The 230,686-nt window shown below is 32.3% G+C and carries 227 protein-coding genes, 2 tRNA genes and 2 pseudogenes (1 of these 231 cut by a window edge); 134 read left to right on the top strand and 97 right to left on the bottom strand.

The window, feature by feature from the left end; translation table 11 throughout:
* The 3 genes in view from cls to M890_RS0101145 are tightly spaced (at most 52 nt apart) and all read right to left on the bottom strand, a layout consistent with a single transcriptional unit that may run on beyond the window.
* Positions 1 to 983 carry the 5' portion of a cardiolipin synthase gene (gene cls / locus M890_RS0101155; RefSeq protein WP_028281751.1) on the bottom strand. Its footprint begins 475 nt before the window's first position, so only the first 983 of its 1,458 coding nucleotides appear in the window; it begins with the start codon at positions 981 to 983; the stop codon falls past the left edge of the window.
* Entirely contained in the window at positions 984 to 1,913 is a 930-nt protein-coding gene (locus tag M890_RS0101150) for a lytic transglycosylase domain-containing protein (RefSeq protein WP_028281750.1), read from the bottom strand.
* A gap of 52 nt (positions 1,914 to 1,965) precedes the next feature.
* Positions 1,966 to 2,625 carry a hypothetical protein gene (locus tag M890_RS0101145; RefSeq protein ID WP_028281749.1) on the bottom strand — a complete coding sequence of 220 codons (660 nt, stop codon included), beginning with the start codon at positions 2,623 to 2,625 and terminating at the stop codon, positions 1,966 to 1,968.
* Between the two features lie 124 nt (positions 2,626 to 2,749).
* Here M890_RS0101145 and M890_RS0101140 point away from each other — a divergent pair, with 124 nt between their 5' ends.
* Positions 2,750 to 3,046 (top strand): GNAT family N-acetyltransferase, encoded by a 297-nt coding sequence (locus M890_RS0101140; protein WP_028281748.1) that lies wholly within the window; start codon positions 2,750 to 2,752, stop codon positions 3,044 to 3,046.
* A 208-nt stretch (positions 3,047 to 3,254) separates the two neighbouring features.
* The gene (locus M890_RS0101135) at positions 3,255 to 4,871 is read left to right on the top strand and encodes an ABC transporter substrate-binding protein (protein ID WP_028281747.1); all 1,617 of its coding nucleotides are present in this window, start codon (positions 3,255 to 3,257) and stop codon (positions 4,869 to 4,871) included.
* Positions 4,872 to 4,886: 15 nt separating this feature from the next.
* On the opposite strand, the gene M890_RS0101130 is transcribed toward M890_RS0101135, so the two are convergent.
* The 4 genes from M890_RS0101130 to M890_RS0101115 all read right to left on the bottom strand — a co-directional run bounded on the left by M890_RS0101130 (position 4,887) and on the right by M890_RS0101115 (position 7,988).
* On the bottom strand, positions 4,887 to 5,582 hold the full coding sequence (locus M890_RS0101130; RefSeq protein WP_036597010.1) for a lysoplasmalogenase family protein: 696 nt from the start codon (positions 5,580 to 5,582) through the stop codon (positions 4,887 to 4,889).
* A gap of 2 nt (positions 5,583 to 5,584) precedes the next feature.
* Entirely contained in the window at positions 5,585 to 6,307 is a 723-nt protein-coding gene (locus tag M890_RS0101125; RefSeq protein WP_028281745.1) for a lysoplasmalogenase family protein, read from the bottom strand.
* Positions 6,308 to 6,417: 110 nt separating this feature from the next.
* On the bottom strand, positions 6,418 to 7,593 hold the full coding sequence (locus M890_RS0101120; RefSeq protein WP_028281744.1) for a GlmU family protein: 1,176 nt from the start codon (positions 7,591 to 7,593) through the stop codon (positions 6,418 to 6,420).
* Positions 7,594 to 7,736: 143 nt separating this feature from the next.
* Entirely contained in the window at positions 7,737 to 7,988 is a 252-nt protein-coding gene (locus tag M890_RS0101115) for a type B 50S ribosomal protein L31 (protein ID WP_028281743.1), read from the bottom strand.
* A 160-nt stretch (positions 7,989 to 8,148) separates the two neighbouring features.
* On the opposite strand from M890_RS0101115, the gene M890_RS0101110 reads away from it, so the two are divergent.
* The 7 genes from M890_RS0101110 to M890_RS0101080 all read left to right on the top strand — a co-directional run bounded on the left by M890_RS0101110 (position 8,149) and on the right by M890_RS0101080 (position 15,089).
* Positions 8,149 to 8,679, top strand: a complete 531-nt coding sequence (locus tag M890_RS0101110) for a DUF4199 domain-containing protein (RefSeq protein WP_028281742.1) — start codon at positions 8,149 to 8,151, stop codon at positions 8,677 to 8,679.
* A 35-nt stretch (positions 8,680 to 8,714) separates the two neighbouring features.
* Positions 8,715 to 9,668 carry a glycosyltransferase family 2 protein gene (locus M890_RS0101105; protein ID WP_028281741.1) on the top strand — a complete coding sequence of 318 codons (954 nt, stop codon included), beginning with the start codon at positions 8,715 to 8,717 and terminating at the stop codon, positions 9,666 to 9,668.
* Between the two features lie 72 nt (positions 9,669 to 9,740).
* A complete protein-coding gene (locus M890_RS0101100; RefSeq protein WP_028281740.1) occupies positions 9,741 to 11,471 on the top strand; it encodes a phospho-sugar mutase in 1,731 nt (576 codons plus the stop codon).
* Positions 11,472 to 13,301 carry an ABC transporter ATP-binding protein gene (locus M890_RS0101095; RefSeq protein ID WP_028281739.1) on the top strand — a complete coding sequence of 610 codons (1,830 nt, stop codon included), beginning with the start codon at positions 11,472 to 11,474 and terminating at the stop codon, positions 13,299 to 13,301.
* A 274-nt stretch (positions 13,302 to 13,575) separates the two neighbouring features.
* On the top strand, positions 13,576 to 14,121 hold the full coding sequence (locus M890_RS0101090) for an RNA polymerase sigma factor (RefSeq protein ID WP_028281738.1): 546 nt from the start codon (positions 13,576 to 13,578) through the stop codon (positions 14,119 to 14,121).
* Positions 14,122 to 14,154: 33 nt separating this feature from the next.
* Positions 14,155 to 14,637 (top strand): hypothetical protein, encoded by a 483-nt coding sequence (locus tag M890_RS0101085; RefSeq protein WP_028281737.1) that lies wholly within the window; start codon positions 14,155 to 14,157, stop codon positions 14,635 to 14,637.
* Between the two features lie 11 nt (positions 14,638 to 14,648).
* Complete coding sequence (locus tag M890_RS0101080) at positions 14,649 to 15,089, top strand: hypothetical protein (RefSeq protein WP_028281736.1); 441 nt, start codon at positions 14,649 to 14,651, stop codon at positions 15,087 to 15,089.
* Positions 15,090 to 15,218: 129 nt separating this feature from the next.
* On the opposite strand, the gene M890_RS0101075 is transcribed toward M890_RS0101080, so the two are convergent.
* The 11 genes from M890_RS0101075 to M890_RS0101025 all read right to left on the bottom strand — a co-directional run bounded on the left by M890_RS0101075 (position 15,219) and on the right by M890_RS0101025 (position 23,676).
* Positions 15,219 to 16,316 (bottom strand): WD40/YVTN/BNR-like repeat-containing protein, encoded by a 1,098-nt coding sequence (locus M890_RS0101075; RefSeq protein WP_028281735.1) that lies wholly within the window; start codon positions 16,314 to 16,316, stop codon positions 15,219 to 15,221.
* A 75-nt stretch (positions 16,317 to 16,391) separates the two neighbouring features.
* Complete coding sequence (locus tag M890_RS0101070; RefSeq protein WP_028281734.1) at positions 16,392 to 17,048, bottom strand: SCO family protein; 657 nt, start codon at positions 17,046 to 17,048, stop codon at positions 16,392 to 16,394.
* The gene (locus M890_RS0101065; protein WP_084553548.1) at positions 17,035 to 17,490 is read right to left on the bottom strand and encodes a toxin-antitoxin system YwqK family antitoxin; all 456 of its coding nucleotides are present in this window, start codon (positions 17,488 to 17,490) and stop codon (positions 17,035 to 17,037) included. Before M890_RS0101065 ends, M890_RS0101070 begins: the two co-directional genes overlap by 14 nt.
* A 142-nt stretch (positions 17,491 to 17,632) precedes the next feature.
* Positions 17,633 to 18,466 carry a YHYH protein gene (locus M890_RS0101060; protein ID WP_028281732.1) on the bottom strand — a complete coding sequence of 278 codons (834 nt, stop codon included), beginning with the start codon at positions 18,464 to 18,466 and terminating at the stop codon, positions 17,633 to 17,635.
* Positions 18,467 to 18,539: 73 nt separating this feature from the next.
* Entirely contained in the window at positions 18,540 to 19,682 is a 1,143-nt protein-coding gene (locus M890_RS16325) for a YHYH protein (protein WP_051437419.1), read from the bottom strand.
* Positions 19,683 to 19,703: 21 nt separating this feature from the next.
* Complete coding sequence (locus tag M890_RS0101050; RefSeq protein WP_028281731.1) at positions 19,704 to 20,231, bottom strand: EF-hand domain-containing protein; 528 nt, start codon at positions 20,229 to 20,231, stop codon at positions 19,704 to 19,706.
* 167 nt (positions 20,232 to 20,398) lie between these two features.
* Positions 20,399 to 21,835, bottom strand: a complete 1,437-nt coding sequence (locus tag M890_RS0101045; protein WP_028281730.1) for a CotH kinase family protein — start codon at positions 21,833 to 21,835, stop codon at positions 20,399 to 20,401.
* A 31-nt stretch (positions 21,836 to 21,866) separates the two neighbouring features.
* Positions 21,867 to 22,151: an EF-hand domain-containing protein gene (locus M890_RS0101040; RefSeq protein WP_028281729.1), complete on the bottom strand. Its 285-nt coding sequence runs from the start codon at positions 22,149 to 22,151 to the stop codon at positions 21,867 to 21,869.
* 132 nt (positions 22,152 to 22,283) lie between these two features.
* Positions 22,284 to 22,745 (bottom strand): Spy/CpxP family protein refolding chaperone, encoded by a 462-nt coding sequence (locus M890_RS0101035; protein ID WP_028281728.1) that lies wholly within the window; start codon positions 22,743 to 22,745, stop codon positions 22,284 to 22,286.
* A 2-nt stretch (positions 22,746 to 22,747) separates the two neighbouring features.
* Positions 22,748 to 23,062: a hypothetical protein gene (locus M890_RS0101030; protein WP_028281727.1), complete on the bottom strand. Its 315-nt coding sequence runs from the start codon at positions 23,060 to 23,062 to the stop codon at positions 22,748 to 22,750.
* 35 nt (positions 23,063 to 23,097) lie between these two features.
* The gene (locus tag M890_RS0101025; RefSeq protein ID WP_028281726.1) at positions 23,098 to 23,676 is read right to left on the bottom strand and encodes an RNA polymerase sigma factor; all 579 of its coding nucleotides are present in this window, start codon (positions 23,674 to 23,676) and stop codon (positions 23,098 to 23,100) included.
* A gap of 169 nt (positions 23,677 to 23,845) precedes the next feature.
* Between M890_RS0101025 and M890_RS0101020 the strand changes: the two genes are divergently transcribed.
* From M890_RS0101020 to M890_RS0100965, 12 genes are all read left to right on the top strand, one after another.
* Positions 23,846 to 25,057, top strand: a complete 1,212-nt coding sequence (locus tag M890_RS0101020) for an RsmB/NOP family class I SAM-dependent RNA methyltransferase (RefSeq protein ID WP_028281725.1) — start codon at positions 23,846 to 23,848, stop codon at positions 25,055 to 25,057.
* Positions 25,058 to 25,181: 124 nt separating this feature from the next.
* Positions 25,182 to 27,005, top strand: coding sequence for an endonuclease (locus M890_RS0101015; protein WP_028281724.1), 1,824 nt, complete (start codon positions 25,182 to 25,184; stop codon positions 27,003 to 27,005).
* A gap of 164 nt (positions 27,006 to 27,169) precedes the next feature.
* Entirely contained in the window at positions 27,170 to 30,868 is a 3,699-nt protein-coding gene (gene purL / locus M890_RS0101010) for a phosphoribosylformylglycinamidine synthase (protein ID WP_028281723.1), read from the top strand.
* Between the two features lie 70 nt (positions 30,869 to 30,938).
* The gene (locus M890_RS0101005) at positions 30,939 to 31,739 is read left to right on the top strand and encodes a helix-turn-helix domain-containing protein (RefSeq protein WP_028281722.1); all 801 of its coding nucleotides are present in this window, start codon (positions 30,939 to 30,941) and stop codon (positions 31,737 to 31,739) included.
* A gap of 263 nt (positions 31,740 to 32,002) precedes the next feature.
* Complete coding sequence (locus M890_RS0101000) at positions 32,003 to 33,772, top strand: AMP-dependent synthetase/ligase (RefSeq protein ID WP_028281721.1); 1,770 nt, start codon at positions 32,003 to 32,005, stop codon at positions 33,770 to 33,772.
* Between the two features lie 138 nt (positions 33,773 to 33,910).
* Positions 33,911 to 34,366: a MarR family winged helix-turn-helix transcriptional regulator gene (locus tag M890_RS0100995; protein WP_028281720.1), complete on the top strand. Its 456-nt coding sequence runs from the start codon at positions 33,911 to 33,913 to the stop codon at positions 34,364 to 34,366.
* Position 34,367: 1 nt separating this feature from the next.
* Entirely contained in the window at positions 34,368 to 36,776 is a 2,409-nt protein-coding gene (locus M890_RS0100990; RefSeq protein ID WP_028281719.1) for a 3-hydroxyacyl-CoA dehydrogenase/enoyl-CoA hydratase family protein, read from the top strand.
* Between the two features lie 5 nt (positions 36,777 to 36,781).
* Positions 36,782 to 37,972, top strand: a complete 1,191-nt coding sequence (locus M890_RS0100985; protein WP_028281718.1) for an acetyl-CoA C-acyltransferase — start codon at positions 36,782 to 36,784, stop codon at positions 37,970 to 37,972.
* Between the two features lie 27 nt (positions 37,973 to 37,999).
* On the top strand, positions 38,000 to 39,808 hold the full coding sequence (locus tag M890_RS0100980; RefSeq protein ID WP_028281717.1) for an acyl-CoA dehydrogenase FadE: 1,809 nt from the start codon (positions 38,000 to 38,002) through the stop codon (positions 39,806 to 39,808).
* 144 nt (positions 39,809 to 39,952) lie between these two features.
* Complete coding sequence (locus tag M890_RS0100975; RefSeq protein ID WP_028281716.1) at positions 39,953 to 41,602, top strand: M1 family metallopeptidase; 1,650 nt, start codon at positions 39,953 to 39,955, stop codon at positions 41,600 to 41,602.
* Position 41,603: 1 nt separating this feature from the next.
* On the top strand, positions 41,604 to 42,176 hold the full coding sequence (locus M890_RS0100970) for a YdeI/OmpD-associated family protein (RefSeq protein WP_028281715.1): 573 nt from the start codon (positions 41,604 to 41,606) through the stop codon (positions 42,174 to 42,176).
* 56 nt (positions 42,177 to 42,232) lie between these two features.
* Positions 42,233 to 43,444, top strand: a complete 1,212-nt coding sequence (locus tag M890_RS0100965) for a bifunctional alpha/beta hydrolase/OsmC family protein (protein WP_028281714.1) — start codon at positions 42,233 to 42,235, stop codon at positions 43,442 to 43,444.
* A gap of 55 nt (positions 43,445 to 43,499) precedes the next feature.
* On the opposite strand, the gene M890_RS0100960 is transcribed toward M890_RS0100965, so the two are convergent.
* The gene (locus M890_RS0100960; RefSeq protein ID WP_028281713.1) at positions 43,500 to 44,966 is read right to left on the bottom strand and encodes a MoxR family ATPase; all 1,467 of its coding nucleotides are present in this window, start codon (positions 44,964 to 44,966) and stop codon (positions 43,500 to 43,502) included.
* A 63-nt stretch (positions 44,967 to 45,029) separates the two neighbouring features.
* Entirely contained in the window at positions 45,030 to 46,157 is a 1,128-nt protein-coding gene (locus M890_RS0100955; protein ID WP_028281712.1) for a vWA domain-containing protein, read from the bottom strand.
* Between the two features lie 97 nt (positions 46,158 to 46,254).
* On the opposite strand from M890_RS0100955, the gene M890_RS0100950 reads away from it, so the two are divergent.
* The 4 genes from M890_RS0100950 (at position 46,255) to M890_RS0100935 (ending at position 51,505) form a co-directional block, all read left to right on the top strand.
* A complete protein-coding gene (locus tag M890_RS0100950) occupies positions 46,255 to 49,467 on the top strand; it encodes a VPS10 domain-containing protein (protein WP_028281711.1) in 3,213 nt (1,070 codons plus the stop codon).
* 69 nt (positions 49,468 to 49,536) lie between these two features.
* On the top strand, positions 49,537 to 50,094 hold the full coding sequence (locus M890_RS0100945; protein ID WP_028281710.1) for a superoxide dismutase family protein: 558 nt from the start codon (positions 49,537 to 49,539) through the stop codon (positions 50,092 to 50,094).
* An 84-nt stretch (positions 50,095 to 50,178) separates the two neighbouring features.
* Positions 50,179 to 50,706: an RNA polymerase sigma factor gene (locus M890_RS0100940; RefSeq protein ID WP_028281709.1), complete on the top strand. Its 528-nt coding sequence runs from the start codon at positions 50,179 to 50,181 to the stop codon at positions 50,704 to 50,706.
* 1 nt (position 50,707) lies between these two features.
* Positions 50,708 to 51,505: an anti-sigma factor gene (locus M890_RS0100935; protein WP_028281708.1), complete on the top strand. Its 798-nt coding sequence runs from the start codon at positions 50,708 to 50,710 to the stop codon at positions 51,503 to 51,505.
* Positions 51,506 to 52,073: 568 nt separating this feature from the next.
* Here M890_RS0100935 and M890_RS0100930 read toward each other — a convergent pair.
* The 4 genes from M890_RS0100930 to M890_RS0100915 form a co-directional block, all read right to left on the bottom strand.
* Positions 52,074 to 54,302 carry a TonB-dependent receptor gene (locus M890_RS0100930; protein WP_028281707.1) on the bottom strand — a complete coding sequence of 743 codons (2,229 nt, stop codon included), beginning with the start codon at positions 54,300 to 54,302 and terminating at the stop codon, positions 52,074 to 52,076.
* Between the two features lie 8 nt (positions 54,303 to 54,310).
* Positions 54,311 to 55,594: a tetratricopeptide repeat protein gene (locus M890_RS0100925; RefSeq protein ID WP_028281706.1), complete on the bottom strand. Its 1,284-nt coding sequence runs from the start codon at positions 55,592 to 55,594 to the stop codon at positions 54,311 to 54,313.
* A gap of 111 nt (positions 55,595 to 55,705) precedes the next feature.
* Entirely contained in the window at positions 55,706 to 56,272 is a 567-nt protein-coding gene (locus M890_RS0100920; RefSeq protein ID WP_028281705.1) for a DUF4331 family protein, read from the bottom strand.
* 26 nt (positions 56,273 to 56,298) lie between these two features.
* Positions 56,299 to 56,946: a DUF4331 family protein gene (locus tag M890_RS0100915; protein WP_028281704.1), complete on the bottom strand. Its 648-nt coding sequence runs from the start codon at positions 56,944 to 56,946 to the stop codon at positions 56,299 to 56,301.
* Positions 56,947 to 57,102: 156 nt separating this feature from the next.
* Here M890_RS0100915 and M890_RS0100910 point away from each other — a divergent pair, with 156 nt between their 5' ends.
* Positions 57,103 to 58,284 carry an LETM1-related biofilm-associated protein gene (locus tag M890_RS0100910; protein ID WP_028281703.1) on the top strand — a complete coding sequence of 394 codons (1,182 nt, stop codon included), beginning with the start codon at positions 57,103 to 57,105 and terminating at the stop codon, positions 58,282 to 58,284.
* 3 nt (positions 58,285 to 58,287) lie between these two features.
* Here the strand turns inward: M890_RS0100910 and M890_RS0100905 are convergent, their stop codons facing one another.
* From M890_RS0100905 to M890_RS0100890, 4 genes are read right to left on the bottom strand one after another with little or no spacing between them, the layout of a single operon-like run.
* Positions 58,288 to 59,043 carry a LytR/AlgR family response regulator transcription factor gene (locus tag M890_RS0100905; protein WP_028281702.1) on the bottom strand — a complete coding sequence of 252 codons (756 nt, stop codon included), beginning with the start codon at positions 59,041 to 59,043 and terminating at the stop codon, positions 58,288 to 58,290.
* 59 nt (positions 59,044 to 59,102) lie between these two features.
* Positions 59,103 to 59,450, bottom strand: a complete 348-nt coding sequence (locus M890_RS0100900) for a 2TM domain-containing protein (RefSeq protein ID WP_028281701.1) — start codon at positions 59,448 to 59,450, stop codon at positions 59,103 to 59,105.
* 11 nt (positions 59,451 to 59,461) lie between these two features.
* Positions 59,462 to 60,808: a 2TM domain-containing protein gene (locus M890_RS0100895; RefSeq protein ID WP_028281700.1), complete on the bottom strand. Its 1,347-nt coding sequence runs from the start codon at positions 60,806 to 60,808 to the stop codon at positions 59,462 to 59,464.
* Between the two features lie 2 nt (positions 60,809 to 60,810).
* Positions 60,811 to 61,437, bottom strand: coding sequence for a hypothetical protein (locus M890_RS0100890; protein WP_028281699.1), 627 nt, complete (start codon positions 61,435 to 61,437; stop codon positions 60,811 to 60,813).
* 266 nt (positions 61,438 to 61,703) lie between these two features.
* Between M890_RS0100890 and M890_RS0100880 the strand changes: the two genes are divergently transcribed.
* The gene (locus tag M890_RS0100880; protein ID WP_028281698.1) at positions 61,704 to 63,548 is read left to right on the top strand and encodes a hypothetical protein; all 1,845 of its coding nucleotides are present in this window, start codon (positions 61,704 to 61,706) and stop codon (positions 63,546 to 63,548) included.
* A gap of 44 nt (positions 63,549 to 63,592) precedes the next feature.
* Positions 63,593 to 64,099 carry a 3'-5' exonuclease gene (locus M890_RS0100875; RefSeq protein ID WP_028281697.1) on the top strand — a complete coding sequence of 169 codons (507 nt, stop codon included), beginning with the start codon at positions 63,593 to 63,595 and terminating at the stop codon, positions 64,097 to 64,099.
* 14 nt (positions 64,100 to 64,113) lie between these two features.
* Here the strand turns inward: M890_RS0100875 and M890_RS0100870 are convergent, their stop codons facing one another.
* The 3 genes from M890_RS0100870 to M890_RS0100860 form a co-directional block, all read right to left on the bottom strand.
* Positions 64,114 to 64,401: a hypothetical protein gene (locus M890_RS0100870; protein WP_028281696.1), complete on the bottom strand. Its 288-nt coding sequence runs from the start codon at positions 64,399 to 64,401 to the stop codon at positions 64,114 to 64,116.
* 105 nt (positions 64,402 to 64,506) lie between these two features.
* Positions 64,507 to 65,013, bottom strand: a complete 507-nt coding sequence (locus M890_RS0100865; protein WP_028281695.1) for a hypothetical protein — start codon at positions 65,011 to 65,013, stop codon at positions 64,507 to 64,509.
* 79 nt (positions 65,014 to 65,092) lie between these two features.
* A complete protein-coding gene (locus M890_RS0100860) occupies positions 65,093 to 67,246 on the bottom strand; it encodes a TonB-dependent receptor (RefSeq protein ID WP_028281694.1) in 2,154 nt (717 codons plus the stop codon).
* 266 nt (positions 67,247 to 67,512) lie between these two features.
* On the opposite strand from M890_RS0100860, the gene M890_RS0100855 reads away from it, so the two are divergent.
* The 3 genes from M890_RS0100855 to M890_RS15650 are packed head-to-tail and all read left to right on the top strand — an operon-like array spanning position 67,513 to position 69,104.
* A complete protein-coding gene (locus tag M890_RS0100855) occupies positions 67,513 to 68,007 on the top strand; it encodes an RNA polymerase sigma factor (RefSeq protein ID WP_028281693.1) in 495 nt (164 codons plus the stop codon).
* Positions 68,008 to 68,010: 3 nt separating this feature from the next.
* A complete protein-coding gene (locus tag M890_RS0100850; protein WP_028281692.1) occupies positions 68,011 to 68,643 on the top strand; it encodes a DUF8845 family protein in 633 nt (210 codons plus the stop codon).
* Positions 68,643 to 69,104, top strand: a complete 462-nt coding sequence (locus M890_RS15650) for a hypothetical protein (RefSeq protein ID WP_036597006.1) — start codon at positions 68,643 to 68,645, stop codon at positions 69,102 to 69,104. Before M890_RS0100850 ends, M890_RS15650 begins: the two co-directional genes overlap by 1 nt.
* 8 nt (positions 69,105 to 69,112) lie before the next feature.
* Here the strand turns inward: M890_RS15650 and M890_RS0100840 are convergent, their stop codons facing one another.
* Complete coding sequence (locus tag M890_RS0100840; RefSeq protein ID WP_028281691.1) at positions 69,113 to 69,919, bottom strand: lysophospholipid acyltransferase family protein; 807 nt, start codon at positions 69,917 to 69,919, stop codon at positions 69,113 to 69,115.
* Between the two features lie 47 nt (positions 69,920 to 69,966).
* Positions 69,967 to 70,608, bottom strand: coding sequence for an NUDIX hydrolase (locus tag M890_RS0100835; protein ID WP_028281690.1), 642 nt, complete (start codon positions 70,606 to 70,608; stop codon positions 69,967 to 69,969).
* A gap of 7 nt (positions 70,609 to 70,615) precedes the next feature.
* Here M890_RS0100835 and M890_RS0100830 point away from each other — a divergent pair, with 7 nt between their 5' ends.
* The 4 genes and pseudogenes from M890_RS0100830 to M890_RS0100815 all read left to right on the top strand — a co-directional run bounded on the left by M890_RS0100830 (position 70,616) and on the right by M890_RS0100815 (position 74,440).
* The gene (locus tag M890_RS0100830; RefSeq protein WP_028281689.1) at positions 70,616 to 71,302 is read left to right on the top strand and encodes a peptidylprolyl isomerase; all 687 of its coding nucleotides are present in this window, start codon (positions 70,616 to 70,618) and stop codon (positions 71,300 to 71,302) included.
* Positions 71,303 to 71,344: 42 nt separating this feature from the next.
* Positions 71,345 to 73,501 carry a M3 family metallopeptidase gene (locus M890_RS0100825; protein ID WP_028281688.1) on the top strand — a complete coding sequence of 719 codons (2,157 nt, stop codon included), beginning with the start codon at positions 71,345 to 71,347 and terminating at the stop codon, positions 73,499 to 73,501.
* Between the two features lie 126 nt (positions 73,502 to 73,627).
* Positions 73,628 to 73,993, top strand: a pseudogene (locus tag M890_RS15645) (DUF2200 domain-containing protein).
* 120 nt (positions 73,994 to 74,113) lie between these two features.
* Positions 74,114 to 74,440 carry a DMT family transporter gene (locus M890_RS0100815; protein ID WP_028281687.1) on the top strand — a complete coding sequence of 109 codons (327 nt, stop codon included), beginning with the start codon at positions 74,114 to 74,116 and terminating at the stop codon, positions 74,438 to 74,440.
* Here M890_RS0100815 and M890_RS0100810 read toward each other — a convergent pair.
* Complete coding sequence (locus M890_RS0100810; RefSeq protein WP_028281686.1) at positions 74,437 to 75,039, bottom strand: trimeric intracellular cation channel family protein; 603 nt, start codon at positions 75,037 to 75,039, stop codon at positions 74,437 to 74,439. The genes M890_RS0100815 and M890_RS0100810 overlap by 4 nt on opposite strands.
* A 196-nt stretch (positions 75,040 to 75,235) precedes the next feature.
* On the opposite strand from M890_RS0100810, the gene M890_RS0100805 reads away from it, so the two are divergent.
* From M890_RS0100805 to M890_RS15640, 3 genes are all read left to right on the top strand, one after another.
* A complete protein-coding gene (locus tag M890_RS0100805; RefSeq protein WP_028281685.1) occupies positions 75,236 to 76,483 on the top strand; it encodes an OmpA family protein in 1,248 nt (415 codons plus the stop codon).
* A gap of 103 nt (positions 76,484 to 76,586) precedes the next feature.
* Positions 76,587 to 77,054, top strand: a complete 468-nt coding sequence (locus M890_RS0100800) for a DUF2141 domain-containing protein (protein WP_084553529.1) — start codon at positions 76,587 to 76,589, stop codon at positions 77,052 to 77,054.
* Positions 77,055 to 77,186: 132 nt separating this feature from the next.
* Positions 77,187 to 77,606 (top strand): BLUF domain-containing protein, encoded by a 420-nt coding sequence (locus M890_RS15640; RefSeq protein ID WP_028281683.1) that lies wholly within the window; start codon positions 77,187 to 77,189, stop codon positions 77,604 to 77,606.
* A gap of 26 nt (positions 77,607 to 77,632) precedes the next feature.
* On the opposite strand, the gene M890_RS0100790 is transcribed toward M890_RS15640, so the two are convergent.
* Together M890_RS0100790 and M890_RS0100785 are read right to left on the bottom strand one after the other, a co-directional pair.
* Positions 77,633 to 78,289 (bottom strand): class I SAM-dependent methyltransferase, encoded by a 657-nt coding sequence (locus tag M890_RS0100790; protein ID WP_036597003.1) that lies wholly within the window; start codon positions 78,287 to 78,289, stop codon positions 77,633 to 77,635.
* Between the two features lie 113 nt (positions 78,290 to 78,402).
* Positions 78,403 to 78,882 (bottom strand): Dps family protein, encoded by a 480-nt coding sequence (locus tag M890_RS0100785; RefSeq protein ID WP_028281681.1) that lies wholly within the window; start codon positions 78,880 to 78,882, stop codon positions 78,403 to 78,405.
* Positions 78,883 to 78,986: 104 nt separating this feature from the next.
* Here M890_RS0100785 and M890_RS0100780 point away from each other — a divergent pair, with 104 nt between their 5' ends.
* Positions 78,987 to 79,925 (top strand): LysR substrate-binding domain-containing protein, encoded by a 939-nt coding sequence (locus M890_RS0100780; RefSeq protein ID WP_028281680.1) that lies wholly within the window; start codon positions 78,987 to 78,989, stop codon positions 79,923 to 79,925.
* A gap of 40 nt (positions 79,926 to 79,965) precedes the next feature.
* Here M890_RS0100780 and M890_RS0100775 read toward each other — a convergent pair whose 3' ends face one another.
* The 7 genes from M890_RS0100775 to M890_RS0100745 form a co-directional block, all read right to left on the bottom strand.
* Positions 79,966 to 80,952, bottom strand: coding sequence for a transporter family protein (locus tag M890_RS0100775; RefSeq protein WP_028281679.1), 987 nt, complete (start codon positions 80,950 to 80,952; stop codon positions 79,966 to 79,968).
* Positions 80,930 to 81,976, bottom strand: a complete 1,047-nt coding sequence (locus M890_RS0100770; protein WP_028281678.1) for a cytochrome-c peroxidase — start codon at positions 81,974 to 81,976, stop codon at positions 80,930 to 80,932. The genes M890_RS0100775 and M890_RS0100770 overlap by 23 nt, the downstream gene beginning before the upstream one ends.
* 61 nt (positions 81,977 to 82,037) lie before the next feature.
* Positions 82,038 to 82,841, bottom strand: coding sequence for an MbnP family protein (locus tag M890_RS0100765; protein WP_028281677.1), 804 nt, complete (start codon positions 82,839 to 82,841; stop codon positions 82,038 to 82,040).
* Between the two features lie 70 nt (positions 82,842 to 82,911).
* Positions 82,912 to 83,238 carry a hypothetical protein gene (locus M890_RS15635; RefSeq protein ID WP_036597001.1) on the bottom strand — a complete coding sequence of 109 codons (327 nt, stop codon included), beginning with the start codon at positions 83,236 to 83,238 and terminating at the stop codon, positions 82,912 to 82,914.
* Between the two features lie 160 nt (positions 83,239 to 83,398).
* Complete coding sequence (locus M890_RS0100755; RefSeq protein WP_028281676.1) at positions 83,399 to 83,596, bottom strand: hypothetical protein; 198 nt, start codon at positions 83,594 to 83,596, stop codon at positions 83,399 to 83,401.
* Between the two features lie 147 nt (positions 83,597 to 83,743).
* Positions 83,744 to 84,574: a TIGR00266 family protein gene (locus M890_RS0100750; protein WP_028281675.1), complete on the bottom strand. Its 831-nt coding sequence runs from the start codon at positions 84,572 to 84,574 to the stop codon at positions 83,744 to 83,746.
* Between the two features lie 60 nt (positions 84,575 to 84,634).
* Positions 84,635 to 85,090, bottom strand: a complete 456-nt coding sequence (locus M890_RS0100745; protein WP_028281674.1) for a DUF4442 domain-containing protein — start codon at positions 85,088 to 85,090, stop codon at positions 84,635 to 84,637.
* A gap of 144 nt (positions 85,091 to 85,234) precedes the next feature.
* On the opposite strand from M890_RS0100745, the gene M890_RS0100740 reads away from it, so the two are divergent.
* The 4 genes from M890_RS0100740 (at position 85,235) to M890_RS0100725 (ending at position 88,968) form a co-directional block, all read left to right on the top strand.
* Entirely contained in the window at positions 85,235 to 85,681 is a 447-nt protein-coding gene (locus M890_RS0100740; protein WP_028281673.1) for a DUF4870 domain-containing protein, read from the top strand.
* Positions 85,682 to 85,748: 67 nt separating this feature from the next.
* On the top strand, positions 85,749 to 86,093 hold the full coding sequence (locus M890_RS0100735; protein WP_028281672.1) for a PadR family transcriptional regulator: 345 nt from the start codon (positions 85,749 to 85,751) through the stop codon (positions 86,091 to 86,093).
* The gene (locus tag M890_RS0100730) at positions 86,086 to 87,939 is read left to right on the top strand and encodes a PspC domain-containing protein (RefSeq protein ID WP_028281671.1); all 1,854 of its coding nucleotides are present in this window, start codon (positions 86,086 to 86,088) and stop codon (positions 87,937 to 87,939) included. The genes M890_RS0100735 and M890_RS0100730 overlap by 8 nt, the downstream gene beginning before the upstream one ends.
* 204 nt (positions 87,940 to 88,143) lie before the next feature.
* Positions 88,144 to 88,968 (top strand): GIN domain-containing protein, encoded by an 825-nt coding sequence (locus tag M890_RS0100725; protein ID WP_028281670.1) that lies wholly within the window; start codon positions 88,144 to 88,146, stop codon positions 88,966 to 88,968.
* 102 nt (positions 88,969 to 89,070) lie between these two features.
* Here the strand turns inward: M890_RS0100725 and trxB are convergent, their stop codons facing one another.
* Positions 89,071 to 90,054: a thioredoxin-disulfide reductase gene (gene trxB / locus M890_RS0100720; RefSeq protein ID WP_028281669.1), complete on the bottom strand. Its 984-nt coding sequence runs from the start codon at positions 90,052 to 90,054 to the stop codon at positions 89,071 to 89,073.
* 178 nt (positions 90,055 to 90,232) lie between these two features.
* Between trxB and M890_RS0100715 the strand changes: the two genes are divergently transcribed.
* Positions 90,233 to 90,616 (top strand): arsenate reductase family protein, encoded by a 384-nt coding sequence (locus M890_RS0100715; protein WP_028281668.1) that lies wholly within the window; start codon positions 90,233 to 90,235, stop codon positions 90,614 to 90,616.
* 10 nt (positions 90,617 to 90,626) lie between these two features.
* On the opposite strand, the gene M890_RS16585 is transcribed toward M890_RS0100715, so the two are convergent.
* The 6 genes from M890_RS16585 to M890_RS0100685 form a co-directional block, all read right to left on the bottom strand.
* Positions 90,627 to 90,785 carry a DUF1328 domain-containing protein gene (locus M890_RS16585; RefSeq protein WP_036596999.1) on the bottom strand — a complete coding sequence of 53 codons (159 nt, stop codon included), beginning with the start codon at positions 90,783 to 90,785 and terminating at the stop codon, positions 90,627 to 90,629.
* Between the two features lie 137 nt (positions 90,786 to 90,922).
* Complete coding sequence (locus M890_RS0100705; protein WP_036596998.1) at positions 90,923 to 91,999, bottom strand: DNA topoisomerase IB; 1,077 nt, start codon at positions 91,997 to 91,999, stop codon at positions 90,923 to 90,925.
* A 9-nt stretch (positions 92,000 to 92,008) separates the two neighbouring features.
* Complete coding sequence (locus M890_RS0100700) at positions 92,009 to 92,443, bottom strand: hemerythrin domain-containing protein (RefSeq protein ID WP_028281665.1); 435 nt, start codon at positions 92,441 to 92,443, stop codon at positions 92,009 to 92,011.
* Positions 92,444 to 92,465: 22 nt separating this feature from the next.
* Positions 92,466 to 92,669 carry a hypothetical protein gene (locus tag M890_RS0100695; protein ID WP_028281664.1) on the bottom strand — a complete coding sequence of 68 codons (204 nt, stop codon included), beginning with the start codon at positions 92,667 to 92,669 and terminating at the stop codon, positions 92,466 to 92,468.
* Complete coding sequence (locus M890_RS0100690; protein WP_028281663.1) at positions 92,669 to 93,016, bottom strand: hypothetical protein; 348 nt, start codon at positions 93,014 to 93,016, stop codon at positions 92,669 to 92,671. The genes M890_RS0100695 and M890_RS0100690 overlap by 1 nt, the downstream gene beginning before the upstream one ends.
* Complete coding sequence (locus M890_RS0100685; RefSeq protein ID WP_036596995.1) at positions 93,017 to 93,343, bottom strand: YtxH domain-containing protein; 327 nt, start codon at positions 93,341 to 93,343, stop codon at positions 93,017 to 93,019.
* Positions 93,344 to 93,523: 180 nt separating this feature from the next.
* Here M890_RS0100685 and M890_RS0100680 point away from each other — a divergent pair, with 180 nt between their 5' ends.
* The 28 genes from M890_RS0100680 (at position 93,524) to M890_RS0100550 (ending at position 122,564) form a co-directional block, all read left to right on the top strand.
* Positions 93,524 to 94,888: an NAD-dependent succinate-semialdehyde dehydrogenase gene (locus tag M890_RS0100680; RefSeq protein WP_028281661.1), complete on the top strand. Its 1,365-nt coding sequence runs from the start codon at positions 93,524 to 93,526 to the stop codon at positions 94,886 to 94,888.
* Positions 94,889 to 94,899: 11 nt separating this feature from the next.
* Positions 94,900 to 95,052, top strand: a complete 153-nt coding sequence (locus M890_RS16800) for a hypothetical protein (protein WP_193600123.1) — start codon at positions 94,900 to 94,902, stop codon at positions 95,050 to 95,052.
* Positions 95,053 to 95,139: 87 nt separating this feature from the next.
* Positions 95,140 to 95,619 (top strand): hypothetical protein, encoded by a 480-nt coding sequence (locus M890_RS15630; protein ID WP_051437417.1) that lies wholly within the window; start codon positions 95,140 to 95,142, stop codon positions 95,617 to 95,619.
* Positions 95,620 to 96,176: 557 nt separating this feature from the next.
* Positions 96,177 to 96,584 carry a hypothetical protein gene (locus tag M890_RS0100665; protein WP_025743398.1) on the top strand — a complete coding sequence of 136 codons (408 nt, stop codon included), beginning with the start codon at positions 96,177 to 96,179 and terminating at the stop codon, positions 96,582 to 96,584.
* 96 nt (positions 96,585 to 96,680) lie between these two features.
* A complete protein-coding gene (locus M890_RS0100660; RefSeq protein ID WP_028281660.1) occupies positions 96,681 to 97,517 on the top strand; it encodes a DUF932 domain-containing protein in 837 nt (278 codons plus the stop codon).
* Between the two features lie 960 nt (positions 97,518 to 98,477).
* A complete protein-coding gene (locus tag M890_RS0100655; protein WP_028281659.1) occupies positions 98,478 to 98,813 on the top strand; it encodes a single-stranded DNA-binding protein in 336 nt (111 codons plus the stop codon).
* A gap of 82 nt (positions 98,814 to 98,895) precedes the next feature.
* Positions 98,896 to 99,276 carry a DUF6876 family protein gene (locus tag M890_RS0100650; protein WP_028281658.1) on the top strand — a complete coding sequence of 127 codons (381 nt, stop codon included), beginning with the start codon at positions 98,896 to 98,898 and terminating at the stop codon, positions 99,274 to 99,276.
* Positions 99,277 to 99,287: 11 nt separating this feature from the next.
* Complete coding sequence (locus M890_RS16580) at positions 99,288 to 99,485, top strand: hypothetical protein (RefSeq protein ID WP_084553527.1); 198 nt, start codon at positions 99,288 to 99,290, stop codon at positions 99,483 to 99,485.
* Between the two features lie 531 nt (positions 99,486 to 100,016).
* Positions 100,017 to 100,565, top strand: a complete 549-nt coding sequence (locus tag M890_RS15625; RefSeq protein WP_036596993.1) for a BfmA/BtgA family mobilization protein — start codon at positions 100,017 to 100,019, stop codon at positions 100,563 to 100,565.
* A 1-nt stretch (position 100,566) separates the two neighbouring features.
* On the top strand, positions 100,567 to 101,595 hold the full coding sequence (gene mobB, locus M890_RS0100640) for a MobB family relaxase (RefSeq protein WP_028281657.1): 1,029 nt from the start codon (positions 100,567 to 100,569) through the stop codon (positions 101,593 to 101,595).
* The gene (locus M890_RS0100635; protein ID WP_028281656.1) at positions 101,592 to 103,037 is read left to right on the top strand and encodes a type IV secretory system conjugative DNA transfer family protein; all 1,446 of its coding nucleotides are present in this window, start codon (positions 101,592 to 101,594) and stop codon (positions 103,035 to 103,037) included. Before mobB ends, M890_RS0100635 begins: the two co-directional genes overlap by 4 nt.
* 74 nt (positions 103,038 to 103,111) lie before the next feature.
* Positions 103,112 to 103,507 carry a hypothetical protein gene (locus M890_RS0100630; protein ID WP_232219114.1) on the top strand — a complete coding sequence of 132 codons (396 nt, stop codon included), beginning with the start codon at positions 103,112 to 103,114 and terminating at the stop codon, positions 103,505 to 103,507.
* 119 nt (positions 103,508 to 103,626) lie between these two features.
* A complete protein-coding gene (locus M890_RS0100625) occupies positions 103,627 to 108,042 on the top strand; it encodes a CusA/CzcA family heavy metal efflux RND transporter (protein ID WP_028281654.1) in 4,416 nt (1,471 codons plus the stop codon).
* 16 nt (positions 108,043 to 108,058) lie between these two features.
* A complete protein-coding gene (locus M890_RS0100620) occupies positions 108,059 to 109,315 on the top strand; it encodes an efflux RND transporter periplasmic adaptor subunit (protein WP_026775393.1) in 1,257 nt (418 codons plus the stop codon).
* Between the two features lie 196 nt (positions 109,316 to 109,511).
* Entirely contained in the window at positions 109,512 to 109,850 is a 339-nt protein-coding gene (locus M890_RS0100615) for a P-II family nitrogen regulator (protein ID WP_026775392.1), read from the top strand.
* A 16-nt stretch (positions 109,851 to 109,866) separates the two neighbouring features.
* Positions 109,867 to 110,283, top strand: a complete 417-nt coding sequence (locus tag M890_RS0100610) for a Fur family transcriptional regulator (protein ID WP_026775391.1) — start codon at positions 109,867 to 109,869, stop codon at positions 110,281 to 110,283.
* A 50-nt stretch (positions 110,284 to 110,333) separates the two neighbouring features.
* Entirely contained in the window at positions 110,334 to 110,681 is a 348-nt protein-coding gene (locus M890_RS0100605) for a SpoIIAA family protein (RefSeq protein ID WP_028281653.1), read from the top strand.
* Positions 110,682 to 110,690: 9 nt separating this feature from the next.
* Positions 110,691 to 113,201 (top strand): heavy metal translocating P-type ATPase, encoded by a 2,511-nt coding sequence (locus M890_RS0100600; RefSeq protein WP_028281652.1) that lies wholly within the window; start codon positions 110,691 to 110,693, stop codon positions 113,199 to 113,201.
* Positions 113,202 to 113,246: 45 nt separating this feature from the next.
* Positions 113,247 to 113,681: a Fur family transcriptional regulator gene (locus M890_RS0100595; RefSeq protein WP_028281651.1), complete on the top strand. Its 435-nt coding sequence runs from the start codon at positions 113,247 to 113,249 to the stop codon at positions 113,679 to 113,681.
* A 91-nt stretch (positions 113,682 to 113,772) separates the two neighbouring features.
* Positions 113,773 to 115,176, top strand: coding sequence for a dihydrolipoyl dehydrogenase (gene lpdA, locus M890_RS0100590; RefSeq protein WP_028281650.1), 1,404 nt, complete (start codon positions 113,773 to 113,775; stop codon positions 115,174 to 115,176).
* Positions 115,177 to 115,429: 253 nt separating this feature from the next.
* Complete coding sequence (acpP, locus tag M890_RS0100585) at positions 115,430 to 115,678, top strand: acyl carrier protein (RefSeq protein ID WP_051437416.1); 249 nt, start codon at positions 115,430 to 115,432, stop codon at positions 115,676 to 115,678.
* A gap of 77 nt (positions 115,679 to 115,755) precedes the next feature.
* Positions 115,756 to 116,547: a cation efflux transmembrane domain-containing protein gene (locus M890_RS0100580; RefSeq protein ID WP_028281648.1), complete on the top strand. Its 792-nt coding sequence runs from the start codon at positions 115,756 to 115,758 to the stop codon at positions 116,545 to 116,547.
* Positions 116,548 to 116,593: 46 nt separating this feature from the next.
* Positions 116,594 to 117,277, top strand: a complete 684-nt coding sequence (locus M890_RS0100575) for a lipoprotein signal peptidase (protein ID WP_028281647.1) — start codon at positions 116,594 to 116,596, stop codon at positions 117,275 to 117,277.
* A 63-nt stretch (positions 117,278 to 117,340) separates the two neighbouring features.
* Positions 117,341 to 119,299: a heavy metal translocating P-type ATPase gene (locus M890_RS0100570; RefSeq protein ID WP_028281646.1), complete on the top strand. Its 1,959-nt coding sequence runs from the start codon at positions 117,341 to 117,343 to the stop codon at positions 119,297 to 119,299.
* 506 nt (positions 119,300 to 119,805) lie between these two features.
* Positions 119,806 to 120,657, top strand: a complete 852-nt coding sequence (locus tag M890_RS0100565) for an RteC domain-containing protein (protein WP_027126739.1) — start codon at positions 119,806 to 119,808, stop codon at positions 120,655 to 120,657.
* 276 nt (positions 120,658 to 120,933) lie between these two features.
* Positions 120,934 to 121,212, top strand: coding sequence for a helix-turn-helix domain-containing protein (locus M890_RS0100560; protein ID WP_025743375.1), 279 nt, complete (start codon positions 120,934 to 120,936; stop codon positions 121,210 to 121,212).
* 99 nt (positions 121,213 to 121,311) lie between these two features.
* A complete protein-coding gene (locus M890_RS0100555) occupies positions 121,312 to 121,905 on the top strand; it encodes a hypothetical protein (protein ID WP_231567362.1) in 594 nt (197 codons plus the stop codon).
* Positions 121,902 to 122,564 (top strand): P-loop NTPase family protein, encoded by a 663-nt coding sequence (locus tag M890_RS0100550; RefSeq protein WP_110355858.1) that lies wholly within the window; start codon positions 121,902 to 121,904, stop codon positions 122,562 to 122,564. The genes M890_RS0100555 and M890_RS0100550 overlap by 4 nt, the downstream gene beginning before the upstream one ends.
* A 2-nt stretch (positions 122,565 to 122,566) precedes the next feature.
* Here M890_RS0100550 and M890_RS0100545 read toward each other — a convergent pair whose 3' ends face one another.
* Positions 122,567 to 122,992 carry an exodeoxyribonuclease X C-terminal domain-containing protein gene (locus M890_RS0100545; RefSeq protein ID WP_027126737.1) on the bottom strand — a complete coding sequence of 142 codons (426 nt, stop codon included), beginning with the start codon at positions 122,990 to 122,992 and terminating at the stop codon, positions 122,567 to 122,569.
* A gap of 235 nt (positions 122,993 to 123,227) precedes the next feature.
* Here M890_RS0100545 and M890_RS0100540 point away from each other — a divergent pair, with 235 nt between their 5' ends.
* The 3 genes from M890_RS0100540 to M890_RS0100530 are packed head-to-tail and all read left to right on the top strand — an operon-like array spanning position 123,228 to position 128,884.
* A complete protein-coding gene (locus M890_RS0100540; protein WP_027126736.1) occupies positions 123,228 to 125,342 on the top strand; it encodes an ATP-dependent nuclease in 2,115 nt (704 codons plus the stop codon).
* The gene (locus M890_RS0100535) at positions 125,339 to 127,114 is read left to right on the top strand and encodes an ATP-dependent helicase (protein ID WP_027126735.1); all 1,776 of its coding nucleotides are present in this window, start codon (positions 125,339 to 125,341) and stop codon (positions 127,112 to 127,114) included. Before M890_RS0100540 ends, M890_RS0100535 begins: the two co-directional genes overlap by 4 nt.
* 60 nt (positions 127,115 to 127,174) lie before the next feature.
* Complete coding sequence (locus M890_RS0100530; protein ID WP_027126734.1) at positions 127,175 to 128,884, top strand: hypothetical protein; 1,710 nt, start codon at positions 127,175 to 127,177, stop codon at positions 128,882 to 128,884.
* Between the two features lie 72 nt (positions 128,885 to 128,956).
* On the opposite strand, the gene M890_RS0100525 is transcribed toward M890_RS0100530, so the two are convergent.
* Positions 128,957 to 129,622: an N-acetylmuramoyl-L-alanine amidase family protein gene (locus M890_RS0100525; protein ID WP_035479736.1), complete on the bottom strand. Its 666-nt coding sequence runs from the start codon at positions 129,620 to 129,622 to the stop codon at positions 128,957 to 128,959.
* A gap of 166 nt (positions 129,623 to 129,788) precedes the next feature.
* On the opposite strand from M890_RS0100525, the gene M890_RS16570 reads away from it, so the two are divergent.
* The 8 genes from M890_RS16570 (at position 129,789) to M890_RS0100485 (ending at position 137,549) form a co-directional block, all read left to right on the top strand.
* Positions 129,789 to 130,076 carry a hypothetical protein gene (locus tag M890_RS16570; protein WP_025743366.1) on the top strand — a complete coding sequence of 96 codons (288 nt, stop codon included), beginning with the start codon at positions 129,789 to 129,791 and terminating at the stop codon, positions 130,074 to 130,076.
* Between the two features lie 270 nt (positions 130,077 to 130,346).
* Positions 130,347 to 132,749 carry a TraG family conjugative transposon ATPase gene (locus M890_RS0100515; RefSeq protein ID WP_028281643.1) on the top strand — a complete coding sequence of 801 codons (2,403 nt, stop codon included), beginning with the start codon at positions 130,347 to 130,349 and terminating at the stop codon, positions 132,747 to 132,749.
* Between the two features lie 35 nt (positions 132,750 to 132,784).
* Positions 132,785 to 133,342 carry a conjugal transfer protein gene (locus tag M890_RS0100510; RefSeq protein WP_394331857.1) on the top strand — a complete coding sequence of 186 codons (558 nt, stop codon included), beginning with the start codon at positions 132,785 to 132,787 and terminating at the stop codon, positions 133,340 to 133,342.
* Positions 133,342 to 134,181, top strand: coding sequence for a hypothetical protein (locus M890_RS0100505; protein ID WP_036596982.1), 840 nt, complete (start codon positions 133,342 to 133,344; stop codon positions 134,179 to 134,181). Before M890_RS0100510 ends, M890_RS0100505 begins: the two co-directional genes overlap by 1 nt.
* Positions 134,182 to 134,202: 21 nt before the next feature.
* A complete protein-coding gene (locus tag M890_RS0100500) occupies positions 134,203 to 134,829 on the top strand; it encodes a conjugal transfer protein TraK (protein WP_025743362.1) in 627 nt (208 codons plus the stop codon).
* Positions 134,810 to 135,784, top strand: coding sequence for a conjugative transposon protein TraM (traM, locus tag M890_RS0100495; protein ID WP_025743361.1), 975 nt, complete (start codon positions 134,810 to 134,812; stop codon positions 135,782 to 135,784). Before M890_RS0100500 ends, traM begins: the two co-directional genes overlap by 20 nt.
* 13 nt (positions 135,785 to 135,797) lie before the next feature.
* Complete coding sequence (locus M890_RS0100490) at positions 135,798 to 136,598, top strand: DUF4138 domain-containing protein (protein WP_027126729.1); 801 nt, start codon at positions 135,798 to 135,800, stop codon at positions 136,596 to 136,598.
* An 84-nt stretch (positions 136,599 to 136,682) separates the two neighbouring features.
* Positions 136,683 to 137,549 (top strand): cation diffusion facilitator family transporter, encoded by an 867-nt coding sequence (locus tag M890_RS0100485; protein WP_025743359.1) that lies wholly within the window; start codon positions 136,683 to 136,685, stop codon positions 137,547 to 137,549.
* Positions 137,550 to 137,602: 53 nt separating this feature from the next.
* Here the strand turns inward: M890_RS0100485 and M890_RS0100480 are convergent, their stop codons facing one another.
* The 3 genes from M890_RS0100480 to M890_RS0100470 form a co-directional block, all read right to left on the bottom strand.
* Positions 137,603 to 138,124 (bottom strand): ORF6N domain-containing protein, encoded by a 522-nt coding sequence (locus M890_RS0100480; RefSeq protein ID WP_025743358.1) that lies wholly within the window; start codon positions 138,122 to 138,124, stop codon positions 137,603 to 137,605.
* A gap of 21 nt (positions 138,125 to 138,145) precedes the next feature.
* Entirely contained in the window at positions 138,146 to 139,411 is a 1,266-nt protein-coding gene (locus M890_RS0100475; RefSeq protein ID WP_025743357.1) for a site-specific integrase, read from the bottom strand.
* A gap of 254 nt (positions 139,412 to 139,665) precedes the next feature.
* Positions 139,666 to 139,740, bottom strand: a tRNA-Pro gene (locus M890_RS0100470).
* 322 nt (positions 139,741 to 140,062) lie between these two features.
* On the opposite strand from M890_RS0100470, the gene udk reads away from it, so the two are divergent.
* The 13 genes from udk (at position 140,063) to M890_RS0100400 (ending at position 151,848) form a co-directional block, all read left to right on the top strand.
* A complete protein-coding gene (gene udk / locus M890_RS0100465) occupies positions 140,063 to 140,671 on the top strand; it encodes a uridine kinase (protein ID WP_028281640.1) in 609 nt (202 codons plus the stop codon).
* 8 nt (positions 140,672 to 140,679) lie between these two features.
* The gene (locus M890_RS0100460) at positions 140,680 to 140,979 is read left to right on the top strand and encodes an FtsB family cell division protein (RefSeq protein ID WP_036596978.1); all 300 of its coding nucleotides are present in this window, start codon (positions 140,680 to 140,682) and stop codon (positions 140,977 to 140,979) included.
* On the top strand, positions 140,972 to 142,294 hold the full coding sequence (locus tag M890_RS0100455) for a methylmalonyl-CoA mutase subunit beta (RefSeq protein ID WP_028281638.1): 1,323 nt from the start codon (positions 140,972 to 140,974) through the stop codon (positions 142,292 to 142,294). Before M890_RS0100460 ends, M890_RS0100455 begins: the two co-directional genes overlap by 8 nt.
* A 14-nt stretch (positions 142,295 to 142,308) precedes the next feature.
* Positions 142,309 to 142,992, top strand: a complete 684-nt coding sequence (locus M890_RS0100450) for a hypothetical protein (protein ID WP_028281637.1) — start codon at positions 142,309 to 142,311, stop codon at positions 142,990 to 142,992.
* A gap of 55 nt (positions 142,993 to 143,047) precedes the next feature.
* Positions 143,048 to 145,171, top strand: a complete 2,124-nt coding sequence (gene scpA / locus M890_RS0100445) for a methylmalonyl-CoA mutase (protein WP_028281636.1) — start codon at positions 143,048 to 143,050, stop codon at positions 145,169 to 145,171.
* A gap of 347 nt (positions 145,172 to 145,518) precedes the next feature.
* A complete protein-coding gene (locus M890_RS0100435) occupies positions 145,519 to 145,767 on the top strand; it encodes a hypothetical protein (RefSeq protein WP_028281635.1) in 249 nt (82 codons plus the stop codon).
* A 306-nt stretch (positions 145,768 to 146,073) separates the two neighbouring features.
* Entirely contained in the window at positions 146,074 to 146,838 is a 765-nt protein-coding gene (locus tag M890_RS0100430; protein WP_028281634.1) for a ParA family protein, read from the top strand.
* Between the two features lie 3 nt (positions 146,839 to 146,841).
* Positions 146,842 to 147,750, top strand: a complete 909-nt coding sequence (locus M890_RS0100425) for a ParB/RepB/Spo0J family partition protein (protein ID WP_028281633.1) — start codon at positions 146,842 to 146,844, stop codon at positions 147,748 to 147,750.
* The gene (locus M890_RS0100420; protein WP_028281632.1) at positions 147,740 to 148,381 is read left to right on the top strand and encodes a DUF5683 domain-containing protein; all 642 of its coding nucleotides are present in this window, start codon (positions 147,740 to 147,742) and stop codon (positions 148,379 to 148,381) included. Before M890_RS0100425 ends, M890_RS0100420 begins: the two co-directional genes overlap by 11 nt.
* A 13-nt stretch (positions 148,382 to 148,394) precedes the next feature.
* Positions 148,395 to 149,105, top strand: a complete 711-nt coding sequence (dapB, locus tag M890_RS0100415) for a 4-hydroxy-tetrahydrodipicolinate reductase (RefSeq protein WP_028281631.1) — start codon at positions 148,395 to 148,397, stop codon at positions 149,103 to 149,105.
* Between the two features lie 69 nt (positions 149,106 to 149,174).
* Complete coding sequence (gene lepB / locus M890_RS0100410; protein WP_028281630.1) at positions 149,175 to 150,866, top strand: signal peptidase I; 1,692 nt, start codon at positions 149,175 to 149,177, stop codon at positions 150,864 to 150,866.
* Between the two features lie 49 nt (positions 150,867 to 150,915).
* Complete coding sequence (locus M890_RS0100405) at positions 150,916 to 151,533, top strand: WbqC family protein (protein WP_028281629.1); 618 nt, start codon at positions 150,916 to 150,918, stop codon at positions 151,531 to 151,533.
* Complete coding sequence (locus M890_RS0100400) at positions 151,534 to 151,848, top strand: DUF6122 family protein (protein WP_028281628.1); 315 nt, start codon at positions 151,534 to 151,536, stop codon at positions 151,846 to 151,848.
* A 33-nt stretch (positions 151,849 to 151,881) separates the two neighbouring features.
* Here M890_RS0100400 and M890_RS0100395 read toward each other — a convergent pair whose 3' ends face one another.
* From M890_RS0100395 to M890_RS0100360, 8 genes are all read right to left on the bottom strand, one after another.
* Positions 151,882 to 152,898, bottom strand: a complete 1,017-nt coding sequence (locus M890_RS0100395) for an endonuclease/exonuclease/phosphatase family protein (RefSeq protein WP_028281627.1) — start codon at positions 152,896 to 152,898, stop codon at positions 151,882 to 151,884.
* A gap of 16 nt (positions 152,899 to 152,914) precedes the next feature.
* Positions 152,915 to 153,772: a rhomboid family intramembrane serine protease gene (locus M890_RS0100390; RefSeq protein WP_028281626.1), complete on the bottom strand. Its 858-nt coding sequence runs from the start codon at positions 153,770 to 153,772 to the stop codon at positions 152,915 to 152,917.
* Position 153,773: 1 nt separating this feature from the next.
* A complete protein-coding gene (locus M890_RS0100385) occupies positions 153,774 to 154,601 on the bottom strand; it encodes a rhomboid family intramembrane serine protease (protein WP_028281625.1) in 828 nt (275 codons plus the stop codon).
* Positions 154,602 to 154,604: 3 nt separating this feature from the next.
* Positions 154,605 to 156,455 (bottom strand): DNA mismatch repair endonuclease MutL, encoded by a 1,851-nt coding sequence (mutL, locus tag M890_RS0100380; RefSeq protein WP_028281624.1) that lies wholly within the window; start codon positions 156,453 to 156,455, stop codon positions 154,605 to 154,607.
* Between the two features lie 4 nt (positions 156,456 to 156,459).
* Complete coding sequence (locus M890_RS0100375) at positions 156,460 to 156,741, bottom strand: hypothetical protein (protein WP_028281623.1); 282 nt, start codon at positions 156,739 to 156,741, stop codon at positions 156,460 to 156,462.
* Between the two features lie 10 nt (positions 156,742 to 156,751).
* Positions 156,752 to 156,970 (bottom strand): hypothetical protein, encoded by a 219-nt coding sequence (locus M890_RS0100370; RefSeq protein WP_028281622.1) that lies wholly within the window; start codon positions 156,968 to 156,970, stop codon positions 156,752 to 156,754.
* A gap of 90 nt (positions 156,971 to 157,060) precedes the next feature.
* Positions 157,061 to 157,540 carry a 6,7-dimethyl-8-ribityllumazine synthase gene (gene ribH / locus M890_RS0100365; protein ID WP_028281621.1) on the bottom strand — a complete coding sequence of 160 codons (480 nt, stop codon included), beginning with the start codon at positions 157,538 to 157,540 and terminating at the stop codon, positions 157,061 to 157,063.
* An 8-nt stretch (positions 157,541 to 157,548) separates the two neighbouring features.
* Positions 157,549 to 158,319, bottom strand: coding sequence for a tetratricopeptide repeat protein (locus tag M890_RS0100360; RefSeq protein WP_028281620.1), 771 nt, complete (start codon positions 158,317 to 158,319; stop codon positions 157,549 to 157,551).
* A 133-nt stretch (positions 158,320 to 158,452) separates the two neighbouring features.
* Here M890_RS0100360 and recF point away from each other — a divergent pair, with 133 nt between their 5' ends.
* The 5 genes from recF (at position 158,453) to M890_RS0100335 (ending at position 160,904) form a co-directional block, all read left to right on the top strand.
* The gene (recF, locus tag M890_RS0100355; RefSeq protein WP_028281619.1) at positions 158,453 to 159,532 is read left to right on the top strand and encodes a DNA replication/repair protein RecF; all 1,080 of its coding nucleotides are present in this window, start codon (positions 158,453 to 158,455) and stop codon (positions 159,530 to 159,532) included.
* Entirely contained in the window at positions 159,513 to 159,947 is a 435-nt protein-coding gene (locus M890_RS0100350) for a lipocalin family protein (protein ID WP_224740599.1), read from the top strand. The genes recF and M890_RS0100350 overlap by 20 nt, the downstream gene beginning before the upstream one ends.
* Complete coding sequence (locus M890_RS0100345; RefSeq protein WP_028281617.1) at positions 159,947 to 160,243, top strand: DciA family protein; 297 nt, start codon at positions 159,947 to 159,949, stop codon at positions 160,241 to 160,243. The genes M890_RS0100350 and M890_RS0100345 overlap by 1 nt, the downstream gene beginning before the upstream one ends.
* A gap of 109 nt (positions 160,244 to 160,352) precedes the next feature.
* Positions 160,353 to 160,544: a cold-shock protein gene (locus tag M890_RS0100340; protein ID WP_028281616.1), complete on the top strand. Its 192-nt coding sequence runs from the start codon at positions 160,353 to 160,355 to the stop codon at positions 160,542 to 160,544.
* Positions 160,545 to 160,712: 168 nt separating this feature from the next.
* The gene (locus tag M890_RS0100335) at positions 160,713 to 160,904 is read left to right on the top strand and encodes a cold-shock protein (protein ID WP_028281615.1); all 192 of its coding nucleotides are present in this window, start codon (positions 160,713 to 160,715) and stop codon (positions 160,902 to 160,904) included.
* A 153-nt stretch (positions 160,905 to 161,057) separates the two neighbouring features.
* On the opposite strand, the gene M890_RS0100330 is transcribed toward M890_RS0100335, so the two are convergent.
* A complete protein-coding gene (locus M890_RS0100330; protein WP_028281614.1) occupies positions 161,058 to 161,477 on the bottom strand; it encodes a nucleoside-diphosphate kinase in 420 nt (139 codons plus the stop codon).
* A gap of 142 nt (positions 161,478 to 161,619) precedes the next feature.
* On the opposite strand from M890_RS0100330, the gene M890_RS0100325 reads away from it, so the two are divergent.
* From M890_RS0100325 to M890_RS0100315, 3 genes are read left to right on the top strand one after another with little or no spacing between them, the layout of a single operon-like run.
* Complete coding sequence (locus M890_RS0100325; protein WP_028281613.1) at positions 161,620 to 162,639, top strand: DHH family phosphoesterase; 1,020 nt, start codon at positions 161,620 to 161,622, stop codon at positions 162,637 to 162,639.
* Entirely contained in the window at positions 162,629 to 163,174 is a 546-nt protein-coding gene (gene gldI / locus M890_RS0100320) for a gliding motility-associated peptidyl-prolyl isomerase GldI (RefSeq protein ID WP_028281612.1), read from the top strand. The genes M890_RS0100325 and gldI overlap by 11 nt, the downstream gene beginning before the upstream one ends.
* Positions 163,175 to 163,193: 19 nt before the next feature.
* The gene (locus M890_RS0100315; RefSeq protein ID WP_232219113.1) at positions 163,194 to 164,402 is read left to right on the top strand and encodes a peptidylprolyl isomerase; all 1,209 of its coding nucleotides are present in this window, start codon (positions 163,194 to 163,196) and stop codon (positions 164,400 to 164,402) included.
* A gap of 644 nt (positions 164,403 to 165,046) precedes the next feature.
* Here the strand turns inward: M890_RS0100315 and mazG are convergent.
* From mazG to ruvX, 4 genes are all read right to left on the bottom strand, one after another.
* Positions 165,047 to 165,820, bottom strand: a complete 774-nt coding sequence (mazG, locus tag M890_RS0100310; RefSeq protein ID WP_028281610.1) for a nucleoside triphosphate pyrophosphohydrolase — start codon at positions 165,818 to 165,820, stop codon at positions 165,047 to 165,049.
* Positions 165,821 to 165,927: 107 nt separating this feature from the next.
* A complete protein-coding gene (locus M890_RS0100305; RefSeq protein ID WP_028281609.1) occupies positions 165,928 to 166,350 on the bottom strand; it encodes a DUF5606 family protein in 423 nt (140 codons plus the stop codon).
* A 105-nt stretch (positions 166,351 to 166,455) separates the two neighbouring features.
* Positions 166,456 to 167,049: a peptide deformylase gene (gene def / locus M890_RS0100300; protein ID WP_028281608.1), complete on the bottom strand. Its 594-nt coding sequence runs from the start codon at positions 167,047 to 167,049 to the stop codon at positions 166,456 to 166,458.
* Positions 167,050 to 167,058: 9 nt separating this feature from the next.
* Positions 167,059 to 167,469, bottom strand: a complete 411-nt coding sequence (ruvX, locus tag M890_RS0100295) for a Holliday junction resolvase RuvX (protein WP_028281607.1) — start codon at positions 167,467 to 167,469, stop codon at positions 167,059 to 167,061.
* A 102-nt stretch (positions 167,470 to 167,571) separates the two neighbouring features.
* Here ruvX and M890_RS0100290 point away from each other — a divergent pair, with 102 nt between their 5' ends.
* Complete coding sequence (locus M890_RS0100290; RefSeq protein ID WP_028281606.1) at positions 167,572 to 168,387, top strand: 2,3,4,5-tetrahydropyridine-2,6-dicarboxylate N-succinyltransferase; 816 nt, start codon at positions 167,572 to 167,574, stop codon at positions 168,385 to 168,387.
* 75 nt (positions 168,388 to 168,462) lie between these two features.
* Here the strand turns inward: M890_RS0100290 and M890_RS0100285 are convergent, their stop codons facing one another.
* Complete coding sequence (locus tag M890_RS0100285) at positions 168,463 to 169,038, bottom strand: lipopolysaccharide kinase InaA family protein (protein ID WP_084553521.1); 576 nt, start codon at positions 169,036 to 169,038, stop codon at positions 168,463 to 168,465.
* A 37-nt stretch (positions 169,039 to 169,075) separates the two neighbouring features.
* On the opposite strand from M890_RS0100285, the gene M890_RS16970 reads away from it, so the two are divergent.
* Together M890_RS16970 and M890_RS0100280 are read left to right on the top strand one after the other, a co-directional pair.
* A complete protein-coding gene (locus M890_RS16970) occupies positions 169,076 to 169,210 on the top strand; it encodes a hypothetical protein (protein ID WP_262496317.1) in 135 nt (44 codons plus the stop codon).
* A 115-nt stretch (positions 169,211 to 169,325) separates the two neighbouring features.
* Entirely contained in the window at positions 169,326 to 170,405 is a 1,080-nt protein-coding gene (locus M890_RS0100280) for a glycosyltransferase family 9 protein (protein ID WP_028281604.1), read from the top strand.
* Here M890_RS0100280 and M890_RS0100275 read toward each other — a convergent pair.
* Complete coding sequence (locus M890_RS0100275) at positions 170,402 to 171,223, bottom strand: glycosyltransferase family 2 protein (RefSeq protein WP_036596974.1); 822 nt, start codon at positions 171,221 to 171,223, stop codon at positions 170,402 to 170,404. The genes M890_RS0100280 and M890_RS0100275 overlap by 4 nt on opposite strands.
* A 44-nt stretch (positions 171,224 to 171,267) precedes the next feature.
* Between M890_RS0100275 and M890_RS0100270 the strand changes: the two genes are divergently transcribed.
* The gene (locus M890_RS0100270; protein WP_028281602.1) at positions 171,268 to 172,005 is read left to right on the top strand and encodes a glycosyltransferase family 2 protein; all 738 of its coding nucleotides are present in this window, start codon (positions 171,268 to 171,270) and stop codon (positions 172,003 to 172,005) included.
* 21 nt (positions 172,006 to 172,026) lie between these two features.
* Here M890_RS0100270 and M890_RS0100265 read toward each other — a convergent pair whose 3' ends face one another.
* Entirely contained in the window at positions 172,027 to 172,746 is a 720-nt protein-coding gene (locus M890_RS0100265) for a polysaccharide deacetylase family protein (RefSeq protein ID WP_028281601.1), read from the bottom strand.
* Between the two features lie 80 nt (positions 172,747 to 172,826).
* On the opposite strand from M890_RS0100265, the gene M890_RS0100260 reads away from it, so the two are divergent.
* Positions 172,827 to 173,573, top strand: coding sequence for a glycosyltransferase family 2 protein (locus M890_RS0100260; protein WP_028281600.1), 747 nt, complete (start codon positions 172,827 to 172,829; stop codon positions 173,571 to 173,573).
* Here the strand turns inward: M890_RS0100260 and M890_RS0100255 are convergent.
* Both M890_RS0100255 and M890_RS15620 read right to left on the bottom strand, forming a co-directional pair.
* Complete coding sequence (locus M890_RS0100255; RefSeq protein WP_028281599.1) at positions 173,570 to 174,367, bottom strand: glycosyltransferase family 2 protein; 798 nt, start codon at positions 174,365 to 174,367, stop codon at positions 173,570 to 173,572. The genes M890_RS0100260 and M890_RS0100255 overlap by 4 nt on opposite strands.
* A gap of 1 nt (position 174,368) precedes the next feature.
* The gene (locus M890_RS15620; protein ID WP_036596972.1) at positions 174,369 to 175,268 is read right to left on the bottom strand and encodes a hypothetical protein; all 900 of its coding nucleotides are present in this window, start codon (positions 175,266 to 175,268) and stop codon (positions 174,369 to 174,371) included.
* A 92-nt stretch (positions 175,269 to 175,360) separates the two neighbouring features.
* Between M890_RS15620 and M890_RS15615 the strand changes: the two genes are divergently transcribed.
* Entirely contained in the window at positions 175,361 to 176,251 is an 891-nt protein-coding gene (locus tag M890_RS15615) for a glycosyltransferase family 2 protein (protein WP_051437415.1), read from the top strand.
* Here M890_RS15615 and M890_RS0100240 read toward each other — a convergent pair.
* Together M890_RS0100240 and M890_RS15610 are read right to left on the bottom strand one after the other, a co-directional pair.
* Positions 176,248 to 177,465: a glycosyltransferase gene (locus M890_RS0100240; RefSeq protein WP_028281598.1), complete on the bottom strand. Its 1,218-nt coding sequence runs from the start codon at positions 177,463 to 177,465 to the stop codon at positions 176,248 to 176,250. The genes M890_RS15615 and M890_RS0100240 overlap by 4 nt on opposite strands.
* Entirely contained in the window at positions 177,462 to 178,610 is a 1,149-nt protein-coding gene (locus M890_RS15610; RefSeq protein WP_051437414.1) for a glycosyltransferase, read from the bottom strand. The genes M890_RS0100240 and M890_RS15610 overlap by 4 nt, the downstream gene beginning before the upstream one ends.
* Before the next feature lie 60 nt (positions 178,611 to 178,670).
* Between M890_RS15610 and M890_RS0100230 the strand changes: the two genes are divergently transcribed.
* The 6 genes from M890_RS0100230 to M890_RS0100205 are packed head-to-tail and all read left to right on the top strand — an operon-like array spanning position 178,671 to position 183,552.
* Positions 178,671 to 179,513 carry a DUF6492 family protein gene (locus M890_RS0100230; RefSeq protein WP_157243239.1) on the top strand — a complete coding sequence of 281 codons (843 nt, stop codon included), beginning with the start codon at positions 178,671 to 178,673 and terminating at the stop codon, positions 179,511 to 179,513.
* Between the two features lie 12 nt (positions 179,514 to 179,525).
* Entirely contained in the window at positions 179,526 to 180,083 is a 558-nt protein-coding gene (locus M890_RS0100225; RefSeq protein WP_028281596.1) for an L-threonylcarbamoyladenylate synthase, read from the top strand.
* Positions 180,084 to 180,090: 7 nt separating this feature from the next.
* Complete coding sequence (locus tag M890_RS0100220) at positions 180,091 to 181,506, top strand: CCA tRNA nucleotidyltransferase (protein ID WP_028281595.1); 1,416 nt, start codon at positions 180,091 to 180,093, stop codon at positions 181,504 to 181,506.
* Positions 181,507 to 181,511: 5 nt separating this feature from the next.
* On the top strand, positions 181,512 to 181,964 hold the full coding sequence (locus M890_RS0100215; protein ID WP_316929332.1) for a GNAT family N-acetyltransferase: 453 nt from the start codon (positions 181,512 to 181,514) through the stop codon (positions 181,962 to 181,964).
* 16 nt (positions 181,965 to 181,980) lie between these two features.
* Positions 181,981 to 182,997, top strand: coding sequence for a COX15/CtaA family protein (locus M890_RS0100210; RefSeq protein ID WP_028281593.1), 1,017 nt, complete (start codon positions 181,981 to 181,983; stop codon positions 182,995 to 182,997).
* Between the two features lie 39 nt (positions 182,998 to 183,036).
* Entirely contained in the window at positions 183,037 to 183,552 is a 516-nt protein-coding gene (locus M890_RS0100205; protein WP_028281592.1) for an IS1096 element passenger TnpR family protein, read from the top strand.
* Here M890_RS0100205 and M890_RS0100200 read toward each other — a convergent pair.
* Entirely contained in the window at positions 183,549 to 184,607 is a 1,059-nt protein-coding gene (locus tag M890_RS0100200; protein WP_157243238.1) for a hypothetical protein, read from the bottom strand. The genes M890_RS0100205 and M890_RS0100200 overlap by 4 nt on opposite strands.
* Before the next feature lie 98 nt (positions 184,608 to 184,705).
* Between M890_RS0100200 and M890_RS0100195 the strand changes: the two genes are divergently transcribed.
* The 8 genes from M890_RS0100195 to uvrB all read left to right on the top strand — a co-directional run bounded on the left by M890_RS0100195 (position 184,706) and on the right by uvrB (position 201,760).
* Positions 184,706 to 185,614, top strand: coding sequence for an ABC transporter ATP-binding protein (locus M890_RS0100195; RefSeq protein WP_028281590.1), 909 nt, complete (start codon positions 184,706 to 184,708; stop codon positions 185,612 to 185,614).
* Between the two features lie 19 nt (positions 185,615 to 185,633).
* Positions 185,634 to 186,458, top strand: coding sequence for an ABC transporter permease (locus M890_RS0100190; RefSeq protein ID WP_028281589.1), 825 nt, complete (start codon positions 185,634 to 185,636; stop codon positions 186,456 to 186,458).
* An 82-nt stretch (positions 186,459 to 186,540) separates the two neighbouring features.
* Entirely contained in the window at positions 186,541 to 189,882 is a 3,342-nt protein-coding gene (locus tag M890_RS0100185) for a T9SS type B sorting domain-containing protein (RefSeq protein ID WP_028281588.1), read from the top strand.
* Between the two features lie 33 nt (positions 189,883 to 189,915).
* Positions 189,916 to 191,754 (top strand): T9SS type B sorting domain-containing protein, encoded by a 1,839-nt coding sequence (locus tag M890_RS0100180; RefSeq protein ID WP_036596967.1) that lies wholly within the window; start codon positions 189,916 to 189,918, stop codon positions 191,752 to 191,754.
* Positions 191,755 to 191,878: 124 nt separating this feature from the next.
* Positions 191,879 to 196,696, top strand: coding sequence for a T9SS type B sorting domain-containing protein (locus M890_RS0100175; RefSeq protein ID WP_036596965.1), 4,818 nt, complete (start codon positions 191,879 to 191,881; stop codon positions 196,694 to 196,696).
* Between the two features lie 58 nt (positions 196,697 to 196,754).
* Positions 196,755 to 199,085 (top strand): T9SS type B sorting domain-containing protein, encoded by a 2,331-nt coding sequence (locus tag M890_RS0100170; protein WP_028281585.1) that lies wholly within the window; start codon positions 196,755 to 196,757, stop codon positions 199,083 to 199,085.
* Positions 199,086 to 199,111: 26 nt separating this feature from the next.
* Complete coding sequence (locus M890_RS0100165; RefSeq protein ID WP_028281584.1) at positions 199,112 to 199,654, top strand: hypothetical protein; 543 nt, start codon at positions 199,112 to 199,114, stop codon at positions 199,652 to 199,654.
* Positions 199,655 to 199,756: 102 nt separating this feature from the next.
* Positions 199,757 to 201,760: an excinuclease ABC subunit UvrB gene (uvrB, locus tag M890_RS0100160; protein ID WP_028281583.1), complete on the top strand. Its 2,004-nt coding sequence runs from the start codon at positions 199,757 to 199,759 to the stop codon at positions 201,758 to 201,760.
* A gap of 59 nt (positions 201,761 to 201,819) precedes the next feature.
* On the opposite strand, the gene M890_RS0100155 is transcribed toward uvrB, so the two are convergent.
* Positions 201,820 to 202,221 carry a hypothetical protein gene (locus M890_RS0100155; protein WP_028281582.1) on the bottom strand — a complete coding sequence of 134 codons (402 nt, stop codon included), beginning with the start codon at positions 202,219 to 202,221 and terminating at the stop codon, positions 201,820 to 201,822.
* A 436-nt stretch (positions 202,222 to 202,657) separates the two neighbouring features.
* On the opposite strand from M890_RS0100155, the gene M890_RS0100150 reads away from it, so the two are divergent.
* On the top strand, positions 202,658 to 202,990 hold the full coding sequence (locus M890_RS0100150; RefSeq protein ID WP_028281581.1) for a DUF1456 family protein: 333 nt from the start codon (positions 202,658 to 202,660) through the stop codon (positions 202,988 to 202,990).
* Positions 202,991 to 203,083: 93 nt separating this feature from the next.
* Here the strand turns inward: M890_RS0100150 and sucC are convergent, their stop codons facing one another.
* A complete protein-coding gene (sucC, locus tag M890_RS0100145) occupies positions 203,084 to 204,274 on the bottom strand; it encodes an ADP-forming succinate--CoA ligase subunit beta (protein WP_028281580.1) in 1,191 nt (396 codons plus the stop codon).
* A gap of 186 nt (positions 204,275 to 204,460) precedes the next feature.
* Between sucC and lysA the strand changes: the two are divergent.
* Both lysA and M890_RS0100135 read left to right on the top strand, forming a co-directional pair.
* Positions 204,461 to 205,681: pseudogene (lysA, locus tag M890_RS0100140) on the top strand (diaminopimelate decarboxylase); the annotation flags it as partial.
* A 231-nt stretch (positions 205,682 to 205,912) separates the two neighbouring features.
* A complete protein-coding gene (locus M890_RS0100135) occupies positions 205,913 to 207,415 on the top strand; it encodes a sensor histidine kinase (protein ID WP_051437413.1) in 1,503 nt (500 codons plus the stop codon).
* A 23-nt stretch (positions 207,416 to 207,438) separates the two neighbouring features.
* Here the strand turns inward: M890_RS0100135 and M890_RS0100130 are convergent, their stop codons facing one another.
* From M890_RS0100130 to M890_RS0100080, 11 genes are all read right to left on the bottom strand, one after another.
* Complete coding sequence (locus M890_RS0100130) at positions 207,439 to 207,813, bottom strand: glyoxalase/bleomycin resistance/extradiol dioxygenase family protein (RefSeq protein WP_028281577.1); 375 nt, start codon at positions 207,811 to 207,813, stop codon at positions 207,439 to 207,441.
* 11 nt (positions 207,814 to 207,824) lie between these two features.
* Positions 207,825 to 208,391, bottom strand: coding sequence for a DinB family protein (locus M890_RS0100125; RefSeq protein ID WP_028281576.1), 567 nt, complete (start codon positions 208,389 to 208,391; stop codon positions 207,825 to 207,827).
* A gap of 32 nt (positions 208,392 to 208,423) precedes the next feature.
* Positions 208,424 to 209,821 carry a M20/M25/M40 family metallo-hydrolase gene (locus M890_RS0100120; RefSeq protein WP_028281575.1) on the bottom strand — a complete coding sequence of 466 codons (1,398 nt, stop codon included), beginning with the start codon at positions 209,819 to 209,821 and terminating at the stop codon, positions 208,424 to 208,426.
* Between the two features lie 222 nt (positions 209,822 to 210,043).
* Positions 210,044 to 210,922 carry a PPK2 family polyphosphate kinase gene (locus M890_RS0100115; RefSeq protein ID WP_028281574.1) on the bottom strand — a complete coding sequence of 293 codons (879 nt, stop codon included), beginning with the start codon at positions 210,920 to 210,922 and terminating at the stop codon, positions 210,044 to 210,046.
* 6 nt (positions 210,923 to 210,928) lie between these two features.
* Positions 210,929 to 212,092 carry a sigma-54-dependent transcriptional regulator gene (locus M890_RS0100110; RefSeq protein ID WP_028281573.1) on the bottom strand — a complete coding sequence of 388 codons (1,164 nt, stop codon included), beginning with the start codon at positions 212,090 to 212,092 and terminating at the stop codon, positions 210,929 to 210,931.
* Positions 212,092 to 212,976: a DUF6268 family outer membrane beta-barrel protein gene (locus M890_RS0100105; protein ID WP_028281572.1), complete on the bottom strand. Its 885-nt coding sequence runs from the start codon at positions 212,974 to 212,976 to the stop codon at positions 212,092 to 212,094. Before M890_RS0100105 ends, M890_RS0100110 begins: the two co-directional genes overlap by 1 nt.
* Positions 212,977 to 213,006: 30 nt before the next feature.
* Positions 213,007 to 213,936 carry a mechanosensitive ion channel family protein gene (locus M890_RS0100100; RefSeq protein WP_157243237.1) on the bottom strand — a complete coding sequence of 310 codons (930 nt, stop codon included), beginning with the start codon at positions 213,934 to 213,936 and terminating at the stop codon, positions 213,007 to 213,009.
* Positions 213,937 to 213,944: 8 nt separating this feature from the next.
* Positions 213,945 to 215,258, bottom strand: coding sequence for an ABC transporter permease (locus tag M890_RS0100095; protein ID WP_028281570.1), 1,314 nt, complete (start codon positions 215,256 to 215,258; stop codon positions 213,945 to 213,947).
* 2 nt (positions 215,259 to 215,260) lie between these two features.
* Complete coding sequence (locus M890_RS0100090) at positions 215,261 to 216,184, bottom strand: ABC transporter ATP-binding protein (protein ID WP_028281569.1); 924 nt, start codon at positions 216,182 to 216,184, stop codon at positions 215,261 to 215,263.
* Between the two features lie 323 nt (positions 216,185 to 216,507).
* Entirely contained in the window at positions 216,508 to 217,629 is a 1,122-nt protein-coding gene (dnaJ, locus tag M890_RS0100085; protein WP_028281568.1) for a molecular chaperone DnaJ, read from the bottom strand.
* 7 nt (positions 217,630 to 217,636) lie between these two features.
* Positions 217,637 to 218,194: a nucleotide exchange factor GrpE gene (locus tag M890_RS0100080; RefSeq protein WP_028281567.1), complete on the bottom strand. Its 558-nt coding sequence runs from the start codon at positions 218,192 to 218,194 to the stop codon at positions 217,637 to 217,639.
* 166 nt (positions 218,195 to 218,360) lie between these two features.
* Between M890_RS0100080 and M890_RS0100075 the strand changes: the two genes are divergently transcribed.
* Positions 218,361 to 219,011 carry a YceI family protein gene (locus tag M890_RS0100075; protein ID WP_028281566.1) on the top strand — a complete coding sequence of 217 codons (651 nt, stop codon included), beginning with the start codon at positions 218,361 to 218,363 and terminating at the stop codon, positions 219,009 to 219,011.
* A 127-nt stretch (positions 219,012 to 219,138) separates the two neighbouring features.
* Complete coding sequence (locus M890_RS0100070) at positions 219,139 to 219,510, top strand: VOC family protein (RefSeq protein ID WP_028281565.1); 372 nt, start codon at positions 219,139 to 219,141, stop codon at positions 219,508 to 219,510.
* Between the two features lie 2 nt (positions 219,511 to 219,512).
* On the opposite strand, the gene M890_RS0100065 is transcribed toward M890_RS0100070, so the two are convergent.
* Positions 219,513 to 220,178: a M15 family metallopeptidase gene (locus M890_RS0100065; protein ID WP_028281564.1), complete on the bottom strand. Its 666-nt coding sequence runs from the start codon at positions 220,176 to 220,178 to the stop codon at positions 219,513 to 219,515.
* 44 nt (positions 220,179 to 220,222) lie between these two features.
* Between M890_RS0100065 and M890_RS0100060 the strand changes: the two genes are divergently transcribed.
* From M890_RS0100060 to M890_RS0100040, 5 genes are all read left to right on the top strand, one after another.
* Positions 220,223 to 220,582: a DoxX family protein gene (locus M890_RS0100060; protein ID WP_028281563.1), complete on the top strand. Its 360-nt coding sequence runs from the start codon at positions 220,223 to 220,225 to the stop codon at positions 220,580 to 220,582.
* Between the two features lie 3 nt (positions 220,583 to 220,585).
* Positions 220,586 to 221,179, top strand: coding sequence for an alpha-ketoglutarate-dependent dioxygenase AlkB family protein (locus tag M890_RS0100055; RefSeq protein WP_028281562.1), 594 nt, complete (start codon positions 220,586 to 220,588; stop codon positions 221,177 to 221,179).
* Positions 221,180 to 221,560: 381 nt separating this feature from the next.
* On the top strand, positions 221,561 to 222,490 hold the full coding sequence (locus M890_RS0100050) for an alpha/beta hydrolase (RefSeq protein ID WP_028281561.1): 930 nt from the start codon (positions 221,561 to 221,563) through the stop codon (positions 222,488 to 222,490).
* Positions 222,491 to 222,915: 425 nt separating this feature from the next.
* Positions 222,916 to 224,223 carry a DUF819 family protein gene (locus M890_RS0100045; RefSeq protein ID WP_028281560.1) on the top strand — a complete coding sequence of 436 codons (1,308 nt, stop codon included), beginning with the start codon at positions 222,916 to 222,918 and terminating at the stop codon, positions 224,221 to 224,223.
* 51 nt (positions 224,224 to 224,274) lie between these two features.
* Entirely contained in the window at positions 224,275 to 224,973 is a 699-nt protein-coding gene (locus M890_RS0100040; protein ID WP_028281559.1) for a DUF4369 domain-containing protein, read from the top strand.
* Between the two features lie 116 nt (positions 224,974 to 225,089).
* Here M890_RS0100040 and M890_RS0100035 read toward each other — a convergent pair.
* The 7 genes from M890_RS0100035 to M890_RS15605 all read right to left on the bottom strand — a co-directional run.
* Positions 225,090 to 225,163 (bottom strand) — tRNA-Thr (locus tag M890_RS0100035).
* Between the two features lie 59 nt (positions 225,164 to 225,222).
* Entirely contained in the window at positions 225,223 to 225,492 is a 270-nt protein-coding gene (locus tag M890_RS0100030) for a hypothetical protein (RefSeq protein ID WP_028281558.1), read from the bottom strand.
* Between the two features lie 94 nt (positions 225,493 to 225,586).
* Positions 225,587 to 225,997 carry a 6-pyruvoyl trahydropterin synthase family protein gene (locus tag M890_RS0100025; RefSeq protein WP_028281557.1) on the bottom strand — a complete coding sequence of 137 codons (411 nt, stop codon included), beginning with the start codon at positions 225,995 to 225,997 and terminating at the stop codon, positions 225,587 to 225,589.
* Complete coding sequence (gene idi / locus M890_RS0100020; protein ID WP_028281556.1) at positions 225,981 to 226,517, bottom strand: isopentenyl-diphosphate Delta-isomerase; 537 nt, start codon at positions 226,515 to 226,517, stop codon at positions 225,981 to 225,983. Before idi ends, M890_RS0100025 begins: the two co-directional genes overlap by 17 nt.
* A 119-nt stretch (positions 226,518 to 226,636) precedes the next feature.
* Positions 226,637 to 228,550, bottom strand: a complete 1,914-nt coding sequence (locus tag M890_RS0100015; RefSeq protein ID WP_028281555.1) for an OmpA family protein — start codon at positions 228,548 to 228,550, stop codon at positions 226,637 to 226,639.
* A 19-nt stretch (positions 228,551 to 228,569) separates the two neighbouring features.
* Entirely contained in the window at positions 228,570 to 229,502 is a 933-nt protein-coding gene (locus M890_RS0100010) for a PorP/SprF family type IX secretion system membrane protein (protein WP_028281554.1), read from the bottom strand.
* A gap of 62 nt (positions 229,503 to 229,564) precedes the next feature.
* Positions 229,565 to 230,686 (bottom strand): T9SS type B sorting domain-containing protein (locus tag M890_RS15605; protein ID WP_028281553.1); only part of this gene is annotated, 1,122 nt, incomplete at its 5' end.

Below are 230,686 nucleotides of genomic sequence, written 5' to 3'. Positions count from 1 at the left end.
GCAAAAAAAATGGCCTCCATAATATTAGCCCAATCTGTATCAGGACCACTTGCTGCTATTTGTACTGGAGTAACTGTTTTAACCTTATTTTGTGGAAAAAACGAACGGTTTAAAGTCAAGCTAGTATCTGCTACAAAGTTCCAATTGGTTAAAAATTGTGTTTGTAAAGTAAAAACGGATTCGCCAATTATTTTTAAATGCGTATCTCTCCAATACGCTTTGTTTTCGGGATAATTTACATAAGTGTCTGAGACATTAATTCCTCCAACATAACCTATTTCTCCATCAATAATCACAATTTTCCTGTGATTTCTGTAATTCATTTTACCTGTAAATTTTGGAAACAGGACAGGCATAAAAGCAAAGTACTGTACTCCTGCGTTGGTTAGTTTTTTCTTCATTTTAGAAGAAATTTTACTACCAACATCATCAAAACTTAATCTAACAGTGACACCTTCTGATGCTTTTTTGCATAATAAATCTAAAAATCTAGTGCCAATATTATCATCTTTTAAGATATAATATTCAATATGGATATGTTCTTTAGCATTATCAATATCTGTAAATAGCTTTTCAAATTTATTTTCTCCGTTGATTATAATTTCAACATCATTAAATTTAGTTAATGGTGATTTGTCATTTTTTTGAAGTAAATGGATTAACCTTATTTGATCTTCGTCTATTTTAGGTTCGTATAGATTTAATGATTCTGGTTGAATTTTTAAATCTTTATGGATAGATTGTATTAAATGATTATTTAAAACATCCTTTCGATTAAAAATTTTGTTTTTTCGGTACTCTTGCCCAAAAAAGTAATAGACAATCAGACCAAAAAAAGGAAACACTAACAATACAATAATGTACGTTAGTGTTTTTGTAGGGTTTATGGACTTAAATAAAATAGTTGCTACTGCTATTATTACCAATATATAATTAATAGCAATTGCAATGGTCCACCAATATTGAGTTAAAAAATCAAGCATTTACGGGTTGGTTTGGTAATAACCTTCTCTTGGAATATCTATAAAATATTGTTTTCTAGAGCTATTATTTAAATGTGGCTCTCTTAACCATGGGTTATGTAATTTTAATATTTTATAATTTATACCAAATTGTTTGGCAAAACCTGCAAAGTCAGTTACTGCAGTATCAACAGCTACTTGATAAGTTGGTACAGATTTATATAAATCTTTTTCTCTAAAATTAAATCCATAAGTATCAGGATTAGATAAAATTTCTTTTAATGCAATTATCCTAAAAACGTATCTACCTGTTTCTTCGCCAAGAAGTAAATCGTAATAACTACTAACATCTTGTTCTTTTAAGCGTTTAGAGATGCCATAAGTCCCAGCATTGTATGCAGCAGCAGCAGAGGTCCATGATCCTAAACTTTCTTTAGCCTTTTTTAAATAATCACAGGCTACTTCAGTAGCTTTTTCTAGATTATATCGCTCGTCCACATTATCGTTTACTTCTAGTCCATGTTCGCGACCAGTTGCTTTCATAATTTGCCAAAATCCACTTGCTCCTGCTGGAGATCGTGCATCTGTTAAGCCACTTTCAATAACTGCTAAATACTTAAAATCGTCAGGAATTCCGTTTTTTGCTAAAATCGGTTCGATTATCGGAAAATATTTTTTGGCACGTTTAAACATTAATAAACCATTGGATTGCCAATAGGTATTAACTAAAAGTTCTTTATCCATACGCTCGTAAATATCAGGATTAGAAAGCGGAACTGCTTCTCCTGCAAACTCTAAATAGCTTGGCATTTGTATGGCATAAACATTATAATCGTTTATTATTTTTTTCTCAAAATTCTCATCTGTAGGAGCATCTTGATAGGCATTTATAAATAACAATCCTAGAACGCCTAATCCAACGACAGCTAAACTTTTTTGTACAATCTTCATCTTCTTATCTTTTTGTTTAAATTTAAAATATTTTATTCAAATCGCTTAATATTTAAGCGATTAGTTTAGGTAGGTTTTCATTAAACCACTTATATTTATTAATAATCATTATATGCGTTCCTCCTTTTATACTAACGCATGCTCCTAAGTTTGCAAATGGAAACACTTTATCGTTATCTCCATGTATGTGTACTACATTATCTAATGCTTGGTCTTGATCCCAACAAACCACTTGCTGTATTGCCCAATCTAAATACATTTTATCGCTTACAGATAAATATTTTTTATATAACTCAATACGTTTAGTAATAGTATTACCAAAAGCATATTTAGCTAATAAGTCAATATTACTAAGCAATTGCGTTGGTAGTATTTTATAAGCTTTTGTAGCTCGTAACAGACGCATTCTTTTAGGCAACTCGTGTTTAGTTTTAACGCTTGAAACTATTATAATTTTATTGCAACTAATATACTTACTCATCTCTTGCACTAAAATACCACCAAAAGACACTCCTAAAAGCACAGGATTATCATGTTTTATATCTTTACACATGCGTTTGGCATAGCTAGATAATGATTCATTAGGTTTTGGTAATTTCCATTCTAGCCAGTACAATTTAAATTGATGTTCTGGCAATTTAATGTGCTCAAATATCGTAGGATTAGCAGCCATACCAGGCATTAAATAAACAGGTATTACTTGTTGATTCATAAGCTTTTAACAGTAAACAAACACAGTACTATTAGATTTTTGAGTATCTTTGTTGTGTAAAGCTATAAAATAGTTTGGTACTATTTTTGAAACTCCCCTAATAATTAATAAAACTTTATACATTATGATTGATGCAGCTGAGTTAGTTGACAATGATTTTTTACGTCAATTTGAACTGAAAATTGATAATCATTTCGCTAAAATAGAATACTCTTTACAAGAAAGAAAAATCTTTTTGACCAAATTAATAGTTCCTGAAGAACAGGATAATGAAGATTTTGTAAATGCGTTTTTAAAAATTGTTTTTGACAATATTGAAGAACGAAATTTAAGCGTAATGCCTACTAGTCCTGAAATAGCAAAATTTATGAGGCGTAATAGGCAATATAAAAAGCTTTTACCTGTAGGTGTCAGAATCTAACTTTAACAATAAAAACATAAAAAAAACCGAAGCTAATACCTTCGGTTTTTTTTATTAAGTTAAAATTACACAAATTTTATAATTAACAAATTTTATAATAAAAAAGAGAATGGTAAGAATGATTATCTTTACGCTATATTTTTTTCTATCCAAAGAAAAAGATCTACACATAAAAATCCTTATTTAAATTAATAATGACAAGATTTTAATGACTATTACAACAACTAAAGCGTTACCTATATATAGCCTTATTTTTATATTTTCCTTATTGGTCTCTTGTAATAATTCAAAAAACTCAAATAAGGAGCATTTAGTATTTAGATACAACGAACATAAAAATATTGGATCTTTGGATCCTGCATTTGCAAAAGACAACGCAGATATTTGGGCAATTAATCAATTATTTAATGGGCTTGTCCAAATGGATGATAGCTTACTTGTTAAGCCTAGTATAGCTAAAAAATGGTCAATCTCTGAAGATGGTCTTAGTTATAATTTTACACTTAAAAAAGGCATTTATTTTCATAAGCATAAACTATTTGGAAAAGACTCTACAAGACAAGTTATCGCGTCAGATTTTGAGTATAGTTTTAATAGATTATTAGATAAAAATGTTGCCTCCTCTGGTCAGTGGATTTTTAACAAAGTAAATTCATTTAAAGCTTTAAATGATAGCGTTTTTAACATCACACTAAAACAACCTTTTCCTGCATTTTTAGGCTTACTTACAATGAAGTACTGTAGTGTGGTACCTAAAGAAATAACAGCCCATTATGGTAGTGAGTTTAGATCAAACCCTATTGGTACTGGTCCGTTTAAATTTAAACGCTGGGAAGAAAACATCAAGTTAGTATTTAGAAAAAATGAAAATTATTTTGAAACTAATAAAGATGATCAAAAACTGCCACATTTAGAAGCTGTAGCTATTACTTTTTTACCTGACAAACAAGGCGAATTCATGCAGTTTATTCAGGGTAATTTGGATTTTTTAAACAGCCTAGACGCTTCTTATCAAGACGAAATACTGACAACAAAAGGAGAATTAAGAGACAAATACATATCGACTATAAACATAAATAGAGGTCCCTATTTAAATACAGAGTATTTAGCTTTTTATATGGATTCTGATTTAAATGAAATCCAATCCAAACAAATACGAGAAGCTATAAATTATGGTTTTGACAGAAAAAAAATGATGACCTATTTACGAAACGGAATAGGAATAGCTGCTAATGGTGGATTTATACCTAAAGGTTTACCTGGTTATAATGCCAACATTGGTTATACATACCAACCCGTAAAAGCAAAAAAACTTATTGCTGAATACAAAGCACAGAACAATAATAAAACACCAGAAGTAACAATTACTACAACTAGTAATTATCTTAACTTTTGCGAATACATACAACGCGAGCTTACCAAAATTGGCTTAAACATTAATGTTGATGTTATTCCAGCGTCCACCTTAAAAGAAGGGAAAGCCAACGGAAAATTAGATTTATTTAGAGCCAGTTGGGTTGCAGATTATCCAGATGCTCAAAATTATCTATCATTATTTTATACAGAAAATTTTGCACCAAACGGTCCAAACTATACCCACTTTACTAACCCTGATTTTGATAAATGGTACAACCAAGCTTTTAGCACTACCAAAGCATCAGAAAGGATTAAATTATACGCTAAAATGGATAGTTTAGTTATTAAAAATGCTCCAATAGTGCCATTATATTATGATGAAGTGATTAGATTTACTCAAAAAAACATTATTGGTTTAGGAAATAATCCTATTAATTTATTAGAATTAAAGCATGTTAAAAAACAATAGGTAATAGTAATAATTTTATATTTTAGAGACAAGATCACTGTTGTTAGATTTGTCTATCATTAAACCTAAAATTATAAGATACTGCCCAAAACCGTAACCAAACATTACTATAAAATCCTGGAATAGGACGTCGCCATAAAATGTTTTAACTACCATTGTAGCTTCAGAGATTACAAACAATAATACGCCTGATAAAACTGTATAGTAGCTTTTGTTACTTGCTACATCTTTTCTAAGATAAGCAAAAAGAGTCATGACTAACGATATAAAAAAATATAACGTTACTGGCATAAAATACTCTTTTAGGTTTGTGAAAATTAGATTATACAAAAAGGCAACAGACAAAAAACAAACCACTAAAAATGGTAGTAAACGCTTATTACTAAAATCTTCCTTATGTGTAAATTTAAAAATGTAGATCAATTTACCAACCACAAAAAGTAATATGCTAATAATAAACTTTGTTTTACTTAAATGATCAATAATTAAAATATCACCTATAAAAAAAATAATTAATCCAAAAAAAACATACTTATTGCTTAACTTATTTTTCTTGTAAACACAATAACCAGTAAAAATTATAAGAGTGACTAGCACCAATACTTTAGAGTAATACCTATAAGGTATTATAGGTAAATTAATTTTTACATAAATATCTAAAAATAACAAAGCCAAGAATACAGGTGTAAAATAACGTATTAACTTACCCATAACTATCTATTTACTTTAAGCTTTTTATTATTATTTATAGGTCTATTTTCCTGTAGTACTCCCAATATAATCATGTACTGAGACAAACAATAAAAAAACATAACAGTAATTTTATTATAAGCAATTAACGGGTCATAAAATATTTTAAGTATATTAATACTATCTGCTATCATCGAGAAAAATACACCAAATATGACTAACCAAAAACTTAATTCATTTACCTCTCCTTTTCTTAAATAAGCAAATTGCATTAATAATAGTACTACAAATAAGTACATTAAAAATGGAAAAAAATAATAACCTAAATTATTGTATACCAAATTTGTTATAATAGTCATGTAAGCAAAACCGAATAGTAAAAAAGGAACTAATTTAGAAATCTTGAAATCTTTACTATTTAAAAATCGTATCGAATAACAAATTTTAGCTCCAATAAATAAAAAAGCTGCAAATACAAAGTGAGTCATTTTACCAGAATTTCCGGTAATAAAAAAAACATCGCCTATTATAAATAAGGATAACGCATAAATTATCAATCGTTTTTTAAAAATATTCTTTTGCTTAGTTTTAAATAAATAAAAAATCAACAAAGTACTGCCTAAAGCAATTTTAGTATAGTATCTATAGGAATATAACGCTTCATTATTCTTAAAAAAAGAATCTAAAACGTATAGCAGAAGATATAAGATAGAAAATCTAAGCGTATTTATAAAAATAAAACCCATATTGATTATTAAGCTTAATCAATATAAAAATTTAATTCAAAATTAACCCATAAAACCTTACAATTTCGACGAATAACCTTTTAATTACAATAGTTTGTATTAATTAATCCTTACTCTTTTCTGTACTTTTTAGAGTCCTCAAAAACTTGAGTTAAAATAGCTTCATCTTGACTAGTAAATGCAACACCTCTTCTTGCCATTACAACTTTAGCAACCTCAAAAGCTTTAGACGTTAAATAGGTTGTAAAACCAGAGGCGCCTCCCCAACTATAACTTGGCACAAAATTTCTTGGAAAACCACTACCAAAGATATTTGCATTAACACCAATTACGGTTCCTGTATTAAACATGGTATTAATTCCACATTTACTATGGTCTCCCATCATTAAACCACAAAACTGTAATCCTGTTTTAGCAAAACGTTCAGTTTCATAATCCCATAGTTTAACTTCGACATAATTGTTTTTTAAATTAGAATTATTAGTATCTGCACCTAAATTACACCATTCTCCTATTACCGAATTCCCTAAAAAACCATCATGACCTTTATTAGAATATCCAAATAAAACCGAGTTATTTACCTCACCTCCTACTTTGCTGTGTGGTCCAATAGTCGTTGGTCCATAAATTTTAGCTCCTAATTTTAAAGTCGCATGATCACATAAAGCTAAAGGACCTCTAACTAAACTACCCTCCATTATTTCGGCATCTTTACCAATATAAATAGGTCCTGCACTAGCATTTAATGTTGCAAACTGTACAACTGCTCCTTCTTCAATAAAAATATTTTCTGGTGCAATAATATTATTACTAGTAGGTATTGGTTCTGACTTTCTGTCTTTAGTTAATAATTCAAAATCTTGTAATATAGCTTCTCCGTTTTTAGAAAAAATCTCCCAAGTGTGTTCAATTTTAGTAATATCATTATCAAACTCAATAGCTTCATAGGTATCAAAATCAATAGCTTCTTGCGTGTCTGTGGTGTAAAAAGCTATAATATCTTCATCTTTAAAAATCGCTTGATTTTTTTCTAAACCAACAATCAATTCAACCAACTCATTATTTGGTAAATAAGATGCATTTAACATAACATTTTCTTCTAACTCTACCATAGGATATTTGTCTGCTAGATAATCTTCAGTCACTGTCGTAGTGGTCGTTTGTAAGTACAATTCCCACTTCTCTCTTATAGTCAGTATACCAACTCTGATATCTGCAACAGGTCTAGTATATGTAAATGGAAGTAGTTGGTTGCGTACTGGTCCATCAAAAAGGATATAATTCATTATATTTTTTTTTAAGTTAGAAGTCAAAATACATTTAAGCTTTTTGCTTTGCATATTAAGAACTCAAAAATAGTTGAAAATAAGATAACAAAAAAAGCCTTTCATAAAAATGAAAGGCTTTTAAAATATAGTTAACGCTAAAATTATTTTTTAAATTTTGCGTATTTGTTTTTGAATTTATCGATACGTCCTGCTGTATCAATTAGTTTAGACTTACCTGTATAAAATGGGTGAGACGTTCTAGAAATCTCCATTTTAATAACTGGATATTCAACACCATCAACTTCAATAGTTTCGTTAGTGTTTGCAGTAGACTTAGTTAAAAATACGTCATCGTTTGACATGTCTTTAAATGCTACCATTCTATAATTTTCTGGATGTATACCTTTTTTCATCGCTAAATGCTTTTTTATCTTAACTAAATTCGAGGTGCAAATTTAAGTATTTTTTACAACTGAGCAACTAATTTATGAAAAAAAATTAATTATGTAATATTGTAACATATTATTGCACTTTAAGACTAATAGATTATTAACTAATTAACTCAACAAAATTATGGAAAAAACTATAAAATCAATCGCAATTAATTTTGGTCTGTACCTTGGTGCAACCTTAGGCGGAATCACTGTATTAGCCTATGCTTTATACTTAGACCTATTAACTAAATGGTGGTTAGGTATTTTATTATTCGTTATAATTATTGTCTACGGAATTATTTCTGTATCAAAATCTAAAGCATCATTAGGTGGTTATATTTCATTTAAAGAAAGTTTTAGCTCCTATTTTATTACGGTTGCAATAGGTGTAATAATTAGCACTTTGGTAAGTGTACTTGTTTTTAATTTTATCGACCCTGAAGCTGCTGTTGCTTTAAAAGAAAAAACAATTGAAGCAACATTACAAATCATGAAAAATTTCAACGCTCCTGAAGAGGAAATCGCTAAAACTTTAGATCTTATGGAAGCGCAAAAAAACCAATTCGCGTTAATGCCACAAATACAATCTACAGCCATGTTTTTAGTAATACAAGCTGTTATTGGACTTATTGTTTCATTAATAATGAAAAAAACTAACGAAGACCTATAATAGTTTTATATTTGAATTATATTTCAAATTAAATTATGAACATATCAGTAGTCATACCACTACTTAACGAAGAAGAATCATTAACAGAATTACACCATTGGATTGCAAATGTCATGCAAACCAATGGTTTTTCTTATGAGCTATTGTTTATAGATGATGGTAGTACAGATAATTCTTGGAAAATCATTCAAAAAATTCAAGAAACGGACAACAACGTTAAAGGTATCAGATTTTTAAAAAACTTTGGAAAATCCCAAGCATTACACGCTGGTTTTGCTACAGCAACAGGAGATGTAATAATCACTATGGATGCTGACTTACAAGATAACCCAGAGGAAATACCTGATCTTTACAACATGATTACTAAACAAGACTTTGATTTAGTATCTGGTTGGAAAAAGAAACGTTATGACAATAAAATAACTAAAAACTTACCCTCTAAACTTTTTAATTGGGCAGCTAGAAAAACATCTGGTGTAAAATTAAATGACTTTAACTGTGGTCTGAAAGCCTATCATAACAATGTTGTAAAAAACATAGATGTAAATGGTGAAATGCACAGATACATACCTGTATTAGCTAAAAACGCAGGTTTTTCTAAAATTGGAGAAAAAATTGTACAACATCAAGCCAGAAAATATGGCGAAACTAAATTTGGGATGGACCGATTTGTCAATGGGTTTTTAGACCTAATAACTATTTGGTTTTTATCAAGATTTGGTAAACGTCCTATGCATTTATTTGGTGCACTTGGCGTTATTATGTTTGGGCTTGGATTTATTTTTGCACTGTATATTGGTATCGACAAATTGTTTTTTAACAAAGTGGGACGTTTAATAACAGATCGACCAGAGTTTTACCTAGCATTAGTAACCATGATTTTAGGATCACAATTTTTTGTTGCTGGATTTTTAGGCGAAATAATTTTGCGTCAAAAAACAGATAAAAAAAGGTATTTAATTAAAGAATCGCTAAATTTAAAACGCTAAACTTTAATTTAGCAACAGTATAAATACCAACCCTTTAGTAATTACTTATTTTTGCTTTTAATACAATAACCTATGAGACATATAGAACCAGAACTTTTAAACCGAGTAAACACTTGGTTGACACCAACTTTTGACCAAGACACACAAGACCATATAAAAAACCTAATCGCAACACAACCTAATGAGCTAAATGAAAGTTTTTATAAAGACTTAGAGTTTGGTACAGGAGGCATGCGTGGTGTAATGGGTATTGGTACAAACCGTATTAATAAATACACACTTGGTAAAAACACACAAGGTATTAGCAATTATATGCAAACCGTTTTTCCCGGAGAAGACCACAAAGTAGCTATAGCTTTTGATTGCAGACACAATAGTAAAAGTCTAGCAAAGGTCGTTGCAGATGTTTTTTCTGCAAATAATATAAAAGTCTATTTATTTGAAGACCTTCGTCCTACTCCAGAGTTATCTTTTGCCTTAAAACACCTTGGATGTCATTGTGGTATTGTATTAACAGCATCACATAATCCTCCAGAATATAATGGATACAAAGTATACTGGCAAGATGGTGGACAATTAGTACCACCACAAGATGCTCAAATAATTAATATTATTAACGCTTTAGATTATGCCGAAATTAAATTTGAAGCTAAGCCTGAATTAATAGAATATATTGGAAAAGAAGTTGATGATGTGTTTATAGATGCAGCTGTTAAAAACGGAAGCTTTAACACATCACAAGATGCCAAGGATAACCTAAATATAGTATTTACATCCTTACACGGAACTTCCATAACTAGCATACCAGAAACGTTTAAACGTGCAGGTTATAATAATGTACATATTGTTGAAGAACAACGTGAACCTAATGGCGATTTCCCTACAGTTAAATCACCAAACCCAGAAGAGCCAGAAGCATTAAAGATGGCTTTAGAATTAGCAGAAAAAGTGGATGGAGATATTGTAATAGGTACAGATCCTGATAGTGACAGAGTTGGTATTGCTGTAAGAGGTTTAGACAATAAAATGTTATTACTTAACGGAAATCAAACTATGGTCATGATGACCACCTTTTTGTTAGACCAATGGAAAAACAACAATAAAATTACCAACAATCAGTTTATAGGAAGCACAATCGTATCTACTCCAATGATGTCTGTACTAGCAAAAGCTTATAACGTTGAGTGCAAAATAGGACTAACTGGATTTAAATGGATCGCTAAAATGATTAAAGACTTTCCTAATCAAGAGTTTATTGGTGGTGGAGAAGAAAGTTTTGGATTTATGGTTGGAGATTTTGTACGCGATAAAGATGCAGTCACTTCTGCATTATTAGCTTGCGAAATTGCTGCTCAAGCTAAAGCTAAAGGCAGCTCTTTTTACAAAGAATTAATAAAACTATACACTCAACATGGTCTTTACAAAGAGCGCTTAATATCTATGACTAAAAAAGGTATTGAAGGCGCACAAGAAATCAAGCAAATGATGATTGACGCTAGAGAAAACCCTTTAACAATAGTCAATGGATCTAAAGTTGTAAGCATTGAAGATTACCTATTATCTGAATCAAAAAACACAATAGATAACACAACAAGTCCTATTGATGTTCCTAAATCAAACGTTTTAATTTATTATACTGAAGATGGTAGTAAAATAGCCTTAAGACCAAGTGGAACAGAGCCAAAAATTAAATTTTACATTAGCGTAAATACAACTTTAGACAATGTGTCAGAGTTTGAAACTACGGAACAACAATTGGAAGCAAAGATTGACGCTATCATTAAAGATATGCAACTAGATTAAATGAAAAAAATAATACATCAACTTTTACCATTTATAAAAAAATTTAAAAAACACGTCGTTTTTAACGTGTTTTTTAACTTATTATATGCCTTGTTTAGTGGGTTAGCATTTGTATCACTTATACCTATGCTAAACGTTTTATTTGGATCCACAACCATAGTAAAAAAAGCGCCAGTTTGGACTGGAATATCAGACATTAAAACCTATGGAGAACAACTTTTAAATTATAAAGTTAGTAGTTATCTAGAAAATGGCAACGCACAAATGGCTTTAGTCATCGTAATTGCATTAGTAATTTCAACATTTTTACTTAAAAATCTATTTGGGTATTTTGCCAACCAACATATTATGTATCTTAAAAATGGCGTATTAAACGACTTAAGAAAGGATATGTATAACAAAATAATAAACCTATCATTAAGTTTTTATTCTAAAAGACAAAAAGGAGATGTAATGGCAAGGATATTAGGAGATATAAACGAAATGCAAAACTCCTTTTTTATAGTTTTAGAGCTTATAGTTAGAGAGCCAGCAACAATATTAATTTCATTATATCTTATGTTTTCATTTACATGGAAACTAACGCTTTTTGTACTACTTTTTATTCCAATATCAGGATTTGCAATCTCTAGAATAGGGAAAAGCCTAAAAAGTAACTCATTAAAAGCACAACAGGAATCTGGAAAACTAATTTCTATTGTAGAAGAATCTTTAACAGGTTTAAAAATCGTTAAAGGCTATAATGCTGAAAATATTTTCTCTAATAATTTTACAAATTCATCTAATAGAATACTTAAACTATCTAATAAAATAGGACTTAAAAATAATCTTGCAGGACCTGTAAGTGAGGTGTTAGGTATCGCAACAATTGCTGTTCTATTATGGTATGGTGGACAACTTGTACTTGTAGAAAAAATAATTAAAGGTCCTGATTTTTTAGCTTTTATGCTGTTGGCTTACAACATTTTAACACCTGCTAAAGCGATAAGCAAAGCCTCTTACAAAGTAAAAAACGGAATGGCTGCTGCTGATCGTGTTTTTGAAATTTTACATGAAGATGACACCCTTGCGGACGTACCAAATGCAACCGTCTTAGAAGGCTTTAATAACCAATTAACTGTTGAGAATATCTCATTTAAATATGATGATGACTATGTACTTAAAAACTTTAGTCTTCAGGTTCCTAAAGGAAAAACAGTCGCATTAGTTGGACAATCTGGAAGCGGAAAAAGTACCATTGCTAATTTAGTTACTAGATTTTATGATATTAATAGCGGAAGCATTACTGTTGATGGTCACGATATTAAAAATGTTACCAAAAAATCGTTAAGAAGCTTAATGGGATTAGTAACCCAAGATTCTATTTTATTTAACGATACCATAAAAAACAACATCTTAATAGGTAAACCAGATGCAACAGATGACCAAATAATGGAAGCTTTAAAAATTGCTAATGCTTGGGAGTTTGTTAAAGAGTTACCACAAGGAATAGAAACTAACGTAGGTGATGCTGGAAACAATTTCTCTGGAGGTCAAAAACAAAGATTAAGTATTGCTAGAGCTGTACTTAAAAATCCTCCTATTATGATTTTGGATGAAGCAACCTCAGCTTTAGATACAGAAAGCGAGCGTTTAGTACAAGTTGCTTTAGAAAATATGATGAAAAATCGTACTTCAATTGTAATTGCACATAGATTATCTACAATTCAAAATGCAGATCATATTGTAGTGATGCAAAAAGGAGAAATTATTGAACAAGGTAATCATACAGAACTTTTAAATAAAAATGGAATGTATAAACGATTAGTCGAAATGCAAAGTTTTGAATAAACCCAACATATTTTAAATCAAAAAAGGATAAACAATGTTTATCCTTTTTTTTTGTGCATTGTTAGATTTGGGGCCAACAACAAAAGTAAATTTAACAACATAAAGCTAAAACAAAATATAAAATAAAACAAGCAAAACATGTATTTAAACAGAAAAATAAGTATTTCAACCGATTTAAAAATTTAATTACATGATATTCAACTATTTAAAAACATCGAAAAAATTTTAATAAAATAATTAAACTATTACTTTAAATTAGAGTCTAAATAATAATATGTCAGAAACCGAAACACTTTTAGTGCAGCAACTACAATCTGAGTCACAAAAAAATGCTGCTTTTAAAACACTAATCACGCTATATAAAGAGCGCTTGTATTGGCACATAAGACATATTGTAAAGTCTCATGATGATGCTGATGACGTATTACAAAATACATTTATTAAAGTTTTTAAAAACATCAATAAATTTAAAGGCGATAGTCAGTTATATTCTTGGTTATATAGAATTGCAACAAATGAAGCTTTAACGCATTTAAAAAGAAATGCCAAATTAAAAAATATTACTAATGAAGATGCTCAGGATTTAGCCATTAACAATTTACAATCTGATGTTTACTTTGAAGGAGAAGATATTCAAATTAAACTTCAAAAAGCAATAGCTACACTTCCTGAAAAACAACAATTAGTGTTTAACATGAAATATTTTCAAGATTTAAAATACAGCGAATTATCAGAAATACTTGACACCAGCGAAGGTGCATTAAAGGCATCTTACCATTTAGCTTCAAAAAAAATAGAAGCCTATTTAAAAGCACATTAAACCAATTACGTTTTTTTTAGTCTTATTAATACAATGAAAAAAGAAACCCTAAATACAATCAAGACCTCAGGCTTTAAATTGCCAAAGGATTACTTTGAAGGATTAGAAGATACCATTCTAGCACAAGCTGCTTTGGAATCACATTCTAAAACCTCTGGTTTTAATGTTCCTGATGGTTATTTTGAAACTTTAGAAAACAAAATCTTAACTAAATTAGATAAACCAGAACCTAAAGTATTTAACCTATTTAACAAAAAAACTATTGTATCGTTATCTAGTGTCGCTGCTGCTATAGTATTATTATTTAATATAAACCTTTTTAAATCAGCTCCTACATTAAACAGCTTAGATACAGAAACTGTAGAAAACTATATTATAAATGAAATTGAAATTAATGATCTTAATTTATTAATTAATGACTCGGAATTATCTCAAACAGATTTTATAGATTATAATTTAATAGACGTTGATGACTATATTGACGATATAGATTTAAACGACTTATACCAAGAATAAAACACATGACTATGAAAAAACATATTATAACATTATTAGTTTTAGTGTTTTCTTTTAGTGCAATTGCACAAAAAGAAAAAATAAAACAACACGAAAAACTTAAAGCTTTAAAAGTAGCACATATTACAGAGCAATTAGATTTTACTTCTAAAGAAGCTGAAGCTTTTTGGCCTATTTATAATGACTTTGAAGCACAAAAAAGTAAATTAAGAGACGCATCTGACATCAAACGTAAGGATATTGATGTTACAAAATTAACTAACAAAGAAGCTGAAACTTTAATTAAGGACATGCAAGATTTGGAAGACGCTAGAGTAAAAAGCTATAAAATTTACGTGGATAAACTTTCAAAAATAATTAGCTACAAAAAAATTGTACTACTCTTTAATGCAGAACGCTCCTTTAAAAGAAAAATGATTGAAGAATTTAGAGGAAGACATAAAAAAGATTAAAAAAAGAAGCCAATTGGCTTCTTTTTTTTACATTAAACTTAACTTATTTTGATTTTAAATTCTTTGATTGAATAATTATGAGATTCTGAAATAAATTCAGAATGACGCTATTTCTACTATTAAAAAAATCTATTTAAAGGTTAGTTTACTAATTTTCTTATTTCCTGCAGCATACGCAGTACTGTCGTTTAAAAAACGTAAAGTATAATATCCATCATCACTTAAATGCGTCCAAGTAGTACCAGCATCACTACTATAATCTATCCCTTTAAAACCTATAGCAACTAATTGTCTTGCATTACTATTTGGGACATACTGCACACAACTTCTGTAACCTGGACCAACTCCGTCAGCAACTACTTGCCAGGTTTTTCCACCATCTAAAGTTCTTATTTTATTAGCAACATTATTGTCCGCTTTAGTATAATCTCCTCCTACAGCAAATCCATTGTTTTCATCATAAAAATCAATACTATATATACCTGTAGTTTCTAAGCCTTGTATTATTGGTGTATCAAATACTTGCCACGTGTAACCTTTGTCTGGTGAATATAATATACGACTTGCCTTACCTCCTGTTGCAACCCATGTTTTATCACCTACCATTGCAATATTAGTATCACTTGCAGCAAAAGCAGCTTCACCGTCTTTAGCTTTTGGTAATACATCACAAGATAGTTTAGTCCATGTTTTTCCTTTATCTCTTGTAATAATAACACTTAAACAATCATCTGTTGGGTCTCCTATAGCGATACCTTCATTTTCGTTCCAAAACGCCATAGAATCATAAAATGCTTTTTCATGATTTTCTTGGTAAACCACAGTATTTTTATGCAAATCAACATCTAAATTAAAAACCAAAGCAGGCGAACCGATACTTAAACCAAACCCTTTATTATCCGCAATAGCCAATGCCCTAAAGTTTGGAGTAATTGTATCATGCTTTATTTGAATAGGTAATGCTTTTTTAATGGTATCAAATTCTGGCGCATCATTATTAAAATACATGCCAAATTTACCATCTGAAGTTAAGTAAGCTAGACCAACTGAATCAACAACCTCAATAGCTCTAACATTTAGGGTTTCATCTTCAATAAGCGTATCAATTGTAACTGAAGAAAATGTTTTTGCTTCAGGTTTAGATGCTACTTTATATTTTCCAACACCACAACTTCCTAATCCAATTATAAGCGAAATACCAAATATTAAATATATTATTTTTTTCATGATTGTTATTTTTTATAAAAATAGAAAAGCTCCACCATTACAGCGAAGCTTTTCAAAAAAAATAATCAACCAAAATTATTTGTCTTCAATCTCTAAGGTTTTTATATCTGCTATTAATTGTTGTACAGCAGTTTTATTTAATCCATTATAAATGCCTCGTATATGTTTGTTTTTATCAATTAATACAAAATTTTCGGTATGTAAAAAGTCATCATCTGTCTTTTTGTTTCCTAAATCTTCTTCAACAAAATAAGCTTGTCTTCCTAAATCATAAATTTGTTTTCTGTCTCCTGTAACTAAATGCCATTTATTAGTTATTACGCCTTTACCTTCTGCGTAATGTTTTAAAATTGATACAGAATCTTTAACTGGTGTTACGGAGTGTGATAATAATAAGACTTGATCATCATCTTTAAACGCGTCTTGCAATACAGACATGTTTTCTGTCATTTTTGGACAAATCCCAGGACATGATGTAAAAAAGAAATCTGTTACGTAAATTTTATTTTCAAACGTTTTTTGTGTGATTTGTTGTCCATCTTGATTTGTTAATGTAAACTCTGGTATTTTATGAAACGATTTTAAATCGGTTGTTTTACCTTCTAACCAATGAGGCGTAAAACTAGCATCGCTATAATAAGGTAAGGCATTTACCCTACTACTTTTAACTTCGGTTTTACCTTTACAGTTACATAATAATACTACTAAAAATAATAAGCTATAGTTTTTCATCTTGTACAATTTCTTCTTCTAATTGAAAACACAGGTTAGCACGTTTTAATCCAAAAATGCGACCATTTTTAGCTTGATAGTTATTATAAATTTTTCCGTTACGTCTCCAAGCTTGCTGCATACCTTCTTCTTTACCATTGACTAACGTCATTAGTTTAAATTTTTGTCCAGAGACATACCATTGTTTTTGAATACCATTAGCTTTTCCGTTTATATAATGTGACTCTGATCTTAAATTACCATTTGACCACCATGATTTTGACACACCATGTAATTGTCCATTGGCATAAAAAGCTTCAAAACTTAATGTGCCATCTTCAAACCATTTTTTAAAAACACCATTTTTAATTCCGTTTTTGTAATCAATAGCTTCAGCAATAGTGTTGTTATTATATTTTAAAATTGACGTCCCACTAAAAGGCTTATCTTGTAAGTAGACCAAACCAAAGTTTGGTTTTAAGACTAATTGTGACTTAGGGATATTAATAGTTATTATTTCCGCTTGAGCGTTATTAACTAGCGCTGTATTATTAGTCTGATTTTGACAGTTAAAAAAAAGTATTAAACTGAATAAAAAACAGTTTTTAAAGGATATTGCTTGGAGTACCTTGATAATCACCTGGAAATAAAATATAATATGCGTTTAAATATAATTCGTTTTGGATATGGTAATGGTACTCTGCTGTTGTTGTATGTTGCGTTGTACTTGTATGTCCTCCTGATGCATCCAAATCTGTAGGATATGTTCCTGTTGCATTACATTTACGACCATAAAGAAAAAAACCATCTGCAATAATACCAATTAACGCTTCGTCATCATTAGACCAAGCTTTAGGCTCTAAATGGTAGTGATAACTTTGTGGTCCTGTATGTGCTGCTGTATAATCTAGAGATCCTACTGCATTATCCAAAGGTACGTTTGGTCCTTCCTCATCATTATAAATTACAGATCCTGAAATTGAGATACCAATAGCACCTAATCCTGTTGCTGTACTGCTACTTGCTAATTGTGGATTTGCAGATACTGTTAAGGAGTATGATCCATTAAAATCGTCAATATTTCCTGGTGCCATTTGATCATAACTTGTTACTGTTGGCTCAACCCATAATGGATGGTCAGCGTTAGAAACTGTTGTAAAAGTTACACCTTGCGGACCTACTAAAGATCTTGAAACTGTATTGGACCAATAAGGTGACGTATGGTCAGGCAACCCATTAGTTTGAATTGTAACATTGGTACCATTTAATGTAATGGTGGTATTAGTTGCATTAAATTCTGAAAATGCATTATGCAATGTTGCTGCTGTTACATCTCCTTCTGTTGTTGTACCAGTATTTGCTGCGTCGTCATCACTACAGGATACAAATATTACACATATAGTTAATATTAAAATAGATGATTTAAATACGTTTTTCATTTTTGCGTTGTTGTTAGCGGATTATGTTCTTTTAGATGCGTGATATTTTAAAAACTTGCGGTCTTAGCAAAATTTATTTTTTTTCAACTTGAGTTTTTTTTCCGAGTGGTCTTTGACCTCTGTTATTTGAGACTTTTTGCAATTCTTCTTTAGTTAAAAACCCATCGTCATTAGCATCTATTTTAGTAAAATCTTCTTTTAAAGGTCCTTTAACTTCATTTTTTGACAATTTGCCATCCTTATTATCATCCATATGTTTAATAATCTGTGATGGTTCTGGACGTCCTTCTTGACCATTTTGTTGACCATTTGGAGGTCCTTGTTCTTGACTTTCTACTTCTCCCATAACACAACGACCAACGTAAGGAAATTCATTAGTTACTAAATACATATACTTACCATCTACAGTAATACCATTACACTCGTCCAAATCGCCATAACCAGCTACATACTCGTAATCTGAACCATACGTTCCGTCATGATGTCCTCCAACAGCAATATCCATATGTTGATGTGGATTATCATAAGTACAATCCTCACCTTCTCTGGTTCCGTCTAACAATTTAAAGCTAGGTTTATATTGTCCACTTTTAGAATAGTACATAGGAAATCCATCATGAGCAAAACCTATATGAACCAAATCTTGTCCTATATCAAATTTTGAAATTAGAGATGTTGGTGTACCATGATAGTGATAAGCTCCTGTAGGTTGTACGTGAGCATGATTAAAATCCAAACCTAAATCAATAACATCCTGAATAGCCTCTACACGATAATTTTCTCCTGTATCACAAACAACAACCTCTGCTGTTTGAGGTTCAAATTTTATACCGTTTAAAGCTATTCCTGGCTCTCTCATCCACTGTGCTTTTCCTGTATATTTAGGTGTCACCGGAAATTTATAGGTAATATTTTGAGCTGCTATAGTATTAGGATTTCCTTGATTAGGAAATGTACCTGTTTCGTGGTTTGGCAACGAATTAGTTACCATAACACGTATATCACCATTAACCGTAACCTTAGTTTTTGTACCATACGTAGTGTCTTCAAGCTCATAATTACCATAGTAATTATTTGTTGTTTTAAATGTGTGATCTGTATCATGCGAATGATTTTGTAATCCATCATGGCTATGTGTTGTTGTCTTTTTTTGACTATTACAACCAAACAACAGACCAAGCATTACAAGTACTAAAACTTTATATAGGCTTTTCATATTCTTTTTTTTGAAATTAAATCAATCTCTTTTTTTACGTTTGGGTTTATCATGTGTTTCATAAAACGCCTTTAACTCAGCTAAGTCTAATTCGCCATCACTATTAGTATCAATCTTACTAAAATTGTCCGATAATTCTATTTTATTTTTTGCAGCAACTTCTAATTCGTTTAAAGTTCCGTCTGCATTATCATCTACTTCTTTAATTATTTTATTTGCTGAAATCTTTTTAGGTTTTTTATCATCTAAAGACGCTTTCAATTCATCTAAATCTATGACTCCATCTTCGTTAGTATCAATAACATCAAAATCTTTAACAATTTTTCCTCTTTTATCATTAGCAGCTTCCTCTTTATCAATCACTTGATCTTTATTAGTGTCTAATTTTGAAAGAATTTCAGACGCATCTGGTGTGCCACCACGTTGCTGACCTCTTCCGCCTCCTCTTCCGCCTTGTCCACCTCCACCTGGAGGTCCTTGAGCAAAAACGCTAAAACATAATAGCATTGAAAAAATTGTAAGTCCTGTTTTTAATTGGTTATTTTTCATTTTAAATCCTGTTTATAAGCTTTAGATGATTTTTTTTATATAAAACTTGTTATTAAATATTTTTATGTTGAATGTGTTTCGTGTTAATTGTATATCGAGATAATAAAGGCCTCATAAGTTTTACATAATGAAGCCTTTAACTACTATCAACAAATTAATTATAATTTTTAATCTAAATAATCACTTACTGCAGCAGCACGTGAAGATACATGCGTATTTAATTGATTAACTGCATTTTGAAAATCTGATCCGTTTTCTAAAAAGCTATAACCAGCAACTTCTGATGTTGCATAAGGTTGTATTAACGCTGCATAATTTGTATAAAGAGATTGAATTGTGCTAACATTAAAAGCATTATCAACAACGTCTTGCACATAAGTATCATACTGTGATTTGTAAACCGAATCTTGATACAAATAACCTATTAATGGCCATTCTGCGCTATTTAATCCAGAAAAGTCCAATGGTAATGATCCTCCCATTTTTCCTGTTTGCAATGCTTCATTATTATCCCAAGGAATCCATGTTAGCTTGCTTGTATCAGGATTATTATATAAAAAATAATTATGAGTCATCCTTCCATAAGTATCCCAATTTTGGACTACTGTGTTTACTGCTAAGTATTTTAAAAACACATCAGTATCTAAAATAGCATCTAAGTTTGATCTCCAAGTTTCAGGGTCTGTTATTCTAGACTCATCGTTTACCACAGCTAAAAGGCTAGCAACATCATTAAAATCGCCTTCATCTTCGTTTGTTTTTTTAACATATTCACTTTCATTATAAGTTCCAAGAGCAAAACTAGCTGCATCACCATCTGGCTTATACAAGTTACCATCGTCATCAGAAAATTGTGTATCTAAAACCGTATCATCTACTTCCTCCACCATAGTATACACGCCAAAATATTGTGGTCCCTCACCATGATCTACATAAACTGTATAAAAAGCAGTGTGCGAAGCTACTAATCCTGCGTTTCTAAAAACATCTGTAGCTACTTTTTCGCGCAACATAGACTTGTCATCATAATTATTTTTAAGGCTTAATTTTTTAAAGCCATAAAAACGTTGGTTATCTATTTGCGGATAGTCATCTTCAAACTCGTCAAAATCTAATTTAAAAGACAATTTTAAAATCCCATTTTGCCAACTAGTTTGTAAGCTAGAATTACCTTTAAATCTAACACCTACACGATACCATTGTATACCATTATAATATACTTCGGCAGGTACAAAAATTGGATCTTCATCAGTTTCGGTTAAACCTCCTCCAGGTCCTCCTGCTCCAGAACCAAATGTACCGTATAGATTTGTCATATCATCTAACATGGCTTGCCAGCGTGCTTCTGTAATGACAATGTCTAGTCTTTTTACTGCGTTATCTTCAAAGACTTCGTCAAAATTTGGATCTGCATCCTTACTATGGGTTGCTGTTGTCCAATCTGTAGTTTCAAAATCTGTATCATCAATTACTACTGCAACCTCGTCTTCCTCAGTCGTTGTTATTACATCTTCATCATTGTTACAAGAACTAAAAGTTGTTAACGTTACACTAAATGCAATTACTATTAGTAACAGATTTAATTTACTATTTATGTACTTCATATCATTATGGTTTATTGGTTATTTTAGCTAACTATTTACGTTCTCTTTTTTTTGGTTTTGGAGCTTTTTTAAATTCTGCTTCAGTAATAAAACCATCTTCATCTGCGTCAATTTTATCAAAGTTGTCTTTTAAAGGTCCTTTAATTTCTGTTTTAGATAATTTACCATCTTCATCCTTATCCATTTCTTTTAATAATTGACTAAAAGTAGGTGGCTCCTTTTTATCTCTATCGTTAGATTGTGCATTGGTACTATTAACACTTAAAATTGTTAATCCAAAAACTAAAACTGCTTTACTTAATAAGTTACTTTTCATATCTAAAAATTTATTTGTTATGCCTATTTAGATGACTATTTATTAAATAACTTGTGTGTAAGTATGTTAAACAAAACACAAAAAAAAGACCCTCAATTTACTGAAGGTCTTTTTTAATTTTAGAAAAGCGTTTTACTCTGGTCTTCTAGGATGTTTTGGTCCTTGATTATCAAATCTTCGTGCTTTCTTTATAATTGATTTAAATTGTTCTTTTTGTTTATCATCACATAACTTGTAGATGCCTCGTAGCCTTTTAAACAATTCATTTTCTTTAATTATTGTTTTGTCTGCAATGTTTGCTATTAAATTGTCAATATCTTTTTGATTGACAGCTTTTGCTGTAATGTTAGTAAATAATTGATCTTTTAAAGACTTAATATCATCACCAACTGCACGCATAACATCATGGTGTTTAGTCTCTAAACTTTTAAATTGTGCTAATTGTTGGTCATTAAAATTTAATTCTGAAGCTATAAAATCTCCTGAAGCTTTAGGTCCATTCTGACCTGGACGTCCAATATAATTGAATAGAAAAAATCCATTCATTATAATTAAAACAATTAGTAACAGATATAAAACTGTATTTTTTTTCATAACTATAAATTAAATAATGAAGATTCTGATTCAGAGCTCAGTCCATAATCTGAGGCAAAACTAGAGATAGCTTCATTATATTTTGTGCTTTTTATTTGACGGATAGCATAAACGTTTACAATAACTACACAGACTAACGTTGCTAATTGTAATTGTGGTGTAAACCAACTCCAAGACTTAGAAATAGTTTGTTTTTCTGCAAACATTTTTTGCATAGTTTTATCTTTAAAAAAAGGAGACACTTGGACACTATTTAACGTATCTAAAGCATTTAATGTGCTATCTATTTTATCTTGAATATTTTTATTTGCGTTCATATTAATTTAGATGTAAAAGTTTTTAAAAACTTGCGTTACTCTTGATTTTTATAAAAATTTTCTAATGTTTTTTGTAAATTCTTTTTGGCTCTAAACAATAAAGATTCAATGGACCCAATGCTTCTATTAGTAATTTCGCTAATTTCTTTATAGCTTTTATCATCAATTTTATTTAATGTAAAAACTATACGTTGTGCTTCTGGCAATTTGTTAATAGCTAAAAATAAGACCTCACTGGTTTCCTTTTGTTCCAATACTAATCCTGGATGATTAATCTCTGTAAAGTAACTTGCTTTATCAAGATTATAATCATTTCCGGATAAGGATTGTAAAAATGCAAAACGTTTTTTAGCATTTTTTTTTCTAATAAACTCTAAACATTTATTAGTTGTAATCCTATATATCCATGTGGATAGTTTAGACTCTTGCTTAAATTTATCAATAGAATTAAAAACCTCTACAAAAACCTCCTGCGCAATATCCTCTGCATCTTCCCTATTTGGCACAAAAGATAAACAAGTCCCATACACTTTGTGCTGAAAATCCTCCAAAAGCTTACTATAAGACGCTCTGTTTTGTGCCTTAAGTTGGTGTATAAAATCTGTTTCTGTCAAAAATGCTATTTATTCCAGTTGTTAATACTTTAGATGCCATAGATTAAAAAAACTTGCGCATTTATTTAAAATTATTTTCTAAATAACAAATCTATAATATCTTAATGTTAAAAAGTAACACAAATTCGTGTTATTTACCGTAACTTTGCACGTTATTAAATACAAAAAAATGCGCTTACACAAAAATTTATGCTTTGCAACCGTTGATGGTTTATTATTAATCTTTAATGAAGGGCATTATGCAGATAAAGTTGTACAACAATTACTTAAACGTGATAAACGTTGGGGAAGTCGTGATAGAGGTTTTGTTGCCGAAACGACTTATGATATTGTACGATGGAAACGTCTTTATGCCGAAATAGCTGAAGTTAAAGAACCTTTTAACAGAGACGAAATTTGGCGTATGTTTGCTGTTTGGGCTACTTTAAAAGGAATTTCTCTTCCTGACTGGAAATATTTTGAAAACACACCTACAAGAAAAATTAAGGGACGTTTTGACGAATTTTCTAAAATTAGAAAAATTAAAGAATCTTTTCCTGATTGGATGGATGAGTTAGCTGCTAAAGCTTTAGGAGAAGATGTTTGGACTAAAGAAGCTGCTGCATTAAATGAGCAAGCAGATGTTATCCTAAGAGTAAACACACTTAAAACAACTAGAGAAAAACTTAAATCAGATTTATTTGATTTAGATATTGAAACTGAAGAGTTAGCTAAATACCCAAATGCTTTAAAATTAGCCGAACGTGGTAATGTTTTTACTACCGAAGCTTTTCAAAATGGTCATTTTGAAGTACAAGATGCCTCTTCACAATTAGTTGCAGAATATTTACAAGTAGAACCTGGAATGCGTGTTGTAGATACTTGCGCTGGTGCTGGTGGTAAAACATTACATCTTGCAAGTTTAATGGAAAATAAAGGCCAAATTATTGCTTTAGATATTTACGACAATAAATTAAAAGAATTAAAACGTCGTGCTAAACGAGCTGGAGCGCATAATATTGAGCCTAGACATATAGACTCTACTAAAGTTATTAAAAAACTTTATGATAAAGCAGATCGTGTATTAATAGATGCGCCATGTTCTGGATTAGGTGTTTTAAGAAGAAATCCAGATGCTAAATGGAAAATGCAACCTGAATTTATTGAAAAAATAAAAAAAACACAAACCGAAATCTTGAGTTCATATTCTAGAATGGTCAAATCTGGAGGAAAATTAGTATATGCTACATGTTCTATTTTACCATCAGAAAACCAAGATCAAGTATCCAAATTTTTAGCTTCAGAAAGCGGTAAAGAGTTTTCATTAGTTAAGGATAATAAAATTTTATCTCACCAAACTGGCTATGATGGATTTTACATGGCACTTTTAGAAAGAAAATAAACAATTATATTTCAACTTAAAAAAACGCATTTTAAAGATAACATTCTTTAAATCAATGATATTTAATTAAAAATAGCAGACATACATTTACTTTACTTATTGTATTACACTTTAAAATTTACCAATGAAACAATTTTACTTATTACTATCATTTTTAATAACTGCTTTTAGTTATGCGCAGTTAACACCTCCTACAGAGCTTCAAGCTTACTATAATGGTGTAGACTTTACTAAGACACAATTAGATTTATTTAATGACTTAGCTGTTGTTACTGCTGTTAACCATACCAATAGCTTAAGTTACACGCCAGGTATTTGGGAAGCTAGTAAAATGACTGATGAAGATACTGACAACAGTAATAACGTTAGATTATTTTACGGTTATAGCGACACAGATAACAATCACGTTACTGACAGAACAAGAAATAAAAACTTAAACGGTGGGAATAGTGGTACTGATTGGAATAGAGAACATGTGTTCCCTAACTCATTAGCAAATCCTAGTTTAGATAGTTCTGGTTCCTCAGGTCCACCTTATGCTGATGGTCATAACTTAAGACCATCGGACGTTCAAATGAATTCTAATCGTGGAAATAAAAAATTTGCAGCAGGATCCGGAAACGCAGGAAACACAAGTAGTGGTTCAAGCCTATGGTATCCAGGTGACGAATATAAAGGTGATGCAGCAAGAATTATAATGTACATGTACACAAGATACGGAAGCCAATGTCTTCCTACTTATGCTGTAAACGGAACCACTAATAGTATTGATCCAAATATGATTAACATATTATTAGACTGGAACGCTGAGGACCCTGTATCGTTAATTGAAGATAACAGAAATACATATCACGCTAATACTTCAAACACCTATGCACAAGGAAATCGTAATCCATTTATTGACAACCCTTATTTAGCAACAGTAATTTGGGGAGGAACACCTGCTGAAAACAGATGGGGAAGTCAACCACCAACAGACACACAAGCACCTTCTACTCCATTAAATTTAGTAGCTAACAATCCTACTGAAACCACTATAGACCTAACTTGGACTGCATCAACAGATGACACTGCAGTTACAACATATGATGTATACGTTGATGGAACTTATTACACAAATACTGGTTCTGATGCTACAACTTTTACTGTGACTGGTTTATCACCAGAGACTAGTTATACATTTACAATATTAGCTAAAGATGCTGCAGGAAATCAATCTAATTTAAGTGCAACAGCAACTGAAACTACATTAGCAGGAACACCAACCGACAACAATTGTCCTTCTGAAGATTTTGAAAATATACCAGCAAATCAAGGTTCATATGCAACAAGAGTTTGGACAGGAAATGATGGTATTACTGACGGTTGGACTGCAACAGACGCTAGAACTGACCAACAAATAAACTCTAGAGCAATTTGTATTAGAAACGGATCATTAACATCTCCTGCGCTTCCTGGAGGTATTGGTAGTTTAACAGTTACTACACAACTTACTTTTGGTGGATCTGCAGGAAATTTAGATGTTTTGGTAAATGGTACGTCTGTTGGAACTGTGCCATACACTGGAGACAATACAGTAGCAACTACAACCACAATAAACAATATTAATATTGTGGATAACATTACTGTCCAACTAGTAAATCTATCGTCAGGAAATAGAGTTAGAATTGATGATTTATCATGGACATGCTTTACGCTAAGCACTAAAGACTTTAACAAACAAGAAATCAAAATATATCCAAACCCTATTAAATCTAGCTTATTAACTATTGAGGTTAATGAAAACTCTAGCTTTGAAATCTATGATATTTTAGGTAAAAAGATTTTAAAAGGTAACGTGACTTCTAAAAACAATAAAGTTAGTCTATCCAGCTTAAGTAAAGGTGTCTACATTTTAAGACTACAAAACAACAACGGTAGTATTACTAAAAAACTGATTAAAGAATAAGTAGATCTTAATCCAAAATTTAAAAAGCGACTTAATTAAGTCGCTTTTTTTTGTTCAAAACCTCGTGAATAACTCTTAAATTAAGCAGTAATTATTATCAATAATTAGCCTTAAAAAACCTAAATTTGTGTCTTTATAAAAAACAACACTCAAACTAAAATATAATGATTCATTTCTTCGGAAACCAAAACAGTAACCTTTTTGCTGTTCAAGCAACAAAAGAATTATCAACGCAAACCATCTCTAAATTGATTTGGTTATTTGGCAACCAGCCAAAAATAGAACAAGCATCTTTAGATGCTTTTTTTGTTGGTCCTAGAGCTGCAATGATTACACCTTGGAGTACAAATGCAGTAGAAATTACTCAAAATATGGGTATTGAAGGCATTGTCAGAATTGAAGAATTTGAAGCTTGCCAAAAAGATTTTACAGGTTTTGACCCAATGATTTCAGAAAAATATAACGGATTAAACCAAGAGTCTTTCACTATAAATATCCAACCAGAACCAATATTAAATATTGAGGATATAGCCTCTTACAACCAAAAAGAAGGTTTAGCCTTAAATGACGAAGAAATTGAATATCTAGAAGGCGTTTCAAAAAAAATTGGTCGTCCATTAACAGATTCAGAAGTCTTTGGATTCTCTCAAGTCAACTCAGAACATTGTCGTCATAAAATATTTAATGGGACTTTTGTCATTGATGGTCAAGAAAAACCAACATCGCTTTTTAAGTTAATTAAAGAAACCTCAAAGCAACATCCAAACAGTATCGTTTCGGCTTATAAAGATAATGTTGCTTTTATAAAAGGTCCTAAAGTAGAGCAGTTTGCACCTAAACGTGCAGATGTTCCTGATTTCTATGTAAAAAAAGATTACGACTCTGTTATTTCGCTTAAAGCGGAAACACATAACTTTCCAACAACCGTAGAGCCATTTAATGGTGCTGCAACAGGATCTGGAGGAGAAATTAGAGACAGATTAGCTGGTGGAAAAGGATCATTACCATTAGCAGGAACTGCTGTTTATATGACGTCTTATTCTAGATTAGAAGAAAACAGACCATGGGAACAAGCTATGGATGCACGTCCTTGGTTATACCAAACACCAATGGATATTTTAATAAAAGCTAGTAATGGTGCATCAGACTTTGGTAACAAATTTGGACAACCCTTAATATGTGGTTCTGTCTTAACGTTTGAACACGACGAAGCAAAAAACACCATTATTAACGGTGAAAAAAGAACAAACAGAAAAATTGGTTACGACAAAGTAATCATGCAAGCTGGAGGTATTGGTTATGGAAAAGCAGATCAAGCATTAAAAGAAACACCTAAAAAAGGTGATAAAATAGTAATTTTAGGTGGTGAAAACTATCGTATAGGAATGGGTGGAGCTGCAGTATCCTCTGCAGATACAGGAGAGTTTGCTTCTGGTATAGAGCTTAATGCTGTGCAACGTTCCAACCCAGAAATGCAAAAACGTGCTGCCAATGCTGTACGTGGAATGGTAGAAAGCGACGAAAACTTTATAGTATCTATCCATGATCATGGTGCTGGTGGACATTTAAATTGTCTATCAGAATTAGTTGAAGATACAGGTGGAACTATTGATTTAGACGCCTTACCTGTTGGTGATCCAACACTTTCTGCTAAAGAAATTATTGGTAACGAATCTCAAGAACGAATGGGATTAGTTATTGCAGAAAAACATTTGGAACATTTAAACAGAATTGCAGAACGAGAACGTTCTCCTATTTATACTGTTGGTGACGTTACAGAAAACAATAGATTTACATTTAAATCTAAAACCAAAGGTGACACACCAATGGATTTAGCTTTAGAGGATATGTTTGGTAGTTCACCAAAAACAATAATGACAGATACCACAATGGACAGAAATTATGGTGGTATCTCTTATGACCCAAACTTATTTTACGATTACTTAGACCAAGTATTACAACTTGAAGCTGTAGCATGTAAAGATTGGTTAACAAATAAAGTGGACCGTTGTGTTGGTGGTAAAGTCGCTAAACAACAATGTGTTGGACCATTACAAATCCCGTTAAATAATGTGGGTGTAATGGCTTTAGATTATAATGGAAAAGAAGGAATCGCAACATCAATTGGACACGCTCCTATTTCTGGATTAATTGATCCTGTTGCTGGAAGCAGAAACAGTATTACAGAAGCATTAACCAATATAATTTGGGCACCTCTAAAAGATGGTCTACAATCTGTGTCGCTATCTGCAAACTGGATGTGGCCTTGTAAAAATGAAGGTGAAGATGCACGTTTATATGATGCTGTACAAGCTATTTCAGAATATGCAATTGACTTAGGAATCAATGTTCCTACAGGTAAAGATTCGCTATCAATGAAACAGAAGTATCCAAATGAAGAAGTAATTTCTCCTGGAACAGTTATAATTTCTGCAGCAGCAAACTGTAACAACATTAAAAATGTAATCGAGCCTGTTTTTAAAAAACAAGGAGGTGACATATATTATATAAACTTATCACAAGATGACTTTAAATTAGGAGGAAGTAGTTTTGCTCAAATTTTAAATAAAGTTGGTAATAATACTCCTAATACTAAAGACGCTAAGTACGTTAAAACAGTATTTAATACTATCCAAAAATTAATAAAGGATAATCAAATTATAGCTGGACATGATGTTGCTTCTGGCGGATTGATTACTACGTTATTAGAATTATGTTTTGCAGATGTTAATTTAGGTGCAGAGCTAGATATTACTGCTTTAAACCAAAAGGATTCTTGTAAAGTATTATTCTCTGAAAATTCTGGGATTGTTTTTCAATCTAAAGATGCTTCCATAGAAAAAACGCTTACAGATGCTAACATAGCTTTTCATAACATTGGTAAAGTAACTAATAGTGATACCCTAAGTGTTATAAACGGTATTGAAGTCTTTACCATGACTGTCTCTAGGTTACGAGACATGTGGTATAAAACGTCATTTTTATTAGACCAAAAACAAACTGCAAATGGACTTGCTAAAACACGTTTTGGCAACTATAAAAATCAAGCCTTACAATATAGCTTCCCTAAACATTTTACGGGAAAACTTCCAATTATTGACCAAAATAAACCAAGACCTAAAGCAGCAATTTTACGTGAAAAGGGAAGTAATTCTGAACGTGAAATGGCAAATGCAATGTATTTAGCTGGTTTTGATGTTAAGGATGTACACATGACAGATTTAATTTCTGGTCGCGAAACTTTAGAAGACATTCAGTTTTTAGGAGCTGTTGGAGGTTTCTCAAACAGTGATGTTTTAGGATCTGCCAAAGGTTGGGCTGGAGCAATAAAATATAATGAAAACGCTAATAAAGCCATAAATAACTTCTTTAAAAGAGAAGATACTTTATCCATTGGTATTTGCAATGGTTGTCAATTATTTATGGAATTAGAGTTGATTAATCCAGAACATGATGTGCATGGAAAAATGCTTCATAATGACTCTAAAAAACATGAAAGCGCATTTACTTCGGTAACAGTTCAAGACAATAACTCGGTAATGCTTTCAACATTAAAAGACACGACTTTAGGCGTTTGGATAAGTCATGGCGAAGGTAAATTTAATCTTCCTAAGTCAGAGCAAGAATATAACATCGTTGCAAAATATGGTTACGACAGTTATCCTGCAAATCCAAATGGATCAGATTTTAATACTGCAATGTTATGCGATAAAACTGGACGTCATTTAGTAATGATGCCTCATATAGAGCGTTCAACGTTTCAATGGAATTGGGCAAATTACCCAGAAAACAGACAAGATGAAGTATCACCTTGGTTAGAGGCTTTTACAAATGCTAAGCATTGGATTGAAAATAAAAAGTAAGATAATTCATATTTTTTTTTAATAAATTTCTTAGGTTTATGCTGTAATAATTCAGAACATAAAGCTATTAATGAATTTTAGATATATAAAATGTACCAACACTAACCAGTTGGTACAAAACTTTTTTGAACTAACTGTTGATCAGTCTAGTATACCTTTAAAATCAAAAGTTATACCTACTGCACAATCACATATTATATACACCAATACACCTATTCAAACGGAGTGTAATAAAGTAACTTATAACAGCAACGGATTAGTAGTTTTAGGACAATCCTATAAGTCTTATGTAGTAAAGGCTACTAATCCGTATTTTAATTTTGGAATAAATTTTCATCCTACAGCACTTTATAAGATATTAAAAACTGATATTTCAAAACTTACCGATAAACACGTTAGTCTTTCTGAGATAGACAATAAGTTATATACACTATTAAGTCCAATTTTTAAAGAAAATTTAAAGGGTACAGCATTAGCAAAACGCATAGAAAATCAACTACAAAAGCTAGAAGTGTACGAGAGTAAAAACACTAAATTAGTAGATGAAGCTGTAAAAGTGATTTATAAAAAAGAAGGTAAAATTAATGTAGAAGAACTACTTAAAATTTTTCCAATTTCGCAAAAACATTTAGAAGTACAGTTTAAAAAAACCATAGGCTTAACACCCTTAAAATTTATAAAGCTATATAAGTTTTTAAGCTTAATGAAACAGTATGAAGCCAAAAAAGCTTCAATATCAGAATTAATAGACTATTATGCCTATTATGATCTGTCGCATTTTACTAAAGACTTTAAATTATTTATGAACCAAAAGCCCTCAGATTACTTCAAATCAGAGAATATTTTCTTAAATAATTATTTAAAACTCTAATTTTTACGATTTTTTACATCATTTAAACAAAAGATTTTACATAATTTAGCTTCGAATTTATGTGATTTATTTAATTTAAATGAAAGTTAAGGGATTCATTTAAAAATAGTTAGTTATTAAATAAAAATCAAAAAAGCATATATTCACGCTATCAATCAGTTAGCATAGGAGCTGTTTAATTACAGCTCCTTTTTTTTACTGCTATTTGAAATGGAAATAAAATTTCATACTTTGCAACTCTTAACAACTTCGCAAATAAACCAATGATAGAAATAACTAGACTCTTCGATTTCCCATACTATCAACTTGAAAAATATAATCTTGAAAAATCATTATCAACAAAATATGACGGTAAATGGGTATCAATTTCTACAAAAAAATATTTAGAACAGGCCAACACAATTAGTAGAGGATTACTAAGATTAGGCATCACAAAAAATGATAAAATAGCAGTAATATCCTCAACTAATCGTACAGAATGGAATATCATGGATATTGGTATTTTGCAACTTGGCGCACAAAATGTACCAGTCTATCCTACAATATCTGAAGAGGATTACGCATACGTTTTAAATCACGCAGAAGCAAAATATTGTTTTATATCATGTCAAGAAGTTTATGATAAAGTCATAAAAATAAAAGCAGAAGTACCATCATTAATAGAAGTTTACTGCTTTGATCAATTAGAAAATTGTAAAAACTGGAACGAAGTATTAGAGCTAGGAAAAGATCAATCTAACCAAGCCGAAGTTGAAAATTTAAAAGACAATGTTAAAGCTAGTGACCTAGCAACACTAATCTATACTTCCGGAACAACTGGAAAACCTAAAGGAGTAATGCTATCTCACGATAATTTAGTTAGCAATGCTTTAGAAAGTTTTAAAAGAATACCAATCGAATTAGGATCAGCAAGAGCCTTAAGTTTTTTACCATTATGCCACGTATATGAGCGCATGCTTATATATTTATATCAATATTGTGGTGCCTCAATACACTACGCTCCTATTGACCAAATAAGCGAATACGCCCAAGAGGTTAAGCCACAAGTCATGACTGCTGTACCTAGATTATTGGAAAAAGTATATGACAAAATTATTGCTAAAGGTGCAGAGTTGACTGGTATTAAGAAAAAATTATTTTTCTGGGCTGTAGACGTAGGATTACAATACAAACCCTATGGCGAAAATGGTTGGTGGTATACACAAAAACTAAATCTTGCAAATAAATTAATATTTAGCAAATGGAAAGCTGCACTTGGAGGCGAAGTTGCAGTAATGGCTTCTGGTAGTGCTGCTTTACAACCAAGATTAGCACGTGTATTTAATGCAGCAGGATTTGGTGTTATGGAAGGTTATGGATTAACCGAAACTTCTCCTGTTGTATCTGTAAATGATATGCGCAACGGAGGATTTAAAATTGGGACTGTTGGTAAATTATTAGACCGTACCGAAGTTAAAATTGCCGAAGACGGAGAAATTTGCGTAAAAGGACCGCAAGTCATGATGGGTTATTATAAAGATGAAGCCAAAACTGCAGAAGTCATTAAAGATGGCTATTTCCACACTGGAGATATAGGTGTTATTGATGACGAAGGTTTTTTAAAAATTACCGATCGTAAAAAAGAAATGTTTAAAACCTCTGGTGGTAAATATGTAGCACCACAATTATTAGAAAACAGATGTAAACAATCTAGATTTATTGATCAAGTAATGGTTATTGGTGAAGGCGAAAAAATGCCAGCAGCAATTATACAACCTGACTTTGAATTTATTAGAAATTGGGCTAAAATACATAATAAAACTCTAGGCAATAATGAAGAGTTAGTTGCTAACCCAGAAGTAATAGCTCGTATACAAGAAGAGATAGACATAGCAAACACTAAATTTGCTAAGTGGGAAAAAATTAAACAATTTAGATTAACAGCTGAAGCTTGGACAGTAGAAGCTGGACACTTAACACCTACTTTAAAACTAAAACGTAAAATAATTAAAGAAAAATATAAAGCATTATACAACGATATTTACGGATATTAATATTTTAAAAAAAAATATAACTACAAAAAGCTATCTAAATTTAGGTAGCTTTTTTTATACACTAATTTTAAATTTATTATGCATGCATAATAAATTTTTACTATCTTTGAAAATATAACCATTTATTAAGTTTCTAATATGAAAGATAAAACCATAGATTACGTGCTTAGAACCACGTGGTTAGCAGTTAATAAAATGTATAATGAAGAAGCTGCTAAATTTGGTACAACTATGGCTACTGGGTTTACACTATTAAGTATTGATCAAGAAGAAGGCACACCTTCAACCTCATTAGGTCCAATTATGGGTATGGAAGCAACTAGTCTTTCTAGAATCCTGAAACGTATGGAAGAAATGGATTTAATAGTACGTCGACCAAATCCAAATGATGGTCGTGGTGTATTAATTTATCTAACTCCATTTGGTAAAGAAAAACGTAAAGATGCAAAAGAACGTGTTTTAGTTTTTAATGAAGCAATTAGAGAACACGTATCTGAGGAAAAGTTAAAAAGCTTTTATGAAGTTTCGGATACCATAAATGAATTGATATCCAATAAAAAAATATACAATCAAAAAGAACACACATTAAAATAATATGAGCAAACGTAGAATTAAAAAAATAGCGATTATTGGTTCCGGAATAATGGGATCTGGTATTGCTTGTCACTTCGCCAATATTGGTGTAGATGTATTATTATTAGACATCGTTCCTAGAGAACTAAACGACAAAGAAAAAGCTAAAGGATTAACTTTAGAAGACAAAGTCGTAAGAAACAGATTAGTAAATGATGCTTTAACTGCATCTTTAAAATCTAAACCCTCTCCTATTTACAGCCAATCTTTTGCAAGTCGCATCTCTACAGGAAACTTAGAAGACGACATTGCTAAAGTAGCAGATGTAGACTGGATTATGGAAGTTGTAGTAGAAAGACTTGATATTAAACAACAAGTGTTTGAAAAACTAGAAAAATACAGAACTCCAGGTACCTTAATTACATCTAATACTTCTGGTATTCCTATAAAATTCATGAGTGAAGGTCGTAGTGAAGATTTCCAAAAGCATTTCTGCGGAACACACTTCTTTAATCCTGCACGTTACTTAAAATTATTCGAAATAATCCCAGGACCAAAAACAGATGCTTCTGTTTTAGAGTTTTTAAATGAATATGGCGAAAAATTCTTAGGAAAAACGTCTGTTGTAGCTAAAGACACACCTGCATTTATAGGTAACAGAGTTGGTATTTTCAGCATACAAAGTTTATTTCATGCAGTTAAAGATTTAGATTTAACTATCGAGGAAGTAGATAAATTATCTGGACCAGTCATTGGTCGTCCAAAATCTGCAACCTTCCGTACCGTTGATGTTGTTGGTTTAGATACTTTGGTTCACGTTGCAAACGGAATTAGAGAAAACTGTCCTAATGACGAACGTTTAGAGTTATTTGAATTACCTAGCTTCATCAACACAATGATGGAAAATAAATGGTTAGGTAGCAAGACTGGACAAGGTTTTTATAAATTAGTTAGAAATGCAGATGGGACTAAAGACATTTTATCTTTAGACTTAAATACCCTAGAATACAGACCTAATAAACGTGCAAAATTTGCAACTTTAGAATTAACGAAAACGATTGATAAAGTAGTTGACCGTTTTAAAGTACTAGTCAAAGGGAAAGATAAAGCTGGCGAATTCTACAGAAAAAGCTTCACAGCATTATTTGCTTACGTATCTAATCGTATTCCAGAAATTTCAGACGAGCTTTACAAGATTGATGATGCCATGAAAGCTGGTTTTGGTTGGGAACATGGTCCTTTCCAAATTTGGGATGCAATTGGTGTAGAAAAAGGAATCGAATTAATGAAAGCGGAAGGTTTAGAACCTGCTGCTTGGGTTAACGATATGGTTGCTTCTGGTAACACCTCTTTCTATACAGTAAAAGAAGGCGCTTCGTATTATTATGATATTGCTGCAAAAGCACAAACTAAAATACCTGGTCAAGATAGTTTCATTATCCTTGATAATATCCGTAAAACAAACGAAGTGTTTAAAAACTCTGGTGTTGTTGTAGAAGATTTAGGTGACGGAATCCTTAACCTAGAATTCCAATCTAAAATGAACACTATTGGTGGAGACGTTTTAGCTGGATTAAATAAAGCTATTGATTTAGCCGAAAAAGATTTTGCTGGTTTAGTTGTTGGTAATCAAGCTGCAAACTTCTCTGTTGGTGCAAACATCGGAATGATTTTCATGATGGCTGCAGAGCAAGAATATGACGAGCTTAACATGGCTATCAAATATTTCCAAGATAGTATGATGCGTATGCGTTATTCTTCTATCCCAACTATCTCTGCTCCTCACGGAATGGCTTTAGGTGGTGGATGTGAATTATCATTACACGCAGATAAAGTAGTTGCAGCAGCAGAAACTTACATGGGACTTGTAGAGTTTGGTGTTGGTGTTATTCCTGGTGGTGGTGGTTCTAAAGAAATGGCTTTAAGAGCACAAGATATGTTCCAAAAAGGAGATGTACAATTAAACGTTTTACAAGAACATTTCTTAACAATTGGTATGGCAAAAGTATCTACTTCTGCTTATGAAGCTTTCGACTTAAACCTACTTCAAAAAGGAAAAGATGTTGTTGTGGTTAACAAAGACCGTCAAATAGCAGTTGCGAAACAACACGCTATGCTAATGGCTAATTCAGGATACACACAACCAGTAAAAAGAGATGATGTTTTAGTTCTTGGTAAACAAGCATTAGGTATGTTCTTAGTTGGAACAGACTCTATGGAAGACTCAAATTACATTTCTGAACACGATATGAAAATCGCTAATAAATTAGCTTACGTAATGGCAGGTGGAGATTTATCTGAACCAACACGCGTGACAGAACAATATTTATTGGATTTAGAGCGTGAAGCTTTCTTAAGTTTATGTACAGAGCGTAAAACTTTAGAGCGTATTCAGCACATGTTAACCAAAGGTAAACCTTTAAGAAACTAAGAAAAATGAAAACAGCATATATAGTAAAAGCATACAGAACCGCAGTTGGTAAAGCACCAAAAGGCGTGTTCCGTTTTAAAAGAACAGATGAATTGGCAGCCGAAACCATCAAGTATATGATGAAGGAATTGCCAGGTTTAGACCCAAAGCGTATTGACGATGTTATTGTTGGTAACGCAATGCCAGAAGGTTCTCAAGGATTAAATATGGCACGTTTAATCTCATTAATGGGATTAGATATTGTGGATGTTCCTGGCGTAACTGTAAACCGTTTTTGCTCTTCTGGAGTAGAAACTATTGGTATGGCAACTGCAAAAATACAAGCTGGAATGGCAGATTGTATTATTGCTGGTGGTGCAGAAAGTATGAGTAGCGTACCAATGACAGGTTTTAAACCAGAATTGAACTACGATATCGTAAAAGCAGGTCATGAAGATTATTATTGGGGAATGGGAAATACTGCAGAAGCTGTTGCAAAACAGTTTAAGGTATCTCGCGAAGACCAAGACGAGTTCGCTTACAATTCACATATGAAAGCCTTAAGAGCGCAAGCTGAAAATCGTTTTCAAGATCAAATTGTACCAATTGAAGTAGAACAAACTTATATTGATGCTAACGGAAAGAAAGCAACCAGATCTTATACAGTAACTAAAGATGAAGGACCTCGTGCAGGAACAAGCAAAGAAGCTTTAGCTAAACTTAGAGCAGTATTTGCTGCTGGAGGAAGTGTAACAGCTGGTAACTCGTCACAAATGAGTGATGGTGCTGCTTTTGTAATGGTTATGAGTGAAGACATGGTTAAAGAGCTAGGTTTAGAACCAATTGCAAGAATGGTAAACTATGCTGCTGCAGGTGTTGAGCCTCGTATTATGGGAATTGGACCAGTAAAAGCAATTCCAAAAGCATTAAAACAAGCAGGATTAAAACAAGACGATTTAGCTTTAATTGAGTTAAATGAAGCTTTTGCTTCGCAATCTTTAGCTGTAATTAGAGAACTAAATCTTAATCCAGATATAATTAACGTAAATGGTGGTGCAATTGCATTGGGTCACCCATTAGGATGTACAGGAGCAAAATTATCTGTACAACTATTTGACGAAATGCGTAAGCAAGACATGAAAGGTAAATATGGTGCAGTTACCATGTGTGTTGGAACAGGTCAAGGTGCTTGCGGTATATTCGAATTTTTAAACTAATTAAAGAACTTAATACAATACTATAAAATGGCAGATTTAGAAAAAGATATCCTTCGTGGAGGTCAATTCTTAGTAAAAGAAACAAATTGTGATGATGTGTTTACTCCTGAAGATTTTTCAGAAGAGCAAGCAATGATGAAAGATTCTGTAATGGAATTTAATGATCGTGAAATTATTCCTCATAAAGCACGTTTTGAAGCTAAAGATTATGCATTAACTGAAGACGTTATGCGTAAAGCTGGAGACATGGGATTTTTAAGCGTAGCAGTTCCTGAAGCTTATGGCGGAATGGGAATGGGATTTGTTTCTACAGTATTAACTTGTGATTATATTTCAAGTGGAACAGGTTCTTTTAGTACTGCTTTTGGTGCACATACAGGTATTGGTACTATGCCAATTACGTTATATGGTACAGAAGAACAAAAACAAAAATACGTACCAAAATTAGCATCTGGAGAGTGGTTTGGAGCTTACTGTTTAACAGAGCCTGGAGCTGGATCTGATGCAAATTCTGGTAAAACAACTGCAGAGCTTTCTGCAGATGGAAAATCATACAAAATTAACGGTCAAAAAATGTGGATCTCAAATGCAGGTTTCTGTAGCGTGATGATCGTTTTTGCTCGTATTGAAGATGATAAAAACATTACTGGGTTTATTGTGGAGTATGATAGTGAAAATCCAAATGGAATTACTTTAGGTGAAGAAGAACATAAATTAGGTATTCGTGCGTCTTCTACACGTCAAGTATTTTTTAACGACACTGTAGTACCTGCTGAAAATATGTTAGCTGGTCGTGGTGAAGGTTTTAAAATTGCTATGAATGCACTTAACGTTGGACGTATTAAATTAGCTGCTGCTTGTTTAGATTCGCAAAGACGTATTTTAACAACTGCTGTAAATTATGCTACAGAGCGTAAACAATTTAAAACACCTATTGCAGATTTTGGAGCAATTAAAGTAAAGTTAGCCGAAATGGCTGCAAGTGCTTATGCTGGTGAATCTGCTACGTATAGAGCTGCTAAAAATATTGAAGACAGAATCGCAATGCGCGAAGCTGCTGGAAATACACATCAAGAAGCAGAACTTAAAGGTGTTGAAGAATACGCAATTGAGTGTTCTATCTTAAAAGTTGCGGTATCTGAAGATGTGCAAAATTGTGCAGATGAAGGAATCCAAATTTTTGGAGGAATGGGATTCTCTGAAGAAACGCCTATGGAGTCAGCTTGGAGAGATGCACGTATTGCACGTATTTATGAAGGAACTAATGAAATCAACAGAATGTTAACCGTTGGTATGCTTGTTAAAAAAGCTATGAAAGGTCACGTTGACTTATTAGGTCCTGCATCTAAAGTACAAGAAGAATTAATGGGTATACCATCGTTTGAAACACCTGATTACTCTGAATTATTTTCAGAAGAAAAAGAAATGATTAAAAAGCTTAAAAAAGCATTTTTAATGGTTGCTGGTGGTGCTGTTCAAAAATATGGTCCTCAGTTAGAAGATCATCAACAATTATTAATTGCAGCTGCAGATATCTTAATTGAAATCTACATGGCAGAATCTGCAATTTTAAGAACTGAGAAAAACGTTAAACGTACTAGCGAGGCTGAGCAATCGGCTCAAATCGCGATGGCTAAATTATATTTATATCACGCAGTAGATATCGTTGAAGAAAAAGGAAAAGAAAGTATTATTTCTTTTGCAGAAGGCGACGAACAACGTATGATGTTAATGGGTCTTAAGCGTTTTACAAAATATGCTAACTATCCAGATATCGTAGATTTACGTATCGAGATTGCAGAAAAAGTAAAAGCAGAAGGAAAATACTGCTTCTAAAAATTAAGTTTTAGTTTTAATTACCCTAAAAAGCTGTTTTGTAATGAAACAGCTTTTTTTTGTTATTTAATTTAATAGTTAAAAAACACTACAATGTGAAGTGGTTTTTTATTTTTCATTAATTTAGAAGAAATTTTTATAGTAATGAAAAACACACTCTATCTAATACTTTTTTTTGTAATTTCTCCTTGTATATCAACAAAAGCCCAAGGCTTACTGCAAGAAAAAAACAACTTTACTAGACAAGACACGCTTCGTGGAAGTATTACTCCAGAACGCGAATGGTGGGATTTATCCTATTATCATTTAGATATTAAAGTTAACCCAGAACAGAAAACAATCTCTGGTACAAACACCATTCAATATACCGTTTTAAAACCAAACCAAGTGTTACAAATTGATTTGCAGGAACCGTTAGTACTGACTAAAGTGACTCAAAACAATAAAGAACTAGAAATAAAACACGATGGAAATGCTCACTTTGTAACGCTTAAAGACCAGCAAAAAATAGGAGCAACAAATAGTGTTATAGCCTATTACGAAGGGAAACCTCGTGAAGCTGTTAGAGCGCCTTGGGATGGCGGAATTTCTTGGAAAAAAGACAAAAACGGAAATCATTTTATAGCCTCATCCTGTCAAGGACTTGGAGCAAGCGTTTGGTGGCCTAATAAAGACCATATGTATGACGAAGTAGATAGTATGGATATTAGCGTTACTATTCCAAAAGGACTAATGAATGTGTCTAACGGAAGACTTAAAAATATTATTGATAATAAAGATGAAACAATTACAACTAATTGGCATGTAGCAAACCCAATTAACAACTATGGTGTAAATATTAATATTGGTGATTATGCTAATTTTTCTGAGGTTTTTAAAGGCGAAAAAGGTGATTTAGACATGAATTACTACGTTTTAAAAGACAACCTTGAAAAAGCAAAAACCCATTTTAAAGATGCACCAAAAATGATGAAAGCTTTTGAACATTGGTTTGGTCCTTATCCGTTTTACGAAGATAGTTTTAAACTAGTAGAAGTCCCTTATTTAGGTATGGAACACCAAAGTTCTGTAACTTACGGAAACAAATATATGAATGGCTATTTGGGTAGCGATTTATCCGGAACAGGTTGGGGTTTAAAATTTGATTTTATCATCATTCATGAAGCTGGACACGAGTGGTTTGCAAACAATATTACTAATGTAGATATTGCAGATATGTGGATACACGAAAGCTTTACTGCTTATTCTGAAAGCTTATTTTTAGATTATTATTACGGTAAACAAGCCTCATCAGAGTATGTAATTGGTACAAGAAGAGGAATTCAAAATGACAGACCCTTAATTGGACAATATAATGTTAATAATGAAGGTTCTGGAGATATGTATTACAAAGGTGCTAATATGCTGCATACCTTACGTCAACTAGTTAATGATGACGAAAAATGGAGACAAATATTACGTACTTTAAATTCAAAATTCTATCATCAAACCGTAACAACACAACAAATTGAAAACTGTTTAGCTGAAGAATCTGGTTTGGATTTAAAAGAGATTTTTAATCAATATTTGCGTACTACTAAAATTCCTGTTTTAGAATATCAAGTGGAAGGTAAAAAATTGCATTACAAATGGACAAATACAGTAAAAGATTTTGTGATGCCAATTAAAATTGAAGTCAATGGTATTAATCACTGGATAACACCTTCAAAAGAATATCAGACCCTAAAATTAAAATCTAAAGACTCAAATATAAAAGTAGATAATAATTTTTATGTGAATGTAAAAGCACTTTAAAATGACTACTGACGAGTACTATTTTAAATCTGATAAAGAATGGCGAGAATGGCTACACATCAATCACGATAGTGATAATGGCATTTACCTCATCTTTTACAAAGTAGACCACAAAAACGAAAGTATGCGTTGGGAAGAAGCTGTAAAAGTTGCCTTGTGTTATGGTTGGATAGATAGTACAGTTAAAAGTTTAGGAAACGGAAAACGCAGGCAATACTTTTGTAAACGCAATCCTAAAAGCGTGTGGAGCGCACTTAACAAAAAGCATATTAAAGCCTTACTTGCTGAAGACTTAATGCATCCAAAAGGTTTAGAAAGTATAGAAATTGGTAAACAAAACGGAAGCTGGACTGCTTTAGATGCAGTTGAAAAAGGCATTATTCCAGACGCATTACAATTGGCATTTGATGAAAATCTTAAAGCTTTTGAAAACTATAACAACTTTGCACCTTCTTACAGAAAAAGCTATCTGTATTGGCTAAACCAAGCGAAACGAGAAGCTACTAAACAGAAGAGAATAAAAGAAATCATAAACTTCTGCGAAGCAAATATTAAATCTAGAGATACTTGGTAATATTATTAAATGAAAGGGTTTCACTTTTTTTCGACTTAATATAAAATTGCAACACCATGAATATCCAAAAAATAAATTTTACTAATGCTGAAGGTCAACAATTAGTTGGCAGATTAGAGCTTCCTATAAATCAACATCCTCATAACTTTGCCATATTCGCACATTGCTTTACTTGTAATAAAAACTTATCTGCTGTAAAAAATATTACACGCGAATTAACGTCTAACGGGTTTGGTGTGTTACGTTTCGATTTTACTGGTTTAGGCGAAAGTGAAGGCGATTTTGAAAACACCAATTTTTCTGGAAATGTGGACGATTTAATTAGTGCTTCTAATTATTTAAAAGAAAACCATACTGCTCCTACCCTTTTAATTGGACATTCTTTGGGTGGAGCTGCTGTTATTTTTGCAGCCTCTAAAATAGATTCTGTTAAAGCAATTGCAACTATTGGAGCACCTTCAAACCCTAAACATGTTAAACATTTAATACAAAACAGTGTTGAAGAAATAAAAGCAATAGGAAAAGCAAATGTGAGTATTGGTGGACGACCATTTACAATTAAAAAACAGTTTTTAGACGATATAGAAACTAAGTCGCTTCCAGACGTTGCTAAAAACTTACGCAAAGCATTGTTAGTACTGCATTCGCCTCAAGATACTACAGTTGGTATTGCGAATGCTGAAGAAATTTACATTGCTGCTAGACACCCTAAAAGTTTTGTAACGCTTGATGGAGCAGATCATTTATTAATGAAAAAAGAAGATTCTATTTACGTAGGAAGCGTCATTGCAACTTGGGCAAAACGCTATATTTCTATTCCTAAAACAAACACTGTTTCTACAACGCATCAAGCTGTTGCTAGCTTAGACGCCGAAGATGGTTTCACGACACAAATGACGGTTGGAAACCACACTATGATGGCTGATGAACCTACAAGTTATGGTGGTAACGATTTTGGGCCTTCGCCTTACGAATTGGTTTCTGCCGGATTATCTGCTTGTACAGCAATGACCGTTCAAATGTATGTTAAACGAAAAGGTTGGGATTTACAAAATATAGAAGTACATACTTCGCATACTAAAGTAACAAAGCAAGCTATTGAAAATGGTGAGCAAAAAGAAATTAAAGTAGATACCTTTAACAGAGAGATTAAATTAAAAGGAAATTTAGACGAGAAGCAAATACAACGTATGCTTCAAATTGCAGATAAATGTCCAGTACATAAAACACTACATAGCGCTATTGAAGTGGTTACCACATTGGCTTAAACAAAAAAGCGCATCATTAAAAATGATGCGCTTTTTTATTGTTTTAAGTTTAAAATTATAAACCACTAATAAAACTACCATAAGGATCTTTAAACTGAATCCCTTCGGTAAATCTATATTTACTTAATTGCTTGTATTCCACTAAAGCCCAAAGCACAAATTCTTTTACAAAATAGCTTTCTTGCTTGGTTAGTTTTGGTTGGTGTTCTGCCAATAAATCATCTAAAGGAGAAACTGCATCTAATAATGCTTTATACTCTTTATCACGTAAACCATCTAATAACTCGAAACCTTCAGAATGGTTGAAAAACCAAGAGACGATGTCGTCATAAGGAGTAACATCTTCTTGTTTTTTTAATTTTTCTATCTTCGGAAAAAACTCTGGAAACAGACTTTTTACTGCTTCACCAATTAAGTTATAAGCCACTTGTGCTGCGCCTTCTTGTTCACCTTCATAAACCAATTCTACTTTACCAGTAATAGCTGGAATAATTCCTAAAAAGTCCGACAATCTTACTGTTGTAGTCTCATCTCCAGATTTTAACGCACGTAATTCTGCTGTACTCAATAAATTCTCAAAAGCAGTAATACTTAAACGTGCACTTACACCACTTTTCTCGTCTATAAAATCGCTTTCTCTAGCTTCAAAAACAATTTGTTCAAGTAAATCTTTAGCCAATTCTGGTACGTGAATACTTTCTTTTTGACGACTATCCGATTTTGCTTCTTGTTGTGTAATTGTTTTTGCAGTTTCAATATCTGTTGGATAATGCGTTAATATCTGCGATCCAATTCTATCTTTTAAAGGTGTAACAATGCTTCCTCTGTTGGTATAATCTTCAGGGTTTGCAGTAAAAATAAACTGCATATCTAAAGGTAAACGCAATTTAAATCCTCTAATTTGAATATCTCCTTCTTGCAAAATATTAAACAAAGCCACTTGTATTCTGGCTTGCAAATCTGGCAACTCGTTTATAACAAAAATGCAACGGTTTGCACGCGGAATCATTCCGTAATGTATTACTCTGTCGTCTGCATAACTCAGTTTTAAGTTTGCTGCTTTTATTGGATCCACATCACCAATAATATCTGCAACAGTAACATCTGGAGTTGCTAATTTTTCGGCAAAACGCTCGCTTCTATGCATCCAAGTAATTGGTGTGTCGTCTCCTTTTTCTGCAATCAATTCTGTTGCAAATCGTGAAATGGGTTGTAAAGGATCGTCATTAATTTCGGAACCATCAACCACAGGAATATACTCATCTAACAAATTAAGCATTAAACGTGCTAAACGTGTTTTTGCTTGACCACGTAATCCTAAAAAGTTAATATTATGACGTGATAAAATGGCACGTTCTAACTCTGGAATCACAGTGTTTTCGTAACCATGTACGCCTTCAAAAACGGTTGTTTTATTTTTTATTTTTTCAATTAAATTATCTCTTAATTCATCTTTAATAGACTTGCTTTTATATCCAGCTTTTTTTAATTCGCCTAAAGTTTTAATATTTTTTATTTCCATAGTTCTTTTAAATCTTTTTCATTTCGAGCGTGAAAATTTTTCACTTATAACTCTTAGCTTTTTTTATCCTTTAATTCTTTTTTTTCTGTTTGTTTCGTAATCTTCAAAAATCATTTCACCTAATCCTTTTAAGCCTGTATAAAACGCTTTACCTTGATTGGCGTGCGTAAATTCTTCTACAAATTGCATTAAATAAGGGTCTTGAGCAATCATAAATGTTGTAATTGGAATATGCAGTTTTCTGGCTTGTTGCGCTTGCGCATAGCATTTATTAGTGATGTAAGGATTTAAACCGTTACTATCTTTATAATACGTACCATCTGGCAAACGCAAACAACTTGGTTTACCATCTGTAATCATAAAAATTTGCTTGTTGGTATTACGTTTGCGACGTAATAAATCCATTGCCAATTGTAATCCTGCAACCGTATTTGTGTGATATGGACCAACGTTTAAATAGGGTAAATCTTTTATTTTAATTGGCCAAGCATCGTTACCAAAAACCAAAATATCCAACGTATCTTTTGGATAGCGCGTTGTAATTAATTCGGCTAAAGCCATAGCTACTTTTTTGGCAGGCGTAATTCTATCTTCACCATACAAAATCATACTGTGACTAATATCTATCATTAACACTGTACTCATTTGAGACTTGTGTGTGGTTTCTTCAACCACCAAATCGTCTTCGGTTAAATTAAAATCGCCAATACCATGGTTTATTTGTGCGTTGCGCAAACTTTCTGTCATAGAGACTTTATCCAAACTATCTCCAAATTGATAGTTTCTAAAATCGCCTGTATGCTCATCTCCTATTCCAACACCTTTACTTTTGTGGTTTCCAGAACCACTACGCTTAATGTTTCCAAATATTTGGTCTAAAGCAGATTGCCTAATGGCACGCTCAGTCTTTGCTGTAATAGCGTTACCTTTTTTACCGTCTGGTTTAATTTCTTCACGTATGTAACCTTTTGCTTTAAGGTCTTCTATAAAGTCGTCAATTGTATACTCTGGAGTGGTTAATTTATACTCTTTATCTAACTCACGAAGCCAATCTATAGCCTCATCAAAATCTCCAGATGTATGCGTAATTAATTCTTTAAAAATATCAAAAAGCTTCTCGAAAGGGGATTGCGAAGGTGCTTCGTATGGTTTAAATACAAAGCCTTTCCTGTTGTTATTTTTGTTTTTCATGCACTATAAAAATACGACATTTTAACATCAAAATAAACGTCTTAACAGCTTTTTAAGATTATGTTGCTTAACTTTAATGCGAACTAATCAACCAAAAATGAAAAAATTATCCATTTTACTTTTATTACTCTTCTCTATTACAGCATTTTCGCAAGAATTCTCTATGGAATTGGTTAAAAACATGAAACCAAGAAACATTGGTCCAGGCGGAATGTCTGGTCGTGTTACAGCTATAGATGCTGTGCATAGCAATCCTGATATTATGTACGTTGGTACAGCTTCTGGCGGACTATGGAAATCTACTTCTGGAGGTATAAATTGGGAACCTATTTTTGAAAAAGAAGTCACAGCATCTGTTGGTGCTGTTGCTATACAACAATCTAATCCAAGTGTTATTTGGGTAGGTACTGGAGAAGGTAACCCAAGAAATAGTCTAAATGGTGGTTACGGAATTTATAAATCTTTAGACGCAGGAAAAACTTGGAAACTAATGGGTTTGGAAAATACCAGACACATCCATCGTGTGGTAATAGATCCTACAAATCCTAATATAGTTTATGCTGCTGCTATTGGTAGTCCATGGGGTGAACATCCTGAACGTGGTATTTTTAAAACTATAGATGGTGGTAAATCATGGAAAAAAATATTATTTGCCAATAACAAAACAGGAGCTGCAGACCTAGTTATGGATCCTACTAATCCAAATAAATTAATTGCTACACTTTGGGAGCATAAACGTGAACCTTGGTTTTTTAAATCTGGAGGTCAAGGTTCTGGATTACACATCACACATGATGGTGGAGAAAATTGGACTAAAGTTACAGAAAAAGAAGGCTTTCCTAAAGGAGAATTGGGACGTATTGGAGTGGCTATTGCTGCTAATAAACCTAATATTATTTATGCTTTAGTTGAAGCAAAAAAGAATGCACTTTACAGAAGTGATGATGGTGGCTTTAAATGGAAAAAAGTAAATGATAAAAGTGATATTGGTAATAGACCCTTTTACTATTCTGAAATATATGTAGATCCACAAAACGAAAACAGAGTATATTCAGTTTACACCTATATTAATGTAAGTGAAGATGGTGGTAAAAACTTTACACAATTAATGCCTGCTTATGGTGCAAACAATGGTGTCCATCCTGATCATCATGCTTGGTGGATACATCCTAACAATGGTAATTTTATGATTGATGGTAATGATGGTGGATTAAATATTACAAAAGATGGTGGTAAAAACTGGCGTTTTGTAGGTAATCTTCCTGTTGCACAATTTTATCATATTAATGTAGATAACGAGTATCCTTACAATGTATATGGAGGTATGCAAGATAATGGATCTTGGAGAGGTCCTGCTTATGTGTGGCGTGCGCAAGGTATACGTAACAGCTATTGGCAAGAAATTAGTTTTGGAGATGGTTTTGATGTGGTACCAGATAAAGACAATTCGCGTTACGGTTGGACCATGAGTCAACAAGGCTCTGTTAGCAGATATGATTGGCAAACAGGTAACAACTACACCATACAACCAACACATCCAGATAAAGATGTTACCCTGAGATTTAATTGGAATAGCGCAATAAACATTGACCCTTTTAGCAATAATACTATTTATTTTGGAAGTCAATTTGTACATAAATCTACAGACAAAGGATTGACATGGACAGTCATCTCGCCTGATTTAACTACTAACGATCCTGAAAAATTAAAACAACATGAAAGTGGTGGCTTGACTATGGATGCTACAGGAGCAGAAAATCATTGTACCATTTTGGTTATAGAACCGTCTTCTGTTGAAAAAGATGTCTTTTGGGTTGGTACAGATGATGGTCGCGTGCATGTTACCACAAATGGAGGACAAAGCTACAACGACGTGTCCAATAACCTAAAAGGATTACCAAAAGGCAGTTGGATTGCTCAAATAAAAGCTAGTAATAAAAATAAAGGTGAAGCTTTGCTTATCGCGAATGATTACAGACGTTTTAATTACACACCTTACGCTTATAAAACAACTAATTACGGTAAAACTTGGGAGCGTATTGTAGACGAAAACGATGTTAAGAGTTATACCTTATCAATAATTGAAGATTTAGAAGAATCAAACTTACTATTTTTAGGTACAGATGATGGTTTATATGTATCAATAGACGCAGGAAATAAATGGACTAAATGGACGGAAGGCTTCCCTACAGTTTCTGTAAAAGACTTAGTAATCCATCCAAGAGAACACGATTTAGTAATTGGTACTTTTGGACGTGCTGCTTGGGTTTTGGATGATATTAGACCTTTACGTGCTATTGCTAAAAACAAACAAGTTATAGACAGTAAAATTACCCTATTCTCTCCTCCTACTGTCTATCAAGCAGCTTACCAACAACCAACAGGAAGTCGATTTGGTGCAGATGCTATGTTTAATGGAGATAACAGAGGTCGTGGTGCACAATTTACGTATTTGGTTACTCCTGTAAAAGCTTCAAAAGAAGATAAAAAAGCGGAAGACAATGATAAAGCAACTGATTCTGATGCTAATGAAGATAAAAATGAAATTAAATGGGATTCTATTTCATTAAAAATATACAATGGAGATAAGTTAATCAGAACCTTAAAACGTAAAGTACCAGAAGACAAAGGATTACATAAATGGACTTGGTATATGGACGAAAAAGGTGGTGACAGACCCTCTAGAACTGTTAGAAAAAGCACTAGAGAATCTGGAGGTGTAGATGTAAAACCTGGTACTTACAAAGCAGTATTAGAATATGGTGACCAAACATCAGAAACCATGATAACTGTGGCGTCAGACCCAAGACTAAACGTTTCTACTAAAAACACAGATGATGTCTATGCTGCTTTAAAAGAGATTGAAAATATCCGACAAATAGCTGCAGATGCCACCAAGCAACTAGTGGAGAATAAAACCCTTGCAGAGAAATACAAAACAGAATTAACAGATTTAGATAAAGAAAAATATAAAGATGAAATAAAAGCCTCTAAAGATATCATCAAGCAAATAGATGAATTACTAGATATTTACCTAGGCAAGCAAGATAAACGACAAGGAATTACAAAAACTTTAGACGTAAGTGTAAATGACAGAATTGGTACTGCATCTTGGTATATTGCAACAAGACAAAATGGTTTAACTAGTACAGAAACCACCTTGTTACAACATGCTAAAGAAGATTTAAAATTAGCATTAGAAAAAACAAACACCTTTTTTAATACTAACTTTAAACCCTATTACCAAGACATTATAAAAATTAACATGACTAAAGGCATAGATGAAATTAAAACCTTTACATTAGATTAACTGCTTGTAATTTGCAAAAGCATAAATATCTACTTAACTTTAAAAAATCACAATAAAATAAAATTCAAAATGAAAAAAATATCATTACTACTATTGGTCGTTACCTTAGGCTTATTTACAAGCTGTAAAGAGGATAAAACACAACCTGAAACCGAAAAAACCGTAGCCGAAACTGCTAAAAAAGTAAAATTAAAATTAGAATCTAAAAGCGGAAGTAATGTAACAGGTAATGCTGTGTTTACAGAAGAAGATGGTCAAATTAAATTTACTGCAATGCTTAGTGGTTTAGAACCAGGAACACATGCTATCCATATTCATGAAAAAGCAGATTGCTCTTCGGATGACGGAAAATCAACAGGTGGACACTGGAATCCAACAGGAGCACCTCACGGAAAATGGGGAAGTAAAGCTGGATACCATAAAGGAGACATTGGTAATTTAGAAGCAGATGCTAATGGTCATGCAACAATAATGCTAAAAACAGACGAGTGGTGTATTGGATGTGGTGACCAAAACAAAGACATATTGGGTAAAGCAATAATTGTACATGCTGGTACAGATGACTTTACAACACAACCAACAGGAGATGCTGGTGGACGTGTAAGTTGTGGAGGGATCATTAAGTAATCCACAATAGCAATAGATTAAAAAAATCGCTTTTTAGCGATTTTTTTATGTTTTTTATTATACTTTAGTTCAAGATATTTTTATATGGATATAGACAATTTAGTAATACAATTTAAGAAGAAAGACGAAAAGGCTTTTGAAAAATTATACACTATGTACAAGGATAGTATGCATGGTGTAATTTATAATATAGTTAGAGATAATGACATTGCTGAAGAAATCATGCAAGATGTATTTATCAAAGCTTGGCATAAAGCCGATAGTTATGACGTTAAAAAGGGTCGTTTCTTTACTTGGCTAATAAATATTGCTAGAAATGCAGCAATAGATAAAACTAGATCTAAGTCTTTTAAAAACTCCGGTAAAAACCTTAACTCTGATTTTTTCGTAGATATTATCCAGTCGCATGATAGTTTAGACGATAGTACTGATGCTATAGGCATCAAGAAATTTGTAGATAAATTAGCTAAAAAGTGCATTGAAGTGATTGAGCTATTATACTTTAAAGGGTTTACACAAAAAGAAGCCTCAGAAGAGTTAGATATGCCAATTGGGACGATCAAGACTAGGAATAGAAATTGTATAAAAGAATTAAGAGAAGCTGTACTATAACATGAATATTAACGACTATATAAACTCAGGAATATTAGAACTGTACGTTGCTGGACAGCTTTCTGAAAAAGAAAGTAGTGAAGTATATGATCTAATGTTAAAACATCCCGAAGTCCTAAAAGAAGTTTTAGAGATAGAGGCTGCCATAGTTAAATTAACTGCAAGTGTCTCTCCAAAAAATAAAATTGCTTTTAATACTATAAAAGATAGGTTAGACAACAATACAGATAGTAAGGTTATTAGTTTAAACAGACCTAAAACCCAATGGTTAAACTATTCTGGTTGGGCAGCTGCAGTTGTTTTAGCTGGAGGATTAATTTGGACCATAAATCAAAAATCTGATCTAGAAAACCAAATACAAACGGTTAATACTGAAAAAGACTTTTTAGAAATCCAAATGGAAACCTCTAAAACAGATTTAGCAGAAACTAAAAACTTATTAAATATAATTAGAGATAAGAGCATCATTAATATACCATTAGAAGGTCAAGCTGCAGCTCCTGGAGCGTACGCTAATGTGTATTGGGACAAAAAAGATGATACCGTCTATTTAGACTTACAAGGTTTACCAGAACCTCCAGAAGGTAAAGTATATCAAGTATGGTCTTTAACATTAAACCCTTTAACACCAACTAGTTTAGGTACTATTGACGATTTTATACAAGACGACAATAAGATTTTTAAACTTAAAAATGCTAATCAATCACAAGCATTTGGTATAACGTTAGAGCCAGCTGGAGGAAGTCCTTCTCCAACATTAGAACAATTATATACGTTAGGTGCTTTAGCTTCTTTATAAGATTATAAAACCTTAAATTACTTACAAAAAAGACACCTATTAGGTGTCTTTTTTTATGCTTTACTATGCTAAACTAATTTAAAACAGTGACACACACTTTACTTGTCTGTTATTTACAAAATAATAGCTAGTTACTGTTAAATATTAATCAATTGTAACATAAGTAAACAGATGCTTTTTATAATATTAGATGCCAAAAAAAGTATCTAACCACTCATGGTTAACAATTAAATATGAAGCAATTAAAAATTAACCTGTGTATAACATTACACATAGAGTGCAATCAATGACTTAATAATAAGGATTTGCTTAAACTACTACGCTGTTTATTATTAATAAACACTACTTATAATTTAAACTAAAATGTCTATCTAGGGAATTTTAAACATGATATAAAAAAGAAAGCGTTTGATAATAAATTATCAAACGCTTTCAAAACAAACTAACAAAAAACAAACCTTACTTTTTCATAGCATTTAAATTAATGTTAGTTGTGCAATTAATTGTTTCCCTTAAACTGATTGCAACTATACTTACGTAATTTTTATGAGTAAGGTTTTATTTATTTTTAAAACGTGTAACTTAACGTCGTTTTAAAGTTAAAAGGTGTTCCTGGTGTAAAGTGAATCTCTTCCACTGGATCAGCTTCATTTTGCAATCTTGACTCAGTTAAAAACTGAGTTTCTTTCCAATCTGTATCTAATACGTTTTCAATACTAACACCTAATTTCCAGTGCTTATTAAATGCATAATTCACATTTAAATCTGTTACAAAATAGCCTTCTGCTTGCACACTATTATCTTCATTTGCAGGTCTATCATCTACGTATCTGTAGTTAATTCCTCCTGAAAAATTATTTAAATCTTTAAAAGATAAACCTCCTACTAATGTAAAATCTGGTGCTAATGGTATATAATCGTTTCCGTTGTCTTCTTCTAGACTTCTTGCTCTGGTAAGTGTAGCATCTGTATTAAAGTAAATATTATCTGTTAATTGATATCTAACCCCAAAATCAACGCCATAACGTTCAGATTTTCCGCTAGGCTCAATAATTCCTGCATCTCCAACGTATACAAATTCTTCCTCAGAAAATAAATACCATAAAGCCGTATTAACAACTAATTTTTGTGTTGGTTTCCATATATTTCCAAAATCTAATCCATAAGCTTTTGGTAAAGCGTTATCAATGTCTTGATTTAAAACCACTCTGGAATCGTTTGAATGAAATCCAATTCCGGATTTAACAAACCATTGCACATTATTATTTTGATTATACTCAATACTTAATTTTGGTAAAATAGCGACTTCACTATCGGTAAGATTAGAGTACGTTGGACTTAATTGGTCTTGGTACTGAAACTTAATATATTCTAGACGTACAGCTGGAGTAATTTTCACTTTTCCTAGATCAATTTCTGCATTAAAAAAACCATATAAATTACGTTGGTTAACATTTCCTAATTGGATGTTTTCTAAGGTTTCTTTTCTGTTTAAAGTATGTGATAACTCGATATCACTAACATCATCATATCTTAAACCAACACCAGAATTATAAGTTACATCAAACGTATTGTAGTTTTTATTTTTTTTGAATTGTGTATTAAATCCAAAAATATTACGTGCTTCTTTTTGCTTTATTTGATCGCCATTTATTGGGTCTTCTAAAAAGAAAGTGAAGTTAGAATATAACTCAAAATTGTAGTTAGAATAAAATGCATTAGTCTGCATAGACACGTCGTTATCTAATATTGTGCTGTATTGCACATTAAGGTTAGTACGATTGGTGTTACCACCTTCTGTGTCATCCACAGCCCCAAAATTAGAAAGCGTTCCGTTATCCACTAATCGTTGAGGGATTTGACCTGAAGCATCCCATTGACTTGTAAAATGACTAAGAGTTACTCCTATTTTAGAATCATTATTTAAATAGGCATTATACTTACTTACAATATTTAATCTATCAAAATTTTGAGGTGATTCAAAAGGTCCATCTGTCTCAATATACTCTACAGCAACATATGCGTTTTGAGAGGTTTTGTTTTCTAGAAGATTAAACATCCCTAAAGTTCTTAAAGAATTAAATTGACCTGCTGAAAAACTAACTAGATTATCCTCTAACTTATCTTTTGTTTTAAAGTCTACAAATCCAGCAGTATTAAAATCGCCATGATTTGCATAATACGGACCTTTTCCAAAATTGATGGTGTTTATAGTTTCTGGGATTAAAAAATGTAAGTCGCTATATCCTTGTCCATGTGCGTGAGAAACCATGTTAACAGGCATACCGTCTACTGACAATCCAACATCTGTACCATGATCGACATCAAAACCTCTTAAAAATATTTGTTCTGCTTTACCACCACCTGCATGTTGACCAATGATTAAACCTGGTACTTTTCTTAAAATTTCTTGTGAAGAGTTAATTGGACTTGTTGCCAAATCTATTTTTATCACGCTATTCATTACATCGATAGGTTCTGACAAGACTAACTCGTCTAACACAAATGCTTTAGCGTCTAGATTAATAATAAATGTATTATCTAAAAGTGATTGCGTTAAAACAAGTGTTTTCTTTTCATATCCTAATAATCCAACCATTAGGCTATCTCCTACTTTTGTTTTATTGATTATAAACTGTCCAAATTGATTGGTATGCGCATGCTCTTTTGACGTTTGGTTATACACGTAAGCGCTTTCTAAAGGTTGGCTATTATCCATAACATACCCTTTAACGGTTTGTGCATGTACTGTAAAAGCGAGACTTAATAAGGTTAAATAAGCGACTATTTTTTTCATTATTAATATTATAATTGGTTAACTATTTTGGTTGTTAGTGGTCCTAGCTCATAACTACTTTCTTGTAATTCTTTTTTAAGCTCAGCAACTTCTTTTAATTTACCATTTGCTTTATATATTGCTGCAATATGGTATTGTGCTTCAGGTTCAAAAGTATATCCTAAAACGTACTGCTCTGCTATTTTTAAAGCTTTTTTAACATTACCATTATTGTAATAACTCCACGCCAATAGATCGTATGATAATGGTGTTGGTCTATTGTCAACTTCTATTTTAGCTAAAGCAATTGCTTTTTCATTTTTAGTATCTGCTAATATTTTTGAAGAATACACATTATACATATCGCCATAATCCTTATTATCAATAGCTTCAAAATAACTAGCTAAATACTTATTTTTAGCATCTATATTATTCTGGTATTCTGCAATTTCTGCTTTAAAAAGCAAATAATCTGGTGCATTATGTAACTGTGAGATAGCATCTAAAATACGGTTTGCTTCTGAAGCATTTTTTTCGTGAGAATACACAATCCAAGCGATACCCTTTTTGGCATAAGCATCATTAGGATTTAATGCTAAAGCTTTTAAATAGTAGTTATACGATTTTTCTATTTGACCATCATGACCATAAAAATCTGCAAGGTTAGTATAAGACCATTCCATTAAATCATCCAATTTAGAAGACTCTGCTTTTAAAGTTGCACGCTCTAAATAATTAATTGCCGAAGCCAAATCACCTTTATGATCACTCCATTTAGACAATCTAATTAGGTATCCAAAATCGTTTAAATCTTTAACGTCCTCTAGATAATTTTTTGCTATGTCAAAATCTCCTAACTCCATATGGACATCAAAAAGCATTTTTTTTGTACCCTCAAGATTTTGACCATTTTCTTCAGCTTTTTTAAGCAATTCTAAAGCTTGCTTAAATTTATGTTGTGAAATATAATTACGTGCTAAGGCTCTTAAATGTCCAGCCGAATTATATTGTGTTTGTTCGTTTAATGTAATTAGTGATTGCTCTGCAGATTTTAAATGTTTGATGTTTCCTGTAGATTTAAACAATCTTGACTCTGCTCCTGCAATTTGAGATAGGTAAGAGAATTGATTTGGAGTAGCCTCTAATTTTTTAGTCCAAAAATTATATTCTGACGTTGCATTAACGGTTTCTGTATTAGTATCTAGAGTTAAAAACTGATTATAATCCTCTGGATTAGTAATTGTTTTTGTTTTTTCTGAACAACTAGTTGCCATAATTATAACAAGTAGTAGCATGTATAGTTTAGTGTTCATAATAATGTTGTTTTGTTGTTTTGTTGTTTTGTTGTTTTGTTTGTTTGAAAAGGGAATTGGCGAAAATATAAACCTAGAGTATTTAATAAAATACCCTAGGTTAAATCTAGTCTACCAAGGAGATGCTAAATAAGGGAAAGATGTAGAAAATGCTTTATCATTTGCATCTACATTATCATTAGATAGTGTTGGGTTTTCGCTAAAATCCTCACCACCAAAGATTAATAATAATTCTACAGTAATAACATCATCTGCTAAAGTACGTCCTGTTAAAACATTTGTACCATCATAAAAAGTAGTTGTTCCATCTAAAGATACATTAAGTACATCTGTAGCTAACAATCCTGTAAAAGTTGCTGCGTCTAAACCTAATGCATTAGCATCTCCTGGATTAGCGTAAGCTGGACTTAATCCTGTTAAGTTAGCCTCAAACATACTTTGGAAAGCTGCATTTTGGTTACTTGGTACTGTTGTGTTAAACATATCTTTAGAACCTGAAGACACAAATACCGTGTTTACAGCAGGTCGACCCATTTGATCTTGTTGTGTATAAACACCTGTAAAGTCAGGTCCAGAAGGTCCTGTTGGTCCTGCAACAGCAGCATCGTCATCATTAGAGCAATTAAAGGCTACTAAGGTTACAAGAAGCACAGTAAATATATTTTTTAAATTTTTCATAATTTGTAAGTTTTAAAAGTTTGTTATTATTTAGACTTAGATTCTACCCAAGTATTAATTGTTCCTGATCCACCAATCATAGATTTTGGTACCTCAACTACAATTGACATGACATTAGTTCCTGCAAATGTGTCTGTTCCTGGATTATTAAATCCTGAAGCTGTACCACCAATAATTGCTGTATACTGATTAAAATCGAAGAAAAAAGGATCATCTCTTGGTCCTGCAAAAGCAGAAATACCTGCAGTAGTTTGTACTATTGGAGACGTACCATAAGATGTAATATCTACCACAGTTTGTGGTCCTGACCCAATAACTGTACTACTTAATCCTGTTGTACCTGGAGCAACTGGTCCAAAAAAGTACATTTTACCATCTCTTGGTAAAGCTTGGATTACTAAATCTTCAACATTGTCTCCTGTGTTGTCAATGTTAAATTCAATCATAACGTTTTCATCAAAACTAGCGTTTCCTGTTGCTGCTGGACTTAAAAGACCTTGTACATTGGCAACAAATACTAAATTGTCTGTGTTTTCTCCCTGAAAAGCGTAAAAATCTGTGATATCACTTGTACCACCTTGTACAGCTGGAGCATCAATGTGATCCGCTGATAAGAAGAAGAAACTTGCTGCTGCAAATACACCTACTCCTAAAATAAATTTGAAATTTTTCATAATGTTTTTGAGATTTTTTGTTAATTAATATTTTTGGTTCTCGCAGACACTTACGCAACTTTTTAAATGTTGGTTTTATAAATTTTCTGTAAAAGAGAAAAAAAGACATAAAATAATTTTAAAAAAGTATCTTTGATACCATAATTAAATAGAACCATGAACCCATCTGCTTCAGGCTGGATTAAAAAACTTATAAACGAGCTAAAACCTTATGAGCTCTTTAAAGACAACGACTTAGAAGTGTATTACAGACACTTTAGAGATTGCGGTTTTATATATGGAAGTAATGTAACTGTTGTAAATAATTGGATTAAAAACAAAGATTATGGATCCGACGAAATTTGTAAAATAAATTTAGTCATTGCCTTACTTATTGCTTACACAAACCATAATACAGCTAACGATTTTTATACTGAAGTTGCCAATTTTTATAATACTATTAATAGAGAAAGGGTCTCCTTTTTACAAGGAATTATTGGATCAAAGGATGTAAAAGATCAGGCAGAACGTATTATAAATAAACGTGTTCAAATTGACGACAACCTAATAGACAAAAGTTTTAATTACTTTATAACTAATGCTTTATTATTTGTTGACGTATTGGCTTTTAGAACCTATTTAAAAACTGGAACAGTTGATGATGATGTTATTAAACAATACGAAGCTATTATAGAAAGTATAGTTTTAAACACCTTACATAGTAAAAAAGTAAAATCCGATTACGATAAAAGTTTAATCAACCTATTTGAGCAATCTTTACGTTACCAACGCGATAGTGTATTGTTATTTAGTGAAGCTACCAATTTAGTGGACACCAATTTATTTGCACGCTATTGTTTGGATTTAGCTGCTATGGCTACATGGACTGATGCTAAATTAGATAATGAAGAAGAATCTTTTTTAAATACTTTAGGCGAAAAACTTAACCTAACACAGCATCAAACAGATGAAGCTTCAAAAACTATTGAAGACTTTTACAAAAACTACCGAGAAAAAGTACCGCTTTTAGGCTCTAAAAATATTGTAAAAACGTTTTATGATAACTCTACCAACATGGTATTAAAGTTAATTAAACGCAATAGCAAAAAATTAACCCAAGAGCTTTTAGAAAGTAAAGAGTTGCTAATTTTATTAACACAATCTACAGTAAGAGATTTAACTAAGGACGAACAAAAAAAAGTACAAGACCAGCTTTTAGATGTTTTTAAATCTATACCAAGTTTAGCTATTTTTATATTACCAGGTGGAGCATTATTATTACCTTTAGTTGTTAAATTTATACCTAAATTACTGCCAAGTGCTTTTGATGATAATAGGATTGAAGATGAAGAAGAGTAACCACTACTCCAACCAATTTTTAAAATCCTTTACACGCTCTCTAGCAACAATAACCTCATCTTCATTAAAGTTATTAAGTTTAATTTGTAAGCGCGAATTGGTATAGCTTATAATGTCTTTAATAGCATTAATGTTTATATAAAATTTTCGGTTTATTCTAAAAAAGGTTTCTGGTTCTAGTTCGTTTTCTAAAGCTTCAAGGGTTGTGTCTAAAAGGTAGTTTCGACCTTCAGTCGTGTATAAATAGGTTCCTTTATTTTCGCTGTAAAAGCATTCGACATCATCAATGTTTACCAATTTTAAATGTTGTCCTACTTTAACAGAAAATCGTTTTTTGTAAACTCTATCAATTGGATTAACTAGTAGTTTTTTGATATCCTCAAAGTCTAAGGCGATATTAGTTTTCTGCGGAAGCCTAGTTTTATATTTTGCAACTGCAGCTTCTAAATCCTCTTCATCTATAGGTTTTAATAGGTAATCAATACTGTTTAATTTAAACGCTTGCAAAGCATACTCGTCATAAGCAGTTGTAAAAATAATAGCTGACTTTACCTCAACTTGATCAAAGATTTCAAAAGACAACCCATCACTAAGCTGTATGTCTAAAAATATTAAATCAGGATGCGCATTGGTATTAAACCATTGGATCGATTCTTCTACGGAATGTAACATCGTTTCGGTAGTAATATCAATACTTTCTAGCATACGTTTTAAACGTCTTGCAGATGGTTTTTCGTCTTCAATAATTATCACTTTCATTGGTACTATAATTTGGTTGGTTAGTTGATATTAAGTGTTGTGAGATGATTAATAACTAGTTATTCCCAACGTTTATTTTCTTTTTCTTTGTTCATGTATTTTTCAATTTTACGTTGTTCCCAGTTTTTACCAAACAAGTAATCTGTCCCAAAAACACCTAAAAAATGAAATATTAAACCAATTCCCCAAAATATTGGAGTAGACCAAACTGCCATACTTAAAAACGGTTGACCTGATTGCTTATATATTAGTAACATTATAAAAATATTAACCACAATATAAATGGCAAAATGCCAATAAAAGCCCACAATTTTTTCTACTTTTTTCTTTGCTCTTAAGTAAGCTTCTTCTTTTTCATATCTAGCCTGTTGGTTTTCTTCTAGATACGTATCAATATCATTTTTCATTGTAATATATTTTAGTTCCAACGTTGTTGGTTATCTTCTTCCATAAACTTTTTAATCTTCTTGTCTTCCCAAGATTTTCCTAGTACACCATCGTTTACAAAGACTTTATAAGCATGAAATGATAGTCCTACTGCCCAACCAAACATTGGAAAGAAAAACCATTTATAATCCCAACTGGTTTTATAGTTTATAAATATTAAAAATGGAATGACTATACAATATGAAATTAGGTTGTAATAAAATTCTTTTAACTCTTCCACATGTTTGCGTGCTCTTACATACGAGTCGTCTAATTGCTGTTTTGGTATTGGTTTCATGACTGAAATTTCTTTAGTTAGCATAGGTATAGAAACTAAAAACATATTGGTGTTTTGGCTTATACTTACGCGTTTATTGGTTAATAATTGGTAGCGTTGTTTAATGTTTTCTAATCCCACACCACTACTCTTTTTTACTATTTGTTTAGGTTGTAAATTGTTTTCTACAACTAGGTTTTGATCGGTTTCATAAATTTTAATATGTAACGGTTTACTGCTGGTTACAATATTATGTTTTACTGCATTTTCTAACAATAACTGTAATGCTAATGGTACAACTTTACTTTCTGGGTTTTTGGCTTGATCTGGTATATCAAAAACAATACTGTCTTCAAATCGCATTTTAAGCAAAGACATATAGGTTTTAGCAAATTGCAACTCCTCATCAACGGTTACTAATTCTTTATTTTTTTGCTCTAGGACGTAACGGTAAACCTTAGATAAACTAGTGGTAAATTTTTGTGCGCTATTTGGATTTTCTTCAATTAAACTAGTTAAAACATTTAAGCTATTAAATAAAAAATGAGGATCCAATTGGTTTTTTAACGCATCAAACTTTGCGCTTGCAGTACCTGCAATTACTTTTTGTTCTTTTACTTTATTTTCTTGTAAATGCTTTAAGTAAAAAAAGATGTAATATCCAGCAGTTACTGTAATAGCTATAGTTAACGAAAACCAATAATACACTAACTTATCTTCCTTTAAAAAGTCCATTAACGCTCCACCATATATGACAACATTAATAAATAATCTTAAACAGAATATGGCAACAACAGAGATTACAATGGAAGCTAAAGCAGCAAGAATTAAGTTTTTAAGTTTAAACAGATTGTCTTTATGCTTTTGCAACATATAAGTCACAAAATAAGCATTGGACAAGTGCAACACTACAGCATACATTTGATTATAAATAAAATCTAATAGTAACTCTTGATTGGCTTGTATTGTAGAACCGTTAAGATACATAATCACGATTCTAACCAAAAACACAAGTAAACCTACTATAAATGCTTTACCTAATTCTTTTATAAATTTTGACATTATTATTTGTTACAGTCTTTAGTTAATTGTTCTGCACGCTCTTGTCCCCAATTTGGATCAAACGCAGTTTCTGGTTTAAAGTTAGCAAAAAGTTGCAGAGATTTTTCTATTTGCATACAAAATGGCTTAGTGTCTTTTCCAAAATACTTGGCAGTTCCCATAGCCCATTCTGCCTTACTTAACATAACCCTTGGATTATCAGGAGCTAATTTATAAGCTTGTGCGTATAGTGCATTAATTTTACCTGACAAGGTCATACCATACGTTGCACCATCGCTTACCACATAAACCATATGTAACATGGCTTGCAATACCATAATTTCGGGATTATCTTTAGATATTGCGTTGGCATCATCCACAAAACCCTGTGCTTTTTTTAACTGAGCCTCTAAAACATCCTTTTGCTTTAGTTTAGAAAATCCATCCAAGATTAATACTTGTGCAGCATAATAGGATGGCAACCAATTGTCTGTTTCAGCAGTTGCAATACGCTCAAACATATTTGAGGCTTGCGCGATTTCACCTTGTTTCCAAAGTTCAAATGCTTTGTTCATTCCGCTTTCATAAGTGGTTTGTGCTTGTAGCATACTTGATACTAATAATGCTATAATAATGGCTAGTTTGTACATGTTAAATTATTTTATTGTTACACGACAAATATCTAGTATAAACGCATCTTTTAAAAAAGTGAGTCACCCAACTGTTATTTTTTTAGGCTGAATTGTAATGCGTGTTATTTACGTAGTTCTACGTATTTTATATAACAGCTTATAGTTGTAAGTTTATACTTTAAGATAAGGTTAAATAAGGTTACGGTTTTCCGTAATTTTTTTTGGTAAAAAAAGCTTTGTTTTGAGATAAGAAATTAAAGTTTTTAACCTCACTTTCCAATATTATGAAATTAGAAAAAATATTAGACAAAATGGGTTCGATAGAAAAGAACTCATTTATAAAGATAATAGATACTATTATATCTAAAAACCCAAAGCAGATAAAAGAGATTAATACTATTCTAAGTTCAACAGACAAAGGGTTAAAATCTGTAGATAATCAAAATATATCAAAGATTTTTGCATTAACAGAAAATGAATTTCAAGAACATATTAAATGTGAGTTTCAAGAAATCACTTCTCAATTAGATATTTTAATTGATATTATTATTAGAGATGGTAATTGTATAATGAAACAAGATTGGTTTTCTCGTCTTTACGAAACTGAAGTCAAACAATTAAAAAATAAAATTAAAGGACTGAATGCAGATTTTGAAGATGATAAATCTGAATTAAGCATTCTTAGAAAAAGAGATTACAAAATCTACAAATCCTGTTTACATACAGCGTATAATAATGATATAGCTAATAATAGAGAAGCAAAAGTTTCTTCGGATGAACTTTCAATCATACTGACACTTTCAAAACAACTTGGACTTTCTCAAGAAGAGATTAAACTAATAAACTATTCTATTTTACCTATTAAAAAGCTTGATATCCAGGATGTAATCAAAGGTTTGAAAAACATTGGCGTCATTTTCTTTTCAAACAAAGAAAATACAATTTATGTTGCAGATGAAATGGTTAGAATATTAAGAAATATTAGAGAAAAAGAAGTAGGTGAAAAATTTTACAGAAGGACATTAAAATTATTAAGAGAACCAATCATAAATCAAATTTGTAGAGACCATAATATCGATAGAAAGCTTAATTACTCTGAAAAAATTGAAGAAATAATTAAAGAAGGCGTCTCTTTTACTAATCTACTTTTAGAAGGGATTTACAAAACAGGAAGCACATTAACTGAAAAGAAAAAAACCTTAAACGAACTGTGTGAAAAAGGTTTAAATATAAGTAGTTTAAAAGGAAGTACTTTAGATGAAAAAATAAGCAGTTTAATTGAATATTTTGATATTGTTGAACGTGATGAAAAAGTTGGTATTTCGTTAGATGGATTTGATAAGTTATTATCAGAGTTAAATCAGTCATTACCTAAATTAAATAAACAAATAAAAGATCAATTTGAATTACAAGAAGAGTATGTTTTAAAAGCGGACTTTTTACTAGATTATAATATTAAACCTAGAGACATTTTAGATTTAATCGTCAAAGATGATTTGACTAAGTTTATTAAAGATAATGGAGTTAAACAGCGAGGAGATGACATTTTAAATATTTTAGAACATTACAAAGATGTCGAAAATTTATATTTAGAAAATTATGAAAATGTAGCCTATAGAAACTTAAATTTATTGAAAGAAAATGGAATTATTATTAAGGAAAGTGAATTAGGTCAAAAATTTGAAGAATTAACTAAAACAATTTTCACTAGTTTAGGTTTTAATGCAGATGATGCTTTCAAAAATAAATTGAATACCAAAAAGGACATGATGGATATTCTTTTAAACTTAGGTAATGACGAAATCATTATTGTTGAATGTAAAACCAGTAAAGAAAGAGGATACAATAAATTTAGCTCTGTTTCTAGACAACTTAAATCTTATCAAAATTTAGCTCTTAAAAATAATTTAAGAATTGTCAAAATATTACTTGTCGCTCCTGAGTTTAGTGATGATTTTGTTACAGATTGTGAAATGGATACTGAAATGAATTTATCATTGATTACAGCTTCTACTTTATCAAATATCTTCGACTTTTTCAAAACATCAAAACACAAAGAGTTTCCTCATGTCTTGTTTAGAGACATTGTCATTAATGAGGAACGCATTTTAAAAGCTTTGAGTAAATAAAATAAATTAAATTATATAATTTAACTTTACACAAAACCTAATACATGACCTTTGCTGCAATAGATTTTGAAACTGCTAAAAGCCATCATATTTGTTCTGTTGGAATTGTAACGTTTAAAGATGGCGAAATTATTGAAGAGTTTCATGCTTTAATACAACCTCCAAAAAACGAATACAATTACCATAACATACAAGTACATGGTATTACAGAGGATGACACTAGGTTTTCGCCAAACTTCAAAGCTATTTATCCTGAGATTAAAAAAAGAATTTCGGGAATTACAACTGTGGCTCACAACGAATCTTTTGACAGAACGGTTTTACTAAAAACGATGAGCGATTTTAATATTCCGCATGCTGATTTAGTCATGGAACAACGTTGGGAATGTACTTTAAAACTATATCGTAATAAAGGTTATAAACCTGCTAAATTAGATGCTTGCTGTAAAGTGCACAATATTCCTTTAAAGCATCATGATGCTTTGTCAGACGCTAGAGCGTGTGGTAAATTATTTTTAATTGCTCAGTTTGAGTCTTTACCTTTATTTTAGATTATAAAGCGTAACTAAGCGCGTGCTTTTTTTATTAATTTAATAACTATAAAAGCTATTAAGGCTTGCATTAATGCGTTAACTATTACAACCAACCAAAACGAGTTTGTGCTTGATCTATAAATGCCCTGTTCTGGAAACAAGCGATTAAATAAGGTTAACGGAAACGAAATAGCTTCATCAATTAAGCGTATTACAATACTATTGGGTTGTAGGACGTGTTCTGCTAGATAACTTATAGAAAACCCTAACGCAATATCTATAATAAATAGAATGATAAATAGCTTGACAAATAATTTCATGCTGCAATTTAGAATAAATTAATAACAAAAAAATAATAGCAAACTGAGTTTTAATTCTGCTTGCTATTAAATTATTAGTTTAGGTAATATTTATAAATCTATTAATTATTCTAGATTATAAGTAATCAAGTCACTACATTCTGTCGTGTTTCTGGTTCTGTAATAAGCTACGTTTCTGTCGTCACCTTCTGTAATTACAGAAAAGGTATTATCACAGTGTACTGTAATTAATCGAGTTCCAACTAGGACTTCATTGGTATTATCTACCTCTAAGGTGTAATTATAACTATAACGTCCATCTTCTAATTTTTCCCAAGTTCCGTTAGCAGTTTCAACAGTTGCATAAAACTCGGTAAATGTACCATCATTATTAAATGTTATTAATATTTCAGAATCATCCAAAACACTTTTAAACCATTGATCAACATAAGTCCATTCTGTTCCTGTCCATTGGTCAATGACAGCTTCAAGATTTTCTGTCCTATACATTTGCCATTCTCCAACGACTTGATTTACTTCTGCTGAATTATCTGTTGTATCGTCATCACTACTGCAAGACGTAAAACTTATTAGCACTAATACTAGAACGGATTTTAAAAGGAAACTTTTCATAGCTATAAAAATTTAAGTTAGATATTTAGTAATATAACCATTTAATACAGATAATTCCTACCTTTTGAAGTAATAATAATTATAAATTATCTAATTGGTTATCTGTACCATTTTGGCTAATTGTCCAAAAGAAACCAACAAAGAAAAACTGGTCTGCAGCTGGACGCAAGGCACGACTATTAAACTGACCATTTATATTTGGTGTATCTGAGTATTGATAACCATTAACATTAGTAAATCCTAAGGCATTATTTACTGAAAAATAAAGGATTTTTTGAGGACTTAAAAGGTAAGCCCAATTAACGCTTAAACTATTATAAGCTTTTGTTTTTTGATTTAAAAATCCCATCTGATTTGGATCTGTATACGATCGACCAGATGCAAAATTATAACTAAGTCCTACCTGACTTTTCCAACTATCTATCCAATACTTTCCGACTACTGACAGATTATGTGTATTTGCAAAATTTGGTTGTGCAGCTATTGGAAAATTTTTATAATCTCGTTTAGTATCTAACAACGAATAACTTACCCAATAATCAATATTCTTGATGCTTTTATTGTCTCTAAAAAACAAATCTAATCCTGTTGCATATCCACTACCAGTGTTATTAAAATTAGTATCAAAACTAGTCAAGTCGGTATCATATTTTACTAAATCACTATATTTTTTATAATAGGTTTCTGCTCTAAATATTTTACCGTCTGCATTAAACTGATAATTTAAAATATAATGTTGGGCTTGTTGTGCATTTAGGTTTTGATTAAATTTTAAAATAGCACTATTTGGTTGCTGAAAAAAGTTACCATACGCTAATGACAATTGGCTTTTACTGCCTGTTTTATAAGCTAAGGATGCTCTTGGAGATAATGTTGCTTGGTCAAATAAAGCACTATACTCTGCGCGAAAACCTGCTTTTAATGCTAAATTTTTAGAGAAGAAAATATCAGCCTCAGTATAGACTGCTGTTAGGTTATTGTTATAACCATAAGTGACGTTATTAATTATTGCATCGTTATAGTCTTCGCTGAATTGCGTCGTAAACTGCTCTGCACCAAAATTTAATTTAAACCTGTTACTAATATGGTGTTTAAGCTTTAATTTTGCATGTACTGAGTTTTCTGTTGACTGAATTTTACTATCAAAAACATTTACTTTGCTTTTAGCATAGGTATAACTTAAACCAGTAGCTAGTGACCAATTGCTATTTAAAACTTGGTTATAATAACCATTAAAGTAAACGTTTTTGTTATTTAAGGCTAGAGGTATGCCTTCTTGGTAATTTATATCGTCTTGTACTAAACTAAAATCCGAAGTATCAAAAGCGCTGTAAAGTTTAAGTAGTCCATTGTCTGTTTTATGTCTAAAAACAGCTTCTCCAGAAAAGGTTTCAAAAGGTTTTTTCCAATCGTTACGATCATCAAACACTTGTAAATAAGGTGATAAATTAATGTAAGCCGCATTGACGCTTAGGCTGTTTTTATCCCAAATTTGGGTGTTTCCTAAACTAGCTCCAACACTCATTATACCAATATCTGTTTTTTCTTGATCGGGTTGATTAACCGTATTAAGCTCTAAAACACTAGATAATGCTTGTCCATATTCTGCACTATAACCTCCTGTAGAAAATGTAATTCCGTCAAATAAAAATGGCGAATAACGTCCACGTGTCGGGATATTATTAGTTGTTGGTGAGTAAGGTGTAAACACACGAATACCATCGATAAATATTTGTGTCTCTTCTGCATCTCCACCACGTACAAATAAGCGTCCATCTTCTGACACTGTTGTTGTACCTGGAAGTGTTTGTAAAGCGCCTACAAAATCACCTAATGCGCTGGCAGTAGTTACCACATCTAACGGTTTTAATACTGATATTTTACTATTATCTCCTGCTGCAAAGGTACCTGCTGATAGTACCACTGCATCTAAAGTGTTTATATCGTCTTTTAATACAATTTTTAAATCATGCAAGTCAGTAACTTGATTAGTAAGTGTTATTGTTTCAAAAGATACAAAAGAGATGACTAAACTTTGCTGTCCTGTGTTACTTGTTATAAAACTAAAACTACCATCTGCTAATGTGCTGGCTCCATCATAAGTGCCTTTTAGGTAAACATTAGCACCTAATATTGGTTGCTTATTTGTATCAATTACTGTTCCTGATATTGTGGTTTGCGCTTGCGTAAATAGACTGACTAATAGGATTAATAGTGTAAAAAAAGGTTTCATAATTTATGGTTCGAGTTTTGATTGTTTGATGGCACAAAGATGTTTGGATGACCTCTGATTTAAAATAAAATAATCCTGAAGTGTTATTTTTTAAGGATGAGTTGCGTTAGCGGTTGCAGTGGTATCCTTTTTTTGCTTTGCCTTATGGCAAAAAAAGATTTAAACGGAAAACGCGACCCTTGTGGTAACGCCAAAAAAAATAATTTTAAATTTGTGTAACATCTTTATATTTTAAACTACTAATAGTTAAACCAACCAAATAACCATTGAGTAAACCACTAGAACAAAATTTTGTCGAATTGCTGGAGCAGCATCAAAACATTGTGCATAAAGTTTGTAGACTTTATACCAATAATTATGATGCGCACAATGATTTGTTTCAGGAAATAACCATCCAATTATGGAAGGCTTTCCCGAAATTTAGAGGTGATAGTAAGTTTAGTACTTGGATGTATCGTGTGGGATTAAATACTGCAATTACGTTATATCGCAAGTCTAAACGTACTATAAATACTCAGCAATTTGATACTGTACAGTTTAAAATAAGTGCTGAGGAATATGACAGTACAGAAGAGGACCAATTAAAATTATTATATAATGCTGTCCACCAATTAAATGATATCGAAAAAGCGTTAGTTTTTTTATATCTAGAGGACAAAAATTATAAAGAAATAAGTGAAACAATGGGAATTACTGAAGTGAATGCTAGAGTGAAAATGAACCGAGTGAAAACAAAATTAAAAACCATTTTAAATCCGTAACCTATGGATGAATTAGAATTATTGAAGAAGGATTGGGTTAATAGTGATGCTAAATTTGAAAAAAAATCGGCTTCGCAAATCTACCCTATGTTATTAAAAAAATCGTCTAGTATTGTTAAGACGCTTTTTTATATAAGTATTGCCGAATTAGTTTTTTGGATTGTTATAAATGCTTTGCCATTTGTAATGTCTGACACCTATCGTGCTAAACATGATGAGATGTATAACAGTAATTGGTTTATAATTTTAAGTGTGCTATCCTACGCTATTATTATATTGTTTGTATACTTATTATACAAATCTTACAAGTCTATATCTGTCACTGATAGTGCTAGACGGTTAATGAAAAATATTATAAAAACCAGAAAAGTTATCAAGTACTACGTACTGTATAATTTAATTATGGCTACTGTATCAATGATTTTTGGTTTTTATTACACTAGTAAACATGATCCTAAATTGATCGAAAAAATTGAGCATTTTAACAATACACAATTTATGGTAATGGTTGGTGTGTTTGCTTTAGTAACTGTAATTTTTGTAACTATAATCTGGTTGTTTTATAAATTAATCTACGGTATTTTATTAAAACGATTAAATAGAAACTACAACGAGCTTAAAAAAATAGAAGTATAATGCAGACTTTTGATAACTACATTACTTTTTTTAAAGGTTTAAAAACAGAACTTTCTTCAAAAAAAGAACGTCGTATTTATGATGATTTTGTTAGAGTGTTTAACGATTTAAAGCTAAGAAATTTTTCTGAAGTTGAACATACAGCCTTGCATAATGAGCTGGATTTAATAGATTTAAAATCTAGTACCAATATTAAAGTTTTAAACAAAAAACTGAAGCAATTATTAGCCTTTTTAAAACAAAAATTTAATTTAATTACTATTGGTCATTACACCAACACCTACATGCCAATAGGTATGTGTCTTGGATTAGTCTTTGGTATGGCTTTAGGACCTATAAGCTTAACTTTTGGGCTACTTATAGGTATGGTAATTGGTATGGCTTTAGGATCCGAAAAGGATAAAAAAGCAAAAGCTGAAGGTCTAGTAATAGATGTTAAAACGTCTGAAAGCTGTATTTAACCTAGTAATTACTCGCCTAAAAATTCACGTTGTTTATTTAGCTCTTCCTGTGCTAATAACTCTTCTTGAGGTATTACCTTTAAAAACGATGGATGCTGCTCAATAGCATATTCAATTTGCTCTACAATATCTGCAATAGAGTCGTTTTCGTAATCAATTTTTAATGGTTCTTTAATCTCAAAAGATTGGTATACATTTTTCTTTTTAATACGTAATCCTTTTTTATCAAAACTACGTCTAAAACCATCTATCACAATAGGCACCACTATTGGTTTGTGACGCTTAATTATGTGTGCTGTCCCTTTTCGGATTGGCTTAAAAGGTGTGGTTGTCCCTTGTGGGAATGTAACTACCCAACCATCATCCAACGCTTTTTTAATAGCAGAAATATCAGACATTTTAACTTGTCTGTTTACGTCTTTACCTTCACTACGCCAAGTACGCTCTATACTAATAGATCCTGTGTAAGCAAATATTTTAGGTAATAGTCCAGCCTTCATAGTCTCTTTAGCTGCGACGTAATAAAAATTTAGTTTTGGATTCCATAAATAACCCACATTTTTAATCGTGTCTTGTCTATTACTTAATGCTGCATTAAAAACATGAAACATTGCAATTACATCTGCAAAGTATGTTTGATGATTAGATATAAATAATACGTTGGTATCAGGTAAGTTTCTTATAATATCAGACCCTTCAATTTGTAGCTCATTAAACCCTCTATAACGTCTATGTGTTAAGACGCCTAAGATTCTAATCAACCATTTTTTAACAAAAAGTATATGTCCAAAAGGATTTTTTTTAAATAAACCCATAGTTTTATTTTACATTTAGTGGATACAAATATAGAAAAACCTTTAAGTTAAAGGGTTGCTTTTAACAAGTCTTTGACTTCGCTAAGCATCATGGCAGTTGCACCCCAAACCAAATGATTACTTAAATTAAAGGCAGGCACCTCAACCTCAGCACCATAACTTGTCTTAACTTTTTTGGAAGTTAAATTACTATCACACAATAAATCCCTTAGATATACCTCTAATAAATCCTCTACTTCGGCATCTTGTTTAGTAAATATTGGTGTTTGAGAAGCCAATCCAATAAACGGTTGGACATAAAAATTACTTGGTGGAATGTAAACTTGCGTTAACTTTTTATAAACTGTAACTAATTCTGGATGGACACCAACTTCTTCATGCGTTTCACGCAAAGCAGTATGCATTAAGTCCAGATCCTCCTGCTCTACTTTTCCGCCTGGAAAACCGACTTGTCCAGAATGAACCCCTTTGTAGGTTTTTCTTAAAATTAAAATTAGTTTAGTTTGCGCTTCCAAATCCGGATAAAACAAGGCTAAAACTGCACTTTGCCTAGCATTTTTAATATTATCACCTTGTTGCTTTACCAAATCTTGCCTATATGATGGCACCATTTTAAGCTGTGATGCTTCGGCTGGCAATGGTATATTTTTTATTTTTGGTAACGCTATGACAAATTCATTAAAATTCATTTTAAAAATGCGCGTATTATTATTGGTTGGTTTTTGTTTTGTATTTCTTAATTGTGAAGATAAACAATCCAAATCTAAAATGACAACAAACTCGATTAAAACAGTGGTTGACACTATAGAGAAAGACACGACTCCTAAACGAAAATACCCTTATTTAACCGAGGGTAACGCTATGGACTTTTTTTTAGAATACGAAACTAAAAATAAAGAAAGCAAAGTACGTCTGGTAACAACCATGGGTAACATTGACATAGCATTACATGACATTACTAAGTTTCATCGTGCTAATTTTATTTTTCTAACTAAACTAGGTGCTTTTGATAATACACAGTTTCATCGGGTGGTTAAAAACTTTATCATTCAAGGTGGTAACACAGACAATGTAAAAGTTGCTGCCAAACGTGGTAAAATTGGTCATTATTTATTGCCAACAGATACAAAACGTGGTTTTACTCATAAAAGAGGTGTAATATCTATGCCTAGTAGCGAGATTGAAAATCCGCATAAATTAGCCTCACCTTACGAGTTTTTTATCACACAACAAGATGCGTTTCATTTAGATGGTGATTTTACTATTTTTGGAGAGGTCATAGCTGGTATGGACGTTGTTGACAAGATTAACGCAGTTACTGTGGACGAGTCCGATTGGCCTTTATCAAACATCTATATTAAAACAGTCAAAATTTTAGAATAAGGATATACTTTTAAGTATTTTTAGACTATAATCAACTTAACTATGAAAACAAATCCTATTTACTGCATCCTAACTTGTACTATTATTTTACTAAGTACCAGTTGTAAAAAAGATGCTACAACAAACGACAATTCTAAACCTATGAGTGATAACCTATTGCTTAAAGACTTTACAGGACCTTATGGAGGTGTTCCTGCTTTTGACAAAATGAAAGTTGACCAAGTAGAACCTGCTGTGATTGAAGGTATCGAGCAAGGACTAAATGATATTGAGGTAATTGCAAACAATACTGATGCACCTACATTTAAAAATACTATTGAAGCTATGGAGCGTGCAGGTCATAGTCTAGATAATGTTTTTACTTATTATGGGATTTTTAGTAGTAACATAAGTAGTCCTGAGTTTAGAGACGTACAAAGTGCTTTGGCACCTAAATTATCTGATTATACTTCTAAAATTAATCAAAACACAAAATTATTTAAACGCATTAAAACAGTATATGAGGCTTCTTTAAAAAACCCATTACCAGCAGATCAACAACGCGTTGTAGAACTTATTTACAAACGTTTTGAAATGAATGGAGCCGAATTAGATGACGCTAAGAAAAAGCGCTATGCTGAGATTAATAAAGAGTTATCTACACTATATAATAAGTTTGGAGATAATGTATTACATGACGAAGAAAACTATATCACTTATTTAACTAAAGACCAATTAGACGGATTAAGTGATGGTTTTATAAAATCTGCAGCAAAAATTGCAACAGATAATGGTAAAGACGGTATGTACGCCATTACAAACACTAGATCGTCAATGGATCCATTTTTGACTTATAGTACTGAACGCGAATTACGTAAGCAAGTTTGGACCAACTACTACTCTAGAGGAGATAATGGAGATGCCTATGATAACAAAGCGCTAATTGCAGAAATATTAAAACTTAGAAGAGAGCGTGTACAATTATTAGGCTATTCTAATTATGCCGAATGGCGTTTACAAGATCGTATGGCAAAAACACCTGAAAATGCTATGAGATTAATGGAAGCAGTTTGGCCTGCAGCTATTGCAAGAGTTAAAGAAGAAGTCGCAGATATGCAAGCTGTAGCTGATGCTGCAGGTAAAAATATAGAAATCGCACCTTGGGACTATCGCTTTTATGCTGAAAAAGTACGCCAGAAAAAATACGATTTAGATAGTGACGAGGTTAAACAATACTTACAATTAGACAAATTAACACAAGCCTTATTTTATACAGCTGGACGTTTATTTAATTATAAATTTACTCCAGTGGAAGAGGGAAAAGTACCTGTGTTTCATGAAGACGTTAAAGTTTGGGAAGTTACAGATTTAGATTCTGGAAAACACATTGGACTATGGTATTTAGATCCATTTGCTAGACCAGGAAAACGATCTGGTGCTTGGGCTACAACCTACAGAAGCCATACTACATTTGATGGACCAAAAACAGTATTAGCATCTAATAATTCTAATTTTGTAAAAGCTGCTCCAGGTGAAGCTGTTTTAATATCTTGGGATGATGCCGAAACTTTCTTTCATGAATTTGGACACGCTTTACACTTCTTTTCATCTAACGTAAAATACCCAACATTAAATGGTGGTGTCAGAGATTACACTGAGTTTCAGAGTCAATTACTAGAACGTTGGTTATCTACAGACGAAGTTATAAATCAATTTTTAGTACATTATAAAACAGGCCAACCTATTCCTGCTGCACTTGTTTCTAAAATCAAAAAAGCTGCAACATTTAATCAAGGTTTTGCTACTACTGAATATTTAGCTTCTGCATTAATGGATATGAAATTACATTTAGCAGACCCAACAAATATCGATATAGCTAAGTTTGAAACCGAAACTTTAGCAACACTTAATATGCCTGAAGAATTACCAATGCGTCACAGAACACCACATTTTGGACATGTTTTTTCTGGCGAAGGTTATGCGACTGCTTATTATGGTTATATGTGGGCAGATGTACTAACTAGCGATGCTTCGGAAGCATTTAAAGATGCACCTGATGGTTTTTATGATAAAGCTTTAGCCGATAAATTAGTTAAATACTTATTTGCACCAAGAAATAGTATGGATCCAGCCGAAGCTTATAATTTATTTAGAGGACGAGGTGCTAAAATTGAAGCTTTAATGCGTGATAGAGGTTTTCCGGTTACGACTAATAATTAATATTTTAAGTTCCAATAAAAATTGATATTATACTAATATTACAACCCTATTTATAATTTTTTGAAATTGTACTTAGGGTTATTTTCTTTTATAAGTTTATATTAAAAACTAATAACAATTAAAATTATGATCGTTACACCAGAACAAAATGAGAGAATTGCTAAAATGACCTTCGCATCTGTATATCCTCATTATGTAACTAAAGTGGAAAAAAAAGGACGTACAATAACTGAGTTACACCAAGTAATAGAATGGTTGACAGGTTACAACGCTTTCAAATTAGAAACCTTAATTGATAAAAAAGTGTCATTTAAAACCTTTTTTGAAGAGGCAACACTTAACCCAAATGCTAAATTTATTAAAGGTGTTATTTGCGGTTATCGCATTGAAGATATTATGTTTCCTTTAACCCAACAAGTAAGATAATTGGATAAATTAGTCGATGAACTAGCTAAAGGTCGTAAAATGGATAAAATATTAAGACAGAATTGATACTTTGTTATGCAATGACTATTTATCCTTATTCAGCCATCCTTTGTCATACAAAATCTATATAAATACTTTATTTTTGATTAAAAGTTATAGTGCTTTTATAACAACTCTGCTTAATACATGAATTGGATTATTTTAATCATAGCTGGATTATTTGAAGTAGCTTTTGCAGCCTGTCTTGGTAAAGCAAAAGAGTCCAGTGGAACTATAGCTACTTATTGGTATATTGGATTTATAATCTGTCTAGCTATAAGTATGTTATTACTTTTAAAAGCTACCAAACAACTACCTATTGGGACAGCCTATGCTGTATGGACTGGTATTGGAGCTGTTGGAACCGTCATTTTAGGTATCGTAGTTTTTGATGAGCCTGCAACTTTTTGGAGATTATTTTTTATTTCCACTTTAATAATATCTATTGTAGGATTAAAAGTAGTCGCTAATTAGTCTTTATATAAACTAGGTAAACTAATTTTAAATTTTACAGCGATTAATCTTACAGTTATAACTACTGCTCCTGCAATTACAAATACAAAATTTGATGCTATTGGTAATTTAATAACTAAAAAGTAGGTTGCACCTCCTAATATACACGCTGTTGCATAAACTTCTTTTCTAAAAATCACAGGGATTTCATTACATAAAATATCTCTAATTACACCTCCAAAACAGGCACTCATTGTTCCTAAAAAAATACATATAATAGGATGTAATCCAGCCGAAATTCCTTTTTCAACTCCAACAACTGTATACAATCCAATACCAATTGTATCAAATAAAAACAAAGATTTGCGTAAATAATCAATTTTAGATCTAAATACAACAGCAAATATGGTAGACGCTATAACAACATAAATAAAGGTCATATCTTTCATCCAGCTAACAGGTGTTTCGCCTATTAAAATATCTCTTAAGGTACCTCCTCCAACAGCAGTAACAAAGGCAATAATTAAAATACCAAAAGCATCCATCCGTTTATTAAGTGCGACAAGTACACCTGAAATTGCAAAAGCAATTGTTCCTAAAATATCTATAATGTAAAACATAGTCAATTTAAAAAGCAAAATTAGTTTTTATAAAATTAACCTAAGAGCTTAAACTTAACAATTATTAACATCCATTACAAACGTTAGAGTCCTTATTATACTTAATCTGTCTAAGCCAACCGTTAATCCTAATAGTTTTAATATTATTATTATTTAAACTATATTGGTCTTGCTATTAACCAATATTCTAAAAAAAATGAAACGATTAGTTTTACTACTAACTGTTGTCCTACTACTAGCTGTATCTCAAAACTTACAAGCGCAAGATGTGTATTCTCCATGGACAGCTAGCCTAAGCACCAATGCAATTAATAATCCTGTACTAAAAGCACCAAATAATTTAGGACGTTTTAAAACTTGGAATTGGGAAGTTGCTGGCTTTAAAGGAGCACTTTCTAGACACTTAACAGGCAATTTATCTTTAGAGGGATCTGTAACATTAACAGGAATTAAACAAAATTACATTGATGTTGACAAAAAGTTTTCATTAATAGCCTTAGATGGTCTAGTCAAATACAACCTTATAAATAATTTTAATGTTAACCCTTATGTAGCTGTAGGAGGTGGATTAACATGGGTAGATACGCTAGGTAAATCACTTACAGCAAATGCAGGCGTTGGATTAAATGTTTGGATAACTTATAATTTTGGTTTAACTGGTCAATCCATCTATAAACATGCATTGGATGATTATGGGATAAGCCACTTCCAACACTCTGTTGGTCTAATTTTTAAATTTGGTGGAACAGATAACGACAACGATGGTATTATTAATAAAGAAGATAATTGTCCAAATGTATTTGGTTTAGCCATTTATGGTGGTTGTCCTGACACTGATAAAGATGGCATTATGGATCAAGAAGATAATTGTCCAGATATCGCTGGAACGTTAAATGGTTGTCCAGACGCTGATAATGATGGTGTAGCAGACCCATATGATAAATGTCCAAATTTTGCTGGAGATAAAACTAATAACGGTTGTCCTTTACCAGATACAGATAATGATGGTGTACCAGATAAATTTGATAAATGTCCTTCTGTTAAAGGATTAAACAATAATAATGGTTGTCCACCTGTAGCCAATAATAATGAAAAAATTCAACCTTCTAAACCAAAAGCTGTTTTAATTTATTTTGAATTAAGTAAATCAGAAATTACAGCCGAAAGCAAAAAAACACTAGATAATGTAGCTTCTTACATCAAAAAATCTGACATAAAAACTTACGAAATATCTGGACATACAGATAATACGTCCTCTGCTGAAACTAACTTAAAATTATCAATAGCTAGAGCTAATGCAGTAAGAGATTATTTAGTTGCGAAAGGAATAGATTCAACCAAACTTATAACACGAGGTTTTGGTGAAGAATTTCCTGTGGACTCTTCAAATACTGAAGCAGGTAGACATAAAAATAGACGCGTAGAAATCATACCAATGATTTAATACTACAACTGAACTATAAAAAATAACAGTTGAGTACGATTTTTTAGTCTAATAGTTGTCTTTGTTGCAAATTTGAAGTGTTAACCAATTAAAACAACATATTATGAAGACTTTAAAAACATCTAAAAAACAGTACTTAACTTTTATAACTAGTTTAATAGTTTTTATATTAAGCATCTCGTTTTCAGTAGCACAATCAGATTTAGAGGTAACAACAATAGAAGGTCAAACAATAACAGTTACAGTAAAAAATATTAAAAATAATATTGGACAAATTATGTTTTCTTTACATAATGGTGAAACTTGGATGAAAGGTCAAGGTATTCAGAATATTAATAGTGAGATAAAAAACAATACAGTTACTGTTACTTTTAAAAATATAAAACCTGGTACATATGCTGTTATGGTTTTACATGATGAAAATAAGAATAACCGAATGGATTTTGAAAATGGAATGCCAAAAGAAAGTTATGGAATGTCTAATAATCCTTTAAGTTATGGTCCTCCTAACTTTGGAGAAGCTAAATTTAATATCGACGCTGAAAATTTAAATTTAGATATACGCTTTTAATACAATCACCAAACAAACATTATTTAAGCCACTATAAGTGGCTTTTTTTAGTTTTATTTTTTTTCAACATTATTTTTTTTGATTAACTTAGTGATAACCAATACTATTAATAACCTACTTTATAATAAACATATGACCTGTCGTCGAATAATTTACTCTAGTCAAGCCACACAACATTTTAATAAACGTGAGTTATTAGATCTACTACATGATGCACGTGCATTTAACACCATAGATAATATTACAGGTGTACTAATGCACAAGGACGGTTTATTTGTTCAGGTTATTGAAGGTGATCATGATATTATTGATGACCTTTTACAGCGTTTACGTCGCGATATAAGACACAGTAAAATCAAAATAATTAATGATCAAACAGTAGAGACTAGACTTTTTGGCATTTGGAGTATGGGTTGTGCAGATTTTGATGATCCTTCATTAAGCTTAATTCCAGGCATAAGAACCGATTTAAGCGATCCTAAGGTTTTAGAAGATTTAATTAATAGACTTCCACAAGTTGCAGACATATTATTAGAAAACATTGCTATGTAAACTTGACTCTATTTTTAAATAATAGTTTAATATAGTGTATACTTAGTTGTCACAATTTTACCTTTACCATCCTTTAGATTAATAGTTAAAAGCTCCTCTTGAGATGTAACCTTAAAATTAAAAGGTGCTTTTAAAACATCCAAACCGCTTTGCTTTTTAAGTCTAATTCCTTGTCCCGAAATTATATCTAAATTAGGTATAAAATCAAATAACGGAATATGCTCTGTAATAATAACATATTTATAAGTCTGTAACTTATTTAATATATTTTGGACTTCTGCATTGGATAAATGCTGTAAAACTTGCCTAATTAAGGCACAATCTGCAGTTGGCAAATCGTCTTTAGCTATATCTAAACTACTAAAAGACAGATTATTTGCTTTAAAATTGCTTTTATTATGATCAATTAACTCTGGTACGATATCTATTGCAAAATATTTACTAGTATACTTAAATAATTTACTTCCAATATTAAAATCGCCACAACCTAAATCACATACACTGATTGGTGTATTAAGTGTTTTTAAAAAAGACACTATAGCCTCAATATAAGGATTAACTAACTCTGGATTATGAGAGCCTTCACCTGAATAAAACTCTGACGCATTACTTCCCCAAAGGTTCATTTTATAAACCTGTTGCATAGCAGCTTTGGTTGGCCAAGGTGTTTTTGGTGTTTTCATTATTTTAATTAGTTTATACTGGCTAAACTTATAAAAACAAACCTACAAAAACTATATAGCAAAAAAAAAGAGCAACCATAGTCACTCTTTTTTTATTTTGTTTAAGTGTGCTTTTATAAGCTTTTACCTAACCAAGCATTCATCATCCAAACCGTTTTTTCTTGTTCAGATATAAAATCACTCATCATTGAGTTGGTCCCTTCATCATTAGCATCTCCTGCTGCATTTAAAATTTCACGCTCTAATTGCAATAACTCGGTTAGAGATGTTACAATTAATGCTACTGCATTTTCATCTTTTGAGACATTGTGTCCTACTGGCACTTTAGCTAATTTAACATAGTCTTCAAATGTATGTAAAGGCGTTTCTCCTAACGTTAAAACACGCTCTGCAATTAAATCAACTTTCATGTTTGCATCTGTATACAATTCTTCAAATTTTACATGTAAATCAAAAAAGTTTTTACCTCTAATATTCCAATGTATACCTCTTAAGTTTTGATAATATATCTGAAAATTAGCTAGTAACTGGTTTAATTGATCTGCTAATTCTTTAGTTTTTTTTGTATCTAATCCTAGGCTATTATAACTCATTATTGTAATATTTATTTGTTTACTCAAATTTACGGCTAAATAATTCAGATAATGTATAAATTTTATTGATAGATTTTATATTTTTATAGTCTTAAACTATATCAATGACAATTACCCAATTATCTTATGTATTAGCTGTAGCTGAAAATCAAAATTTTACTAAAGCAGCTCAAAAATGTTTTGTAACACAGCCTACGCTAAGTATGCAAATTCAAAAATTAGAAGACCAATTAGATATTTTAATATTTGACAGAAGTAAAAAACCAATAGAGTTAACTGAAGTTGGAAAAAAAATAGTAACACAAGCCAGAAATATAGTTAACGAATCTTATAGAATCCAAGATATTGTAGATCAAGAGAAAGGTTATATAGGTGGCGAATTTAAGATTGGTATAATTCCAACCGTTATGCCTACATTATTACCAATGTTTTTAACCAATTTTGTTAAAAAATATCCTAAGGTCAAACTTAAAATTGAAGAGTTAACTACAGAAGAAATAATATCTAGAATTAACGATGGACATTTAGATGCTGCTATTGCTGCAACACCTTTAGAAAACGAAAATATTAAAGAACGCGTCCTATATTTTGAACCATTTGTTGCTTACGTACCACAAAATCACAGGTTAAAAAACAAGAAAAAATTAGAAACCTCTGACCTAGAAATTGATGACATGCTTTTATTAGAAGATGGTCATTGTTTTAGAGATGGTGTTATTAATTTATGTAAGGCTTTTAAAAACCATAATGATGACAAGTTTCAATTAGAAAGTGGTAGTATTGAAACTTTAGTAAAACTATCTAATGAAGGATTAGGCATGACACTAATGCCATATTTACACACCTTAGATTTGAATGAAAAAGCTAAAGAAAATCTGCATTATTTTACAGAACCTTCACCTGCAAGAGAGGTAAGTTTAATATATCATAAAAGCGAACTTAAAATGCAAATTATTGAAGCTATGCAAGACGTAATTTCTGGTATTGTTAGAGGTGCTATTGCTTTTCAAAATGTACAAATAATTAGTCCTATACATAAATAAAAAAGTATAAAAAAAGCGACCAGTTGGTCGCTTTTTTTTATTAAAGTGCAAAATTTATATAAACAGATAGTCGCTGTTTAGACTGCACATTATCTCCAAATAAACTTTGGCTAACAGGTAATGTGTAGCTAGCTCCAAAAATAAATTTTTCAATAGCCAACTCGGATCCAAAACTAAAATTAACAATATTTCCATCCGTATCTCTTAACGTTTCGTCGTATTGCGTAATGGAATCATATACATCTCCTGAAAGTCCAACAAAAGGCATGATATTCATTTTTTGACGCGGAATTGCAGTAAAAAAGTTTACTGCATAACTAAATTGATCTCCAAATTGGTAGTCATTTTTATTTTCGCCTTTTAAATAATAACTAAGTAGCGTATTGACTCCAAATTTGTCACTTCCGTAATTATAACCTAATGAGAAAACTCCATCTATACTTCCTGTCCCAACTTGAAATCCTGGATTAATATTATCTGCTAATCTTTGTTCAAACTGACCAGTAGGTAATTTAACACCTAAACCAAACTGCAGACTATGTCCTGATGGTTCTTTATTAGGGTTAAAATCTACAACGCTTTCATCTTTCTTTTTATAAAACACGTGTTTATACCATCCAATTACACTAGCATCTCCTAACCCGTTTAGGTTTTCTTTGACGTTATTAAAATCTCTTGTCAAATCTTGATATGGCAAACTTGTAGTAACGTAAAAAGAATCATTAATAGGTATTTGAGCCCATAATTGTATAGTATTAAAGGTTTCTTTACTTATTGGAGAGTTTTCAAAAATCCCATTTTTAGATTCAAAATTTTGATAGATATATCTTACACCTACAAAATTAGCGTTACTTAATGTCCCAAAGCCAAAACTTCCGCTACTAGTAGAACAACCACATAAATCACATAGTACTTGAAATGGTTCATGCCTATTACATGGGTTTACAGGGTTATGAGCTTCTGCTTTAGCGAGACTAAATAAAATGATTCCTAGTATTAAATATTTAAAATTCTGCAAAACGTTCATCTTCTAAAAATTGATTATCGGTTAATGTTTTTAAGAAAGCTATGACGCTTTCTTTTTCATATGCTGAAAGTGAGATACCATAAGTCCCATCTGCTTTTTGTAGTGATGGATCTACATTACCATTATTTACAATTCCAGAATCATAAAAATCTAAGACAACTTCTAAAGTCGAAAAACGTCCATCGTGCATATAAGGATAAGACACCTCTACATTACGTAAACTTGGCACTTTAAACTTATACAAATCGTTTGGATCTTCTAAAATATTAAAACGTCCTTTATCATTTAATTGTGGATTAATAGGTAGCCCATTGTTTCTAAAGGTTTGATCTGTAAATAGATCTGAAGCATGACAGCTTGAACATTTATTTTGAAATGTATTTAAACCATCCAATTCTAAAGCAGTTAATGTAACATTGTCTTCTTGTCTAACATACTTATCGTATTTAGAATTTGATGAAATCATCATTAACATAAACTGTGACAGTGCTTTTAACATGTTTTCTGTATTGACTTCTCCTCCATCAAATGCTTTAGCAAATTGCGCTTGGTAATAACTATCCTGTTGTAATTTTACAATAACATTGGATAAGGTTTCACCCATTTCTAACACGCTAGTAATAGGAAGTATGGGTTGCAAATCTAAATGCGATGCTGCACCATCCCACATAAATGAGGTTTGGTAAGCTAAATTTTGGATAGGTTGTGCATTTCTTAATCCAATTCCTCCATTTACACCATGACTTAAATTATGTCCATGATGCGTAAAAGCAAAAGCTTGCTCGTGACAAAAAGCACAAGCTATTGCACCATTAGATGATAATTTACCTTCGTAAAATAATCTTTTACCCAATTCAAATCCAGCGTCTGTTATGGGATTATTATCCAAATTATAAGCAATTTCAGGAAAATTAGTTGGCAATTCTAATTGTAAAGGTATGGGAACATAGTTAGCAGTCTCTGTACTATTAGAGCAGGCAAACAGTGTAACCAAGCCTAATAAAACAAGGCTTAACTTTTTCATATTAATAAGATTTAAAACACCATTAAAAGCCATTAGCTAATAATGGTGTTATTAGTTTTATTTAATCGTTGTGTACATGGTGTACCTCAAACATTGTAGCAATGTTTGATGCGATTATTGGTGTCTCATTAACATCTGTATGTACTTGGTCATAACCATCAGCAAAATTTACTGATGTTGCACCATCAAATACTTTAGCAATATCTGCTTTAATATGTACTTCTGGTGATTTATCTGCTCTAACTAAAACTGTGTTTGGAAAACTTAATGTTACTTCTTTATAATTATCTAAAGCAGTACCAACGCTTCCCATGTGTATGTTTAAAGGTTGGTTAGATACAGTACTTGTAGAGAAAGTACCATCTAATCTAATAAATTTATAACCAGAAGCCCAACTCCACATCATACCTTGGTCTGTTGCATAGTCTAAAAAAGTACCTTGACCTGCTGCACCTAAAGCAAATCTGTCTTGGTCAATACCAACACCAAAAGTTACAGATACGTAATCTGCTGCGTCCACACCTTCTAATGTCACAAAGATTTCGCCAGCGTTATTACCATCAAGCTCGTTAATAATAAAAACGTTATCCTCAGTTGGGTATTCAAAAATATTACCATTAGAATCCGTAAATCTTACGTTACTAATCATGTATTTTAAATTATCTAATTTAAAAGATTCTGAATTTGATTTGTTATAAGAAGTTCCGAAGATAAAATCCTGATCGCCAACACCATTGTCATATTTAAGTGTGATTACACCTGTTTGACCTGTTAAATCTTCTGCTTGATTGTTGTCATCGTCAGATGAGCATGCTGTAATTATTGCACACGCTAATAGTGCAAATGTGTATTTTAAAAATTTCATTTGTATTGTTATTTTTTATTTAAGTAGAATGTAATTAAGCCTGTTTTGGCTTAAGCCGAAAAATAAAAAATTATACTATTGGAGGTTTAAAATGAAAGTAATCAAAGTTGTAAGAATACCTTTGATTGTAAACCGTTGCATTTTTTTGCTTAAAAATTAATAGCAAAGAAGCGTCTATCGTATATTGATATTCTGTATAAAATACCGGAAAAAAAGATTCAGCAATATTAGTGATAGCTTTACTATCATTATCATCGTTAATTGGCGATTGCAATTGTTTTGCTAAATGACATTTACCATTACAAGCTAATTGTGGTTTTTCTTTATTAACACAATAGGTGTCTATAATGTAATCTATATTTAACTGAAAATAGGCTACATAACCAACGTAATACATAGGACGTATTGCGAAGGATAAAAACAATAATATTGTAAATAGCTTTTTCAGGGAAAAATAAATTTTTGCAAAGTTATAGCATTTAGATGAAATTGATATACAAAACTTACGGTATTTGCATAAAAAAAGCGACCAATTGGTCGCTTTTAATTTTATATTTTTAAGTGTTAAGATATATTAAACATTGGTCTAATTTTGGGTTTTGCTGTACTAAAGACTCAATATACACTTTAAGCTCTTCTACCTCATAAGGTAATAGTCGCTCTAAGGCTTTTTGGACTTCTTTGCAAAACAACGTGGTATCAAAACTAACTTTTTGCAGTACAGTTTTAGTGTACTCAAACATTGCTCTTGCCATAATTAATTTTTAGGTTTAGTTAAATTAAAAGTAATATTGTGCTATAGGCAAACGGTTTAAAAGTTTCGATTAAAGGTAGCAAAAAAATAGATTGAAAAAGGATGCATCCTAAATTTTAACAGTTAAAAACACGTTAAAATTATCTAACTAAAAACGATTGTCACCATCAAGCAAGTCTCCTAAACCTCCTAAAATACTACCTTCACCTTTACTTTTACCTCCTCTTGGTACACTTTGCAAAACACGTCCAGCTAACCTACTAAATGGTAATGATTGTATATAAACAACACCTGGACCTTCTAATTTTGCAAAAAACAAACCTTCGCCTCCAAAAACGGTGTTTTTAATACCTCCAACAAACTCTATATCATAATTTACATCTTGTGTAAATCCAACAATACAACCTGTATCAACCCTTAGTGTTTCTCCTCTTTGCAACACCTTTCTTGCCAAAGTACCACCAGCATGGACAAATGCTAAACCATCACCTTCTAATTTTTGCATAATAAAACCTTCGCCTCCAAATAAGCCACGTCCAAGTTTTTTGCTAAACTCTACGCCTACACTAACCCCTTTTGCTGCACATAAAAAAGCATCTTTTTGACATATAAATTTACCTTTATACTCTTGTAAATCTATAGCTACAATTTTACCTGGATATGGAGATGCAAAACTAACTTTACGTTTTCCTGTCAGGTTGTTGTAAAATGCTGTCATAAACAAACTTTCGCCAGTTAGCAATCGTTTACCAGCTCCAAATATTTTTCCTAAAAAACCAGAATCGTTTTGAGAGCCATCTCCAAATATGGTTTCCATTTTAATACCATCATCCATCATCATAAAGCTTCCTGCTTCGGCAATTACACCTTCCTGAGGATCAAGTTCGACTTCTACATACTGCATTTCTTCACCATAAATTTTATAATCTATGTCGTGTGCATTTAAACCGCTTTGGGGTAATTCGTCTTTTGGATACATATTTGTAAAGTTTTAATTTATTATATGTTGCGTAATTATTCTATTTATTACAAAATCAAATTAATTTTTCACTTTAATAGACCATTCAAAATTAAAAGTTGACACTACTACTCCATCTGCGTTAGTACCTATAGCTTGCATCCATAGGGTTTGACCTTCTCCTGTTAGTATAGCGTTTTGTAACGCTTGATCTACTTTCAGACCATCATTACACACAAAGGTAATTCTGCCTGTTGCCTTTTTAGTAAATGTAGCATTATTAGAAGTTACTAACATTGACACTTTTTTACCTGTTTCATTAATTTTCATCATCATCATCGCACCAGTTGCAAATTCGGCAGCCATACCTTGAACAGCCCAAAACATAGAATTAAAAGGGTTTTGATTAAACCATCTGTGCTTTACTGTTGTTACGCATTGTGTTTCATTTAAAACTTTTGTTCTGACACCACACAAAAAAGCTGATGGTAACTTAAGCATTGTAAATGTGTTAAGTTTACTAGGAGTTATCTTCATTATATATTCGATTTTCAGCTAAATTATTGAAAATAATCGACATTACACTATGTTAAAAAAATGTTAATTTTTAGTACTTTGTATTGCATAATACCTTTTTAAAGATATATATTTGCATAAGAAACTATTATATACTTTTAAATTATGGTTACCAGTCATCAAAAAAACCTAGCAACATTTATTCACTTATCCACCTTTTCTAGGTTTGTAATTCCATTTGGAAACTTAATAGCACCTTTAGTATTATGGGTTGCAAATAAGGATAAATCAGAATTTATTGATGCACATGGTAAGCAAGCTATTAATTTTCAGTTTAGTATTTTATTATATGCTGTCATTATAGGCACGTTATGTATTCCGTTTTTTGCTTTTACTTTATTTAATCATTTAGATCTATTGGATTTTCAAGCTTTTGAAGGCATTAGAATAAACATTACAAAGCCTTCACCTCTATTTTACATTGGTGGTAGCATTGGACTACTAGCTGTATTTGGTTTTATATTAGAAGTTATTTTTATAATTAATGCTAGTCTAAAGGCTAAAGAAGGAGCAGAATACCACTACCCATTAACAATAAAATTTATTAAATAATACACATCATCAATCAATCAAATCATCAAAAAACGAACAGTTTAATTATGAAACATCTTACAGAATTATGAAGATAGAAAACACAAAAGCACAGATGCGTAAAGGTGTTCTGGAATACTGCATCTTGTCAGTCTTAAAAGACGAAGATGCATACGTTGCCGAAATATTAGAAACACTTAAAGACGCTAAATTATTAGTTGTTGAAGGCACAATCTACCCTTTACTAACACGACTTAAAAATGCTGGATTACTTAACTATCGTTGGGAAGAATCCACCTCTGGACCACCACGTAAATATTACGGATTAACAGAAACAGGTCATCTTTTTTTAAAAGAATTAACCACGACTTGGAACGAATTACAACATGCAGTAAATATAGTAACATCAATTAAATCAACTAAAAATGAATAAGACAGTCAATATAAATTTAGCAGGTATATTTTTTCATATCGATGAAGATGCATACTTAAAACTGCAACGTTATCTTGAGGCTATAAAACGTTCATTTACAGACTCTCAAGGTCGTTCTGAAATTATCGCTGATATAGAAATTAGAATTGCAGAGTTGTTTTCTGAACGCATGAAAACAGACAGACAAGTTATTGGAAATAAGGAAGTTGAGGATGTTATTGCCATTATGGGACAACCTGAAGATTATTTAGTAGATGATGAAATTTTTGAGGACGAACCTACTCCAAAAAGCTACGCTTCATCCAGATCTAAAAATAGTAATGCTAAAAAATTGTTTAGAGATACCGAAAATAGTTATGTTGGTGGTGTATGTTCTGGATTAGCACATTACTTTAATATAGATGTTATTTGGGTAAGATTAGTTTGGGTACTTTTAGTATTTGGAGCTGGTACTGGAATTTTCTTGTACATTTTATTATGGATTTTTATTCCAGAAGCAACCACTACTGCAGATAAGTTAAACATGACTGGAGAAGAAGTCACTATTTCTAATATCGAAAAAAAAATTAGAGACGGATTTGATAGCGTATCAGAGAATGTAAAAAATATAGATTTTCAAAAACATGCAGACAAGTTTAAAGAAGGCATTGGACAAGCGTCAGACAACATATCCGATTCGGTAAAAAAGATAGACACCAATAAGATTAAATCTAGTAGTAAATCCTTTTTTGGAGGTTTAGGAAACGTTATTTCATCTTTATTCAAAATCTTTTCTAAATTTATTGGTATTGCACTTGTAGTATCATGCGTTGCTGGTATCATAGCTTTAGCAATAGGTTTAATATTTGGAACCTTTTTTGATGCAGATTTTGGATTTTTTACCACAGATTATGTTAGAACGTTCAATGATGGTGATGGTCTTTTTTGGTTATTTCCTGTCTTAATATTTATAGTCTCTGTAATCCCAATTATTTTCTTTATTTATTTAGGATTAAAAATATTAGTAAACAACCTAAAACCAATGGGTAACGTTGCTAAATACAGTTTAATTGGATTATGGATTATGGCAATAATTGGCTTGGCCATTATTGGTACAAGACAAGGCTTAAGTTATAAAGAAAAAGCTGCAGACATAAAAACAGAACAGTTAGCAAACATTAAAACTAATGATACTTTAGTAATAAGCATGAACTATAACGACACCTTTGCTGAACGCTTTAGACGTGATTATGGATTACAACGTGCTGATGACGATAACGGAAATGAAGTTGTTTTTTCTCAGGGCATTAGACTAATAATCAAATCTACTAAAGATAGTGTAGCAAAGATTAGAGTAGACAAATCTGCTAGAGGTAGCAGCTACAGCAAAGCTAAAGACAGAGCAAAAAATATAAGTTATAATTATACTTTGGATAACAATAACTTAATATTAGACAATTACTTTACAGTCTCTAACAACGACATATCAAGAGATCAAGAAGTAGAACTAACGGTTTATCTTCCTGAAGGAAGCGTATTATTTGCTGAAGAAAGTACCTATAATTACCATAGAAACAACAGCCATTATTATAACGATATTTTAGATAACGGAATGGAAGAACATTTTTTACTAGTAAAACGTGCAAAACTAGAATGTTTGGATTGTGATGACGACAACAATACTTTGCAATCAGATAATGACAATACCTCAACTATTGTAGTTAACCAAGAAGGACTTGTTGCCAAAACAGATACTATGGATGTTATTATTAATGACGAAGGTGCAAAAGCAAGCACTAAAAACGTAAAAGTCACTATTAATGATGAAGATGGTATTAACATAACTAATAACAAAGACGAGAATTAAAATCATACAATCATCAATCAAATCAAAAACCAACAATTATGATCGCATTAATCGAGTATCTAGTATCATCAATCGTGTCTATTTTGTTTTAATTTAGACCAAACTTAACAACAACAATCAATCAAAAAAACCAGCCATCTCAAGCTTTAATCAAGTTTGGGATGGTTTTTGCTTATATTTGTACTAACAAATCAATTTACTTAAATGTCAAAACAATTACTTACATTATTTTTACTTCTTACCATTACATTTACGTTTGCACAAAAAAAAGAAAAGGTTAAAGGCAGTCGTGTGCTTACAAAGGTATCTACTCCTGTTACTGCTTTTGAACGTTTACTTTTAACTGAAGCGTTTGAAGTCAATTTAGTACAAGCAGACTCAACTAGAATTGAAATTACTACCGACGAAAACTTACATGACTACATCAAAATAATGTCTCAGGATAACACCTTAAGTTTAAAGACAACTGCTAGGCTACAAGAAAAAAAGCTTGAAATTACAGTATATTATAATTCGCTTTTAAATACCATCGAGCTTAAAGAAGATGCCGAAATTAGTTCTAAAACTAGTTTAAAATTTGACGATTTAACACTAACCACTTCCGGAAGTACTGAAGCCTATTTAACCATTGATAGTAATTTATTTAAACTAATTAATAATGGTAAAGCTAAAGCTGAATTAAATATAACTGCAAAAGCTGCTACTTTAGAATTAAATGATAGCAGTAAGGTTGAAGCGCTAATTAATGCCTCTAAAATAGTCGTTGACATGTTAGAGAGTGCCGATGCAAAAATTGAAGGTGATACTGCTAACTTGATACTAAATGCAGACAACTCGACTGATTTTAATGGACAAAATTTAACCTCTAAAAATGCTACTGTTACAACAGAAAATAGAGCCGAAGCTTATGTGGAAGTTAATGATGAATTAGTTATAAATGCATCAGGATCTTCAATAATAGAAATCTTTGGAAGCTCTAAAATTACTATTGAAAGCTTTGAGGATAATGCCATCCTGAAGAAAAAATAAAGAAACTAATTACAGTTATAAGTTAAACATTGGAATAACATATAATTACAAAAAAAAACCGAAGCAATTGCTTCGGTTTTTTTATATTATAAAGTCTAATGACTAGTTATAAGTAGATGTGCTAACCTCAAAAGAAGAATCCTTAGCAGCTAAATAACGTTCTGCATCTAACGCAGCCATACATCCAGTTCCTGCTGCTGTAATAGCCTGTCTATACACGTGGTCTGCAGCATCACCACTAACAAAAACACCATCAATATTAGTCTTAGAGGTTCCTGGTTTAGCGTTTATTATATAACCTGTTTCATCTAAGTCCAAAAAGCCTTTAAATATATCTGTATTAGGTTTGTGTCCAATTGCAACAAAAAATCCTGTCGCTGGAATTAAATGAGATTGCTTAGTTTGGTTATTAATAACTTTAACTCCTGTAACAACTTGTCCATCACCAATAACTTCTTCCGTTTCGGTATTAAACAAGATTTCTATATTTTCTGTGTTTTTAACACGTTCAGCCATAATTTTAGACGCTCTAAATTCATCACGTCTAACTAACATGGTAACCTTAGTACATAATTTTGATAAGTAATGTGCTTCTTCACAAGCGCTATCTCCTGCTCCAACAATTACAACTTCTTGATTTCTATAGAAAAAACCATCACAAACAGCACAAGCAGAAACTCCACCTCCTAATTTTAAATATTTTTGCTCAGACTCTAAACCTAAATATTTAGCACTAGCTCCTGTAGATATAATTACAGTATCACAGTGGATTTCTTTTTCGCCATTAACCCAAACTTTATGTACACTTCCTGAAAAATCTACCTTAGTAATCCAACCGTCTCTAACATCTGTTTCAAAGCGCTCAGCTTGTTTTTGAAGTTCCATCATCATTGCTGGACCTGTAATACCTTCTGGGTAACCAGGAAAATTTTCAACTTCGTTAGTAGTTGTTAATTGTCCACCTGGTTGTGTACCTTGGTATAAAACTGGTTTCATATTAGCTCTAGCTGCATAAATTGCTGCAGTATATCCTGCAGGTCCAGAACCTATTATCAAACATTTTACTTTTTCTATATTCTCTGACATATTATATTCATTTTTATCTTCTACAAAAGTAGAATTTTTATAAGAAAACTTACACTAGACTTATTAAAAGTTATTATTAAAGAATAAAGACTTCTTATACGTTATATTTTTTCTTTTTTTTAAGAAAATTTAATTTGAAATATTTTAACTTGATACTCTAATTTAATCTTAAAATCCAATGGGTGTGATAGCGACCGACTCTAATAAAATTACTTTTTACTATAATTCAAATTCCAATGTTGATAAACAGTCATTGGCATATGTACAAGATAGTTTAAAAAAGATATTGACAATTGATATTACTAAAACTAAAGTATCTGATACACAATGGGCTGAAATAGCAACTAAGTTAAATTTAACCCTAGCAGATTTAGTTAATAAAAACCATCCTGATTTTACTAAAAATTATAATAGTGATACCGTTTTATCTGAGGATGACTGGATTAAAGTAATCCAAAATAATCCTGATGTAATAGCAAATGCTATATTAGTTATTGAAGATAAGTTTTATAAAATTGAAACACCATCTCAAGTAAGACAGCTTCTAGGTACTAATAGCTAATTTAAAAGATTTAATGCTCTGATATAAATTTGTAAACCGTACCTATAAACAATGCTACAAATACAAAAAAACATAGTTTTGCCAAAAAGGCTAAGTTTCCTGCTAGGTCACCAAAACCTAAAATAGCGGATATAAATGCTAGAATTATAAAAAAGATAGTCCAACGCATGATAAATTGTTTTTAATTTTAATCAAAATTACAATTTAAGGGATTATCTATACTACTGTTTAACATGCATTTACAAAGACTTTAACTGCACTTAACATAAGTCTACAATATTTAAGATTGTCTTAAGATTAACGTTCCTAAAATTCTGGTTGATACGATTTTAAAAGTCGCATTAAAGCGCTTTCCATTGGTGTGAAGTGACTAGGTATTTGTTTCTTTATTTTAGGAGGTTCAAAATAATTAACAATGGTACCTTCTTCGTAATTTTTAATAATTGCTGGATGTATATAGTATTTACGACACACATTTCTAGTATTGCCAAGTTGATTAGCAGTAACATCCATTGCGTGTAAAATATTCTCTTTATTTAATTTAGGGTCTTCAGTATACCCTAAGTCTTTCAAGGTTTCAAAACAAATAATACTGGCTGCCCAAGTCCTAAAATCTTTTGCTGTAAACAACGTACCACATAAATCTTGCAAGTAATTATTTAACATGGCACTATCTACCTTTTGTTTTTCGCCATGATCATCGTAATACTGAAATAACTCCCAACCAGGAATTTCTTCGCATTTATTAACTAATTTTATTAGCTTTTTATTTCTAATAGAGACTTTATGTGCTTTACCTTTTTTACCAATAAACTCAAACTGAATTTTATCTTTAAACGTATTAACGTGCTTGGAGCGTAATGTAGTTAAACCGTACGTTTCGTTTCGTTTAGCGTATTGTGCATTTCCAATCCGTATATGTGTTTCTTCCATTAATCTTACAATTAATGCTAGCACTTTAGTTTGTGTCCATGTGGTTTGGTCTAAATCTGCTTCAACTTGCGCTCTAATATTAGGTAATTGTTGACCAAATAAGTACATCTTATAAAATTTGGTCTGGTTTCTAATTTTATTCCATTTAGGATGATACCTATATTGCTTTCGTTGTTTTGCATCACGACCCACTACTTGTAAATGACCATTTTTAAGCTGAGAAATTTTTACATTATTCCACGCTGGAGGAATAACCAATTGTTTAATTCGGTTAATTTCACGTTCCTCTTTAATCACTTTATTTTTAAGCTTAAAAATAAAGTCGTCGTCTTTACGCTCTCTAATTATTTTTAAATGAGAGGGATTGGTATAAACCAAATCAAATTCTTCTATAACCTGTTCTGGTTGTAAAAGAATTTGATTGTAAATGTCTTTATTTAAAGCTTTCACTTAGTAAGTTTATAAATTTGTGTCCATGTAAGATCGATAATCTTTTGCTAAAGCTGTTTTTTGTTGTTCATTAAACACTTTTCCAGCTAATTGAAAAAAAGTATGTTCCTCATCCTCTAGATGATGCTCAACTTTTTCCTTTAGGTCTTTAGCTATTTTTAGCCAAGCTGAAGAACTGTAATCAGTGTCGTCTAATTGTTCTAATAATTCATCAATTTCATGATGTTCTGCAATACCATGTCTTGCTTTTTCCTGCATCATATCGTTACTTATAAGTGGCTTGTAAAAATGGCGTTCTTCTGCTTCTGCATGAATATTCAACTCATTTTTTAGCTGCTTATATAGTACGTCTCTTTCATTGCTATCTCCAGAGGTTTTGACTAGTTTTTCTAATAAATCCCTTTGGGTATCGTGGTCTTTTCTAATAGATTCAAATATGGTCATTGGTCAATATTTATAGGTTAGATTATTTAATTATTTTTTTAAATAACATCATCATTCCAAATTTTGTAAACATTTTATATCCTGTTTGTAACCAATTTGGAGGCTGTACAGCTTCTTTAAAATCACCTTTAATAGCTTTTAACTCTTCCCATGCAATTTGCTTTTCAAGACTTAGTCTTTTTAAGTCTTTTTCTAAATCGTTTTCTGTTTTATATTGCTTTATCATTATTCAAAAAATGTTTTAGAAAGTGACTGAATAACCTTACTATTTATTTGTTTTCTAATAAGGTAAATTATTACAGAAAACACCATAAAAATTAGGCCAACAATTAAAAAACCAAGTGAAAAACTATCTAACATGTTACCTATAGCAATTGCGCTTGCTACTGCTATAAAAACAAATCCTATAAGTATTAATCCACCTATTAATAATGATTTTAAAACTAGACTAATTGACATAGTCAGTTGTTGGAAAACCTTTAGTTTATAATACTCGTGAGATTTTTTCAGATATTCTTCGCCTTTATCAATCGCTTGATTTGAAGTATCTTGTATGGATTCAAAAACAGTCATCTATTTTTGAAGTTTTTTATTCTTCGCTTTTAAATCTTTTAATTTACTCTCTAACGTAGTAATTACATCGTCTGCTTTATAACTAGCATCAGAAATCACAGTTTCTAATTGAGAATCTAAACTATGTTTTTGAGACGTAATTGTACTTGCTACTTGATCTTTTAATTGTAAAGCACTATCTGCTAATTTATCTTTAGTTGCAATAGCGTCATCTTTAAGTTTTTTTCTTGTGTTAACACCTTTGTCTGGTGCAAATAATATTCCTAAAGTTGCTCCAATTGCTCCTCCTAATAATAGTCCTAATGCTGTATTTGTGTTCTTGCTCATTTTTATTTTTTTTTGGTTAATAATTATACTGATTGCTCGTATCAGCTTGTAACAAAGATAAAATTTATCGATTTAATTATTCTTAATAAAACTTTAAATAAATTGATAAATCTATGTTAAAATAAGATTCAAGACGAATATTAATATGGATAATTCATAATTTTAACAAAAATAAAACCAATGAAAAAGCAAATAACTACAACCAATCCTTATACAGGTGAAGTAATTGATAAATATGATTATCATACTTCTGAAGAGATTTCGAATATCTTAACACGTTCAGATTCAACATTTAAAACATGGAGTCAAACCGAAATATCTGATAGAACTAAACTATTACAAAATCTAGCTAATTTATTAGAAGAAAATAAAGAAGAATATGCAAGATTAATGGCTAATGAAATGGGTAAACCCATAACGCAAGGTATAGCTGAAATCGAAAAATGCGCATTACTTTGTGATTTTTACATAGCTAACGCAGATAACTTTTTAGCAGATCAAATTATTAAAACCGAAGCTAATGAAAGCTTTATAAGCTACGATCCATTAGGTACCATACTTTCCATAATGCCTTGGAATTATCCCTTTTGGCAAGTGTTTAGGTTTGCAGTACCGACAATAACAGCTGGTAACGTTGGGCTTTTGAAACACGCCTCAAATTCAACAGGTACAGCAATTGCAATCGAAAAATTGTTATTAGATGCTGGATACCCTAAAGGCTGTTTTCAAACTCTATTAATCAATCATAAAGACTTAGAAGCTGTTATAGAAAATGATATTGTCAAAGCAGTGACACTAACTGGCAGTGAAAAAGCAGGAAAAAGCATAGCTTCAATTGCTGGAAATAGCCTTAAAAAAACAGTTTTAGAGTTAGGAGGAAACAATGCTTGCGTTATATTGGACGATGCCGATTTAGATAAGTACTTGGACACTATGGTTAGCGCTAGGATGCAAAATAATGGTCAAAGTTGTATTGCTGCAAAACGTTTCATTGTTACTGAAAAAATTTATGATACTTTCTTAGAGCAATTCACTCAAAAAATTAAAACCTTAAAGTATGGTGATCCATTGAATCAAGAAACCTATATGAGTGTAATGGCAAGAGAAGATTTAGCAGAAGAACTAGAAAAACAAGTTAGTCAATCTCTACAAAAAGGTGCTAAATTACACTTTGGAAACAATAGAGAAAAAGCAAAATACCAACCCACAATTATTACAAATGTAACTCCTGGTATGCCTGTTTTTGATGAAGAAACTTTTGGACCTGTAGCAGCAGTCGTTAAAGCTAAAGACTATAAAGAAGCTATGCAATTAGCCACTAACTCAAGATTTGGATTAGGGACAATGATTTTTACAAACAACATAGATAATATATATGACCATATAAGTCAAATTCCTGATGGTGCTTTATTTATAAACGAAATGGTAAAATCAGATCCTAGACTTCCTTTTGGCGGAACTAAAGCTTCTGGTTATGGTCGTGAATTATCTAAAGAAGGTATTTTAGAATTCGTAAACACAAAAACAGTATACATTAATAAATAAAACAAAAAATTATGAGCTTAATAAAAGATAAAAACGAAGACAGAAAAGATTACATTTTGCAAAAAGATAAAACCACAAAATTTACAGGTAGTTTTGTAGCAATAATATTAATAATGTTAGTGCTAGCTGTAGTAATCTCTGGTTTCTATTTTAAGTGGTTTTAATAACTTATAAATTAATCTTTAGTCTAACATAAAAACAATTCTTTTTTTTTGTAAATTGTAGTATATCAATAATTTAATCTGCAAATTATGAAAACTAAAGTACTAATTTCAACCTTACTATTGTTATGTTTTTCTTGCAATAACACTAAATATAAACAACCAAACGAAGAAGAACTTACAGAGAGTAAATCAATATTTAAAAAGGAATCATTACAAGGTGCATGGCAATTGGTAAGCTACTACAACTATGTAAATGACCAAATTAAAGATTCCACAGTTTCGGATTCTAAACAAAAACAAATAAAACTTTATACTGACGGTAAATTTATGTGGAGTAAAAAAAGACCTGCAGATTCAACTGAATGGTTTGCTTTTGGAAATTACAACATTAACGATAATATCCTTACAGAAAATGTTGAATATGGTTCGTTAACAATGGATAACATAATGAAGCTTCGCAAAACCTTTGAATATGAGCTAATACTCTCAGAAAATAGATTTAATCAAATAGAATTAGATGAGAATGGATCTAGAATATATTCGGAGAATTATATAAAATTAGAATAATAAAAAAAGCTTCAGTATAACTGAAGCTTTTTTGGTCGGGGTGGCAGGATTATACCCTTTCCCCATAATATTATATATATCAACCAGTTACAGATTCCGAAACTTTACTGTTAGCCGATTTGTTGACGATATTATAAATGAACTTAAAGTAAAATGCTTTACTTTCTGATGGTGCAAATATATAATTTGTATTAATTCAAACCAATATAAAAAGTCATTTATTTTATGACAATAAATACTTCTTCAAATTACGTTTTTTTTAACCTTATTATCCTCATAATATCTTTTCAGATTTGCATTAGTAATACACCAAAGACCAAGTAATTAACTATTAATCATAGGTCTATTTCACGGCTAACTTCTATACATATTTAGAGGAAGAGAGTATTCATACAATATTACCGAAATATAAACGTCGCAAAATATTTTTCGGAAAAGGGACGGCATAAAGCCATCGCTTCTTCCCTCGCTTATTTATTCCGTTTCCTTTCCACTCTAAAATTTTGTCTTCCGTTTGGGTTTTGCTCAAATATTGTTTAATCTAAAATCATTTAATTATGGAAACAAAAGTAAAATCAAACGGAACAGCAAAAAAAGTAAATGCAACCGTTAAAAAGGAAGTTCAAAAGAAGTTGACCGAGGAAGCTATCGGAAAAGCTGTTACACCGGAAAAGCTCGTGGTAGCCAAAAAACCAGAGATTAATTTGGATGACAGAATTCAAAAGTTTGAAAAATTGAGAGGTCTGGCTAATCAACGTGAACGGTTGACGGAAACATTGAACGAGCTTACCAAGTTCAATTACAATCAGGATGGTTCGAGTTCCTTCCATATAAGGGACTCACGTAATCTGGAATTCAAGACGACCAACACGAATTTAATCAAGTTGGTAACTACACATTTACAGTCCACTTTGGAACAACGTAAATCAGAGATTGAAGAACAGATTCTAAAATTTGAACTTTAATGAAGCTAATGTCTTCAAATGTGAAAGCCTGCTCGCAAGAGTAGGCTTTCTTTTTTTAATCATATCTGTCTTCAGACAGGTCTAAAATCAAATATTATGTATTTAAATCGTTTACAACAAGATGAAATTTTCGTTTCAAATGAAATGAAATCGTTAAAAATTATTACTGGTATGGAGTCTCGAAGAGGACTTGAAAATGCCGTTATTTCCAATGACAAAATTGTGAATGTGGTCTCGAACAGTTATGGCCATATTCCAAATGAATTGTTTTTCAAAAAAGCCGAACAGCTATTACTGGATGCCAATCTGAAATATCATAAACGCACGATTAACAGAAATGACAGGTCTTTCATTGCCGACTTTATAATCGAGGACCATAATCAGTTTTCGTTGAAGAATGAACAGGATAAGATATTACCGATGTTGCGTTTCAAAAATTCCTATGACGGAAGCGAAAAGACTTCCGGGCATTTTGGATTTTATAGAGAAGTATGCACCAATGGCTTGCACGTTGCTCAATCAGAAATAGCATTTTCAATAAAGCACAGCAAAAACAATACAGATTTAATAATGCCGAAATTGAACTTGCTATTTGATAAGTTTCTAAATAATGAATACTACGAAATCACAAGGAAATTCAGGGAAATGGAAGAAATCGAACTTATCGATACCAAGGCATTTGTAAAAGACATATTGGAAAAAACGAAATTGTTCCGATATGAATGTAGCGACAAAAACGATGACCCATCAAAAAAATCCCGTGAGGTTATAGAGCTTATCAACGATGAACCGTTTCCAGCTTATTCAAAACCAAATTTATGGGTAGGTTATAACGCCTTTAATTGGATGCTTCACAATACCTTGAAAAAGACCTTTTCGCAACAGGAAAGGTTGGATAAGGTTTTGTTTGATGAAATATATGCAATGGTTTAAAGAAACATTGTTAAAGGTTTATCCAGTACCTAACTAAACTGGATTTTTAATTATACTTCTGCCATATTATTCCGTTTAGCACATTTCCCTACATTTCGTTGCTCTACATTTTGGAAAAAGAGCTTCACTCAAAAAAGGTCTTGGACACAACTTCAAAGATTCCGATTTCCATTCCACTTGCCCACTCATTCCCGAGAAAATTCGGGAAGTGGTCAAACTCTATTCCAATCTACATCTTTAAAGTCAAGTCCGCTTTAAAACCCTACTTCAAAAGAATAATTCGTTTTATAAACCGTTCAGCACTTTACCGCTACATTTCGCGAAAAGCTACATTTCGGGCAAAGAGCTTCTCTATAAAAAATCTTGGACCCAATCCCCATTTTTGGTTTTCCATTCCGCTTCCCCTTCCCGCTTCGATGGGAAGGAACGCTACATTCCCAAGCCAAAACCGTGAATCCAGTCCGCTTGTAATCGGAAAGTCAAAGCCTCGATTTTCTTAACAGAATTAACGGCAAAGCCTACTTTGGTCTTTGCTCGATAATTCTTAAAAACCGAACCTTTGCCTCACACATTTTAAGGGGTTTATAATAGATGAAGCCTTTAATGTTTTTCGGGACAGCGAAAAACAGGTATGGCATAACCAATTCTAAAATAATGCCATTTGCTCTGTTCGCTTAACTGTCGGTACGCTCTCGCCACAAATGGCTTTATAAGAATTGCTAATACCATTATGGAACTTGTCAAGACTGTACAAGTTTTAGGCAAAAATAAGGTTTCTACTTCCTTGAAAATCCAAGGATTTTACTACGTCGCAAACACACCTGATTTATTCCCTAAAAGTCTTGACAAAACCCACTTCATCTATTGTGCGGAGCACGAAAGAAATCATACAAACACCCCTTAAAATTTAATTCAGTTTAAACCTAATAGGGAAATTATTAATCTTTTAAATCTTTTATTATGAGTACTATTAAAAATCACGTACAGTTAATTGGAAATGTTGGACAAGAGCCAACCATTACGAACCTTGAAAGTGGTAAAAAAGTAGCCCGATTCTCATTGGCAACCAATGAATACTACAAAAACGGCAAGGGCGAGAAACAAACGGACACCAATTGGCACACCGTTGTCGCTTGGGGCAAAACTGCTGAAATTATCGAAAAGTATGCCGAAAAGGGCAAAGAAATCGGAGTTGTTGGAAAACTAAAGACCCGAACCTATACCACGGACGATGGCAACCAACGCTATGTTACCGAAGTGGTAGCCGATGAAATCCTATTAATGGGTAGTAAGTAAAAAGTAAAGAGGGCACTAATACCAGTTTTCAATTAGTTTGTGCCCTCTTCTTTTCATCATTAAATCTAAAAAAGACATTACAATGAAAGCACAAGTTAACGAAATAAAAGAAGGATTGCAACATTTTCACGGTTCTGAAATGTTATATCAAATCCCATTGATACGCACCCGATTTACAAACGGATTGAAATATTTAGCCAATGTAGCAGAATGTTTTTGGCTCATTACTGATGTTTCAGTAATCGCCAAAAGTTTGCTGAACCGAAGCCATTTTATCACAATAGATTTTAAAAGGCTATCGGAAGATGAACAAGATTTTACGGGCTATGAAGCTGAAATAATTTATAGCGATGGAAATGGAAATGTTTTTGAAACGCATCAATACAACTTTACTGATTTTCCTTTAGATGAATTGCGTTTATATTTTGTGGATAATACGCTGATGTTACCAAGTGAATACTAAAAACAAAGGCTATGATTTATCTAAATTATAACAACCTCGATGACGAAACCCAACAGCATCTACTTTCAGTTTCAAAAGAAGATATAGAGAACAAATTTGGGAACGACCTTAAAGCCTACGCCAATAAACATCATTTAGATTATAATACCATATTGGACGAAGAAGCGATAAAGAATTTATATACATATAAGTACATTTTTAACATCTAAATTGCAACGCAAAAATTTGGACCTTTGAATTTTCAGAGGTCTTTTTTTGTGCCTTATTTTTTCAAAATTTCAAGAGCCAATAATCCAAAACTCGACGTCCTAAATTTGCATTTTCATAAAAATCCTATTTTTTGGTATCAAAACCTACCATTTGAAAACAATCCGTATTTGAATATTATTTGCAAATAGAATATCTTTAAAAGGCTTTTAAGCAGTACCATTTTAAGTATCATTATCCCATTTTGATTTGACTTTCGCCGATAATGATACACACCAAAAATTAAACATATCGGAATTTTTTATTCCGAAAAAAAGCAACTGACTTTTTAGTCAGGTTGTTTGAAAAATTTTGTCCCTGCGGGACGAATTTGAGAAGCAAGAGGGTAACACGCCAAGGCGATGTTAACGGTTGATTTTTAGTTGTAATTATTTGAAAAACAAATAATTACTGTTTAAAGGGTTTAAGAAAATAATAAAATTTTACAGTAAATCCTTTTGAAACCCTTATAAAACGGCAATTTTTTACAGTAAATGAGTTCAAATCATCAAAAGAAATACAGTTTTTCTGCCATTAGTATTAAACCTAATGTGGCAACTCGTTTTCGGAAATTTTCCAAAAGAATTTCACGTTCGCACACCGATACGCTGGAAACAATGATGAACTTTTTTGATTTGAACGAGCTATCCCCAAATGAATCTTTGGGTCCGAATATGCAGACCTTGGAGAATAGTCTCAAAAAACGAATCAATGCCCTTGTAGCCATTATTAGAGATATTGAAAAAAACCAGACCAAGCCCACCAATGCAATGTTGGAATTGCTTTTTCAAGAAAACCCAAATGAGAAAGAGTTACAAGAAGAACCATTTGAATTTGAACAACAAGAATTGATTACCGAAAACGAAGAACTAAATCATTACCGAAATCGTTACGAAGAAGTTCAGCAACAATTTCATTCCGTAAAATATGATTTGGAAAAAATCATCAATAAGACCACTTATGTAAAAAGCAGTTTTGGAGGTGGCTATTTAAAACTGGAACTGACCAAAGATGAATTTGAAAACATTAAACAAAAAATATAAAATGTATATCACGGTAACCAAACAGACATTAGACGGTAATTATGCACAGAGCGTTTCCGATTTTGTCGCGTATCTCGAAAAAGAGAATGAAGGAAAATCCATTGATGAGATGGAACATTTTTTTAACCAATATGGCGAAGAAATATCAGGTAAGGAAGTCATTAAAGAAATTGACGGAAATACGGCTAAACTCAAAAAGACCGAACCAAAGTTTTATTCCATTACAGTCAATCCGAGTGCTTATGAATTGAAGCGATTGCAAAATCATTCCGAGGAACTGAAAAAGTACACCCGAGAATTGATGAAAGAGTACGCTAAATCTTTTAATCGGGAAATAAACGGACGAGCTGTAACCGTAGATGACATTAAATATTACGCGAAGATTGAACATCAACGTACCTATAGAGGAACGGACAAGAAAATTCAGGAGAACCAACCTTATGCCACCAAGATACTTCAAATTAAGAACGATATCCGGAAAATTAAAAGTGGCGAATTAGAAGGCAACATCAAAAAATTACAGCAAACGATGTCCCGATTGGAAAAAGAAGCACCACATCAACAAGATGGAAAACGCATTGTTAGAGGGATGCCTAAAGAAGGCTCTCAAAGCCATATCCATATTATTGTGAGCAGAAAGGATATGTCCAATAAATACAGTTTGTCCCCTGGTAGCAAGTACAAAGCTTCGGAAACCGTTTTTAATGGCAAACCTGTAAAACGTGGTTTTGATAGGGACAAATTCTTTAAGGCTTCTGAAAAAACGTTTGACACTCTATTTCAATACAAACGAAACTATGTTGAAACTTATAAGGCACGTAAAACATTCCTGAAAAATCCAAAGTTGTATTTCTCAATTCTTTCGGGATTGCCAACCAATGAAAAGGCAACTGCCTATAAAATACTTGCCAAATCTGGTGTACCCATAATGAATATTCCAACAAACAAAGTACAGTTGGCATTAAAGATAATCAACAAGTTTAAAAAAGGGATTGACCGAGCAATACAGTCGGGTTCTATTGGGATATGAGTATGTCAATACCACATATCATCCTTTTTATTGTTGTTCCGGTATTGTTTGTCAGTACAGTTTTATATGTGTTTCTTCATCAAGAAGAGCCCAAAAACGGAGATAAGAAATATCAGGTACGCTTTAAACTTCGTCGTGGAAAATTTCAAATCGAAAATATCAAGCGAGGTGCATCGATTATTGGCTCTGCGGGAAGCGGTAAAACAGAAAGTGTTATCTATAATTTTTTACAGCATTTTAGTACCCATCAATTTTGTGGTATCATACACGATTACAAGGATTTTGAACTTACCGAAATTGCCTACCCATTATTTAAAGAAAAGGATATTAAATTCTATACCATAGCTTTTGACCAAATCCATTATTGTGTAAACCCAATTACCCCAAGATATTTGCCCAATGAGGAAAGTGTGAATGAATTATCCAAGGTACTCATTGAAAATCTTTTGGAGTTCAACGAATCCAGTACAAACAGTACCACAAAATTCTTCAGTGATGCTGTTGAAGGTTTGATGGGTGGAATGATTTGGAAACTAAAAACGTCCTATCCTCAATATTGCACCCTGCCCCATTTGATTGCTATTTTTCAATCGATGACTACCAAACAGTTGGTTACTTTTGTGAGCTCAAATATCACTTCCCGAAGTATGGCAAGTGCTTTTATCAACGGAATGGATTCTGACAAACAAACGGCAGGTGTGAAAAGCACATTGGCCAATGCCTTTAAAAAGATAGGTTCACAACAGTTGTTTATGGCTTTGTCAAAAGATGAAGTACCATTGAATATCAACAGCAAGGACAATCCTGCTGTTATCTGCATCGTGAACCATCCCAAATATGAATCAGCTTACTCGCCTATCATCGCTGCAATTATGCACACAGTCATCAAGCAAATGAGCGTGAGAGGTCAACAGTCGTCATTTTTAATGATGGAAGAAGCCCCAACCATAAAGCTGCTTAATATGCACCGCATTCCCGCAACTTTAAGAAGCTATGATATTGCCACAATTTACGTGATGCAGGATAAAATTCAGAATGATATGCTATATGGAGACAAAGCGAGTAAGGCTATTTTGAGCAATCTTTCCTATCAGTTTTTCGGCAAAGTTAATGACCCAGATACTGCAAAATATTATGAGCGTTTCTTTGAGATTGTTCGTAAGGAAACCACAAGTATAAATCGTGGACACAATCTAAATTTTGATACGAGAATTACCACAGGCGAAAAAGAAGTTTCTAAACGTAGAGCAGATGTTTTTTTCCGTTTGAAACAAGGCGAGTTTATAACTTTTGCTGATGGCAAAGATAAAAGAGTTCAATTTAAACTACAAACGATTAAAAGAGAAATACCAAATCCTCATCAACATTTTACAACCGATGAATTAAAGCTCAATTTTGAACGGATTTATAGAGAGGCAAAATCTATATTTAAGGTTAACTAAAATTAGTAAATAAAGAACAACCATAGTTTTTGCACAACCTGTGCATCGATTAATTTGTATCTTTGTGAAACTTTATGAAAATATTCTTTTCCATATCAATGTCTATTTTATTCTTTTTTCAGGGAATCAGCATAGATATGGACTTTTGTGGACCAATTAAAGAAATTTCAAGTATTATTACCCATTATCAGGACCATAAAGTTTATGGCGACTCTTTCCTTGAATATGTAGTTGAAGATTACATTGACAAAGATGCAAAAAATGAAGGGCATCATCATAACCCAGATAAGGAGAATACACCAATCCATTCTCATCAGCAATGTTGTCACCCTTTAGTGTTAATGATTGAGAACAACAATTTGGCTTTAATTAATCAATTAAAGTTTGAAGGAAAAAAACAGGTTAACTTACATAAAGTAAACTTCTCTTCCAGATATTTGGAATCGCTTTTCCAACCCCCTAAAGTATAATTCAGTTTTTTTTAAGGATAGCTATATCCTAACGTGATGCTTCTCAAGATAGGCATTGCTATATAAATGCGTTGCACCTATTCGCATCGTAAGTTTTAAACTGAATTAATACATTTTCTATGATTAACAAAATCATTTCATTTTCCATCAATAATAAATTTATTATTGGCTTATTTATAGTGGCATTGGTTGGTACGGGCATTTGGTCTATGGCTACTATAAACTTGGGTTCTGTACCCGACATAACAAACAACCAAGTACAGGTAATAACCGTGGCCCCTAACTTGGGGACAGAAGATATAGAACAATTTGTTACCTACCCTGTGGAATTGGCAATGGCAAATCTGCCAGACGTTATCGAACTGCGTTCGGTGTCCCGTTTTGGTCTTTCGGTGGTTACCATTGTCTTTAAGGATGAGGCTGGAACCTATCTGCCAAGGCAATTGGTACAGGAAAAATTGACCGAAGTTGCTGGAGAAATCCCTGAAGGTTTCGGCACACCTTTTATGGCACCCATAACAACAGGTCTGGGCGAAATTTTTCAATATACCTTAAAAGTAAAAGAAGGCTATGAAGACAAATATGACGCAATGGAGCTTCGTACCATCCAAGATTGGATTGTTAAACGCCAAATGGCACTAGTCCCCGGAGTCGTTGAGGTCAATGCCTTTGGAGGCTATGTAAAACAATACGAAGTTGCCATAAATCCTGATAAACTAAAAAGTTTTGGCATTACAATGAATCAGGTTTTTGAGGCCCTTAAAGTGAACAATGCCAATACTGGTGGAGCTTATATCGAAAAAAACCACCAAGCCAATTTTATCCGTGGCGAAGGGCTGGCACGAAGTATTGCCGATTTGGAAAACACGGTTGTAACCACACAAAATGGAAGCCCGGTTTTAATACGTGATGTCGCGGAAAAAGTAGGCTATGGTAATCAAGTGCGTTATGGTGCATTTACCCAAGATGGACACGAAACTGTTGGTGGACAAATTTTAATGCTGAAAGGCGAAAGCCCAGGCGACGTGATTGAAAATGTGGAAAAGCGTATTGTAGAAATTCAAAAATCCCTGCCGGAAGGTGTTTATATTGATGCTTTTTTAAGCCGAAGTGAACTTATTGAGGCAACCACAAGTACCGTTAAAAACAATCTAATAGAAGGAGCCCTAATCGTCATATTTGTTTTGGTCTTACTTTTGGGAAGCTTCCGTGGTGGCTTGATAGCAGCTTCGATAATCCCTTTATGTCTATTATTTGCATTTATTTTGATGAAACAATTTGGCATTTGGGCAAATTTAATGTCCTTGGGTGCGATCGATTTTGGAATTATTGTAGATGGAGCGGTGATTATCGTGGAAGGAGCGGTTTTCCACATTCATCAACGGATGAAAAAATCCACAACCGCCATCAACCAAGCTGAAATGGATGAAATCGCCTATGATTCTTCAAGTAAAATGATGAATTCTGCCTTCTTCGGTCAACTAATTGTTCTTATAGTTTTTACACCGATTCTTTTTTTGACCGGTGTGGAAGGGAAAATGTTCCGGCCAATGGCATTTACATTTGGTTTTGCCGTTTTAGGAGCGATTATCCTTTGTCTTACCTACGTGCCAATGATGTCATCATTATTTTTAAAACCTGCTAAAAATCAAAATAGTTGGTTCGCCAAGTTTGAAAACAAGATTGATAGGTTCAGTGATAAAATTATGGATGTTCTGAATCGTATCTATCTGCCTATATTAAATTTTGCACTTCGCTTTCGGGCAGGTGTGGTTATAGGCGCGGTTTCCTTGCTTTTGATTTCAGGATTTATTTTCAGCAATATGGGAGCAGAATTTGTCCCTAAATTTGATGAAGGCGATATTGCATTTCAAGCATTGATAAAACCGGGGAGCAGTCTTACAGAATCTATTGAGGCTTCAGAGAAACTTCAGAAGTTAATCAATGAGTTTCCGGAAGTAAAAACAGTAGTTTCTAGGATTGGTGTGGCCGAAATACCGACAGACCCGATGCCTATGGATATTGCCGATAGTTATATTATTCTTGAAAAAGATAAGAGTAAATGGACTTCCGCAGATAGTAAAGAAGAACTGATAGAAAAAATACAGGAAAAAATTTCAGTAGTTCCCGGCGTAAATTTCGTGTTTACCCAACCTGTAGAACTTCGTTTTAATGAATTGCTTACAGGGGTTCGTGAGGACGTGGCAATCAAACTGTACGGAGAAGATTTAGGCGTTTTGGCAGACAAGGTACAGGAAATCGCAGCGGTCATCAGAACCGTTCCCGGAGCGGCTGACCTCAATGTAGAAGCTACAAGCGGTTTGCCACAAATGACAGTGGTGTATAACCGGGCAAAAATGGCACAATACGGTGTAACCGTTGACAAGCTGAATGATTATGTAAGTGCTTCATTTTCTGGAGAACAGGCAGGAGTCATTTTTGAAGGGGAAAAACGATTCGATGTGGTCATTCGTTTGGCAGAGGAATATCGACAAGACATCAATAGCTTAAAAAACCTTTTCATAGACCTGCCAAACGGTGCACAAGTACCTTTAAAGGAGGTTGCAGATATCAGCTATAAGCCAGGTCCGATGCAGATTTCAAGGGACAATACCTCCCGTCGTATTTCGGTAGGGGTCAATGTTCGTGGGCGCGATGTAAAATCGATGGTCGAGGAAATTCAACAAAAATTGGAAACGGACGTGAAACTGCCACCAGGTTATTTTGTAACCTACGGAGGTTCTTTCGAAAACCTTCAACGTGCTTCAGACCGATTGATGATTGTAGTTCCAATCGTTCTATTAACAATATTTGTTCTGCTTTACTTTGCTTTAAATTCAGTTACACAGGCCTTGATGATCTATATGGCAGTGCCTTTGGCGACCATTGGTGGTGTTTTCGTTTTGTTGATTCGTGGAATGCCTTTCAGTATTTCTGCCGGAGTCGGGTTTATCGTGCTCTTCGGAGTTGCCGTATTAAACGGACTCATACTCATAAACAAATTCAATGAATTAAAAGACAGTGGAATGACAGATTTAAAAAAACGTATATACGAAGCAACGCACGAACGTTTACGTCCAATTTTATTAACAGCCATTACAACAATTATGGGTTTTATCCCAATGGCGATTTCTACCTCTGGTGGTGCAGAAGTACAGCGACCTTTGGCGACAGTAGTCATTGGAGGAATGCTTACGGCAACATTTCTGACCTTGGTGGTTATTCCTATTCTTTATTATTGGCTGGAATCCCGAAAAGAAAAGAAGGACAATGGTGGAGATGTAAGTTATATTAAAAAATCAACCAATATTGTAACCGTATTATTGATGGTTGGAGGTTTGATGGCTTCTGGTACTTCATTTGCCCAAGACACCAATCAAGATGGTACAATCCCAAAGACCTTGACCATTGATGAGGCTATTGCTATGGCTAAACAGAATTATCCATCACTTAAAGAGAGCCAAGCATTTATTGAACGGGAAAAGGCACTAAAGGGAACGAGTTTTGACCTTGGTAGCACTCAAGTTTTCACGGGCAAAGAAGAATATGGAAATAATCTTCCTGGAGTGCAGACAACCGTTGGTGTGCAACAGGGCAACATTGATTTGCTTTCCGGTTTTTCAAAATCGAAGTTTTACAAAGAGCGTATTGCCTTGGGAGAAAAGTTTTATGTGGCCAGTGAACAACAATTGGTGCGTAATGTGATGCAAGCGTATGACCAAATAAATTATTATAAGGCGCAGTTGCGCTTTGCAGACCAACTGGACAGTATTTATGCCAATTTTAAGACCGCTGCCCAACTTCGGTATGATACGGGAGAAACAGGCAAATTGGAATTTATTTCAGCCTCTTCCGAATTTCAACAGATTCAAGTATTAAGGCAACAAGCCTTTGATGATATTGAAATAGCCAAACGTGCCTTAAAACAATATTTGGGAACGGATGAATCCATTGAAACGATTAGTGAACCATACAAAACATTGGATTTTATGGCGACATTAGATTCCACTTCGGTAGCGAATAACCCAATGTTGCAATATGCCTTGCAAAATGCCGAAGTAAGTAAAGCAAACGTGGGCGTTGAGAAATCACAATTCCTACCGAAATTCAGCTTATCGTATGGCAGACAGGTTGTGGATGAAGTGTCAGGCTTCAACACCTATCAGGCAGGTATTAGCATTCCGTTATGGTTTTTTCCCCAGAAGTCGAGGGTCAAGGCAGCCAAGGCAGACGCAATGGTAGCAGAGAATCAATATTTGGAACAAAAGGCGGTCACGGAAAGTCGTGTGTCGCAATTGACCAAATCCCTTGAAAAAACAAAGAAGATTTTGCAATATTACGAAGAAGGCGCACTACTCTTGGCAGAAGAACAAATTACCACCGCACAATTGGCATCTAAAGAAGGCGAAATAGATTACGTCAATTACATCACGATTCTCAATAGTGCCATCCGCATTAAACAAAACCATTTACAATACATCAATCAGTTTAACCAGCAGACCATTGATATGCAATATCAATTGGGCAATTTATAACCTTAAAAAAAGAGAAATGAAGAATATACTATTAGTAAGTACCGTATTATTTACACTTATGTTTATGAGTTGTAATGATGCCCCAAAATCTGAACTTGGGCATAACGAAGCCGAAGGCGTATCAAAAACCAATGAAGCTGGAGAAGATGCACACGGCGAGGAAGGCCACAGTGAAGGAGAAGAAGAAGGTCACAGCGAGGAAGAAGGCGTTGTGGAACTCACAAAGCAACAGGCCGAAACCATAGGTTTGGAAATGAAACTTTTGGAGGAACGCAATTTAGGGAACAACATTAAGGTAACAGGAACGCTGGAACTTTTCCCACAGGACAAGGCGAACATAAGTCCTTTTGTTGGTGGAAATGTGAGTTCCATAAAAGTAATACCCGGAGATAACGTAAGCAAAGGACAGGTGTTGGCATATATAGAACACCCTGATATCATTGCAATGCAACAAGATTATCAGGAAAAAAATGATGAATTGGTCTTTTTGAAACAGGATTTTGAGCGCAAGCAGACTCTTTATGATAAAGGTGTTTCTTCTGGCAAGGAATTTCAAATGGCACAGTCAAAATTTCGTTCTACAACATCCAGCGTCAATGGTTTGCGGTCCCAATTGAGACTGTTGAGCATTAACCCGGACAAAGTGGCGGAAGGACAGATATATTCCGCTGTTCCCATTACCTCGCCTATAAGTGGGTATGTGGATGAAGTAATGATTAGCCTTGGCGATTACGTGGCACAACAATCCAAAATGTTCTCGATAAGCGACAACTCAAAAATTTATGTCAACTTCAAAGTATATGAGAAGGACATAAAGCAAATCAAGCAAGGGCAACAGATATATTTTTCCACGGCCTCTCGTCCAGATGAACTGCTTAAAGCAACCGTTCGGTCTGTTGGTAAAACCTTCAATACAGACCCAAAAGCTTTGGAAGTTCTGGCAGATATTGAAAACAAGGATAAAAACCTATTGCCGGGTATGTATGTGGAAGGGCGAATAGTGCAAGGCGAGAAAAAGGGTTTTGCCGTACCGGAAGCTGCCATTATAAAAGAAGGCGAGCAATCCTTTATTTTTATTTTGGATGAAGATGAAGAAATGGAAGCGGACAAAATGAAATTTAAAATGATACCCGTAACGGTTGGTATTACTGATTTAGGCTTTGTTGAAGTCAACCTGCCTGCCGAAGTTTCAAAGGATGCCAAAGTCGTGATAAACGGAGCTTATAACCTGTCTTCGGAAATGGTCAAGGGCGAACTGGAACACGGACATTAATTCAATAACAATCAAAGATTTTGATTCCGAGTTTGTTTATCGTCTTAATTAGTTAGTTAAAAATTAAAAAACAGGCTCGGTTCAAAATCGATTAAAAATTTAAAAATATGAAATGAGCTATAACAATGTGGATACCAACCACAATGTTGATTGGGGAATTACATATGACCATTAAAAAACAAATAAATATCAACAGATGAAAGAAATAAAAGCATTTATAAAACCAAACCGAATCCAAAGAGTCATTGAAGCACTTTCTGACAATGGATTTGAAAGTATGACCCTTTCACAAGCAGAAGGCACGGGCGCATTCAAGGCAAAAGGTGCAAGACCGTCGCTAGATTTTCACGTAACAGATAGTCCTGTGGTAAAATTGGAATTGGTCTGTCAAAATGAGGAAGCCCAAGCGGCCATTGAAACAATTATAGCCAACGCCAAAACCGACGGGCCTGGAGATGGTATTATTTATATAGCAAATATTGAAGATGCCTTTCAGATTAAAACAGGAGATTCCTTAAAACGGCACGACCTGTAAATCTCTTTTTAAACAAATGGAAAAAATAGTTCAATTTTTAGAAAGCAAAGGAATACGACCTACAGCTATGCGCCTTATGACATATAAGCGGTTGGCAGAGTTGAATGTGGCCATCAGCCTTGGCGACTTGGAAAAGGATTTTAAGGTCAGTGAAAGAAGTACCCTATTTAGGACTATGAAAGCGTTTGAAGAAAAAGGTATTGTGCATCAAATCGAGGATGGTACGGGAGTTATAAAATACGCCCTTTGCGAAGAAAATTGTGAATGCGAGGTCGGCAACGACCTTCATTTGCACTTTCATTGCAACAATTGTAATGAAACGGTCTGTTTAACAGAGCATAAAATCCCTCACATCAACTTACCTGATGGTTATATTACCGAGGATATCAACTTGGTGGTAAAGGGCATTTGCGAAAAATGCAGTGGCAATTAGGATTAAACGTTTGGTTTTTAAATTTAATTATCATTTATAAATAGTGAGTAATGATGTCAATCTATAAAAAAGAAGCTACTGTATATATGGTGGCAGAGAAAAAGCTGGATGCCAAGGATTATGAAAACTTGATACCAGTCTTAACAGAACATATAACTGCCCATCCGGAAGTTTTCTGGTACATCGAGATGGAAAATTTTGAAGGTTGGACAGCAGAGGCACATTGGAAGGGAATTGAATTAGACCTTCCGAATGAAAAGCATTTAAAGCGTGTTGCTTTGGTGGGTAGCGTTAAATGGCAGGAGCAATTTACCGAGGTATTGCTTCCTTTTTCAGAAGCTCATATAAAATTTTATAAGACCGAAGAAAAAGACGATGCCAAAGAGTGGATAAAATAAAAATAAAAAATGGAAAAACTACAACTAAAAATACCGGTCATCCTTCCGCAAGTTCCTAACGAAAAAGATTCTTGTGTTGAAAGGCTTATTCAAAAACTACAAGCTAAAGAGGGCATCGAAAAAGTGCACATTGCCGATGCAAACGGAGATGATGTGCCGCAGCTCTGTTTTCATTATGACCCAGATATCATTTCCATTGACCGCATTCAATCCCTCGCCGAAAGTACTGGTGCCGAGATTACCGAAAAATACGGGCATTTGCTCATTGAAGTTAAAGGAATCAGACACACAAGGCAGGCTCGTTCCATAGAGAAAAGCCTTTTGACAATCAATGGAGTTTTGGAAGTTTCCGTTTCAGGCTCTGGAATGGTACGACTTGAATTTGATAAAAAGCAAACGAATTTTGATGAAATAAGTAAACAAATTGAAAAAGAAGAGCTTCAGATTCAGCGGAGTTCTTCAAACGAAAATGATTACACCAAAGCATCCAAAAAACAGGAGCGTTCAAAGAAGGAAGATACTAAAGAACAAACTTCCACAGAGGGCGAGACCCACGATGAAGGAGAAGATCACGCCCACGGTGGTATTTTCGGTAAAAATACGGAGCTCATTTTTTCCATTATCTGTGGGGCACTTCTCGGAATAGGTTTCGGACTTTCCTATGTAGAATCCATCCCAGATTGGGTCAGTCTTACTTTATATATTGGTGCTTACTTTTTCGGTGGTTTCTTTACGGCCAAGGAAGCAGTACAGACCGTCGCCAAAGGCGGTTTTGAAATTGACTTCTTAATGCTTGTTGCAGCCATTGGGGCAGCCATTTTGGGAGAATGGGCAGAAGGTGCCTTGTTGCTGTTCCTGTTTAGTTTGGGTCACGCCCTTGAACATTATGCAATGGAAAAGGCCCGAAAGTCCATTGCGGCACTGGCAGATTTAGCACCAAAAACGGCATTGCTCAAAAAAGATGGCAAGACCGAAGAAGTTGGAATTGAGGAATTGAGTATTGGCGATATTATAGTGGTCAAGCCCAATAGTAAAATATCCGCAGATGGCGTCGTGGTCAATGGAAAAAGCAGCGTCAACCAGGCACCTATTACCGGGGAAAGTGTACCCGTGGACAAAATTCCCGTGGAAGATACGAGCAGGGACTATTCCGCAGATGATGATATAAATGATGAAAACCGCGTGTTCGCCGGAACTATCAACGGTAATAACACGCTGGAAATAAAGGTAATCAAAGAAGCCAAAGACTCTACGCTGTCCCGACTGGTCAAATTGGTCAACGAGGCACAGACCCAGAAATCCCCAACCCAACTGTTGACCGACAAGTTTGAAAAATACTTTGTACCATCCGTACTGATATTGGTGGGTATCCTACTCTTTGCCTTTTTGGTCATCGACGAGCCATTTAGTGCCAGCTTTTATAGGGCGATGGCGGTATTGGTCGCAGCAAGTCCCTGTGCATTGGCCATTTCAACACCAAGCGCCGTATTGAGCGGTGTGGCACGGGCAGCACGGGGCGGTGTACTTATTAAAGGTGGGCGACCTCTGGAAGACTTGGGCGAATTGACCGCCCTTGCTTTTGACAAAACAGGCACGCTTACCGAAGGAAAGCCTAAACTTACCCAAGTTGTTCCACTTGGGGATATAGAAGAAAATGAACTTATAAAAATAGCCGTAGCTGTTGAAAATTTGAGCGACCACCCTTTGGCAAAAGCCGTTGTAAGGGATGGAAAAGAACGTCTGGAAGGCACTTCAATACCCGATGCGACCGATTTGGAAGCTGTTCTTGGAAAAGGTATCAAAGCTTCTTTGGGCAAGGATAAAATCTATATTGGAAACCTTGACTTGTACGAAGACCTCGATGAAGCAAAACCACCCGAAGAAATATCGAATAAAGTAAAAGAACTTGAAGGTGGTGGAAATACCACAATGCTCATAAGAAGGAACAAAGAATATATCGGTATCATCGCCCTGATGGATACCCCACGGGAAGCGGCCAAGGAAACACTGAAAAAATTAAAGGAAATCGGCATCAAACGGATGATAATGCTAACCGGGGATAATCAAAAGGTTGCCGATGCCGTTGCTAAAGAAATTGGGTTGACCGATGCCTGGGGAAGCCTGTTGCCAGAGGAAAAGGTTGATGCCATTAAAAAATTAAAAGAACAGGAATCCAAAGTCGCAATGGTAGGCGACGGTGTGAACGATGCCCCTGCAATGGCAAACAGCACCGTAGGAATCGCAATGGGTGCTGCGGGCAGTGATGTAGCATTGGAAACAGCTGACATTGCCCTAATGGCCGATAAACTGGAAACCCTGCCCTTTGCCATAGGTTTGAGCAGGAAGGCAAAAACCATTATTAAGCAAAACCTTTGGGTAAGCCTTGGGGTTGTGGCACTTCTGATACCGGCTACCATTTTGAGTTGGGCAAATATAGGGGTTGCCGTTGCGTTTCACGAGGGGTCTACCTTGGTAGTCGTGGCCAATGCTCTGCGCCTTTTGGCTTATAAAAAAGATTAGAAAAATTGGGACATAGAAGAACCTGGTTTTTTGAAAGAATATTAAATGACAAAGACGGAAAAAACATTATTGGCTAAAGGGATTCGACCTACTAAAATGAGGTCGAAGATATACAAGTTCCTAAAAAGGAAACAAAGTGCCGTGTCCTTTTCCGATTTGAAAAAGGCCTTTGTTCAAAAGAGTGAAACCAATAAAACAGCAAACAGAACGACCTTTTATCGCAATCTCAAAATTTTTGAGGATAAAGGGTTGATTCATCAGATTACTGATGGTGTCGGAGTGGTAAAATATGCGATTTCTGATGAAAATGCCAGAGATAAATACGGTACAGATTTACATATGCACTTTCATTGTACCGAATGCAGAAAAACAATCTGTTTACCAAATAAAATATCGGAAGAAAGCCTGCCAGACGATTATGAAGTGAATGATGTAAATCTGGTATTGAAAGGAATATGTGAAAAATGCAGAAAAAAATAACAGGTGGGAGTTCCAGAACTCTGAACCCTTGCGCCCAATGGTCTGGTTCAGGTTTCTTCCACCTTCTTTAACTTAAAAAAAATGTGCAAATATGGAAAAATTTGATGTAACTATTATAGGATCTGGCCCGGGCGGGTATGTAAGTGCCATCCGTTGCGCCCAATTAGGTTTGAAAGTGGCCATTGTTGAAAGGTACAGCACGTTGGGCGGTACCTGCCTTAATGTGGGCTGTATTCCATCAAAAGCCTGGTTGGAAGCCTCTGAACATTATTACAAACTCAAACATCAATTTGAAAATTTTGGGATTGATGTAAAAGAAGCAAATGTCGATATCGTAAAAATGAACCAAAGGGTTCAGGACGTCGTAAAGGAAATCATCAATGGAGTTGACTATTTGATGAAAAAGAACAAAGTTACCGTATATGAAGGCCACGGCAGTATTAAGGACAAAAATACGATTGAAATTAAGGGTAAAGATAAAACGGTAACCATAGGAACCGATAAAATCATTATTGCCACCGGATCCAAACCCGCTTCGCTACCTAATATCAAAATCGACAAAAAGAGGATTATCTCTTCTACCGAAGCCCTTGCCTTAAAAGAAATCCCCAAACATTTAATGGTCGTTGGCGGCGGGGTTATCGGTGTTGAGATAGGTTCCGTTTTCGCCCGCTTGGGTTCAAAGGTTTCTATTGTAGAATATTTTGAAAGTCTCATAGCCAGTATGGATAGCTCTTTGGGACATCAATTGCACCGTTCCTTAAGAAAACAGGGTATCGAATTTTATTTGGAACACAAGGTCACGGAAGCAAGAACAATGGACGACAAAGTGGAATTGAAAGCGGAAAACCTTTCCAATAAAAAAGAAATGAGTTTAGAAGGCGATTTTTGTCTTATGGCCATTGGTCGTAACCCGTACACCGCCAATTTAGGACTTGAGAATATAGGAGTGGAAATCAATGAAAAAGGACAGATATCAGTAGACGAAAACCTTGAAACCAATGTCAAAGGGGTATATGCCATAGGAGACGTAATTCGGGGAGCAATGCTTGCCCATAAGGCCAGTGAAGAGGGTGTTTTTGTAGCCGAAAAAATTGTCGGCCAAAAGCCACATATCAATTATTCGCTGATACCCAACATTATTTACACCCAGCCAGAGGTTGCCGGAGTAGGCTTAACAGAAGAAGAACTAAAGAAGGACAATAGAAGTATAAAAACAGGCTCTTTTCCATTTAAGGCTAATGCACGAGCAAAAATTAGTATGGATACCGATGGTTTTATCAAGGTAATCGCAGATAAGCAGACCGATGAGATATTGGGGGTGCATATGATAGGCCCACGCATTGCAGACAGTTATACCGAAGCGGTGGTAGCTATGGAATTTAGGGCATCTGCCGAAGACATTGCAAGAATGTCACACGGGCATCCTACTTTTTCAGAGACTTTTAAGGAGGCGTGTCTGGCTGCTACCGATGATAGGGCATTGCATATATAATTTTTACAAAAACTGGCACAATAAAATTAAAAAGAATGAAGAAGCTTCAGCAATTGACCAAGGAAATTAATGAACTGACATTGAGAATTGAACAGGACTACCCCGAACTATACCAATATCTTGATGAAAACCCTATTACAATCCCTGATTGCGAAACGCCAAAGATTTCCGTCAGCTCGTTTGTGGAATATTTGGATAGCTTGAAGTCAATCTTGGAAAGATATATAGAATCACATAAATAAATGAAGCACTAATGGAAAATTTTAAAAAAAGGTTCAACAAGCTCCTGACCGATAAATTTGGAAGACATCCAAACTTGTTGAGACCAGAAGCAAATTTTAGTGAAGACCTCGGGGCGGATATTTTGGATATGGTGGAATTGATGCTGGAGTTTGAAAATGAGTTTAATATAGCCATTTCAGATGATGAAGCAGAAAAAATAACTACCCTAGGCGAAGCCGAGACATATATTAAAGAAAAAATTAAAAATAGTAGATCTTAACAAAAGTGGAGCAAACTTGAATATTTCAAATAGCAAGTAATCAAGTTTTAAATTAAATAACCCAGTAGCACATAATAATGAAGAAAAGCACTTTCATAATAAGTAAAATGGACTGTCCATCAGAAGAGCAGATGATTCGGATGAAATTAGAGACTTACACCCAAGTTAAATACTTGGATTTTGATATACCCAACAGAAAGTTGGAAGTGTACCATTTAGAAGCGATCGAAGAGATACGTTCATCAATTGCCGAATTAAAGTTCAATGAAACACTTCAGGGAACCGAAGAAGCCGAACCTCCTGTAATGGAAGACCAATCCAAACAAAAAAAGATTCTTTGGTGGGTCTTAGGAATCAATTTTGGCTTTTTCGTCATCGAAATGACCACGGGTTGGATTTCTTCTTCTATGGGTCTTATTGCAGATTCGTTGGATATGTTGGCAGACTCCATCGTGTATGCGTTGAGTCTTTTTGCGGTCGGCGGTGCTATTGCTAGAAAAAAGAAAGTGGCGAAATTCAGCGGATACTTTCAGATGGCCCTAGCGACACTTGGATTTATGGAAGTATTGAGAAGGTTTTTTACTGAAAGCGAAACACCTTTATTCCAATGGATGATCATTGTTTCCATATTTGCCTTACTTGGTAATCTTATTTCACTTTGGTTGATTAACAAAGCCAAAAGTAAGGAAGCGCATATGCAGGCGAGCGCAATTTTTACCTCCAACGATATTATAGTGAACGGAGGTGTCATTTTAGCCGGAACCTTGGTATATTTTTTAGATAGTAAATGGCCAGATTTGGTTATTGGCGCTATTGTTTTCACGTTTGTTATGCAGGGAGCGATTAAGATTTTAAAATTGTCCAAGTAATTTAAATGTGCGTTTTTGCAAAGCATAGAGTTACACCAAGACAAGTATGAAGAAAAGAAATACAATCTTATTGATTTTACTGTTGTTGGCTATAGACCAGGCAATAAAGATATATGTGAAGACCCATTTCTATTATGGAGAGGAATACTATGTATTTGGCCAGAATTGGTTTCGCTTACATTTCTTGGAAAACCCCGGGATGGCCTGGGGATTAAAGTTTGGTGAAGGATATCTAGCCAAGGTTGTTTTAATCTTATTCCGATTAGCCGCCATTGTTTGGGGAACTTTTTATATCAAAAAGATGATTAGCAAGGGATATGCCAAGATTTTTATAATCTGTGCAGCATTTATATACGCAGGTGCGCTGGGCAATTTGATTGATGGAGCTTTCTACGGGATTATTTTTGAAAAAAGCGATCCAGCGCTTCAGAACATTGCAAAAATATTCCCGTCAGGCGGTGGTTATTCTGGATTTTTAAATGGCAATGTAGTGGATATGTGGTTCTTTCCGATTATAGATACAAGGCTTCCGGATTGGTTACCGCAATGGGGAGGTAACAAATTTACGTTTTTTGACCCGGTATTCAATACTGCGGATGTTTGGATCAGTACGGGCGTGATTTCACTCCTGATTTTTCAAAATAAACGGCGTAAAGACCTAAAAATATCGAATAAGAAAAAGTCGAAATATATTGAAGGTAACGGAACAGTTTTAAACAACGATCAATAATGAACGTATTTAAATCAGTTTGAGGCTATTTCATTGGATTCGGGCAAATAATAATACAGAAATATGAAAAAGAAAAAATTAAACTTAAGGGATCTCAAGGTCGATGATAGCGGCAAAAAGGAAAATTCTATGAATAACAAAGTTTCATCACAGCTGAGCATTAGGGAATATATACCTTCCATATTCAGTTTTGTAATGCTGATAGCAGGCATCCTTTTTGACTATTTTGAAACATTTCTCCAATTTTCGGGCTGGATCCGCATCCTCTGGTACGTGGTTGCGTATATCCCAGTTGGATTTCCTGTAATAAAAGAGGGTTGGGAAAGTATTAAACAGGGGGATTTCTTTACCGAATTTTTTTTGATGTCCATTGCAACCTTAGGAGCTTTTGCCATTGGCGAATATCCTGAAGGCGTTGCGGTAATGCTTTTTTATGCCGTAGGCGAATTGTTCCAAAGTGCCGCCGTTAAAAGAGCCAAGAGAAGCATCAAGGCATTACTGGATGTAAGACCTAATGAAGCCTTGGTCTATAGGAACAACAATTATGTTTCTGTAAATCCCGAAACCGTTGCTATTGGCGAAAAAGTGCAAGTCCGTGTGGGCGAAAAAATCCCTTTGGATGGTATTTTATTGTCCGAAAAAGGCTCGTTCAATACCGCAGCATTAACGGGCGAAAGCAAACCTGACACCATTGCAAAAGGAGAAAAAGTATTTGCAGGAAGCATCAATCTGGATGGCGTTATTGAAATTGAAACGACCAAAGAATTTAAGGATAGTTCCATTGCAAGAATTCTTGATATGGTGCAAAACGCCACCGCACGGAAATCAAAAACCGAATTGTTCATTAGAAAGTTCGCAAGAATCTATACACCAATCGTTGTCTTTCTTGCGATTGGATTGACGTTTATACCCTACTTTTTTGTGGACGATTATGTCTTTAGCGATTGGTTGTATAGAGCCTTGATTTTCTTGGTTATTTCCTGTCCTTGTGCATTGGTTATCTCTATTCCGTTGGGTTATTTCGGTGGATTGGGAGCAGCTTCAAAAAATGGAATTCTCTTTAAGGGAGCTTCCTTTTTGGACGAAATGACAAAGGTAACTACGGTTGTAATGGACAAAACCGGAACCGTGACCAAAGGGGTTTTTAAAATCAAAAATGTCGTTGTAAACAATGGGTCATTGAGCGAAGCCGAAATGATGAAATACCTAATGGCGATGGAAGAACAATCCACTCATCCCATTGCCAAGGCAATTATGGAATATAAAGCCGATGGCGAAGATTTTCAGGCAACAGAAGTAACCGAAGTCGCAGGAAAAGGATTAAAGGGAATGGTCAATGGCAAAACTGTTTTAGTTGGGAATAAACCATTGATGATTTCAAATAATATCGAAGTTCCATCTGAAACCGACAACATTGTAGAATCCATTGTGATGGTTTCCATTGAAAGCAAATTTGCAGGCTATGTAATCATTGCAGACGAGTTAAAGGATGATGCACACGATGCCATTAAACAAATTCGGGAATCTGGTATTTCAAAAATCATAATGCTTTCGGGCGATAAGGATTCAATTACGCAACAAGTTGCCAAAGAAATGGGTGTAGATTGGGCAAAAGGCGGTTTGCTTCCAGAAGATAAATTGAAGGAAGTCGAAAAACTAATGTCCGAAAACGATAACAAAGTTGCGTTCATTGGCGATGGCATAAACGATGCGCCAGTTTTGGCAGTAAGTGATGTAGGTATTGCAATGGGTGGTTTAGGTAGCGATGTCGCCATTGAGACCGCAGATGTCATTATCCAAACAGACCAACCAAGTAAAATAGCTAGAGCCATAAAAATAGGACGTTCTACAAGACGCATCGTTTGGCAGAATATTGGGTTGGCCTTTGGTGTAAAAGCAGTGGTTTTGGTTTTGGGCGCAGGTGGTCTGGCAACGATGTGGGAAGCAGTTTTTGCCGATGTAGGCGTGGCCTTGTTAGCCATTCTGAATGCGGTTCGATTACAGAAGATGAATTGGAAATAGTATAAAAGAATGTCTCAAAAAAGAAGAAATAGAAGAAACAAAAAAAATCGGAAATCATCGAATACCGACATCACAAAAAGAGATAAGGTCAAAGGTATTCTTATGATAATCCTTATGGTAATAGCCGCATTTCTGCTTTATTTTTTTGTGCTAAAAGGAAATATTCATAAGCATTAATGAATTAAGATAATAAAATATTCCAAGTGGTTTGTGTGGCTACAAAAATTGAAGTGGAAATGATTGATATATAGTAAAAATGATATTCTATGTCGGAAAATAGACGGAATAGACGAAATAAAAAAAGCAATAAAGTACCCTCTGTAAAAAATAGTATTACCAAAAAAGATAAAATAATTTGGATTAGTATTCTAATCGTTGTTATTGTGTTAATCTTCTTTGTACTGTTCTTGCAATTCCTAAAGTACTTTATATCTATTTAATTAATTACAATTTTAAATGCAACGCTATTGCAGAAGATTAAGTGAAAATAATGATACCCAGAATGAATGACGACAAATTACGACGATATATTAAAAAAATTAGACAATAAATTAGATATTCTTGAAATAGAAGAACAAGATATTTTACTCAAAGCTGAAAAAGGGATTAAACTTGCAAAACAGACCCTTAAATCAGTTAGAAGTATCGTAGTTGATTATGAATTTGAAACCAAATTAGAGGAAATTCATTTCTTTAAATGTACTAAACCAAAAATTTATAGCAAACTTATTTATTACGTAAAATTATTTAACATTGAAAGTAAAAGACCCAGGGGAAGCAATAAATCGCAAGTAAAGTATTTGAACAATTATATTGAGAAACTTCAAACCTACTTTAACGACAATCTTGATTTTTACCATTATTACCGCAGGGAAGCTACTGTATTTGATGAGCAATATTTTTTAAGAGGCAAGGCAGATATTCGGTTGTTCCCAGACTCATTTCACTTTTTTGTTGATGAAGAATTTGCAACAAGCCACGATAGTACCGTGGCCTCAATTTTAGCCTACGACCTTTTGATTGTACACTTAAAACGGGAAATTGATAAATTGGAGAATAATGGAAATTATGCAAGTTTAAGATTGTTACAAAGTAAAACCAAAATTACCTGGACAGCCCACAAAATATATTTAATTGAACTGATATACGCTTTGCACAGTACAGATGTCATTAATAATGGTACTGTTGACATTAAAGATATTGCCTATTTTGTTGAAAAAACATTTAAAGTGGACTTGGGCGATTATTACAGAGCTTTTTTGGAAATACGGATGCGTAAAAATGGCAGAACCAAATTTTTGGATATTCTGAAAAAGCAGTTGACCAAACGGATGGATGATACTGATAACGTAAAATAAAACACCCAAGATGCTTCAACTTGGGTGTTTCTTGTTTTATGGAAAATCTCATTTTATTTGGTGGTTTTTAGATAGGGTATTTTTTCTGAAGAAGTACCAAAACCCTCTATTGTATTACATTGAAAATGAGAGAAGAAAAACACCCAAGTAGGCCTAACTTGTGAATAAAATCCAGCAAACTACCCCAATTTTGTAGAACGAAAGTCAAATCAGGTCAGGGGCTATCATTTTAGATGAAAGCAAAACGGTAGTCCCTTTCTTTTAATCCGTTCTATTATGCCCACAAGTATTATTACCACAGACGACCTTCGAGAATTCAAAATGGAACTGCTCGATGATATCAAGGAACTACTCAATAGCCAATCTGGTCATATTACCAAAAGGTGGCTAAAATCCCCTGAAGTAAAAAAGCTTTTGGGAATCTCTTCTGGCACGTTACAGAATTTAAGAATTAATGGCACATTGCCCTACACCAAAGTAGGGGGTGTACTCTATTACGATTACGAAGAAATAATTAGCGTAATGGAAAATAATAAAGTTCATAACAAATTCTAAATCGTTTTGGAGCAGGTCAATTACATTAAGCACCTAAACGCTGTATTCTTACAATTCTCAAAGGATAGCCGTTTAAATCCCACGCACATAAGTTTGTACGTGGCATTGTTTCAATTATGGAACAACTATCACTTTCCGACAGAATTCTATATCAATCGAGAAGAAGCGATGCGGTTTTCCAAGATTGGTTCAAAAACTACCTACCATCGCTGCATCAAAGAACTACATCATTGGAAATACCTATTATACGAACCCTCACATAATCCATTTAAAGGCAGCAGAATCAAGATGTTCAATTTTGGGACAAGTGATGGACAAGCTCTGTACCCAAACCCTACCAATATCGGGACAAGCAATGGACAAGCGGTGGTATCTATAAACAAACATATACAAACAGGAAAAAACAAAGCAAATGATACTAAACTTGACAAGCCAAAAAATGAAAATGAAGTCATTGATTTTTTTGAAAAGGAAAATTGGCCAGAATTGGAAGCCAAAAAATTTTACAACCACTACCAAGGCATCGGTTGGAAAGTAGGTGGAAAAACAAAAATTGTCGATTGGCACGCCACAGCTCGAAACTGGATGATAAAGGCCGAAGAGCTAAAAGAAGAAAAAACAATGGTTGCAGTTAGCCAAAATACGGACAACCTAAAGACAAGTTCCAACAAAAATTATAATGAACCATTATGAATCCCCACAAACCACATATCATTACCGAGGGTAGCGTTCAATACACCTTGGGAGAACTGAAAGACAATCAAATGCTTTATGATTTTGATAAAATGCTAATTTATCTCAATGCCAAAGGAAAACTACTTTTTGGCAAGAAATTCAAAATTTTTGAAGAAGACCGTGATATTATATTCAAGCTCTGTAATTATTTTATCAGGGATGAAGCTAATTGCAAAAAATTAGACATCGACCGCGATAAAGGGATTTTGCTTTCTGGTCCTGTTGGTTGTGGAAAAACCAGTTTAATGAAACTGTTACGCCATATTGTGCCACATCAGAAATCGTATGAGGTTATACCCACACGAAACATTGCCTTTGCCTTTAATAATATTGGGTACACCATCATTGAAAATTACGGCGACAAAAAGTTTTATTGTTTTGATGATTTGGGTGTAGAACCCACCGGAAGGCATTTTGGAAAAGATTGTAATGTAATGGGCGAAATCTTACTTTCACGTTATGATTTATTTTTAAGTCATAAAACTAAAACACACGCAACTACAAACCTCAATGCTAAAGAACTGGAGGAACGTTATGGGAATAGGGTACGTTCAAGGATGCGACAACTGTTCAATTTAATTGCCTTTGATAAAAGCAGTCGTGATAAAAGGGATTAAATCTAATTTTGGTTTTCTTCCTCTAAAAGAAGTAGTTCGTGTATCATATCGCTTTCATCCAAATATTGAGCCAACCATTCTTGTTGGGAAAGCCAATTGATATACTCTTTATCAGATTCCCAAATAGCTTCAACATATTCCCCTCTATATTTACCGAAACTAAATTTCGTTCCAGAATCTTGTCCCTCAACTTCAGTATCGAACAATTTGTAATAGGTTTCTAATAAACCTTCTTCTCTACACCTGTAATACAGCCATTGTTTTTTATAGCCTTTGTATTGCCTTCTTTTTTCAAGATATTTTACCATTTCAACATCAGATAAGGCCTTAAATGAATTTCGTTTGGTTTTTGGTTTAAACAACCATCCAAAAGTCATCCCCAAAGTATTTTGAAGTACGTTCAAAAAGAAAATTGCAATTGCTCTCATTTTATTTGCACTAGAGTTTATAACACTCTAATTAGGCTTAATTTACGAAAAAAAACCAAAATTTTGACTTCCAGAAGTAAAGATATATTCTTAATAAAATTTTAACAATTTGTAGGAAACCGTAAGAATTTAAAAAGACATTTCAGTATATTTATAGGCGATTACGCTTAAAATATTAATGTTTAAAAAGCTAATGGGAAATCATTGGCTTTTTTATTGTTTCAAAATAATTATTATGCATATAAGTTCACTATCCATTAGGAATTTTAGAAATTTCTATAAATCAAAATTCATTTTTAAAAAAGGTATAAATACTATTTTAGGAGAAAACGGTTCAGGTAAAACCAATCTCTTTTTTGCTTTACGAGTTTTAATTGATGATAAACTTCCAAGATATATAAGATTTAATGAGTCTGACTTTAACCGAGGTCTGGGTAAATGGGCTGGACATTGGATAATTTTATCGGTTACTTTTGACGAACTGGATGCGAGTGAAGAAGCACAGGTACTGGCAGTACAATCTTCGGGAGATATGGAAGGCAGCAAAAAGACTGGAAGTTACTCGGTGTACTTTAGACCAAAATATCAGTTTAGAAAAGAATTATATGATTATTCACAAACCGCAGGTAAAAGTGTAGCAGGGCTTCAGCTTTTTTTTGATAAACTTACGATTGATGATTATGAAACGTCTTACTTATGCAGAGGCTCTGGAGATTTTAGTGATGACACTACCTATAAAAAGTATGTTGGCGATTTTGATGCTGTTGAATTCCCAAACCCAGATGATAAAGAAGAATTGATTTTTGGAACGTTTCTGCCGAGGGAAATAAGTGTGCACAACGAGGTTTCTTGTACGTTCATTAAAGCACTTCGAGATGTCGAAAGCGACTTACGTTCCTATTCTACTAATCCATTGATTAATTTATTACGAGGAAAGGAAAAAACTATTGAAGTTTCAAAACAAACGGACATCATTGATAGCGTTAACAAACTTAACGACCAAATTAGTTCTCTCAAAGAAGTAAAGGATGTGAAAGATGGAATTGACAAAAGTATTAAGGAAGCTGTGGGTACTACTTACGGCCCTAATATAGATGTCAAATCAGAACTTCCAAATGATATGGAAAAACTACTGCAATCACTCAAACTATGGGTTGGCGACCCAGATGAAGAAGGTTATATGGGTAAAATATGGGAGTTGAGTTTGGGAGGTGCAAATATGATTTACCTATCACTAAAGCTATTGGAGTATGAAAAAATCAGAACGGATAGAATTGCAAATTTTCTTTTAATAGAAGAACCAGAAGCACATATTCATACGCATATTCAAAAAACCCTTTTTGATAATGTGCAAACCAATAAAACACAGGTTATTATTTCAACGCATTCTACTCACATTTCATCTGTAAGCCGAATAAGTTCAGTAAATATTTTAAGCCGAGGAAATATGCAGACTTTGGTATATCAACCATCTAACAATCTTGATGATGATTATATAACAAGAGCCGAAAGGTACTTGGACGCCATAAGAAGCAACTTGCTTTTCGCGAAAGGCGTTGTTTTGGTTGAAGGCGATGCAGAACAGATTCTCATTCCTCAAATGTTTAAAAAAGTCTTTGGAATTTCGCTCGATGAAATTGGGATAAGTCTCGTAAACATTGGAAGTACAGGTTTTAAAAATGTTGCAAGGCTTTTCCATAAGGATAGAATTCAGAAAAACTGTGCCATACTAACTGACTTGGATGCCAGTATTGTCAATTTACCTGCAAATGAAGTTGATGATTCTGCTTATGAAAAACATTGTAGGGCATCGCAAATTAGTGGAGCTGAAAGAAAAAAGGAATTGGATAAATTTTGTGACAAAAACGACTTCTTGATTCCTTTTTACTCTAAATACACCTTTGAAGTTGATTTCCTTTTGAATGGGAATAGCCACGAATACGTACAATCACTTCCTGAAATTTTCAAACAACAAGCAGCTATTGATTCTTCAAAGAAAAAGTTAGAAGAAAAATCAGTTTCGATTGCAGGTGTAGAAGTTTTACGATTGGCTGATAAAAAAGGCAAAGGTTGGCTGGCGTTGGTTGTTGCAGATAATTTAGTTTACAATACTTATATTCCTGAATATATTTTGAAAGCCGTTGCTTTTGCATCTTCGCATTTAAATAATGCCTCTAAAGCTAAAACCGCTAAATACAGGTTACGAAAAATTAGTCGTAGTAAAAATGATAGTTATTACGATGTAGCAACAAAAATTAGTTTTAAGGATAAAGAAGACCAACAGGTTATTGATGACTATATAGCCAACTTTCCTAATGACCAATTTACTAAATTTTTATCGTTTATATGATTTTAGATACTTTAAGCGACCAACAAAAAGATGCCGTTGTTAAAGATGGAAATGTACTTCTTACAGCTTGCCCAGGAAGTGGAAAAACACGAGTGATTATTCATAAACTCGCTTATGCTCTAAAAAATATTGATGTAAACAGTAAACAAAGGATTGTCGCTCTAACTTTTACCGTAAGGGCTTCCGAAGAAATATATCGCAGATTAAACGCAATGGGAATTAATAGTAATCGGGTTTGGTCTGGCACTTTGCATTCATTTTGTCTCGAATGGATTATAAAACCCTATTCCTGTTATTTACCTGAACTTGAAAACGGCTATTTAATTGCCGATGAAACTTATGCCTCGGATATCATAAGTGAACTTAAAGAAAAGCATAAGTTAAAACCTATTGACCCGATTAATTTCAGATTCAATAGGGACGGCACATTTGCCGAACCAAAAACAATTCAAAAAAGAGTCCTTAAGGATTATCACGAAAGGCTACAAACAGAGAAGTTAATTGATTTTGAGCTTCTACTATACTATTCATACAAACTCTTAACCAAGCATCCTAAAATAAAAAAAACGTTATCGAACATTTTTAGCCTTATATGTGTTGATGAATATCAAGACACGCAAGATTTGCTTTACGCAATTATTTCGTCGATTGTAACAACTGGGGAAGGTAGCTCAAATCTATTTTTAGTAGGAGATACAGACCAAGCAATTTATGCATCTTTGGGTGGCATTGCCAAAAGTTTGGAAGAAATACAGGAAGAGTTAAACACTTTACCTATTGAGCAACTTACGCTTTCTGGAAATTATAGGTCCACACAAAGAATTATCGACTTTTACTCTATATTCCAGACAAACCCAATTAAAATTGAAGCTATTGGTACTAATAAAGACGTTGATAGTATAATAACGTACAATAACACCATTGACAAAGGATATTTAGTAGATGAAATTGGACGACTTATAGAGCATAGTTTAGATAATGGAATTCCAGAAGATGAAATATGCGTATTGGTTCCGCAATGGTGGTTAATAACTACTATCACAAAACAGTTGAGAGCTAAACTACCAGATGTAAATTTTGATGCTTCAGGTTTAGCACCAATGTCAAAAAATCGAAATAACATTTGGTATAAGTTATCGAGGTTGTTCTTAACGCAGCCACAACCAAAAATATATTCATTGCGATACAAATGGTGTTCTGAAGTAATTGAAAACTTTAAAGAACATACCAATACTGAATTCAGCGAACAATATCAAACAGAGCGAAATGTATTGAAATTGATTAACTCGATAACATCCAATGAAACTGAAGGTATCGATTATCTTAATGATTGTTTTGACCAGTTTTTAGAGGCTGTTGGGATTGACCAAACTATTTACGCACAACTTCTTATAAATAGGAAGACCTTTTTCGATGTAATAAAGAGCCGTCTTGAAGACCCAACGTTTCAAGTTCCAAGTGACATAGCATCATTTATGAGTTTTTATAGAGAAATGTCAGGCGTCGTCATCAATACTTGCGTTGGTGTTAAAGGAGAAGAATTTGAAACCGTTATTGCTTATGGTTTGCTAAATGGGTATATCCCACATTGGAATGACATTTTTACTGGAGACCCTGTTGCCGCTTCAAAAAAACTACTTTATGTTATCTGTTCAAGAGCCAAAACCAATTTACACTTGATATCAGAAACTGGCAGACAAACCAAAAAAGGAAACCCGTTAGAGATTACCCCAGAATTGCAAAATCTTAATTTTGAATTTGATGAAATATAAAAAATGTTGTAATCCATTTGTAACGATTTGAAAAATTAAGGATAGTGTTTTTAGGATAAAATGAAGAAAATAGATTTAGAGAAAAAATCATTAGAAATTCAAAAAATAATCTCTCGTTATACAAAAGAGAGCTTTGTATGTTTTTTTGCTGATTTTATTAGACACCATCCAGAAAGAAGCAATATTGGATTTTCAAAAAAATTCAAGTCAAAATTAAAAGATTCTTTATATCTGATAATGTTAAGACTCTCTACACCATTGGCAGGCAAGGAAGAACTTCATTATTCAGAAAAAAATGATTTAGTACTTCAGCAAGTTGCTGACATTCTTTTAGAGATAGTTAGTTTCTATTTATCAGAAAATTATGAGGGAAATGAATTTGATGAGATTTCTGATAAAAGACAAAAATTACTTGTTCACGAATTAGCATTCAAAAATTACTTTCAAAACGGAATATTAAATTATAGAGAACAAGAGGTAAATAAGGTTATTAGGATGTTTAAACCTTATCAAGATAAAATACAGGAAAGATTAGAAATCGATTTAAAAACCTTAATTAATTTATGCAATCATTCTGAATTAATTTATCGTGCAAAGTCAATAAATTCAAAGTCATTTATTTTAGACAAAGGCTTTGACAAACTGGCTCGACAATCTGCAAATGGATTATTAGCAGAGAATGAGTTTACAGATAAGCTGTTAGAACTTTCGAATGAGACCCAAGAAAGTTTTTTGAATTTTTTTGAGAAACCCCACCAATGTTTACTTTTTGCCAAACAAGATTTTCACCTCTCTTTTGAAGAAAAACATATTGATATTTTCTGTGGCTTATTTTCAATTGATATTAAAGATAATCATAGTAATTTATTTTATTCCCAACAAAATCCTTTAGAAAATAAACCGATTATAAGAATTAGTGATAATCAGTATTTAAACGTATATCAAAAACAATTGCCTTCAGCTCTATATGATTTACTTTATACCACGCTTACTCAAACAAAAAAGGAAAAAGAACAAGTAAATTTCCGTAGAGGAAAAGTTGTTTTGGAAAGCCATACTTTGGATATATTTAAAAAATTCTTCAAAAAATCAAAAAGGATTAAAATTTTCACCAACTATTACATAAACAACGAGCCAGAAGAAAAAGATATATTAATCCTTGTGGATAATAACGCCTATATCATTGAATGTAAGGCTTCAAGATATAGAGAACCACGAAGGGTTACGGAACAAGCATACCAAAGAATTAAATCTGACTTTAACGACTGTATTCAAAAAGGTTATGACCAATGCTATCAGGTTGAACAGGAATTGTTAAACAATGAAAAGGTTATTGTTAGCTTGAAAAATAAATCGGAGGTAATTATCACGAATGAAATTCACGAGATTTTTTGCATTGTAGTTACTTCAGAAAGATTTGCTTCCATACAAACCGATTTAGGATTAATGCTTAAAAGGAAAAATAATGAAGACCCTTACCCTTGGTCAATATATGTCGATGATTTAGAAACTTTTTTGAAAGTGCTTTACAATAGTTTCAGTAATCCATCCAGAAAGATTTTTAACTTTTTGGAGCATAGAGAATTACTACACGGAAGATTAATAACCAATGATGAATTGGATGTATGTGCTATGTTCCTAAAAGACCCAAAGAACTTCAAAGAAATATGTGAAAGTGAATATGTTGTTTTTACTGACCCAACCCTACAAAATTATTTTGACAAGTTATATTTTGACAAAAAACTAAAATTTAGGATTGAGGATTTTTAGTTTTAATTATCTCTTTGAAGATAGTTATAATAATCTTTCTAATGCTTTTTACAATTTCCATAAATATTTCCTTCATAACCCAACATTTAAATAGTTATACAATCCCATTAAAATGGCCAATGCCATTGCTCTTATATTTTTGGGCTTTAAAAAATAATCTGCTTCATCGGTGCTCGAAATAAAGCCCATTTCGATGAGTATAGCAGGGCGAATTTCGATATTTTCACGTAGCACTTGAAAATTTGCGAATCGAACTGCTCGTTTTTTAAAGTCCAATTTCAGAGTGCTTTCTTCCAAAATGGACAATCCCATTCCGATAGATTTCTTTATAAGTACTTCTTCATCGTTGGTATTATGCACGTAAATGTCCATTCCTTTTGCCGATGTGTTAGAGGCATTGCAATGTAACGATACAAACACATCAGCCTTTAAGCTTTCAGCTAATCGACTTCTATCGGATAAAGAAATTAAAGTGTCCATATATCTGGTCGAATACATATCAAACTCGTTATTTAAGAGGGTTTCATTTAGCCTTATAATCTCTTTGGCAATACTTAACGATACATCCTTTTCTTGAATACTATTTGTACCGATTGCACCAGTATCTTTTCCACCGTGTCCAGGGTCGATGATAATGACTTTTTGTTGACCGAAAATCACACAGAATTGTAGCATCAAAATCACAAAACTGACGTTTTTGGGCGTTACCCACTTCCAAAATTTTAGAGTTATCAACATCGCACTTTTCAATTTTCATAAAATTTGATACCAATTCGCATCAAATAAAAACAATTGACATCAAAACTTATTTTATTCACAATTTACTGATTATCAGTTCTTTGTATTGCAATATACACTATTTTTCAAATATCAAAATTGACGTAAAATCTAAATCACTTTGATTATGAAAAAATCACATTATGTAACCATCTTATCATTACTTATTTCAAGTACAACTTTTGCACAAATTGGAGGTATCGAAGATTCCGTAAACGATGTTTCTGATACTATCCGAACCATTTTCCCCATTATTTTGGGCGTTATCTTTTTAATTGGATTCCTATTTAATGCTGGACATTTCTTTGGCGAAAATGCCGATTTAAAAAAAGGGATTACCCGCGTACTGGTCTTTGTATTGATTGCGGGAGCAGTCGTGGGCATCTTTACGTACCTCATTAGCATCGTAGTGTAATGAAACGATTCGAGGTCTATAAAAACATACGCAAGCGAGCCGTGATTATGGGTCTGCCCATATCATTGTTCGCTTTAATGATGACCGTTGTTATCGGTTCATTGCTGTTCATCATCTTTTCGTTCAGCTTTACTGTTATCATTTCAGTATTTCTATTGAACGGTGCACTGTATATCGTATTGACTCACATTACCAAAAACCCTGCATTGATGCACATCAAAAAGGTATTCCCACAAACAATTAGTAACAAAAAAGGAAGTCGTCTGTACTATGAAGAAAATTAACCTATCGGCATATCATCCTATTTTGGATATTCAAGACCATATCGTGTTCGCTAATAACGGCAATGTGGTATTGGGCTATCAAGTGGACAATCCTGAAATCTATTCCCTCGCGGAAAAAGATTTTGAGGATATTCACGGTTCGTGGTTTCAAGCGTTTAAATCATTGCCTATTGCCACGGTTATCCACAAACAGGACATCTATCAGAAAGCTGAATATTTGGCGGAAGAACTTCCGAACAAAAGCTTTTTGCAACGTGCCACACACGATTATTTTAAAGGTCGGGAATTCATTAAACATTCTTCTTACCTATTCTTTATACTTCCGCACAACAAAGCTTTGAACGCACCGAAGTTTACCAACCCATTCCGCAAGGTCGAAAAGGGTATTCATAAGCAAATGGACCATAACGTTCAGGAATTTATTGCTTCTGTTAACGATGCCGTTTCCTTTGTAAATAACAGCCGGAAAGTGTCATTGATACCTTTGGGTATCGATAAAGTCTTGTCATTGACCAATGCTTATTTTAATGGATTCAACGAAGGATTTGATACCGACATTCTATTGAAAAAAGCGAATATTGAAATTGGCGACCATCATTTTGATGTGCTGGCCATCAATAGCGAATTGTGTTATGGCGATGTGGTTCAGAGTAGCAAGACCAATGATAAATTTACTTCGGACGACTTTGTATTCCACCAAGGATTTATTGACGGATTAGGGTTGAATCTCAATGAAAATCATATTGTCAACCAAATCATTTATTTGGATGATAAGCACAAATGGCGAAAGCTGTTGGACAAGAAAATTGAAGAACTCAAAAAGAGTTCCAATTTTGGAACACAGAACAAAGTCATCTTAAAGAAGATTGAAGACATTGTTACCAAAATCAATGAGGACGATAGTTCAAGAATTATTAGGGGTCATCTAAATATTATATTCTGGGATAAAGATGAAGCACAATTAGAAAGAATTGCTTCCAAAATAAAAACCGAATTCAAAGAATTGGATATAGTGCCTTATTATCCAAAAGGCGAAGAACGCAAGCAATATTTCTTAAACTCATATTGCTGTTTTACTTCCAATTTTTCTAATGAGGATTTATACGTAACCGATTTAAAACACGCTCTTTGCCTGTACATTAACAATACCAACTATCAGTCAGATGCCACAGGTGTCATCTTTAATGACAGACAACATAACATTCCTGTACTTAAAGATGTCTGGGATGAAAAGAAGAAACGCATCAAGGCAAGGAACTTTGCCATTTTCGCACCTACTGGAGAGGGAAAATCTTTTTTGGCAAACAATATTCTACGCCAATATTTTGAACAAAATGTTCGATTGGTCATTATTGATTTAGGTGGTTCATATTCAAAATTTGCCAAGCTCTATCCAGACGACCATATCATCCTTCGCTATGAACAGGGAAAAAATTTGGGTATCAATCCATTCTATATCTCTGATGTCAATGATTTGACACCAGAGCGATTGGAAGATTTGGCAATCTTCCTTTTAGAGCTCTTGGCTTCGGGCAAAGCAACGACTAAAGCTGAAGAAGTGGCGGTCAAAAAAGTACTTCGGTACTACTATCTACAAAATGTGGGTGGTACACATTCTTTGGAAAATTTATACCAGTTCGTTGATACAAAAAAAGACACCTTTTTAGAAGAACTACATATTCAAGAGCAACATTTCAACATCTACGATTTTCTGCACATTCTCTCTGAATATGTGGATGATGGCTTGTACAGCTTCCTGTTCAATGTAAGTGAAGACCAGACCTATAAAATTGAGGATAAAAGACTGATTGTTTTTGAACTTGATGAAGTAAAGGACAATAAGGAAATCCTTTCCGTAATGTTGAAGCTGATTAAATCTGCCATTCAAAGAACCATTTGGAGAAATAAAGCCGAGAGGGGAATCATCCTATTCGACGAGTTTGCCAAACAGCTCAAATTTGGAAATGTACTCGAAAGTGTAGAATTCTATTATCAAGCCATTAGAAAACAAAATGGAGCGATTGGGATTATACTGCAATCCATTAACCAATTGCCCAACAATTCCACATCGGCGAGTATTCTTGAAAACACCCAAGTAATTTACAGCCTTCGTAATGAAAAAGGCTATGCCGAATTAAAAAACAGGCTCAACCTTACCAGTCACGATTTAAACCAGTTAAAATCCATTCGTAACAACCTTACAGGAACACGAAAATATACCGAAATGTTCATCAAAATCGGAAAGGAAAGCAACATTTTCCGATTGGAAGTACCGCCCGAAGTCTTTGCTGCTTACCTCACGGATGGCAAAGAAAACGAAGACATTATGAAACATTTTGAAGAATACCAAAATATGGAGAAAGCCATTAAAATATTTATTAATTCTTAAAAATAAAAATTATGAGACACACTATCAGAAATCTAATGTTATCCGCACTATTTGTAGTGCTAATTGGAAGTAAGGCTTCGGCCCAGGGGATGCCTGTGTATGACAACACAAACTTTATCTCTTTTATAAAATCATTATTGGAATCAGGTAAACAAACCGCCAATTTAATGAAGACGGTAAAATTCCTTAAAACCCAAAAAGAGAATATCGATAAGGTAAACAATGTCATCAAACAACTTCAAGCAGTCAGGGAACTGGCAAGAAACAACCAACGATTGTTTGATGTTGTACAGGATGATTTGAGGGAAATCCTCAATTCCCCTTTTATTAAACCAAATGAAGTTACACGCATTTCAGATTCCTTTGATGCCATCCTTCAGAACTCTATGGCTGGTATGGAATATATCGACCAAATATTGTCCAGCGACAATCTGAAAATGACCGATGCCGAACGTGCCGAAGTCCTTAAAGAAAAAGAGCTGGAATCCAAGGAAATGGTAGCGGAAATTGAGGCAAAAACCAGACGCTATCGAGAGATTATTCAATTTCGAGAAATGCAGTACAAAATCAATAACCGAGAAACCGATTACTAATGTCAGGTATTTTTTTAGGCATAGGGTTAGAGTTTGTGGACACTATTTTTCAAACGATAAAAAATAGTGATTTCTCACAATACACTATTGTAGGAATGAAGACACTCGCCCTCTTGTTTTTTCTCATCAACATCCTAAAAAAGTACAATGAAGGTGTAGCCAATAATGAGGGTTATACGTGGGGATTGACCCCTGCGGAACTGGCCAAAAACTTTGCAATAGTGATTTTAGTCATTTTTTCCACACAGGTATTAAGTGTTTTCGACACCATTTTGGTGGCCATTGAAAACCAATATCGGGACACGGCACCCGCACTTCTTCCTTTACAGATGCAAGATATTGACATCGAACAGGATGTAAGTGCTTGGGATGCCACCAAAAAAGCAATGGCAATGCTTTATGAAGCATTAGTAACACCTTTATACGGCTTAAAAATACTATCCTTTATTGCCGGAATATTTCTCTGGCTATTGGATTTGTTTATTTACCCCTTATTCCTTGCAGAACGATTCTTTTTGCTGGGCATAATGCAAGCCTTTTTCCCTTTGGTCATCAGCTTGGCGGTTTTTGAAAAGTTCAGGTCGTTGGCATACAACTTTTTTAAGCTTTACGCTGGCGTATATATGTTAGTTCCTGCCTTCTTTCTGGTCAATGTTTTCGTGAATAATCTTTATACCGAAATCAATACAAATTTCTGGAGCGACTTATTTGGTACGGATTGGGGGAGTAATTTTTTCGCACCGCTTTTACAGTTAGGGTCTATCGGATTTATTGTATTGCTGAAATTCAAATTATATAAACGAGCGACCTCGTTCACTTTTAAACTCTTTATAGGCTGATAAAGCAATAATAATTTACAGATGAAAACACCATATAAGAATATTTACAACATCTTAAAGCTCAATCGCTTTATAGTATTGACCGTCGTTATTGGAGCTGTGCTCACGTGCGTCATTTCCGTTTTGATGGTCATAAAGCTGCATAAAGAAACAGTTAATAATGCTTTTGTAGTCAATTCGGACGGAAGTGTTATTCCCTTGAAACTGGTATCTCAACAAGAAAATTTAAAAGTAGAAGTCTTGGCACAATTGGAGTTGTTTCACACTTATTTCTATAACATTGATGCCAGCAATTACGAAAAGAACTTGGAGAAAGCCCTTTGGTTGGGTAATAGTTCTGTAGATGCTCTGTACCGACAGAAAAAAGCCGATGGAGTTTATAACCGTTTGTTGCAATACTCGTTGGTTCAAAAAGTATTGAATATCGAATCCAAAGTTGATATTCAAAACGAACCCTACAAGTTTGAAACGAAAACCATTTTTGAAATCAATAGAGGTACTATCACAGATACTTATGAGTTGACCACTATTGGAAATTTGATTCACGTAGATAGAAACTTTCCAAACAATACCCACGGACTGCTAATTACCAACTTTTTTGAAAGCACATTACGAAAATTAGAAAATTATGAAAGTAGAAAAAAATAAAATAGTCTTTGCCATCGTGTTGGTATGCATCCTGCTTTTTATAGGTGGCTATGCAATGCTTATATTGGGCGAGGACGAAGAACCGACCATTGAGAACAACCAGATTCCTGTACCGGAACTGGAAGACGACCAAAAGGAATACGATTCCAAATTGGATGCCCTAAACGACTTAAAGGAAGTTAGGGAAACCAACGCACCCAGCATTTATGATGAACGGCTGTTGGATTCCACAGGCGTATATGACCCTGATTTATTGGACAAGAAAAAAATGCAGATGGTAGATAGCATTTACCAACAAGGGCAGATTCGATATTCAGATAGAACGTTTGAAAATATTAATCCAAGATACTATCCACCAAAACCACCTGTTAAGAAGGAAAAAGACACAACGGATGCTATTGAAGAGCAAGAAACGAACGTGGAAGCCAAAGAACGTGCTTTGGAGCATCAACTCTTTTTTGCTTCGCATCCTATTGAAAATGAGGATTTGAATTCAAAAAATACCGATGATTTCATTTATGTACGAGTAGATGGCACACAAACAGTTAAAACCAATTATCGCTTACAAATGCGGTTGATAAAAGATGCTACCATTTATGGACAACGCTATTCCAAGAATACGCCTATTTATGGATTTGTCAATTTTAAACCCAATCGCACCATCATAGACATTGAGAATATCAATCATCAACCAGTAAAATTGAAAGCCTATGATTTTCAGGATGGTAGCGAAGGCATTTATGTTGAAAACAGTTTTAGAGCAGAAGTTACCAATGAAATTGTTGGCGATATGGTGGACGACATTAATATTACTGGTGTTCCGCAAGTAAGCGGTTTCAAGAAAATATTCCAACGTAACCATAAAAACGTAAAGGTTACGATAACCGATAATTACAAACTCATTTTAAGACTTCCTAAAACAAAATATCAAGGAAAGCCCATAATGGGCAATTAATAAACTCACTCTTATGAAAACATATATCACATTACTGTTATTGATTTGTTCAATGTCAATTTCAGCACAGCAACCCCTTGACACTATTTACGCCAACGACCAGAAAAACGTTGCCCTGTTTTTTCCAAACCCTATTCGACAAGGAATTACAGGAGCTTCCAATTTTGTATTCACCTATAATCGTGAGAAAGAGCAGTATTTCGGTTTGTTACAGGCGAAGCCTGGAACAGAAAGCAACCTATTGACCGTTACAAGTGATGGTCGCGTTTATTCTTATATTTTGAAATATTCTGAAAAACTTCCAGAACTGAATTATTTTATCAATGAAAATGAAAGCATTGGCAGTGAACTTCCGGAAAAGATTAAGCAGAAGCCAGAAGTTAAACCGTTGAACGAATATGCAAATAGAATAACACATTTTCAAAAATTCAGCGAGTATTTATTAAAATCCAACTTTGAGCGTATTGAAACCAAACGCAAAAAAGGAATTAAAGTCCAATTACAAAAAATAGCGTATGATGCTTCTGAAGTGTATTTGGTTATAGAGGTCAAGAACAGGTCTGGAATCGATTTTGAAATTGACTACATTAAAGTTTATAGAACCAACGGAAACAAAAAGCGTAAAGCCTCTTACCAAAGATTACAACAAGAAGTTATTTACAAACACAAAATGCCATATTCCATTACTGATGGAGAAAGTCAATGCTTTGTGTATGTAGTTCCAAAGTTTGTTTTAGGCGACAACGAAAAGTTAATGCTGGAGCTGAAGGAGCTAAAAGGGAGCAGAAAAATGATTTTGGAAACCAAAATTTAAGAGGTGTTTATCACCTCTTTTTTTTGTGATTAAAAAAGTATCTTTGTTATAAATATAACAAATTTATTGACAACTAAAATTAGAATGAATAACGAACAAACCGCAATACGAACAACTTATTTCAGCATAATTGGGAATACTGCTTTAGCCTTAATTAAAGGACTTGCGGGATTTTTTGGAAATTCTTATGCTTTAATTGCAGATGCGATTGAATCGACAACGGATATTTTTGCTTCATTTTTAGTTTTATTAGGTTTTAAATATGCAAAACGACCAGCGGACGAAAATCATCCCTATGGACACGGCAAAATTGAGCCATTAATTACCTTTGGAGTTGTTACATTCCTTGTTGTTTCTGCCACAATAATCGCCTATGAAAGTATTCAAAACATTCAAACACCTCATAAAATCCCGAAATCTTGGACTTTGATTGTGCTAGGTCTAATAATAGCTTGGAAAGAAATCTCATTTCAAATTGTAATTAAAAAAAGTAAACAAACAAATAGTTCATCATTAAAAGCAGATGCTTGGCATCATAGAAGTGATGCCATAACTTCGGTAATGGCCTTTATCGGTATTTCGATAGCAATCATATATGGAAAAGGTTATGAAACAGCAGATGATTGGGCTGCCTTATTCGCTTCTGGATTCATTTTATATAATAGTTATTTAATATTACGTCCAGCTTTAGGAGAAGTTATGGACGAACAACTTTATGACGAACTGATAATTGAAATTAGAGAAAAATCAACAGAAGTTCAAGGTGTTTTAGGAACAGAGAAATGTTTTATTAGAAAATCCGGAATGAAATTCCACGTGGATTTACACGCAATTGTGAATAATGAAATTTCGGTAAAATCTGGTCACGACATTGCTCATAAGTTAAAAGACCATTTACAAAAAGAAATACCGAATTTAGGACACATACTAATTCATATTGAACCGAATTAATAAAAGCAATATATTCATAAAAATTGTCTATTCTGATAAGCAAAGAAAAGTTACTAATCTTTCCTATCCGTTTTAAAACCAATTCGTTCCCTGTTATGCTGTTCAATCTGTACCTTGTCCTTTTGCAGTAAATAATTCAAAGCCTGATGAATGTCCTTAAATTTGATATTCATTTCTTTTTCAAGTTGGGCTATATGTTCTTTAAGGTTGCTATAATCTGTAAGATGCTGCCGTAACGCTACAAATGCACGCATAATAGATATATTTACGTCAATGGCCTTGTCGCTGTTAAGTACGCTAGAAAGCATTGCCACGCCCTGTTCGGTAAAGGCAAACGGAGTGGCAGGACTAAATTTAATGTTCTCTGGAAGGTTGTCACAATTTGTGATAACCTCTTTCCACTCATCTTTTGAAAGCTGAAACATAAAATCATCGGGGAAACGTTTAAGATTACGTCTAACCGCTTGTTTTAGTACTCTAGTTTCTACTTCATAGAGTTCAGCAAGGTCAAAATCAAGAATAACTTTGTTTCCTTGAATATTATGGATTTTATTTTTTATTATAGATAGTTCCATTGTATTTTTAATTAACTGGAATTATGAATTTTGAGAAACCACTTTAGAGATAGATTCATTTTCTATCTCATTGAATTGAGCCCTTAATTTTTGCATATCATCACTTACTTTACGTTCAATGACTTTAGCATAAATTTGGGTTGTAGATATTCGGGAGTGACCCAACAATTTTGAAACCGTCTCAATGGGCATACCATTACTTAATGTAACCGTTGTAGCAAATGTATGTCGGGCAATGTGGAAAGTAAGGTTCTTTTTAATACCACAAACATCAGCAATTTCCTTTAAATAAGAATTTAGTTTTTGATTTGAGATTTTAGGAAATATACTTCCTTGTGATATTGATTTACGGTTGCTCTTGTATTTTTCAACAATTTGCATCGCCTTTGGCAACAAAGGTATTCGTATGGGCTTTGTCGTCTTTTCCCGTTTGTAATAAATCCAAAGTTCGCCATCGATGCCAATACAGATATTATCCGCAGTTAAATGGATGACATCGATATAACTTAAACTGGTATAGCAACTAAAAACAAACAAATCCTTTACCAATTCCAATCTTGGAATGCTAAATTGTTTATTTTCTATCTCTTGAAGCTCTTCGAGACTTAAAAAGCCTCTTTCGTTTTTAATGAATTTAGATTTGAAATTGATAAATGGGTCGCGTTGAATCCAACCCAATTTAAACGATAAATTTATCATCTTTCTAAAACGCTCGATATGCTTCATTACGGTATTGTTGCCCATTGGCTTTTGATGGTCTTCTGGTATGTAGTCCCGGAGATATTTCTCAAACTTTATGATAAAGTGATAATCAAGTTCCCGTAAATAAAGGTCTGTGGTCTTATAGGATTTCGATAAAAATTTGGAGATATAACTCTGTGTAGTGTAATAATTTTTTTGTGTTCCCCACTTTAATTTGTTTACCATATCTTCATTATGGTAATTGATAATATCTGTAATGGAACGATTATTTTCGTCATTACCGAAATATCGAGCCTTAACGACCTGTGCGGTAATCAATTTATGCTCATTCATTAAATCGCGATAACATTTAAACAGATGATTGTAAGTTTCATCTAAATAACTGTTTAGAATTCTTGATTTCTGATTTGTTCCCCGAGCTCTGTTTTTATGGACATCCCAATCAGACACTAAAACTTTTCGTTTTAGACTGATGGTAGCTCGCTTGCCATTTACCGTAATTCTTGCGTAAATAGATGCTTGGTCATTTTTTGCCCTGGAGAAGTCCGCCCAGAACAAAATACTGAAGGTGGTAGATGTTTTCATTATTTCGTCTTTTAGTTAACAATAATTCGTTGTTATCAGACGAAAGTCAAATCACTTATAAAGATACATTTATTTATTGATTAGCAGACCGTTGGTCATAAATCTGGTCAACACTTTTTGAAATTTTAATTTGTTATCCGATTTGTTGACATTTTTAATCAAAACATATCAATTCTTATGATATTCTTAAAAACAGAAAAACCTGAAAATCATACGATTAACAGGTTTTTGTTATAGATTGATACTATAATTTGTCGGGGTGGCAGGATTCGAACCTGCGGCCTCCACGTCCCAAACGTGGCGCGATAACCGGGCTACGCTACACCCCGAATTGATTATCATTTCCTAAAAGGACTACTTTTTGGAGGTGCAAATATATATCTTTTCTTTAAACTAAAACTAAAATTTCAATTAAATTTTAAAAAAGCCTGCTACAACACTTAAAAACTATTAAAGACCAAAACATTACACTTTATTTTTAATTTTAATTTTAACATAATAAATCAAACACAAATTCATATTTGTTCATTAAATAACCATAATTAGTACTAAGTTAGGTTCATTTTAAATTTGACAATTAATACGTTATAAAAATGACAATTAGATAACTTAGAATTATTAAATTTGTCCTCTAAGATTTAATACAAGAATATGCTTATAATTGGAATTGCAGGTGGTACTGGTTGTGGAAAAACAACCGTTGTTAATCAAATTTTAAATCAATTGCCTGAAGGCGAAGTTGGGATAATTTCTCAAGATTCGTATTATAAAGACACAAGTCATTTATCCTATGACGAACGAATAAAAATTAACTTTGACCATCCAAGATCAATAGATTTTGATTTATTAGAACAACACCTTAAAGAATTAAAAGATGGGCAAATTATTGAACAACCTGTATATTCTTTTGTAAAGCACAATAGGACAGGTGATACTATCAAAACAAAACCCAGAAAAGTAATGATAGTAGAAGGTATTTTGATATTAACACATCCTGAATTAAGAGAGATGTTTGACATTAAAATATTTGTTCATGCCGATAGTGATGAGCGATTAATTAGAAGATTAAAGCGAGATATTTCTGAACGCGGAAGAGATATTGACGAAGTTTTAGCTCGTTATCAAAACACGTTAAAACCAATGCACCAGCAATTTATCCAACCTATGATGGAGTATGCTGATATAATAATACCAAACAACAAATATAACACTGTCGCTGTGGATATTGTTAAAACTATAATTAACGAAAAACTACAATAATATTTATAATGAAGTGGTACAAAAACATATATATCATTATCCTTATCAGTTTTTGTGTATGGATGATTTTTTTTGACACCAATTCATTAATTAGTCATCATGAAGTCAACCAAGAATTTAACAAACTGGAAGACGAAAAAGAGTACTATAAAAAAGAAATTGCTAAAGATAAAAAAGCTATAAAAAAATTAAGTACTGAAGATGGCTTAGAGACTTTTGCAAGAGAAAAATATTATATGAAAAAAGAAAACGAAGATATTTATATCATCGAATATGAAGACAGTTTAAAGACCAAAAACAATGACTAAATCACTTTTTTCGGCATTTGAAAAAGTATCCTCTAAAGCTTGGAAACAAAAAATTCAGGTTGATCTTAAAGGTGCTGATTACAACGATACACTTATTTGGAAAACGACCGAAGGTATAGATGTGCGCCCATTTTATCATCAAGATGAAATGGTAGAGACAATAAAATTACAACCACAACAATGGTCGGTCGGTCAAATTATTTTTGTTCAAAATGAAAAAGCATCTAACATTAAAGCTTTAGATGCAATTGAAAGAGGTGCAGAAACTATCAAGTTTATTATTCCGAATAAAGATATTTCAGCAGTAAATACATTAGATAATATTGATGTTAATACAACTAACATTCAGTTTGAATTACTTTTTTCAGATTCAGAATATATTAACAATTTAAACACAATTTCATCTACAATACAAGTATTAGTAGATCCCGTAGGACATTTAGCAACCACCGGAAATTGGTTTGAAACCACTAATAACAACTTGGTTTTATCAAGTCAAATTACTGTTAACACCACAACTTACCAAAATGCTGGCGCTTCAATCGTACAACAACTGGCTTATGGATTAGCACATTTAAATGAGTATTTTAACGACAACTCTAATAATAGTACAAATTTAGAAGTTGTGCATTTTAACATAGCTGTAGGCACTAATTACTTTTTTGAAATCGCTAAACTTAGAGCTTTACGTGCTTTGTATAATACTTTAGCTTTAGAGTATGATTGTCAAGCGCAACTATTTGTTAATGTAATACCAACTAAACGTAATAAAACTATTTACGATTATAACACCAATATGTTACGTACTACTACGGAGTGTATGAGTGCTATATTAGGTGGAGCCAACACTGTTTTTAACTTACCATATGATGCAATCTACCATAAAGACAACGAGTTTGGAGAACGCATTGCACGTAACCAATTATTAATTTTAAAAAACGAAAGCTATTTTGATGCGGTTAACAATGCTTCAGATGGAAGTTATTACATTGAGACATTAACATCTCAACTAGCAGAAAAAGCATTAGTTCTTTTTAAAGATATTGAAGCCAATGGAGGTTTTCTTGCTCAGTTAAAAGAAGGCACAATTCAGAAAAAAATAAAAGAAAGTGCTAACAAAGAACAAGAATTGTTTGACAGTGGAAAAATCACATTATTAGGAACAAATAAGCATCCTAATAAAAATGACAGAATGAAAGATGAATTAGAGTTATTTCCGTTTTTAAAAACCAATCCAAGAAAAACTCTAATTATTCCTATAATAGAAAAAAGATTAGCCGAAACATTAGAACAAAACAGATTAAAAACAGAATAAATTATTATTTAATTATGAACACACGTATTTTTAAAATAGTATTAGTATTGATTATAACTTTAAATGTTAGTTGTAAAAAAACTGAGGTAAAACTAGCTGAATATAAATACGAAAGCCTTCCAGAAACTATAACTTGTAATTCTGGCTATGACAACTTATTAAAAGAAGCGCTTTATACATTTGAGGAAGATATCGTTAATAAATACGATTCTAAAAACAAAAACAAGTTAAGAGCATACAGAGCCTACATTAGCAATTTTATTTCAAACAGAATTGCCTTAGAAGAAACCATAACTCCACACTCAAAAGCAGTTTATGATGTATTAAAATCTAAACAAGATTTATGGAATAACAACCAATTAAATTATAATAATACGGTTGTAAAATGTATTATAGACAACATGAAGGATAAAGGTTTACAACAAACCTTAAATGCTTTGATAAGCACTAATAGTATGGACTCTCAAATATTTGCTGCTCCTTTAAGAAGCAACACCTCCTACTCTAGAGATACTAATTTAGCAACAATAGTAGCTTTGGAGCTTTATTTTTCAAAATTTAATTCTATTGATTTTACAACATTGGACCTAACAGTAAATCAACCTAAGGATCAACCAGTAGATTTTAATAAAAGACCAATAACTGCTCCTGCAAAAAGTACAAAGGAAGTTGATCATACTGGTCATGACCACGATTAAAAATCATTGTAAATGATTTAATATAATAGTGCAAATCCAATAAACAGTGTCAAATATGTCAAGAAAAGACCTTCAACATATACAATTAAAAACAGATAATAAAAGCGATAAGCCTTTAGCTAATATCCCTTTTTTAACTGCTGAAGATATACCTGTTAAATCAAAATATACTAAAGATGATTTGAATGAGGTTAATCATTTAGATTTTGTTGCTGGATTAGCACCAAACCTTCGTGGACCTTACAGTACAATGTATGTTAGAAGACCATGGACCATACGTCAGTATGCTGGTTTTAGTACTGCAGAAGAAAGCAATGCATTTTATAGACGAAATTTAGAAGCTGGTCAAAAAGGACTATCCGTAGCTTTTGACTTAGCCACACATAGAGGTTATGATTCCGATCACGAACGTGTTGTTGGTGACGTTGGTAAAGCAGGAGTTGCAATAGACTCCGTTGAGGATATGAAGGTTTTATTTGACCAGATTCCGCTAGACAAAATGTCGGTTTCTATGACTATGAATGGTGCAGTATTACCAATCATGGCATTTTATATTGTTGCTGCAGAAGAGCAAGGCGTTAAGCCAGAGTTGTTAGCAGGAACCATACAAAACGATATTTTAAAAGAGTTTATGGTACGTAACACGTACATCTACCCTCCTACACCATCAATGAAAATTATTTCGGATATTTTTGAATACACCAGCAAAAATATGCCAAAATTTAATAGTATAAGTATATCAGGATACCACATGCAAGAAGCAGGTGCTACTTGTGATATTGAGTTAGCTTACACATTAGCAGATGGTTTAGAATATATTAGAAAAGGCTTAGCTGCTGGAATGGATATAGACACTTTTGCACCAAGACTATCATTTTTCTGGGCAATAGGCATGAACCATTTTATGGAAATAGCAAAAATGCGTGCAGCACGTATGCTTTGGGCAAAACTAGTCAGTCAATTTAATCCTAAAAACGAAAAAAGTTTAGCCTTACGTACACATTGTCAAACAAGTGGTTGGAGTTTAACAGAGCAAGATCCATTTAATAACGTAGCACGTACAACTATTGAAGCTGCTGCAGCTGCATTTGGTGGGACGCAAAGTTTACACACCAATGCTTTGGATGAAGCTATAGCTTTACCAACAGATTTTTCGGCACGTATTGCACGAAACACTCAAATATTTTTACAAGAAGAAACTAATATTACAAAAACAGTAGATCCTTGGGCTGGAAGTTATTATGTAGAAAAACTAACTCATGATATTACAGAAAAAGCATGGTCTTTAATTGAAGAAGTCGAAGCACTTGGAGGTATGACAAAAGCTATTGAAGCTGGTATACCTAAACTTCGTATTGAAGAAGCTGCAGCACGTAAACAAGCACGTATTGACTCAGGTCAAGACATAATTGTAGGTGTTAATAAATATGTTTTAGAAGAAGAGGATGCTATTACAACCTTAGAAGTAGATAATCAAACTGTACGTCTACAACAAATTGAGGGTTTAGAAAAAATTAAAGCCGAGAGAAATACTGCTAAAGTTACCAAAGCGTTAGCAAATTTAACCGAAGCTGCAAAAACAGGTGAAGAAAATTTATTAGCTTTAGCAGTAATAGCAGCCAGAGAACGCGCTACTTTAGGCGAAATAAGTGACGCATTAGAAGCTGTTTTTGGACGTTATAAAGCACAAATTAAATCTTTTTCAGGCGTGTATAGTAAAGAAATTAAAGACGACAAATCTTTTGCAAAAGCAAAAGCACTAGCAGATCAATTTGCAGAGCAAGATGGTCGTAGACCTCGTATTATGATTGCAAAAATGGGACAAGATGGTCATGATCGTGGTGCTAAAGTGGTTGCTACTGGCTATGCAGACGTTGGCTTTGATGTGGATATTGGACCTTTATTTCAAACACCACAGGAAGCAGCTAAACAAGCAGTAGAAAATGATGTACATATACTTGGTGTATCATCATTAGCTGCTGGACATAAAACTTTAGTACCTCAAGTTATTGAAGCACTTAAAAATTATGGTCGCGAAGATATTATGGTAATTGTAGGCGGTGTTATACCTAAACAAGATTACCAATATTTATTTGATGCTGGAGCTGTTGCTGTTTTTGGACCTGGTACTAAGATTAGCGAAGCTGCGATTAAAATTTTAGAAATTTTAATCGATTAAAATAATATGAGTCTTTTAAAAAATTCCTGTTTAGCCATATTCACGTTAGTTTTAATAATTTCATGTTGAATTAGTAATGTTACTGGCAATAAGCGTGCTTCTGTTATTTCAACTAATAACATAAATACAACTTTTAATAGTGAGTACAAGCGTCATGTAAAAGAGTATTATGGCCAAATTGAAAGTAACGAATATGAAGTCATACGTAAAAAAATAGAGCAAGAATTACCATATCAAATTTCACCACAAAACGCTGTTTTAATCCATTTTAGACAACAAGCAAATAACTGCATTTCCATGTATGAAAATGGATCAAATTATTTAAAAAGTTTAAATTTAATTTAAAAATGTCTTCTAAAATTTCAAAAGGTCAAGGTTTATCGGACTTTTTTATATTTACTAAAGATGCTTATTTATTAGATCAAATAAACATGAAAAAGAATTTCATCATGGATTCTGGTTTCTTCTCAAATAATATTTTTACTGAACGCGAAATGTGTTCAGCCTTCATTATTATTAAACCAGACGGAAAATTCTTAAAATATTATGGCGAAGATTATTATACTAAAATTAAAGATTTTTTAAAAGTTGACTAACAACCAAATAATAAATATTTAAACTTTATAAAGTTATCTTAGCGTAATACAATATAAAGATAAATATACATAAGTTTAATTGTGTCTTATCCAAAAAATAAAAAGCTACTAAAGCGCTAAGCCACTCTATATCTTCAATTTAAAACTTTAAAAAGAACAAGTATTATAGTAGATACAACTGTTAGTTTTAAAGTTTGATTAAGTGTTAACAACTAACATTTCATTTCCTCATAAATAATTGTATTTTTACGCTGGACTTTTAGCTTTAGTTAAAAGCTAAATTTCAATTAAAACCAATTTAAATTAATGGGTAAAATAATAGCAATTGCCAATCAAAAAGGTGGTGTTGGTAAAACAACAACCTCTGTTAACTTAGCTGCATCTTTAGGTGTTTTAGAAAAAAAAGTGCTTTTAATTGATGCAGATCCACAAGCTAATGCAACGTCTGGTTTAGGAATAAATGTTGAAAATGTAGACATTGGTACCTATCAATTATTAGAACACACAAACTCTGCAAGAGAAGCTATTGTTAAAACTGAAACACCAAATCTTGATATTATTCCAGCTCATATTGACCTAGTCGCTATTGAGATTGAATTAGTGGATAAGGATCAGAGAGAATATATGCTTAAAAAAGCATTAGCAGAGATTAAGGATGATTATGACTACATCCTTATTGATTGCGCACCATCATTGGGTCTTTTAACCCTTAACGCTTTAACAGCTGCAGACGCTGTAATTATACCAATCCAATGCGAATATTTTGCACTGGAAGGTTTAGGTAAATTATTAAATACAGTAAAAAGTGTTCAAAAAATACACAATCCAGAATTAGATATTGAAGGCTTGTTGTTAACCATGTACGATTCGCGTTTACGTTTATCTAATCAAGTGGTGGAAGAGGTCCAAAAACATTTTAATGACATGGTTTTTAAAACCATTATACAACGTAACGTTAAACTAAGTGAAGCACCAAGTTATGGAGAAAGCATTATAAATTATGATGCTTCTAGTAAAGGTGCAAGTAACTATTTAAGTTTAGCTAAAGAAATTATCACAAAAAACTCCTAATTTATGGCGAAGGCAACCAAAAAACAGGCTTTAGGACGTGGACTTTCAGCATTACTAAAAGATCCAGAAAACGATATACAATCTGCAAAAGATAAAAACGCAGACAAAGTAATAGGTAATATAGTCGAGTTAGATTTAGACTTTATTGAAATGAATCCATTTCAGCCTAGAACAAATTTTAACGAAGAAGCTTTACGTGAATTAGCATCTTCTATTAAAGAGTTAGGTATCATACAACCTATTACTGTAAGAAAATTAGGTTTTGAAAGCTACCAATTAGTTTCTGGAGAGCGTCGTTTTCGTGCTTCAAAATTAATAGGATTAGAAACAGTTCCTGCTTACATTAGAATAGCAAACGACCAAGAAAGCCTAGAAATGGCATTGGTTGAAAACATACAACGCCAAGATTTAGACCCAATTGAGATTGCTTTAAGCTACCAACGTTTAATTGACGAAATACAATTAACACAAGAGCAAATGAGCGAACGTGTTGGTAAAAAGCGTAGTACTATTGCTAACTATTTACGTTTATTAAAACTAGATCCAATCATCCAAACCGGAATGAGGGATGGATTTTTATCCATGGGACATGGTCGTGCAATTATAAATATTGAAGACCAAAATATTCAGTTAGAGATTTACGAAAAAATATTAAGTAATAAATTATCTGTAAGGGACACTGAAACCTTAGTACGAAACTACAATACAACTAACGAAGTAAAGACGCCTGTTAAAAAAGAAGCAGAAGAATTACCAAAATATGTTAAAAAAGGGGTTGCAGCATTTTCAGAATACTTTGGTCATAAAATTGACGTTAAAGTAGCTAGTAACGGAAAAGGGAAAATAACCATTCCGTTTCATTCTGAAGAAGATTTTAATCGTATTAAAAAGTTAGTTGAAGGTGATAAATAAGTCACACATACTTGTTATTATATGCTGTTTTATTTGTGCACTATCTTTTGCACAAGAAGGCTCGGATTCTACGAAAGTAGAAATAGAAAACCTACCTGATACCAAAGTATTAAAAACAAAGAAGAAAAGTAAAAAAGAAAAAGCTGTCATAATAGACTCTACTGTCTTAAAACAAGTTAAAGAGTATGACCCATTGGCTCCTTCTAAAGCTGCTTTTTATTCAGCTATTTTACCTGGTTTAGGTCAAGCATACAATAAAAAATATTGGAAAATTCCTATCGTATATGCTGCAATAGGAACAGGTGTATATTTTTATTTAGATAACAATAAGCAGTACAATCGTGTTAGAGATGCTTACAAAAGACGTTTAGCAGGTTTTAGCGACGACGAGTTCCAGAACAGACTAACAGATGATGGTTTACGTGAAGCACAAAAAGGTTATAGAAGAAATAAAGAACTATCTTTATTAGTAACCTTTGGCTTATACGCTTTAAATATTATTGATGCCAATGTTGACGCACACTTGCTGCAATATAACATTAGTAATGACTTAAGTTTAAGACCTCATTATAAAATTGAAGAATTTGACAACGTTGGACGCGTTGGTCTATCTTTAAATTTTCAATTTTAAAAAAAACTATTTCATGAAAATCGCTTTACTAGGCTATGGGAGAATGGGAAAAGCAATAGAAGCTATTGCATTACAACGTGGACACACCATAGTAATAAAAACATCTCAAGATAAAGATTACGATATTACCACTGCAGATGTTGCAATTGACTTTAGTGTACCATCAGCTGCATATAATAATATTAGCAATTGTTTAAACCACAATGTTCCTGTTATATCCGGAACTACTGGATGGTTAGAAAAATACAACGCTATTGTTTCGCTTTGCGAAAAACAAAAAGGAGCTTTTATTTATGCTTCAAACTTTAGTTTAGGAGTAAACATTTTTTTTGAACTTAATCAATACTTGGCCAAAATGATGGCTAAATTGGAAGATTACAAAGTAGATATTGAAGAAATTCATCACACACAAAAACTGGATGCACCAAGCGGAACAGCTATTACTTTAGCCGAAGGTATCATACAAAACAATAAGGCTTACAACAATTGGGAACTTGATAAAGCTAAGGACGCTAAAACCATTGCTATAGAAGCAAAACGTATAACAGATGTACCTGGAACACATATTATTAGCTACACTAGTCCAATAGATACCATAAAAATTGAACACGAAGCACATAACAGACAAGGTTTTGCTTTAGGTGCTGTGATAGCTGCAGAATGGATTATAGATAAAAGTGGTGTATTTACTATGAAAGATGTGTTAAATATTGGGTCACTTTAATAATTTTAATAACATTTGTAACTAACAACTAACCAATAGTCTTTTAGACCATTACATAACTAAAACAATATGGACGTAACACAGTGGATTATATTTTTCTTTGTCATTCAAGTATTACATGGATTAGCAACTTGGAAACTATACATTAAGGCAGGAAGACAAGCTTGGGAGGCTTTTGTACCTGTTTACAATGCTATTGTTTTAATGAAAATTATAAATAGACCTTGGTGGTGGACCATTTTACTATTTTTACCAATTGTTAATTTAATTTTGTTTCCAGTTGTTTGGGTTGAGATTGCTAGAAGCTTTAAAAAGAATACTGCTTTAGACACCTTTTTAGCTATTTTTAGTCTAGGTTTTTATAGCTTTTACTTAAACTATGCTGCTAAAGACCTACATCACGTTAAAGACCGTAGTTTACAACCAAGAACAGAGTTAGGTGATTGGGTAAGTTCTATATTATTTGCAGTTGTGGCTGCTACCATTGTACACACTTATTTTATACAACCTTTTGTTATTCCTACTTCATCTTTAGAAAAAACATTATTAGTAGGTGATTTTTTATTTGTTAGTAAAGTACACTATGGTGCACGTACACCAGAAACAACTATTGCTTTACCAATGATTCATGATGCTATTCCTGGCACATCAACACCTTCATATTTTAAATTTCCACAATTACCTAAATTTAGATTTCCTGCATTTCAATCCATTAAACGCAACGATATTGTAGTTTTTAATTGGCCTGTAGATACGTTAGTTGATATAAATAATGAAAATGGTGGTGTTAGATATAAACCAGTTGACAAAAGAACCAATTACGTAAAACGTTGTGTTGGATTACCAGGTGATACACTATCAATTAAAGAGGGTTATGTATATATAAATGGTAAGAAAAATGAATTACCAGACAGAGCTAAATTGCAGTTTTTTTATAAAGTTATTCTTAATGATGTTTCTGCTGAATCTATTTACCAAAAATACGGTATTACTGAAAAGTATGAGCGTTACGTCTTTAAAACCTCTGCTAATAATTGGAATAAATCTGAATTTCAGAATTACTTAAAAGTAAAAAAGATTGGAACAGAAGTACTTAAACAAGATTCAACTGAGGTTAGGTTTTTATCAAATTTAGATCAAAAATCGTTTGATTTACTAAAATTAGAAATTGCTGAAAAAGCACTATACGTTAACTTAACAGAGGATTTAGCTAACATAATGACTAGCGATCCAGATGTTTTAACTGTAACCAAAGACCTATCAAATAGTACTACCGAAAACATTTTTCCAAAATCACAAGGTTACACTTGGAATCGTGACTTTTTTGGTCCAATTTACATTCCTGAAGCAGGAAAAACTATAGCACTTAACTTAGACAATTTACCGCTTTATAAACGTGCTATTACAGCCTATGAAGGCAATACACTTAAAGTTAAAGGGAATCAAATTTTGATTAATGACAAAGTTGTAGACTCTTATACCTTTACTGAAGATTATTATTGGATGATGGGAGACAACAGACACAACTCGCAAGATGCTAGAATGTGGGGATTTGTACCCTTTGATCATGTCGTTGGAAAACCTGTATTAGTTTGGATGAGTTGGGACTCTAACGCTAAAGGTATTAACAAAATACGTTGGAATAGATTATTTACTACTGTTGGTGGTAATGGAAAATTAACCTCATACTTCATTCCGTTTTTAGTGTTATTAGGTTTAGTTATTGGATTTAATAAATACAGAAAACGTAAAAAAGCATAATTAAAATATTAGAAAATTTTCTAAATTTTAAAATAGATTGTACTAATTAATGGACATATTACTTCATCCTACATATTTTCCATGCATTGCGCAGTTTACTGCTATAGTAAATGCTAATAGTGTGACGTTTGAAATTAATGATAATTACCAAAAACAATCCTACCGAAACAGAGCCTACATTTATGCAGCTAATGGTAAATTACAATTAAGCGTACCAGTAATACATAGTCATAAAGAACGTCAGTTATACAAGGATGTAAAAATAAGTGATCGCGAAAAATGGCAGTTATTGCACTGGAAAAGCTTAGAATCTGCCTATCGTACCTCTCCTTTTTTCGAGTTTTATGAAGATGAATTACGACCGCTTTTTAAATTAAATTCTGATTTTATATTTGACCATAATTTAAAATGTTTTGAGGTAATAACTGAGTGTTTGCAATTAGATATAAAGCCTCAATTTACTACCTTGTATGAAAAAGTTCCAGAAACTCTAACAGATTTAAGGTTTTTAACTAACGCAAGACAAGAACAGCCTAAAGTATTTGAAACCTACAATCAGGTTTTTACTGAAAAACATGGCTACATTAACAACCTAAGTATTTTAGACTTACTTTTTAATGAAGGTACAAATGCGTTACCCTATTTAGAAAACCAAATACAACCCTAAATGTATAAAGATATTATACATTATGGTATTCATTTTATAGTTCCTGTAATCGTTGCATTATTGTTTTTTAAAAAGCATTGGAAGTACGCTTTAGGGATTATGTTACTAGGCATGTTAATTGACTTAGACCACCTACTAGCAACACCTATATTTGCGCCTAATAGGTGTAGTATTAATTTCCATCCACTACACTCCTATTACGCTATAGTCCTTTATATCGCTTTACTATTACCTAAAAAAACAAGACTTATTGGATTAGGCTTAGTAATACATATTATTGCAGATTTTACAGACTGCATGATGATGACTTGGTAACGCTTGATTACAGTTCAACTTTATTGAAAACAGTTAAAAACTAACTTTAGTCATTATTGGATAATGGTCAGAATATTGCACATCAAAGGTTTTAAAACTATTGACAGTCCACGATTTATCTACCAATATAAAATCTATCCTTAACGGAAAAAACTTAAAATTATAAGTACGTCCAAAACCATTACCTTGTTGCTTAAACGTATCTTTCATGTCATCTTTTATAGCATTATATACATATGAAAAAGCAGAATTATTGAAATCTCCGGATATAATCACTTTATAAGGACTATTGTTTTTATGTTCTAAAAATAATTCGGTTTGTGCTTGTTGAAGCTTAAACGTTTTACCTATTCCGTTTAATAATTTTTCTGAATTTTCTGTTGTTAAACTCTGCACTCTAGGGTCAATCCTTAGCGATTGAAGATGTAAATTATAAACTCTTATAGTATCTTTTCCTTTAACTATATCTGCAAAAATGGCATTATTAGCTGTGTTTGGGAAGTTAACAGAACCTGAATTTATAATAGGAAACTGAGAAAAAATAGCTTGACCTAATTTAGTCTTTTTACCTTCTAATTTTTGATAATTGTATTTATAAAACGAAAAATCAATATTATCCTGAGGATGATACTCTTGAATACATAAAATTTGAGGACTTTGCTCCTTAATAAATTGGACTATCTTTAAATCTATATCCTTTTCTGGAATCCAATCATAGAGATTAAATAAACGCACATTGTAATTCATTATGGAAAGACTTTCCTCTCCAACTTCTTCCCAATTAGAAAACTTATACAATGATCCAAATAAAAAATAACCAATAGAAATAACCACTAAAGATAATAGTAGTTGCTTTTTAATTTTAAACAACCAATACACAAAAAATAAAACGTTAAGTAATATTAATAATGGTACACCTAAACTTAACACAGAAAGTGTTGCAAAAGTATTTGGTGGTATATTGGGCAAAACATAGGAAAGTAATAACAAAAAAGCCACAATGGAATTGATGATAAAAACAACTTTTTCGAAAAATCTTAAGTTTTTCATAAGCACTAATTAGTGACTATTTTCCTGTTTTAAATAAATATTCTTTTTCTTCTTTAGACAAACTATCATAACCACTTTTACTTATTTTATCTAAAATAGTATCAATCTTTTTCTGGTTATTAAATTGATTAAATTCTTCTTTTTTATAACCTGCTACTTTACTTTTTTTATGAACCGTTTTCATTTTCACTTTTTGTTTAGCTTTAAACAAAGCACTAAACCAATCCATAAAACGTCCAAATCCAGTCCCAATATCTTGACCTTTGACTAATTGTTTAGCATACACATAACCTAAAATAGCTCCTCCAATGTGTGCTAAACTTCCTCCTTGGTTATTACCATTTACTATACCTAAGATATCTAAACCAACTAAAACCGCTCCTATCCACCAAAGCTTTAGATTAAATGTAAAAAACCTTATGTCTTTATTAGGCATATAAGCACAAATAAATATTAGTAAGGCTCTAACACCTGCTGATGCGCCTAAAACATAAGCATTAGCAGAAAATATATTAGGAAAAACATTGTAGCCTAATAAAAACACTAATCCACCTGTTATAATACCCATAAAATAGATATTTAAAGACATTTTAGGACTAAATAGGTTTAACATCATACGACCTAAAAAGTAAAGCCATAACATATTAAATAAAAGGTGTAAAAAATCAAAGTGCAAAAAACCATAACTCACAATAGTCCATGGTTTAATTAAAAAGGCCCAAATATTACTTGGCAAATAAATATAAGAAAAAACAGTAGGTATCACTTTTCTAAATAGAACTGCAAACAGAAAAACAATAACATTTACTGCTATAATTTTTTCTAAGACATTAAGCCTAGCGTATTTATATTTAAGTTGTTCTATTTGGTTCATTTTATCTATCCCAACGGTTTTTATTAAATTGTGTTTTACGCCAATACCACATAATTATAAAACCTATAATTGCTCCACCAACGTGAGCCAAATAAGCTGTATTACTTGGGCTAAAAAAGGACTGTCCTGTAAACGCTGAAATAACATCTAAAAGTATTATTCCTGGAATAAAATATTTAGCTTTTATAGGGATTGGTAAAAAGATCATCATTAGCTCTGCATTTGGATTCATCATACCAAACGCTGCAAGAATACCCATAATACATCCTGATGCACCAACCATTGTACTATTGTGGATTAAGACATTGGTTTCAAATAATGCTTGATATGATGCTTGATTAATTAAGCTAGCATTAATGTTATTTTCAGCTAAATAAGCGAATAATTGCTCCTTTAAAAGCTGTCCAGTATATTGATTACCATCTAAGATATTAAAATTAATAATGTCATTAATTGCTGTTTTACTTAAACCAGATTCCATCAAACTTTTTAAAGCAGGAAGATAATCCCAATAATAACCTGCTAACTGGAACAATACAGCTCCTAATCCAGCAGAGAAGTAAATGAATAAAAATTTATTTCGTCCTAAACGCGCCTCAACAGGTCCACCAAACATCCATAACGCAAACATATTAAATAATAAATGCGTAAATCCACCATGCATAAACATGTGTGTTACAACTTGCCAAGGTCTAAAAGTATCGCTAGCAGGAAAATGCATTGCAAATAAATCGTAAAACAAACGACCATCTCCAACAGTCATAGTACCAATAAACATAAGTACGTTTATGATAATTAAATGTTTTACAGTATCTGTTATTCTCATCATACTTTACATAAATTTTTTCTCTAACTCATCCACAGACATTGTAATAAATGTGGTTCGGTTAGTAGGTGACACATTAGGTTCCTTACAAGCAAACAAACGGTTTACTAAATGTTCTTGCTCTGTGTTGGTTAATGATTGTCCTGTTTTTATAGCTAAACTTTTAGCCATAGATTTTGCTAATAAGTCTGTTGCAGAAAAGTTACTATCTGGTACTTCGTTTTCAACATCACTTATTAATTGCTCTAAAATAATAGATACTTCGCTTTCAGGAACATTAACTGGTACACCTGTTATTTCTACTGTTTCATTTTTAATAGACTGAAAAACAAACCCTGTAGACTCTAAATCATCCTTTAATTGATTAATCAGTGCTATTTCTTGCATTGAGAAGTGTAACTCCAACGGAAACAATAATTGTTGGCTAACCCCTTCTTTAATTGTAATGTGTCTTAAATAATCTTCATACAGTACACGTTGATGTGCACGATGTTGATCAATGACTAACATTCCTGATTTAATTGTACTTATTATGAACTTATTATTTAATTGGTAGGTAGATTGCTTAGTTTCTACTTCATTTTCATTTTTAAAAAAGCTTTCGGTATTTGGTTCGCTTTCAAAATGCACTTCGCTAAATTCTGTATTGGTTTTAGTGCCTTTAGACTCTAACCCAACATACAGACTTTCCCAACTTGCAGTAGTTACTGGTTCTTTTTTATAATTAGTTACATTTTTAACTTTAGGTGTATCCTCTTTAAATGGATTAAATGAGCGATCCACTTCCACGCTTGGCATCCCTTTTTGTTGATAGCTATATGGTGTATCCAAATTAGCATCTCTGTCAAAATCAAGTACTGGAGCAATATTAAACTGTCCTAAACTATGCTTAACAGCAGACCTTAAGATAGCGTATAATGTATGCTCATCATCAAACTTAATTTCGGTTTTAGTAGGATGAATATTAATATCAATAGTTTGCGGATTTACCGTCAAATTTAAATAATAACTAGGTTGCGCACCATCTTTAAGTAAGCCTTCAAAAGCTGAATTAATAGCATGATTTAAATAGGCACTTTTAATAAATCGGTTATTGACAAAGAAAAACTGTTCGTTTCTAGATTTTTTGGCAAACTCTGGTTTACCAACAAAACCTGAAATGGTCAACACTTCGGTAGCTTCCTCAACAGGTACTAACTTTTCATTAGTTTTAGTCCCAAATATATTTACAATACGCTGTCTGTAATTGCTTTCAGGAAGATTAAAAGTCTCACTTCCATTACTAAACATAGAAAAGCTAATAGATGGATGTGCTAAAGCGACACGATGAAACTCGTCAATAATGTGTCGTAATTCTACAGTATTTGACTTTAAAAAATTACGTCTTGCTGGAATATTAAAAAATAAATGTTTAACGGATAGTGATGTTCCTTTTGGTGTCACAACAACTTCTTGCGACTTAACCTCACTACCTTCAATAATAATTGAAGACCCTAAATCCTCATTCTCTTGCTTAGTTTTAAGCTCGACATGTGCAATTGCAGCAATACTTGCTAAAGCTTCTCCTCTAAATCCTTTGGTATGTAGTTGAAATAAATCTTCTGCAGATTTAATTTTTGATGTGGCATGACGCTCAAAACTTAATCTAGCATCAGTAGTACTCATCCCTTTACCATTGTCTATAACTTGGATTAAGGTTTTACCAGCATCTTTAATTATTAACTTAATAACTGTAGCATCTGCATCAATTGCATTTTCCAACAGCTCTTTTACAACAGACGCTGGACGTTGTACAACCTCTCCTGCTGCAATCTGATTGGCAACATGGTCTGGTAATAGTTGAATAATATCTGCCATAAGTCTAATTAGGGAAGAAAATAGATAAATCGAAACCTATAATTAATAAAAATAAAAACACTAAAACAGCAACAATCAACACAATTCTACGGTTGGCTGTTTTATCTGTATTGTTTTTTAAATCTTCAATAGCATTATTAAATTTCTGTTTTAAGTTAGGATTATCACCAACTGTAGTTCTGTGCTCGTCAAACTTGTGTTTTATTTCAAATGGATTACCTTCTCCTTTATAAAAACGAGGTGTGTAATCAAATTTTTTATTTTTTCGTTTGGAGAGAAATCCCATAGTAAAAGATTTACTTTATTTTAGTTTCTAAATAATACATTAAAGCAGCCAAAAAAAGTAATACTCCAACTAGAAAAAATAATGTATTACTTTTTTTAGAATTAGTCTTAGATTTTCTTGAACCATTCCAGCTAGTATTTAAACTCTCTTTTAGCTTTACAGCTGAGTTTTCTTCTTTAGAAAAACGGGATTGGTAGTTAAATTTTTTATTTTTCTTTTGACTAAACAAGCCTTTACAGTTTTAATGTGATTAATATCCAAAAATACTGAAAATACTACAGAAAGACTGTTTAAGAATGCTAAAAAATGTTAACAGAATTTAGGCGTTTTTACGTAGAGTCGCCATTTTTAAAGCTGCAACTGCTGCCTCAACACCTTTATTACCATGTTTACCGCCAGAACGATCAATAGCTTGTTGCATTGTATTATCCGTCAATACACAAAAAATTACAGGTGTATCTGTTGTAACATTAAGGTCTTTAATACCTTGGGCTACCGCATCACAAACAAAGTCAAAATGTTTAGTTTCACCTTGGATTACACTTCCTATTGCAATTACAGTATCAACGTTTTGTGCTATCATTTTTTTTGAACCGTAAATTAACTCGTAACTTCCTGGTACATCCCAAACCAAAATATTATCTGGTTGCACATTATGTTCTAAAAGTGTGCTTTTAGCACCTTCTAACAACCCTTGAGTGATATTGTCATTCCATTCTGAAACAACAATCCCAAACCGAAATTGCTTTCCGTTTGGGATTGATGCTTTATCGTATGCAGATAAATTTGTTGTTGCCATAAGCTTATTTAGTTAGACATTGCTTGCGCTTTTCCAATAAACACTTCTGCTTGAGTAGCTTCTGGTGAGTTTGGATAGTTGTCTTTAATTTTATTAAAAAAGTCTAATGCTTTAGATGCTTTACCTAAGTCTAAAGCAGTAATTCCTGCTTTGTATAGGTATGTTGGAGCTGTAAATTGGTTTTGACGTAAGTTAGCAGCTTGTGTGTAATAATCTAATGCGTTTTCTTTGTCTGTTAATTGTACAAAAGCATCTCCAATTGCGCCTTTTGCCATAGGTGCTAGAGCTTCGTCTTCACTTTCAAACTTATCTAAATAAACAATTGCTTGTTCATAGTTTTTAATATTTAAATAAGCCATTCCTGCATAATAGTTAGCTAAGTTTCCTGCTGCAGTACCACTATATTGGTCTGCAATGTCAATCATACCTAATTTACCTTCTCCTCCTTTTAAAGCTAAATTATACAATGAATCTTGTGCTACACTAGATGTAACTGCTTCATTAAAGAATTTTTGTGCTTGGTACATTTCATTCATTGCTTCACCTTGCTTAGGCTTAACAATAAATTGTTGGTATACTAAATAACCTAAAGCTAATGCAGCTACAACACCAATAATTATAAAAATGTTTTTCTGATTTTTTTCTACAAACTCTTCTGCTTTGTTTGCAGATTCGTCTAATGTATTAAAAACTTCAGCAGTTGTTGAGCTTTCTTCAACTTCTATTTCCTTTTCTACTTTAGTATTTGGTTTGTATCCTCTTTTCTTGTAAGTCGCCATATTAGTTTTATTAATGCGCACAAAAATATAATTTTTCTTCAGAAATAAAAGGTTATTATTTGATAATTTTCAATAATTTGCACATCCTTATTAGACTACCTTAATTAAAACCCTATCTTTTAGCAATAACTACATGATTTTAAAATCTTTAGCGCTTTTAAACTATAAAAATTTCGACTCAAAATCATTCGAGTTTAACCACACTATTAACTGTCTTGTTGGTAATAATGGTGTTGGAAAAACCAATGTATTGGATGCAATCTACCATTTATCCTTTGGTAAAAGCTACTTTAATCCTGTAGCATCACAGAATATTAAATATGACGAAGAGTTTTTTGTAATTAATGGTGAATATGACAAAGATGAAAAAACAGAAAACATTGTAGTAAGTCTAAAAAAAGGACAAAAAAAAATTATTAAAAGAAACAGTAAAGCTTACGACAAGTTTAGTGATCACATTGGTTTTTTACCTTTAGTAATAATAAGTCCAGCAGATAGAGATTTAATTATTGAAGGAAGTGATACCAGACGAAAATTTATTGATAGTGTAATTAGTCAAAGCAATAAAAGCTACTTAAATAATTTAATTAATTACAACAAGATACTGTCTCAACGCAACTCATTGCTTAAATATTTTGCTGCTAATCACACTTATAACAATGACACTGTAGATGTTTACAACCAACAACTACAACAATATGGTACACACATTTTTGAAAAGAGAAAACAATTTTTAGAATCGTTTATTCCTTTATTTAAAGCTAGATATAAAGCCATTAGCAATAATAATGAAGAAGTTAGTTTAAATTATAAAAGTGACTTGTTTGAGGATAGTTTGGAGCAACTTTTAAAAAAAACAATTAATAAGGACAAGGCGTTACAATATACTAGTGTTGGAGTACATAAGGATGATTTAGAATTTAATATTGGTGATTATCCAATTAAAAAATTTGGAAGTCAAGGTCAACAAAAATCATTTTTAATTGCGCTTAAACTAGCTCAGTTTGACAGTATAAAAGCCATTAGTGGTGATAATCCAATTTTATTACTAGACGATATCTTTGATAAATTAGACGAAACACGTGTTGCACAAATTATTAAATTAGTTAATGATGAAAATTTTGGACAAATTTTTATTAGTGATACTCATGCCGAACGCACAGAAAATGCAGTTAAACAAGTACATCAATCGTATGAAATATTTAAACTATAACATGAAAAAGGCGTATTACTTATTATTAATAGTATTTTTTGGATGCTCAAAAAATCCTGAAGATTTAAAACAACATCTTTCTGGATATTGGGAAATAAATGAAGTAACCTTAAGTAATGGTACTAAAAAAGTGTATAATGTAAATGAAACTATAGATTATATCAATATAGACAAAGACACTGTCGGATTTAGAAAAAAACTAAAACCAAACTTTAATGGGACTTACCAAACCTCTAAAGATGTAGAACATTTTGTTTTTAAAATAGAAAATGACAGTTTAAATCTTTATTACAAAACACCTTTTGCTACTTGGAAAGAAACCGTTTTACATGCAAGCAAAGACAAATTACAAATAATGAATCAAAATAAAGATTTATATTTATATAAACGCTACACACCTATAACAATAGACTAATGGCAAAACGAAATAACGACTTACTAAACATATCTGACGCATTAAAAAACTTTGTTACAGAAAACAATCTAGAAAAAGGATTGGATAAAGTTAATGTTAAGGACGCTTGGGCAAAATTAATGGGTAACGGAATTAACAATTACACTACAGCAATCGAGCTTAAAAAAGACATACTATATGTACAACTTAGCTCAAGCGCATTAAGAGAAGAGCTTAGTTATGGTAACCAAAAAATTATCACCTTATTAAACGAGGAACTTGGTAAAGAAATAATTAAAAAACTGATATTGAGATAATTAAATTTTATACTGCCAAAATAAATTTTTCAAAATAAATTAAAATAAACTTTTAGATATTATTAAATATTATATCTTTGAGACATTATTAACAAATTTTTTTATTACAATGGCTCAAGGCACAGTAAAATTTTTCAATGATTCTAAAGGATTCGGTTTTATTACTGAAGAAGGATCAGACAAAGACCATTTCGTACACATCTCTGGACTTATCGACGAAGTTCGTGAAGGTGATGTTGTAGAATTCGACTTACAAGAAGGAAGAAAAGGTATGAACGCAGTAAATGTAAAAGTAGTATAATTATATATTTTCTATTTAAATCTTTACAAAAAAAGCCTTTCCATACGGAAAGGCTTTTTTAGTTAAATTTTCTAAATAATTGAAAATAAATAAAATAAAAGTGCTTTATTAAAATTAATGGTATCATCTTTGCAATAATTAAAATAATTAATATTAAATTTTATTACAATGAGTAAAGGCACAGTAAAATTCTTCAATGACGCTAAAGGTTTTGGATTCATAACAGAAGAAGGTGTAAACAAAGACCATTTTGTACACATTTCAGGATTAATCGACGAAGTTCGCGAAGGTGACGAAGTTGAATTCGACTTACAAGAAGGTAAAAAAGGATTAAACGCAGTTAACGTTAAAGTAATTTAACAACTACCATATATCTTTAAGATTAAAGCCTCTCTATTTATTTAGAGAGGCTTTTTTTTGCTTAAAAGTCTTAAACACATGATAGACTTTAATTTTAGCATAAAAAAAATCCAGCTAAAAGCTGGATTTTTCTAATTTATATAGTTTTAAAACTTAAAACATTTCACGTCCAGCAAAGTGGAAAGCACCTTCAATAGCTGCGTTTTCATCACTATCACTTCCATGTACTGCATTCTCGCCAATAGACGCTGCATATAATTTACGGATAGTTCCTTCTGCTGCATCAGCAGGATTAGTAGCACCAATTAAAGTTCTAAAATCTTCAACAGCGTTATCTTTTTCTAAAATAGCAGCTACAATTGGTCCACGTGTCATGTACTCAACTAACTCACCATAAAAAGGTCTTTCACTATGTACAGCGTAAAATGCCTCAGCATCTTGCTTAGTCATATGGGTTAATTTCATTGCAACGATTCTAAAACCTGAAGCGTTAATTTTTTCTAAGATTGCGCCAATGTACCCTTTTTCAACAGAGTCAGGCTTAAGCATTGTAAATGTTCTGTTAGTTGCCATTTTTTTATTTTAATGTTATCTAATTTATTTAAAACAACAATCCTTTTATAGTTAAAAGTGCTTGTTAATTTTGTGCAAAAGTACGCCATTTATTAAGAAAAACAATATATTCGAATATTAAAAAATTGTATCTTCGTGGGCTATGACAAAACAAGACATTACAGCAATTAAACAGTTATTAGAAACACCTAAAAAAATTGTAATTGTAAGCCATAAAAATCCTGATGGAGATGCTATTGGTTCTAGCCTAGCCTTATTCCATTATTTAACAAAAACCAACCACTTAGCAACGGTTATTGTACCAAACGATTATCCTGATTTTTTAAAATGGATTCCTGGACAGGATTTGATTTTAAAATATGAAAGCCAAAAAGAAGAAAGCGAACAAATACTAAATGAAGCAGATATTATTTTTGCATTAGACTTTAACGCGTTTCACAGAACTGGTGACATGGAACACGTGTTAACAGACAGCAAAGCATTAAAAATAATGATAGACCATCATCAACAACCAGATGATTTTGCTAAATATATGTACAGTGATGTTAGCATGAGCTCGACTTGCGAGATGGTGTATAATTTTATTGACATACTAGAGGACACACACATTATTGACATTAATATAGCTACAGCAATTTATGTAGGTATTATGACAGATACAGGATCGTTTAGATTTAGATCCACTACTAGTGCAACACATAGAATAATAGCTAATCTTATTGATAAAGGTGCCGATAATACCATGATACATAATCAAGTATACGACACTAACAGCTATAACCGCTTGCAATTATTAGGTTGTGCATTAAGTAATTTAAAAGTTATACCAGAATCTAGAGCTGCCTACATAACGCTATCTCAAAAAGAATTACAACAATTTGATTACAAAAAAGGAGATACAGAAGGTTTTGTAAACTATGCTTTATCGTTAAATAATGTGGTACTTGCTGCTATATTTATCGAAGATTTACAACAAGGTATCATTAAAATTTCATTAAGATCTAAAGGTGATTTCTCTGTTAACGAAATGTCTAGAGCTTACTTTCAAGGTGGTGGACACACCAATGCTGCAGGAGGAAAAAGTGATGTAAACTTAGAGGAAACCACAGAAAAATTTATTAGTATATTACCACAATACAACACAGCACTACATGAAGCGTAATTTAGCCATACTATTACTAATATTAATTACTGTTTTAAGTTGTAAAACACCTGAAGCTAGAAAACCAAAATCGGTTAGTTCGGGATCTTTTATCGACCAATCTGTTGCTAGAAACAAAGCGTTAAACAAAAAAGAAATTAAAGCAATTGAAACAGTAATAGCAAGTCAACCACAAAATGATTATAAAACATCAGGCAATGGATTTTGGTACTATTACAATACTAAAATTGAAACAGATAGCATTGTAAAACCTGATTTTGCAGACATTGTAAACTTTAATTATGACATAAAAGCTTTAGATGGAAAAACCATTTATACTGAAGAAGAATTAAAAACACAAAATTATGCAATGGACCAACAAGAACTTTTTACAGGTTTACGTGAAGGTCTAAAACTAATGCAAGCAGGAGAAACGGTAACTTTTTTGTTTCCATCACATAAAGCTTATGGCTATTATGGAGACGAAAACAGAATAGGAACAAATACACCACTAATCTGCAAAGTTACAGTTAACACAATTACTAAAAAAGAATAGAAACAAACCCAATATTAAAATGAACAAATTAATTAAAACAATGAAACTATTATTGATTGCTCTTTTGGTTAGTATGGCTAACACATCTTGCCAAGATAAATATCCAGATTTGGAAGACGGATTATATGCCGAATTTGTTACAAATAAAGGTACAATGGTTGCCAAGTTATTTTACGACAAAGTGCCTGTAATGGTTGCTAACTTTGTTGGTTTAGCAGAAGGTACTCACCCAAAACTAGATGACTCTTTAAAAGGAAAACCTTTTTACAATGGTGTTACTTTTCACCGAGTAATGGATAAATTTATGATTCAAGGTGGTGACCCAACCGGAACAGGAACTGGAAGTGCTGGATATAAATTTTTTAGCGAATTTGATACAGACTTAAGTCATGACAAAGCAGGGATTTTATCTATGGCTAATTCTGGTGGATTAGACACAAATGGAAGTCAATTTTTTATTACCGAAATACCTAAGCAAAACCTAGATGCTTTTTACGCAGACGGAAGTTTAAAAAACTGTGGTGCACCAAGGGTAAGTTGTCACTCTGTATTTGGAGAATTAGTTAAAGGTATTGAAGTACAAGACACAATCTCTAACGTTAAAGTTACACCTGGAAGCAACAAACCAATTGAAGATGTTGTTATCCAACAATTAAATATCATCCGTAAAGGTAAAGATGCTAAAGCATTTGATGCTGCTAAAGTATTTACAGAGCAAGAGCCTCTTTTACCACAAAAATTAAAAGATTTAGAAGTAAAAGCTCAAGAAATTTTGAAAGAAAAAGCTAAAGAAGCTGCTAACAACTTTAAAAAAGCTAATGCTGATATACCAGGTGAAGTAAAAGAATTTCCTACTGGATTAGTAATGATTCTTGAAGCAAATCCAAACGGAGTTACACCAAAACCGTCAGATCAAGTATTAATTGATTGTACTGGATTATTTGAAGATGGACGTTTCTTCTTTTCTACAATGGAATCTGATGCTAAAAGATATGACCAATTTAATGAAGATGCTGCAAAACAAGGTGCATATCAACCTTTTGCAATGCCATATAACGAATCTGCAACTTTAGTTCCAGGTTTTAGAGAAGCTATGCTAAATATGAATGTTGGTGACAAAGCTAGAATATTTGTACCTGGTTATTTAGGTTATGGTGCTTCAGGTCGTGGTCCAGTACCACCAAATGCAAATCTTATTTTTGATTTAGTAATTGTATCAATCAAATAAATTATTTCAGTTTTTACATAAAAAAAAGCACTCTTAATGAGTGCTTTTTTTTATGTAAATAATTTTATAATAGAGATAAAACCTTATAAAAAACCAAATCCTACTCCTAAAAAGAAGTAGGATTTTGGCTCCTAACTAAACTAACCAATTACTTCTCTTCGCTTGTAAGAAATAATTTTATTTAATGACATCAAAGTGATGTATGCTATTAATCAACTATATTATCTTGAAAAGATTATGTCATTTATAAGTATATACGACACATTTATAGTTTTGGACTTTTTAAATCGAAAAAAAAATAAAAAAACTACAAAACTACTTTAATATATTGCAAAGCGTTTAGCGCACAATTAAACAATAATGCGCTTTGAGAGCTATTTACACTTTAAATAATTAATAAATAAAAAATCCTGCAAAAGCAGGAATTTCTATTTATGTTTTAAGTTTTTAGCTACAAAACTAAGCTTAATGTCTCATAGCTATCTATCAAAAAAAAACTGAGTATGTGAAAATCACAGATTTTCTAATTACTGATTTTTGGCTTCCTCCCAAAAAACTGAGTATGTGAAAATCACAGATTTTCTAATTACTGTTTTTTGGCTTCCTCCCAAAAACTGAGTATGTGAAAATCACAGATTTTCTAATTACTGTTTTTTGGCTTCCTCCCAAAAAACATCCATTTCACCCAAAGTCATGTCTTTTAAATCTTTATTTAACGCTTTTGCTTTTGACTCTAAATACTGAAAGCGCTTAGAAAATTTTTTATTAGTACGCTCTAAAGCGTTTTCTGGATTGATTTTTAAAAATCTAGCGTAGTTTACCATAGAGAACAAAACATCTCCAAATTCGTCTTCCATAGCGTCAGTATCACCTTTATCAACCTCAGCTTTAAATTCATTTAACTCCTCCTCTACTTTTTCCCATACTTGCTCTGGTTTTTCCCAATCAAAACCTACTCCTGCTACTTTTTCTTGGATCCTACTAGCTTTAACTAATGCAGGTAAACTTTTGGGCACACCTTCTAAAACACTGGTTCTGCCTTCTTTTAATTTTAAATTTTCCCAATTACGCTTGACTTCTGCTTCATCTTTTACAGTCACATCTCCATAAATATGTGGATGCCTATGGATTAGTTTTTCACAGATACCATTACATACATCTGCAATATCAAATGCCTTTTTCTCACTTCCAATTTTGGCATAAAAAGCCATGTGCAACATAAGATCTCCAATTTCCTTTTTAACTTCTTCCAAATCATTATCTAAAATAGCATCACCTAACTCGTACGTTTCTTCAATGGTTAAATGACGTAAGGTTTCCATGGTTTGCTTTTTATCCCATGGACATTGCTCGCGTAGTTCGTCCATAATAGTCAATAAACGGTCAAATGCTTTTAATTGGTCTGCTCTAGAATTCATATAAAAAAAGGTTTTTGTAAAAGTACGTTGATTTGTTTCATCTTAAAAAATGATAACAAAAAAATCCAGCAAAAGCTGGATTTTTAATATCTATAAATTAAATCAATTTATTCTTCTTCGTTAGCTGCTTCAGTCTTAGCAGTACCAAAGTCCAACATGTCATTTTTTTGTAACATATTATACCATTGTATTACCTTTTTGATATCACTTGGGTACACTCTATCCTCATCATAGTCTGGTAATACTTCAAAAAAGTATTCTTCTAATTTATCTTTTGAGTCTTTATGACTAATACTAGTTTGTGCACCATTTTCTTTGTCTTTAATTTTACTTAAGACGTCTTTTAATGGTACTTCTTCTGTTAAAGTATAAATTGCAATCTCACTTAAAATACTAACGTTTTGTTGTATTCCAACAGACATACGTCTGTTATCAATTAAAGATTCGGCAATAAAACCACCTCTTGTTTGAGTTACTAATTTATATAATCCAGGTTTACCTGCAATTGCTAATACTTTATCTAAAGCCATATAGTTTATTCTTTTTAATTATCCTTTTATCTTTCACTATGACGCTGCATAGTGTTCAAAAATTGGATGGCAAATATCTTATGTTAGTTTGGGTTTTCCAAACGTTTAACGTTTCTTTTTCATTAATGGAAATTTCATGCGATAATCTACATTAATTTTTCCTTTAGAGATATTAGTTAATTTTCCTTTTATCAAACGCTTTTTTAAAGCAGATAAATGGTCTGTAAACAAAATCCCTTCGATATGATCATACTCATGCTGAAATACTCTAGCAGCCAAACCATCTAATGCCATAGTTTGTTTATTAAAGTCTTCATCAAAATATTCTACTTTAATGTTAGGCTTTCTAAATACGTCTTCTCTAACATCTGGAATACTTAAACAACCTTCGTTAAAAGCCCATTCATCTCCAGATTCTTCTAAAATTACAGGATTAATAAATGTATGTTTAAAGCTTTTTAAAAAGTCACTTTCCGCTTTACTCATTACTTCTTCATCATCTGCAAATGGAGTCGCATCGACTATAAACATACGGATTGACAATCCTATTTGAGGAGCTGCTAAACCTACACCAAACGATCCATACATGGTTTCGTACATGTTTGCAATTAGCTCTTTTAATTTTGGATAATCCTTTGTAATGTCTGTCGCTTTTTTCTTTAAAACGGGATCGCCATAGGCAACAATTGGTAATATCATACTAATTTTTTATTGATTATAAAGGTAGCTTTGTAAGATTATGGTTGCACTAACCTCATCTAAAAGCGCTTTATTTTGTCTTTGTTTTTTCTTTAATCCGCTATCTATTAAGGTTTGCGTCGCCATTTTAGAGGTAAAACGTTCGTCCACACGCTTAATTGGCACGTTAGGAAATGTGTTTTCTAATTTAACCAAAAACGGAATAATTAGAGCTTCGCTTTCACTTGGCGTATTATCCATTTGCTTTGGTTCTCCAACTAAAAATAATTCGACTTGCTCCTTACTTAGATAGTCTTTTAAAAATGTAATAAGCTCTTTAGTATTAACTGTGGTTAATCCAGAAGCAATAATCTGCATCTCATCAGTCACTGCTAATCCTGTTCTAATCTTTCCGTAATCAATTGCTAAAATGCGAGCCATAATAAATTTTGTGCAAATTTATAGTTTTATACTCTTAACACCTTAAATATTGTGCCATATTTTAATTTTTACGAATTATATTTGTCTTAAATTAAAATTGACATGACAGAATTACAAAAAACTATTGAGACTGCTTGGGACAACCGAGACTTATTAACTGACGCAAAAACTATTGATGCTATTAGAGAAGTGGTTAACCTTTTAGATTTAGGAAAACTTAGAGTAGCAGAACCTACAACTGATGGCTGGCAGGTTAACGAATGGGTTAAAAAAGCGGTTGTTTTATATTTCCCTATTCAAAAAATGGAAACTTTAGAAGCTGGTATTTTTGAATATCATGATAAAATTCCACTAAAAAGAGGGTATAAAGAAAAAGGAATTAGAGTAGTACCAAATGCTGTTGCACGTCATGGTGCTTACATATCTGCAGGTACAATTTTAATGCCTAGTTACGTTAATATTGGTGCCTATGTGGACGAAGGTACTATGGTTGATACTTGGGCTACTGTTGGTAGTTGTGCACAAATTGGTAAAAATGTACACTTATCTGGTGGTGTTGGTATTGGTGGTGTATTAGAACCTTTACAAGCGTCTCCTGTTATTATAGAAGATGGTGCTTTTATAGGATCAAGATGTATAGTTGTTGAAGGTGTACATGTAGAAAAAGAAGCTGTTTTAGGTGCTAACGTGGTGTTAACCATGAGTACTAAAATTATAGATGTTACTGGAGACACTCCTGTAGAGATGAAAGGTCGTGTGCCTGCAAGATCTGTAGTAATTCCGGGAAGTTATACTAAAAAATTCGCAGCTGGAGAGTATCAAGTCCCTTGTGCTTTAATTATTGGTAAACGTAAAGAAAGTACAAATAAAAAAACATCTTTAAATGATGCTTTAAGAGAGTATGATGTTGCTGTTTAAAAATTAAAAGCAACCGTTTATAAAATGTAAAAAGCCTCTAAATTTAAAATTTAGAGGCTTTTTTGTATTTAAAATTTATTTCTTAAACTGCATTTTCCTTCCGCTACGTCTTAATTTTTTACTATTAATTTTTAGTTGAAATGCTCGACTATGCTTAAGCATTAAATCATAGGTATCTTGATACGACTTGTTATACAATTTGGCATAAGCTTCAGCCAAAATCTTAATCATAGTTTTAGACAACCATAAACGTCTAAAATTATGCATACGATTATCAAAACTCATTGGTTTAAAACGCATCCTGTTTAAATCAATTAAATAGAAATTATAACCATTATCATCTTTAGTTATTAAAGTATTACCTGGTGAATGGTCTAAAAAATCAATATTATTCTCATGCAGTTTAAAGGTAAATGCTGCAAATTCCTGCAATATTTTATCACGTTCCGGAAATTGAGGGTTATGTATTAACGCTCTAAATTCAAAATCATAATCAATATGCCTACTAATATAATAACTTGATTTTAACCCAAAAACTGTGGTGTTTTCTATATATGCTATGGGAAAAGGTGTAGAAATACCACAATCAATTAATCTAGTAGCATACTGAAAAGACCGTTTTGCCTTAGTTGGTCGTATATATTTATACACAAAACTATTAAAGCCATTTGGTATTTTAAAAGACTTAATGTTTAGTTTTAAACCTTCAACATCAAAAGACTTTATAACGTTACGTTGTCCAATAGTGACTGCTTCTCCAGAGGTTTCAAATTCATGGATAAGCGCAATTAATTGGGACTCTAAGTATTTATATTTTGGATGACAGTGTATGATAGTTATCTATTTTAAGATTGTTCAAAGATATATTAAACTAAATTTTAATAAAAGCCGATAAAATTATATTTTGCGCTACAGCGTAAAAAATACGCAACTTTTAAATGAAAAAAATTCTTGTCATACAAAATAAACGTATTGGTGATGTGCTAATAGCATCAGTAATTGCTCAAAACATGAAAACTGTTTTTCCTGATAGTCAAATTGATTATTTAGTGTATGATTTTACAACTGGTGTTATTGAAAACAATCCTAACATTGATAACATTATAGCAGTAAACGAAAAAGAATTGAAGCAATTTAAGTTTATGCGACGCTTGATTAAACAAGTAAAAAATAATAAATACGATATTATTTTTGATCCTTACTCCAAGTTACAAAGTAGGATTATTTGTTATTTTTCTGGTGCTAAAATGCGCATAGGATTTCAAAAAAGAGGTAAAAATCCATGGTTTAAATTTTATACGCATACGGTCCCTTTATTAGAAGAAAAAAAACACATTAGTGGTAAAGCTATTGAGGATAGAATAAACATGTTTAATACCTTTTTTCCGTTAGCGCAAAACCAAATAGATTACGAGCCACATATTGTATTAACCCAAAACGAACAACAATACAACAAGCTAAACAAATACAATAAACCAGCAATTATGCTAGGTGTGTTAGGAAGTACGCCTCAAAAATCGATGCCATATCAATATATTGTTGCTTTAATAGATCATATTACTGCAACCTATAATGTTAATGTATTATTTAATTACGCACCACACCAAAAAGCAGATGCGTTAAGTATTTACAACCAATGCCAGAATAAGTCTAATATTATCATTGATATTTACGAAGATAGTATAAGAGGTTTTATAACTTTAATGAACAAATGCGAGCTACTTGTTGGCAATGAAGGTGGCATTGTACATATATCAAAAGCTTTAAACAAACCAACCTTTACAATATTTTCGCCTTACGTTTTAAAAGAACATTGGGCTAGTTTTGAAGATGGCAAAAAGCACACATCAATACATTTATTAGAAGAAAAGCCTAATTTATTTGACGAATTTAGTGTTGAACAAAGACGTAAAATTGAAGAAAACCCTCACGAGTTATACCAAATGTTAACTCCAGAAATGATTTTAAAAAGACTTACTCCCTTTTTAGATTTTCATTTAAAAGCTTTTAAAAACTAAGCCTTTTTTACAATTCCAAAATCTGTCCAAGCTTTCTTTTCATTTTTAGTGACGTCTCTAATCGCTCTGTTTTTAGCTATAGATGCTTCATTTTTATAACCTCGCTTATGGTCTAAATGCACACAAATAGCTGAGTACCTAATTTGCTTACTTTTAATACCTAAATTCATTAAACGCTCACCAAGCTCACGATCTTGACCACCATACTGCATACGCTCATCTAAACCATTAACTGCAACAATATCTTTTTTCCAACCAGAAGCATTGTGTCCATTCCAACTAGCATTAGTAGGTGTTAAAGCATTTAAAATTTTAGATTTTAACCCTTTAGCTGTCAGTTTATTATTTTTAAAAGATGCTTTTAAGCCATTCTTTTTAAGCCATTTTAAATTAAAACAATTGGCTTTATAAATATCTTCTTTAGTAATAGCTTTAGAGATATCCATTGGTAACATAAAGTAACCACCAGATAAAAAGTAACCTATCTCACGCTCTTTTACATGGACTTCTACAAAGTCTTGACGTGGTATACAATCACCATCAGACATTATAATATAATCTGATGTGCATTGTGTAATGGATTTATTTAAAATCTCAGATTTCTGAAATCCATTATCCTCATGCCACACGTGGATAATAGGATAAAAGACTTCTTCCTGTATGGATTTAATTAAATCTATGGTCTCTTGTTTAGAACCATCATCTGCGATTACGATTTCAAAATTACGGTACGTTTGGTTATTATAACCATACAGTACTTTTGCTAACCATTCCGGAGAATTATAGGTGCTAATTATTATTGAAGTATCTATTTTCATTATAGCTACAAAGATAAAATTATTTTAGTAATTTTGGTTTTTATATGGATGCTATTACAGTAATTATACCAACTTATAACGAGGAAGCTTACATTGCGCAAGCGATCCAATCTGTGGACTTTGCTTCTCAAGTTATTGTCGTGGACTCCAATAGTACTGATAATACTGTACAAATAGCAAAACAAATGGGTTGCGAAGTCTATTTGCGTGCGTTTGACAATTTTTCTAATCAAAAAAATCACGCCTTACAATTTGCAAAAGGCGAATGGATTTTGTTTGTAGATGCTGACGAGCGTATACCTTATGCCTTACAACAGGAAATATTTGAAGCCATTAAAAGTAACAAACATGCTGGCTACAAGTTAAACTTTCCGCATTATTACATGAATCGTTTTTTATACCATCATAGTGATAATGTAACACGATTAGTAAAACGTAACAATTGCAAATTTGAAGGTTTGGTACACGAAAAATTGATTATTGATGGTACCATTGGTCAATTAAAAAACCCTGTGCTTCATTTTACCTATAAAGGATTACTACACTATATCAGTAAAAAAGATAGCTATGCATGGTTTCAGGCAGAGCAAATGCTAAAAAAAGGTAAAAAAGCTACTTATTTTCATTTAGCATTTAAACCCTTTTATCGCTTTTTTAGTAGTTATATATTACGACGTGGATTTATGGATGGTATTCCTGGATTAACCGTTGCTAGCGTTAATGCTTATGGTGTATTTTCTAGGTATGTCAAGTTAATGTTACTTCAAAAAGGGATTAGGTAAAATATAATGTAACTGTAATTGCTAAAACCAGTTTTTTCCTTTTTTAAGCTTTCGCTGAAAAACTTTCATGCTATCATCTCCTTTAATATCTAAACGCTGAATTTCGTAATGGTTTTTAAACGGAAATTTATTAACTCTGTTACCAATACGTAAACCGTAAGCAATATTATTATCCTTTAAACATTTAAAAAAAGCATGCTGCTCCTCTCCTGTTTTAGGATACTTCCCGTAAGGATAGGCTAAGGTATTATTAATATCTAAGTTGTTTTTTACTATAAACGCTTTACATAAATCAAAATCTGCTTGGATCGCTTCAATTGATAATTGGTCATAACGTTGATGTGCAAAACTATGTAAACCTAACTCTATTACAGTATTATCTAAACTCTGTAATTGTTCCACAGACATGATAGGCTCTTCTCCTTCATCCCAAGTATTAACACCATTTACATATTTAAAAGGTATATAAAAACAAGCCTTTAAATTGTGTTTTACAAATAATGGATAGGCTAACTCCAACTGGTTAACATATACATCATCAAACGTGATTATTACTGCTTTTTTTGGAAAATCCTTAGCAGAATTAAATTGTTGTAAATCTTTAAAATGCAACGTCGTGTAACCATTTGCTTTTAGATACAATAATTGTGTTTCTAAAATTTTGACGTCAATGGTCAACCCTTTACTCTCATGAGATTTAGAGGTGACACTATGATACATTAAAATGGGTAATTTTGGCACGTTGTTTTAATTTGAATACTCTGCACACAAATATATAAAGCCTAATGGTTATATTTGGCAAAAATCTGATTTTCTCTTGCATGATAACTGCTCTAGCAATAACATTTAACGAAGCACATAATATAGAACGCTATATTAACAGTATGTCTTTTGCAGATGAAATTATTATCGTAGACTCCTTTAGTACTGACCATACCGAAGCATTAGCACAACATCCAAAAGTCACGTTTGTCAAGCGTGTTTTTGATGATTTTTCCTCACAAAAAAATTATGCAATTAGCTTAGCAAAACATGATTGGGTGACTTTTTTTGATTTGGATGAAGAAGTGCCTGAAGCCTTAGCTACAGAGCTTGTCGCTACTGTGAGGTCTAATCCAACAGCTAAAGCTTTCCGCGTAAAGCGTGATTACCATTTTATGGGTAAACGTATTAAATATAGTGGCTTTCAAACAGATATTGCAGTGCGTTTATTTAACAAAAATTATTGTAAGTATAACGGTAAATTAGTCCATGAAGCTATACAAACTACTGCTACCATTGGTAAATTAAAACATCACGTTAAACATCAAACGTACAAAGATTTTGATAATTATAATCAAAAATTAACGCAGTACAGTAAATTACAAGCTGAAGCTTTATTTAAAAAAAATGTACGTCCAAATTTGTATCATTTTTTATTTAGACCTTGGTACAGATTTATGCACCAATACTTTTTAAGGTTTGGATTTTTAGATGGTAAAGAAGGGTTTATTATTTGTTATGTCCATGCGTTTTCGGTGTTTAAACGCTATATCCAATTATGGACCATGTATCGTAATATAGATTAAGGTAAATACTTATCTACTCCGTTTTTTGCCCATTTAATACTTTGAGTAATAGTTTTTTGCTCAATAGTATCATTAATCTCAAATCTATCTCTAGATTTTTCGTTATGATATATATGAAACACAATACCTCTATAACGTAAACGTCTAGCTTGCAAACCATTATTATGCATTCTTAACACTAACTCAGAGTCCTCTCTTCCCCAACCAGTTATATCTTCATTATAACCATTAACAGCAATAAAATCTTTTTTAAAATAAGACGTATTACAACCTCTAAATTTGCTTGAAAACTCAGCATTTGGTTTATACAATTTACTTAAAATGGGTATGTGTAAAGCACGAGTACGTTTTTTTATTCCTTTAGAAAAAGCTGAAAAAGTGATTTGTTTAGTCTTAAACAAAGTGTCTAAATAATCCTTTTGGATATTAACTCTAGATCCAAATAAATAGGTGTCATCTTGAACAAACTGTAAATGATCTTTAATAAAATGCGAATGCATGATACAATCTCCATCGACCTGTATTATATATTCTCCTGACGCTTTTGCTATTGCTTTATTTAAAATATGGGCTTTTTTAAATCCTTCGTCTTTTTGCCAAATATGAATCAAAGGAATTTCAAATTTTGTCTTAAAGCTATCAATTAAAACTTTAGTCTCATTAGTTGATCCATCATCTGCAATAATAACTTCATCAGGTAACTGACTTTGGTTTAGTACGCTTTGTAAAACCAGATCTAACGCTTCAGGCCAATTGTAAGTAGCTATTAACAAGGTTGTTTTTAAATCTTTCATACTAAAAATAAGATTCGAATTCGATTTTACTTTTATTAAAAATCTTTAAAAACTTAAACCATTGTCCAAAGTTTTTTTTGCGTAAAAAGGCTTTAGAAGGAGCTAAAGTTTCATCTTTTTCCACTAAATTTTTAATTTCATTTAAATCATGTGTTGGAAAATACCCTAAGCTTTTCCAGATTTCTGGATCTAAATAAAACAGGTTTTTTAATTCTTTGTAATTGTTTTTATCTGCTTTTTGCCATTTTGGAAAAAACTGATCGTTAAGCTCATGGGAGTGTCCCCAATTATCTAGTTTAAATTTTAAAGACGCCTCGTCTCTAGACAAACACTCGTGTAACAATACATTATTTGTATAAATCACACGCTCTTTACTATTTCTGGCGTATTTATAATTGGGGTAATTGGTCGCCAACATTACTTTTGTAGGCTCATCCACGTAAAGTATTCCATCTTCTAAATACTTATAAATATTAATTAAAAAACCTGCTATTTGAACTGGATTTTTCTTAGGATTATCCAAAAAATGATCGTGTTGACGTAATGTTTTAACAAACTGACTAAAGTCTATAAAAATCTCGTCAGCATCCACTTGCACTAACCAATTACCAATACCCATTTTTAATGACAACATGTGACGTTCTCTGGTATCGTTTTGGATAGCATTTAGCTCAGGTACATAAAAATTGTCCTTATAAATTTCAATTTTTTGATCTTTATCAAAATTAGTAAGCCAATCAAAAAAACTAGAATCCACCTCAAAAGGTTCGCCTTTCCATGTACGTTGTTTATGGTCTAAAGCCAAATAAATTTTATCTGCTTTTTCATAAACTGGAGGAATAGACAGTTTTAATTTCTCGTAGTCGTAAGACATCAAAAAACCAACAACAATATTTTTCATTATAAATAATTAGTTAAACAAAACTAATAAATATTAAAACTTAAGTTAGTCAATCTATTGGTTTTATTTATTTTTACCCAAAAATCAACTACATGGACGTTTCTATAATTATTGTAAACTTTAATTCTTCTGGTTATACCATTAATTGTATTGACTCTATTTACAAATTTACTAAAGACCTTAGTTTTGAGATTATTGTTGTTGATAATCAATCAAAACCTGAAGATGTTAAGTCTTTAGAAGCACACTTGCAAAATGCTGATTTTACATTAATTAAAAGCAAAGAAAATTTAGGCTTTGGAGGCGGAAATGATTTGGGTTACCAACATGCTAGTGGTAACCATTTAGCATTTGTAAATAATGATGCAGAGTTGACTGAAAACAGTTTATTACAATTACTAAATTACAGCCAATCTAATCCAAAAGTAGGCTGTATTGGTCTAAAACAAGTAGATGAAAATGGGCAACCTTTTAAATATAGTTTTAGACAATTTATAGATTTAAAATACCATTTATTTAATCAAAAAAAACCTGTTAAATATTACAGCAATCTATATAACTCTGACTTATCAGAACCCTTTACGGTAGATTTAGTCTCTGGTGCTTTTATGTTTTTTAAAACCGAAGCATACAAAAAATGTGGTGGTTTTGATCCTAAAATATTTTTGTTTTATGAAGAAATGGATATTTGCTTACGTTTAAAAAAGCAAGGTTACATAACACAATATTATCCTAAATCTACATTTATTCATTACATGGGAAAAAGCTCCGGAAATGTTGCCCTAAAACGTGAGTTTACGGTCTCTTACCTTTATGTAATAAAGAAAAACTACAGTACGTTGTACTATCAATTTTTAAGATTTGTCTTAATTTTAAAATACGGTATTAAAAGTATTTTTAAACCTAAAAAACACTTAGTACCTTTTAAAATTACACTAAAAGGTGGAGATTCTTTAAGGTTTTCAATGCGAGCTAAAGGTTAAATTATTTGTAGAACTTGGTTTTCAGTTACTTTTAATGAAAAAGGTTCTAATATAGTTTTACAACTGTTAGACGCTTCTTCCCAAAGTATTTTGTTAGTATATAAATCAATTACTTTTTGAGCTATTGCTTCTGCATTATTAGCAATCATCACATTAGTTTGCTCTCCAAAATCAAACCCTTCTGCTCCCACATTTGTTGTTACTAATGGTAAACTATGCTCCAAACTCTGACCTATTTTACCCTTAATTCCTGCTCCAAAACGTAAAGGAGCTACAAACAGTTTTGTGGTATTGATTACTGCATTTAAATCGTCTACAAATCCTAACAATTTAAATTTATCTGATGCTAAAGCCTCAATATCCTCAGTGATATAACTACCAATAATGTTAACTTTTAAATCCGGAATATCCTTCCAAACAAGAGGCATAATGTTTTCTTTTAAATACTTAACTGCATCACTATTGGGATCATGTCTAAAACTACCAACAAATAATAAGTCGTTTCTGTTTTCAAATGAATTAAAATTATCTGACTTATCGATATGTTGATGAATATTACTAATTAAAACTACTTTTTCGTCTGTATTAAAATGTTGTTTAAGCAATTCTTTATCAGTTGTTGAAATTGCAATGACAACATCAGCATTTTTACAATTTTCTAATTCTATTTTAAGAAATTTTTCGGCTTCAGCCTTTAATGCTTCATCTTTATTAAGTTCATATTCTCTTAATAATCTGACATAATGAAAATCCACCATATCAAATACCAACTTTATATTTGGATTAGCAGTTTTAACCAAGGACTGAAACTTGCTAAATATTGTTGGTCTATGTAACCATGCGACGTCTATTTTAGGGGCAATTAACTTAATAAAGTCCTCTTTAGTTACCTGTTGCCCTTTTTGATCTATACTAGGTTGGTATACATTAACGCCTAAATCTTTAAATTTTTGAATGTAATCACTTTTATATTTATACTGTTTTAGGTCTGCAATCAAAAAAACGGAAACTTTATTTTTAAGCAACAGTTTAATGATTTCAGTTAGACGTCTAGACCCAGAATCTTTATTAAATTCGGGTATAATCTCGTCAATAATTAATACGTTTTTATCGGAAAACGTAAAATCACTTAGGTTAAACAGGATATTATTTTTTTTCAGTTTTTTAGTTAACAAATAGGTTTTAAACTGATTTTTAAGTGATTTTAAACTCATTTTAAACTTGCATTTAATTTACTGTATACGGATTGTTTAGAGAAAGACTGTTTAAAAAATTCGGCAGCTAATTCACTTTGCATATCATACATTTTTTTGTCTGTTAATAATTGATCTATAAATGCTGCAAACTCAGTCTCAGAGTTTGTTACCATGCATCCATTATTGGTTTTGTTTAAAAGTCCATCCAAACCTCTCTCGTTACAAACCACAGGTAATGCATAAGACAAAGCTTCGACAACTTTTATTTTTAATCCAGTTCCTGTTAACATTGGACATATAGATACTCTTGATGCTTGGTATAAACTTGACAAATCCTCTACGTAAGACTGTTTGTTAACATTTTTAAAATCTGGAATGACCTGACTAATTTTTCCAACAACTGTAATAGTAATGTCCTTATTTAATAAAGGATATACGTTGTTAAAAAACCACTGAGCTGCTTTTACATTATGACTATTATCGCTTGCTACGTAGATTAAATCTATACTTTTAACTTGATTAATCTTGGACGAATTATCTTCTAGTACATGAGGTGCTAATTTAACTTTATCTCCTATAAATTGAGAATATAAATAATGTTCTTCTGATGAAATAGCCCAAACCGTATCAAAATCGTTTAATAACTGGATTTCATGACTAAAATAATTACCTAAATTAAATTGTTTATGACTTTGAAACTGCGAGGTTAAAAAATCATGTGTATCAACTATTGTTTTAGAAAGTGTTGTATTTAAATATTTTAAAAACCCATGATAATAGGCGTAGGATATAATGATTATATCATAAGTTTTATCCTTGGTAATTAAGGCTAACTCTTCGCCTTGACCAAACCTTATTCTGTCAAAATCCGAAACTTTATTATTAAACAGATTACTGATTTTTTGTTTTATACTAAATAGTAAATATTTAATTCCGCTACGTTTACTTCTTTTTAAAAGCCAGCCATTTGTAATTAAATGCTTACGCTTTAAAGTGTCTAAATGAGTATTTGTGAAATTTTCTTTATCAGGTTGCTCTAAAGACACAAAATCTACTTGATAGTTTTGTGCTTTAAAATATTCTAACAAACAAAAAGCTCTTGCATTATTACCTTGTTGTTTTAATAACGGATTCTCGGGATAGAAGAAAAGTATATTTTTCATGTTAGTAATTTAGTTAACCTTAAAAATTAATAATACTTAATCACTTAAAAAAAGCTAAATTTGCTTAAACTTAAGTCTATTTTATTCATGCACCAACTTGCTATCCTAATAAAAACTTACAAACCAGATTTTGAACGTGCTAAAGTATTAATTAATTCTATTAATGAATACAACATTGATAAAATCCCTGTTTATATTTCGGTAAATGATGAAGATTATGATTACTTCCAAGATAATTTAAACACGCAACACACCCTTATTAAAGATAGCAGTATTTATAAAACCAATGTTACAGATGGATGGAGATACCAACAAATTATTAAGACACAATTTTATAGATTAAATGTTGCCAATAATTACTTATGTATAGATTCCGACAGTCAGTTTATAAAAAATTTCTATCTATCGGACTTTATATACTCTGACAATATACCGTATACCATCATGCACGAATCTAAATCGTTTTTAGAAACTATGGAACGTATAGACATGGATACAGAAACTATTTTTTTTAAGCAAGCCTTAAAAGCTACCAGAAAAATTTTGGGTACTAAAGGTAAACAATGGGATTACGGACCATCACCTTACCTATGGTCTTGCAAAGTGTGGCAGCATTTTAACGAGGTGTTTTTAGCAAGTAAAAATCAAAAATTTGAAGATTTTTTTAATGACATTGAAAAAACTGCAATCCCATCTGAAACAGTAATTTATGGTGAGTATCTTAGAGTGTGTAATCTAATACCAATTTTACCTATCGAAGGTTTTTTTAAAGTCTACCATTATAAAAAGCAATTTGACATCGAAAAAAAATTCCACGATATAGACAAGCTTAAAAAAGTATATCTAGGTGTTATTTTTCAGAGTAATTGGACGCAAAAAAAGAAAAGGTTTAAATTATTTTAAACAACAAAAGTTATGGAAAATATTGATCAAATTGTTGCTATCCTTAAACAAGGTGGCATTATATTATACCCAACAGATACCGTTTGGGGAATTGGCTGTGATTCAACCAATGCCAATGCTGTCAAAAAAGTGTATAAACTTAAACAACGCGAAGACAGTAAAGCACTAATCTGTTTAGTTAACAATTATAGTATGCTAGAAAAGCATATTGATAATGTACCAAATATAGCTTATGATATCTTAGATTTAGCAGACACACCAACTACTGTTATTTATGACGCACCAGCAGGAGTTGCAGAAAACTTAATAGCAGAAGATAACACCTTAGCCATACGTATTGTTAAACACAAATTTTGCGAAAAACTAATAAAATACTTAGGTAGACCATTAGTTTCTACCTCAGCAAATATATCAGGCCAACCAACACCAAAATCCTTTGAAGAAATTAGCGAAGCTATTTTAAAAGGTGTGGATTATGTCGTAAATTTGCAAAGCGAAAATAAAAACGCAAAACCCTCTACCATTATCAAATTATCTAATAAAGGAGAGGTGAAAATTATTCGTGAGTAAATTTACAATGAATTACAAAGACGCCTTACAAAACCCAATATTTAAAATTATTTCTGAAGCCTCTAAAAACTTAAATTTAGACAGCTATGTTATTGGTGGTTTTGTTAGAGACTACTTATTACAAAGAGGTGATGCTAAAGATATTGACATTGTAGCAGTTGGTAGCGGAATTGAACTAGCTAGAGCTGTTGCAAAATTATTACCCAATAAGCCTAAAGTACAAGTTTTTAAAACTTATGGTACAGCTATGTTGCGCTATAAGGATATCGAAATCGAGTTTGTAGGTGCACGAAAAGAATCTTACAACGAAGATAGTCGTAATCCTGTAGTAGAAAACGGAACATTACAAGACGATCAAAACCGTCGTGATTTCACCATAAATGCATTAGCCTTAAGCTTATCACAATCCAATTTTGGTGATTTATTAGACCCTTTTAATGGCATACAAGATTTAGAAAACAAGATTATAAAAACACCTCTAAATCCAGACATTACCTATAGTGACGATCCATTACGCATGATGCGTGCTATTAGATTTGCAACGCAACTAGATTTTATAATAGAAGACGAATCACTAAATGCCATTACAAGAAACAATCAACGCTTAGACATAATTACAAAAGAGCGTATAATTGTTGAACTTAATAAAATACTAGAAAGTCCAGTCCCTTCTAAAGGATTTTTACTTTTAGAAAAAACAAAACTTTTAAGTCATATATTGCCAGAACTTACCAATTTAAAAGGTATAGACGAAGTAGAAGGACAAACACACAAAGACAACTTTTACCACTCGTTAGAAGTGGTTGACAACATTGCTAAAAACACAGACGACGTATGGTTACGTTGGGCAGCATTATTACATGACATAGGTAAAGCACCAACAAAACGTTTTAGTAAAAAAGTGGGTTGGACCTTTCATGGTCATGAGTTTGAAGGCTCCAAAATGGTATATCATTTATTTAAGCGTTTAAAAATGCCATTAAATGACAAAATGAAATTTGTCCAAAAAATGGTGTTTATGAGTTCTAGACCAATAGTTTTAGCACAGGACATTGTAACAGACTCGGCAGTTAGACGTTTAGTATTTGACGCAGGAGATTATGTAGATGATTTAATGACGCTTTGCGAAGCTGATATCACAACAAAAAACCCAAAACGTTTTCAAAAATATCACAACAATTTTAAGATTGTTAGAGAAAAAATTATAGAAGTAGAAGAAAAGGATCACATCAGAAATTTTCAACCACCAGTTTCAGGTGAAGAAATCATGAAAACCTTTAATCTTAAACCTTCAAAAGAAATTGGTATAATAAAAGAAGCAATTAAAGAAGCGATTCTGGAAGGCGAAATTCCTAACCAACATGAAGCTGCTTTTAATCTAATGCTTAAAAAAGGAGAACAATTAGGCTTAACTGCTAATTAATTTGGATGATGTTAGAATTACGTAAAACCAATTCTGATAGTACCGACTTTAAAAGTCTTGTCAAACAATTAGATGATTTTTTAAAAATCACAGATGGTGATGACCACGCATTTTATAACCAATATAATGGATTGCAAAACATTAACAACGTTATAATTGCTTATAAAGACAGTAAACCTGTTGGCTGTGGTGCCTTTAAAAAATTTAGTAAAAATACAGTCGAAATAAAACGCATGTTTACCACAGAAGCAGCAAGAGGACAAGGTGTGGCTTCACAAATTTTGGAAGCCTTAGAGCAATGGGCAAAAGCATCAGGTTTTACATTTAGTATTTTAGAAACAGGAATTAGACAAATTGAAGCTATTAATTTGTATAAAAAATGTAATTATCAAATCACTGAAAATTACGGTCAATATCAAGGCATAAGCGAAAGCTTATGTTTTAAAAAAGAATTGTAAAAAAAAGAAAAAGGCAATGAAAAAAGATAACAAAAAAGTCATCTATTGGTTGTTAACAGGATGTGTACTAATTTTTATAATGGTAATTGTTGGTGGTATTACACGACTAACGCACTCAGGCTTATCCATTTCAAATTACAAACTTATTTCAGGCACCATTCCGCCTATGAATGATGTAGAGTGGCAAGAAGCTTTTGATTTATACAAACAATATCCAGAGTACCAAAAACTAAACACACATTTTACTATTGAGGAATTTAAGGATATTTACTTTTGGGAGTGGATCCATCGTGTTATTGGACGTTTTATAGGATTGGTGTTTTTCTTACCGTTTTTATACTTTTTAATCACCAAACAACTTACCAAACCTACCATTAAAAAGTCCATTGGGTTAATGTGTCTAGGTGCATTGCAAGGCTTTTTAGGATGGTACATGGTTAAAAGTGGCTTAGTGGATAGACCAGACGTTAGCCATTATAGGTTAGCCATGCACCTAACTACTGCTTTTATAACCTTTTCTGCTACTTTTTGGGTCGCATTGGATTTAATGTTTCCTTACAATAAAATTGTAAACACTAGTTTTAACAGACTGGTAAAAGTTGGTACATTAGTTCTATTAATTCAAATTATTTATGGTGCGTTTGTAGCAGGATTAGATGCAGGTTGGGTACATAACCATTGGCCAATGATGAGCGAAGGAAAATTTATCCATGAAAGCGTTTATATAGAACGAGACAGCCTATTTGCCAACCTAACAGAAGGTAAAAGTGGTGTGCAATTTGTACACAGAACGTTAGCTTATGTTGTAGTCATATTTATTTTGTTAATTTACTTTAAAGGAAAAAAATATGTCGAAACCAATTACCAACGCAGAGCATTAAACGCATTATTATACCTAGTCTTTTTTCAATTTATTTTAGGCGTTTTTACTTTAATATTACAAGTTCCGGTTTGGTTAGGTGTTGCTCATCAAGTTGGTGCGTTTTTATTACTAAGCGCAATGACATTTACGTTACATCGCTTTAGTAAATAACACCTAAAAGCAGTATCTTTACACCCTTATTTTATTATTATGATTTACAGATTTAGAGTTATACTAGACAACGATACAGAAGAAGATATTTTCAGAGATTTTGAAATTCGCGAAAGCGATACTCTAGAAGATTTACATAATGTTATCACACAGTGTTTTGGCTTTGATGGTACCGAAATGGCATCGTTTTATTTAAGTGATGATGAATGGAATCAAGGTGAAGAAATTAGCCTTTTTGACATGAGTGATGGTTTAAATGATGTTAGGTTAATGAATGAAACTAACCTGTCTGACACTGTACATGAGGCACAAACTAAATTAATTTATGTCTATGACTTTATGAATATGTGGACCTTTTTTGTTGAATTAGCTGAAATTGTTGAAGTTGCAGAAGGTGTTGATTACCCTAACCTAATGTATGTACAAGGTCAAGTTCCTACTGAAGCTCCTGACAAAATATTTGAAGCAGAAAGTAATGACGATTATGACGATTTTGATGACGATTTTAACATCGACGATTATGATAATCTAGACTTTGAAGAGAACTGGAATTAAAAATCCTTTGTATTAACGTCTTCATAATTACGTTTTACAAACTCCAAAGCATTTTTTAAAATTCCACCCATATTTTCACTTTTTTTAAACTCTAAATCCATGGTATATTCATGGATTTTGGTTTTTAGAAGCGCAATGTTTTCTTCGTTGGATATAACATCATGAGTCATACAATCTAACAATCGCTCCAACCGAACATTATAACTAATCATACGCTTAGCTACGATACTACGTTCTTCAATTTTATATTGATCTATGGACGCTTTTTTAAACTTACTTACAACCAACTCGACCAACCTTAAATTTTCTTTAAAAAACTGAGGTCTATACACATTAAACTTGCCTTCATAACATTGTTGGTCAAAATCTATAGCTCTAATTTTAAACACCACATGATCAAAGTCATGGGTTGGCACAACTACGTAATTATAAGAGCGCATATCGCCAAGTAGTCTAATCATACAACGCTCGTTAAATTTAACAAACTCTTTAGCTATTTGTGATTTTTCAGATTCAGAACAATCATCCAACATGGTATCAATAAATACATCTCCAGGTATTCCTGCAATATGCTCTTCAATTAAAGTATTACCATGAACCATAAAATTTAAGTGGTATGGCGACAACATATGCTCTAACTCTAAACCATAAATACGTGATGCATCAGCTTTTTTGACATAAAAATAGGTATAGTTATCATTTAAAACATTTCGGATTTTAATTCTAAAAGGTTTAGAGTTACCAAAGGTGCAGTAATCTATAGCATCAATATTTAAAAACGCATTATTAGTCTCGTTACCATCAGAGTGTAATCTACTATATACTTTTTTTAGACTTAAATCAATTTCGGCTCTATCAAACTCACTAAAATAAACTCGTATCCATAAGGTGTCATTATCATCTTTATCATAAACGGTTACAGACCCTTGAAAACGCAAAAGGTCATCATACAGTATTGTAATTTTAGAATTACGGTTATAATCGGACAAATAACTACTCAATCTATCATTAATTGGGTAGGATGGTTTTTTTTTAGAAATTTTTAAATCTTTCATAAGTTTTTCTGTCATTCAAATTTATAACTAATTTTTAAATTGTAACATTTTTACCAATCAATCGTCTTACTTTTAAACCAATCAAAAAACCACACCTCTTGGAAACAATTTTAACCATTAGTAATCTAACTAAAAAATATGGCAATTTAACTGCTGTAAACAATTTATCCTTTACCATAAAAAAAGGAAATGTCTATGGCATTTTAGGACCTAATGGTAGTGGTAAATCAACTACTTTAGGCATTACCTTAAATGTTGTAAATAAAACTAGCGGAAGCTTTAGTTGGTTTGATGGACAAACCTCTACACATAACGCCTTAAAAAAAGTAGGAGCTATTATTGAGCGTCCTAACTTTTATCCATACATGTCTGCTTACAAAAACTTAAAATTAGTCTGTAAGATTAAAGAAATTAGTGAAGACAAAATTGACGAGAAACTAGAATTAGTTGGTCTTTTGGACAGAAAAGAAAGTAAGTTTAAAACTTTCTCGTTAGGGATGAAACAGCGTTTAGCAATAGCATCTGCCTTATTAAACGATCCTGAAATATTAATTTTAGATGAACCCACAAACGGATTAGATCCTCAGGGAATACATCAAATTAGAGCTATTATAAAAGATATTGCAAGCCAAGGCACAACCATTTTATTAGCATCACATTTATTAGATGAAGTTGAAAAAGTTTGTTCTCATGTAGTTGTACTTAGAAAAGGTCACAAATTATATGAAGGACCTGTAGACCAAATGATATCTAGTGAAGGCTTTTTTGAGCTAAAATGTGATAATCCAGAACAACTTGTAACCTATTTAAATAACCATCCAAACATAAAAAACACCAAAGTAACAGATGATCTAATTACTGCCTTTTTAGACGCACCAATGTCAGCTTCAACTTTTAATAAAGAATTAATAGATAATGGTATAGCCTTATCACATTTAGTGCTTAGAAAAGAAAGTTTAGAAGAGCAATTTCTTCAGCTTACAGACAATTTAGTGGACCAAAACTAATCAATCAAAACAACCAATCATGTTACGACTTTTACAAATAGAATTACAAAAACTTTTAGAAAATAGGATTAGCAAAATCTTAATTTTCTTTTCATTTATATTACCATTTTTTATCATTTTACTGTCTTCCTTTAAAATTAACTTTTTTGGTCTATTTACCATAGATTTAGGTAGTGTTGGTATCTTTGATTTTCCTTACATATGGCATATCACCACTTTTTTTGCAGCATTATTTAAGCTGTTTTTTGCTATAGTTGTAGTTAGCATGATAGGTAATGAATACAGCAACAAAACCATAAAACAAAACCTTATTGATGGTTTAAGTAAAAAAGAATTTATCCTATCTAAGTTTTATGCACTGCTATTTTTCTCAGTAATATCTACACTGCTTGTTGGTATACTAACCTTAGCAATTGGATTGTATTATAATGGTGATAGTGAAACCTACTATATGTTTAGCGAAAGCATTTTTTTACTAGCTTATTTTGTAAAACTGATTGGTTTTTTTAGCTTATGTCTTTTTGCTGCTGTTTTAATAAAAAGATCTGCATTTGCTTTAGCCTTCTTGTTTATACTATTTATTGTAGAATGGATAATATACGGTATTATATTAAAAAATTATGATGACGATATAGCAACTAAAATACACAACTACTTTCCGTTAAAATCTATGTGGAAATTAATTGACGAACCCTTTAGACGTATTGTAGCTATGAAGTCTCCTGAAAAAACAGAACTTATCTACGATTATGCAGTACATTGGCAAGAGATAGGTATAGTTGCAGTGTGGACTACAATATTTATTTATTGCTCATATAAACTATTACAAAAAAGAGACCTGTAATTGATTACCCCTTTTTAACATCAGACATTTATGTTTAAGATAAAATTATAATATCTTTACTAGCATTAGCTAGAAAAAAGAAATGAAAAAGATATTATTAATTTTTGCTGTACTATGTGCACATGGCCTATCTGCTCAAAACGAAGCTGCAAATTGGTATTTTGGAAATAATGCTGGTATAACATTTGACCCATCAACTAACCAGGTTAGTGCTTTAACAGATGGACAATTATCTACTGAGGAAGGTTGTACAAGCATCTCTGATAGTACAGGTAATTTATTATTTTACACAAACGGAGAAAATGTATATGACAGGCAGCACAACATAATGCCTAATGGAACTGGTTTATTTGGTAACCAATCCAGTACACAATCGGCTATTATAGTGCCTAAACCTGGTGATCCAAATATTTACTATATTTTTACCCAAGACACCACTTTTGAAGGGACTCCTGATAATGGTTTTAATTACTCTGTTGTTGATATTACGCTAAATAGTGGCTTTGGTGATGTAACAGTTAAAAATCAATTTTTATTACATAAAGCAAGCGAAAAACTAAGTGCTGTTTTAAAAGATTGCGAATCACAAAACATTTGGGTAGTAACCTTTGGTAGTAATGATGCCTTAACTAATTCAAGTGCGACAGATACCAACAATAACACATTTTATGCTTTTGAGGTTAGTGCAACTGGTATTAATACCACACCTGTAATTTCTTCATTACCTTATACTATAAACCAAAGACGAGGCTATTTAAAATTTTCTCCAGACGGAACAAAACTTGCTTTGGCAAATATTAGTGATGGATTGCGCCTACTTGATTTTGATCCTGCAACTGGTATTGTAAGTAACTCAATTAATATTCCTACTAATCTTTCGCCAAGCGGAAAACCACAATCTGCTTATGGTGTCGAGTTTTCACCCAATAATCAAGTATTATACGTTTCAACATATTACGAAACAAGTGGTTCTAATTTTGATAACCCAAGTGCACAATATGGTGCTTTATTGCAATATGATTTAACTGCCACAAATATTAGTGCAACAGAAGAAGTTTTAGACGAAAGAGTGATGTATAGAAGTGCTTTACAACTTGGTCCTAATGGTAGGATTTATCGATCTTTAAGTGCAACTTATGATCAAGGCATTCCGTTTTTAAGTGTTATAAACAGTCCAAACACCTTAGGTCAAGAGGCAGATTATCAACATGCAGTAATAGACTTAATGGGTAGATCATCACGACAAGGTCTTCCGCCTTTTATAACCTCTTATTTTTCAGAAAAAATAGATATTATCCCAACAGATGATGATAACACAGTAATATTACCATTATGTACTGGAGATACGTATACTTTAGTTGCAGAAGCTATTCCTGGAGCAATCTATACATGGACTAAAGATGAAGTCGCTATACCAACTCCAGCAATTCCATATGAGTTATTTATTGATGAAGCAGGTAATTATGAAGTCATTATAGATCCTACTACTAGTGATTGTGAAATAAAAGAAGGACAAGCTATTGTTAGTTATTATGAGATACCAGTTGCTACACAACCTAGCGACTTAATAGTTTGTGACGATGATAATGATGCAACCTCAACATTTGATTTGCAATTACAAGAGGCTAGTATATTAAATGGTCAAGATCCACTTCAATATAATGTGCAATACTACTTATCACAAATAGATGCAGATTTAGACGAAAATCAATTAGAAAGCCCATACACTAATTCCAATCCTATTGAAACCATTTTTGCTAGAGTTTACAATACAAATAACCCTAATTGTTTTGACACCACTAGTTTTAATTTAGAAGTTTATAATACGCCTACCATAAACACTTTAATGGATTATTCTGTTTGTGATGATACTACTGATGGAGATGACACAAATGGACAATCAACCGTAGACTTATCATTTTATAACGCTCAAGTCTACAATTCCTTAAGTCCTGCTGTATATGATATTTCTTATCATAACACGCAGTTAGACGCAGATAATAATACTAATCCATTACCAACAAATTATTATAACGCAACACCTTTTACCGAAACAATATATGTTAGATTAGAAAACAGCAATAATACCGACTGTTATACAACTTCAAGTTTTGTTATTAATATTAATCCTGTACCTGAAGCTAATAACCAAATCTTGTTTCAATGTGATGAGGATGGCGTTCCAGACGGTTTTACTACCTTTAATTTAAATCAAGCAATTCCAGATATTACCAATAATGCTACTAATACAAGTACCACTTTTTATAGTAGTATGACTAATGCAGAAACAGAAACCAACCCGTTAAGTGCTGGAGCTTATAATAATGCTTCAAATCCGCAAACAATTTATGCTGTTACCACTAATACTACTTCAAGTTGCAAAGCAATTACTGAAGTTATTTTAGAAGTTAGCGTTACACAAATTTCGGATTACACTGCACCAATAGTGTGTGATGAATTAGGTTCAGAAGATGGTATCAACACCTTTAATTTAGAAGATTTTTCTACAGATATGTTGACACTTCTACCTCCAGGAATTACATTAAATTACTACGAGACGTATGATGATGCCTTAACTGAAACCAATGCATTACCCTTAATTTATAACAACACCACACCATATAATCAAACAATTTATGCTAGAGCAGAAAATAATAATGCATGCTATGGTATAAATCAAGTGTTTTTAACCGTAAAACCATTACCACAACTATCCAATGATGAAACACTCTTGTATTGTTTAAATCAGTTTCCTGAAACTATACAATTAAGTGCCTCTACACCTTTAAGTAACACCTATTATTATTTATGGTCTACTGGCCAAACAACTGCTAGTATAGCTGTTAATACCGTTGGAACATATACTGTAACAGCAACTACTGTTGATGGATGCTCTAAAACTAAAACCATTATTGTTGAGTCTTCAAATATTGCAACTATTGATAATATAGAAGTTATTGACGGAAACATTAATAATAATATTGTCACAATTTTAGCCTCAGGAGAAGGAGAATATCTTTACGAAATAATAAACGAAGAAGGTTTGTCTTTTGGTTATCAAGAAAGTAATACCTTTAATAATGTCAAACCAGGTTTTTACTCAGTAAATATTAAGGATGTAAAAAACAATTGTGGTGTAGTAAACCAATTGTTTTCTGTTGTTGGATTTCCATTATTTTTCACACCAAACAACGATGGTAGTAATGACTATTGGCAAGTATATGGTGTGTCGTCTCAGTTTCAACCCAAATCTATCATTCAAATTTTTGATAGATATGGTAAACTATTAACCCAGTTTACACCAACAAGTATAGGTTGGGATGGTACTGTAAATGGTATCCCTATGCCTACTAATGATTATTGGTTTACTGTAAAATTACAAGATGGCAGAATTTATAAAAATCATTTTACCTTAAAACGCTAGTTATTTGTACTTTTAAAGAAGAAACAATTTTTGATGTATCGTATAATTATTGCTTTTATAATTTTAAATCTATCATCGCAAGTTATAACTGCGCAAGATATAACGTTGTTTCAGCAATTTAATGGTCGTTATGATTATACTGCAATTGGAAACACATTAAATCAAGCCGAAAATAATTTATCACAATCCTTTTGCTCTATTTTACCATCGTCTCAAGCAAATCTAACCTTACCTACAGACTCAACTATAATATCAGCCTATTTATTTTGGTCAGGTTCTGGTCCAGGAGATACAGAAGTTTCATTAAATAGCCAATCAATAATTGCAGCAGATACATATAATGTTACTTATAATGCTGGACCTGATGGGTTGCTTACTTATTTTGCTAGCTATGCAGATGTTACCAATTTGGTTATTACGCATGGAAATGGCGACTACTTATTTGCAGATTTAGATATTTCAGAAGTACTAACCTCAACTGCTGGATATTGTAATAATAGGACCAATTATGCAGGATGGAGTCTTTATGTTATTTATGAAGACAGTACACTGCCTTTAAATCAAGTAAATCTATTTTTAGGATTAGAAATTATTAATGGAGATGTTCAAAATAAAACTATCGTTTTAGAAAATGTAAATGTCTTAGATAATGAAAATGCTAAAATTGGTTTTTTAGCTTGGGAAGGTGATAATGCCCTAAATTTTGGAGAATCTCTATCTATTAATGGCAATGTATTATCCAATCCTCCTCTTAATTTAGCAAATAATGCCTTTAATGGCACTAATACCTTTACAAATGCAACCGATTTTTATAATGCAGATTTGGATGTTTATAACATAGAGAATAACATTGCTATAGGAGACACAGAAGTAACTATTAACTTAACTACAGGAGGCTTAGACAATAGCGGAAATTTTAGAGCAGATTTAATAATAATAAATAATATTATTACGGTTTTAAATAGTCAACTACCAGACGCTACAATACAATTAAATAATTACCAAGTTACTTGTGCTAATAGGATGGTAACTGTAAATTACTCAGTTTTTAATAACAATAGTACTGCTAACTTACCTCCAAACACACCTATTGCTTTTTTTATAGACGGTATACTGGTAGCCCAAAATCAAACTATTAGCGAGATTATAATTGGTGGAGAAGAAACTAACCAAATCAGTTTTCTGGTTCCAGATACTTTTCCTGATAATTTTATTTTAGAAATCGCAGTGGACAATGATGGTACTTACAATGGTGTTATAACAGAAACTAATGAAGTTAATAATGATACCTTTGAAGCTATACAACTATTACCTTTCCCACAAACCATACAATTAAATCCATTACTAGCATGTGATGAAGGTTATAATAAATCACATTTTGATTTAACGCAGGCATTAAATCAAATAGACACAACTAGCTATCAAGATTTTAATTATCATGAAACTTTAGAGGACATATCTACTAACACCTCTATATTAAATCCTAACAACTATTTTTCAAATAGTACACCCCAAAGCATATACATAACAGCGACAACAGATGTATGTTTTGATATATTTAAATTTGATTTATTGACAGAACATTGTCCTCCTTATATTCCTCAAGGGTTTTCTCCTAATCACGATACGACCAACGACTATTTTAATATTCAAGGATTATATAACATTTTTGAAAATCACCAATTATTAATCTACAATCGTTATGGTACATTAATTTTTAAAGGCGATGACAATACTAAATGGTTTGGTCAAATAAATCAAGGGTTAAATAACCAAGGAAAAATAGTTCCTGTAGGCACCTATTTTTATGTACTTCATTTAAATGATCCAAAATATATATCTAAAACAGGTTGGGTTTACGTAAACTATTAAGGCACACATAATTAATTAAAACTTTTAATCGATAATTCTTGCGTTTAATCGATAATTGATGTATCATTGCACATGTTATCGATGAAATATGTTATTCATCGTGGTTTTAATTCCCTTATTGTCAATGAAACTTAACCTACAAACCCCAATCATTGCTGCATTTATCATGTTTTGCTTGTCTACTCATGCACAACAAATTACAGTGGACGACTCATTTACAGCACAACAACTTGTAGAAAATAATTTAGTACAAGGTTGTGTAGAAGTAACAAATATTACATCCACCATTAATGGAAGTATTAATGGATTTTCAAGTTTTGGTTATTTTGAAAATGCAAGTTCTAGTTTTCCTTTTGAAAATGGAATAATGTTATCCACAGGTAGTGCTGCTTCTGCAGGAAATACACAAAATACTAATCCTTTAAACGAAGGAACTGTTGCTTGGGGAACAGATCCCGATTTAGAAGCAACTTTAGGTATTAATAACACATTAAATGCGACGTCAATTCAGTTCGATTTTATTTCGACTTCAAGTAATATTCAGTTTAATTACATTTTAGCATCAGAAGAGTATTTTGCTGAATATCCATGTTTATATTCTGATGGATTTGCTTTTTTAATTCGCGAAGCTGGAAGTGGCAATCCCTATCAAAATATTGCAGTAGTCCCTGGAACAAATACTGCTGTAAATACCAATACAATTCATGACGAAATCGTAGGTTTTTGTCCCGAAGAAAACAATGCCTACTTTGAAGGTTATAACATTGGAGACACAAATTTTAATGGTCGTACAACAGTATTAACTGCGTCTGCAAATATATTACCTAACGTACAATATAATATTAAACTTATTATAGCAGATCAAACGGACCGAAACTTTGATACAGCTGTTTTTATAGAAGGAAATAGCTTTACAGATAGTGTCGATCTTGGAGATGATATTACAACTTGTGATGCCACAGTAACTTTGGATGCCAATACAAACAATCCTTTGGCAACTTACACATGGTTTTTTAACGACTCTGTTATCACAGGAGAAAATGGAAGTACGTTATTAGTAAATACTGACGGTAATTATACAGTAGAAGTTACTGTGCCTTTAAATGCAGATTTTTGCACATTTGAAGACTCAGTTAACATAACACTTAACAGCATACAACTTGCAGATGCATTAACAGACATAATTGTGTGCGACGATGCGTCTAATGATGGAGAAGAAAACTTTGATTTATCAACTAAAATAACGGAAGCTGAATCTGCTTTACCAAGCGCATCATATACAACAACGTTTCATCTTAATCAAACAGAAGCGGAAAATAACACAAATGCAATAGTAAATTATTTAAGTACAACGCCAACCCAATCTGTATATTACCGCGTTCAAGATGACGTTTCTGGATGTGTATATATTGGGACATTTAACTTAATAATTAATCCGTACTTAAACATAACCAATCCTACTCCTTTAACTGTGTGTTCTACAGGAGGTGCTTATGTAACACTTACAGATAAGGATGACGAAATATCAAATGGTAACAGTAATTATAATGTTAACTACCACTATAATTTGGCTGATGCCGAAAGTGGATTAAATCCAATAGCTTCGCCATACGCTCCTACTACAAGCAATGAGACATTATATGTAAGTATTGTAGATATTACAACTGGATGCAATATAACCACAACTTTAGATATACAAGTTAATATTAATCCTGCAATAAATCCCGATACGCAAATGCTAGACGCTTGCGAGTCTGATGGAGATGGATACGATACTTTTGATTTAACTCAAAATATTGATGATGTTTTACAAGGCTTAACCAATGTTACTGTAACATATCACGAGACTTTGGACGATGCCAACAGTGGCTCTAATCCAATTGCAAATCCGACCAACTTTTCTAATACTAATGACTTCGAACAAACAGTATATATAAGAGTTGAAGATGACGTCACAGGATGTGCATCTGTTGTACCTTTAGAGCTGCACACTTTTTTATTAGAATCTGGAACAGAAATAACAGATTATTTTGAATGCGACGATGCATCAAACGATGGTATTGTTGATTTTGATTTATTACAAGTTGCTGAAGCTATAATTAACGGATTAGAAGATGTTACTATTGACTTTTACGAAACCGAAGCAGACCAATTGGCTAACATAAACCCAATTAATCAAAATGTATCATACGTAGTTGATGTAACACCCAAAACCTTATACATTGTATTAAATAGCTTAACGTGTACACACAATGCTACAATACAACTAATAATCAACGAGGGATTTGATATTCAAACACTAACCTCTCAAGATTATTGTGATACAGATGACGATGGTTTTACTAGTATAGATTTACATACATTTGACGATTATGTTGCAACAGATATTGCAGGTGGATTAGTTTCTTATTTTCAAACTCAAGCAGACAGTCAGGCTAACACCAATCCTCTACCTGCTTTTTACAACAATACAGTTAATCCGTTAACGGTTTATGTACGTGTACAAAACGAAAACGGTTGTAATGCTACATCTAGTCTAACTATTAATGTATTGCCTGCACCAACTACATCAACTCCTGATAACATATTGATTTGTGATAACGATCAAGATGGTTTTTCTATAATTGATTTATCAACTACCATAAACCAAATGGTGACTGACACAACAGACAGAACAATCACTTTTCACACCTCACAAATAGATGCCGAAACTAACACAGATGCTATAACAGATTACCAAAACTACAACGCTAATACACAAATGGTTTTTGCAAGAATAGAAAATAGTATTACTGGTTGTTTTTCTGTTGAGGTTATCACTATTTATGTAAATACATTACCTGTTTTTACATCAATAACAACATTAATTAATTGTGAGACCGATGGTAATCAAATTGGAGAATTTATTTTTATTGATAAAGATGCAGAGATATTAAATGGACAAACTGGTAAAGAAGTTCTTTACTTTTTATCGCAAGCAGATGCAGATAGTAACAGTAATGCTATTGATAAAACGACCATTTTTGAAAACACATCAAGCCCTCAAACCATTTATGTTCGTGTACAAAATTACACAAATACAGATTGTTATGACACTTCTTCTTTTCAAATAGAAGTAGGTTCTAACCCGATCTATAACAATCCTACAGATGTATTTGTTTGTGACGACGTTAGTAATGATGGTTTTGAAACTTTTGATTTAACTGAAATTTCAACACAAATCAGTTCAGGTTCTCCTGAAACTTTAAGTATTAGCTACCACCTTACTATGGCTGATGCCGAAACACAATCTAATCCTTTACCTAATAACTTTACAACAACCGTTAATCCGCAACAAATTTTTGTTACTGTAGATAATGGTACTTACTGTAAAGGCATTACTAGTTTTGAATTTAACGTAATTGCTGTACCAGAAACTAATGTAGCAAGTGCTTTACAACAATGTGATGATGATTTAGATGGCTTTACCAGTTTTGATTTAACACAATCAGAAGTAGAAGTCCTATCTATTAGACAGGACAATACTGTTATTGAATATTTTACATCAATTTCAGATCTAGAGCTTGGTACAAATCAAATCAGTGATCCTTATAATTTTACTAATACATCAAATCCTCAAACTGTATTTATCAAAATATCTAATACAGTCTCTAATTGTTATGCACAAATCCCTTTAGATTTAATTGTAGACGTACCTCCTACTATTACACCAAATGTAGTATTAGATATTTGCGAAGACAATACCAATACCTATAATTTAAACAACGCACTTAGCGCTTTAGTAGATACAACATTAAGCATTCAAACAACGTTTTATGCATCGCAAACAGATGCGCAAACACAACAAAACCCGTTAGATACTGACTACACCTATAGTGTTGGTAACACAACTTTATTTGCTAGATCAAATTATACAGGTAGTGCTTGCTTTACAATACAACCATTTGTTCTAGCTGTTAATCCTATACCAATTTTAGGTGTATTATCAGATTTACAAAATTGCGATGATGATTTTGACACATTCTCGATTTTTGATTTAAGTCAGCAAACTACTTTTGCATTAGCTGGTCAAAACCCTAGTGACTTTACTGTTTCTTACTTTACAACACAAAACGATGCTATTAATAATACTAATGCATTAACAGATTTACTAGTAGATTCAGAAAACAATACTACGTATTATGTAAGAATAGAAAATAACGCTACAGGTTGTTTTAATACCACTAGCTTTGCCACTATTGTTAACAGAAAACCAGAACTAGACATACCAGATCAAGTGTTATGTTTAGAAAACTTACCATTAATTGTGTCTGCCGAAACGAATATACCTACAGATAACTATACTTGGTCAACTAATAGTAATTTAAGTTATATAGAAATTACTGAAGTTGGAACATACTCTGTAACCGTTACATCACAATTTGGTTGTACAACCACTGCAACTTTTACAGTTTCAGAATCTGAAGCTGCTACCATTGATTTTACTGAAACTATTGACTTTTCAGACCCAAACAATATTACTGTTGAAGTTTCAGGTATAGGCGATTATTTATATCAATTTGATGACCAAGAGCCACAAGACTCTAACTTTTTTAGCAATGTACCAATAGGTCCTCACACCATAACTGTAATTGACTTAAATGGATGCAACTCTACAACCAAAGAGGTTGTTATTATAGATGTACCAAAATTTGTTACTCCAAATGGAGATGGATATTTTGATTATTGGCACATTTCAGGTGTTAATCAATTAAAAGGTACTGTGGTATATATATACGATCGTTATGGCAAACTACTTAAAACACTAACACATGCTTCGCTTGGTTGGGATGGTAGATACAATGGTAACCTTATGCCTGCAAGTGACTATTGGTACGTAGCAGATATTAAAAAAGGACCAATCGAGTTTCAGAAAAAAGGACATTTTACACTTAAGCTTTAACATTTCATTATTTATTTAAAATAAATTGTTCAGTACCTTTGCAAACCATTAAAAAGGTATGCAAAAAAGACTCTTTATTATTCTGTTTTTAATTGTTGGTATAACATCTGCACAAAATGTTGTTACAGATGTTCAAACCTATACACCTCAGCAACTTGTAGAGGATATCTTAATTGATAGTAGTTGTATAACTAATGTACAAGTGACTAACGTTGTTGGTGGTGATTTTGGAGGCTCAGATCAAAGCTATGGATATTTTGATGCAACAGGTACCACATTCCCTTTTCAAAGCGGAATTGTATTAAGTACTGGACGTTTAAGCAATGTTGATGGTCCTAACGATTCTTTAAGTGATGATGATGCTTCTGGTTGGGATGGTGACCAAGATTTAGAGATTGCTTTAGACGAAACCAACACTTTAAATGCAACCATTTTAGAGTTTCAATTTACCTCTGAGGCTACACAAATTAGCTTCAATTATATTTTTGCTTCAGAAGAATATCAAGAAAACAACGCCAACACATGCCAATATTCTGACTTATTTGGTTTTTTAATTCGTGAAATAGGCACAACAGATTACGAAAACATTGCATTAGTTCCTGGTACTCAAGTTCCTGTTAAAGTAACGACAGTACATCCAGAAATTCCTGGTGGTTGTCAAGAAGAAAACGAATTTTATTTTGGAAGTTGGAATGATAATACTGCTCCAATTAACTTTAATGGACAGACTAAAGTCTTATCTGCAGTAGCCAACACTGTACCTAATACCACTTACGAAGTCAAATTAGTAATTGCAGATGAACAAAACTACAGATACGATTCTGCTGTGTTTTTAGAAGCTGGTAGTTTTGAGTTAACCACAGATTTAGGTCCAAATTTATTAGAGTCTACAAACAACGCACTATGCGAAAACCAAAGCACAGACCTAGATGCTACACAAACTGGAGCCATAATTTACAAATGGTTTAAAGATGGTACAGAGCTTCTTACTGAAATTAATCCTATTCTAACAGTAGCAGATTCTGGAACTTACAACGTAGAGGTTACCTTATCTAATGGTTGTATATCTTATGGCGAAATTGTTATCGAGCAATTTCCTGCACCAACAACAGTAACCACAACTTTAACTGAATGCGATTTAGAGCAAGATGGCATCACAACCTATAATCTATTTGACACAGACCAAGTCATTACTGTTGGTAATCCTGATTTATCCATTATTGGTTTTTATAATTCGCTATCAGATGCAGAACAGCAAATAAATGCCATTACAACACCTGATAGTTTTCAAAATACTACAATCAATCAAGTCGTATACGCCTTAGTGATTAATAATATATCTAGCTGTACAGCTATAAGTCAGATTACGTTACAAATTTCAAATAATAATTTACCAACTTATAGTTTAGACGCTTGTGACGATGCCACTATTGATGGATTAACCACTTTTGATTTAAGCCAAGTAAGCTCTCAAATTACACCTTTAGTTCCTGCAGGAGCTACAATTAGTTATTACTTAACTCAAGAAGACGCTTTCGCGGAAAATAATCCGTTGCCAACAAACTTCGAGTCTACAATTCCAAATTTTCAAACCATTTATGCACAAGTAACCACTAATGGTTCGGATTGTTATGCTGTAACAGACGTTAACTTAAATGTACTTTTTACACCAGAAATTTCGGAAAACGAAACCTTGGAGTATTGTTTAAATAACTATCCTGACACCATAACTTTGGTTGGTGGAGTATTAAATGATTCGCCTAGCAACTACTACTACCAATGGTTATTAAACGGAGTAGACACAGGAGTAAACACCTCTTTTATTGATGTAAACCAAATTGGTGTATATACTGTAATTATTACAGGAACCAATGGTTGCTCTAATACCAGAGACATTACTGTAACCTCTATTGAAGCACCTATTATTGACAACATTGCTTTTACAGAATTGACGTCCAATAATACAATTACTGTAACACTATCTAACACAGGAAATTTTGAATATGCTTTAGACAATGGGTCGTATCAAACTTTTAATTCGTTTTCAAATGTGGCTCCAGGCATACATACTGTTTATGTTAGAGAAATTGATGGCTGCGGAATGTCAGAGCAAACCATTGCTATTTTAGGCTTTCCACAATTTTTTACTCCAAATGGAGATAATTACAATCAATACTGGAAACCGATAGGTATTAATGATACTTTTAATACGGATTTAGATATTAAAATATTTGATCGCTATGGTAAGTTAATTCACCTTTTAAATCCACAATCTCCAGGTTGGGATGGAACGTTAAATGGACAATTATTACCTACTAATGATTACTGGTATTTAGTTTCTAGATCTAATGGTCAAAAAATTAGAGGTCATTTTAGTTTAATTCGTTAACTTGTTTTTTAAAACAACTTGACTGTATGTCCGACTTTGATAAAAACTTCGATTTAAATACTAATGATGTTACAACTATTAAAAATTATTTTTTAGCTTATAATTTCATTTTATTACAAGAAAATAGTGACCATTTATTGTTTATAAAAAAAGACACCTTTTTAAGCGGTTGGATACTTAATCCTCTTAATTGGCAATCCGCAATTACAGTTAATCTAGCTTCTAATAATAATGATACATATCAAATTAGATATGTTGTAAAGGATAACGGTTATATAAGCCCAACAGCATTCTCTAATTTATTTGATAGTTTTATTACTAATTTAAATGTTAGCCTTAATAATAAAACAGATTATAGAGACTCTAATAATCAAGCTGTTAAAACCTCAAAATATAGTATGATTAAGTATTTAATGGTTTTAATTTTAGGTACACTTTTAGGTTTTATTTTAGGAGGATTAATTTCTAAAACATTAGACATACCTTATATTAACTATTTTGGCTTAGTAGTTGGTTTTGTATTAGCAAAAAAAGCAGTAAACCAATACGTTAAAAAATCTAATAATTAAATTTAAGGTTAACCATTACAGGTGATGTGTCTGTTTTATCAACCTAAAACCTTTAACCTTCCTTTAAATAAATAACTGCTTATTATTCTGTAATTTTACATTATGAAATTCAAGATAAAATCAGAGTTTAAACCTACAGGAGATCAACCTCAAGCCATTAAACAATTGGTTGGTGGATTAAATGGACAAGATAAATACCAAACGTTACTTGGTGTGACTGGTTCTGGTAAAACATTTACTGTTGCCAATGTTATTGAAGAAACACAAAAGCCAACACTGGTTTTAGCACATAACAAAACGTTAGCAGCACAGTTGTACTCAGAGTTTAAACAATTTTTTCCTGATAATGCTGTTGAGTATTTTGTGTCTTATTATGATTATTACCAACCTGAAGCCTATATACCAACCTCTGGTGTTTACATAGAAAAAGATTTATCTATAAACGAAGAGATAGAGAAAATGCGATTAAGCACAACCTCTTCCCTATTATCTGGACGTCGTGATGTCATCGTTATAGCATCAGTATCTTGTCTATATGGTATTGGTAATCCAGTCGAATTTCAAAAAAATGTAATTTCAATTGAAGTTGATCAACAAATTTCGCGTACTAAATTATTACATCAGCTAGTACAAAGTTTATACTCACGTACGGAAGCTGACTTTAAACATGGAAATTTCAGAATAAAAGGAGATACAGTTGATATTTTTCCGAGTTATGCTGATGATGCGTTTAGAATTCACTTTTTTGGAGATGAAATTGAAGAGATTGAATCCTTTAATATTCAAACAAACGAAATTGTAGAAAAATACGATAGACTAACAATCTATCCTGCAAATATGTTTGTAACCTCTCCTGACGTGTTACAAAATGCTATAAAATCTATTCAAGACGATTTAGTTAAACAATACGATTACTTTAAAGAAATAGGAAAACACCTAGAAGCAAAACGATTAAAAGAACGTACCGAGTTTGATTTAGAAATGATACGTGAGTTAGGATATTGTTCTGGAATTGAAAATTACTCTCGTTACCTTGATGGTCGTGAGCCTGGTACAAGACCTTTCTGTTTATTAGACTATTTTCCGGATGATTACCTAATGGTTGTGGATGAGAGTCACGTAACTGTATCTCAAGTACATGCCATGTATGGTGGTGACCGAAGCAGAAAGGAAAACTTAGTCGATTACGGTTTTAGATTGCCTGCTGCAATGGACAACAGACCTTTAAAATTTGAAGAATTTGAAGCCTTGCAAAATCAAGTAATATACGTAAGTGCTACACCTGCAGATTATGAGCTTCAAAAAACGGATGGACTTTATGTGGAGCAAGTGATACGTCCAACAGGTCTATTAGATCCAATTATTGAAGTAAGACCTAGTCTAAATCAAATTGATGATTTAATTGAAGAAATACAACAACGCATAGAAAAAGACGAACGTACTTTGGTCACAACGTTAACCAAGCGTATGGCAGAAGAATTGACTAAATATTTAACCCGAATCAATATTCGTGTTAATTACATACACAGTGATGTGGATACTTTAGAGCGTGTTCAAATCATGCAAGATCTACGTAAAGGAATTTATGATGTTTTGGTTGGTGTAAACTTACTACGTGAAGGTTTAGATTTACCTGAGGTCTCTTTAGTAGCTATTTTAGATGCAGATAAAGAAGGCTTTTTAAGATCTGCAAGATCTTTAACCCAAACCGTTGGTCGTGCAGCACGAAACCTTAACGGAAAAGCAATTATGTATGCTGACAAAATAACCAACAGTATGCAAAAAACTATTGACGAAACCGAGTATAGACGTGAAAAACAAATAGCCTATAATACAAAACACAAATTAGTGCCTATGGCATTAAACAAAAGCTTAGACAGTGCTTTAACACAAAACTCGGTTAGTACTTATAGTTATGAGTTAGAAGCTGCACGAGCAGCAGAGCCTGAAAGTGAGTATTTATCTAAAGGTGAATTAGAAAAGAAAATTAGAGAAAAACGTAAAATGATGGAGGAAGCTGCCAAGCAATTAGACTTTATTATTGCAGCTAAATTACGTGATGAAATTAAAATGTTTCAAGGTAAACTTGAAGAGTTGAAAGCATAATTATACATACCTAAACTAAGCTTACAGTGTACTGTAGTAATCAAGTACTATATATATAGTTAATTATATTGTACTTTAAAGATGTCTATCAAAACCTCAGCAGGAACCATCATATCCGGAAAACCCTCCATTAGGTATAATACCTTAGTAATGGACTCATGGTTTAATCCCATGCGTAATCCATAATTATACAGTTTAGCCAACTCTTGTTGTGTACGTTCTTGATCAACATGCATTAACAATACCATTCTATGGAATTGGACAATACGCTCACTATGAGATTTTAAAACCATTCTATTAACAGGATTATTAATAAGGTGATCAAAATCTTCTCTAGAAACTTCTAACTGTTGTGCAACTGCTAACAAAAAGTTGTATTCAACAGATTTTATACTGTCATCACTTTTTGCAAAAGCAATCATTTCTGATAATAGACTTAATTTTTCTATTCTGTTAGGCATATATAAGGGATAAGTTATACATCATAAAGTTAAGAATAAAACATAATTTATAATCGTTGAAAGCACGTAGCTTATCGAAAATAACATGGTTATACATCGCTTTTTTAGATATTTCTGTCTAATCTAAATTTTAAAATTTCAAAATTATAATCAATTACAACCTAAAATCTGGTCTTTAACACGCTATTAATTAATTATTAATTCATTAATTTTAAGAGACTTAATTAAATTATATTTAATTAAAATCTATAAAACTGAATACCTTCCTTTAAAAAAAAACATTAAAATATTACAAACGCTAAAACTGCTTATCAAGTAAAAATTATTAAACTTATATGAAAATTTAAAAACGATTTTCGAAATTGAAATTCTATTAAACTTATGGAATCTGTTTTTATACTTTGTATTTTGTATTTTTGCTTTTTAAACACGACAAATGACTAATAACGATATTTTTAAAAAACTAAGAGTTGCACATCAATTAAGAGATACTGATATTGTAGAAATCTTAGAATTAGTAGACTTTAGAATTACAAAAACAGAATTAAGTGCTTTTTTTAGAAGAGAAGACCATCCTAATTATGTAGAATGTGGTGATCAAATTTTACGAAATTTTTTAAATGGTTTAGTTATTCATTTAAGAGGTCCAATGCCTAAAAAAGGAGAAAAACCTAAAGGCGAAGTTTCAGCGAAAGCGAAAAATAAATCCTTTAACAATAAAAAGAATTTTAATAAGCCTAATACACGTCCTAAAAAAGATGATAAGTAATTTAAAATTACATTAGGCAAATGGATAATCAATTTTAGTCCAAAAAAAAAGAGCAACTATTTAAGTTGCTCTTTTTTTATATAAATTAAAGTATTAAGCTAATACTGCTTGTACTTTGTCTGCTGCTTCTTGGAACTCTGTAGCACTCATAACATCTAATCCAGAATCGTCAATTAATTTTTTAGCGATATCTGCATTAGTACCTTGTAAACGTACAATAATTGGTACATTAATGTTACCCATGTTTTTATAAGCATCAATTACACCTTGAGCAACACGATCACAACGAACGATACCACCAAAAATGTTAATTAAAATTGCTTTAACAGCTGGATCTCTTAAAATAAGTTCAAAAGCAATTTCTACTCTTGCTGCATCTGCAGTACCACCAACATCTAAAAAGTTAGCTGGCTCTCCACCTGCTTGCTTAATTAAATCCATAGTTGCCATAGCTAAACCAGCACCATTTACCATACAACCCACGTTTCCGTCAAGGTCAACATAGTTAAGTCCTTGTTCTCCTGCTTCTACTTCAATAGCATTTTCTTCGCGTAAATCGCGCATTGCTGCTAAATCTTTATGTCTAAATAATGCGTTATCGTCAATTGTTACTTTAGCATCAACTGCCATTATTTTATCATCACTAGTTTTTAAAACTGGGTTGATTTCAAATAATGAAGAGTCTGACTTATCGTAAGCAGTATATAATGCTGTTACAAATTTAGTCATATCTTTAAAAGCTGCTCCAGACAACCCTAAGTTAAAAGCAATTTTACGTGCTTGAAAAGGTAAGATTCCAGTTGCTGGATCAATTTCTTCTGTAAAAATTAAATGAGGTGTTTCTTCAGCAACAGTTTCAATATCCATTCCACCTTCAGTAGAATACATAATCATGTTACGTCCATTAGATCTATTTAATAATACTGACATATAATATTCTTCTGTCTCAGAATCTCCAGGATAGTATACATCTTCACATACTAATACTTGGTGTACTCGTTTACCTTCTGCAGAGGTTTGAGGTGTTACCAAATCCATTCCTATAATTTCTCCAGCGATAGTTTTAACTGCGTCTAAGTTTTTAGCCAACTTAACTCCACCACCTTTACCACGTCCACCAGCATGAACTTGCGCTTTAATAACGTGCCATCCTGTTCCAGTATCTTCAGTTAATTTTTTAGCTGCAGCAACCGCTTCATCAGCATTTTGTGCAACAATACCACGTTGAATACGTACGCCAAAGCTGCTTAATAATTCTTTTCCTTGATATTCGTGTAAATTCATCTTGTTTAGAGTAAAATTTTAGTGTTACAAAAGTAAATAATCACATTTACTTACCCTAATATTTAATTATGAAAAAATTAAGTAAATCCAATTTTTAAATTGTTAAATAATTAACAAATTGTTTTAAATGTGTAATAATATGATGTTTTAATTTTTAAATAGGCTTAAAAAAATAACTTTGAAAAAAAATTAGAGATGCAAAACAATCAATTAATACAGATAGCAAAAGATTTTGGAAGTCCTGTTTACATATATGATGCAGACAAAATTGAGCAACAATATAACAGACTAACTGCTGCTTTTAAAAATGTTAAACAACTAAAAATTAATTATGCTGTTAAAGCATTGTCAAATATATCTGTATTAAAATTAATGAAACAATTAGGTGCAGGTTTGGATACTGTATCTATACAAGAGGTGCAATTAGGTCTTGCTGCAGGCTTTAAAGCCGAAAATATAATTTTTACACCAAATGGAGTCTCCTTACATGAAATTGAAAGTGTAGCTAAGTTAGGTTGTCAAATAAATATTGATAACTTATCTATCCTTGAACAGTTTGGCACAAAACACCCAAACACACCAGTCTGTATTAGGATTAATCCGCATGTTATGGCAGGTGGAAACACCAATATATCTGTTGGTCATATTGATAGTAAATTTGGGATTTCCATACATCAAATACCACATATTTTAAGAATAGTAGATAATACTAACATGAATATTAATGGTATCCATATGCATACAGGTAGCGATATTTTGGATATTGATGTTTTTTTATATGCTAGCGAAATTTTATTTGATACTGCTAAAAATTTTAAAAACTTACAATTTATAGATTTTGGATCTGGTTTTAAAGTCCCATATAAAGCTGGTGATATTGAAACCAATATTGAAGAGCTAGGTGAAAAACTAAGTGCAAGATTTAATCAGTTTTGTAAAGATTATGGCAAACCATTAACCCTAGCTTTTGAGCCAGGAAAATTTTTAGTTAGTGAGGCTGGACAGTTTTTAGTTAATGTAAATGTTGTAAAACAAACAACCTCAACCGTTTTTGCACAAGTAGATAGTGGCTTTAACCACTTAATAAGACCAATGTTGTATGGATCACAACATGAAATAAGAAATATCTCAAACCCAAAAGGTCGAGAACGCTTTTATAGTGTGGTTGGATATATATGCGAAACGGATACGTTTGCAAACAACAGACGCATATCTGAAATTAACGAAGGAGACATCTTAGCCTTTAGTAATGCTGGAGCGTATTGCTACTCTATGGCTAGTAACTATAACTCAAGATATAGACCTGCAGAGGTACTGGTTTATAAAGGCGAAGCGCATTTAATAAGAAAACGAGAAACTTTTGAAGACTTACTACATAATCAAGTCGAAATTAAATTTAAAAAGTAATTAACACAACCATTGAATAGCCAATTTTTTGTAAAAAAATTGGCTATTTTTTTATCCATACAATATAAAACAACGAATAAAAAAGTAATCTTAAACCTACAAATAAGTTAAAATTTAAGCGTTTTAACCTAAAAATTTGTATTTTAACTAAGATTTTGTTTAGATTCGCCAATATATAAAACAAATGCGCTTTGTATTATAGATTAATAGCTTTTCCCTAATTCCCTAAGTATGCAAATTGATAATAATAATTATAATGAAATATTATCTGATGAAATTCTTGACAAAAGTTTTTTAAACTCCATTGAAGATGCTCTAGCTATTGGATCATGGGAGTTAAACTTAAAAACTAATATTCTTAAATGGAGTAGTGTCACTAAAAAAATACATGACGTATCCATTAATTACACACCAAATGTTGATACTGCTATTAACTTTTATAAAGAAGGTTCTAATAGAATTAGAATATTAAAATTATTTAATAACGCTTTAAATAATGGTGAAAATTTTGATGACGAGTTTATAATTGTAACATCTAAGGGAGAAGAAAAATGGGTAAGATCTATTGGACATCCTAAATTAGAAAACGGAAAATGCGTAGCGTTAAGAGGTGTATTTCAAGATATTACTCAAAAAACAGTGCAAACTAAAAAAATAGCTATTAAAGAAAAAGAATTCAGATCTCTTTTTGATAATTCATTAACAGGAATGGCTAAAGTTAGCCTAACTGGAGGATGGCTTAACGTAAATAATAGTATTTGTCGCATTTTAGGATATAGCAAAGAAGAGTTATTACTACTAAACTTCAAAGATATAACACACCCCAAAGACCTATCAATAGGTCGTAAAGAATTAGAGTTAGTACTGTCTGGAAAATCAGATAATTTTGAAATAGAAAAGAGATATATCCATAAAAATGGAAAAGTGGTCCATTGCATATTATCTTCAACTATTGTAAGAGATAATAACGGACATCCCCAACATTTTATTGCAAATATCAATGATATTACAGAAATAAAACGCAGTAAAAATAAAATATCTGAATTGTTATCTATTAGCTCTAAGCAAAACGATAGACTATTAAACTTTGCACGAATAGTATCACATAATTTGAGATCTCATGGCGGAAACCTTGAAATGCTATTAAGTTTAAAAAAGGAAGATTATCCAGAAAATACTAACGACGAATATTTTCCTTTAATGGAAGAAGCAATAGGTAACTTAAATGAAACTATTGAAAATCTTAATGAAGTCGCTTTATACAACTCGCTTGAAGCGGAAGAGCTAGAAGAACTAAACTTATTACAATTTACCAATAACGCCATCTCTAACATTGCGGCTTATACCATATCACACAATGTTGATATTCAAATATTAATTAAAGATGACTTAAATGTTAAAGGTTTACCTGCATATTTAGATAGTATTTTAATAAACTTTTTAACCAACTCTATAAAGTATAAAAGACCTGATGTTGATCCTGTTATAAAATTAAATGCCAATCAGACTAGTGAGTACACAACATTAACAATTAGTGATAACGGTCAAGGTATTGATTTAGAAAAACATAAAGACAAACTGTTTGGCATGTATAATGTTTTTCATAAACATGAAGACTCTAGAGGCTTAGGTCTATTTATTGTTAAAAATCAAATTGATGCTATAGGTGGAAAAATTGAGGTAGAAAGTACTGTAGGCAAAGGCACTACATTTACTATTTATTTTAAAAACTAAATACCTTCTTAAGCTTTTATGGCTTAACTATTTTGATAAAATGTTAACCCGTTTTTATATAAATCATAAAACGAAAACTCTTTTGTTCCCCATTCTGTTTTTATAACTTTTGTCTCCTTCGGAAACACATTTTTAAAATTATACTCTTGATGTAAAATGTCAACATGCTGTGTAACAATACGCAACCTAGGTCTGTCAATAGTATAATCCCACTCCTTTACATCTTTCCATTTTAAATGTATTTCTATATGATCTCTTTTAATTCCTACATATTTTGGATCTTTAGAGTCGTCCGCAAACACAATATCAAAACCCAATTTTTGAGTATAAAAAAATAAAGCTGCTAATACGTTTTGAACAGGAAGTACTGGATGGATTTGGTGTAAAGTTGGTGTCATAAAAAGGTGTATTACTTTTTAACAGTTCCCGTAAAGTGATTAACTTTTGCACTAATAGGATTATTTGTTATACGTCTAAACGACGCTATTTGACCACAGTGCCAAATAGAGTCTGCAATAGGACCATTAATATTATTCCAAAACGGAATTTGGCTTTCGCCGAAAATAATTTTGAATTGCGAAATATCGTCACTACTTCTTAAAATATCTGCAGCTTGTTTTAAATTATTTAAAGTCGCTACACGTTGTGCTTCAAAAGATAGTTTAACAGCTTCTTTGGTATTTTCTTTTTTTAAAGTCGAATTTAAAATGATTTTAGACAAATCATAAATGTGTTTTATAGTTTCTGCTGTTGTTCTAACCGAATCTGAAGGCTTAAAGTCTAAATCCTTTGCGGATAATCCATCTGTTGCATGATAAAACCTAAACCCTAGAGCGTCTATTTGTCTAGCAGCAACAGTACCAGCAGTAAAATTTTCTGATGCTTCAGGAAGCTCATAATACGGAATATTTAAATCAGATTGAGCAACCATACTTGTTGTAATTATTATTGATAAAAAAAGTATTAGTGTTTTCATTTTTTAAAATTTGTAACAGTTAAATACGACAATTAATCCTTAAATTCTTTAACCTGAGGAATGTTACTTGTTCCGTATTTATCAAATAAATAGACTAAACTTGTCATGGTAGCTGCACCTAATTCTAGTTCGCGTTTGTTGACTGCATCAAACGTATCGTTTGCTGCATGATGATGATCAAAATAACGTTGTGAGTCTGGACGTAAGCCAGCCAAAACAATATTATCATTTTTTAATGGCCCAATGTCTGCTCCACTATATCCTTTTTCAAAATAGTGAATTAAGTACGGTTTAAATAAAGACTCCCAACTTAATACTTTGTTTAATGCTGCTTCACTACAATCAAAACTAAAACCACGAGGTGAAAATCCTCCAGAGTCACTCTCTAACGCAAATACATGATTTTCGTTATTACGTTTTGCCTCTTCTGCATATTTTTTTCCGCCACGCAAACCATTTTCTTCATTCATAAATAACACAACTCTAATGGTACGTTTTGGCTTGATTCCGCTTTCTTTTAATAATCTAATTACATCCATAGATTGTACTACTCCTGCTCCATCGTCATGCGATCCATCTCCTAAATCCCAAGAATCTAAGTGACCTCCAACAACCATTATTTCTTCTGGGAATTCGCTTCCAGTAATTTGACCAATAACATTGTATGACAAAACGTCTTCAAACTGTTTACAGTTTTGTTTAAAATAGAATTTTAGATTGGCATCTTTTTTTAGGGCTTCGGATAGTTTATTAGCATCATTGGTACTTATTGCTGCAGATGGTACACGTTGCTCATTAGGCAAATCCATGTAACCCATACTTCCAGTGTGTGGTAAATCGTCTTGACGTAAATTAAGAGAACGCACAATTACGCCAACTGCTCCTAATTTTCCAGCTTCGTAAGCTCCTGCATAACGTTGTTTAGAGCATCCTCCATAAGCTTCAAAGGTGTGGATTAATTCTGGATTCATGGCACCATTAAAAAAGACAATTTTTCCTTTTACTTTATCACCAAGTGCAGCAAGCTCTTCAAAACTTTTTACTTCTATTACTGTAGCCTCTAACCCTGAATTGGCAGTTGCTACTGAGCCACCTAAAGCACATATATTGACGTCAAATTTGTTGTTATTACTTGTAAAATGTGCTACCTCTTTTGCGCCACGTTCCCATTTTGGAACCATAACTTCTTGTAGCCATACTTTATCTAATCCTAGTTTTTCTAGTTCGGATTTTGTGTATTGTACTGCTTTTTCTGCGTTTACAGATCCTGATAATCGTCCTCCTATTTGATTTGATAAATAGTCTAACCATTGGTAGGCTTTACCATTGGTTAAGGACTGACTATATATTGTTTTTAATGCGTCTTGGTCTGTTTGTGCTAAAACATTAATAGACACTAAAAGTGTTAGAAGAATTGTTAGTTTTTTCATGGTTGGTAATTTTACTTTAAAGATAGTATTTAAATATGAAAAGACCTGACAGAATATTAATCCTATCAGGTCTCTTATTGTATTTTGATTAACCTTAAGTATGTTTTTTTTAGGTCATTTGGTTTGCGTTAGCGATTGTAATGACATCCTTTTTTTGCTGCCATATATGGCAAAAAAAGATATAATGGAAAGCGCGACCCTTGTGGTAACGCCCAATAAATACTATTCGTTATTCAATTGCTCTCTGTATAAATGCAGATTAGCTTTGGTTTTGTCATCCAAATCTGGCTCTTTTATGTCTGAATATTGTTTTAAAGTGTCATACAAAATTTGAGCTACAATTAATCGTGCTGTAGGTTTATCGTCTGCTGGAATGTTGTACCATGGTGCGTTATCCTTGCTTGTTCTGTTTATTGCATCCTGATAACAGTCCATGTATTTGTCCCATAACTTACGCTCTTTTAAGTCGCCTGCTGAGAATTTCCAGTTTTTTTCTTGCTTGTCCAAACGACGTAATAATCTGTTACGTTGTTCGTCTTTTGACAAATTCATGAAAAATTTAAAAATTATTGTACCGTTTTGTGTTAGATGTTTTTCAAAGTTATTGATTTGCTCAAAACGTTGGTCCCAAAAGGCGTCGTTTACATCGTCAATACTGTTTACAAATGGTAGTTTTTCGTTTAAAATATACTCTGGATGTACACGTGTTACCAAAACGTTTTCATAGTGTGTGCGATTATGGACTCCAAATTTACCTCGAGCTGGTAATTTTATATAGTGTCTCCAAAGATAATCGTGCTTAAGCTCTAATTCTGTTGGTACTTTAAAGCTCATAACCTCAACTCCTCTGGCATTAAAGTCTTTAAAAACTTCGCGTATTAAACTGTCTTTTCCTGAGGTATCCATACCTTGTAAACATACTAAAACCGAGTATTTACCGTGTGCATACATGGTATCTTGTAGCTTACCTAGTTGGCGTCTTACTTTGCGCAAAGCGTCCTCTGTGGTATCCTTGTCTGATTTTAAATCTAGCTTACTTGGCAGATCGCTTAGCTTTATTTTTGAAGTGATTTTATGGTCGTTAATATTGATGTCTTTCATGTTGTTTTATTTACTTGCAAAAAGTTTTACATCTTGCTCACTAACTTCTGTGCCTCCTAAAATTATTAATCTTTCAACCACGTTACGTAGCTCTCTTATATTTCCTGTCCAATCATACTCTTTTAATAAATTAATTGCTTTTTTAGAGAATGTTTTATTGGCTGTACCTTGCTCTTCGGCAATTTTAGCTGAAAAGTGATTTATTAATAATGGTATGTCATCACGTCTGTCATTTAATGCAGGTACTTTAACTAAAATTACTGCTAATCTGTGATATAAATCTTCACGAAATTTTCCGTCTTCGATTTCCTTTTTAAGATCTTTATTTGTTGCTGCTACAATGCGCACATCTACTTTAATATCTTTATCACTACCTACGCGTTGTATACGACTTTCTTGCAAAGCACGTAATACTTTGGCTTGTGCAGATAGGCTCATGTCACCAATCTCGTCTAAAAAAATGGTGCCACCATTGGCTGCTTCAAATTTACCTGCTCTGTCTTTGGCTGCACTTGTAAAGGCACCTTTGACGTGTCCAAACAATTCGCTTTCTATCAGCTCGCTTGGTATTGCTGCACAATTAACCTCTATCATTGGACCTTTGGCACGATCACTTTTTTGATGTAACCAATGTGCGACTAGCTCTTTACCTGTTCCGTTTGGACCTGTAATTAAGACTCTAGCATCTGTTGGTGCAACTTTATCTATGATGTCTTTGATTTGAGAAATAGCGTCGCTATCTCCTATCATTTCGTATTTTTTGCTAACCTTCTTTTTAAGAATTTTGTTTTCAATTACTAACTCTTTTCTGTCTAAAGCGTGTCTTACTGTATTTAGTAAACGATTTAAATCTGGTGGCTTAGATATGTAATCAAATGCACCTAAACGCATGGTATTTACTGCTGTATCTAAGTCTCCATGTCCAGAAATCATGACCATTGGTATTTCTGGCTTTATTTTTTTGACAGCCTCTAATACCTCAACACCATCCATTTTAGGCATTTTAATATCACATAGTATTAAATCGTAGTCGTTTTTTTTAATTTTATCGATTCCTACTAATCCATCTTCAGCTTCTTCTAGCTCATATTTATCATTTTCCTCTGATAGGATTTTGACTAATACTCTTCTAATTGCTGCTTCATCTTCTATTACTAAAATTTTTGGCATTATATTTTAAATTTTATTCCTGTTCTTAAATAAAACGCATTAACATTATCTAACTTAAATACGTCCTCTCTGTTCTCGTCCCTTAATCTGTTACTCATACTTAATGTATAACCAACGTAAGAATACCATACTAAATTATCTGTAAAGCAATATTCGTAACCTAAACCTGCTAATATTACTGATAAAGATACACTATCTGCTTCCTTACCATCAATGGTAAAAACTTCTTGTGTGTTGGCAAAATAGCCATCAATTCCGACAAAGGTCTGTACGATGTTTTTTTCGTTAAAAAAGTACTTCACATTTGTTTTTGGCACTCCTAAGTTATAAGACCAATTATCATTTAAACGTCTAAAGTAACTTATAAATGGTAATGGCAAAGGTATACCTGTAGTACTGTTATACGTTAGTCCTAATACTAATCTATATGGTTTTTTTATGTTTTGGTCTTTTGTTTTGTCGTTTATAGCGTATACACCTCCATTTAAAAACATATCATCACCTGTAATTTCATGTCTAAGTGTTGATGCTATTCTTGGTGTAATCTTGGCTCCTAACCTCCAATCTTCTGAAAGCTTAAAGGTATAACCCAAATTAAAATCTATGATATGTAATCGTCTTAAATTAGAAGTAGGAAAAGGGTAATCTTCCTCTAAATCTAAGGTCAATCTACTATACTCTGCACCAACAATTATATAACAGTCTTCACTTGTTTTAATAGGATAATTTAATAATCCTCTAAATCTATCAAAACTATCTTCAGAATTACTTTTGGGTACATAAGAATACTCTAACCTAGCTAAATCTGTTAATTGTGCATGGGCTACATTTACACTACATAGTAGCGTTAATGTTAGTAAAATGGTTCCAAAATGTAATTTCATATAATCTATAATTATTTGATTGCTAATTTTTTACTTGTTATCTTTTATAATATGAATATCGCGTTGAGGGAATGGTATAGTAATATTATTTTCTCTAAACAATCTATCTATTTCAAAACGAATGTCACTTTTAGGTATTCTTGAATTAAAACTATCATCTATAGTAAATGTTACCCTAAAATTTAAAGCACTATCCCCAAAGTCTGTAAAAGTAACTGCTGGTTCTGGAAATTTAAAAACATTTGGTATGGACGTTGCTGCCTCTAATAATAATTTTTTAACTAATTGTACATCACTTCCATAGGCAACACCTACATCAACCCCTTCTCTTGTACTTGTCCCATTTTGAGTCCAATTGTAAAGGCTATTAGTAAGGTATAAATGATTAGGTATAATTAGTACTTTATCGTCTATAGTTACTGCTCTAGTAGTACGCAATTTAATTTCTTCTACACGACCAACTTTTCCGTCAAGTTCTATAATATCTCCAACATGAACGGATTGGTCTACTAATATAAAAATCCCAGATATAATATCTTGAAATAAGGTCTGTAGCGCTAAACCAACACCTATTAAAAGTGCTGCTGAAGCTGCAAAAATAGCTGTGACATCTATATTTATTGAATCCAATATTACCAGAAAAACAATGATATAAATAAACCATCTTGCAAATGAAAACACTGTTGTAAATTTTGCCTTATCATCATCAGGCATATGACGCGTGACTACTTTTCTAACCAAACGTAAGACAATGGTTGTAAGTAATAAAACTAATATAATAAGTAAGACATACTTAACTTTAATTACACTAGTAGTCAAACCCTTATCATCTGTGAAGGTGTAAATTTTATAATTTAATATTTCAATAAATTTTTCCCAAATAGAACTTTCAGTAATCACATCGCTTACTTTTTCTACTTCTTTTTCAATTTTATCTGCTACCTTACTTTCTTGAATCATAGTTAAAATTAATATCTAATCCACTTAATCAACTCTTTATAAGTTGGTTTTTTACCATACATTAATATACCTACTCTATAAATTTTTGCTGCAAACCATACGGTAAACATAAAGGTCCCAATTAATAGTAATAATGATACTACTTGTTGCCATATTGGCACACCAAACGGAATACGCATTAACATCACTACAGGTGATGTAAACGGTATAAACGAAAATATAGTACTTACAGTACCATGAGGATCCTCTATAACAGTAAACATACCTACATAAACTGCCAATATTAGAGGCATTAAAATAGGTAACATAAATTGTTGTGTATCTGTTTCGTTATCAACTGCTGCTCCAATAGCTGCGTATAAAGAGCTGTATAATAAATAACCACTAATAAAAAATAATAAAAATGCAATTACAAGATTGGTTAGCGGTAAGTTATAAAATGCTGTAAACAAGCTTTGCACTTTCATATTTGCATCTGGATTAGCCATAGCTTGACGCATAAGTTCTTGCTGTGGTGTTTGTGCCTGAGCAAAGTCAATCCCAAAAATAGCAGAGACTACGGTTAGTAAAACACCTCCTAAAATAATCCATATAATAAACTGAGTCACTCCTGCTAAAGACGTCCCAATTATCTTACCTAACATTAATTGGACTGGCTTTACTGAAGATATAATAACTTCAATAATACGACTGGTTTTTTCTTCAATAACACTACGCATAATCATATTACCATAAATAATGATAAACATAAATAGTAAATATCCTGCTGCTCCACCAAACGCTAGTTTAACCACACTATCAATTTTAGAAGACTTAACACCAGAAAAATTTTCTTGTGCAATATTGACCTTTATTTTAGACGCTTTAATCATCTCTATATCGACACCTTGACTTGCCATATTAAGATTGGTTAACTCCTTTTCTATTTTATTTTCTAATGAAGAAATTACAGATAAGGATGGTGATTCTTCCGAATAAAATTGCACACTTGTTGCTGCGTTTTCAAAATTTTCTAATTTATTAATATGAAGCAAGCCGTAATCTCCTTTTTCTTCAACTATAGTTTTTGCATTGTCTAAAGTTAGACCTGTTAAAAGATTATATTTTGTATTATCTGTGTCTTTAAAAACCTCAGTCAACATTCCGGAATCATCTAATACCGAAATGATGCGTTGTTTATTATTATTCATCTGAGATAAATACACAACGACGGTTATTAATGCTATAAATATTAACGGACTTAAGACCGTCATTATTAAAAATGATTTATTTCTAACCTTGGTTAAATACTCGCGTTGTATAATAAGTGGAAGATGATTCATGGTTAGTTATTCTTTACTGTTTGAATAAAAATATCGTTGGCACTTGGAATAACTTCTACAAAGTGAGAAATTTGTCCTTTACTAGTTAGGTAACTTAACAGGTCATTAGCAGACTCATTATTAGATAATTTAATATTAAGTTTTAGGTCATCTTCTAATGTTTTAAATTCGGCTGGTGTCACACTAAACTTGCTTGCTAACTCTTGCTCTAAATTATCATTGTTTGGATTTATACCAATCTGGAAAGTATTGCTTTTATATTGGCGTTTAATGTCCATTAGGTTACCATCCAATACCTTATTAGATTTGTGTATTAAGGCTATTTGGTCACACAACTCCTCAACCGACTCCATACGATGGGTAGAAAAAATCACGGTTGCACCTTCATCCCTTAGTCTTAAAATCTCATCCTTAATTAAGTTTGCATTAATTGGATCAAAACCAGAGAATGGCTCGTCAAAAATTAACAATTTAGGTTCATGTAGGACTGTAACCACAAACTGGATTTTTTGTGCCATCCCTTTAGATAGTTCCTGTATTTTTTTATTCCACCAGTCTCCAATCTCTAAGCGTTCAAACCACATTTTAAGGCGTTTTTTAGCTTCCGCTTTTTGCATACCTTTTAATTGTGCTAAGTATAGTGCTTGCTCACCAACTTTCATGGATTTATATAATCCACGCTCTTCTGGCAAATAGCCTATATCTTTAACATGGTGATTTTTTAATGCTTCTCCATCTAACAACACATGTCCAGAATCTGGCATGGTTATTTGGTTAATCACTCTAATTAAAGTTGTTTTTCCTGCTCCATTTGGACCAAGCAAACCAAAAATACTACCTTTTGGAACGGTTATAGACACATTATTTAGTGCAGTAAAGTCTCCAAATTTTTTAGATACTTGATGCACCTCTAAGAGGTTGTTCATAGATTTTTTTAAGATTGATTAGTAAAGCTAACACTAGCTTTAGTTGTAAATATAGAAAATGTTAAAATAGTAACATTACTGATTTAGGTATTTTTAACTTAAAGGAAGAAATAACTTTTTATATAAAACAAAACCCACCCTCTAAATAAATAAAGGATGGGAAAAAATTGCTATGAAAAAGAAAAATTATCACTAGCTAGGCTAGCGACAAATCAAATATACTATTTTTTATTAAATAAGAAGTTAAATGATTTAAATAGTTAAACAAAAAGCAAAAAAAAGCTCACAAAATGTGAGCTTTTTAAATTTAGTTTATGCTTTTATTAAGAAAACATGTCTTTTACTTTTTCAAAAAAAGACTTGTCACTACGCTCTGGCTTAGGCGAAAAGTGTTCATCGTCTTTCATACTTTCAAAAAACTCTTTTTGTTTTTTGTTTAATGTTTTTGGTGTCCATACGTTAACGTGTACTAGTAAATCACCTTTACCGTAACCATTAATACTAGGAATACCTTTTCCGCGTAAGCGTAATATTTTACCAGATTGCATTCCTGCTTCTATCTTGATACGTACTTTTCCGGTAACTGTGTCAATTTCTTTTGAGTTTCCTAGTATTGCATCAGGTAAGCTTACGTATAAATCATAATGTAGATTATCGCCTTCACGTTGTAAAGACTCGTGTGCTTCTTCTTCTATTGCTACAAGTAAGTCTCCAGACACACCATTACCTGGTGCTTCGTTACCTTTTCCTGACACTTTAAGTTGCATACCATCTACTACTCCTGCTGGTATATTAACTGGAATAGTTTCTTCTTTTGCAATCATACCTTGTGCGTCAGCTTCACTTGGTTTTTTGTCTATTATTTGTCCTGCTCCACTACATGTTGGACATGGTGCAGCTGTTTGCATACGACCTAATATAGTATTTGTAACTCTAGTTACTTGACCTGCTCCATTACAAGTATTACATGTTTTATAAGTAGTACCTGGTGCCTGAACTTTACGTTTAACTTTAATTTTCTTTTCTACACCATTAGCAATTTCTTCTAAAGTAAGTTTAAGACGTACACGTAGGTTACTACCTTTAACGCGACGTTGTCCTCCACCTCCACCGAAGCCTCCTCCAAAACCAGAGAAACCTCCACCTCCAAAGATGTCACCAAATTGGCTAAAAATATCGTCCATGTTCATTCCGCCACCACTGTAGCCTCCACCACCACCTTCAAATGCTTGGTGTCCAAATTGGTCGTAACGTGCTTTTTTGTTCTCGTCACTTAATACCTCATAAGCTTCTGCTGCTTCTTTAAACTTAGATTCAGCATCCTTATCATCCGGATTTTTGTCAGGATGAAACTCGATTGCCTTTTTACGGTATGCTTTTTTTATTTCGGCTTGTGATGCCGATTTATTTATACCTAATATTTCGTAAAAATCTCTTTTAGCCATACTTAAATTATTGTCCGATTATTACTTTTGGAAAACGTATAACAGTTTCGCCTAGTTTATAACCTTTTTCTATTACATCTACTATTTTACCTTTTAAATCTTCAGTAGGTGCTGGTATTTGCGTTATAGCTTCATGGTGATCTGCATTAAATACATCTCCTGCTCTAACTTCTAATTGTGACAATCCTTTTTGTTGTAATGTCTGTAATAATTTATTATAAATTAATAAGACACCTTTACGCATTTCTTCTGCTTCTTTGTCATCTTCGATGTGTAATAAAGCGCGCTCAAAATCGTCTAAAATTGGTAACATAGATACCATAACATCCTTGCTGGCAGTTTGAAACAGCTCAATACGCTCTCTTGATGTGCGCTTTTTGTAATTTTCAAACTCTGCAAAAAGACGTAAAAATTTATCTTTTTCTTGTTGTAAATCAGCCTTTAACTGATCCTCTACAGATAACTCCTCTACAACCTCGTCTTGTGTTGTTTCTTGATCTGCTTGATTTGAAGTAGATTTTATCTCCTCTTCTATGTTTGTTTCGTTGTTGCTTTTCTTGCTCATTTTTGTACTTAATTTAAAATACTGTAATTGGGATGGCAAAAGTACTGCCATTACTATTAAAAATGTCAAAATGTCATTGTTTTTTTTTAACAAACAATTAATTAGTTTCCATGGAAGATTATTTGTACATTTGCACTTTAAATCACTAAAACTAAAATTTTATATCATGAAAAAAATTGTATTAAACCTTTTTGCTGTAGCAATCGTTGGATTAAGTGTTGTTGCTTGTAAAAGTGATGCTAAAGAAGCTAAAACTGGTGAAGTTGAAGCTGTAGCTGAAAACGTTGAAGCTGCTAAATATAAAGCAGACGCAGAAAACTCTATGATTATGTGGAAAGCTAACAAAATTGTTGGTGGACACGAAGGTACTATTAATGTATCTAGTGGTGTTGCTGAGTTTGAAGGAGACAAATTAGTAGGAGGAAACTTTATGTTTGACATTAATACTATTAAATGTACAGACATTCCTGAAACTGAAGAAGCTAACGCAAACTTAATAGGTCACTTAAAAAGTCCAGACTTTTTTGATGTAGCACAATTTGGTACTGCAGCATTTGAAATTACAAAAGTAGAAGGAAACAATATTAGTGGTAACTTAACATTAAAAGGTATTAAAAAGAACATTACTTTTCCAGCATCTGTAGCTGTAAATGGTGACGATGTAACTATTACAAGTGACACGTTTACTTTAGATAGAACAGAGTGGAACATTATGTACAACTCTGCTACAAGTGATGATGTTGCAGCATCTTTAGGAGATAAGTTAATCAAGGATGATGTAGAAATTAAAATATCTGTTAAAGCTAAAAAAGCTTAACAATTAACTACTATTAAAAAAAAGCCACAATTAACGTTGTGGCTTTTTTTTATCTAATCATGAGATTAAACTATAAACCCATAAAAAAATTATAACTTTAGCCTATACTAACCAACATAGATTTACAATGACTTTAGGAGCCTTATCAATAAGCTTATCTGTAAAAGATATCACTATCTCTAAACAATTTTATGAAACCTTAGGATTTACCGTTTTTGGCGGACAACTTGAACAAAACTATTTAATAATGAAAAATGGAAATGCTTTAATTGGACTTTTTCAAGGTATGTTTGATAATAACATAATTACTTTTAATCCTGGTTGGGACGAAAATGCTAAACCTTTAAAAGAATTTGACGATGTTAGAACCATACAAAAACAACTTAAAGACAATAATATTACTTTAATTACTGAGGCAGACACAACAACAAAAGGTCCTGCAAGTTTTATGGTATTAGATCCAGATGGTAACCAAATATTAGTAGATCAACATGTTTAAAACTACTCTATTGGAAAATCAAAATATTGATTTCTAAAAGGTTCTCCTCTTAATGTAAAGTGCCACCATTCTTTTGGGTAGTTTCTAAACCCATTAGACAACATAACGTCTTGCAGTAATTGTCTATTCTCTTGTTGTTTTTTTGTCAATTTAGTATTACTTACCCAAGATTCTGGTCCAAAAAAATCATAAGGGCTACCCATATCCAAAACTAATCCTGTATCTAAATTTATAATTGTTAAGTCTAAAGTACTACCACTACTATGTCTAGATTTTGAAGCGATATAGCCTTGACTAAAAAGATTTTTTTTATCCACATTTGGATAATACTCCTGTTTTTTTAATGTATCGTTTACTTTTTTTGCCCATCTTACAAAATGATTTACAGCTTGTTGTGGTCTATAAGCATCATAAATTTTTATGCCAAGTCCCTTTTTTTTAAGGGTATCCTGAACATTTCTTAACGCTTTAGCAGCTAATGTTGTCATTATTACTACTTCCTTGTTATAGCCATCAATTTGCTCTCCAACAAAATTATTGTCGTTACAATACCTTAAATCTACTGCTAAATCATCGATAATATCTTGAGCATAAACAAAGCCTTCCCTTAATTGAGCAAGACAAATAGTTGTAAAAAAAGTTAGTAAAAGGGCTATATTATACTTCATGTTTTAAATTTTATAGGCTAAATTTATAAAATAAAAAAACAACTATGACCTATCCTTGGCATCTATATTTAATGGGATTATTATATGCTTTTGCTGGTATGCTTCATTTTATTAAACCTAAAATGTATATGCGTGTAATGCCAAGATATTTACCAAATCATAAATTACTTGTAATATTAAGTGGTATTGCAGAGGTTATATTGGGTATTACTATCTGTATTCCTGCATTAAAAAACACTTCTATTTACTTACTAATTATCATGTTACTGTTATTTTTAATGGTACACATTTATATGTTAACAGAAAAAAAAGCATCTGTAGGCATCCCTAAATGGATACTTATATTGCGTATTCCGTTACAATTTGGTTTAATGTATTGGGCTTTTTGGTATTTAAAACTTTAAAAGATGTTATTTACAGAAGAAATAAAACTTAATTTACCTGATGCAGAAATTAGTTATTTTCCTAACTTTTTTGATATAACAGACGCTGATCGTTATTACGATTTGCTTTTAAAGGACATTCCTTGGCAACAAGATAATATTACAGTTTTTGGTAAAACGCACGCACAACCTAGATTAACTGCTTTATTTAGCAATAATAATAAGCCTTATAGTTATTCTAATATTACAATGCATCCACATGGCTTTACTTCCGCTTTAAGCGAAATAAAAAAAAGAGTCGAAAATACAACTAACACAATATTTACTACCTGTTTAGCTAATTTATACAGACATGGTCAAGATAGTAATGGTTGGCACGCTGATAACGAAAAAGCTTTAGGCATTAATCCCATTATAGCGTCTGTAAGTTTTGGTCAAGCACGATATTTTAATTTAAAACACAAAACTGATAAATCATTAAAACAAAAACTATTACTAGAACATGGTAGTTTATTATTAATGAAGGGAAGTACGCAACACCATTGGTTGCATCAAATAGCTAAAACAAAAAAAGAAATTAAGCCAAGAATTAATCTGACTTTTAGAATTATAAAATAAAAAGTATTAAACACATAAAAGCCAAGGTCCCTCAACCTTGGCTTTTTGCTATTTGGCATTTTGTGTTAAATTAATTTAGATTATCCAAACTAATCTAACAATGCAAATATTAATTAATTAATCCATTGAACTAAAAGTATGTAATTTTTAGCACGAAACAAACATAAAACATATCTCAAAACAAAACGATTAAAAACATTATAAATCGATGAAATGCATAAAATTTTAACATTTATCGATTAAAACACACCTAAAATCGATTAAAAACACAATTTAAAAATATTTTTGACACCAAATTAATACCAAAATTTAAATGTAACTTTGAACTATAAAAATTGAAATTTGGCACTTTATTTGACTTACTAGTTAAAACATTTTAATATGAAAAAACATCTTGTAATTTTTCTACTATTTATATTTTCAACTTCGGTTGCTCAAGAAGTGACTTACACTTCCAAAGAAGTTACTATTAGCAAACATATAAACGGAACATTACTAACCTCCATTGATGCTAATAAACCTGATTTAGCAATACTAATAGCAGGTTATGGTCCAACTGACAGAGATGGTAATCAAAACTTTTTAAAAACTAACAACATAAAAAAACTAGCCATAGGATTAACCAAAAATGGTATTGCAACCTTTAGATATGATAAACGTATAGTTAAACAAATAAGACAAAACAATGTGGATAAAAATTTATCCTTTGACGACTTTGTTACAGACGCGATTGATGTATTAGATTATTTTAAAAATCTTAATCAATATAATAAGATATATATTGTAGGTCATGACCAAGGTAGCCTGATTGGTATGTTAGCAGCTAAGGATAAAGCTGATGGATTTATATCTATCGCTGGAGCAGGTCAAACTATAGATAGTGTTATTATTGAACAAATTGAAAAAACTGCACCTCAATTTACAGCAGACACTAAACGTATATTCAATATTTTAAAAAGCGGAAAAACAACTACAGATTATCCTGTAGCACTATCTTCAATATTTAATATTGAAACACAACGTTTTTTTATGAGTTGGATGAAACATAACCCTGTAGATATTATAAGTACTTTAAATGTACCTACGTTAATTATTAACGGAACCAAAGACTTACAAGTTAGTCAAGCTGAAGCACTATTATTAAAAGAAGCTGCTAAGGATGCTTCAATACAAATTATAAAAAATATGAACCATGTTATGGTTACTATTGCTGGTGATGATCTTGAAAACTCAAAATCTTATAACGAGTCACAACGACCACTAGCAGATGGATTGCTAGAAAAAATAATATCATTTATTACTTCTAAATAATAATAACCAAACAATGTTAAATAGAAAAAGCATCCTAAAAGGATGCTTTTTCATACTAACCAACCAAAAATATGATAATTACTACTCGTCTCAATTAGGTAACCACACCTGTTGTGAAAGTCATCATAAGTAATTACACTTTTAATATTACAATTGTCGTGCCAAAACCAATAACCTAACAAATTATGATGTTAAAGGTTTATTAAAGTTAAAAACAGAAAAAGCATCCTTAAAGGGATGCTTTTTCATACTAACCAACCAAATGTAATTTTTACTATTTTCTGTTTAGGTAACCACACCTAGTATTAGAATGTCATCATAAATAATTACATTTTACATTAAACAAATCCTGTGCCAAACTTTATTTTTAAACCTTTTAATAACCGTTTTATTTGATTATTTTGCGTTATCTATAAATTAAAATTATGAGTGAACCATTATTTACAAACGACACTATTGTTTTTGGAGTGTTAATGATAGCATTAGGTCTAATTTTTTATACAGAATCCTTGAAAGGCGGTTTTTGGGAAAAGTTTTATAAAATTGTTCCTGGACTATTTATGGCATATATGCTACCTGCAATATTAACTACTATAGGATTAATTGCTCCTGAATGGGAAACAACAAGTGATACAGGAGAGATTGTATCGCACAAAACTAACTTATATTATGTTGCAAGTAGATATCTTTTACCTGCTGCACTAGTTTTAATGACCCTAAGTATTGATTTAAAAGCTGTCTTTAATTTAGGATGGAAAGCATTAATAATGTTTTTTACAGGTACTGTAGGTATTATTATTGGTGGTCCCATAGCTATATTATTAATTGCCTCTATATCTCCAGACACTGTTGGTGGTATTGGTCCTGATGCTGTTTGGAGAGGTTTATCTACATTAGCAGGTAGCTGGATTGGTGGAGGAGCCAATCAAACTGCTATGTTAGAAATATATGGCTATAACCAAGCCGAATACGGAAAAATGGTTTTTGTGGATATAGTTGTTGCTAATGTTTGGATGGCCATCCTACTTATTGGTATAGGAAAAAGAGCTAGCATAAATAAGTGGCTTAAAGCAGACACCTCTTCCATTGAAGCGCTTAAAGAAAAAATGTCAACATTTACAGAAAGTGTTAAACGTAATCCAAGCCTAACAGACCTAATGTTATTAGCTGCCATAGCTTTTGGAACTGTAAGCATGGCACACCTATGTGCTGACAATTTAGCGCCATTTTTTGGAAACATAATTTCAGGGATTGAGTCTCCTACTTTAAAAAACACCTTTACCTTTTTAGATAGCACCTTTTTCTGGATGATTAGTATAGCAACCATTATAGCCATTTTACTATCTTTTACCAAAGCTAAAAATTATGAAGGTGCAGGAGCTAGTAAATTTGGCAGTGTTTTTATATATATTTTAGTAGCAACCATTGGTATGAAAATAGACATTAGCTCAATATTTGATAATGTTGGACTTATAGCCATAGGATTTGTTTGGATGGGTATTCATGCACTACTATTAATTGGTGTAGCAAAACTTATTAAAGCACCATATTTCTTTTTAGCTGTAGGAAGTCAAGCCAACGTTGGTGGTGCAGCATCTGCTCCAATTGTAGCATCAGCCTTTCATCCATCCTTAGCAACAGTAGGTGTTCTTTTAGCTGTATTTGGATATGCTGTTGGTACTTTAGCTGCCATTGGATGTACAATTTTAATGCAATTAGCTTCTGGAGGTTAGTATTTTTCTGTTTTTTAATTGATATTTGCCCACGTTAAAAATAAGTTTTAGATGAAAAAAATTATTGCATTATTAGTATTAGTATCTTTATTTTCTTGCGGAAATGATGCTAATAAATTGACAGTCAAAGGAACTGTTAAAGGTTTAAAAAAAGGAACTATTTATCTTAAAAAGGTAAGTGATACTGTTTTAGTCACTGTAGACTCAATAGTCGTCAATGGTTCTCCTGAATTTACTTTACAATCAGATATAGATGAACCAGAAATGTTTTATTTATACTTAAATAAAAACACTAAGGAAGATGATCGTATATCCTTTTTTGCAGATAAAGGAGTTACTGAAATTAATACAACTTTAAAAGGTTTTTCTTATGACGCAAAAATAAAAGGATCTAAGCAACATGAAGTTTTAGAAGAATATTTAAGTATGATAGGAAAGTTTAATAACAAAAACTTAGACTTAACTAAAGATTATATTGAAGCTGCTAGAGATAAAGATACTATCAAATTAAAACAGACTGAAAAAATATTAAATAGTTTTAAGAAAAGAAAGTATTTATACACTGCCAATTTTGCAGTCAACCATAATGATAGTGAGGTAGCTCCATATTTAGCACTTTCTGAAATTTATGATGCTAACGTTATTTATTTAGATACTATCAATAATGTATTAACACCTAAAATTAAAGCCTCAAAATACGGAAAACAACTTGATGTATATATTGCAGAGATTAAAAAAAATGAGCAGTAGTATACAATGATCACTTATAATAAAAAAGCCATCTAAAATTTAGATGGCTTTTTTTGTAGCTTAAATATTGATATAAATCAAAAAAAAAAGCTTCTCAGTAAAGAGAAGCTTTTTTGAGCCGATGGAGGGACTCGAACCCACGACCTGCTGATTACAAATCAGCTGCTCTAGCCAGCTGAGCTACATCGGCAAAAGAGTTTGCAAATATAATTCTCTTAATGATATCTGCAAGCTTTTTTTTAAAAAAATTTAACCTAATTTATTAATTCTTTCAATTAACGCACGACCCTTATCTTCAAGCTCTTTTTTAATTGAGTTAAAATGAGCTTTTTTGTTATCAACGTCTTTTGCATTAGTCTTAGTTATAAGCTCGTCAAAAGTTACTATTGCGTCATCTATGATCGCTTCACTTTGTTTGTTGTCTTTATCAGTGTTTGTATATTCCCAAACGTATACTGCTTCAATAATATCTCCTAAAACGTAATTAATGTCTTTTTTTAGGTCTCTTTTATTTGCCATAATTTTAAAATTTATTTAGGTGCAAAGCTACAATTAAAGTTCCAAATTAGAACTATTTAAATGTACTTTAAAGGCTTTATTTAATTTATGTATGTTATTTACCAGAATACAATACAAAGTTTCTTGGTGTCTCGTAAAGTGTTACTTCTAGGTCTAAGCTTGGTTTTAACTTAGCTTTAATTTTATTATAAACTACAACAGCTATATTTTCGGCAGTTGGGTTTAAATCTTTAAACTCAGTTACATCTAAATTTAAATTTTTATGGTCAAAAGCATCTTCCACTTCTGTTTTAATGATGTCCTTTAAAACTTTTACATCAATTACAAAACCTGTTTCTTGATCTATTTCTCCTGTAACACTAGCTATAAGCTCATAATTATGGCCATGATAATTAGGGTTATTACATTTTCCGAAGACTTCATCATTTTTTTCCATTGACCAATCTTTACGATATAATCTATGTGCTGCATTAAAATGTGCTTTACGACTAACTGTTACTTTCATGATTAATATTTATAAATTGATAAAACTTATCAAAAATTATTTTAAACCAAGCTGTATATAGTTCTGGATGATTTTCTATATCAACTTTTACATCCTCTAAAGGCATCCATTTCCAGCTTTCAACTTCTTCTTTATTAATCACTGGTTCATCTTGATAGTAACCTACCATTATATGGTCTAATTCATGCTCAGTTAAACCGTTATCAAAAGGAGCTTTATATATAAATGAAGTTTTTTCTTCTAAAGCTGTGACAAAACCCATTTCTTCTTGTAAACGTCTTGTACCTGCCTTTATATTACTTTCTCCTTCTCGTTGATGACTACAACAGGTATTGGTCCATAATCCAGGAGAATGATATTTACCTAAAGCTCTTTGTTGTAGCATTAACTCATTATTATCATTAAAGACAAACACAGAGAATGCACGATGTAATAATGCTTTTTCATGGGCTTCCATTTTTGGCATTAGTCCAATTTGCTCATCAAACTCGTTTACTAAAATTACATTTTCTTCTTTCATTAGAAATATTTGATAAAAACAAAGTTAATAATTAGACTTGGGCTAATTTTTGTTTTAAGTTAATTTTAATAAAAAAAAGCATCTCAGTTGAGATGCTTTTTCTTTAAAAATAAGTCGAATTATCTATTAATAACTATAAAGTTACTTCTTCTATTCCAATCATGTTCTTCTTCGGTACACTTAACTCCATTACTACATCTATTAACTAACATAGTTTCTCCATAACCTTTACCTTCTAACCTATCTGGATCAATACCTCCTTTTTGGATTATATATTGTTTAGTAGATACGTTTCTTCTGTTAGATAAAGCCCAGTTATAGTCATCTGATGCTCTTGAATCTGTATGCGATTGCACATCAATTCTAACCGTTGGATACTTTTTCATGTAATCTATTACCTTTTTTAACTCTAATTCTGCGTCTGGTCTGATATTAGACTTATCAAAATCAAAATAGATAGGATTTAATTTTAATACTTCAGTTAAATCCATTCCCACTTCTGCTGGTAGTGTTGTTTCAGGTGTTAAGTTCAATTTTAAAACAACATCTTCTTTCTTTTTAGGATTAACAACAAACGTTTGGTCTGATTGTATAAACCCATCCTTAGATGCTATAATATTAAACTTTTGTTTGTTACAAGGTCCTTCATAACTAAATGAACCGTTTTGGTCTGACGTTAAATTCTGTACTTCAACACCTTTTTCATTTAATACGACAACACTTGCATAAGGAAGTATTACATTAGTTGTTTTATCTACTGTTGTACCAGACACTAACTGTGTACAAAATGATCTAGAAAACTTGTAGATATCGTCATCTCCTTTTCCATTATATCTGTTTGAGGTTAAATATCCAACATTTGAAAACTCATCAATTATAAATTCAAAATCATCTCTTGAACTATTAATTGGCTTACCTAAGTTTGTAACCGTTTGACTAGGATCATCAAGTTTTGTCATAAAAACATCTAATCCTCCAAGACCTTGATGTCCATCTGATGAAAAGTATAATGTTCCATTATTGCTAATGTATGGGAAATTTTCTCTTCCTTCTGTATTAATAGCATCTCCTAAATTTACAGGTTCGCCATAAGTACCATCTTCTAAGATATCTACATAATAAATATCAGATTTACCTCGCGTTCCTGGCATATCACTTGCAAAATATAGTCTTGCCTCATCTAAACTTAACGCTGGATGCGCTACATTATAATCGTCGTTATTAAATGGCATACTAGTAATATTTGTCCAAACTCCATTTTTAAGTTCTGCTTTAAATATTTTTAATCCATTTACTTTTTCGTTACTTTTTCTAACTTTACCATGAAAATAATTATTTCTAGTAAAATACAACGTATTTCCATCATGAGTAAAAGATGTTGAAGATTCGTGATATTTAGTATTTATAACTGTAGACAAAGGAGTTACAGTACTAGAATCATTGGCTTTATAGTATAAATCCAAAAATGGTTGTTCATTCCATTTATATAATTTACCATCACCTCTAGAGGAAGCAAAAACGATTCCTCCTTTGTAAAACGAAGTTCCGAAATCTGAAAAACGAGAATTTAAATCTAAATTTTCTAATTCAAAGTCACCTGATAGAGACTCAATTGTTTCTAAATAATTTGGGGATTTCGAGAATAATATAGCTCTAGAATCATTTGGCTTTAAAGCAGCAAATTTTTTCATATTCGCATTTGCACCTTCATAGTCACCAATAGCTTTTAAACTCATCGCATATCTATAGTAGTACTCATACTCTACTACCGCATCTAATTTAAACATTTCTCCATACCATTTGGAAGCGTCTTCCATTTTAGTGTTGAAATAATATGAATTAGCTAGTTTTTTATAAACTTCTGGAGTTTTATTACCTTTTTCAATTAACTTTAATAACTCCTTTGTTGTTTCTACATAGGACAATTTATCATACTTTTTTTCTGTACTACTTGAAATACCATCATTTTGTGCAAATGTAAGATTAAATGATAGCGCAATAATTAAAGTAGAAAGTATATATGTATTTTTCATAATCTATATTATCTATATATTAAAAGAATCTTGGTGACAAAATTTTAGTTAAATCTCTAGGTTCAAATCTTAAAAACACCTCGAAAGAACCAGCATCAAATTTAGTCTGACCTAAATCTGTCACTTCTCTATCATAACCAAAACCTAACATTAAACTTTCTGATACCTGATAACCTAATAAACCACTAACTGCTGCATCCCATCGGTATGCTAAACCAAAAGTAAATTTATCTTTATATAAAGCGTTAGCTGTTACATCAGCTTGTAATGGTGATCCTGAAACTTGTTTAACAAGAAATGCTGGTTTTAATTTTAAATCTTGATTGATATCAAAAACATATCCTCCCATTAAATAAAAGTGCATTCTTTCTGATGCTTGAGATAAAGAAGCATCGTCAAAATATTTAGTTTCAAGTATATTTGGTACTGATAATCCTAAATACCATTTATCTGCATTACGATAATATACACCAGCTCCTATTTGAGGTGAAAATTTATTATCTATATCACTTTGTAATAATACATCTCCATTATTGTAAGCACTTAATTCTGAATATTTAATATCTAACAAACTTCCTCCACCATTCAAACCAAAAGATAATCTACCATCATCTGATGTATTAATAGAGTATGAAAATGACACATCAAAATAAGTTTCTTGTGTTGGTCCAATTCTATCGTTTACAACAGATAAACCTAAACCTACGTTTTGTTCATCACCAAAAGGGGAATGAATATTGAAAGTTCCTGTATCAGGAGCTCCATCTAAACCAACCCATTGTGTACGATATAAAAGTAAAGCACTTAAGCCATCTCTGGAACCTGCATATGCTGGATTAATACTTAATGTATTGTACATATACTGAGTATATTGTGCATCTTGTTGCGCAGATAATTCTGTGACATAAAATGAACTTATTACAGCTATTAATATTAAAATTTTATTTTTCATTTGAAATAAGGTATGAATTTATTTTTTTTAAGAGGCAGTTTTAACACTGCCTCTATAGATTATTATCGTTGTAGGTATAAATATCCTGCTCTAGACTTCGTTTCTCCTTCTACAACATATTCAACTACATAAAAGTAAGTTCCTACTGGTAAAAGCTCTTCTACTTGAATCGTTACTCTACCATTTGATCTACCGTTAAAGTAGTTTCCTACAGAACCATAACTAGACGTCTCATATACAATTACTCCCCATCTGTTATAAATCTTAACTGTGTTTTCTGGATATAATTCGATATTTCTAATAATAAATACATCATTCTCTCCATCACCATTAGGTGTAACAGCATTAAATATCTCTAAATCATCTTCTTCAGGCGATGCATTATTTACATCTAAATAATCTGGTAATCCATCACCATCACTATCAACAGCGTCATCACCAAAACCAATTCCATTATTATCTGGGTCAGGATATTCATCTTCAGTTGGTATTCCGTCATTGTCATCATCTGTATCTAAGTAATCAGGTATTGAATCTCCATCTGTGTCATCATTAGTAGGGTCATTGTCACCTGTTGGGTCGATATCTCCATCTTCAAAATCCGTGTTACCATAATCTTCATTAATAGTATCCACTCCATCACCATCATCATCTGTATCCAAATAATCTGGTATTGAATCTCCGTCCGTATCTCCTTCAGATTGTTCGACTCCGTTAGGGACATTATCACCATCACAATCACCATTTAACCACTCTACTGATTGAGCTACAGTCGTACTTGCTGCAATAAAGTCACATGGATTTTGTGGGTCTGTACTATCTAATATTTCTGTACCATTAATTACACCATCTCCATCACAATCTAAAGCTTCCCACTCGGCAGAAACAATAGTTATATCTTGATTTAATGCTAAGTAATCACATGGGTCTAATGCATCTGTTCCATCAATAACTTCTTGTCCATTTGTCACACCATCTCCATCACAATCAGCTTCAAGATATACTTCATCTTGAGGTAATGTAATACTTGACTCTAAATATTCACATGAATCATTTGGATCTGTTCCGTCTAATGCTTCTTGTCCATCTGTTACTCCATCTCCATCTGTATCTGGATCTGTTGGGTCGGTTGTGTTTCCTGCTGGATCTGCTGGTGTAGATGGATCATCTACGCCTGTAATCTC

This window comes from Olleya marilimosa CAM030, assembly GCF_000518485.1.
In the GTDB taxonomy this organism is placed as follows: Bacteria; Bacteroidota; Bacteroidia; order Flavobacteriales; family Flavobacteriaceae; genus Olleya; species Olleya marilimosa.
This window is presented reverse-complemented; position numbering and strand designations above follow the sequence as displayed.

Bases quoted from the DNA above. Each gene is read 5' to 3' on its own strand.
- M890_RS0100860 (WP_028281694.1), bottom strand. From the start codon at position 67,246: ATGAAACCTTTTTTTACACTATTAATCCTATTAGTCAGTCTATTTACG.
- M890_RS0100655 (WP_028281659.1), top strand. From the start codon at position 98,478: ATGAGTACTATTAAAAATCACGTACAGTTAATTGGAAATGTTGGACAA.
- M890_RS0100315 (WP_232219113.1), top strand. From the start codon at position 163,194: ATGAACAAATTAATTAAAACAATGAAACTATTATTGATTGCTCTTTTG.
- M890_RS0100685 (WP_036596995.1), bottom strand. From the start codon at position 93,343: ATGAGCAAGAACACAAATACAGCATTAGGACTATTATTAGGAGGAGCA.
- M890_RS0100055 (WP_028281562.1), top strand. From the start codon at position 220,586: ATGTTATTTACAGAAGAAATAAAACTTAATTTACCTGATGCAGAAATT.
- M890_RS15615 (WP_051437415.1), top strand. From the start codon at position 175,361: ATGGACGTTTCTATAATTATTGTAAACTTTAATTCTTCTGGTTATACC.
- M890_RS0100400 (WP_028281628.1), top strand. From the start codon at position 151,534: ATGTATAAAGATATTATACATTATGGTATTCATTTTATAGTTCCTGTA.
- M890_RS0100775 (WP_028281679.1), bottom strand. From the start codon at position 80,952: ATGAACGTTTTGCAGAATTTTAAATATTTAATACTAGGAATCATTTTA.
- M890_RS0100955 (WP_028281712.1), bottom strand. From the start codon at position 46,157: ATGAAAAACAAAAATAACAACAGGAAAGGCTTTGTATTTAAACCATAC.
- M890_RS0100725 (WP_028281670.1), top strand. From the start codon at position 88,144: ATGTCAAAACAATTACTTACATTATTTTTACTTCTTACCATTACATTT.
- acpP (WP_051437416.1), top strand. From the start codon at position 115,430: ATGGAAAATTTTAAAAAAAGGTTCAACAAGCTCCTGACCGATAAATTT.
- M890_RS0100605 (WP_028281653.1), top strand. From the start codon at position 110,334: ATGATGTCAATCTATAAAAAAGAAGCTACTGTATATATGGTGGCAGAG.
- M890_RS0100610 (WP_026775391.1), top strand. From the start codon at position 109,867: ATGGAAAAAATAGTTCAATTTTTAGAAAGCAAAGGAATACGACCTACA.
- trxB (WP_028281669.1), bottom strand. From the start codon at position 90,054: ATGTCAGAGAATATAGAAAAAGTAAAATGTTTGATAATAGGTTCTGGA.
- M890_RS0100050 (WP_028281561.1), top strand. From the start codon at position 221,561: ATGAAAAAACATCTTGTAATTTTTCTACTATTTATATTTTCAACTTCG.
- M890_RS0100945 (WP_028281710.1), top strand. From the start codon at position 49,537: ATGAAAAAAATATCATTACTACTATTGGTCGTTACCTTAGGCTTATTT.
- M890_RS0100030 (WP_028281558.1), bottom strand. From the start codon at position 225,492: ATGGCAAATAAAAGAGACCTAAAAAAAGACATTAATTACGTTTTAGGA.
- dnaJ (WP_028281568.1), bottom strand. From the start codon at position 217,629: ATGGCTAAAAGAGATTTTTACGAAATATTAGGTATAAATAAATCGGCA.
- M890_RS15620 (WP_036596972.1), bottom strand. From the start codon at position 175,268: ATGAAAAATATTGTTGTTGGTTTTTTGATGTCTTACGACTACGAGAAA.
- M890_RS0101020 (WP_028281725.1), top strand. From the start codon at position 23,846: ATGCGCTTACACAAAAATTTATGCTTTGCAACCGTTGATGGTTTATTA.
- M890_RS15635 (WP_036597001.1), bottom strand. From the start codon at position 83,238: ATGTATTACGTTGGTTATGTAGCCTATTTTCAGTTAAATATAGATTAC.
- M890_RS0100815 (WP_028281687.1), top strand. From the start codon at position 74,114: ATGAATTGGATTATTTTAATCATAGCTGGATTATTTGAAGTAGCTTTT.
- M890_RS0100735 (WP_028281672.1), top strand. From the start codon at position 85,749: ATGAAGATAGAAAACACAAAAGCACAGATGCGTAAAGGTGTTCTGGAA.
- gldI (WP_028281612.1), top strand. From the start codon at position 162,629: ATGAAGCGTAATTTAGCCATACTATTACTAATATTAATTACTGTTTTA.
- purL (WP_028281723.1), top strand. From the start codon at position 27,170: ATGATTCATTTCTTCGGAAACCAAAACAGTAACCTTTTTGCTGTTCAA.
- M890_RS0100435 (WP_028281635.1), top strand. From the start codon at position 145,519: ATGTCTTCTAAAATTTCAAAAGGTCAAGGTTTATCGGACTTTTTTATA.
- M890_RS0100190 (WP_028281589.1), top strand. From the start codon at position 185,634: ATGTTACGACTTTTACAAATAGAATTACAAAAACTTTTAGAAAATAGG.
- M890_RS16585 (WP_036596999.1), bottom strand. From the start codon at position 90,785: ATGCGTTGGACTATCTTTTTTATAATTCTAGCATTTATATCCGCTATT.
- M890_RS0101045 (WP_028281730.1), bottom strand. From the start codon at position 21,835: ATGAAGTACATAAATAGTAAATTAAATCTGTTACTAATAGTAATTGCA.
- M890_RS0101060 (WP_028281732.1), bottom strand. From the start codon at position 18,466: ATGAAAAACGTATTTAAATCATCTATTTTAATATTAACTATATGTGTA.
- lpdA (WP_028281650.1), top strand. From the start codon at position 113,773: ATGGAAAAATTTGATGTAACTATTATAGGATCTGGCCCGGGCGGGTAT.
- M890_RS0100200 (WP_157243238.1), bottom strand. From the start codon at position 184,607: ATGAAAGATTTAAAAATTTCTAAAAAAAAACCATCCTACCCAATTAAT.
- M890_RS0101075 (WP_028281735.1), bottom strand. From the start codon at position 16,316: ATGAAAAAAATAATATATTTAATATTTGGTATTTCGCTTATAATTGGA.
- M890_RS0100215 (WP_316929332.1), top strand. From the start codon at position 181,512: ATGATGTTAGAATTACGTAAAACCAATTCTGATAGTACCGACTTTAAA.
- M890_RS0100040 (WP_028281559.1), top strand. From the start codon at position 224,275: ATGAAAAAAATTATTGCATTATTAGTATTAGTATCTTTATTTTCTTGC.
- M890_RS0100765 (WP_028281677.1), bottom strand. From the start codon at position 82,841: ATGAAATTTTTAAAATACACATTTGCACTATTAGCGTGTGCAATAATT.
- M890_RS0100500 (WP_025743362.1), top strand. From the start codon at position 134,203: ATGAAAACACCATATAAGAATATTTACAACATCTTAAAGCTCAATCGC.
- M890_RS0100770 (WP_028281678.1), bottom strand. From the start codon at position 81,976: ATGAAAAAGTTAAGCCTTGTTTTATTAGGCTTGGTTACACTGTTTGCC.
- M890_RS0100125 (WP_028281576.1), bottom strand. From the start codon at position 208,391: ATGAAAACACTAATACTTTTTTTATCAATAATAATTACAACAAGTATG.
- M890_RS15630 (WP_051437417.1), top strand. From the start codon at position 95,140: ATGAAAACTAAAGTACTAATTTCAACCTTACTATTGTTATGTTTTTCT.
- M890_RS0100105 (WP_028281572.1), bottom strand. From the start codon at position 212,976: ATGAAATTACATTTTGGAACCATTTTACTAACATTAACGCTACTATGT.
- ribH (WP_028281621.1), bottom strand. From the start codon at position 157,540: ATGGCAACAACAAATTTATCTGCATACGATAAAGCATCAATCCCAAAC.
- M890_RS0101070 (WP_028281734.1), bottom strand. From the start codon at position 17,048: ATGAAAAACTATAGCTTATTATTTTTAGTAGTATTATTATGTAACTGT.
- M890_RS0101130 (WP_036597010.1), bottom strand. From the start codon at position 5,582: ATGGGTAAGTTAATACGTTATTTTACACCTGTATTCTTGGCTTTGTTA.
- M890_RS0100695 (WP_028281664.1), bottom strand. From the start codon at position 92,669: ATGATAAAGCAATATAAAACAGAAAACGATTTAGAAAAAGACTTAAAA.
- M890_RS0100090 (WP_028281569.1), bottom strand. From the start codon at position 216,184: ATGAACAACCTCTTAGAGGTGCATCAAGTATCTAAAAAATTTGGAGAC.
- M890_RS0100715 (WP_028281668.1), top strand. From the start codon at position 90,233: ATGGGTGTGATAGCGACCGACTCTAATAAAATTACTTTTTACTATAAT.
- M890_RS0100490 (WP_027126729.1), top strand. From the start codon at position 135,798: ATGAAAACATATATCACATTACTGTTATTGATTTGTTCAATGTCAATT.
- M890_RS0100700 (WP_028281665.1), bottom strand. From the start codon at position 92,443: ATGACCATATTTGAATCTATTAGAAAAGACCACGATACCCAAAGGGAT.
- M890_RS0100990 (WP_028281719.1), top strand. From the start codon at position 34,368: ATGAGCAAACGTAGAATTAAAAAAATAGCGATTATTGGTTCCGGAATA.
- M890_RS0100010 (WP_028281554.1), bottom strand. From the start codon at position 229,502: ATGAAAAATAAAATTTTAATATTAATAGCTGTAATAAGTTCATTTTAT.
- M890_RS0100880 (WP_028281698.1), top strand. From the start codon at position 61,704: ATGAAATTAGAAAAAATATTAGACAAAATGGGTTCGATAGAAAAGAAC.
- M890_RS0101090 (WP_028281738.1), top strand. From the start codon at position 13,576: ATGTCAGAAACCGAAACACTTTTAGTGCAGCAACTACAATCTGAGTCA.
- M890_RS0100130 (WP_028281577.1), bottom strand. From the start codon at position 207,813: ATGACACCAACTTTACACCAAATCCATCCAGTACTTCCTGTTCAAAAC.
- M890_RS0100915 (WP_028281704.1), bottom strand. From the start codon at position 56,946: ATGAAAAATTTCAAATTTATTTTAGGAGTAGGTGTATTTGCAGCAGCA.
- M890_RS0100170 (WP_028281585.1), top strand. From the start codon at position 196,755: ATGCAAAAAAGACTCTTTATTATTCTGTTTTTAATTGTTGGTATAACA.
- M890_RS16570 (WP_025743366.1), top strand. From the start codon at position 129,789: ATGAAAAAATCACATTATGTAACCATCTTATCATTACTTATTTCAAGT.
- uvrB (WP_028281583.1), top strand. From the start codon at position 199,757: ATGAAATTCAAGATAAAATCAGAGTTTAAACCTACAGGAGATCAACCT.
- M890_RS0101035 (WP_028281728.1), bottom strand. From the start codon at position 22,745: ATGAAAAAAAATACAGTTTTATATCTGTTACTAATTGTTTTAATTATA.
- M890_RS0100620 (WP_026775393.1), top strand. From the start codon at position 108,059: ATGAAGAATATACTATTAGTAAGTACCGTATTATTTACACTTATGTTT.
- M890_RS0100745 (WP_028281674.1), bottom strand. From the start codon at position 85,090: ATGAAGATAACTCCTAGTAAACTTAACACATTTACAATGCTTAAGTTA.
- M890_RS0100080 (WP_028281567.1), bottom strand. From the start codon at position 218,194: ATGAGCAAGAAAAGCAACAACGAAACAAACATAGAAGAGGAGATAAAA.
- M890_RS0100650 (WP_028281658.1), top strand. From the start codon at position 98,896: ATGAAAGCACAAGTTAACGAAATAAAAGAAGGATTGCAACATTTTCAC.
- M890_RS0100870 (WP_028281696.1), bottom strand. From the start codon at position 64,401: ATGAAATTATTTGTCAAGCTATTTATCATTCTATTTATTATAGATATT.
- M890_RS0100755 (WP_028281676.1), bottom strand. From the start codon at position 83,596: ATGGCAAGAGCAATGTTTGAGTACACTAAAACTGTACTGCAAAAAGTT.
- M890_RS16325 (WP_051437419.1), bottom strand. From the start codon at position 19,682: ATGAAAAGCCTATATAAAGTTTTAGTACTTGTAATGCTTGGTCTGTTG.
- M890_RS0100220 (WP_028281595.1), top strand. From the start codon at position 180,091: ATGAATTACAAAGACGCCTTACAAAACCCAATATTTAAAATTATTTCT.
- M890_RS0100460 (WP_036596978.1), top strand. From the start codon at position 140,680: ATGAAGTGGTACAAAAACATATATATCATTATCCTTATCAGTTTTTGT.
- scpA (WP_028281636.1), top strand. From the start codon at position 143,048: ATGTCAAGAAAAGACCTTCAACATATACAATTAAAAACAGATAATAAA.
- M890_RS0100290 (WP_028281606.1), top strand. From the start codon at position 167,572: ATGACAGAATTACAAAAAACTATTGAGACTGCTTGGGACAACCGAGAC.
- M890_RS0100805 (WP_028281685.1), top strand. From the start codon at position 75,236: ATGAAACGATTAGTTTTACTACTAACTGTTGTCCTACTACTAGCTGTA.
- M890_RS15625 (WP_036596993.1), top strand. From the start codon at position 100,017: ATGAGTTCAAATCATCAAAAGAAATACAGTTTTTCTGCCATTAGTATT.
- M890_RS0101105 (WP_028281741.1), top strand. From the start codon at position 8,715: ATGAACATATCAGTAGTCATACCACTACTTAACGAAGAAGAATCATTA.
- M890_RS0100730 (WP_028281671.1), top strand. From the start codon at position 86,086: ATGAATAAGACAGTCAATATAAATTTAGCAGGTATATTTTTTCATATC.
- M890_RS16970 (WP_262496317.1), top strand. From the start codon at position 169,076: ATGTTTAGTTTTAAACCTTCAACATCAAAAGACTTTATAACGTTACGT.
- M890_RS0100045 (WP_028281560.1), top strand. From the start codon at position 222,916: ATGAGTGAACCATTATTTACAAACGACACTATTGTTTTTGGAGTGTTA.
- M890_RS0100120 (WP_028281575.1), bottom strand. From the start codon at position 209,821: ATGAAAAAACTAACAATTCTTCTAACACTTTTAGTGTCTATTAATGTT.
- M890_RS0100450 (WP_028281637.1), top strand. From the start codon at position 142,309: ATGAACACACGTATTTTTAAAATAGTATTAGTATTGATTATAACTTTA.
- M890_RS0100825 (WP_028281688.1), top strand. From the start codon at position 71,345: ATGAAAACAAATCCTATTTACTGCATCCTAACTTGTACTATTATTTTA.
- M890_RS0100750 (WP_028281675.1), bottom strand. From the start codon at position 84,574: ATGTATCCAAAAGACGAATTACCCCAAAGCGGTTTAAATGCACACGAC.
- M890_RS0100895 (WP_028281700.1), bottom strand. From the start codon at position 60,808: ATGTCAAAATTTATAAAAGAATTAGGTAAAGCATTTATAGTAGGTTTA.
- M890_RS0100425 (WP_028281633.1), top strand. From the start codon at position 146,842: ATGGCGAAGGCAACCAAAAAACAGGCTTTAGGACGTGGACTTTCAGCA.
- M890_RS0100785 (WP_028281681.1), bottom strand. From the start codon at position 78,882: ATGAGTTATAATAGCCTAGGATTAGATACAAAAAAAACTAAAGAATTA.
- M890_RS0100485 (WP_025743359.1), top strand. From the start codon at position 136,683: ATGAATAACGAACAAACCGCAATACGAACAACTTATTTCAGCATAATT.
- M890_RS0100930 (WP_028281707.1), bottom strand. From the start codon at position 54,302: ATGAAAAAAATAGTCGCTTATTTAACCTTATTAAGTCTCGCTTTTACA.
- M890_RS0101095 (WP_028281739.1), top strand. From the start codon at position 11,472: ATGAAAAAAATAATACATCAACTTTTACCATTTATAAAAAAATTTAAA.
- M890_RS0100430 (WP_028281634.1), top strand. From the start codon at position 146,074: ATGGGTAAAATAATAGCAATTGCCAATCAAAAAGGTGGTGTTGGTAAA.
- M890_RS0100210 (WP_028281593.1), top strand. From the start codon at position 181,981: ATGAAAAAAGATAACAAAAAAGTCATCTATTGGTTGTTAACAGGATGT.
- lepB (WP_028281630.1), top strand. From the start codon at position 149,175: ATGGACGTAACACAGTGGATTATATTTTTCTTTGTCATTCAAGTATTA.
- M890_RS0100905 (WP_028281702.1), bottom strand. From the start codon at position 59,043: ATGAAAGTGATAATTATTGAAGACGAAAAACCATCTGCAAGACGTTTA.
- M890_RS0100830 (WP_028281689.1), top strand. From the start codon at position 70,616: ATGCGCGTATTATTATTGGTTGGTTTTTGTTTTGTATTTCTTAATTGT.
- M890_RS0101000 (WP_028281721.1), top strand. From the start codon at position 32,003: ATGATAGAAATAACTAGACTCTTCGATTTCCCATACTATCAACTTGAA.
- idi (WP_028281556.1), bottom strand. From the start codon at position 226,517: ATGAAAGAAGAAAATGTAATTTTAGTAAACGAGTTTGATGAGCAAATT.
- M890_RS0100550 (WP_110355858.1), top strand. From the start codon at position 121,902: ATGAATCCCCACAAACCACATATCATTACCGAGGGTAGCGTTCAATAC.
- M890_RS0100240 (WP_028281598.1), bottom strand. From the start codon at position 177,465: ATGAGTTTAAAATCACTTAAAAATCAGTTTAAAACCTATTTGTTAACT.
- M890_RS0100525 (WP_035479736.1), bottom strand. From the start codon at position 129,622: ATGTTGATAACTCTAAAATTTTGGAAGTGGGTAACGCCCAAAAACGTC.
- M890_RS0100205 (WP_028281592.1), top strand. From the start codon at position 183,037: ATGATTTACAGATTTAGAGTTATACTAGACAACGATACAGAAGAAGAT.
- M890_RS0100680 (WP_028281661.1), top strand. From the start codon at position 93,524: ATGAAAAAGCAAATAACTACAACCAATCCTTATACAGGTGAAGTAATT.
- M890_RS0100165 (WP_028281584.1), top strand. From the start codon at position 199,112: ATGTCCGACTTTGATAAAAACTTCGATTTAAATACTAATGATGTTACA.
- sucC (WP_028281580.1), bottom strand. From the start codon at position 204,274: ATGAATTTACACGAATATCAAGGAAAAGAATTATTAAGCAGCTTTGGC.
- mobB (WP_028281657.1), top strand. From the start codon at position 100,567: ATGTATATCACGGTAACCAAACAGACATTAGACGGTAATTATGCACAG.
- M890_RS0100535 (WP_027126735.1), top strand. From the start codon at position 125,339: ATGATTTTAGATACTTTAAGCGACCAACAAAAAGATGCCGTTGTTAAA.
- M890_RS0100095 (WP_028281570.1), bottom strand. From the start codon at position 215,258: ATGAATCATCTTCCACTTATTATACAACGCGAGTATTTAACCAAGGTT.
- M890_RS0100260 (WP_028281600.1), top strand. From the start codon at position 172,827: ATGATAACTGCTCTAGCAATAACATTTAACGAAGCACATAATATAGAA.
- M890_RS0100305 (WP_028281609.1), bottom strand. From the start codon at position 166,350: ATGGCTTTAGATAAAGTATTAGCAATTGCAGGTAAACCTGGATTATAT.
- M890_RS0100180 (WP_036596967.1), top strand. From the start codon at position 189,916: ATGTATCGTATAATTATTGCTTTTATAATTTTAAATCTATCATCGCAA.
- M890_RS0101015 (WP_028281724.1), top strand. From the start codon at position 25,182: ATGAAACAATTTTACTTATTACTATCATTTTTAATAACTGCTTTTAGT.
- M890_RS0100325 (WP_028281613.1), top strand. From the start codon at position 161,620: ATGACAAAACAAGACATTACAGCAATTAAACAGTTATTAGAAACACCT.
- M890_RS0100840 (WP_028281691.1), bottom strand. From the start codon at position 69,919: ATGGGTTTATTTAAAAAAAATCCTTTTGGACATATACTTTTTGTTAAA.
- M890_RS0100995 (WP_028281720.1), top strand. From the start codon at position 33,911: ATGAAAGATAAAACCATAGATTACGTGCTTAGAACCACGTGGTTAGCA.
- M890_RS0101100 (WP_028281740.1), top strand. From the start codon at position 9,741: ATGAGACATATAGAACCAGAACTTTTAAACCGAGTAAACACTTGGTTG.
- M890_RS0100740 (WP_028281673.1), top strand. From the start codon at position 85,235: ATGGTTACCAGTCATCAAAAAAACCTAGCAACATTTATTCACTTATCC.
- M890_RS0100875 (WP_028281697.1), top strand. From the start codon at position 63,593: ATGACCTTTGCTGCAATAGATTTTGAAACTGCTAAAAGCCATCATATT.
- M890_RS0100515 (WP_028281643.1), top strand. From the start codon at position 130,347: ATGAAGAAAATTAACCTATCGGCATATCATCCTATTTTGGATATTCAA.
- M890_RS0100560 (WP_025743375.1), top strand. From the start codon at position 120,934: ATGCCCACAAGTATTATTACCACAGACGACCTTCGAGAATTCAAAATG.
- M890_RS0100570 (WP_028281646.1), top strand. From the start codon at position 117,341: ATGAAAAAGAAAAAATTAAACTTAAGGGATCTCAAGGTCGATGATAGC.
- M890_RS0100800 (WP_084553529.1), top strand. From the start codon at position 76,587: ATGAAGACTTTAAAAACATCTAAAAAACAGTACTTAACTTTTATAACT.
- M890_RS0101145 (WP_028281749.1), bottom strand. From the start codon at position 2,625: ATGAATCAACAAGTAATACCTGTTTATTTAATGCCTGGTATGGCTGCT.
- M890_RS0100475 (WP_025743357.1), bottom strand. From the start codon at position 139,411: ATGAAAACATCTACCACCTTCAGTATTTTGTTCTGGGCGGACTTCTCC.
- M890_RS0100100 (WP_157243237.1), bottom strand. From the start codon at position 213,936: ATGATTCAAGAAAGTAAGGTAGCAGATAAAATTGAAAAAGAAGTAGAA.
- M890_RS0100070 (WP_028281565.1), top strand. From the start codon at position 219,139: ATGACTTTAGGAGCCTTATCAATAAGCTTATCTGTAAAAGATATCACT.
- M890_RS0100910 (WP_028281703.1), top strand. From the start codon at position 57,103: ATGAACCCATCTGCTTCAGGCTGGATTAAAAAACTTATAAACGAGCTA.
- M890_RS0100340 (WP_028281616.1), top strand. From the start codon at position 160,353: ATGGCTCAAGGCACAGTAAAATTTTTCAATGATTCTAAAGGATTCGGT.
- M890_RS0100630 (WP_232219114.1), top strand. From the start codon at position 103,112: ATGAAAATATTCTTTTCCATATCAATGTCTATTTTATTCTTTTTTCAG.
- M890_RS0100280 (WP_028281604.1), top strand. From the start codon at position 169,326: ATGAAAAAAATTCTTGTCATACAAAATAAACGTATTGGTGATGTGCTA.
- M890_RS0100390 (WP_028281626.1), bottom strand. From the start codon at position 153,772: ATGAACCAAATAGAACAACTTAAATATAAATACGCTAGGCTTAATGTC.
- def (WP_028281608.1), bottom strand. From the start codon at position 167,049: ATGATATTACCAATTGTTGCCTATGGCGATCCCGTTTTAAAGAAAAAA.
- M890_RS0100015 (WP_028281555.1), bottom strand. From the start codon at position 228,550: ATGAAAAATACATATATACTTTCTACTTTAATTATTGCGCTATCATTT.
- M890_RS0101040 (WP_028281729.1), bottom strand. From the start codon at position 22,151: ATGAAAAGTAACTTATTAAGTAAAGCAGTTTTAGTTTTTGGATTAACA.
- M890_RS0100150 (WP_028281581.1), top strand. From the start codon at position 202,658: ATGACTAATAACGATATTTTTAAAAAACTAAGAGTTGCACATCAATTA.
- M890_RS0100385 (WP_028281625.1), bottom strand. From the start codon at position 154,601: ATGATGAGAATAACAGATACTGTAAAACATTTAATTATCATAAACGTA.
- M890_RS0100940 (WP_028281709.1), top strand. From the start codon at position 50,179: ATGGATATAGACAATTTAGTAATACAATTTAAGAAGAAAGACGAAAAG.
- M890_RS0100505 (WP_036596982.1), top strand. From the start codon at position 133,342: ATGTCAGGTATTTTTTTAGGCATAGGGTTAGAGTTTGTGGACACTATT.
- M890_RS0100375 (WP_028281623.1), bottom strand. From the start codon at position 156,741: ATGGGATTTCTCTCCAAACGAAAAAATAAAAAATTTGATTACACACCT.
- M890_RS0100580 (WP_028281648.1), top strand. From the start codon at position 115,756: ATGAAGAAAAGCACTTTCATAATAAGTAAAATGGACTGTCCATCAGAA.
- M890_RS0101080 (WP_028281736.1), top strand. From the start codon at position 14,649: ATGAAAAAACATATTATAACATTATTAGTTTTAGTGTTTTCTTTTAGT.
- M890_RS0100790 (WP_036597003.1), bottom strand. From the start codon at position 78,289: ATGAAAACACCAAAAACACCTTGGCCAACCAAAGCTGCTATGCAACAG.
- M890_RS0100135 (WP_051437413.1), top strand. From the start codon at position 205,913: ATGCAAATTGATAATAATAATTATAATGAAATATTATCTGATGAAATT.
- M890_RS0101120 (WP_028281744.1), bottom strand. From the start codon at position 7,593: ATGAATTATATCCTTTTTGATGGACCAGTACGCAACCAACTACTTCCA.
- M890_RS0100665 (WP_025743398.1), top strand. From the start codon at position 96,177: ATGGAAACAAAAGTAAAATCAAACGGAACAGCAAAAAAAGTAAATGCA.
- M890_RS0100395 (WP_028281627.1), bottom strand. From the start codon at position 152,898: ATGAAAAACTTAAGATTTTTCGAAAAAGTTGTTTTTATCATCAATTCC.
- M890_RS15640 (WP_028281683.1), top strand. From the start codon at position 77,187: ATGACCTGTCGTCGAATAATTTACTCTAGTCAAGCCACACAACATTTT.
- M890_RS0100060 (WP_028281563.1), top strand. From the start codon at position 220,223: ATGACCTATCCTTGGCATCTATATTTAATGGGATTATTATATGCTTTT.
- M890_RS0100595 (WP_028281651.1), top strand. From the start codon at position 113,247: ATGACAAAGACGGAAAAAACATTATTGGCTAAAGGGATTCGACCTACT.
- M890_RS0100075 (WP_028281566.1), top strand. From the start codon at position 218,361: ATGAAAAAAATTGTATTAAACCTTTTTGCTGTAGCAATCGTTGGATTA.
- M890_RS0100950 (WP_028281711.1), top strand. From the start codon at position 46,255: ATGAAAAAATTATCCATTTTACTTTTATTACTCTTCTCTATTACAGCA.
- M890_RS0100110 (WP_028281573.1), bottom strand. From the start codon at position 212,092: ATGCCAAAAATTTTAGTAATAGAAGATGAAGCAGCAATTAGAAGAGTA.
- M890_RS0100345 (WP_028281617.1), top strand. From the start codon at position 159,947: ATGGCAAAACGAAATAACGACTTACTAAACATATCTGACGCATTAAAA.
- M890_RS0101135 (WP_028281747.1), top strand. From the start codon at position 3,255: ATGACTATTACAACAACTAAAGCGTTACCTATATATAGCCTTATTTTT.
- M890_RS0100335 (WP_028281615.1), top strand. From the start codon at position 160,713: ATGAGTAAAGGCACAGTAAAATTCTTCAATGACGCTAAAGGTTTTGGA.
- M890_RS0100115 (WP_028281574.1), bottom strand. From the start codon at position 210,922: ATGAAAGACATCAATATTAACGACCATAAAATCACTTCAAAAATAAAG.
- M890_RS0100545 (WP_027126737.1), bottom strand. From the start codon at position 122,992: ATGAGAGCAATTGCAATTTTCTTTTTGAACGTACTTCAAAATACTTTG.
- mazG (WP_028281610.1), bottom strand. From the start codon at position 165,820: ATGAATTCTAGAGCAGACCAATTAAAAGCATTTGACCGTTTATTGACT.
- M890_RS0101085 (WP_028281737.1), top strand. From the start codon at position 14,155: ATGAAAAAAGAAACCCTAAATACAATCAAGACCTCAGGCTTTAAATTG.
- M890_RS0100780 (WP_028281680.1), top strand. From the start codon at position 78,987: ATGACAATTACCCAATTATCTTATGTATTAGCTGTAGCTGAAAATCAA.
- M890_RS0100360 (WP_028281620.1), bottom strand. From the start codon at position 158,319: ATGGCGACTTACAAGAAAAGAGGATACAAACCAAATACTAAAGTAGAA.
- M890_RS0100565 (WP_027126739.1), top strand. From the start codon at position 119,806: ATGACGACAAATTACGACGATATATTAAAAAAATTAGACAATAAATTA.
- M890_RS0100835 (WP_028281690.1), bottom strand. From the start codon at position 70,608: ATGAATTTTAATGAATTTGTCATAGCGTTACCAAAAATAAAAAATATA.
- M890_RS0100900 (WP_028281701.1), bottom strand. From the start codon at position 59,450: ATGAAAAATGATATTGATACGTATCTAGAAGAAAACCAACAGGCTAGA.
- M890_RS15610 (WP_051437414.1), bottom strand. From the start codon at position 178,610: ATGAAAAATATACTTTTCTTCTATCCCGAGAATCCGTTATTAAAACAA.
- M890_RS15650 (WP_036597006.1), top strand. From the start codon at position 68,643: ATGCAGACTTTTGATAACTACATTACTTTTTTTAAAGGTTTAAAAACA.
- M890_RS0101110 (WP_028281742.1), top strand. From the start codon at position 8,149: ATGGAAAAAACTATAAAATCAATCGCAATTAATTTTGGTCTGTACCTT.
- M890_RS0100660 (WP_028281660.1), top strand. From the start codon at position 96,681: ATGTATTTAAATCGTTTACAACAAGATGAAATTTTCGTTTCAAATGAA.
- M890_RS0100690 (WP_028281663.1), bottom strand. From the start codon at position 93,016: ATGACTGTTTTTGAATCCATACAAGATACTTCAAATCAAGCGATTGAT.
- M890_RS0100985 (WP_028281718.1), top strand. From the start codon at position 36,782: ATGAAAACAGCATATATAGTAAAAGCATACAGAACCGCAGTTGGTAAA.
- M890_RS0100615 (WP_026775392.1), top strand. From the start codon at position 109,512: ATGAAAGAAATAAAAGCATTTATAAAACCAAACCGAATCCAAAGAGTC.
- M890_RS0100980 (WP_028281717.1), top strand. From the start codon at position 38,000: ATGGCAGATTTAGAAAAAGATATCCTTCGTGGAGGTCAATTCTTAGTA.
- M890_RS0101150 (WP_028281750.1), bottom strand. From the start codon at position 1,913: ATGAAGATTGTACAAAAAAGTTTAGCTGTCGTTGGATTAGGCGTTCTA.
- M890_RS0100575 (WP_028281647.1), top strand. From the start codon at position 116,594: ATGAAGAAAAGAAATACAATCTTATTGATTTTACTGTTGTTGGCTATA.
- dapB (WP_028281631.1), top strand. From the start codon at position 148,395: ATGAAAATCGCTTTACTAGGCTATGGGAGAATGGGAAAAGCAATAGAA.
- M890_RS0100275 (WP_036596974.1), bottom strand. From the start codon at position 171,223: ATGAAAATAGATACTTCAATAATAATTAGCACCTATAATTCTCCGGAA.
- M890_RS0100975 (WP_028281716.1), top strand. From the start codon at position 39,953: ATGAAAAACACACTCTATCTAATACTTTTTTTTGTAATTTCTCCTTGT.
- M890_RS0100935 (WP_028281708.1), top strand. From the start codon at position 50,708: ATGAATATTAACGACTATATAAACTCAGGAATATTAGAACTGTACGTT.
- M890_RS0100175 (WP_036596965.1), top strand. From the start codon at position 191,879: ATGAAACTTAACCTACAAACCCCAATCATTGCTGCATTTATCATGTTT.
- M890_RS16800 (WP_193600123.1), top strand. From the start codon at position 94,900: ATGAGCTTAATAAAAGATAAAAACGAAGACAGAAAAGATTACATTTTG.
- M890_RS0100625 (WP_028281654.1), top strand. From the start codon at position 103,627: ATGATTAACAAAATCATTTCATTTTCCATCAATAATAAATTTATTATT.
- M890_RS0101030 (WP_028281727.1), bottom strand. From the start codon at position 23,062: ATGAACGCAAATAAAAATATTCAAGATAAAATAGATAGCACATTAAAT.
- M890_RS0100350 (WP_224740599.1), top strand. From the start codon at position 159,513: ATGAAATATTTAAACTATAACATGAAAAAGGCGTATTACTTATTATTA.
- M890_RS0100510 (WP_394331857.1), top strand. From the start codon at position 132,785: ATGTTATCCGCACTATTTGTAGTGCTAATTGGAAGTAAGGCTTCGGCC.
- M890_RS0100970 (WP_028281715.1), top strand. From the start codon at position 41,604: ATGACTACTGACGAGTACTATTTTAAATCTGATAAAGAATGGCGAGAA.
- M890_RS0100540 (WP_027126736.1), top strand. From the start codon at position 123,228: ATGCATATAAGTTCACTATCCATTAGGAATTTTAGAAATTTCTATAAA.
- M890_RS0100850 (WP_028281692.1), top strand. From the start codon at position 68,011: ATGGATGAATTAGAATTATTGAAGAAGGATTGGGTTAATAGTGATGCT.
- M890_RS0100865 (WP_028281695.1), bottom strand. From the start codon at position 65,013: ATGAAAAGTTTCCTTTTAAAATCCGTTCTAGTATTAGTGCTAATAAGT.
- M890_RS0100925 (WP_028281706.1), bottom strand. From the start codon at position 55,594: ATGAACACTAAACTATACATGCTACTACTTGTTATAATTATGGCAACT.
- M890_RS0100225 (WP_028281596.1), top strand. From the start codon at position 179,526: ATGGAAAATATTGATCAAATTGTTGCTATCCTTAAACAAGGTGGCATT.
- M890_RS0101050 (WP_028281731.1), bottom strand. From the start codon at position 20,231: ATGAAAAATAACCAATTAAAAACAGGACTTACAATTTTTTCAATGCTA.
- M890_RS0100965 (WP_028281714.1), top strand. From the start codon at position 42,233: ATGAATATCCAAAAAATAAATTTTACTAATGCTGAAGGTCAACAATTA.
- M890_RS0100330 (WP_028281614.1), bottom strand. From the start codon at position 161,477: ATGGCAACTAACAGAACATTTACAATGCTTAAGCCTGACTCTGTTGAA.
- udk (WP_028281640.1), top strand. From the start codon at position 140,063: ATGCTTATAATTGGAATTGCAGGTGGTACTGGTTGTGGAAAAACAACC.
- M890_RS0100065 (WP_028281564.1), bottom strand. From the start codon at position 220,178: ATGAAGTATAATATAGCCCTTTTACTAACTTTTTTTACAACTATTTGT.
- M890_RS0101005 (WP_028281722.1), top strand. From the start codon at position 30,939: ATGAATTTTAGATATATAAAATGTACCAACACTAACCAGTTGGTACAA.
- M890_RS0101125 (WP_028281745.1), bottom strand. From the start codon at position 6,307: ATGGGTTTTATTTTTATAAATACGCTTAGATTTTCTATCTTATATCTT.
- recF (WP_028281619.1), top strand. From the start codon at position 158,453: ATGATTTTAAAATCTTTAGCGCTTTTAAACTATAAAAATTTCGACTCA.
- M890_RS0100455 (WP_028281638.1), top strand. From the start codon at position 140,972: ATGACTAAATCACTTTTTTCGGCATTTGAAAAAGTATCCTCTAAAGCT.
- M890_RS0100255 (WP_028281599.1), bottom strand. From the start codon at position 174,367: ATGAAAGATTTAAAAACAACCTTGTTAATAGCTACTTACAATTGGCCT.
- M890_RS0100890 (WP_028281699.1), bottom strand. From the start codon at position 61,437: ATGTACAAACTAGCCATTATTATAGCATTATTAGTATCAAGTATGCTA.
- M890_RS0100185 (WP_028281588.1), top strand. From the start codon at position 186,541: ATGAAAAAGATATTATTAATTTTTGCTGTACTATGTGCACATGGCCTA.
- M890_RS0100810 (WP_028281686.1), bottom strand. From the start codon at position 75,039: ATGTTTTACATTATAGATATTTTAGGAACAATTGCTTTTGCAATTTCA.
- M890_RS0100155 (WP_028281582.1), bottom strand. From the start codon at position 202,221: ATGCCTAACAGAATAGAAAAATTAAGTCTATTATCAGAAATGATTGCT.
- M890_RS0101115 (WP_028281743.1), bottom strand. From the start codon at position 7,988: ATGAAAAAAGGTATACATCCAGAAAATTATAGAATGGTAGCATTTAAA.
- M890_RS0100960 (WP_028281713.1), bottom strand. From the start codon at position 44,966: ATGGAAATAAAAAATATTAAAACTTTAGGCGAATTAAAAAAAGCTGGA.
- M890_RS16580 (WP_084553527.1), top strand. From the start codon at position 99,288: ATGATTTATCTAAATTATAACAACCTCGATGACGAAACCCAACAGCAT.
- ruvX (WP_028281607.1), bottom strand. From the start codon at position 167,469: ATGGCTCGCATTTTAGCAATTGATTACGGAAAGATTAGAACAGGATTA.
- mutL (WP_028281624.1), bottom strand. From the start codon at position 156,455: ATGGCAGATATTATTCAACTATTACCAGACCATGTTGCCAATCAGATT.
- M890_RS0100025 (WP_028281557.1), bottom strand. From the start codon at position 225,997: ATGAAAGTAACAGTTAGTCGTAAAGCACATTTTAATGCAGCACATAGA.
- M890_RS0100635 (WP_028281656.1), top strand. From the start codon at position 101,592: ATGAGTATGTCAATACCACATATCATCCTTTTTATTGTTGTTCCGGTA.
- M890_RS0100405 (WP_028281629.1), top strand. From the start codon at position 150,916: ATGGACATATTACTTCATCCTACATATTTTCCATGCATTGCGCAGTTT.
- M890_RS0101140 (WP_028281748.1), top strand. From the start codon at position 2,750: ATGATTGATGCAGCTGAGTTAGTTGACAATGATTTTTTACGTCAATTT.
- M890_RS0100530 (WP_027126734.1), top strand. From the start codon at position 127,175: ATGAAGAAAATAGATTTAGAGAAAAAATCATTAGAAATTCAAAAAATA.
- M890_RS0100270 (WP_028281602.1), top strand. From the start codon at position 171,268: ATGGATGCTATTACAGTAATTATACCAACTTATAACGAGGAAGCTTAC.
- M890_RS0100600 (WP_028281652.1), top strand. From the start codon at position 110,691: ATGGAAAAACTACAACTAAAAATACCGGTCATCCTTCCGCAAGTTCCT.
- traM (WP_025743361.1), top strand. From the start codon at position 134,810: ATGAAAGTAGAAAAAAATAAAATAGTCTTTGCCATCGTGTTGGTATGC.
- M890_RS0100920 (WP_028281705.1), bottom strand. From the start codon at position 56,272: ATGAAAAATTTAAAAAATATATTTACTGTGCTTCTTGTAACCTTAGTA.
- M890_RS0100480 (WP_025743358.1), bottom strand. From the start codon at position 138,124: ATGGAACTATCTATAATAAAAAATAAAATCCATAATATTCAAGGAAAC.